Source organism: Xylanimonas allomyrinae (assembly GCF_004135345.1).
GTDB lineage: Bacteria > Actinomycetota > Actinomycetes > Actinomycetales > Cellulomonadaceae > Xylanimonas > Xylanimonas allomyrinae.
The window spans coordinates 115,343-346,028 of sequence record NZ_CP035495.1; the positions used below are offsets into that span (position 1 = coordinate 115,343).

The window sequence follows — 230,686 nt, forward strand, 5'->3', positions numbered from 1 at the left end:
ACCTCGAGGCGCTTGTCGCCGCGCTGGAGACCAACGCGTCCGTGCACCAGTTCTTCCACGACGCCGACCTGGTGCGTGCCACGTCGGGCCGGACGGCGCGCACGTCGCTGACGCCGCAGCAGCCCGTGGCGCTGACCGGTGACTGGCCGGCCACGCTCACGGCCCGCTGCGCGCGCGGCGAACGGGTCACGTCGGTGACGGCCACGCAGGCCCTCCTCGCGCGCTGACCGGCCCCGAGGCTCTGCCGCCGGGCCTACCTGCGCGAGCGCGTGGGGCGCCGCGGGATGCGTTTGGCGGTCTCGATGCTCGCGGAGGGGATGTGCACCTCGCGTGGGGACGGGTCGCGGGGGGCGTCCGTGTGCACGGTCAGGCCCGCGTCGTCGACGGACCGGACGATGCCGATGACGTCGGTCCAGACCGAGCCGCGGCCCTCGGCGCGTGCCTGCGCGGACTCGGCCGGGTCCAGGCGGCGCCGCACGACGACGCGCGCGCCGACGGGCAGGTCGCGCCACGGCGTGGCGTCGTTCACGCGTCCTCCTGGCCGGTTCGGCGGGCGTCGGGGCAGGGACCCCTGCGTGCCGATACTAAAGTGGGTTCGTGACCTACGTGATCGCTCAGCCGTGCGTCGACGTCAAGGACAAGGCCTGTATCGAGGAGTGCCCTGTCGACTGCATCTATGAGGGCAACCGCTCGCTGTACATCCACCCGGACGAGTGCGTCGACTGCGGCGCGTGCGAGCCGGTGTGCCCCGTCGAGGCGATCTACTACGAGGACGACGTGCCCGAGCAGTGGAAGGACTACTACGCCGCGAACGTCGAGTTCTTCGACGACCTGGGTTCGCCCGGCGGTGCCGCCAAGATGGGCCAGATCGACAAGGACCACCCGCTGGTCGAAGCCCTGCCGCCGCAGGCCTGAGCGCGCGGCGCCGGCATCGTCATGGGACTCGCCGACCTGCGCGACCTGCCCTACCCGTGGGACACGCTGACGGAGGTCACCGCGCTCGCCCGGGCGCATCCCGGCGGCCTGATCGACCTGTCGGTCGGCACGCCGGTCGACCCGACCCCGTCCGTCGTGCGCGAGGCGCTCGCGGCCGCGTCCGACGCGCACGCCTACCCGCTCACCTACGGCACGCCGGCGCTGCGTGAGGCCGTGGCGGCGTGGTTCGCCCGCCGTCGCGGCGTTGCCGACGTCGACCCTGCGGGCGTGCTGCCGACCCTGGGCTCCAAGGAGCTGGTGGGCCTGCTGCCGTCGCTGCTGCGCCTGGGCGCGGGCGACGTGGTCGTGCATCCCGCGGTCGCATACCCGACGTACGACGTCGGGGCGCGCCTGGCGGGTGCGACGCCGCTGGCGACCGACGACGTCGAGGAGTGGGCGCACCGCGGCGACGTGCGCCTCGTGTGGGTCAACTCCCCGTCGAACCCGACCGGGGCGACGGCGGACGTGGCGTCGTTGCGCCGCGTCGTCGAGGCGGCCCGCGCGGTGGGCGCCGTCGTCGTCTCCGACGAGTGCTATGCGCAGCTTCCCTGGGCGCCGCACCTGGTGGCCGACGACGGCACGCCCCGCGTGCCGAGCTTGCTCGACCCGGCGGTCACGGGTGGTGACCACACGGGGTTGCTGGTCGCGTACTCGCTGTCCAAGCAGTCGAACCTCGCGGGGTATCGGGCGGCGTTCGTCGCGGGCGACCCTGCGCTCGTCGCGGACCTGCTGGCGACGCGCAAGCACCTGGGGATGATCGTGCCGCGACCGGTGCAGGAGGCGATGCGCGCCGCGCTGGGCGACGACGCACACGTCGACGCGCAGCGGGCGGTCTACGGACGCAGGCGCGAGGTGCTGCTGGCCGCGCTGCGTGCTGCCGGGTGGGCGGTGGACCACTCGGAGGCCGGGCTGTACCTGTGGGTACGGCCTGCCGATGCGGCCGACGGGGCGCCCAGCCGCGAGCTGGTCGGGCGTCTGGCGGGCCTGGGGATCCTCGCGGGGCCGGGGGAGTTCTACGGCCGCGCGGGTGAGGGGCACGTGCGGGTCGCGCTGACGGCGTCGGACGCCGACATCGCGCAGGCGGCGCAGCGGCTCCGCAACGGTCTGTGACGCGGGACACACGGATTACCGGAACGTTGCCCTGAGATGACGAGATAGTGGCGGGCGCTTGCCCGACTGGCGCGCTGCGCGCGAAGATGGCGGTATCCGAACCGTGGATCGGATTGGATACTTGACGTAGAGCGGGGGTAGGTTCCCCCTCACCGGCCGAGGGCGCCCAGGACCAGCCAGGTCAGCGGCGCAGCGACCGGGCCAGCATCCGTGCGTGTGCCACGACTCGCACGGCGGTCTTCGCAAGGGCCTCGGCTCGCAGGAAGGACACCATGACGACCACCTCTCAGCCCGTGAAGGGCACCCCGGCCGCACTGACGGTCGGTGAGCGCAGCGTCGAGCTTCCCGTCGTCGAAGCGACCGAGGGCAACAGCGGGCTCGTCGTCTCGTCGCTGCTCAGGGAGACCGACCTGGTCACGTACGACCCGGGTTTCATGAACACGGCCTCGACGTCGTCGGCGATCACCTACATCGACGGTGACCACGGCATCCTGCGCTATCGCGGCTACCCGATCGACCAGCTCGCGGAGAGTTCGACCTTCCTCGAGGTCGCGTACCTGCTCATCTACGGCGAGCTGCCGGATGCCCGGACGCTGAGCGACTTCACGGAGAGAGTCAACCGCCACACCCTGGTTCCCGAGCAGTTCCGCGGGTTCCTGTCGGCCTTCCCGCGGGGCGGGCACCCGATGTCGATCATGGCTTCGGCGATGAACGCGCTCGCGACGTTCTACCCCGAGTCCCTCGACCCGCACGACGACGACGCGGTGGACCTCGCGACGGTGCTGATCCTCGCCAAGATCCGCACGATCACGTCCTACGTCCACCGGTCGATGCGCGACGAGCCGCTGCTGTACCCGGACTACGCGCGCGGCTACGTCGAGGACTTCCTGCGCATGTCGTTCGCCGTGCCCTACCAGCAGTGGGACGTCGAGCCCGTGGTCGCCTCGGCGATGGACAAGCTGCTCATCCTGCACGCGGACCACGAGCAGAACTGCTCGACGTCGACGGTGCGCATCGTGGGCTCGTCGAACGCCAACGTCTACGCGTCGGTCGCGGCCGGCATCAACGCGCTCTCCGGCCCGTCCCACGGCGGTGCCAACGAGGCCGTGCTGCTCATGCTCGAGCGCATCCGCTCGGGCGGCGACTCGGTCGAGACCTTCATGAAGAAGGTCAAGAACAAGGAGGACGGCGTCCGCCTCATGGGCTTCGGCCACCGCGTCTACAAGTCGTACGACCCGCGCGCGGCCATCGTCAAGAAGCACGCCGACGCCGTGCTCGACTCCCTCGGCGCCAAGGACGAGCTGCTCGACATCGCGCGCGGCCTGGAGGAGATCGCGCTGAGCGACGACTACTTCGTCGAGCGCAAGCTCTACCCGAACGTCGACTTCTACACCGGCCTGATCTACAAGGCCATCGGCTTCTCGCCGGTCATGTTCACGCCGCTGTTCGCACTGGGCCGCATGCCCGGCTGGATCGCGCAGTGGCGCGAGATGATGAAGGACCCGGCGACCAAGATCGGCCGTCCGCGACAGATCTACACGGGCGCCACCGAGCGCGACTACGTGCCGATCGCGCAGCGCTGACCAACGAGCCGACGGCCCTGCCTCCGCCCCGGGAGGCGGGGCCGTCATCGTGGGCGGCGTTCGACGGCGCCCGCCCGCCGGGCGGTCAGCCCAGGTACAGCAGGCGGATCGCCGCCGTGATCGACTTGAGCTCCGTGGGCGTGTAGACCGCCTCGGGCTCGGGGCTGACCGGACCCTCCTCGAGCGTGCTCCACTGCCACCGGGGCCGCACACGCCCCTCGGGGCCGTCCTCACGGAGCTGGAGGTCGACCCACACCGCGTAGCGGTAGCCGTAGCGCAGCTGGACGGAGCGGACGGCGGCCAGGTCGGGGGCGCCGGTCTCGCTCGACACGAAGTCGGCCGAGAGCGCCACGAGCAGCAGGTTGTCCTCAGGCCCGAGGCGCCCGCGCCGGTGCACGATGAGGTCGGGTGCGCGGTGCACGCCCTCGCCGAACGCGAGCGACGCCTCGCGGGCCGCGCCCGAACGCTCGTAGTCGCAGTCGACGTCCCACGAGTCGTCGATCATCGGGCGTAGGTGCCACCCGAGGTGGAACGCGATCGAGCGCTCGCTGGGTGCTGACGTCCCCGTCTTCGGGGTGAACAGCCCCCACTCGTTGGTGAGCGTGGTGGTCAGCGCGATCCGGACCCGCGCCTGGACGTCGTGCAGCAGCATGACCGCACCGTAAGCCGCTCAGGGTCGCCCGTGCAGGTCCTGTCGTCGCGCGCTCGTGGGCCGAGGGTCCCGGTGCTCGTCAGCCCGCGACGGCGACGCGCACCGTCACCAGGCCCGCGTCGAGCGGCTCACCGCCGGGCGTCCACGCCGGGGCCTCGCCGCGCCCGGCCCGCACGCCGCCGTCGCGCGTCCAGCGCATGTCGGCGGAGCGCACCTCGACGGCGTCCGTCGCGGCGGCGGTGGCGACCGCCCACTGCGCGACCGCCCACGCCGCGCGGACGGGATCGCCGGTCGGCAGGGCAGCGGCGTCCACGGTCACCGTCGCGGTGCCGTCCACGGCGGATGCGACGACGACGGCGTCGGCTCCGAGCCCCAGGTCACGCTGCGCCCGTTCGCGGAGCGCGGCCCCGGCCTCCTCGGCGGTGCGGGACCCGTGCGCCGGGTCGAGCTCGCACGACACGACCGCAGGGGAGTGACCGGTGAGCCCCGAGGCCCACGCGCGCGACCGGGTCTCGTGCTGCGCGTACGCGCCGGGGAACCCCGAGCGCTGGACCGCCTGGGCGGCCACGGTGACGTCGAGGTCCTGGTAGCCGGGCACGCCGACCAGCGCGTCGTAGAACCGGTCGGTGGCGTACAGCGGGTCGAGGACCTGCTCGGGCGTGCCCCAGCCCTGCGACGGGCGCTGCTGGAACAGGCCCAGCGAGTCGCGGTCGCCGTAGTCGATGTTGATGAGCCTCGACTCCTGCAGGGCCGTCGCCAGGGCGATGGTCGCCGCCCGCGCGGGCAGCGACCGCCGCACCGACACGCCCGCGATCAGGGCGGCGTTCTCGGCCTGCGCGGGCGACAGGTACCACGAGGTGCCGTCGAGCGTGGCCTCGCACCGTTCCCGGACGGGGGCGTCACCCGACGGGCGCAGCACGAGCCAGCCGGCCACGGCGAGCACCACCACGAGCCCGAGCACGAGCGGTCCCCGGCGCCGGCGACGCCGGCGGGAGCTGGTCACTGCGCGTGCAACGCCGCGTTCAGCTCGATGCCGACCCCGGCGCGCGCGAGCACCTCGATGCCGCCCGTGGTCGAGTTGCGGCGGAACAGCAGCCCGGGCACGCCCGACAGCTCGCGCGCCTTGACCACGCGCGGGGTGCCGTCGTCGGCCTGCTGGCCGACCACGGTCACCTTGGTGCCCGCGGTGACGTACAGCCCGGCCTCGATGACCGAGTCGGCGCCGAGCGCGATACCCGCCCCGGCGTTGGCGCCCAGCAGCGCGCGCTCGCCGATGACGACGCGTTCCTTGCCGCCGCCCGACAGCGTGCCCATGATCGACGCGCCACCGCCGATGTCGGCGCCGTCGTGCACGACGACGCCCTGGGAGATGCGCCCCTCGACCATCGAGACGCCGAGCGTGCCGGCGTTGAAGTTGACGAAGCCCTCGTGCATCACCGTCGTGCCCGGCGCCAGGTGCGCGCCGAGCCGGACGCGGTCGGCGTCGGCGATGCGCACGCCCGAGGGCAGCACGTAGTCGACCATGCGGGGGAACTTGTCGACGCCGAACACCGTCACCGGGCGCCCGGCGGCGGCACGCAGGCGGGCTCGCGTGGCCTCGAAGCCGTCGACGGCGCACGGGCCGGCGTCCGTCCACACGACGTTGGCGAGCGCGCCGAACACGCCGTCGAGGTTGATCGAGTTGGGCACCACGAGGCGGTGCGAGAGCAGGTGCAGGCGCAGGTAGGCGTCAGCGGCGCCCGCGATCGGTGCGTCGAGGTCGACAACGGTGCGCACGACCACGGTCTCGACGCCGCGCGCCTCGTCCCGGCGCGCCAGCGCCGCCAGGTCGGCCGGCACGGTCTCGTCGTCGCCGGGGGTGCCGAGGGCCGGGGTGGGGTACCAGGTGTCGAGGGTCACCGGCGCCTGCGTCCCGAGGATCTCGGGCAGCGTCACGGTGGCGAGGCCGTGGCCCCAGGCGGTGCGGGCGGGGGTGTCACTCATAGGGGCAACCTTATCGGCGGCGGGTAGGGTCGAGGCCGTGCCGTCCACCGATCCGACCGCCGCTTCCCCGGCCGTATCCCCGGCCGCTTCCCAGGCCGTATCCCCGGCCGCCGACCCGGCTGTCGAGGCTCCCAGCGAGGCTCCCGGTGAGGCTCCCGGCGAGACCGTCGCCGACCTGCTCACGCTCGCGCAGGCCGCGCGCCCCGGGGGGCCCGGCGAGGACCTCGTGGCCCTGCTGGCCGCCGTCTGCGACATCGAGTCGGTCTCGGGCCGCGAGCGCCCCCTGGCCGACGCCGTCGAGGTGCTGCTGCGGGCACAGCCGCACCTGGAGGTGCTGCGCGACGGCGACTGCGTCGTGGCCCGCACGCACCTGGACCGCCCGCGTCGTGTCGTCGTCGCCGGGCATCTCGACACGGTGCCGCTGGCCGACCCGCCCAACCTGCCCACGCGGCTGGTCGACGGCCCGGACGGGCCCGAGCTGTGGGGCCGCGGCACCGTCGACATGAAGGCCGGCATCGCGATCATGCTGGCGCTCGCGGCCGACCTCGGCCGCCCGGGCGTGGAACCGACGTGCGACCTCACCTGGGTCTTCTACGACCAGGAGGAGGTCGAGGCGGTGCGCAACGGCCTGGGCCGCCTGGCCCGCAACCGCCCCGACCTGCTCGCGGGGGACTTCGCGATCGTGGGGGAGCCGTCGGACGGCGGCATCGAGGGCGGGTGCAACGGCACGATCCGGGTCGAGGTGCGCACGCGGGGCGTCGCGGCGCACTCGGCGCGGGCGTGGGCGGGCGTCAACGCGATCCACCTGGCGGCGCCGGTGCTGGACCGCCTGGCGGCGTACGTCCCGGCGCAGGTCGAGGTGGACGGCCTGGTGTACCGCGAGTCGCTGGGCGCCGTCGGCATCCGGGGCGGCGTCGCGGGCAACGTCGTGCCGGACGCGTGCGTGGTGACGGTCAACTACCGGTTCGCGCCGTCGCGTTCGGTGGACGAGGCCGAGGCGCACCTGCGTGAGCTGTTCGCCGGGTTCGAGGTTGTGGTCACGGACGCGGCCGGCGGTGCGCGGCCCGGTCTGGACGCGCCGCTCGCGGCCGCGTTCGCGCAGGCCGTGCTGGCTGTCACGGGCGGCAGCCCGCGCCCGAAGTACGGCTGGACCGACGTCGCACGGTTCGCGCAGCTGGGCATCCCGGCCGTGAACTTCGCGCCCGGGGACCCGCTGCTGGCGCACAAGGACGACGAGCGCGTGCCCGTCGCACAGCTGGCACCGTGCCGTGACGCGCTGCGCGCGTGGCTGCTGGCGGGTCCCGTGGATCGAGGGGTCGGCGCGGTGTCCCGGTCGTAGGCTGTCGGGATGAGCGCGACCGACGACGGCGTGGCCCAAGAGGGCGCCGGATACCGCAAGGGTCCCGTGCTGCTGCGCGGGCAGCAGATCCCGCTGCAGACGACGGACCAGCGCTTGCTGGCGGGGGCGAAGGCAGCGACTGGCTGCACAACGACCCGTGGCGGGTCATGCGCATCCAGTCGGAGTTCGTGGAGGGCTTCGGCGCGCTCGCCGAGGTCGGCCCGGCGGTCTCCGTGTTCGGGTCGGCGCGCACCGCGCGTGGCCACGCCGACTACCTCGCTGCCGAGCGGGTCGGCCGTGACCTCGTCGAGGCCGGCTACGCCGTCATCACGGGCGGCGGCCCGGGCATCATGGAGGCCGCCAACAAGGGGCCGCGGAGGCGGGCGGCCTGTCGGTCGGGCTCGGCATCGAGCTGCCGTTCGAGCAGGGCATGAACGACTACGTCAACCTGGGCGTGAACTTCCGCTATTTCTTCGCGCGCAAGACGATGTTCGTCAAGTACGCGCAGGGGTTCGTCGTGATGCCCGGCGGGTTCGGCACGTTCGACGAGCTGTTCGAGGCGCTGACCCTGGTGCAGACGCACAAGGTCACGAGCTTCCCGGTCGCGCTCGTGGGCTCCGACTACTGGGGCGGCCTGCTCGAGTGGCTGCGCGGCCCCGTGCTGGAGCGCGGCATGATCGCCGCCGCGGACCTGAGCCTGGTCCACCTGACCGACGACCCGAGCGAGGCCGTGACGTACGTGCGCGAACGCGGCGCCGAGCTGGCCGCGGAGGAACGCGCGGCGGCCGCGCGCGCCGTCGGCCTGCGCCCCGAGGCGTGACCGGCCCGGCGGCGCCCGCGGCCGGCCCCGTACCCCCGCCCGGGGTCTCGCTCGTGCTGCGCGGGCGCGAGCTCGGCCGCGACGACGCCTCGCGCGCGCGCCGCGGCGTGATCATGGCCATCGTCAACCGCACCACCGACTCGTTCTACGCGCCCGCGCGCCTGCCCGACGACGACGCCGCGCTCGACGCGGCCCACCGCGCGTGGGAGGAGGGCGCCGAGATCCTCGACGTCGGCGGCGTGCGTGCCGGTGTGGGACCGGAGGTCGACGAGGCCGAGGAGATCCGGCGGGTGGTGCCGTTCGTCGCGCGCGTGCGCGAGGCCGTGCCGGGCCTCATGGTGTCGGTCGACACGTGGCGTTCGGGCGTCGCACGCGAGGCCGTCGCGGCGGGCGCCGACCTCCTCAACGACACTTGGGCGGGCGCGGACCCGCACCTGGTCGAGGTCGCGGGCGAGGCCGGCGTCGGCGTCGTCTGCTCGCACACCGGGGAGCGGCCCCCCGCACCGACCCGCGGCGGGTCGCCTACCCCCTGCCCGGTGACGCCCCCGCGGACGCCGACCCGCGCGACGGCGTGCTGCTCGACGTCGTCGCGACGCTGCGGCGCGCGGCCGAGCGCGCGGTCGCGTGCGGAGTCCCGCGTGCGAGCGTCCTGGTGGATCCCACGCACGACTTCGGCAAGAACACCTGGCACTCGCTGCACCTGCTGCGGCGCACGCAGGCGCTGGCAGGGCTCGGGTTCCCGCTGCTGATGGCGTTGTCCCGCAAGGACTTCGTGGGCGAGACGCTGGGCCTGCCACCCGCGGACCGGCTCGAGGGCACGCTCGCGGCGACGGCGCTCGCGGCGTGGCTGGGCGCTCGCGTGTTCCGCGCGCACGACGTCGCCGCGACCCGGCGCGTGCTCGACCTGGTCGCCGTGGTGCGTGACGAGGCGCCGCCGGCGCAGGCCGTGCGCGGTCTGGCCTGAACGGCGCTCCGCGTATCGGTTTCCGGGCAGGCCCATTCGTTGAACTAGACTGTCTCTTGGCGAAGCGACCGCACAACGGAATGGAGAGCCACAGATGGCTGCGATGAAGCCGCGTACGGGTGACGGCCCCTTGGAGGTCACCAAGGAGGGACGTGGCATCGTCATGCGGGTCCCCCTGGAGGGCGGTGGCCGTCTCGTCGTCGAGCTGAACGCGACCGAGGCGAGCGAGCTGGGTGAGGCCCTGCAGGCTGTGGTCGCCTGAGAGGCACGGCCGTCTGACACGGAGAGCGAGCGCGGGACAGGTCACCTGTCCCGCGCTCGTCGTCTGTCGGCCTGATCGCGCCGACGGGTCAGCGTCGTGCCGCCAGGAGGACGCCGTCGCCGACGGGGACGAGGGTCGTGGCGAGGCGGTCGTCGGACCGCAGGGTCCGGCCGAGCGCCCGCACCGCCGTCGTGACCTCGTCGCGGCGTGCGGGGTCGGCGACCCGGCCGCCGCGCAGCGCACCGTCGACGACGAGGACGCCGTCCGGGCGCAGCAGCCGCACGGCGTCGGCGACGTGGTCGGCCGCGGCCGGGGCGTCTCCCAGCAGCACCAGGTCGTACGCCCCGTCCGCGAGGCGGGGCAGCACCTCGGCGGCCCGGCCGGGGATGGCGCGCGTGCGCCCCGGCGCGAGCCTCGCCTCGGCGAACGCGGTCCGTGCCGCGCGAAGGTGCGCCAGCTCGGTGTCGATCGTGGTCAGCACGCCGTCGTCGGGCATGCCCCGCAGCAGCCACACGCTGGCGACGCCGGCGCCCGTGCCGACCTCGACGACGGCACGCGCCCGGACCCCGGCCGTGAGCACCGCCAGCAGGGCGCCCACGCCCGGTGACACCGCGGGGCACCCGAGGTGGGCCGCACGCTCGCGGGCACGCAGCAGCACGTCGTCCTCGGGGACGAACGCCTCGGCGTACAGCCAGGCGGCGGTGCGGGCGTGGTCCGCGCGGTCGGCGCCCGCGGAGGGATCGGCGTGAGCGGTGATGGGATCCTCCGGCAGGGCAGGCAGGCAGGCAGGGCGGGCTGGACGTGCGGACGTGCGGACGTGCGGTGAAGGTGTGGTCGGTGAACAGGGGCGGCCCGCTGGGATGGTAGCGCGCCGTGGCACGATGGTGCCGATGACCAGCCTGCCCGCGGTCGACGCGACCGCATCCGTCGACGCCACGCCCACGCCGTGGACGCCCCCCACGTGGGACGCGATCGTGCGCGAGCACTCCGCACGCGTCTACCGGCTCGCCTACCGGCTCACCGGCAACCGGCAGGATGCCGAGGACCTCACGCAGGAGACGTTCCTGCGGGTGTTCCGCTCGCTGTCGGGCTACACGCCCGGCACGTTCGAGGGCTGGCTGCACCGCATCACCACCAATCTCTTCCTCGACTCCGTGCGTCGCGCCAAGCGCGTGCGCATGGACGCGATGGGAGACGACGCCGCGCACGTCGTCGACGACGACGACCGCGGCCGCCCCGAGCGCGGGTTCGAGCACGCGCACCTCGACCACGACGTGCAGGCCGCGCTGGGCCGGCTGCGGCCCGAGTACCGCGCGGCCGTCGTGCTGTGCGACATCGAGGGCCTCTCGTACGAGGAGATCGCGGTGACGCTGGGCGTCAAGCTCGGCACCGTGCGCTCGCGCATCCACCGCGCCCGCGCGCAGCTGCGCACGGACCTCGCCCACCGGAGGGCCTGATGCGGGCCGGGACGTCAGGGGTTCAGGGCCAGCACGTCGGCGACGACCGGGGTGCGTGGTGGTAGCGCGCCAGCCGGGCCACCTCGGCGACTGGCTCAGCCCGCTCGCGGACGGGCAGCTCGCCCCCGCCCAGGCCGAGCGCGCGCTCGCCCATGTCGCCGTCTGTCCCGCCTGCGCGGCCGGGCTGGAGGCCGAGCGGGAGGCGCGCCGAGCGCTCGCCACCGCCGCCGACGTGGCCGTGTCGCCCGGCCTGAACGACCGGCTCATGGCGCTGTCGGCGAGCGTCCCGTCCGCGGCGGGCGACCCGCTGCGTGAGCGGTCCGACGGCCCGTGGCCCGTGGGCGGACCCGGGGCGGCGGCGTTCACGGCGCCGCTGTCGGGGGACCTCATGGCCGTGGCACGACGGCGCCGCTCGCGCCGCGTGCTGGCGGCGGGCCTCGGGGGCATCGGGCTCGCCGCGGCCGCGCTGTTCGCCGCGGGGGACCTGCCCGTCGTCGTGCCCGACCCCGCGCCGGCCGAGGCGCTGACGCTGCTCGCACGCACCGGCGCGTCCGGCGACGCGGCGGGCGACGTCGTGCTCGGGCAGGCGTCGTCGATCCGCTCGGGAGCGTGGGACGCCGCGGCGCTCGCCTGGGTCACCGAGGAGGGCTGGGTGCCGCCCGCGTCGCTGCCCGCCGGGCTCGGCGTGTCGACGCTGCGCCTGGTGGGTGCGGACGCGACGGTGCTCGAGATCGACCTCGAAGGATCGGCAGGGCACGTCGTCGCGCGCGAACAGCGCGGGCGGCTCGACGGGACGCTCGCCGGGGGCCGGACCGAGCGCATCGCAGGGCACACCGTGACGGTGCTGTCGACCGAGCCGTGGCATGTCGCCTGGCAGGCGGGCGACGTCGTCGTCGACGTCGCCGCGGACGTGCCGCGCGACGTCCTGGAGGCCGTGCTGGCCGCCTTCCCGTCAGACGGGTACGATGCCGGCGTCCTGCCACGGATCGCCCGCGGGTGGGACACCGTGCGTACGGCGGTCGCCGGTCTTGACGGCGGGGTGCCCGGCGAACCCGAGGCGGACGGCGGCGCGACCGGCCGGCGAGGCTGAGCCGCCCGGTGCGGCGGGCGGTCGGCGCGGTCGGCCGGCGGCGTCCGCCGCATGCTCCCGAGGAGCACGGACGACGCTTCGTGCGGATGACGCGCACGGCGGCGTCGCATCGACTCCGCGCCCGCCACCACCCGCCACCACCCGCCACGCAGGTCGTCGGCGAGGCTCTAGGCTGGCGGCGTGTTGTTCGACATCAACGGCGGCGAGGCGCTCATCATCGTCGTGCTCGCGCTGGTGCTCGTCGGGCCTGAGCGGCTGCCGCAGTACGCGGCGCAGCTCGCGCGCCTGGTGCGCCGCGCGAAGTCGCTGCTCGCCGACGCGCGCGAACGGGTGACCGACGAGCTCGGGCCCGAGGTGGCGGACGTCGACTGGTCGAAGCTCGACCCGCGGCAGTACGACCCGCGCCGCATCGTGCGCGAGGCGCTGCTCGACGACGGCCCGCTCGCGCCGGGGGCCAAACGCCCTGCGGGGCGGGACGTCCCGGCGGGGCGTGCGGCCGCAGCAGGTACCGCCGCGGGTGCCGCGGCCGGGCGCGCGGAGGCGGTCGCTCCCGCTGCCCCTGACCGCCCCGGACTCGTGCCGGCCGGGGACCCCGCGCCGTTCGACGCCGACGCCACCTGAACAGGTGGCGTCGCGCCGGTTCGCCCGCCCCGGTCCGACGCGTCCCGGCGAACCTGCCAGAATGAGGCCCATGTCCGACGTCGTCACCACCACTCCTCGCGGCCACCGCCCCCGCATCCTGTCCGGCATGCAGCCCACCGACGGCTCGCTGCACCTGGGCAACTACATCGGGGCGCTGCGTCAATGGGTGGCGTTGCAGGACGATTTCGACGCTCTCTACTTCGTGGCCGACCTGCACTCGCTGACGGTCAACCCGGACCCAGCGCAGCTGCGCGAGCGCACCCGTCGCACCGCGGCTCAGTACCTCGCGGCGGGCGTCGACCCCGAGCGCTCGATCCTCTTCGTCCAGTCGCACGTGGCGGAGCACGCCGAGCTGGGCTGGCTGCTGCAGTGCCAGACCGGGTTCGGCGAGGCGAGCCGCATGACGCAGTTCAAGGACAAGTCGGCCAAGCAGGGCTCCGAGGGCACCACCGTGGGCCTGTTCGCGTACCCGATGCTCATGGCGGCCGACATCCTGCTGTACGACTCGGCGCTCGTGCCCGTCGGGGAGGACCAGCGCCAGCACCTGGAGCTCACCCGGGACCTGGCCGAGCGGCTCAACTCGCGGTTCGGGGTGGGCACCGCCGTGGTCCCGGACGCGCACATCGTCAAGGGCGGGGCCAAGATCCAGGACCTGCAGAACCCGTCGGCCAAGATGAGCAAGTCGTCGTCGGGCGGCAAGGGTGTGGTGTGGCTGCTCGAGGACCCGAAGACGGCCGCGAAGGCGATCAAGGGCGCGGTCACCGACGCCGACGAGACGTACGGGGTGCGCTTCGACCCCGAGGCCAAGCCGGGCATCTCGAACCTGCTGACGATCTTCTCGGCCGTGACCGGCCGTGACGTCGACGCCATCGCCGCGGAGTACGACGGCCGCGGCTACGGGTACCTGAAGGTCGACCTCGCCGACGCCGTCGTCGCCTGGCTCGCCCCGTTCCAGGAGCGTGCCGCCACCTACCTCGCGGATCCGGCGCAGCTCGACAAGGTGCTGGCCGACGGCGCGGCGCGCGCCCGCGAGATCGCGCGCCCGGTGCTCGACCGGGTGTACGACAGGTTCGGTCTCCTGCCCGTGGCGCGCGGCTGAGGCCCGGACGTGCATCTCCCCGAGCGGGGGCCCGCACAGGCGCGGATCGGCATCTCCATCGCGGTGCCGGACCCTTGGGCCGCCCACCTTCAAGAGGCGCGACGGAGCTTTGGCGACACCCAGGCCAGCACCATCCCGCCGCACATCACGGTCGTCGGGCCGACCGTCGTCGACCAGGCCGTGCTGCCGGCCGTGTGCGAGCACCTGGAGAAGGTGGCGGGCGAGTCGCCCGTGTTCCGGCTGCACCTGCGTGGGTCCGGCACGTTCCGTCCCGTGTCGCCCGTCGTGTTCGTCAACGTCGTCGAGGGCATCGCCGAGTGCGAGCAGCTTGAGCAGGCCGCTCGGTCCGGGGTTCTGGCACAGGACTCCCGGTTCAACTACCACCCGCACGTCACGGTCGCGCACGAGGTGCCGGACGCCGCGCTGGACCGGGCGTTCACCCAGATGGCGGGCTTCGACGCGACGTTCGACGTCACTGCCCTGTGGCTCTACGAGCACGGCGACGACGGCGTGTGGCGCCCGCAGCGCTCCTTCGACCTGCGCGCCGAGTGACGCGTCCGTAGGGTCGGCCTGGTGGGGCTCCCTCCGGTCGTCGCGCAGGTGCGTCAGCGGTGGGTCGGTTCGCGCCCCGGACGTGCCCTGTCCTGGTACGGGGCACGCAGCGGTGCGCAGCTCTGCGGCGGGATCGCCTACTCGGCGCTCTTCTCGCTGTTCGCGGCGCTGACTCTGGGGTGGACGGTGTTCTCGGCGTCGCTCGGCGCGAACGATGCGCTGCGCGCCGCGGTGCTCGACCAGGTCGACACCTGGGTGCCCGGACTCGTGGGCACCGAACCCGGAGACCTGGTTCCACCCGATGCGCTCCTGTTGCGCGGCGGCCTGACGTGGACGACGGTGATCGCCGTCGTCGTGCTCCTCGTGTCGGCGCTCGGAGTCATGGGGGCCCTACGGGCCTCGGTGCGGGCGATGTTCGACATCCCACCCGCGCAGGGCAACCCCGTGGCGGCCCGCCTGTGGCAGCTCGCGGGGTTCGCCGTCCTCGGGGTGGGGATGCTCGCCTCCGCGGTGGCGTCTGTCGCCTCCCACTCGGTGGGCGCCGTCGTCGAGTCGGCCCTGGGCGGGAGCGAGCCTGCGGTGTGGGCGGTGCGGGTCGGCGGTGCCGCCGTCGGCGTCGTCCTCGATGCCGTGGTCGTGGCGGCGATCGTGTGGCTGGTCGGGGGAGCGCGGCCCGCGCGGCGCGACCTCGTCGTCGCAAGCGTCGCCACGGGGCTGGTCGCCGGGGCGCTGCGCTGGGTGGGCACGTCGGTCATCGTCGGCTCGGCCGGCGCCAACGCGCTGCTGGCACCCTTCGCGGCGATCGTCACGATCCTCGTGCTCGTCAACTTCCTCGCGCGCGTCCTCCTCCTGGCGTGCGCGTGGCTGCACGACCCGCCGCGAGCGCGCGCGGCGTGACCAGGCCCGGCGGAGCGTCGCCGCCCGGCGGGTGCGGTGGCGGGCCGGGCGGCGCCAGCGTCCGGGGGAGGTGCCCGGCATCGCGCGCGCAGGGCCCCTCAACCACGTGGCGAACGCGCGCCGGAGCTGCTCGCGGCTGTCGATCCCGATCTTGCGGTACACGTTGAACAGGTGGTGCTCGACGGTGCGCACGCTGAGCACCAGCTCGTTCGCGACCTCGCTCGTGGCGACCCCTGCCACGACGCGGCACGCGATCTCCAGCTCTCGGTGCGACAGGTCGACCGCACGAACGAGCGGCGCGAAGAGCCCTTCGATCCCGCCGGTCGTCTCCTCGACGAGAGTCCACGTGCGGGAGGCCTGGAGCGCGGCGGCGGGCCGTTCACCGGCCGCGCGCAGGATGAGCGCCTCGGCCACGCCGGCGCGCGCGACGTAGAGCCAGGCACCTAGGTCGCTCATCGTCGCTGCGACCTGGCGCAGCCGCCCGAGGTCGCGTGTGGCCGTGGCCTGGGCGAGCTCGCAGAGCGCGCGCACCACCGGGCTCTCGACGTGGGCAAACCGCGGGAGCAGGCAGGTCATCCGGGCCGGGTCGGGCAACGCCTCGGCGGCGTCGACGGCGTAGAACGCGGACGCGACCACGTAGTCGCGGGCAGCGGCATCGTCGGCACGGGCCCACATCGCCTCACCGAAGTCGTCGGCCTCGGAGTCGAGGTCCAGCGCCATGTAGGGCAGCGGCCCGTTGACGTGCGGGCCGTCGTCCGCGTCGCGGGGTGCGGACGGCGGTCGTCCGCCGAGCCAGCGCTCGCGCGCCTCGGCGATCCCCTGGACCCCGGAGCGGTAGTGCGCGTGCAGCGTCGACCGCGACGTCATCGTGAGGATCGAGGAGGTGACACGCTTGACCTCGTCGAGCTGTCCCTGGAGCGCGAGGCCGAGGGCGACGGCGTATCCGTGGGCCTGGATCGCCTCGGGTGCGCGATGGTGCCGGCCGGCTTCAAGGCTCCGTAGCGCCTGGGCGGTGCCTTCGGCGATCTGGCCGCCCAGGACGCACGCGAGGTCGCTGGAGAACTGCCGGTGGCCGACGAAGATCGGGTGGTGCGGAGCCGGTGTGTCGAGTGCTGCCCGGGCCGACGTGGTGCGCCCCAGCGTGAGGTCGGCGTCGATGGTGATGCCCGACACCGCCTCGGCCGAGAGCGGCAGCTCACCGGCCGCCGCGCAGGTGAGATCGGCAGGGACGCGCTCGAGCGTGAGCTCCAGGTGCTGGCCGACGGCGGCGAGGTGGCCCCGCGAGCGCGGGCACCGGGTGGCTGCGTCGCGCAGCACCTCGTGGGCCTTGGCGATGTCGTGGCGGCTGAACGCCAGGTGGAGGGCGTACCAGGCGGCCAGCTCGGCGAACTCGTTCTCCGATCCGAGCGCCGCGTCCGTCAGGTCGTAGACCTCGGCAGGGTCCACGATGTCCGACGACGACGTCATCATCGCGCGCAGGAGCTGTTCGGCGGACGCCGGGAGCCGGTCCGCCTCCCAGGTCGCCAGCCAGTGGTGGGTCACGGCGGACAGGTGTTCGGCGAGCGTGTGGCTGCGGATCGTGTCGACCACCGCCTGAGGGGGGTGCTGGTCGACGGCCAGGGCGGGCGGGAGCACGAGGTGAGCGCTCAGGAGGCGTTCGCGGACGGTCACCCGGCGCGAGCGGGTGCTCTCGTGCGCGAAGTACTCGCCGACGAGCGGGGGGTAGACGCCGACGACGCCTCCGCCGGGGCCGTCGATGATGTCGACGAGCCCGAGCGCGCTGAGGCGTTCCACGCCGTCGGTCGGGACGAGCCCGTTGAGGTTGTCGACGGTCAACGGGCTGGCGATGGCGATGAGCGCCAGGGCTTCGAGGTCCTCGGGGCTCGCGTCGATCAGCATCGACTCCGCGACGGGGGCAAGCTGCGCGGACCAGAGGGCCCCAGGGGCCGTCCAGCTGCCGTTGACCGGGCAGATGAGGCCGGCATCCGCCCCGACGAGTGCGACGGTTCGCGCGAGTCCGGGCAGCCCGCCCGAGTCGGTGGCGATCCGTGCCATGGTGCGGGAGTCGACCGGCCCGCCCAGAAGCTCCTCGATCATCGTGCGCAGCTCGCCGAGCATCAGCGGGGGACCGTGCGTCGTACGGACGGCTGGAGCGCGGCGAGCAGGGCACGCAGTGCCGACGTCGGCTGCGACCCGGTGCGCCGGACGACGAGCATGGACACCGGGCGCTGTGCGCGCACCGCCGCGATCACGCCGATGGTCAGGTCGTCCAGGTCGTCCGCGTCGTCGACCAGCAGGGTTCCGTGTGAGGCGACCTCGTCGCCGAGCACCGTGACGGCGTTCGCGACGGTGATGTTGCCCACCAGCTCGGGGAACCTGGTCAGCAGTGCCCCGAGCGGGCGGTCGCGCATCGCGCCGACGCCGGCGACCTGGACGGTGCGCTGACCGCTCGATTGCAGTCGTTCGGCGACCCGCTCTGTCGCGTCGCTGCGACCCGAGCACGGTCTGCCGACCAGCTCGACGCTGATCCCCTTGGACAGTTGGCCTGCCAGTGCGGCAGTCAGGCTGCTCATCCAGACACCAGCCCCTCTCGCGATTTGTACCTAATCCTTACTTGTAGGTGGCCGGGGATGTCAGGCAGAGGCCACCAACTACGTATCGGTGGCGCCCTCGCTACGTATCTACGAGCGTGCGTGTGGCGTCCGGCACCGGTGCGCTGCGAGTCGGCCGGGCAAGGGTCTCCGGCCGAGGGTCCGCCGTCGCCGGGCAGCGCTCCGGCGAGGAGCGGGTGGTCGAACGCCGGCGGATGCGGCCGGTCTGGAGGGGGCAGTCGGCGGCGGCGACGTCGTCGCGTCTGCGCCACGGGCAGTACCCACCCAGGCGTGACAGGTTCGCCGGGGAGGCGGAAGCGGTACGGGCCCGGCCGCAGGTGGTCACGTGAGACGGCAGGAGCGGGCCTCACCGCACGGCGCGCGCAGGCCACGCCGGAGAGACTTGCTGCCACGGGGGCGCTCGTGCCCCACCGGCAGAACGGCAACGGTGCCGGGCGGGGCCGGTGGGGCGCGAGCGGTGCTGCCGCTGCCACTCCGCATCGGGCTCGACTCCAGGCGAGCGCGCGCCGCCTACCTCGAGGTGGACCGTCTGACGGCGAACGGCTCTGACCTGGCCGCTCGGCATGCGTCCGCTCAGGGCCAGTCAGGGCCGCCGGGGGCATCGCGCGACCTTCCGTGGGGCTCCAGGGCGGGACCGGTCGATGGCGCGTACCTGGTGCCACAGTTGAGTCCCGCAGAGTGGTGTAGGTCGGCCAGGTGGCCGTCGCCGGCGTGACAGCCGGGAGATGAGAGGCGGCCACCGCGTGATCCTTCGAGTTGAACCTTCCCAAGTTCGCTCGAACGGAGTACCCGCGATGACCGCACCTCACATGATCGACCCTGCCCGCCTGCTTCACGAAGCGTTGGCCGAGTCCTCCCCGGACTTCATGCGCACGATGCTGGGCAACATCATCAACGCCCTGCTCTCCGAGCACGCCGACACGGTCGTCGGCGCCGAGTGGGGCCAACGCTCGCCCGAGCGCACGACACAGCGCAACGGGTACCGGCACCGGCCCCTGGACACCCGGGTCGGGACGATCGACGTGGCGATCCCCAAGCTGCGCGAGGGGACCTACTTCCCAGACTGGCTCCTCGAGCGCCGCAAGCGGGCCGAGTCCGCCCTGACCACCGTGGTCGCGGACTGCTACCTGGCAGGCGTCTCGACGCGCCGGATGGACAAGCTCGTCAAGACCCTCGGGATCGACGGGCTCTCGAAGTCGCAGGTCTCCCGCATGGCCGCCGACCTGGACGAGCAGGTCGACGCGTTCCGCCACCGCCCGCTGGACGAGTCCGGCCCGTTCACTTTCGTCGCCGCGGACGCTTTGACGATGAAGGTCCGTGAGGCCGGCCGGGTGATCAACGCCGTCGTGCTCGTGGCCACGGGCGTCAACGGTGACGGGCACCGTGAGGTCCTCGGCACCCGCGTGGTGACCTCGGAAACCGGCGCGGCGTGGAACGAGTTCTTCGCCGACCTCGTCGCCCGCGGCCTGACCGGGGTGCGCCTGGTGACCTCGGACGCCCACCGCGGCCTGGTCGAAGCGATCGCGGCGAACCTGCCCGGAGCGACCTGGCAACGCTGCCGCACTCACTACGCCGCGAACCTCATGAGCGTGTGCCCCAAGGCGTCCTGGCCGGCCGTCAAGGCGATGCTGCACTCTGTCTACGACCAGCCCACCCCCGCGGCGGTGACCACGCAGTTCGACCAGCTCCTCGACATGGTCGCCACCCCGCTGCCCGACGTGCACGACCACCTCGACGCCACCCGCGCCGACATCCTCGCGTTCACCGCGTTCCCCAAGGAGATCTGGAGACAGATCTGGTCGAACAATCCCAACGAACGGCTCAACAAGGAGATCCGCCGTCGCACCGACGTCGTGGGCATCTTCCCTAACCGTGACGCCATCGTGCGGCTCGTCGGCGCCGTCCTGGCCGAACAGCACGACGAGTGGGCCGAAGGGCGCCGCTACTTCTCCCTCGACGCCCTCAAGAAGGCACGCACCCCTCTGGCCGTCTCCACCGACGTCGTCCCCGCCCAGCCGCTGACCCTCGGAGCCGCCGCCTGACCTGACCGACACGACGAAGGATCACAACGCGCTACACCACCTGCTGGGGCTTGACCGGTGCCACGCCCGGCACGGCCGGGAGGTGCCCGCGCGGTCCGGCGCGAGCCACGGCACGTCGAAGAGCGCAACGAACCTGACGTGTACGCGGTGAGCCCCTCAATGCCGCGGAAGAGCCCGGACCCTTACGCCTGGGAGCGCTCCCAGACACCTGAATCTCGCGCGAGCACGACGATGCCTCTTCCGCACGCGAGACCCTTGATATGGGCGGTTCCCCGGTGACACCGGGAGAGGCGGTGAGGTTTCGCGACCGGGTGCGTCGTAACGGTCGGGTAGACGGTCCGCGGACGCGCGGCTCGATGCGGAGCGAGGCGGATGATGTATTCGAGGACTTCGAAGCGTCCCTCAGCGCCGGGGGTGGCGCGGCGCGGCGGCGTGGCGCGTGCGGGCGCGCGCCGGGCGACGTCCCGCGTACGCCGTCGCGTCGTTCAGATCGGCGCAGTAGCCCTTGCCCTGGCGGTGGCAGCCACCGGCGTGGTCTGGCCGCAGGCGGAGTCGGCGAGCGCTGCGAACGAGGATGCGCCCGTGTTCATCGAGGAATTGGCGTTCGCGGACAAGATCGGCAGTCTTTCGGGGTTCCGTGCGTCTTTCGTAGTGAGGATTCCCCAGGACTACATCGACGGCCAGACTGGCGAACTCCGCGAAGTCCATGGGAAGAAGTTCGTGATCGGGTTTGCGCGGACTCCCCCACTTGATGTGCAAAGGGTTGAACTCAACTACTCCAACACTTTGGGGTCGGTGGTGGACGATTCGTGGATCATGAAGCGACCCATGGAGTGCGCCCAGTACACGATCCACAAGATCGTCGCGGTCGGCGATCATTTCGACCTTACCGTCAGCGTGCGGGGATTTGTGACGGTCAATGTGATCGCATCTGGGGCCACGATGAACTGGTACTTCGGCTACGGGTCCGGCCAAGAGTGGTTAGATAATCCCGCGACGACACATGTTGCCGCATATTCACCCGTTGACCCTAACCCTGCCCCTTGGAACACCCAAGGCCCGATTGTCAGCACAATTGAAACTGCAGGTGCGGTAGAGGACCTCTGGCACGGGGGGGATTTCTACTGGGAGGCGAGTCTCGACCGCGGGCTCAATGGCCTGCCATCCGGGGTGCTGCCCCCTCGGAGCCTCTGGGTCGACGTCGTCAGCCCTGCCTTCGGCGGGATGACGGAAGGCCCGGCCAACTCCGTTGTCGACTCCTTCTGGTATGCGTGGGTGCACAGGGACGGCAGCCTGGTCCAGTCGATCAACACCCGTCCCACCCGACTCTCGGGGTTCCAGCCCCATGACAACTTTACCCGTCCCGACGGAGTGATGAACGTCTCGGGTCGTCTCGCTCGCGGCAGCGCGGAAAGCACGCCCGGCCTGACGGACAAGGTGGGCACCGACGGCAGTGTCGACTTCCGTGGCGCCGGGGGCACGGGCTTCTACAAGCTCGTCGTCTGGCCGGAATCCCGTGACCCCGAGACCGTCACGAATGCGGATGCAACTGCCCAGGCGCCCGCCCTCTCCTACACGGAGGAGGATCTCTTCTCGGCCGACGGCACCATGACGGACGCGGCCGCGGACGCCTCGTGGCTGGCAGCCTGGGTCTTCTACAGCGAACCGCCTCCGCCGTTCATCGAGGCACCCGCGGACCCGTGGGTCGAACGGGGCGTGGACGGTGTCACGATTTCGGGGACAGGATTACCAGGTCACACGATCACGCTCAAGCGCGGCACCGGAGAGACGATCACCGACGTTGACGCAGAGAACCTGGTCATACTGACGGACGGGTCGAACGCCTGCGAGCCCGGGGAGTGCGTCGTCGTCGGCGACGATGGGAGGTGGTCGTTCACGACGACGGACGCGCTCGAAAGCGGCCAGTACACCGTTGTCGCGTTCCAGACAGTGCGGACCACGGCGAATCTGGTCACCAGCGGACCGTCCAACCCGCGGAGCGGTTCACCCGCTGCATGGGGCGCGACATTCACCGTGGACAACGACGAGCCGGCACCGCCGACCATGACGTGCCCGGCGCCACCGATTCTCAACCCGGCTTCCGTGTCGGGCGCGGGTGTCGAGGCGGGCGCCACGGTGCGTGTCTACAGCGGCGGTGATCCGCGCACGCTGATCGGGTCTGCCGTGGTGGGCGAGAACGGCTCCTGGTCGTATACGTTCGACCCTCCGCTGAGCGACGGCACCTACACCGTGGCCGTGACAGCGACGGACGCCGTCGGCAACGAGTCCAACCTATCGGCCCCGTGTGAGCTCCTCTTCTCCGCCACCGTCCTTGTCACGGGGGCCAAGGAGATCGCGCCCATGGAGACTCCGCCGCTGGGCGTCCCCGCGCCGGACCTCACCAACTGGGAGATCATCGCGACGCCGGAAGACGGCCAGCCGGTGGTCATCAGCGGTGGGGGTGCGTCGCTCCAGCGCGAAGCGACCTACACGATTGCCGAACGGTTGCGGACCGATCCGCAACCAGACGACGCCGCCGCCCGCTACACACAACGCGGCATCGTGTGCACCGACGCCAATGGCACGGCGCTCCCCGCCGGCATCTTCGACCCGGATGCGGCGACGATCACGGTCGGGCGCGCCGCCGACGTCGCAGCCCCCATCGGGTGCGCCGTCACGAACCAGACTGCGCACACAGCGCTGGTGACCGTGGGCCTCAGCGGCGAGACCGTGAACCCGCCGCCGGGGTGGTCGCTGACGAGTTCCGAGTCCGGAGGGTTCCGTGCCGTCTCGCTCGACCACACGACGCCGGTCAACGCAGCGCGCCCCGGTGAGCACGACCTGACGGCACGAGTCCCCGCGGGTCTCGCGGTCGAGCGGATCGAGATGCTGGACACCAGCACGGTGTCCTGCCAGGCGCACATCACGAGCCCGGCGGACGCGTCCGAGAACTGCTGGCTCACCGTGACGGGCGCCGTCACAGTCGAGCAGGGCAAGCCGCACGGGTACCGGATCGTCGCGGGCTTCCACGACGTCCCGGCGCTGCCCATCACGGGCGGGCTCGGCGGCTGGGCCTTCACCGCCTCCGGCGCGGGCGTGCTGCTCGCGGCGGCGGGTGCCGCCCTCTGGCGGTGGCTCGCGATCACACGCCCCCGGAGGTCACGGGAGGTCATGTATTGACGAGACACGTTGTGGGCTGCCTGCAGCCCGCCCCGGATGACGACGCCGCGGCCGACGTCGCGGAGAGGTACCTGACGATGAGGGGAAGCGCTGTGAGAACAACACATTCACGACGGACACGGGGCATCGCGCTCGCAGGCGCCACGGCGATCGTGCTCGGCGGGGCCGTGACGGCCGTCGCCCAGGAGGATGACACGACGCACGGCTCGATCACGGTGTACAAGTACGAGCTCCCCGACGAGAGTCTCGCCCCGCAGAACGGTCAGGCGATCGATGACATAGCGGACGCCCTGACTGCGGTCGCGGGAGCCGGGTTCAGCGTCTGCGAGGTTGAGGACATCGACCTGATGCGCGCGGAAGACTGGGAGACGCTCAAGAAGTTCACCGTCGCCGTCAACACGGACGGCACACCAGCGGTCACGATGGACGCGACTGAGTTTGACTGCGACCTGGTGAGCGGACAGGACGAAGCGACCACCGATGGGACGGGCAAGGCGGTCTTTGTCGGACTGCCCGCGTACAAGGCCTACGTCGTCTACGAATCGGAACTTCCGAGCGGCGCGCTCTATCGCGCCGCTCCCACGTTCCTCACCATCCCCTACCCGGGGACGGGGACGGGGGAGGCGGCCGCCTGGAACTACAACCCGGTGATCTACCCGAAGAACGTGATTGTCGGGTCGGGGGCCACCAAGGAGGCCTCAGTTGCCGGTGACACGGTGTCCTTCGACATCACCGTCCCGATCAACGCGCTCGGCAAGGACAAGGCCTACACCAAGTTCGTCATCTCCGACCAGCTCGGCGACCACCTGGCGTACACCGGGGCGAGTTTCACGCTCACCGACAAAGACGGCTACGTGGTCGATTTCGTTGACGATGACTACACCCTGACCGCCCCGAGCGGGGTCGGCGGAGCGGAAGTTGTGCTCGCTCTTGTGGAGAACGGGCTCAGTGTGGTTAGCCAGAACATCGGCGGCAAGCTCGTGTTGACGATCACAACCAAAGTCCTCGCTTCGGGTTCGACGGAGAACATGGCGACGATCACCATCAACGAAAAGTCGACGGACGATAATTCGAGCCCGAAGGTGGTGGATGAAGTTGACATCCACGTCGGTGCGTACCTGCTCAAGAAGGGGATGGCGAAGGACAACTCCACTGAGTTCCCGCTCGCCGGTGCCGTTTTCGCCGTGTACGAGATGGGCGACGAGGGCTGCGCAGATCAAGAACCGGCGGATGGTACCGAAATTGTGAAGGGCCTCACGTCCGGCAGCACGGGAGAGACCGACACCTTCACCATCCCCGCGGGCTATTACTGCGTGTACGAGACGTCCACCCCGTTCGGGTACAAGAATGCCGGTGTGAAGGAGTGGCCGGTCAAAAAGATCGCTGACCTGAATGAGGGCAGCCCCTTCCTTAAGATCGTCAACGAACAGATCGACGTGTCGGACGGCGACCTGCCTGCCCTTCCGGTGACGGGTGCCTCGGGCATCATCACCATGCTCGTCCTGGGTGGCTCGCTGATCAGCCTCGGCGTCGTGCTCGCCGTCGTGCGCCGGCGACGCGATCAGGCGTCGTCCTGACGCACCACACAAAGCCTCGGGAAGGTGGTGACTCACGCTCCCGCCCCGGGGGCCGCCACGGGGGAGGCGGAGGGGAGCGGTTCGCAGGGGGCGGGGACAGTGGAGTCCGCGCCCCCTGCGGGCGTCCCCACGGACGCCTGCCGACGACAGGAGCGGCACCTGCAGTGACGACGCACACCTCGCTCTGGAAACGCGTCCGACGACGGACGCCGCCCCGCCACCCGTTCCGGGCTCCGCGCGAACGACCGGTCGCGCTGGGCGTCGCCGTCGCAGTCCTCGTCCAGGTCGGTCTCACGTTCATGCTGTACCCGGCGGCCGCGTCGTGGGTCTACCAGTACAACCAGTCCAACGTGGTGCGTGACCAGACGCGCGAGTCCGAGGCCACGGCGCAGGCCAGACGCGAAGAGATCCTGGCGGCCGCGCACGAGTACAACTCCCGGCTCCAGTCAGGTGCGCTGCTCGCCGAGGGCCGCAACCTCGCCGAGGGCACAGGCACGTCCGGCGGGGGCTCGACTACTGGTCGCAGCTCATGATCCGTTCGAGCGGGCCCTTCGCGCGTCTGCGCATCCCGTCGATCGACGTCGACCTACCCGTCTACCACGGCACGAGCGACGCGACCCTGCTCAAAGGGGCAGGGCACCTGCAAGGCACATCCCTTCCTGTCGGCGGCCCCGGCACGCGCGCCGTGCTGACGGCGCACCGCGGGCTCGCCAGCGCGACCATGTTCACCCACCTCAACCGCGTCGACGAGGGTGACGCCTTCGTCATCGAGGTCCTCGGCCGGGTGCTGGCCTACCGGGTCATCGACATCGCCGTCATCGAACCCCACTCCACGGAGGAGATCCGGCCGGTTCCCCGCGAGGACCTGGTCACGCTCGTGACGTGCACCCCCCTGGGGATCAACACCCAGCGCATCCTCGTCACCGGGGAGCGTGTCGTGCCGACCCCGGCCGACGATCTTGCCGCGCTGGGCAGCTCACCCGACGTCCCGCGGTTCCCCTGGTGGGCCGTCGCCTACGCCGTCGCGACCCTGGGAAACGTCGCGTGGTATCAGCGGTCACGGCGCCCGACCGGTGCCCGCCTCCGGCGTCGAGCGGCACGACGACGCCGCGCGGCCGCCGCCTCGGCGGCAGTCAGCACCTCGACGGCCGCCCTCGCGGCCGCGCGCGGCGCCGTGCCCTGAGACGACGCGAGCCGCTGACCTCGCACCTGGCGAGGTCAGCGGCTCACGCGAGCATCGACGCCGGGTCAGAACGCCCGGCGGATCATCGCCTGCTTGACCTCTTGGATCGCCTTCGTCACCTGGATGCCGCGCGGGCATGCCTCGGTGCAGTTGAAGGTCGTGCGGCACCGCCACACGCCCTCCTTGTCGTTGAGGATGTCCAGGCGCTGCTGCCCGGCCTCGTCACGGCTGTCGAAGATGAACCGGTGGGCGTTGACGATCGCGGCCGGGCCGAAGTACTGCCCGTCGGTCCAGAACACGGGGCACGACGACGTGCACGCGGCGCACAGGATGCACTTGGTCGTGTCGTCGAACTTGGCGTGGTCGGCGGCCGACTGGAGGCGCTCGCGCGTCGGCTCGTTGCCCGACGTGATGAGGAACGGCATCACCTCGCGGTACGAGGCGAAGAACGGCTCCATGTCGACCACGAGGTCCTTGACCACGGGCAGGCCCTTGATGGGCTCGACCGTGATGGGCTTGTCAGGGTTGACGTCCTTGAGCAGGGTCTTGCACGCGAGCCGGTTACGGCCGTTGATGCGCATGGCGTCCGAGCCGCACACGCCGTGCGCGCACGAGCGGCGGAACGTCAGCGAGCCGTCCTGCTCCCACTTGACCTTGTGCAGGGCATCGAGGATGCGGTCGGTGCCGTGGGCCAGGACCTGGAACTCCTGCCAGGTGGGCTCGGCGCTGACCTCGGGGTTGAAGCGACGGATCTTGAGCGTGACGGTGAACGAGGGAACCTCGCCCACCTTCGCAGGGGCCTCGGCGACAGCAGTCATCAGTACTTCCGCTCCATCGGCTCGTAGCGGGTCTGGATCACGGGCTTGGAGCCCAGCACGACCTTGTAGCCGTCGAGGTTCTCGACGTGGTCGAAGTAGCCCTCGACGTGACCGTCGGCGACGTCGGAGGCCGACGGCGGGCGACGGTACGCCATGGTGTGCAGCATGTAGTGGGCGTCGTCGCGCTTGGGGAAGTCCTCGCGGTAGTGGCCGCCGCGCGACTCCTTGCGGTTGAGCGCCGCCAGCACGGTGACCTCGGCGATGTCGAGCAGGAAGCCCAGCTCGATCGCTTCCAGCAGGTCCGTGTTGAACAACGTGCCCTTGTCCTGGACCGAGACGTTGCGGTAGCGCTTCTGGAGGTCCTTGATGACGGCGATCGCCTCGTTGAGCGAGTCGCCCGTGCGGAACACCTGGGCGTTGGCGTCCATGGTCTCCTGGAGCGTCCTGCGCAGGTCGGCCACGCGCTCGCCGTCGGGCCGCGAGCGCATCTCCTCAAGCTGTGCGACGACGGCCGCCGCCGGTTCCTGCGGCAACGGCAGGTGCGCATCGACCGTCTTCGCGTACGCGGCGGCGGCCCGCCCGGAGCGCTTGCCGAAGACGTTGATGTCGAGCAGCGAGTTGGTGCCCAGGCGGTTGGAGCCGTGGACCGACACGCACGCGACCTCGCCGGCCGCGTAGAGGCCCTTGACGACGTTGTGCCCGTCGCGCAGCACCTCGCCCAGCAGGTTCGTGGGCACGCCGCCCATCGCGTAGTGCGCCGTCGGGTACACCGGGACGGGCTCGGTGTAGGGCTCGACACCCAGGTAGGTGCGGGCGAACTCGGTGATGTCCGGGAGCTTGGCGTCGATGTGCGCCGGTTCCAGGTGCGTCAGGTCGAGCAGCACGTAGTCCTTGTTCGGGCCGGCGCCCCGGCCTTCGCGCACCTCGTTGGCCATCGACCGGGCGACGATGTCGCGCGGCGCGAGGTCCTTGATGGTGGGGGCGTAGCGCTCCATGAAGCGCTCGCCGTCGGCGTTGCGCAGGATGCCGCCCTCGCCGCGGGCCGCCTCCGACAGCAGGATGCCCAGGCCAGCCAGGCCCGTGGGGTGGAACTGGAAGAACTCCATGTCCTCCAGCGGCAGGCCGCGGCGGTAGGCGAGCGCCATCCCGTCACCGGTGAGGGTGTGCGCGTTGGACGTCGTCTTGAAGATCTTCCCGGCGCCGCCCGTGGCGAAGATGATCGCCTTGGCCTGGAACACGTGGATCTCGCCGGTCGCCAGGTCGTAGGCGACGACGCCGGTCGCGTTGACCTCGACGTCGTCCGGCAGCTCTTCGGTCGTCAGGTCGTGGTCCGTGAGCAGGTCGAGCACGTAGTACTCGTTGTAGAACTCGACGTTCTGCTTGACGCAGTTCTGGTACAGCGTCTGCAGGATCATGTGGCCCGTGCGGTCCGCCGCGTAGCAGGCGCGGCGCACGGCGGCCTCGCCGTGCTGGCGTGTGTGGCCGCCGAATCGGCGCTGGTCGATGCGGCCCTCGGGCGTGCGGTTGAACGGCAGGCCCATCTTCTCCAGGTCGAGGACGGCGTCGATGGCCTCCTTCGCCAGGATCTCGGCGGCGTCCTGGTCGACCAGGTAGTCGCCACCCTTGATCGTGTCGAAGGTGTGCCACTCCCAGTTGTCGTCCTCGACGTTCGCGAGGGCGGCGGCCATGCCGCCCTGCGCCGCACCCGTGTGCGAGCGGGTCGGGTAGAGCTTGGAGATGACGGCGGTGCGCGCGTCCTTCGAGGCCTCGAGCGCGGCGCGCATGCCCGCGCCGCCCGCGCCGACGATGACGACGTCGTACTGGTGTGTCTGCATCAAAGGTCCTCGGTCTCAGCTCGGGAAGCACACGGTCTGCGAGAGCAGCTCGGCCGGTGCGTTGGGCGGGCACGGGTTGAACGTGAAGATCACGAGCGTGCCGAGCACGACGACGACGACGCAGGCGAAGTAGAGCAGCGCCTTGAGCACCAGGCGCGTGCCGTCCTTGGACGCGTAGTCGTTGATGACCGTGCGCACGCCGTTGGTGCCGTGCAGCATCGCGAGCCACAGCATGAGCAGGTCCCAGACCTGCCAGAACGGGTTGGCCCACTTGCCGCCGACGAACGCGAAGTCGATCGAGTGGACACCGTCACCGGTCATGAGGTTGACGAACAGGTGGCCGAAGATCAGCACCAGGAGCAGCACGCCCGAGGCGCGCATGAAGATCCAGCCGTACAGCTCGTAGTTCGAGCGCGTCGTCTTGCGGCGCGTGTACGGGCTGCGCGGGGACTCGATCTCGAGGGAAGTCATCAGTGCCCACCTCCGAAGACGTTCATGAGGTGGCGCGGAAGGAAGCCCGCCATCGTCACCACGAAGAGGCCGAGAGCGACGTACAGCATCACGCGCTGGTACCGCGGGCCCTTGGCCCAGAAGTCGACGAGGATGATGCGGACACCGTTGAAGGCGTGCAGCACGACCGCGGCAACGAGGCCCGCTTCGCCCAGCCCCATGATCCAGTGCCGGTACGTCCCGATGATCTGGTTGTAGGCCTCGGGGGAGACTCGCACCAGAGCCGTGTCCAGCACGTGTACGAGCAAGAAGAAGAAGATGAGGACGCCGGTCACGCGGTGCGCGACCCACGACCACATGCCTTCGCGGCCGCGGTAGAGCGTGCCGCCGGGAGCGTCAGGCACGGTGGAGCCTCCGGTCAGTGAAAATGTTCGGTATCCGGGCTTGCGCCACGGCCCGCACCCGCCGGCCACGACGAGGCCCCGGTGCTGACCGTCTTTGGTCACTGTAGTGACATCCGTTCGGCGGTCTCACCGGCGTCCATGCCGCCGTCACCGGCTGACGGGCGTTTTGTGATCCATTCCACAGCCTTGCTGTCGCGATCGCGGGAACTCGTCACCTCGAATGGCGGAAGGTGTGACACCTCCAGGCCTACCCGCGGCCCGGTCCGGGTTCGCACGCTTCATTATGCTGCCCTCATGACCAGCAGCGCCGTCATCGACGACTTCTACGCGATCGTCCCCGCAGGCGGCGCCGGCACCCGCCTGTGGCCCGTGTCGCGCCAGGGCGCCCCCAAGTTCCTGCACGACCTCACCGGCTCGGGCCGCAGCCTGCTCCAGGCCACCGTCGACCGGCTCACCCCCGTCGCGGGAACCGACGGCGTCGTGCTCGTGACCGGGCAGCGCCACGTCGCCGCCTGCCGCGAACAGCTCCCCGGCCTCGCGGACGACGCCGTGCTCGCCGAGCCGCTCCCGCGCGACTCGATGGCCGCCATCGGGCTGGCGGCCGCGGTGCTCGAGCAGCGTCACGGCGACGTCGTCGTCGGTTCGTTCGCCGCGGACCAGGTGGTCTCGGGCAAGACCGCGTTCGAGCAGGCCGTGCGCGAGGCCGTCGTCGCGGCGCGCGCCGGGTACGTCGTGACCGTCGGCATCGCGGCCTCCCGCCCGTCGGTCGCCTTCGGGTACGTGCGCAGCGGTCAGCCGCTCGGCATCGACGGCGCCCCGACCGCGCTGCACGCGCGCGGCTTCACGGAGAAGCCCGACGCCGTCACCGCGGGCGAGTACCTCGCCTCGGGGGAGTACCGCTGGAACGCGGGGATGTTCGTCACGCGCACCTCGGTGCTGCTCGGGCACCTGGAGCGGCTGCGCCCGGCGCTGCACGCGGGCCTGCGCGAGATCGCGGCCGCGTGGGACACGCCGCAGCGCGGCGAGGTCATGGACCGGGTGTGGCCGGGCCTCGAGAAGGTCGCGATCGACCACGCCGTGGCCGAGCCCGTCGCCGCGTCGGGCGGCGTCGCCGTCGTCCCCGGCACGTTCGGGTGGGACGACGTCGGCGACTTCAACTCGCTCGCCGCGCTGCTGCCCAGCCTCGACGGCGCGGGCGACAAGGTCGTGGGCGTCGCGGGAGACGTCGTGCGGATCGAGACCGGCGGCAACGTCGTCGTGCCCGGGTCGGGGCGCGTGGTCGCGCTGCTCGGCGTCGACGACCTCGTCGTGGTCGACACCCCCGACGCGCTGCTGGTGACCACGCGCTCGCGGGCGCAGCAGGTCAAGTCGCTCGTCGACGCACTGCGCGAACGCGGGCTGGACGACCTGCTGTGACCGCGTCGGTGCGGGACCTGGTCGCCGGGCTCGCCGCGGCGCTCGACGACGAGCTGGTCGCGTTCCGCCGCGACCTGCACGCCCACCCCGAGGTCTCCCGCGCCGAGGTGCGTACGACGGCGGTCGTGCTCGAACGCCTGCGCGCCGCCGGGCTGACCCCGCACCCCATGCTGGTCACGGGCCTGTACTGCGACATCGGCCCCGAGCACGCCCCCGACGGTGAGCCGCTGCCGCGGCTCGGGCTGCGCGCCGACCTCGACGCCCTGCCCGTCGAGGACCGCTGCGACAGCGAGTGGCGCTCGACCGTGCCCCACGTCGCGCACGCGTGCGGGCACGACCTGCATACCACCGTGCTGCTCGGTGCCGGGCTCGTGCTCGCCGACCTGCACGCGCGCGGACTGCTCGCCCGCCCGGTGCGGCTCATCTTCCAGCCGGCCGAGGAGGTCCAGCCGGGCGGCGCCCACGACGTGCTGGCGCAGGGCGTGCTCGACGGCGTCGACCGCGTCGTCGCGCTGCACGCCGAGCCCAAGCTCGACGTCGGCCAGGTCGGCACGCGCATGGGCCCCATCACCTCGGCCTCCGACACCGTGTCGGTGACCGTGTCGTCGTCGGGCGGGCACACCTCGCGCCCGCACCTGACGGGCGACGTCGTGTACGCCCTCGGCCAGGTCATCACGCAGGTGCCGGGCGTGCTCGGCCGCCGGCTCGACCCGCGCTCGGGCGTCAACCTCACCTGGGGGTCGGTCCACGCGGGCGACGTCCACAACGCCATCCCGTCGACGGGCTCCGTCGCCGGTACCCTGCGCTGCCTCGACGTGCGCGCGTGGGAACGCGCCGGGCAGGTGCTGCACGACGCCGTCGAGCAGGTCGTCGCCCCGTACGAGGTCGACGTGACCGTGCACCACGCGCGCGGCGTGCCCCCGTCGACAACGACGACGACGTCACGGCCGAGATCGAGGCCGCGGCGCGCGCCGTCGTCGGGCCGGCCGGCGTGGTGCTGACCGAGCAGTCGCTCGGCGGGGAGGACTTCGCCTGGTACCTCACCAAGGTGCCCGGCGCCATGGCGCGCCTGGGCACGGGCACGCCCGGCGGCCGGCGGTACGACCTGCACCAGGGCGACCTGGTGGTCGACGAGCGGGCAATCGGTTTCGGCGTCCGGCTGCTGGCCGGACTTGCCGCAGGGGTGCTGCTCCAGGCCGAGTGAACCCGGCGTGCCGGGCGCCACCGCGATGACGACCAGCGGGTTGCGATTGGGTCACGAACGGGGAGTCAGCAGCGCGACCGACGAGCCGGGGGTGTCGGATCGACACTAGGCTCACGGCCTACCGATCCGAGCTGGACCCTGGCGCGGAGTCGGTGCCCGATCCAATCGAACGGAGACAAAGGTGAAGAGAGCGACCCAGTTCGCCGCGCTGGCGGGCGTCGCCGCGCTCCTGCTCAGCGCGTGCGGCCAGGCACCCGAGGACAACGCCGACGGAAGCGCGACGGACGGCGCCTCGCCGGCCTCGGACTTCACGGCCTGCATGGTCTCGGACGAGGGCGGGTTCGACGACCAGTCCTTCAACCAGTCGGGCCACGACGGCCTCGTGCAGGCTCAGGACGAGCTCGGCATCACCATCCGCCAGGCGGAGTCGCAGGCCGACACGGACTACGCACCCAACATCGACAACATGGTCCAGCAGGGCTGCAACCTCATCATCGGCGTCGGCTACAAGCTCGAGGACCCGATCCAGGCTGCGGCCGAGGCCAACCCCGACATCAACTTCGCGCTGGTCGACTCGGCATTCTCCGACGCCGAGTTCAACCCGGTCACGGTCGAGAACGCCAAGCCGATCCTCTTCAACACGGCCGAGGCCGCGTTCCTCGCCGGGTACCTCGCCGCGGGCATGACCGAGACTGGCACCGTCGCCACCTTCGGCGGCATGGCGATCCCGTCGGTCTCGGTGTTCATGGACGGGTTCTACGACGGCGTCCAGCGGTTCAACGAGGACAACGACGCGACCGTCACGCTCCTCGGCTGGGACAAGACGGCGCAGACCGGCTCCTTCACGGGCGACTTCTCCAACCAGGCCAACGGCCAGAACCTCGCCCAGGGCTTCATCGACCAGGGCGCGGACATCATCATGCCCGTCGCCGGCCCGGTGGGCCTGGGTGCCGCAGCCGCGGCGAGCGACGCCGGCAAGAAGATCGTCTGGGTCGACTCCGACGGCTTCCTGACGACCGACCACGGCGACATCGTGCTCACCTCGGTGATCAAGCAGATCGGCCCGGCCGTCTTCGACGTCATCAAGGCCGCGGCGGACGGCAGCTTCACGTCCGACCCGTACATCGGCACGCTGGAGAACGACGGCGTGGGCCTGGCCCCGTTCCACGACTTCGAGTCGGCCGTCCCCGCCGAGCTGTCGCAGAAGATCGACGACTTCAAGCAGCAGATCATCTCGGGCGAGCTGACCATCGAGTCGCCCAACTCGCCGAAGTGACCCCGGCGCCGTAACCACGGCATCGCCGGCGGCCCGGGCGTTCGGCGCCCGGGCCGCCGCACGTCAGCGCCACGCACGGCGCATCGCCGCGTCCGGCAGGACCGGAGCGGACTCATGTTGTTCGATGGACTCGTCCGGTCGCCACGGAAAGAGGATCTGCCGGTGAAGCTGGAGCTGCGCGGGATCACGAAGGTCTTCGGGTCGCTGGTCGCCAACGACCACATCGACCTGGTCATCGAGCCAGGCGAGATCCACGCCCTGCTCGGGGAGAACGGGGCCGGCAAGAGCACTCTCATGAACGTGCTCTACGGGCTCTACGACCCCGACGGCGGCGAGATCCTGCTCGACGACGAGCCCGTCACCTTCGCGGGGCCGGGTGAGGCCATGGCCGCCGGCATCGGCATGGTGCACCAGCACTTCATGCTCGTGCCCGTCTTCACCGTCGCCGAGAACGTCGCGCTGGGCCATGAGCCCGTCAAGGGCGCCGGGATCATCGACGCGCGCAAGGCGCGCACCATGGTGGAAACCATCTCCGACCGGTTCGGGTTCGAGGTCAACCCCCAGGCGCTGGTCGAGGAGCTGCCCGTCGGCGTCCAGCAGCGCGTCGAGATCATCAAGGCCCTGTCACGCGACGCCAAGGTGCTCATCCTCGACGAGCCGACGGCGGTGCTGACTCCGCAGGAGACCGACGAGCTCATCGCCATCATGCGGCAGCTCAAGGCCGCGGGACGTCGATCGTGTTCATCACGCACAAGCTGCGCGAGGTGCGCGCCGTCGCCGACCGGATCACCGTCATCCGGCGAGGCAAGGTCGTCGGCACGGCCGAGCCGTCGGCCTCCGAGACCGAGCTCGCCTCGCTCATGGTCGGCCGTTCGGTGTCGCTCGGCGTCGACAAGCTGCCGGCCGACGCGGGGGACGCCACGTTCCGCGTGCGCGGCCTGACGGTCGTCGACGACGCCACCGGGTCGCCCGTGGTCGACGGCGTCGACCTCGACGTGCGCCGGGGAGAGATCCTCGTCGTCGCGGGTGTCCAGGGGAACGGGCAGACGGAGCTGACCGAGGCCATCATCGGCCTGCAACGCCCCGTCGCCGGGTCGATCACCCTCGACGGCACAGAGCTCGTCGGCCTGGGAGTCGCGGGAGCGCTCGGGGCCGGCGTCGGGTACGTGCCCGAGGACCGCAGCACCGACGGCCTGATCGGCACGTTCTCCGTCGAGGAGAACCTCGTGCTCGACATGTTCCACTCGCCGCCGTTCTCCCGCGGCGGCTCGCTCGACAAGGGCGCGATCCGGCAGAACGCGGAGCGCCGCGTCGCCGAGTTCGACGTGCGCACGCAGAGCGTGACCGCGCTCGCCGGCACGCTCTCGGGCGGCAACCAGCAGAAGGTCGTCCTTGCCCGGGAGATGTCCCGGCCGCTGCGCCTGCTCATCGCCTCGCAGCCCACCCGCGGCCTCGACGTCGGCTCGATCGAGTTCGTCCACCAGCGCATCGTCGCCGAACGCGACAAGGGAACACCCGTCATCATCGTGTCCACCGAGCTCGACGAGGTGCTCGCCCTCGGCGACCGCATCGCCGTCATGTACCGCGGCAGGATCGTCGGCGTCGTCCCGGGGGGAACGGACCGTGACGTGCTGGGCCTCATGATGGCGGGCGTCCCGCTCGAGGAGGCCGTCGAGCAGGCCGCCGCGCACCACACGACGCTCGGCGAGGCCGACCTCGCCGCCGACCAGACCGAGGAGGGCATCCAGTGAGCGAGGCCACGACCCCGCCGGGCCCGGCGACGGAGCCCCCCGCGCCTGCCCAGACGCCGGCGACCGAGAGCCGTATCGACGCCGCGAGCCGCAGCGTGCTGCGCGAGATGCTCGAGTCGAGCTGGCTCGTGACGGTGTTCGCCGTCGTGGCCGCGCTCGTGCTCGGCGCGGTCCTCATCGCTGCCGCCGACGCGCGCGTGCAGGAGTCGGCGGGCTGGCTGTTCGCGCGGCCCACGGACTTCCTCCGTGCGATCGCCGACGCCGTCGGCGGGGCCTACTCCGCGCTGTTCCAGGGTGCGGTCATCAACTTCTCGGGCAACGGGTTCGCCCGCGTGATCCGGCCGATCACCGAGACGATGACGGTCGCCACCCCGCTCATCTTCGCGGGCCTGGGCATCGGCATCGGCTTCCGGGCCGGCCTGTTCAACATCGGCGCGCAGGGCCAGATCATCCTCGGCGGCGTGCTCGGCGCGTACGTCGGCTTCACGTTCGACCTGCCCGCAGGCCTGCACCTGCTGCTCGCCGTGCTCGGCGCGGCGCTCGGCGGTGCGATCTGGGCGTCGATCGCGGGCGTCCTCAAGGCCACGACCGGGGCCAACGAGGTCATCGTCACGATCATGCTCAACAACGTGGCGATCTACCTCATCGGGTACCTGCTCACCACCACGGCGTTCCGGCGCCCCGGCGGAGCCAACCCGATCAGCCCGCAGATCCCGGACAGCGCCACCTACCCGCTCCTGCTCGGGCGCGACTTCCGGCTCCACCTCGGGTTCGTCCTCGCGCTGCTCGCCGCCCTGGGTGTGTGGTGGCTCATGGAGCGTTCGACGCTCGGCCTGCGGTTCCGTGCCGTGGGCGCCAACCCGAGCGCTGCCCGCACCGCGGGCATGTCCGTCCCGTGGGTGACCGTGTGGGTCATGGCCATCGCCGGCGGACTCGCCGGCCTGGCCGGATCGGCCCAGGTGCTCGGCACCGAACGCGTGCTGACGTCGGGCGTGGCCGCGAGCTTCGGGTTCGACGCCATCACGGTCGCGCTGCTCGGCCGCTCCAAGCCGCTCGGCACCGTGTTCGCGGGCCTGCTGTTCGGAGGCCTGCGGGCCGGCGGGTTCGCGATGCAGATCCGCACCGGCACCCCCATCGACATCGTGCTCGTCGTCCAGTCGTTCATCGTGCTGTTCATCGCGGCACCGCCGCTCGTGCGAGCCATCTTCCGGCTGCCCACCCCCGGAGGCTCCGCGCGCACCAAGAAGCGCGCGGCCAAGACCACGTCCCTCTCGGCGCAGGAGGCCGGCGCATGAACCGATCCGTCGAGGCAGCACGCACCGCCCGCACGGAGGTCCAGCGATGAGCGCCGCGACGGCGACCCGCCCGGCACCCGGCGCCCACCGCGCGGCCCCGCTCCCGCCGATCTCCTGGAAGCTGCCGATCGCGCTGACGGCGCTCGGCGTCGTCGCGCTCGTCGCCTTCGGCATCCTGCCCACGTCGGGCACCACGACGACGTTCCGCATCTCGACCGCGACCGACCTGTTCCAGATCGCCCCCGTCTCCGTGGGCTCGGTGTCGACGTCGCTCGTGCTCAGCCTCGTCGCGCTGGTCCTGGCCGGGCTTGCCTGGTGGGCCGCCGCCACGCGCCGCCACCTGGGCTGGTGGCTGCCCGTGCTGTTCGGCGTGCTGTGGATCGTGGCGTTCCTCAGCTGGGCCGGGTCGGGCAAGACCATCCCCCTGACCGGCCTGCTCTCCGGTGCGCTGTTCCTGGCGGTGCCGCTCGTCTTCGGTTCGATGTCCGGCATCCTGTGCGAGCGCGTCGGCATCATCAACATCGCGATCGAAGGCCAGCTCCTGGCCGGGGCGTTCCTCGCCGCCGTCGTCGCCTCGCTCACCGGAAGCCCCTACATCGGGCTGATCGCGGCCCCTGTCGCGGGCGCCATCGTCGGACTCCTGCTGGTGATCTTCGCGGTGCGGTACTGGGTCGACCAGATCATCGTCGGCGTCGTGCTCAACGTGCTCGTCGTCGGCGTGACCAACTACCTGTTCTCGACGGTGCTCACCAACGACCCCACGACGTGGAACCGGCGCACCCCGCTGCCCGTCCTGCCCATCCCCGGGCTCGCGGACATCCCGATCCTCGGCCCCGTCCTGTTCCGCCAGACGCTGCTCGTCTACCTCATGTACGTCGCCGTCGCGGTGCTGCACGTCTACCTCTTCCGCAGCCGGTGGGGCCTGCGGCTGCGCGCCGTGGGGGAGCACCCCAAGGCCGCCGACACCGTGGGCATCAAGGTCAACCGCACACGCGTCAAGAACGCGATCCTCGGCGGGGCCGTGGCCGGGCTGGGCGGGGCGTTCTTCACCGTCGCGGCCGGCCTGGCGTTCGGCCGCGAGATGACCGGCGGCAAGGGCTACATCGCCCTGGCCGCCATGATTCTCGGCCGGTGGAACCCGCTGGGCGCCCTCGCCGCCGCGCTGCTGTTCGGGTTCTCCGACAACCTCCAGACGGTGCTCGGCATCGTCGGGACGCCCATCCCCAGCCAGGTCATGCTCATGACGCCCTACCTCGTGACGATCTTCGCGGTCGCCGGGCTGGTCGGCCGGGTGCGGGCACCCGCGTCCGAGGGCATCCCGTACAAGAAGTGAGGGCCGCATGACCGAGTTCGACGCGCACGGTCGCGCAACGACCGGAGCGGCGCAGATCGACTGGGACGCGCTGCGCGGCCACGCCCGCAAGGCGATGACCCGCGCGTACGCGCCCTACTCGGGCTACGCCGTCGGGGCGGCCGGGCTGGTCGACGACGGTCGCGTCGTCGTCGGCTGCAACGTCGAGAACGCCGCCTACGGCGTGACGCTGTGCGCCGAGTGCGGGCTGGTCTCCCAGCTCGTCGAGAGCGGCGGGGGACGCCTCGTGGCGTTCGCGTGCGTCGACGCGCGCGGCGTCGCGATCATGCCGTGCGGGCGCTGCCGCCAGCTCCTGTGGGAGCACGGCGGGCCCACGCTGCTCGTCGACACCCCGCGCGGGATCGAGCCGATGACCCAGGTGCTGCCACAGGCGTTCGGCCCCGACGACCTCGACGTCGTGCACCACTACCTGGAAGGCGAGCAATGAGCCCCGAACCGTTCGACGCCGTCGACGTCATCCGCACCAAGCGCGACAAGGAACACCTGTCCGTCGGGCAGATCGACTGGGTCATCGACGCCTACACGCGCGGCGTCGTCGCCGAGGAGCAGATGTCCGCGCTCGCAATGGCCATCTTCCTCAACGGCATGAGCCGCAGCGAGCTCGAACGCTGGACGCAGGCCATGATCGACTCGGGCGAGCGGCTCGACTACTCCGGGCTCGGCATCCCGACCGCCGACAAGCACTCCACGGGCGGCGTCGGCGACAAGATCACGCTGCCGCTCGCCCCGCTCGTCGCCACGTTCGGCGTCGCCGTCCCGCAGCTCTCCGGCCGAGGACTGGGGCACACGGGCGGCACGCTCGACAAGCTCGAGGCGATCCCGGGGTGGCGGGCGACGCTGAGCAACGACGAGGTGCACGCCCAGCTCGCCTCGGTCGGCGCCGTCATCTGCGCGGCCGGACCGGGTCTCGCCCCCGCCGACAAGAAGCTCTACGCGCTGCGCGACGTCACCTCGACCGTCGAGTCCGTCCCGCTCATCGCCAGCTCGATCATGAGCAAGAAGATCGCCGAGGGCACGGGTGCGCTCGTGCTCGACGTCAAGGTCGGCTCCGGCGCCTTCATGAAGGACCTGGACGCGGCACGCACCCTCGCACGCGCCATGGTCGACCTCGGCACCGACGCCGGCGTCACCACCGTGGCACTCCTCACCGACATGGCGACGCCCCTCGGCCTCACCGCCGGCAACGCGCTCGAGGTCCGCGAGTCGGTCGAGGTGCTCGCCGGCGGCGGCCCCGCCGACGTCGTCGACCTGACCGTGGCGCTCGCCGTCGAGATGCTCGCCGCGGCCGGGCGCCCCGTCGAGGAGCCCGAGGTGCGCGCGGCCCTCGCGGACGGCCGCGCGATGGACGTATGGCGGCGCATGATCATCGCCCAGGGAGGCGACCCCGACGCGCCCCTGCCGACGGCGGCCGCCACCGAGCAGGTCGTCGCGGAGGCCGACGGCGTGCTCGCGCGGCTCGACGCGTACGGCGTCGGCGTCGCCGCGTGGCGGCTCGGGGCCGGGCGCGCGCGCCGGGAGGACCCGGTGCAGCTCGGCGCGGGCGTCGAGATCCACGCCAAGCCCGGCGACGTCGTGGTTCAGGGACAGCCCATCCTCACCCTGCACACCGACACCCCCGAGCGGTTCGCGCGCGCGCACGAGGCGCTCGACGGCGCCTGGGAGGTGGCACCACCCGGGACCGCGATCAGCCGCCGCCCCGTCGTTCTCGACCGGATCCGCTGAGCAGATGCGGAAAGGACTACGGCTGACCGACCTGCTCGCGCGCCTGCACGTGTTTGCCGGGCCGGTACCTGGCGAGCAGGCACCCGCCGACGAAGCACCCGCACCTGCCGGCAACGCACCTGGGCGAGCGGAGGCGGGCGCGCCTGTGCCCGTGCGGCCCGCCGCGCAGGTGCCCGGTGGTGCGCAGCCGGGTCCGCCGGTGCGTCCCGCCGACACGGCGCGCATGCGTCCCGCGACGGCGGCGCCTGTCGCGGAGGGATCCGACGATGTGCCGACCGGTGCGCGCGTGCGTCCTGCCGCCGAGGCTCCTGGCGGCGCGCGGGCAGGTTCGCCTGCGCGCCCCGCCGGCGCGGCGTCGGTGCGTCCGGCGGCGACGGTGCCAGCCGCTGAGGTGCCCGGTGATGGGCAAGCGGGTCTGGACGTGCCCGCCGCGGCGCAGGCCCCTGATGGTGCGCAGGCCGCTGATGGTGCGCGGACCTCTGATGGTGCGCAGGCGCCCGGTCGTGCGCGGACGGGTGGTGGCGCGCGGGCGGGTTCGGCGGTGCGTCCTGCTGGCCCGGGGCGGTGCGTCCTGCCGTGGCGGTGCCTGTCGCTGGGGAGCCCGACGATGTGCGTCCCGCTGGCCCCGGGTCGGTGCGTCCTGCCGTGGCGGTGCCTGTCGCTGGGGAGCCCGACGATGTGCGTCCCGCTGGCCCCGGGTCGGTGCGTCCTGCCGTGGCGGTGCCTGTCGCTGGGGAGCCCGACGATGTGCGTCCCGCTGGCCCCGGGTCGGTGCGTCCTGCCGTGGCGGTGCCTGTCGCTGGGGAGCCCGACGATGCGCGTCCCGTTGCGGGCGCGCGTCCTGCTGAGGGGTCCGGCAGCGGGCAAGCGGGCGCCCGCGTGCGCCCTGCCGCGCAACGGCCTGGTACCGCGCACGCAGCCACGCCGCCGCGTCCCGCGGCCGCCGCGCCCTCAGCAGGGGAACCCGATGGTGCACCGGCACCGGCACCGGCACGGGCACCGGCGCTCCCGCGTACCGCAGCGGCGGCAGATGCTGCTGGGGGGCGTGAAGACTCGCGAGCGGCCGCGCCCGTGCGGCCCGCGTCCGCGCACGTGGCTCAGAGGGCGTCCGACGAGGCGGACCCCAGCGAGCAGCAGCCCGGTGACCGGGGGGTGGCCGCGCTCGGCAGCGACGTGGCCGACGCGCTGCGTGAGGTCGGCGGTGCGGCACGGCGCTCGGTGCTCGACCCGCTCGGGCGGGACCGCGGGCCGGGGCGCGTCGGGCATCCCGAGCGTGTCGCCCTGCCGTTCCTCGACGACGCCGCAGCGGCGGTCGCAGCCCGGCAGATCGACGAGACCACGTGCGGAGCGGCCGTGCTGACGATGCTGGCCATGGCGGGCAGCCCGCGCCTTGCGCTGCACGTCGCTCGTGATCCCGGGCAGCGGTTCGCCGCGATCCAGCGACAGGTGCACCGTGCGAGCTCGCGGTCTGGGGTGCTGCCCTGGCCGCGCCGCTTCGGCACGGCGCCATGGGCGGCGGCCGCCGTCGCGCGATTCGGTGACGTGCGGTTCACGCATCGAGTCGTCGGCGGAGGGGACCGGGGTGCGGCCGTGCTGCGTGCGGCGGTCGCGGCGGCGTCGGCGGGCGTTCCGGTGCCGCTGTACTCGGGCGGCGATCTCGGTGGGGCGTGGCAGGACGCGGTGCCGCGCCACGTCGTGCTGCTGGCCGACGTGTGGCCGGGTGAGGGCGTCGTGCGGGTGTACGAGCCGTCGTCGGCGACGATGCACACGGTGCCGACCGCCGTCCTGCTCGACCCGGAGTGGGCGACCGAGCACGACCGCTCGGTGCTGACGGCAGCACTGGGCGCGTGGCCGCACGTCGTGTGGGCCGTGCTCCCGCGCTGACGGCGTGGGGCAGCCCGGGGACGCGCCGCGGCCCGAGGTGCAGCCCTGGTGTGCGGGCGGGACGATGGGTGGACCCGCCGAGGAGGGAGACTCGCATGAGCACCCAGCCTGGTCGGGACGCCTGGCGTGACGCCGGTGTCGCCGAACCTGACCTGCACGAGCGCGAGGTCCGGGCGCTGGATCCGGACGACGCCGCGGATCCCGAGGGCGTGGTCAACCTGGTGGAGGAGGCGCTCGCCGTGGTGGGCCAGCGTGTGAGCGCGGCCTCCGCCGAGGAGTACCGGCCGGCCGCACCTCGCCCCGACCTGGAGGGCCTGGCCGACGAGGCCGACGTCGCCGACCAGGCCGACGAGATCCAACCCCTGACGAGGAAGACACCTACACGGCCCCGACCCCTCCCACCCCAGACCCCGCCGACGAGCCGTGACCCACGAGCTCTCCCCGGTCAGGTCGGCAGTCTGTCGTCATCTCGTGCCCCGGGGGCACGCGCTGACGACCGACTGCCGACCTGACGCCCGGACGGCGGCAGGACGCGACGCAAGGGCCCGTTGGGGGCGCTTGGCGGCTGTGCGGCGGTTAGGTTGGGCGCATGACCGACGACCGCCTCGTGGACCTCGTTCCCGAACTCCCGAAGGTTCTTCTGCACGACCACCTCGACGGCGGTCTGCGCCCGCAGACGGTGCTCGAGCTCGCCGACGCCGTGGGCCACCGCCTGCCGGTCGAGGACGCCGACAGCCTGGCCGACTGGTTCCAGCAGGCGGCCGACTCCGGCTCGCTGGTCCGGTACCTGGAGACCTTCGACCACACCATCGCCGTCATGCAGACGCCCGAGGCGCTCGCGCGCGTCGCCAAGGAGGCCGTGCTCGACCTCGCGGCCGACGGCGTGGTGTACGCCGAGCAGCGCTGGGCGCCCGAGCAGCACCTGACCAAGGGCCTGAGCCTGCCGGAGACGGTCGAGGCCGTGCAGGCCGGCATCGACGAGGGCATCGCGCTCGCTGCGGCCGACGGCCGCACCATCCGGGTGGGCCAGATCGTCACCGCGATGCGGCACGCCGACCGGTGGTCCGAGATCGCCGAGCTCGCGGTCTCCTACCGCGGCGCTGGTGTCGTCGGCTTCGACATCGCGGGGGCCGAGGACGGCTTCCCGCCCGACCGGCACGCCGGGATCTGGCGGTTCCTCGCCGATCACGACTTCCCGGTCACGATCCACGCGGGCGAGGCAGCGGGGGTCGCATCGATCGCCCAGGCCGTGCACGTGGGTCAGGCCGACCGCATCGGCCACGGTGTGCGGATCGTGGAGGACATCGCGTTCGGCACGGACGCGGACGGCTCGCCGCTCGCGACGCTCGGGTCGCTCGCGCACTGGGTGCGCGACCACCAGATCCCGCTCGAGGTGTGCCCGGTGTCGAACCTTCAGACGTCGGCGACGACCGCGAAGTCGGTGCGCGAGCACCCCATCACGCGGCTCAAGGAGCTCGACTTCGCGGTCACGCTCAACACCGACAACCGCCTGATGTCGCGCACGTCGATGTCGCACGAGATGCGCCTGCTCGTGACGGAAGCGGGCTGGTCGATCGACGACCTCGCGGACGTCACCATCGCGGCCGCCTGGGGCGCGTTCATGCACCACGACGAGCGCCGGGACCTCGTCGAGCACGTCATCGTCCCCGGGTACCAGAAGATCGAGGGGGCACAGCTGTGAGCACCGTCCCGACGACGCCGGCAGAGCTCGCGTCGTTCATCGACCACACCCTGCTCAAGCCGGAGGCGACCGACGCCGACGTGGTCGCGCTCGTCGAGGAGGGCGCCGGGCTGGGCGTGTTCTCGGTGTGCGTGTCGCCGACGTTCGTCGCGCTCGCGCACGAGACCGCGGCCGGTCGCCTCAAGGTCGCGACCGTGTGCGGGTTCCCGTCGGGCAAGCACGTCTCGTCCATCAAGGCCGCGGAGGCCGCGCGGTCGGTCGCCGACGGCGCCGACGAGGTCGACATGGTGATCGACGTGGGCGCGGCCAAGGCCGGTGACTTCGAGGCCGTCGAGGCCGACATCGCCGCGGTCCGCGCCGCCGTGCCGGGGGCCGGCTGCTCAAGGTCATCATCGAGTCGGCAGCGCTCGACGACGACGAGATCGTCGCGGTGTGCCGTGCCGCGGAGGCGGCGGGCGCCGACTACGTCAAGACCTCGACAGGCTTCCACCCGACCGGCGGTGCCACGGTCCACACGGTGTCGCTCATGGCCGACACGGTCGGCGGGCGCCTGGGCGTCAAGGCCAGCGGGGCATCCGCACCCTCCAGGACGCCCTTGCGGCGATCGAGGCGGGCGCGACGCGGCTGGGCATGTCGGCCGCGGCGGCGGTCCTGGCCGAGCTGGCGGGCGCTCCCGCGGCAGCCCCGCCGTCAGACTACTGATCGGCGCGTGACCTCGGGGCCGCGTCCGGACGCGGCCCGAGGTCACGCACGCGCGGCCCTCACAGGCCCAGCGCCGCGGCGATGTCGTGCTTGAGCGTCGCGAGCGTGGTGCGCGCCTCGGCCCGGGCGGCGCCCAGGGCGTCGAAGGTCGCATCGGGCGCGACGTCGCGCACCACCTCCAGGTAGCACTTGACCTTGGGTTCGGTGCCCGACGGCCGCACGATGACGCGCGTGCCGTCCTCGGTCAGCAGCCGCACGCCGTCGGTCGGGGAAGGCCGTCCGCGCCGTCGGCGAGGTCGAGCACGTCGACGACCGTGGACCCGGCGAGCGTGCGCGGCGGCTGCGAGCGCAGTCGCGCCATCGTGCCGGGGATGCCTGCGAGGTCCTCGAAGCGCACGGAGAGCTGGTCGGTCAGGTACAGGCCGTGCTGGCGGGCGAGGTCGTCGAGCCGGTCGACCAGCCCTCGCCCTTGTGCCTTGAGCCGGTTGGCGAGCTGGGCGACGAGCAGCGCGGCCGAGATGCCGTCCTTGTCGCGGACCCGTTGCGGGTCGCAGCAGTAGCCCAGCGCCTCCTCGTACCCGAAGGCGAGGCCGGGCGTGCGGGCGATCCACTTGAACCCGGTGAGCGTGGTGGCGTGAGCGAGGCCGTGCCGGGTCGCGATCGCGGCCAGCAGGCGGGAGGAGACGATCGAGCTCGCGAGCACAGGCCGGTCGCCGACGGCGTTCGCGTCCCTCCCGGCGGCCAGGTGCTCCGCGACGTCGTCGCCGAGCAGCGCGCCCACCTCGTCGCCGTGCAGCATGCGCCAGCCTTGCGACTTCGCCGTCTCCGCGCCCTGGTAGGTTCCCGCGCGCGGGTCGCGCACCGCGACGGCGCAGCGGTCGGCGTCCGGGTCGTTGGCGATGACGACGTCGGCCTGGGCGTCCTGGGCGACGGCGATCGCGAGGTCGATCGCGCCCTTCTCCTCCGGGTTGGGGAACACGACGGTGGGGAAGTCGGGGTCGGGCTCGGCCTGCTCCTCGACGGGCACGACGTGGGTGAAGCCGGCCTCGGCGAGCACCCGTGCGAGCACCGTGCCGCCGACGCCGTGCAGCGACGTCGTGACGATGCGCAGGTCGCGGGGGGCGTCGTCGGCGAGCGCGACGACCGTGGCGACGTAGTCGTCGACGATGTCGTGGCCGAGCACGGTCCAGCCGGACTGCGCGCGCGGCACGGCTGCGGCCGGGCCGACGGCGTCGATCCGCTCGGCGATGCGTGCGTCGAACGGCGGCACGATCTGCGTGCCCTGCCCGGCGCCGGGCACGACGCGACCGCCCAGGTAGACCTTGTAGCCGTTGTCGGCCGCCGGGTTGTGCGACGCGGTGACCATCACGCCCGCGTCCGCGGACAGGTGTCGCACCGCGAAGGACAGCACGGGCGTGGGCAGCGGTGAGGGCAGCAGCAGCACCTCGATGCCCTGCGCGGTCATGACGGCGGCGGTGTCGCGCGCGAAGTCCGCGGAGCGGTGCCGCGCGTCGAAGCCGACCACCACGCGCGGGGTCGCGTCGCCGAGCTCGCCGCGCAGGTAGGCCCCAGGCCCGCGGCCGCACCGACGACGACGGCGCGGTTCATGCGGTTGGGTCCGGCGGCCATCGCGCCGCGCAGGCCGGCGGTGCCGAACGCGAGACGCGTGGCGAACCGGTCGCGCAGCTCGGCCTGGGCCTGGACGGCGCCCGGCGTGCCCCCGCCGGCGCGGGCCACGAGCGCACGCAGCTCCGCCTTGTCGGCGTCGTCGACGTCGGCGCGCTCCCACGCCTCGGCCGCGGCGAGCGCGGACGCCAGCGAGTCGTCCTTGAGGTCGGTCACGACAGCCCCCGGGGGTCAGACGAGCTTGACGATGCGGGCGAGCAGGTCGCTGATGACGGGGGCGGCCTTGGCCCCGGCCTCCAGCACCTCCTCGTGCGAGAGCGGCTGCGGGCTGACGCCGGCCGCGAGGTTCGTCACGAGCGACATGCCCAGCACCTCCATGCCGCAGTGGCGGGCGGCGATCGCCTCCAGCCCCGTCGACATGCCCACCAGGTCGGCGCCGAGCACGCCTGCCATGCGCACCTCGGCGGGCGTCTCGTAGTGCGGGCCGTGGAACTGCGCGTAGACGCCGTCGGGCAGCGTGGGCTCGACCTGGCGGGCGAGGTCGCGCAGCCGGGGGAGTACAGGCCGGTGAGGTCGACGAACGTCGCACCCTCCAGCGGCGAGGCACCCGAGAGGTTGAGGTGGTCCTTGATGAGGACGACCTGACCGGGACGCCACGCCATGTGCAGGCCGCCGCAGCCGTTGGTCAGCACGACGGTCTCGGCGCCCGTCGCGGCCGCGGTGCGCACGCCGTGGGCGACGCGGCGCACGCCGCGCCCCTCGTACAGGTGGGTGCGCGACCCGAGCACCAGCACGTTGCGTGTCGAGCCGTCGGCACGCTCGACGCGGATCGATCGCGTGGTGCCGACGTGGCCCGCGACCGACGGCTTGGCGAAGCCCGGGATCTCGTGCGACGGGATCTCCGCGACGACGTCGCCCAGCAGCTCGGCGGCCCCGCCCCAGCCCGAGCCCAGCACCAGGGCGACGTCGTGGCCCTCGACGCCCGAGGCGCGGGCGATGTGCTCCGCGGCGGCGCGCGCGACGTCGAACGGGTCGGTCGCCGGGTCGTCGAGATCAGGCACGGAAGCGGCATTGCTGGTCATGGTCCGAGGCTAACCTCCCGGCTGCAACAATGTCGGCCGTGAGAAGCCACGCGACCACAGACACCGCAGTCAGCGACGGCCAGCGCGTCGTCATCCTGGGCGGGGCCCCGGCGGGTATGAGGCGGCTCTCGTCGCGAGGCGCCTGGGAGCGCGGGTCACGGTCGTCGAGCGGCACGGGCTGGGCGGTGCCGCGGTGCTCACCGACGTCGTGCCGTCCAAGACGCTCATCGCGACGGCCGAGTGGCTGACCCTCGCCGAGGCGGCACCCGAGCTGGGCGTGCGCGGTACCACGGCCACATCGGCGGCGCGGCCCGACGTCGACCTGGCGGCCGTCAACGCGCGCGTGCGCGAGCTCGCCGCCGCGCAGTCGGTCGACATCCGGGCGCGGCTCGAGCGCGAGGGGGTCGAGATCGTCACCGGGCACGGGCGGCTGGCCGGGCCGTCGCGCGTCGCCGTCGCCGCGGACGCGGACGCGAACGCCGAGACGACGCTCGACGCCGACACCGTGCTCATCGCCGTCGGCGCCACGCCGCGCACGCTGCCGACCGCCATGCCCGACGGCGAGCGGATCCTCACCTGGACGCAGCTGTACTGCCTCGACACGCTGCCCGAGCGGCTCGTCGTCGTCGGGTCGGGTGTCACGGGTGCCGAGTTCGCGGGCGCCTACCGCGCGCTCGGCTCGGACGTCGTGCTGGTCTCCTCGCGTGACCGCGTGCTGCCGGGGGAGGACGAGGACGCCGCGCAGCTTCTCGAAGGAGTGTTCCGGGGGCGCGGCATGGAGGTCATGTCCCGGTCGCGCGCCGCGTCCGCGCAGCGCACGGCCGACGGCGTCTCGGTCACGCTCGCCGACGGGCGCGTCGTCGAGGGGTCGCACGTGCTCGTCGCCGTCGGGGCGGTGCCCGCGACGGCGGGCCTGGGACTCGCGGAGGCGGGCATCGAGCTGAGCGAGGGCGGGCACGTCGTCGTCGACAGGGTCTCGCGCACGTCGGTGCGCGGCGTCTACGCGGCGGGCGACTGCACGGGCGTGCTGCCGCTCGCGTCGGTCGCGGCCCAGCAGGGGCGCATCGCCATGGCGCACGCGCTGGGCGACGCCGTCGAGCCGCTGCGGCTGGGCAGCGTGGCGGCGAACATCTTCACCGAGCCCGAGATCGCGACGGTCGGGTACGGCGAGAAGTACCTGCGCGAGCACGCCATCCGCTTCGTGACCTCGACGCTGCCGCTCGCACGCAACCCGCGGGCCAAGATGCTCGGCATGCGCGACGGGTTCGTCAAGCTGTTCGCGCACCCCGAGGCGGGTGTGGTGCTGGGCGGCGTCGTGGTCGCGCCCCGCGCGAGTGAGCTGATCTTCCCCATCACGCTGGCGGTCGCGCACCGCCTCACGGTCGACGACGTGGCGAGCGCCTTCACCGTCTACCCGTCGCTGTCCGGTTCCATCGCGGAGGGCGCGCGCGTACTGCACGGGCAGGTCAGTCCGGGCGCGTGACCGCGTAGCATCGGACGGTGCTCCTTCAGCTGACCCCCGCCGAAGCGCTCGGCCTGGCCTCGATGAGCGGCGCCGGACTGCCGTCCTTCGTGACGTCGGTCTCCGCCGATGCCGACACCGTCCGCGTCACCGCCGACCTGCGCAGGCTCGGCGAGCTCCCCGGGCCGCTCAAGCTCGCGGCCCGGCTGACGCCCGTCGTGCGCGCCGACGTGCGCGTGCTGGGCTTCGCGGACGGCCGGGCGACCCTCGAGGTGGAGGCCCATGCCGGCGGGCTGCCGGTCGGCAAGCTGCTCGGGCTGCTCGCCGGCCCGCTCTCGGCACGGATCGCCGCCCAGGGGCTGCCGGACGACGCGATCGCGATCCGACCCGACGCGAGCGTCGTCGTGGACGTCGAGGCGCTGCTGGCCGCGCGGCTGCCCGGCCTGACGGTCACCGACGTGCGCGTCGAGGGCGGCGAGGTCGTCGTCCGGGCTGCGGTCGGCTGACGCGGCGCGGCGGTGCGACGGCGTGCGCAGGGCCCCGAGCCCTACGGGACGCCTTCGAAGAGCCCCTGCCCGACGTACCCCTGGCCGTCCGCGACGCCGGGCGGTACCGCCCACAGGCCTGACCCCGTGTGCCGCAGATACTCGCTCATGAGGTCGTTCTTGGCGAGCGTGTTCTGCATCGGCACGAACTGGCGTTCCGGGTCGCGCACGAACGCGAGGAAGAACAGGCCCGCGTCGAGCCGGCCGAGGCCGTCGGAACCGTCGGTGTAGTTGTAGCCGCGGCGCAGCATGCGCGCACCGCCGTTGGCCGTCGGGTGTGCGAGGGCCACGTGCGAGGCCGGGTCGATGAGCGGGGTGCCCTCGCGCCCCGCACGCGCGAAGTCGGGCTCGGTCGTCTCCTGGCCGCCCGACAGGGGAGCGCCCGTGCCCTTGGTGCGTCCGACGACGGTCTCCTGCTCGCGCAGCGAGCTGCGGTCCCACGTCTCGATGGTCATGCGGATGCGCCGCGCCACCAGGTAGGTGCCGCCCGCGAGCCAGCCGGCCGCCGGGTCGTCGCCGGGCGCGACCCAGACGTGCTCGTCGAGGGCCGCGCCGTCCTCCGCGAGGATGTTGGCGGTGCCGTCCTTGAAGCCGAACAGGTTGCGCGGCGTCGTCTGCGCCGACGAGGTGCGCGCGGTGCGCCCGTAGCCGAGCTGGCTCCAGCGCACCTGGGCCGTGCCGAACGCGAGGCGCGCCAGGTTGCGCACGGCGTGGACCGCGACCTGCGGGTCGTCGGCGCACGCCTGCACGGCGAGGTCGCCGCCGCAGCGCGCGTCCTCCAGCACGTCCCCGGGAAGTGCGGCAGGTCCGCGAGCAGCGCGGGACGGCGTGCGGCGAGGCCGAAGCGGTCGCGGCCGTCGGCGTCGGCGAACAGCGACGGCCCGAACCCGAACGTGATCGTCAGGTTGCCGGGCGTGAGCTCCAGCGCCTCGCCCGTGTCGTCGGGCGGGGCCTCGTACGGGCCGCCCACCGGGCCGAGCTCGCCTGCGGGCAGGCCGCGCGTCATGCGCTCGGCCGCGAGCGTCCAGCGGCGCAGCAGGTCGACGACGTCGTCGCGCGACGACGTCGTGAGGTCGAACGTGGCGAAGTGCAGCCGGTCCTGGGCGGTGGTGGTGATGCCGGCCTGGTGGGCTCCGTGGAACGGCACGACGTGGTCCGGCGCGGCGGAGGCGGCGGGCGCGGTCGCGCGGCCGGTGCCGAACCCGCCCGCGAACCCTGCCGCGAGCGCGGCGAGACCCGCCCCGCCCGCGCCCAGCAGGGCGCGGCGGGACGGGCCGCGGGGGTCTCGGCGGGTGCGCCCGCCGAGACGGGGTCGTGCTCGGTCACAGCACCACCGAGGCCGTCAGACGGCTCAGCGGTTCGCTCAGCGCGTCGACGGCTGCCGCGAGCTCCTTGACCTGGGTCTCGCTCAGGTCGGTGTAGGCGACGAACCCGTCGCCCTGCGTGTACCCGTCGAGCAGGGTCTGCAGCTCGCCGAAGCGCGTGTCGAGCTGGGTGGCCAGGTCGGCGTCCTTGGCGGTGACGACGTCGCGCAGGTCCTCGAACGCGACGCGGGCGCCGTCGACGTTGGCCTGGAAGTCCCACAGGTCGGTGTGCGACCAGATCTCCTCCTCGCCGGTGACCTTGCCGGTGGCGACCTCGTCGAGCAGGCCCTTGGCGCCGTTGCCGATCGCGGCGGCGTCGATGGCGTCGGGGAAGTCGGCGGCGTGGACGCGTGCGTCGAGCTCCTGGGTGTCGGCGAGGAGCTGGTCGGCGTACTGGGCGCGCTGCTCGGCGCTCAGCGGCGTGTAGGCGGTGCCGCCGTTGGCCTCGGGGGCGGGCTGCCACAGGTCCTTCTCCAGCAGGTGCCAGCCGGTCCACTCCTGGCCGTCCTCGAGGTCGGCCTCGCGCAGGTCCATGCGCGGGTCGAGGTCGCCGAACGACTCGGCGACGGGCTCGATGCGCTCCCAGTGGACGCGGGTGGGGGCGTACAGGTCGCGGGCGGTGTCGTCGTCGCCCGCCTTGTAGGCGGCGACGAACTCCTGCGTGCCGGCCAGGAGCTGCTCGGTCTGGTCCTTGACGTAGGCGACGTACGACGTCGTCGCGGCGGCGATCTGGTCGGCGACCGCGCCCGTCGGCGCGACGTCGGCGCCCGAGTCGGTCACCGTGAAGGCCGCGCGGATGCCGTCGCCCACCATGCCGGGCTTGCAGGCCGTCTGGTAGGTGCCGGGCTTGGCCGTGAGGACGAGGTCGCGTGACAGGCCGGGGCCGATGTTCTCGACCTCGCTGATGATCCGCAGGCCGTCCTCGGCGAGCAGGTAGAACTCGGTGACGTCGTCGCCGTCGTTGGTGACGTTGAAGACGACGTTGCCCGACGGCGCCTCGTCGGTCGACAGCGTGCACGCGTCGGCGGTGCTGCTCACCGTGACGGTCGCGGGTCCGTCGCCGTCGCCGGGCGCGGCGGCCGGGTCGTTGGGCGTGCACGCGCCGGTGGCGAGCGCGGCGGCGGCGAGCGCGGCGAGCGGGAGCGATCGGGTCAGGGGCCGGGGTGTGCGGGACACGGGGTTCCTTCGGGTCGGGGCGTGGTGCGTCGGGGCGTGGTGCGTCGGGATGAGGTCAGGCGGAGACGGTCTGCTGCGCGGCCGGCGTCGTCGCCGGGGCGGGGTGCCGGGGCCGGCCGAACGCCGTCCGCACGAACACCACGAGCGTCGGCACGGCGAACGCGACCCAGGCGACGGCCTCCAGCCACGTGGTGGCGGGGGAGAAGTTGAAGACGCCCTTGAGCAGCGTGCCGTACCACGACGACGGCGGGACCTGCGCGGACACGTCGAACGCGAGGGCGTTGAGCCCCGGCAGGATGCCCGCCTCCTGCAGGTCGTGGACGCCGTAGGCGAGCACTCCGGCGGCGATGACGATGAGCAGCACGCCCGTCCAGGAGAAGAACGTGCGCAGGTTGAGCCGCACGGCCCCGCGGTAGACGAGCCAGCCGAGCACGACTGCGACGGCGAGCCCCAGCACGGCGCCCAGCAGCGGTCGCGTCGAGGCGCCCGTGGCCTGTGCGCCGGCCCAGAGGAACAACGCGGTCTCCAGGCCTTCGCGGCCGACGGCGAGCAGCGCCATGACGGCGACGGCCCAGCGCCCGGCGTCGACGGCGTCGTCGAGCTTGTGGTGCAGGTTGGCCTTGAGGAACCGGGCGGTCTTGCCCATCCAGAAGATCATCCACGTGATGAGCCCGACGGCGACGATCGACAGGGAACCGCCGATGGCCTCCTGCGCCTCGAACGTCAGGCCCTGGGGGCCGAACGTGAGCAGCGCGCCGAAGCCGAGCGAGACCAGGACGGCGGCGCCGATGCCGAACCAGAGCTGGGGGAGGCGCTCGCGCCGGTCGGACTTGATGAGGTAGGCCACGAGGATGCCCACGACGAGCGAGGCCTCCAGGCCTTCGCGCAGTCCGATGAGGAAGTTCGCGAGCATGACACTCCAGTACGTCCGGCGGGTGAGGGAAGCCTTACCTTGGCGCCGGATCGCACAGTACCGGGCGACATCGGATTTTCACAACGCCGCCGTGGCGTTATTCTCCGGCCGCGACCCGCCACAACGCCGGCAGCGCCGCCTCGAACGCGGGCAGCAGCCGCAGCGAACCGAGCTCGCCGACCCCCACCCAGCGCACCTCCAGGCTCTCCGGATCGTTCGCCGACGGGACGACGTCGGCGCCGTCGGCGACCTCGCCCACCACCGTCGTGTACTGCCACACGCCGTGGTCGAGCACGTGCGTGCCCACCACGCGCACGTGCGCCGGGTCGATGCCGGCCTCCTCGCGCGACTCGCGCAGCGCACCCGCCACGGCGCTCTCGCCCGTGTCGAGCGCCCCGCCCGGCACGCCCCACGTGCCGCCGTGATGCGACCACAGCGCCCGGTGCTGCAGCACGACGTCGCTCACCACGCCCTCGGGCGAGCGGCGCACCAGCATCAGGCCCGCGGCGCCGAACAGGCCCCAGTGGCGGTGGGCGGCGTCGTCGCCGCCCGGGAAGGTGCACGCGACCCAGCCGTCACCACCGTGACGGTGGACCGCGCCGCGGCCGGGGATGAGCATGCCGCCAGGCTACGCGGCACGATGGTGCGGTGACCGATGATCCTGCGGCCCGCCCGGCGTCTGGCACCACATGACGACCGACCCGACCGCCCCGCCCGCATGGAAGCGCGACGTCACCGTCTTCCTGACCGGGCAGACCGTCTCGCTGCTCGGCTCGATGCTCGTGCAGTACGCCGTGATGTGGCACCTGACGCTCACCACGCGCTCGGGCACGGTGATGATGTGGTCGATCGTCTTCGGCATGCTGCCGCAGGCCTTCGTCTCGGTGTTCGGCGGGGTCTGGGCCGACCGGCACAACCGCAAGCTCCTCATCATGGGGTCGGACACGTGCATCGCCCTGGTCACGCTCGGCCTCGCGCTGCTCATGACCTCCGGGGTCGAGGACCTGTGGGTCATCTACGCGGCGCTCGCCGTGCGATCGGCGTTCGCGGGAATCCAGACCCCCGCGGTCAGCGCGCTCGTGCCGCAGATCGTGCCGCAGCCCCAGCTCCTGCGGATCAACGGCCTCAACCAGTCCATCCAGTCCGGGATGATGCTGCTCGCACCCGTCCTGGCCGCCGCCCTCTACGCGAGCTTCGACCTGGTGGCCGTGTTCTTCGTCGACGTCGCCACGGCGCTCGTCGGCGTCGGGCTGCTGCTCCTGGTGCCCGTGCCCACCCTGGCCCGCCCCACCGGCGACGGCGGTGCGCCCCCGAGCTACGTCGGCGACCTCGCCGCGGGCGTGCGCTACATCGCCGGGCACGGGACCGTGCGCTGGCTCATGGTGCTGTTCGGCGTGACCCTCGTGCTCGTCGGGGCGCCGTCGTACCTCACGCCGCTCATGGTCGCCCGGACGTTCGGCGACGAGGTGTGGAAGCTCACGGCCAACGAGATCTTCTGGTCGGTGGGGATGATGGGCGGCGGCGTCGCCATGGCCGTGCTCGGGCCGCGGGTGCGACGGCGCATGGTGCTCGTGGTCGCGTCGGTGCTGGTGGCGGGGGTCCTCACGGCCGGCCTGGGCCTGTCGGGCAACATGTGGGTGTTCTTCACGCTCGGCCTCGGCATCGGGGTCGCCTTCTCGACCATGTCGGCCCCCAGCATGACGATCCTCCAGGAGACCGTGGAGCCCGAGATGCAGGGGCGCGTCTTCGGGTTCGTCGGCATCGTCATGACGGTCGCGATGCCTGCCAGCATGGTCGTGTTCGGGCCCCTGGCCGACCGGTTCAGCGTCCAGTCGCTGCTCGTCGTCGCCGGGGTGCTGCTCGTGGCGTTCGTCGCCGGGCTGCTCGCGGTGCCGACGGCGCGGCGCTCCCTCGGTCAGGTCGCACGGGCGCCCGACGTCGCGCCGGACGTCGCGCCCGACGGAGCGCCTGACGGAGCGCCCGACGGAGCGCCCGAAGGAGCGCCGGCGGCCGTTGCGCACGACCATCCGCCCGGGGAAGAGGACAATCGGCGTACCGGCCCGTGACCCGTCAGGGCCGGTGCGGGCTGCGACGACGCGGGAGGTACCCGCGCCTGTCCCGGCACGGACCAGCAGCCGGAGGAGGGCCAGGATGTCCAGCACCATCGACGCTCAGGTGCGAGCCGTCCCGGCGGTGCACGTCGCCTCGCTGACCCGCACCGCGCCCGGCTACACGGGCGAGGAGATCGGGCCGGTCGTCGAGCCGATGTTCACCGAGGCCGCCCGGCTGCTCGAGGTCGCCGGCGTCGCCGTCGCCGGGCCGCCCCTGGCGCAGTACGACCCCACCGAACCCGGCGAGGCACCGGCCAGGGGCGTGCTCGTCACCGTGGCGTTCCCCGTGGCCGACACGACGACGGCCGTCCCCGGCCTCGACGTGCAGACGCTGCCCGCGATCGACCGCGCCGCGGTCACGGTCTACCGGGGCGGGATGGACGGCGTCGGCGAGGCGTGGATGGCGTTCATGGCCTGGCTCGAGGCCGAGGGCCACACGCCCACGCCGACGGCCCGCGAGGTCTACGTCCTGCCCCCGCAGACCCCCGAGGACGCCTGGACCACCGAGCTCGTCCAGCCCCTCGCCTGACCGCGGCCCGCCACGAGCGCGGCGCCTCGCACCGGTCAGACGATCTCGCAGATCGGAGCGCCCGCGGTCACGCCCGCCCCGGTGGACGCCTGGAGAGACGTGACCGTGCCCGCGCGGTGGGCCAGGAGCGGTTGCTCCATCTTCATCGCCTCCAGGACCACGATCAGGTCGCCCTCGGCCACCTGGACGCCCTCCTCGACGGCGACCTTGACGATCGTGCCCTGCATCGGCGAGGTCAGGGTGTTGCCCGTCGCGCCCGACCGGGCCGCACCGTTGCGCCGCGCCGGCGGTCTGCGGGCGGCGGCCCCGCGCGAGTTGGCCGTCCGCGCCCGGCCCGCCGCGACTCCCAGGCCCGCCGGCAGCACGACCTCCAGCCTGCGCCCACCCACCTCGACGACGACACGCTCCGCCTGCGGCTGCAGCTCCTCGGCCTCGGGCTCCGGTGCAGGAGACGGGGCCAGCGTCGCCAGCACGTCCGCGAAGTCGGTCTCGATCCAGCGCGTGTGCACGCGGAACGCCTCGCCGTCCGTGGGGACGAAGTCCTCGGCGTCGAGCACGGCGCGGTGGAACGGCACGACGGTGGGGATGCCCTCGACCTCGAGCTCGCGCAGCGCGCGGCGGGCGCGCTGGACGGCCTGCGCGCGCGTGGCCCCCGTGACGATGACCTTGGCGATCATCGAGTCGAAGCTGCCCGAGACGACGTCGCCCTCGACGACGCCGGTGTCCACCCGGACGCCCGGGCCCGACGGCCAGCGCAGCGTCGAGATGCGGCCCGGCGCGGGCAGGAACCCGGCGGCCGGGTCCTCGCCGTTGATGCGGAACTCGATCGAGTGGCCCCGCACCTCGGTGGTCTCGTAGCCGAGCGCCTCGCCGTCGGCGATGCGCAGCTGCTCGCGCACGAGGTCGACGCCCGTGACCTCCTCGGTCACCGGGTGCTCGACCTGGAGCCGCGTGTTGACCTCGAGGAACGAGATCGTGCCGTCCTCGCCCACCAGGAACTCGCACGTCCCGGCGCCGACGTACCCCGCCTCGCGCAGGATCGCCTTCGACGCCCGGTCGAGCTGGGCGGCCTGCGCCGCGCTGAGGAAGGGCGCGGGCGCCTCCTCGACCAGCTTCTGGTGGCGGCGCTGCAACGAGCAGTCGCGCGTCGAGACGACGACGACGGTGCCGTGGGCGTCCGCGAGGCACTGCGTCTCGACGTGGCGGGGCCGGTCGAGATAGCGCTCGACGAAGCACTCGCCGCGACCGAACGCGGCGACCGCCTCGCGCACCGCCGAGTCGTACAGCTCGTCGATCTCCTCGAACGTGCGCGCGACCTTCAGGCCACGCCCGCCGCCGCCGAAGGCCGCCTTGATGGCGACCGGCAGGCCGTGCTCGGCCGCGAAGGCGTGCACCTCGGCCGCCGAGGCCACCGGGTCGGGCGTGCCGGGCACGAGCGGGGCACCCGCCCGCAGCGCGACGTGACGTGCGCTGACCTTGTCGCCCAGCGTCTCGATCGCGGCGGGCGGCGGGCCGATCCACACGAGACCGGCGTCGATCACGGCCTGCGCGAAGGCCGCGTTCTCCGACAGGAACCCGTACCCGGGATGCACGGCGTCGGCGCCCGAGCGCCGGGCGACGTCGAGCAGCTTCTCGGCGTCGAGGTAGGTGTCCTGCGCCCGGGCGCCGCCGAGCGCGAACGCCTCGTCGGCGAGGCGCACGTGCAGCGCCTGACGGTCGGGATCGGCGTAGACCGCGACCGATGCGATGCCCGCGTCGGCGCAGGCGCGCGCGACGCGGACGGCGATCTCGCCGCGGTTGGCGATGAGGACCTTGGTGATGGGCACGGCTCACGGTAGCGCGGGCGTGGGCCTGCAGACCGGCTGCAAACGCGCCAAGCGCCTCGTCAGACGTTTGGAGGGTTCCGCCAAACGTCGCGGCGACGCCCTGCCGGCGAGGTCAGCCGCGCAGCGCGCGGAACGGGACCTCGATCTCGCCCAGCAGCTCGCGCAGCAGCGGCAGCGACAGGCCGACGACGCCGTGGTGGTCGCCCTCGACCCGCTCGACGTACGGCCCGCCGAGGCCGTCGATCGTGAACGCGCCGGCCACGTGGAGCGGTTCGCCCGTGGCGACGTAGGCGGCGATCTCGTCGTCGTCGAGGTCTGCGAAGTGCACCGTGGTCGACGACGTCGCGCCGAGCGTGGCGCCGGTGCCGCCCCGCGCGTCGTCGCGCAGGTCCACGATCCAGTGCCCGGTGTGCAGCACGGCGGCGCGGCCGCGCATGGCCTGCCAGCGCGCTACCGCGTCGTCGGCGTCGGCGGGCTTGCCGAGGATCTCCCCGTCGAGCTCGAGCATCGAGTCGCAGCCCACGACGACGGCGTCGGCGACCTGGGCGCCGAGCATGTCGGCCGTCGCCTCCTCGCCCTCGACACGGCGGGCGACGTCCTCGGCCTTGGCCTGCGCGAGCACCAGGACGGCGTCGACGGGGTCGAGGCCGCCGAACCGCTCACGCGCGGCGGCGAGGACGGCGTCCTCGTCGACCCCGGAGACGACGACGGTGGGGTGCACGCCCGCCGAGCGCAGCGTGCTCAGGCGGGCGGGCGAGGCGGAGGCGAGGACGAGATGCACGTGCGGCACACGCGAACCCTAGCCGCCTCGCACCCCGCACCGCTCAGTGCAGCAGCGCGGCGGCGGTCAACAGGATCACGGGCGAGGCCAGCGTCGTCACGAGGATCGTGTCCCGGGCCAGGATCTCGCCGCGGCGGAAGCGGGCGGCGTAGTTGTACACGTTCTGTGCCGTCGGCAGCCCCGCGAGCAGCACCGCCGAGCGCACGGCGTCCGCGTCGAGCCGGAACACGAACCGGGCGAGCACGAACGCCAGCAGCGGCATCACGACGGCCTTGACGAGCGACGTCGTCCCCGCCGCCCGGCGCGACGACCCGCGCCGCAGCGGCCGCGACCCGTGCAACGACATGCCGAACGCCATGAGCATCATGGGGATGGCCGCGCCTCCGAGGATGACCAGCGGCTGCTCGACGATGTCGGGCACCGTCCACCCGAGCCCGCTGACGACCGCGCCCGCGAGCGAGGCAAGGATGATCGGGTTGCGCACCGGCTGGGCCACCACGAACCGCCACGACAGGCGCCCCGAGGTCTGGGCGTCGAGCACCAGAAGCGTGAGCGGCGCGAACACCAGGAGCTGCAGCAGGATGACCGGTACGACCGCGGACGGGTCGCCGAGCACGTACACCGCGACGGGCAGGCCGATGTTGTTGGCGTTGACGTACCCGGACGCGACGGCACCGACGGTCGCCTCGGACGCCGTCAGGCGGAGGCGCGCCGCGTCGACCAGCAGGAACACCCCGGCGGACAGCACGGCGGCCGACGCCTGCACCAGCAACGGTGCGCGGACCAGCGATCCCAGGTCGGCCTTCGCGATGACCGTGAACAGCAGCGCCGGGATGGCCACGAAGAACGCGATGCGGTTGAGCGCCTCCTGCGCGCCCGGCCCGCCGATGCGCAGCCGGGCGCACACGTAGCCTGCGGCGACGACGACGCCGATGATCGTGAAGCCGGTGAGGATCCCTCCCACGGAGCGCCGACCCGGCCGCGCCGGTCAGGCGAGCGCGTCGCGCAGCACGTCCAGACCCACCGACCCGAGCGCGAGCGCCCGGGCGTGGAAGACCTTGGCGTCCCAGGCGTCGCCAGCAGCCGCGCGGGCGGCCTCCCGGGTCTGCTCCCACAGCCGCTGGCCGACCTTGTACGACGGCGCCTGACCGGGCCAGCCCAGGTACCGGTTGTACTCGAAGCGGACAAAGCCCTCGGCCATGTTGACGTTGGCCGCCAGGAACGGCCACGCCTTCTCGGCGTCCCACCGGCCGCCGCCCCACTGCTCGGGCGCCTCCAGCCCGAGGTGGACGCCGATGTCGAAGACGACGCGTGCGGCACGCATGCGCTGCGCGTCGAGCATGCCCAGCCGGTCGCCCGGGTCGTTCAGGTACCCGAGCTCGTCCATGAGCTTCTCCGCGTACAGCGCCCAGCCCTCGCCGTGGCCCGAGACCCAGCACAGCAGGCGGCGCCACGAGTTGAGGGTGTCGCGCGCGACGACGGCCTCGGCGCACTGCAGGTGGTGCCCGGGCACGCCCTCGTGGAACACCGTCGTCTTCTCGCGCCACGTGCCGAACTCGGTGACGCCCGGGGGCACCGACCACCACATGCGGCCGGGTCGCGAGAAGTCGTCGCTCGGCGGCGTGTAGTAGATGCCGCCGTTCTGGGTCGGGGCGATGAGGCACTCGATGGTGCGCACCGGCCCGGAGATGTCGAAGTGCACGCCGTCGAGGTCGGCGATCGCCTGATCGGCGGTCTGCTGCATCCAGGTGCGCAGCGCGTCGGTGCCGTGGAGCTGGTAGCGCGGGTCGGCCTCGAGCTTCGCGACCGCGTCGGCGACGCTCGCTCCCGCCCCGCGATCTCCTGTGCGACGGCCGTCTGCTCGGCCACGATGCGGTCCAGCTCCTCGAGCCCCCACGCGTACGTCTCGTCGAGGTCGATGCTCGCGCCGAGGAACTGGCGGGAGAACAGCCCGTACCGCTCGCGCCCGACGGCGTCGGCCTGCGGGGCCTGCGGCGCCAGCTCGTCGCCGAGGAACGCGGCCAGGCGCGCGTACGCCTCGCGGGCTGCCGTCGCGCCGCGCTCGAGCTCGGTGCGCAGCCGCGCGCCCGCGGGGGCGCCGTCGAGCACGGCGGCCGCGTCCGTGCCGCGGACGAAGGTGGTGAAGAACGAGTCGTCCCCGGCGAGCTCGCTCGCCTGGCGCACGCCCTCGTGCACCTGCCGGACGGCGGCGACGTTGCCGCGCCGCGCGGCCTCGCGCAGCGAGGCGATGTAGCCGTCGACGGCGCCGGGCAGCAGGGCGACGCGGGCGGCGATGCTCTCCCAGGCCTCGACGGTGCCGGTGGGCATGATGTCGAACACGTCGCGCAGCGCCTGCAGCGGCGAGGCGATGTTGTTGAGCGTGGCCAGCGGCTCGCCCGCCTCGTGCAGCTCGACGGCCAGCCCGAGGCGCTCGCGCATGGCGGCCAGCGTCACGCGGTCGACGTCGTCGGCGGGCTCCAGGGACTCGAGCGAGCGCAGCGTCGCCCGGTCGAGCTCGGCGCGCGCGTCATGACCGGCCGGGGACAGGTCGGTCATGAGGTGGTCGTAGCCCGGCAGGCCGGCCGCGGTGGCGGTCAGCGGGTCGAGCTCGGCGACCTTGCCGACGTAGTCGTCGGCGACGGCGTCGATGGCGGACGGGGTGCGTGGCTGCTGCGTGGTCACGGGCGTGAGCGTAGCCACCGCCCCTGACAGCCACCCGTCGGGGGCGCGCGCCGCCGGGCGACCTGTCAGCCGCGGCCGTCGGACTCCGTCCGGCTCCGTCAGGCGCGCAGGCTCCAGCGCCACGCGTCGGCGTGATGGCGGCCTTCGCGCCCGCCGAAGCTGCTGGCCGTCACGCCCGCGGTGCGGCCCTGCAGGGTCCGGGCGCGGTTGGTCCACTCCTCGATCGGTGCGGCGTCGTCGGGCATCCCCGACGCCGCGGCGACCGCGGCGAGCCCGGCGACGAGCGCCGCGACCTCGACCTCGTCGGGTGCGCCGCGCACGATCCGGACGGCGGGCGTCACTCGTCGTCCTCGTCGTCGCCGAACCCCGGAGCCGCACCACGCGACGCCGCCCACTCGACGACGTCGTAGCCGGCGTCGGCGAGCCGGGTCGTCGCCTCCTCGCCCGCCTCGTCGAGCAGGTCGATGACGCCGTCGAGCGTCATGTCCGCGCCGTCGGGCGGCGCGGCGACCACGAACCCGAGGTAGTACACCTCGGCCCGCTCGGCGCCGACGGGCAGCTCGTGGTCGTGCGGGTGGTCGTGCTCGCCCGCCGGTTCCCACACCGAGCTCGTGAGGTCGGGGTGGATGCCGAGCGCGTCGTGCAGCGTGTCGAACAGGACGGCGTTGAGCTGGCCGACCCGGTTCTCGAGCGCGAGGATCCGCGGGTCGTCGTCGGACTCCGTGGCCCCGAACTCGGCCCGCACGCCGACGGCCGCGCCCACGTAGTCGTGCAGGGCCGCGGCCAGAGCGTTCACGGCGTCGTGCATCGGGGCAGGGTCGACACCCGGGAGCGGGACCGGGCCGTGCGTGGTGTCCTCGTGGCTCATGGGGCGATTCTCTCCGGGATCGGCGGGTTCGACCCGGCAACGACGCGCCAGGGCGCATCGTGACCGGGAACGGCGGTCACAGGGGGATGTTCCCGTGCTTCTTGGGCGGCAGCGCGGCCCGCTTGGTGCGCAGCGCACGCAGTGCCCGCGCGACCTGGCCGCGCGTCTCCGACGGCCGGATCACGGCGTCGACGTACCCGCGTTCGGCGGCGTCCCACGGGTTGACGATGGCCTCCTCGTACTGCTCGGTGAGGCGCCTGCGCTCGGCCTCGACGTCGCCGCCCGCGGCCGCGACGTCGGCCAGCGCACGCCGCTGCAGGATGTTGACCGCCCCGCCCGCGCCCATGACGGCGACCTGCGCCGTCGGCCACGCCAGGTTGACGTCGGCGCCCAGCTGCTTGGACCCCATGACGATGTACGCGCCGCCGTACGCCTTGCGCGTGATGACGGTGACGAGGGGCACCGTGGCCTCGGCGTAGGCGTAGATGAGCTTGGCGCCGCGGCGGATGATGCCCTGGTGCTCCTGCCCGACCCCGGGCAGGAAGCCGGGCACGTCGACGAACGTCAGCACCGGCAGGTTGAACGCGTCGCACGTGCGCACGAACCGTGCGGCCTTCTCCGCGGCGTCGATGTCGAGCGTGCCCGCCATCGACATCGGCTGGTTGGCGACGATCCCCACCGCCTGGCCCTCGACGTGCCCGAACCCGACCAGCACGTTGGGCGCGAACAGCGGCTGCACCTCGAGGAACGTGTCCGGGTCGAGCACCGTCTCGACGACGGTGCGCATGTCGTACGGCTGGTTGTCGCTGTCGGGAATCAGGGCGTCGAGCGCCTCGTCGTCCTCCGTCGCCTCCAGCGGCACGTCGTCCTCGGGCGGGAACGCCGGCGGGTCGCCCAGGTTGTTCTGCGGCAGGTAGCCCAGCAGGTGACGCACGTAGTCGATCGCGTCGTCCTCGTCGGACGCCAGGTAGTGCGCGACGCCGGACTTCTCGTTGTGGGTGCGCGCGCCGCCGAGGGTCTCGAAGTCGACGTCCTCGCCGGTGACCGACCGGATGACGTCGGGCCCCGTGATGAACATGTTGGACGTGCCGTCGGCCATGACGATGAAGTCCGTCAGCGCGGGGGAGTACACGGCGCCGCCTGCCGACGGCCCCAGGATGAGCGAGATCTGAGGCACGACGCCCGACGCCGCGACGTTGCGCCGGAACATCTCCGCGAACTGCGTCAGCGCCGCCACGCCCTCCTGGATGCGGGCGCCGCCGCCGTCGGAGATGCCGATGATCGGCACGCCCGTGCGCAGCGCGAGATCCTGCACCTTGGCGATCTTCTGCCCGTGCACCTCGCCCAGCGACCCGCCGAACACCGTGAAGTCCTGCGAGAACACGCACACCTGCCGCCCGTCGACGGTGCCGTGCCCCGTGACGACGCCGTCGCCCGGGATGCGCTTGGCGTCCAGGCCGAAGTTGCGCGACCGGTGCGTGGCCAGCGCGTCGAGCTCGACGAACGACCCCTCGTCGAGCAGCGCCTCGATGCGCTCGCGCGCCGACTTCTTGCCGCGCGCGTTCTGCTTGGCCCGCGCGGCGGCCTCCGGCTCGGTGACGGCGGCGGCCCGCCGCCGCTCCAGGTCGGCGATCTTGGCGGCGGTGCCCGTGGCGGTCACCGTGACACTGTCAGTGGCGGCATTCACAGTTCCCGAGCGTAGTTGGGTGGTCCGTACAGATCGATGCGCCCGACGACGCGCGCCGCAGCGATCTTTTGGTGAGACCCCACAACGCGCCGATGCGGCAGGATGGCCCCGTGGAACCTTCGACCCTCGACGTCGAGGCCGTGCGACGCGCAGTGCTGCGACCGGCCGGGCAGTGGGCGACCGTCGACGTCGTGCCGACGATCGCCTCCACCAACACCGAGCTCGCCGAGCGCTCGCGCGCTGCCACGGCCGCCGGGGCCCCCTCGACGCTCCGGCGGCGCTCGCGGCGGAGCACCAGACCGCGGGAATGGGTCGCGCGGGGCGCACCTGGCACACGCCGCCGCACGCCGCGCTGACCGTGTCGGTGCTGCTGCGACCCGAGGTTCCCGACGACGCGCTCGGCTGGCTCCCGCTGCTCAGCGGTCTCGCGGTCGTGCGCGTGCTGCGTGCCCGCGGCGTGCCCGCCTCGCTCAAGTGGCCCAACGACGTCGTGCTGCCCGCCGCCGAGGAGCTCGACGGGTTCGGGCGGTGGCGCAAGGTCGCAGGGATCCTCGCGCAGGTCGTCCCGGACGGCGTCGTCGTCGGTGTCGGGCTCAACGTCACGCAGGCAGCGGACGAGCTTCCTGTGCCGAGCGCGACGTCGCTCGCGCTCGCCGCCGCACCCGCCGCCGCGACCGACCGCACCACGCTGCTGGCGGCGCTGCTGGGCGAGCTCACCGCCGTCGTCGAGCGGTGGTGCGGCGACGACGGCGACGCCGACGCGCCCGGCCCCGGCGGTGCCCCGTCCCTCGCCGACGAGTACGCCGCGGTGTCGGCGACGCTCGGGACGCCCGTGCGCGCCGAGCTCGCGGGCGGCGCCTGCATCGTCGAGGGCACGGCGCACCGGCTCGCCCCCGACGGGGCACTCGTCGTCGTGCGCAAGGACGGGAGCGTGCGGGTCGTCGCCGCGGGTGACGTGCACCATGTGCGACGCGCCGGACGGGCGCAGGGGTGACCCACCTAGACTGGCCCGCGTGACGAGCGACACCACGAGCGACGACGCCGCAGAACCCTCGCACGACACGGCAGCCCGCATCGACCTGGAGATTCTCGGCGGCCCGCGGCGATACACGCTCGACGACCTGGCCGAGGGCACGGGTCTGCCGCACGACCTCATCGAGGACTACTGGCGCTGGCTCGGTCTGCCCGTGCAGCACCCCACGGAGCGCTGGTTCACCGAGGCCGACATGGACTCGCTGCGCGAGATGGCGCGGCTGGCCGCGGCCGAGCACCTCGACGCCGCGGCGCTGCGCACGCTCGTGCGCTCGATGGGGCACACCACCGAGCGCCTCGCGCTGTGGCAGGTCGAGGCGTTCGTCGAGCACGCCGCGCGCGAACGCGACCTCGACGACCTGAGCGCGCGCCTGACGGTGCTCGACACCATGCCGCACCTGGCGGACGTGCTCGCCCACCAGCTGGAGCACGCCTGGCGGCGCCAGCTCGCGGCGGTGACCGGCCGGTACGCGACGGAGTTCGCCGGGGCGCGCAGCGGCGACCTCGACGAGCGCAAGCTGCCGCTGCGGCGTGCCGTCGGGTTCGCCGACATCGTCTCGTTCACCAAGCGCACGGCGGGCCTGGGCTCGGAGGAGCTCAGCGAGTTCGTCCAGCTCTTCGAGACGCGTGCCCGCGACATCGTGACCGAGGCGGGCGGGCGCGTGGTCAAGACGGTCGGTGACGCCGTCCTGTTCATCGCCGACGACGTGCAGCACGGCGCCGAGGTCGCGCTCGGGCTGTCGACGGCCGCGCGCGAGGGGCCGGAGATCCCCGTGCGCGTCGGGTTCGTGTGGGGCAGGGTGCTGTCACGGTTCGGTGACGTGTTCGGGCCGTCGGTCAACCTGGCCTCGCGTCTGACCGAGGCGTCGCAGCCCGGTGAGGTGCTCGTGGACCCGGCGACGGCGGCGCTGCTGGCGACGTCGCCGCGCTACGCGCTCACCGAGCAGCCGGAGGCCGAGCTGCAAGGACTCGGCACCATGCGACCGGTGCGGTTGCAGCGCGCGTACAGCGGGGGCTGAGAGGCACGCACGTCAGGGCGTGCCGGGCACGCCGCCGTCTGCCGGTGCGGGGTCCGGTGCGAGCAGGCTCGGCCCGTTGTTGCGCACCGAGCTGACCAGCGACGTCACAGGGCGCAGCCCGAACTTCTCGACCGGGGCCGTCAGCAGGCCCGCAGCCCGGTCTGCCCCCACCGCCGGGTCGAGCCAGGCGTCCCACGCCGAGGCGGGAAGCACGACAGGCATGCGGTCGTGGATGTGGGCCATCGGTGCGCTCGCCGCCGTGGTGACGATCGTCGTCGACACCAGCCAGCGGCCCGGGTCGTCGTCGGCCCGGGCCTTGTCGCGCCAGAACTCGTACAGGCCTGCGAACACGACCAGCTCGCCGTCACGGTGGATCCAGTACGGCTGGCGTGGCTGCGCGGCACGCGCGGGCGCGCCAGGCGGCGCCGCCAGCCGGCGCCACTCGTAGTAGCCGTCGGCGACGACGAGGCAGCGGCGCACCGCGAGCGGCTTCGCGAACGCCCGCTTGCCGAGCAGCGTCTCGGCGCGTGCGTTGATCATGCGCGCCCCGCCGCTCGCGTCCTTGGCCCACCACGGCACCAGGCCCCAGCGGGCCAGCCGCAGCGACCGCGTGATCTCGCCCGTGCCCGGCCCGGCCTGCGTGCGCGTGGACCGCTCGACGACGATCCGCACGTCGTCGGTCGGTGCCACGTTCCACGACGGCGGCAGCAGACGCGCGTCGTCGGCGAGCTCGGCGATCGCGACGTCGTCGGCGACGTCCTGGGCGCTGCGGAAGGAGGCGAAGCGGCCGCACATGCAGCCATCCTCTCGCGGGGGGCCGATACGCAGCGCACGAGACCGGCGGCAGCGCCGAGACCCGGCGCCGGCGTCCTTGCGTCACCAGGGTCCGAGGGCTGCCACCTCACCGCCGCGGCCCGCGCCGCACCGGCGCAGGCACCGCGTCGCGCACCCGTCGCCCTCGTCGCCCGACGCTCCTGGTCCATGTCGTTGGGGACCGCAGGCGCATCGACGTGGTGTCGATCCCGCGTGACGGCCTGGTCGACATCCGGCGTGCCCCACGTCGTGGTGAAGATGAACGGCGTCATCGGCGTCGTCGACTCTCTCGCCGAGGCCGTGCTGCGGCCGATCTCGACCAGCCCCGGGGCTCGCGAGCCCGGCGGCGCTGCCCCCGGCGTCTGCCCGTAGCCGCGGGCCCGTCGACGGGCGATGCCGCAAGGGCGCGCCTGAGCGGAAGCAGGAACGCGCCCCGCACGCCGATCGCGCACGCAGGCCGGTTAGCGTCCCGGGCGTGATCTCTCGTTCGCCGCGGCACCGCGCTCGGCCCCGCCCGCGCCACCAGGCGCGCGCCGGGCGCCCTGGCGTGCCCCGGCGGGCGAGACGCACGGACCCCCGAACCCCCGGCCGCGGGCCGCGCCACGCCAGCCGCCTGCGCGGGCGCGGCGTGTCACGCGTGCTCGGCATGGTGCTCACCAGCGTCCTGGCGTTCGCCCTCGCCGGGGGCTGCGCCGTCTACCTCGACCTGCGCTCGGGGCTCGCGATCTCCGACGTCGACACGCTGCTCGCCGACCGCGACGACCGCCCCGAGCTGCCCGACGACCCGTTCACCGGGCAGCCGCTCAACATCCTCGTCATGGGGACCGACTACCGCGGCGAGGGCAACGCGGAGCTCGCCGGCGAGGGAGACGAGTTCCACTCGGACACCACGCTCCTGGTCCATGTCGCAGGGGACCGCAGCCGCATCGAGGTGGTGTCGATCCCGCGCGACTCCCTGGTCGACATCCCGGCGTGCCCGCTGCCGGGCGGGGGAGAGAGCCGCGCCCGGCGCGGCGCCATGTTCAACTCGGCGTTCGCCATCGGCGGCGGGCCCGAACGCGACCTCACCGGGGCCGCGGCCTGCACGATCCTCACGGTCGAGCAGCTCACCGGCGTGCGCGTCACCGATCACGTCGTGGTGAAGATGAACGGCGTCATCGGCGTCGTCGACGCGCTCGGCGGGGTCCGCATGTGCCTGCCCGAACCGGTGCGCGGCGACCGCCACATCGACCTCGACCTGCCCGCGGGCGAACAGCGCCTCGACGGGCACCAGTCGATCAACTTCCTGCGGGCCCGCGGCGGGACGGGGATGGGCCTGGAGCTCGGATCCGACCTCGCGCGCATCGAACGCCAGCAGGTCTTCGTCGACGCGATGCTGCGCGAGGTCCTCGCCCAGAACGTCATCACGAACTCACCCCAGCTGTTCCGCATGGTCGAGGCCGTGCTCGCCTCGGTGTCCACGGGGCGTGGCCTGGCCAGCCCGGCGGCGCTCGCGGGCCTCGCGTGGAGCCTGCGCACCATCGACCCCGCGCACATCGTGTTCACGCCGCTGCCCGTGACGACCGCACCGTCGGACCCCAACCGCGTCGTGTGGCTCACCGCGCAGGCCGACGTCATCTGGGCGCGCATCATCGCCGACGAGCCGCCACCCGTGCTGGTGGAACCCGAACCGGAGCCCGCACCCGAGGCGGGCGGCGAGAACGACCCGATCGTGCCCGCCGGCTCCGAGTCGGCCTCCGACGGCGGGCAGGTGCCCGGCGACGTGCCCGACCCGGCTCCGGCCGCGCCCGAGCCTCCGCCCGCACCGGTTCGCCCCGGGATCTGCCCCTGAGCCTGCGGTCAACGGCTCCCGCCGGCCAGCGTCCGCAGCCGTGAGACGGCCTCGCGCAGCGTGTCCTCGCGCTTGACGAACGTGAACCGCAGTGCGTCGCGCAGGCGTTCCGACGTCGGCGACCCGGCCCGGCAGAACGCCGCCATCGGAATCGCGACGACCCCCGCCAGCTCGGGCAGACGGCGCGCGAGCTCCACGCCGTCGGCCAGCCCGTGCCGGGCGACGATCGCCGACGCGTCCGCGACGACGAAGTAGGTACCCTGCGGCACCACGACGTCGAACCCGGCCGCGCGCAGACCCTCGCACAGCAGGTCGCGCCGCGCGGCGAGCGACTCCGCCAGCGCGCGCGGTGCGTCGTCGTCGGCCAGGGCCTGCGCGATCGCGGGCTGGAACGGTGCGCCTGACACGTACGTGAGGAACTGCTTGACCGTGCGCACCGCCGTCACCAGCGCGGCCGGGCCGTGCACCCAGCCGATCTTCCACCCGGTGAGGCTGAACGTCTTGCCGCTGGAGGAGACCGTCAGCGTGCGGTCGGCCATCCCCGGCAGGCTCGCGAGCGGGACGTGCACGGCGCCGTCGAACGTCAGATGCTCGTAGACCTCGTCGGTGACGACGATCGCGTCGCACTCGCGCGCCACCGCGGCCACCGCGTCGAGCTCGGCGCGCGTGAGCACCGTGCCCGTCGGGTTGTGCGGGGAGTTGATCAGCAGCATCCGCGTGCGCGGGCTCGCGGCCTCCCGCAGCGCCGCCACGTCGAGGCGGAACCCGCCGGGCGTCGGCGCGAGCGCGACCGGCACGTGCGTCGCACCCGCCAGGGCGATCACCGCGGCGTGCGCGTCGTAGAACGGCTCGAGCGTGATGACCTCGTCGCCCGGGCCGGTGAGCGCGAGCACCGCCGACGCGAGCGCCTCGGTCGCGCCCGTCGTGACGAGCACCTCGGACTCGGGATCGACGTCGAGACCGTAGTGGCGCCGCTGGTGCGCGGCGACGGCGGTGCGCAGCTCCGCGATGCCCGGGCCGGGCGGGTACTGGTTGTCGCCCCGCTCGATCGCGCGGATCGCCGCCGCCTTGATCGCGTCGGGGCCGTCGACGTCGGGGAACCCCTGGCCGAGGTTGATGGCCCCCGTCCGCGAGGCGAGGGCCGACATCTCGGCGAAGATCGTCGCCGCGACCTCGTCGGCAGAGGTCGCCGCGGGCGTGAGCAGACCGGTGGCGCGGGCGACGTCCTGCCAGGCGCCGCGGGGGAGGGCCGTCATGGTCGGGAGAGTAGCGGGCGGTCCGCGCCGCGCGCCGTCACGGTCCACCGGTGACGGCCCGCGCGGTCGACGACGCGGAGATCGTGAACCCGTGCCCGGCCGTGCGCGTGAACCATCCGACCAGCGGTGGGTGCGACGACGCCACCAGCGTCACCCGAGCCGAGCGCCCGTCGGGCGAGTCCGCCTCGGCCACCCGCAGCCCCTCCGGGAGCTGCTCCGGGAACGGGTACGCGGCGAGCTCGGCGGCGACCGCGCGGGCCACGGCGTCGTCGCTGAGCAGAAGGCCGCCACCGCCGACGCCGGGCGCGGCGGCCACGAGGTGCCGGCCGGGTGGCATCGCGTCGGCGGCACTGGCGGCCAGCACGTCGGCGAGGTTGTACAGGCGCTTGTGATCGAGGTGGACCGCGGCAGCCGAGGCGACGACGGCCACGAGCATGAGACCGAGGACGACGAAGCCGAGCGTCAGCAGCAGGATCCGCCCGTCCTCCGCCTGCGGGGCGCGCTCCCGCGCCGCCACCTGAGCGCGCGCCCGGGCGGGAGCGTGGGGCGTCGTCATCGGACCTCGCGGAACTGGTCGACGCTCGCCCGGTAGCGGGACTCGACGGGCACCTCCAGGGGGACCCACGAGCGCAGCGCCTCCGGCACGAACGGCAGCGGGACGCGGGTGTGCACCGTGGCCGTCACCGTGCCACCCGGACTCAGGCACGGGTCGGCCGCGCAGGTCACCTGCACGGCGCCGCCCGTCAGCGCCGGCTGCGGGTCGAAGCCCTGATCCTCCAGCGCGATCCCCGCCGCGACGCGGGCGCGCGCGGCGGCGTCGTCGGAGGAGACCGCGGTGACCACGGCGCGCGCGGCCTCGCGGGCCGCGCCGTCGACGGCGAACGCCCCGGCCTGGAGGCGCCCCACGGTCAGCACGAGATAGACCAGCGGGATCAGCAGCACCACCGTCGTGCCGATGAACTCGACGACGGCGGAGCCGCGCTCGGAGTCGTCGACCGTCACCGGGCCTCCTCCAGGGCGTGGCCCGTCACCACGACCGTGCCCGACGGCCCCAGCAGGCCGACCAGCGGGAGCGGCGCCCGCACCGTCATCTCGGCCACGGGCACTCCCCAGCGCATCGAGGTCGAGGCCACGACGTCGTCGGCGTACCGCGCCGACACCGACTGCGTGATGAGGGCACGCGTCCGGGCGACGCCGTCGGCAGGGCCGCGGTCCGCGCGCGCCGCGACCCGTGCCCCCTCCGCGGCGGCGTCGATGAGCAGCGACCGCGTGTGCTGCACGAGGGCGACCTGCACGACGCCGAGGAACAACGCGACGACGAGCGCGGCGACCATGGTGAACTCGGCGACGGCCGAGCCTCGCTCGCCCGGCACCGCTGCCCCCTGGCGGCCCGTGCGCGGGAGCAGAGCGCTCACCGGCCCGTGACGCTCGAGATCGCCTGCGTGAACGCGCCCTCGAGCAGCGGACCGGCGATCGCCCACAGCGCGACCACGAGGCCCGCCGTCATCAGCGTGACCAGGACCCAGCCGGGCACGTCGCCGCGCTCAGGGTCGAGGGCCTCCGGCCGTCGCGTGGCGGGGCTCGCCGCGGCGGCCTGCGCGGGCGTCTCGACCGGCTCGGTGGCGGGGAGGCGGCGTCGTGCATGGTGGTTCCCTTTCGGTGCGGGTGCTACAGGCCGACGCGGAGCGTGGCCAGGGACGGAAAGACGGCGTAGACGACGGTCACGGGCAAGATCAGGAAGACCACGGGCACGAGCATCGCGACCTCCTTGCGCCCGCCCGCCTCCATGAGGGCGCGGCGCCCGGCCTCCCGGACGTCCTGAGCCTGCAGGCGCAGCACTTCGGCGAGCGGCGTCCCGCGTTCCAGGGCGACTGCGACGCCTTCGGCGAACCGCATCAGCGACGGCAGACCCGTCCGGTCGGCCAGGTCGGTCAGGGCGAGGCCGATCGGCGCGCCGGCGCGCACGTCGGCGAGCATCCGGCGGATCTCCGCGGACAGCTCGCCGCGTGCCGCCCCCGCGACCCGTTCGAGGGCGGAGACGGGCGACTCGCCCGCGGTCACGGCGAGCGCGAGCAGCTCGGCGACGGTCGGGAACTCGGCGACCATGCGCTCCTCGCGCTGGGCGATCTGACGGCTGAGCAGCTGGTCGCACGCGGCGAAGCCGCACGCGCCGCAGATGGCGACGAGCAGCGCGAGCGGCACCGGGGCGAACCCGCGCGCGATACCGATCAGCAGGGCGAGCGCGAGACCTGCGGCCAGCCCGCCGACGGTCCACACCACCTGCCGGGCGCGGAACTGGTCGACGTTCTCGGCGGAGCCTGCCCGGTCGAGCCGTCGGCGTACCTCGGCACGCGGGGAGCCGAGCCGCTCGGCCCAGCGCGCGACGTCCGCGAGCCAGGGCGCGAGGAGCCGTTCGACGACGGGGAACGGCGAGCGCACCGGCTGCTCGCGCAGCAGGCCGCTGGTCGCGTCGCGCGGGCGCAGCGCGGGCGCCAGGCGCTCGGCAAGGGTGACGCGTCGCCCGCGCACGCCCGCGACGATCAGCAGCAGACCGATGCCGCCCATGAGCCCCAGGAGCGCACCGGCCGGAGAGGCCCAGCCGCTCATCGCAGCACCCGGCCTTCCTCGGGCAGGCGCCCGATCCGCAGCATGAGCCGGTACGCGAGCGCCGAGCATGCCGCCCCGCCCGCGAGCACGAGCACCCCGGCGCCCGAGTCGTACGCGCGGGCCGTCTCGGGCCGGGTCGCCAGGAAGGCCAGCACCACCCAGGGTCCGGCGGCGGCGAGCCGCGCGCCGCTGACCGTCCAGCTCTGCCGGGCCTCGAGCTCGAGCCGCGTGCGGTTGTCCTCCCGCAGGAACGCCGACAGCGCCCGCAGCAACCGTCCCAGGTCCGAGCCGCCGACCTCGCGCGTGAGGCGCAGCGCCTCGATGATCCGGTCGGCGACCGGGTCGGCGAGCCGGGCCTTGAGCAGGTCGAGACACTCGGCGAAGCGTCCGGTCGCGCGGTAGTCGGCGGCGAACCGGGTGAACTGCTCGCGCAGCTCGACCGGCCCGCGCTCACCGAGCTGGCCCACGGCCTCGGGCAGCGACAGCCCGGCGCGCACGCCCGACGCGAGGTGGTCGACGACCTCGGGCCAGACCTCACGCAGGCCACGACGGCGCTTGCGGGCGCGGGCCGTGACGAGCGCCGACGGCGCTGCCGCCGCCATGAGGGCGAAGCACAGGCTGATCGCCGGAGAGCGCGTGGTGGCGAGCACCGCGAGCAGCACGACGACGGCGAGCACCGCGCTCGCCCCGTGGAGCGCGCCGGGAGTCACCGAGGCCGCGCCGGCCTGCACCAGCAGATCCTGGGTGCGCGCCCGGCGCGCGGAGGTGCGCCGGGGCCGCCCGTCAGGCATCCAGCACGACCACCACAGGCAGAACAGGCCGAGCCCCAGCAGCAGCCCCGCGAGCACGCCCACGTCAGGCCGCCTCGCCCGCGAGCAGCGCGCGCACGTCGAGGCCGACGCGCGCGAACCGCTCCTCGCCGGGCGGGAACCCGTCGCCGCGCACGAGGCGCCCGCCGAGCGCGGCGGGCTGGCGGTGGAACAGGCCCGCGGTCTCGACGCGCCCCTCCTCGACGCGTCCCGTCACCGCCACGATCTCGCGCACCTGCCGCGCGCCGTCGGGCGTCACGCCCAGGTGGACGACGACGTCGACGGCGCTGGCCACCGTCGGCACCACGAAGTGGTGGGTCACGTTCTCGCCCGCGAGCAGCGGGAGCGTGCACAGCTTGGTCACGGCCTCGCGTGCCGAGTTGGCGTGGATCGTGCACATGCCCGGCACGCCGCTGTTGAGGGCGACGAGCAGGTCGAAGCTCTCGGCCTCGCGCACCTCGCCTACGACGATGCGGTCGGGTCGCATCCGGAGCGCCTCCTTGACCAGCCGCCGCAGCGGGATCTCCCCGGTGCCTTCGAGCGACGCCTGGCGGCACTGCATCGCCACGACGTCGCGCACGTCGAGGCGCAGCTCGAAGACCTCCTCGGCGGTGATGACCCGCTGTGAGGCGGGGATCGAGCCGGCGAGGGCGTTGAGCATCGTCGTCTTGCCTGCCTGGGTCGCTCCCGCGACCAGGATGTTGAGCCCGGCGCGCACCGCCGCGTCGAGGAATGCGGCAGCGTGCGGCGTGAGCGACCCGAGCCGGACCAGGTGCTCGAGGCGGTGGGCCCGGACCAGGTGCTTGCGGATGTTGATCGCCAGGTGCGAGCGGGTGATGTCGGGGATGACCACGTGCAGCCGCGACCCGTCGGGGAGGGCCGCGTCGACGAACGGTGAGGACAGGTCGAGCCGTCGCCCGCTCGCCTTGAGCATCCGTTCCACGAGGTCGCGCACCTGCTGCTCGGTGAGGATCGTCGTGGTGAGCTCGGGGACGCCGCCGCGCGCGACGAAGACCTGGGCGGGGGAGTTGAGCCAGATCTCCTCGACGGTGGGGTCGTCGAGGTATTGCTGGAGGGGTCCGAGGCCGGCGAGGGAGTCGACGAGGGCGCGTGCGGTCCGCGCGGCGTCGGGCAGGGCGGGGACGAGCCCGCGTGCGGTCCGGTCGGCGTAGTCGCCGACGGCGTCGGTGACGAGGCGGTCGAGGGCTTCTCGCTCTCGCACCGGGTCGATGCCGCGGCGGCGAACCAGCTCGCGCACCTCGTGCTCGAGGATGGTCGCGGGGTCGTCGATCACGGCGGTCATGCGAGGTCCCTTTCCCTGGCCGGCCGCTGGTCGGAGGCCCGGCCGCTCGGTGCGTGCGGCCCCGGCTGGGCCACCGCGCCGGGAAGGGTAATCGATACGACCGGCCGTCTGAAAACCCCTGTGGACAAACCTTGTGGGCCGAGAGCGCCCGCGTGCTCGCCCACCCGGGCACCCAGGTAGCCTTGACACTCGTGGCCTCCATCGACTTTCCCGCAGAGATCCGCGCGCTGCGCTCCACGCTCGAGTCCATCGAGTCGGTGAGCGACCCCGAGGCGCTGCGGCGGAAGATCGCCGAGCTCTCGGACCAGGCGTCGGCCCCCGACCTGTGGGACGACCCGGAGGCGGCGCAGAAGGTCACCTCGGCGCTGTCGGCGACGCAGGCCGAGCTGAACAGGGTCAAGGACCTGGGCTCGCGCATCGACGACGTCGAGACGCTCGTCGAGCTGGGCAACGAGATGGAGGATGCCGACTCGCTCACCGAGGCGGAGGCGGAGATCCACGGGATCCGCAAGGACCTGGACGCGCTCGAGGTGCGCACGCTGCTGAGCGGCGAGTACGACGCGCGCGACGCCGTCGTGACGATCCGGTCGGGTGCGGGCGGCGTGGATGCCGCGGACTTCGCCGAGATGCTGATGCGGATGTATCTGCGCTGGGCGGAGCGGCACGGTTTCCCGACGAAGGTCATGGACACCTCGTACGCCGAGGAGGCGGGGCTGAAGTCGGCGACGTTCGAGGTCAATGCCCCGTACGCGTTCGGCAACCTGTCGGTCGAGGCGGGCACGCACCGCCTGGTGCGCATCTCGCCGTTCGACAACCAGGGTCGGCGTCAGACGTCGTTCGCGGCCGTGGAGGTGGTGCCGCTCATCGAGCAGACCGACCACGTCGAGATCCCTGAGTCGGAGATCAAGGTCGACGTGTTCCGCTCGTCGGGTCCGGGCGGCCAGTCGGTCAACACGACCGACTCGGCGGTGCGCATGACGCACATCCCCACGGGCATCGTCGTGTCGATGCAGAACGAGAAGTCGCAGATCCAGAACCGCGCGGCCGCTCTGCGCGTGCTCCAGTCGCGCCTGCTGCTGGTGCGCCAGCAGGAGGAGGCGGCCAAGAAGAAGGAGCTCGCGGGCGACATCAAGGCGTCCTGGGGCGACCAGATGCGCTCCTACGTGCTGCAGCCCTACCAGATGGTCAAGGACTTGCGCACCGAGCACGAGAGCGGCAACCCGGCGGCCGTGTTCGACGGCGCGATCGACGACTTCATCGAGGCCGGCATCCGCTGGCGGCGGTCGTCGCAGATCTCCCAGGCCTGACGGCGCACGAGCGCGTCTTTCAGGCCGCACCCAGGCGTGATTCAGGGTGTTCCGAGGGGCCCTCCGATGCGCGCGCGAAACCGCCGCGCACCTGCGTCCAGGTTCGCGCACAGCGGCGTGTCACTGACCCAGGGCTCTCGGCGGGCGTGCGATGGTCGAGCGCGGAAATGTCCGTCCGAGGCTGCCTCGGGCGAACGCTCCGCTGTTCCGTCCCCAACCACGGGAGCCCGCGCCGTGATCCGGTTCGAGAGCGTGTCGAAGGTCTACTCGCGAGGCGCGAGGCCGGCCCTGCACGACGTCTCCGTCGACGTCGCACGCGGCGAGTTCGTGTTCCTCGTGGGCGCGTCAGGGTCGGGAAAGTCGACGTTCCTGCGCCTGGCCCTGCGCGAGGAGCGCCCCACGCGGGGGCGCATCTACGTCGCCGGCCGTGACCTGTCGCGGCTGAGCGGGTGGAAGGTCCCGAGCCTGCGTCGCAGCATCGGCATGGTCTTCCAGGACTTCCGTCTGCTGCCCAACAAGACGGTCGCCGAGAACGTCGCGTTCGCGCTCGAGGTCATCGGCCGCCCGCGCCACGTCATCAAGACGACGGTGCCCGAGGTCCTGGAGATGGTGGGCCTCGACGGCAAGGAGAAGCGCCGCCCGCACGAGCTGTCCGGTGGTGAGCAGCAGCGCGTGGCGATCGCGCGAGCGTTCGTCAACCGCCCTCCGATCCTGCTGGCGGACGAGCCCACCGGAAACCTCGACCCGACGACGTCGCTGGGCATCATGCGCCTGCTGGAACGCATCAACCGCACCGGGACCACTGTCGTCATGGCCACGCACGACGACGAGATCGTCAACGAGATGCGCAAGCGCGTCGTCGAGCTCTCGGCGGGTCAGGTGGTGCGCGACGAGACGGTCGGCGTCTACGGCGAGCGCGAGCGCATCCTGCCCGACGTCGCCGCGACCCCGGTGCTCGACGCCCCCGGCCAGGGGCAACGGCAGGTGCCGCGCATCGAGGTCACCCCGGAGGCGGGCGACCTCGAGGCGGAGGCGGCCGCGGAGGCCGCTGCGGCCCGTGCGGTCGAGGAAGCCGCGAACGAGACGCGGCAGCGCCGCCAGAGCCGCCTGCGTCGCACGGCGCGCGACCCGGAGCCCCTTGCGGAGCCGATCGCGGAGCACAACGCGGGGCCCCTCGCGGGACCCGTTGCGGGGCCCACCGCGGGGCCCATTGCGGTGACGACCGCCGACGACGCGGCCGTCGCGCCCGCGGTCAGCGCCGGCGGCGTCGAGGAGGCGCCCAGGGCGGCAGCCGAAGCCGTGCCGGCCGTGGCGGACTCGGGTGACGCGCCGGCCGTGGCGGCCGGCGACGGCGAACGGCCGGCGGCGGGCGAGGCGCCGGTCGCGGGCATCGACGTCGACGTGCCGCCCGCGGAGCCCGCGCACGACGTGCCTCAGGAGCAGCGAGCCGACGGCGTGCTGGTCGCGGCAGCGCAGGCCGACGCCGTCGTGCCGGCCGCGGCGACGACCGTTCCCGCGGCGACGACCGTTCCCGCGGCGACGGCCGTTCCCGCGGCGAGCCGTGAGACACCAGACCCGATCCCGCGCGAACCCGACATCCCGTTCGACGTCGACGGTGCTTTCGACGGCGACGGCGACGGCGACGCCCCGGTTGCGGCCCCACCCGCACCCATCACCTACACGGTCCCGGCGCCCTACGGTGCGGCGCGTCTGGTCGACCCCGCAGCGGGTCCCCCGGCCGATGCCGACGACATCGTGCAGCAGGTGCTGCGTGAGCACGCCCTGCGCATGAGAGGGGAGGACTGACCGATGCGCGTTCAGTTCGTCCTGACCGAGGTGCTGCGCGGGCTGCGCCGCAACCTGTCCATGGTCGTGTCCGTCGTCCTGGTGACGTTCGTCTCGCTCGCCTTCGTCGGCGCGGCCGCCCTCATCCAGGCGCAGGTCGGCAAGCTCCAGGACGACTGGTACAACCGCGTCGAGGTCTCCGTCTTCCTGTGCCCCAGGGACTTCTCGGCGGCGCCCACGTGCGCCGGCGGCGAGGCCACACAGGAACAGATCGACGCGATCCGCCGCGTGATCGACGACGAGCTGGGCGGCGAGGTCGCCCACACCTACGTCGAGACCAAGGCCGACGCGTTCCGTGCCTTCCAGGAGCGTTACCCCGACGGATACCAGGGAACACAGCTCACCGAGGACGACATGCAGGCGTCGTTGCGGCTCAAGCTCCGCGACCCGAGCCACTACGAGGTCGTCGCCGACGTGCTGCAGGGCCGTGACGGTGTCGAGGTCGTGGAGGACCAGCGAGCCATCTTCCGGCCCCTGTTCCTCGCGCTCAACCGGCTGTCGATGCTTGCCGTGGGCCTCGCGGTCGTCATGCTGCTCACGGCCGGCCTCCTGATCACGACGACGATCCGCCTGTCGGCGGTCTCGCGACGGCGGGAGACCGGGATCATGCGGCTCGTGGGCGCGTCGAACCTCTTCGTCCAGCTGCCGTTCCTGCTTGAGGGCGCGATCGCCGCCGTCATCGGGTCGCTGCTCGCCGTCGGCGGTCTGTGGCTCGGCGTGCGTTATCTCGTCACCGACTGGCTCGAGAAGTCCGTCACGTGGGTCGCCTACGTGACCACGAGCGACGTCCTGCAGGTGGCGCCGCTGCTGGTCGGGATCGCGGTGGCGCTCGCCGTGGTCTCGTCGGTCGTGACGCTCAACCGTTACACGAGGGTGTGAGGCTCGATGATGCACGCAGGTCCGGGCAAGGGAAAGAATCTGGCGCGAGCCGCGACGGCGGTGCTGCTCGTCCTCGGGCTGGGGCTCGGGGCGGCCTCGTCGGCGTCGGCGGACGACATCGACGACCGCAGGGCGGCCGCCGAGCAGCAGGCCAAGGCGAAGAAGGCCGAACGGGCCACCCTCCAGGAAGACCTCGACGAGACCAACGCGAAGCTCGCGAAGGCGGTGCTCGACCTCAACACCGTCGAGGGCCGGCTGCCGGTCGCGCAGGCAGAGCTGGCTCGGGCACAGGCAGACCTCGAGGCCGCGCGTCGTGAGGCCGAGATCCTCGCGCAGCGGCTCCAGGACGCGCAGGACCAGGAGTCGGCCGTCACCGCGCAGATCGCGAGCGGCTCGCACCAGGTCGACGCGGCCCGCGCGGACATCGCGCAGATGGCCCGCGAGGCCGCTCGCGGCCAGGGCAGGGTGTCCGCGCTGGGGATCGTGACCGGTGCCCAGTCCACCGAGGACTTCCTCCAGACGTATGCGGTCTCGTCGTCGGCGGCTCGGTCGCAGGCGCGTGCGCTCACCCAGCTCCAGGACGCGGAGGCCGTGGCCCGCAACCAGGAGGCCCGGCTGCAGGCGATCCGCGAGACGATCACGCAGCTCAAGCAGGCCGCCGACGCCAACGTGGCCACGGCCCAGCGAGCAGAGCAGGAGGCGAGCGACCGCAAGGCCGAGGTCGAGCAGCTCATCGCCCAGCAGCAGCAGCTCACGGCAGAGATCGAGAGCCAGAAGGCTGCCGCGCTCGCGGAGATCAGCGCGAACGAGACCTCGCAGAAGGCGCTCGAGGGCGAGCTCAAGGCGATCATCGCGGAGCAGAAGGACCGTGACGACCGCATCGCCGAGCAGCGCCGTCAGGAGGAGGAGGCCGCCCGCGAGCAGGACAAGAACAACGGCTCCGGCGGCGGTGGCACCTCCGGCGGGGGAGGCGGCGGTGGAGTGGCTCCGCCGTCGACGAGCACGTTCCTCGGATGGCCGACGGCGGTGCCGTACGTGACCAGCGGTTACGGGTGGCGCTTCCACCCCGTGCTCCACTACTGGCGGCTGCACGCCGGCACGGACTTCCGCGCGTACTGCGGCACGCCGATCTACGCGTCTCAGTCGGGCTACGTCGTCAAGGCGTACTACGACAGCGGCGCGGGCAACAACGTGATCATCGACCACGGCAGCGACCGCGGGCAGAGCATCATGACCCGGTACATGCACCTGTCGCAGTTCAGCGTGCGGGCAGGCCAGTGGGTCAGCAAGGGGCAGCAGGTCGGGCTCGCGGGCGCGACCGGCACCGTCACGGCGTGCCACCTGCACTTCGAGGTGTACGTCAACGGGACGACGGTCGACCCGATGACGCGCCTGCCGTAGGGGCGCCGGCAGCGAGCCGGAGCGAAATACCGCAGACCGGACTCCGGCGGCGCCGTATCCTGGGAGGCCGACCGGAAGAAGGAGCAACCGTGGCGAAGGGCGCGCCCAAGCAGGTGCCGCAGGCCCAGCCGAAGCCCAAGGCGAAGGCACCCCAGGGCCCCGTGCGTACGATCGTGGCGAACAACAAGAAGGCACGCCACGACTACGTGATCGAGGACGTCCTCGAGGCCGGCGTCGTGCTGTCCGGGACGGAGGTCAAGGCGCTGCGCATGGGTCGCGCGTCGCTCGTCGACGGGTTCGTGCTGATCGACCGCGGCGAGGCGTGGCTCGAGGGGGTCCACATCCCCGAGTACTTCCAGGGCACCTGGAACAACCACGCCCCGCGCCGCAAGCGCAAGCTGCTGCTGCACAAGGACGAGATCGTGCGCCTGGGCCACAAGGTGCAGGAGAAGGGGCACACGATCGTGCCGCTGTCGCTGTACTTCCTCGACGGGAGGGCGAAGGTCGAGATCGCTCTCGCGCGGGGCAAGAAGGAGTACGACAAGCGCCAGACGCTGCGTGAGCAGCAGGACATGCGCGAGGCCCAGCGCGCGATGCGGCAGCGCGAGCTGCTCGCCTGAGGCCGGAATTCGGTCGCTGCGTCGGGTGTTGCTCCGGTAGGCTGAGACTTCCCGGCGTGGCCGGGGTGCTCCCGCGAGGGGGCGTTGACAACTGCACATGGGGCTGATCGGTTTCGACGGTGGTCGTGCTTCGAGGAGAAGCGGGCCGAGGATGCAGGCTTATCTCGTTAACGATGTCTGCAAACCTATAGTTGCCGATAACACGCGCAACGACTTCGCCCTCGCCGCCTGAGCGAGCCTCGAAGTCCGTGAGCCCGGGATCGCTCTCGACCCGGTAGCTTGCGTCATCTAGAGAGCCACTGCTGCCAGCTCACGTCGTCGGGGCTGGTGGGACACCTAGACGACTGAGCCCGTCCGCGAATGAGTCTGCGCAAGCGCGGGGGCCGAGAAAATCCATAGCAGAATGCGCCCGGAGAAGTCCTGGAAAAGCGTCACCGGACCAGGGTTCGATTCCCTGCAGCTCCACCATCAGCCAGTTGTCGGACGACGGCGGGCCGCCCCCAGGGCGGCCCGCCGTCGTCGTCTCATGTCGGGTTCGTCGGCGCGCTCGTGACCGGCGCGCTCGTGACCGGCGGGGCCGGGCGGCGGCGGCGCACCAGGGCGGCGACGCCGCGCCACGCCGCGAGCCCGGCGCCTGCGAGGACGAGCCACGGAAGCACGGCGCCGAAGGCCACGGCTGCCGCGCGCGCCGCGGCGGTGAGCGCGTGCCACCCGGCTTCGAGCCCGCCGCGGAACCCCGTGGGCGGCGGGGCGAGTGCCGCGATGGCGTCCTCGTCGGCGACGATGTGCACGTCGAGCGTCGACATCGCGACGCGGTCGCTGAGGTCGGCGCGTTGTGCCCTGAGGGCGTCGAGGTCCGCCTGGCGGTTGGCGAGCTCCTGCTCGACCTTGAGCAGGTCGGCGGTGTTCGCGGCGCCTGCCATGAGCTCGGTGAGGCGTGTCGTGGACGCCTGGAGCGCGGCGATGCGGGCGTCGAGGTCGCGGCCCGTCGCGGTGACGTCCTGCTTGCTGATCGAGACGTCGGCGACGTCGCCGAGGCTGCGGAACGCGTCGATCGTGGCGTTGACCGTCTCGGCGGGCAGGCGGAGCGTCAGGTGAGCGCTGGCCGGCTCGCCGTCGATGCCTCGTTGCTCCTCGCGCGCCTCGACGCGCCCTCCTGCGGCCTCCGTGTGGGAGGCGATGCGCATGGCGGCGTCGAAGGGGTCGGCGGCGACCAGGGTCGCGGTGCCGGTCGTGACCACTTCTCGCGTGCCGACGGCGGCGTCGTCGGACGTCGTTCCGGCGCGGTACTCGGCACCGGCGGCGGCGTGTTCCGCGCTGTTGGCCCCGCCCTGGTCGGCGGAGTCGCCCGCGCCGGACGGGCCGGAGGCCGTGCACCCCGCGAGCAGCAGCGCTGCTGCGAGCGCGACGAGCAGTCCGGGACGGTGGGCGCGGCGTGCGGTGCCCAGGGTTCGTTCCATGTCCCGAGTGTGTCGGCACGAGGACTCGGTTGGGCACGCTTCAGGTCACCGTCCGGTCACGATCGGGGCGGTTGCGTCTCGATTCGATCACGCCGCGCCGCGGCCGTGGACGGTTTCACGTTAAGACGCTTTACTAACAAACATGTCCTCGACATCCAGTGCCAGCGCCTCGCGGCGGGCCCTCGGCTCCGGGCTTCGTGCCACGGCCAAGGTGCTCCCCGAGCACACCCGCGCGCACAACCGCGCGCTGGTGCTGCAGCACCTGTTCCACGAGGGCCCCACGTCTCGCGCCGACCTCGCCCGGGCGACCGCGCTGACCCGGGTGACCGTGTCCGACCTCATCAACCAGCTTCTCGCCGAGGGGCTCGTCGAGGAGCTGGGGGTCCAGCGGGGCCGCGGGGTCGGGAAGCCGGCGATCCTCGTCGGGATGCGCACCGACGCGTACCAGATCGTCGCGGTCGACCTGTCGGACGACACCGTGATGCGCGGCGCCGTCCTCACGCTCACGGGCGAGGCCGTCGTGCGCCGCTCCCTCGACGTCGACGACCGCACGGGCGACGCACTCGTGGCGCTCGTAGAACGTTTCGCGCGTCGCCTCGTCGCCGCGGCCACCCAGTCGGTCATCGGCGTGGGCATCGGCTCACCCGGCGTCATCACCGAGGAGGGGCGCGTCATCGAGGCGCCCAACCGCAGGTGGTCCGACCTGCCGCTCGCCGACATCCTTTCCGAACGGCTCGGCCTGCCGGTCCACGTCGCCAACGACGCCGACACCGCCGCGCTGGGCGAGTACACCTATGGCGGCGGCGCCGACTCGATGCTCGTCGTGACCGTCGGCCAGGGCGTCGGTGCCGGGCTCGTCGTCGACGGCGACCGGGTGCACGGAGCGCACGGCGCCGCCGGCGAGCTCGGCCACGTGACGGTCGTCGACGACGGCGACGTCTGCGCCTGCGGGCGCCGCGGCTGCCTGGAGACCGTCCTGTCCGCGCGGGCGCTGCGCCGCGCGGTCGCGGGCCTCGACCGCGAGGCCGCCGACGCGGTGCTCGCAGGCGTCGGCCGCATCCTCGGAACCACGCTCGCCCCCGTGGTCTCCGCCCTCAATCTCGGCGAGGTGCTGCTGTCCGGCCCCGCCGATCTGCTCGACGGCGCCCTGCGGGAGGCCGCACGGGCCACCGTCGTCGAGCGAACCATGCCGGCCGTCAGCAACCAGCTGCGGCTGCGGATGGCCACCTTGGACGAGGACGTGGTGCTCGCTGGCGCCGCCGTGCTCGTCCTGGGTGCCCAGCTGGGGGTGTCGTAGTCCCAGCCCACCCGTGATCCGGCGCCAACAACCGCCTGCGCACCAGGCAAGCAACGAAACCCCCCAGCACGACGGCGCAGCCGTCGACGCTCCAACGAGAGGAAATGAACCCCCAATGAAGCGGAATCGCCTCGTTGCCACGTCTGTGGCATCGACCATCACCGTGGCGCTTGCGCTCGCCGCGTGCAGCAGCGACACCGGTGACGACACCTCCACCGATGCGACCACCGGCGCGCCCGAGGCAGCCAACATCACGCTCTGGGTCAACGGCGCCGACACGCCTCAGGACCTGCGTGACTACCTCAAGAAGACGTTCGAGGCCGAGAACGAGGGCTCGACGCTCACCATCGAGGAGCAGAGCTGGGACGGCCTGGTCACCAAGCTGACCACCGCCCTGGCGGACGCCGAGAACACCCCGACGTCGTCGAGATCGGCAACACGCAGGCGCCGACCTTCAGCGCCGTCGGCGCGTTCCGCGAGATCTCGCCCGACCTCTACCAGGAGCTGGGCGGCGACAAGCTGCTCCCGTCCTTCGTCGAGGCCGGCGACTTCGACGGCAAGCACTTCGCCCTGCCGTACTACTTCGGCTCGCGCTACATGTTCTACCGCAAGGACATCTGGACGGCCGCCGGCCTCGAGGTGCCCCAGACGCTGAGCGAGTTCACCGAGTCGGTCAAGAAGCTCAAGACCGACACCCAGTCGGGCTTCGCCATGGGCGGCCAGGACTGGCGCAACGGCATCTCGTGGGTCTTCGCGAACGGCGGCGAGCTCGCCACCGTCGACGGCACCACGTGGACGTCGACGCTGTCCGACCCGAACACCATCAAGGGCCTCGAGCAGTGGCAGGAGGTGTACCAGGGCGCCTCGCTGCTGCCGAGCACCGACCGCGACGTCGCGTACTGGGACTTCATCAACGACGGCACCGACGGGTCCGCCCCCGCCGCCGCGACCATCATGGCCCCGGGCTGGGCGCGCTGGTCGATCGGTGACCTCGTGAAGAACGACGAGGGCAAGGACGTTCGCGACGGCATGGTCGACGACTCGCGCTTCGACATCTTCGCCCTGCCGGGCGTCGACGGCGGCGTGGCCCCGGTGTTCGCCGGTGGCTCCAACGTCGCGATCTCGGCCAAGTCGAAGCACCCGGAGCTGGCGGAGAACCTGCTGCGGATCATCTTCTCGGCCGACTTCCAGAAGATGCTCGGTGGCGCGGGCCTCGGCCCGGCCAACTCGGACTACGCCTCGTCGCTCGGTGTCGACAAGTTCGCCCAGACGATGATCAAGACCGCCCAGGCTTCCAAGCTCACCCCGGCCGCGCCGGGCTGGGCCGCCGTCGAGGGTGCCTTCGTCTACGAGGACCTCTTCAAGGAGATCGCCGAGGGCGGCGACGTCAAGGCTCTGGCGGAGAAGTACGACGCCAAGCTCACGCCGATGCTCAACGGCCAGTCCTGACCCACGATCGGTGCGGGGGCGGCTCGCCGCCGCCCCCGCACCGAGACCTCGCCCCCGCGAAGGAGTTCCGTCCCATGGCCACCTCGGCGCTGGACGCGCCCATCCGGCAACGCCGCCGACCGCTCACGCCGTATCTGCTGCTCATCCCCGCCGTCGCCGTGCTCCTGCTCGGCCTCGGGTACCCGGTCTACTGGCAGATCGTCACCTCGTTCCAGGAGTTCGGGCTCGCCCAGCAGTTCGGGCAGCCGCCGGCGTTCGCCGGGCTCGACAACTACGCGAGGATCTTCTCCGACGACAGCGCTTTCGCCGTCGTCATCCGCTCCATCCTCTTCTGCATGGTCAACGCAGGCCTGACCGTCCTCATCGGCCTCGCCGTCGCCCTCCTCATGCGGGCCGTGTACGGCTGGGTCAAGGTCGTCGTCCAGATCGCCATGCTGCTCGCCTGGGCCACGCCCGTCATCGCCGCCGTCACCGTGTTCCGGTGGCTGTTCGACGCCCGCACCGGCGTCGTCAACTGGCTGCTCGTCCAGGCCGGGTTCGAAAGTTACCGCGGGCATTCCTGGCTCGCGACACCCATGTCGTTCTTCTTCATCGCGACGCTCATCATCGTGTGGATGTCCGTGCCGTTCGTCGCTCTGTCGCTGTTCGCCGGGCTCACCCAGGTCAACGACGAGCTGCTCGAAGCGGCCCGTATCGACGGCGCGAACAGCAGCCAGATCCTGTGGCGCATCATCATGCCGCTCGTGCGCCCCGTGCTCGCCATCGTGCTGCTGCTGCAGATCATCTGGGACCTGCGCGTGTTCGCGCAGATCCGGCTGCTGCAGGACGCCGGTGCTCCGGTCTCCGAGACCAACCTGCTGGGCAACTTCATCTACGAGCTCGGCATGGCCCGCAACAACTTCGGTGGCGCGGCCGCGGTGTCGATCTTCGTGCTGCTGCTCACCATCGTGCTGTCCGCGCCCTACGTGCGCAGCCTGATGAAGGAGGACGAGGCATGACCGCCGTCACCACCGCCCCGCCCGTCGGCGCGGCCACCGTCGAGCGTCGCCCGCGGCCGCGTGCCCGCTTCACTCCTCGCCGGATCGGCAAGTGGCTGCTGTCGCTGTTCGCCCTCGTCGTCGCCGCCCTCTGGGCGTTCCCCGTCTACTGGATGATGCTGTCGGCGTTCACCCCAACGCCCTCCTGCGGGCGACGACGCCGCAGTTCCTGCCCACGCACGCCACCCTCTCCAACTTCAAGGCCCTGCTCGGTGCGGGCAGCGGGTTCTGGACGGCGCTGCGCATGAGCCTGGCGATCACCGGGCTGACCGTCGTGCTCGTGCTCGTCTTCGCGTTCCTCGGCGCGCTGGCGATCAGCCGGTACCGCTTCCGCGGGCGCAAGTCGTTCGTGCTGGCGGTGCTGTTCATCCAGATGCTGCCGGCCGAGGGCCTGTTCATCGCGCAGTACAAGATGCTCTCGAGCGCCGGCCTGCTCAACAACGTGCTCGGCGTCTCGGTGCTCTACACGGCCGCCGTCGTGCCGTTCACCATCTGGATGCTGCGCGGCTTCGTGGCCGGCATCCCGGCCGAGCTCGAGGAGGCCGCGATGGTCGACGGCCTCTCGCGCACGCAGGCGTTCATCCGGATCACCCTGCCGCTGCTGGCCCCCGGGCTGGTCGCCTCGGGCGTGTACGCGTTCCTGCAGGCCTGGAACGAGTTCACCATCGCGCTCGTCGCCCTGCCGGGGCAGTCGGCGCAGACGCTGCCGCTGTGGCTGCGCGGCTTCATCTCGGCGTCCGCGAGCCGCGGCGTCGACTGGGCGCAAGTCATGGCGGCCTCGTCCCTGATCGCCCTGCCCGTCATCATCTTCTTCCTGTTCGTGCAGGGGCGGATGACCAGCGGGCTCGTCTCGGGCGCGGTCAAGGGCTGACATGAGCACAGACTCCACACCTGCCCAAGGCCCGCCCACGGCGGACGGCGTCGGCGACCGGCCCACGGTCGGTCTCGACATCGGCGGCACCAAGACTCTCGCGGCGCTGCTCGCCCCCGACGGCAGCGTGCTCGCGCAGACCCGCATCGCCACCGGGCGCGGCCCCGACGCCGTCATCGGCGGGGCGGTGCGCGCGGTGCAGGAGGTCGCCGAACGTGCCGGGATCGAGGTGGCCGCGCTCGACGGCGTCGGCGTGGGCGTGCCAGGCCTCGTCAACCATGAGGACGGCACCGTGCGGCACGCCGTCAACCTCGGCCTCGAGGACGCGACGCTGCCGCTCGCGGTCCGGTTGTGCGCCGAGCTCGGTGTCGGCGTCGTCGTCGACAACGACCTGAACGTGGCCGCGCTCGGCGCCGCCCACCTCGCGCCGGGCCATGCGGTCCGGCCCATCGACCTCGCGTTCCTCGCTCTCGGCACCGGCCTGGCCGCCGGGCTCGTGCTCGACGGCGTGGTGCGGCGCGGTGCGGGTGCCGCGGGGGAGATCGGGCACGTGCCCGTCGTGCCCGACGGGCCCGTGTGCCCGTGCGGGCAGCGTGGCTGCCTCGAGCTGTACGCGTCGGGCTCGGCCGTCGACCGGCTGTGGCCTGCCCGGACCGACCGGCCCGCGCCGGTCGAGCTCTTCGAGGCGGCCGCCGCGGGCGACCCGGCCGCGCAGGCGGCCCGGGACACCTACGCCGACGCCGTCGCCGCGGCGATCCGGATGCTCGTGCTGAGCGTCGACGTGCGGCGGGTCGTGCTGGGCGGCGGAGTCGCCCAGCTTGGCGAGCCCCTGCTCGTCGCGGTGCGCGCGGCACTCGAACGGCAGGCCATGACGTCGCCGTTCCTCGACTCGCTCGGGCTGCCCGACCGGGTGCTGCTGGCACCCGGCGACGTGCCCGTCGCGGCGGTCGGTGCCGCCGTCCTCGCACGCACGACGCCGTTGCCGGCGACGCGTGCCGTCGCGCCCACCGGGTGCGTCTGAGACCCAAAACCCTGCGGGCCGGGGCCACAGCGGCCCTGGCCCCGGCCCCGGGCATGCGTCCCGGGTGCGAGACCTGGACCAGGAGGCCCGAGATGGAAGTCGTGATCGCTCCCGCTGATGAGCTGGCGGTGCTGGCGGCGGATGCGGTGGAGTCGTTGTTGCGGGCGAAGCCGGATGCGGTGCTGGGGTTGGCGACGGGGTCGAGCCCGTTGGCGGTGTACGGCGAGCTGGCGCGGCGTCATGCCGAGTCGGGGTTGTCGTTCGCGTCGGCGACGGGGTTCATGCTCGACGAGTACGTGGGGATCGCGGCGGATCATCCGGAGCGGTACCGCAACGTGATCGAGCGGGAGATCGCCTCCCCGGTGGGGTGGCCCAGCCGGCAGGTGCACGGCCCGGACGGGTCGGCGGCGGATCTGCCGGCGGCGTGCGCGGCGTACGAGAAGGCGATCGTGGATGCCGGGGGTGTGGATCTGCAGCTGCTGGGGATCGGCACCGATGGGCATATCGCGTTCAACGAGCCGGGTTCGTCGTTGGCGTCGCGGACCCGGATCAAGACGTTGACGAGCCAGACGCGGCAGGACAATGCGCGGTTCTTCGGCGGTGATGTCGAGCAGGTGCCGCGGCACTGCCTGACGCAGGGGCTGGGCACGATCATGGCGGCACGGCATCTGGTGCTGCTGGCCACGGGGCGGGGCAAGGCCGAGGCCGTGCACCAGCTCGTGGAGGGCCCGGTGTCGGCGTTGTGGCCGGCGACGGTGATGCAGCTGCACCCGCACGCGACCGTCCTGGTCGACGAGGGTGCGGCCTCACGCCTGCAGCTGGCGGACTACTACCGCGAGACGTACGCGAGCAAGCCCTCCTGGCAGGGCCTGTAACCCACGCCCGCCGCGGGGTTGTCGAGGGCACGGACCGTGCCCTCGACAACCCCGCGGCGCGTGGCTCGCCCCAGGCCAGCGAGCGAGACGGCTCGGACCCGGCCTCACCCACGGGGGATGGGCGGGCCGTAGACTGCCGGGCATGAGCGAGCCCCTCTCATCTCCCCACGCACAGCCGGCATCGCCCCACGAGCCCGGTGCCGGCACGGACCTGCTGGAGCGCGAGGAGACGCGGCAGGAGGTCGAACCGGGGGATCACGAACGCTTCGCGCACTACGTGCGCAAGGAGAAGATCATGGAGTCGGCGATGACGGGAAAGCCCGTCATCGCCCTGTGCGGCAAGGTCTGGGTGCCTGGCCGCGACCCCAACAAGTTCCCCGTCTGCCCGGCGTGCAAGGCGATCTACGAAGGGCTGCGGGAACCGCAGGACGGCGGGAGCGAACCGAGCAAGTGAGCGCATTGCCGCTACCGGAACCCGATCCCTTCGATCTGTTCGCCGCAGCGGCCGAGCCGGAGCCCGAACCGGAGCTCCGGCCCGAGCCGGTGCGGCGTGTCACGCCGCAGGCGCCGTCGTCGGCGGCCGCCTCCCAGCTCAGCCCCGCGTTCCCGCGCCGGGCGCCGTGGGGCACGGCGTCCAACCTGCGTGCGTGGCAGGCCGAGGCGCTCGAGCTGTACCGCGCGAAGGAGCCGCGCGACTTCCTCGCCGTCGCGACTCCCGGCGCGGGCAAGACGACGTTCGCGCTGCGCGTGGCGACCGATCTCATCGAGCGCGGCGTGGTGCGGCGCGTGACCGTCGTCGCCCCCACCGAGCATCTCAAGCACCAGTGGGCCGACGCCGCCGCGCGCGTGGGCATCCGCCTCGACCCGTCGTTCAAGAACTCCCAGGGCCGCCACGGCGCCCACTACGACGGCGTCGCGCTGACGTACGCGCAGGTCGCCGCCAACGCCGCACTGCACCGGGCCCGCACCGAGGCCGCGCGCACGCTCGTCATCCTCGACGAGGTGCACCACGGCGGCGACGCGCTGAGCTGGGGTGACGCCGTCCGCGAGTCGTTCGAGGACGCCGAGCGCCGCCTGGCGCTGACCGGCACGCCGTTCCGCTCGGACACCGCACCCATCCCGTTCGTCACCTACGAGGCCGACCGCGACGGCATCCGCCGCTCCAAGGCGGACTACACCTACGGCTACGGTGACGCGCTGCGCGACAAGGTCGTGCGTCCGGTGCTGTTCATGACGTACTCGGGCAGCATGCGATGGCGCACCAAGGCCGGTGACGAGGTCTCGGCCCGCCTGGGCGAGGCGATGACCAAGGACCTGACGCAGCAGGCGTGGCGTACCGCGCTCGACCCGAACGGCGAGTGGATCCCGTCGGTCCTCGCGGCCGCCGACAAGCGCCTCACCGAGGTGCGCCGCGCCGTGCCCGACGCGGGCGCGCTCGTGATCGCGACCGACCAGACGGCCGCGCGCGCCTACGCCGGGCACCTGGCCCGCATCACGGGGCACAGCCCCACGGTGGTGCTGTCCGACGACGACGGCGCCTCGGCCCGCATCGACGAGTTCGCCCAGGGCGACGCCCGGTGGATGGTGGCCGTGCGCATGGTGTCGGAGGGGGTGGACGTGCCGCGGCTGGCCGTGGGCGTCTACGCGACCTCGACCTCGACGCCGCTGTTCTTCGCCCAGGCCGTCGGGCGGTTCGTGCGGGCGCGCGCGCGTGGCGAGACGGCGTCGGTGTTCCTGCCGTCGGTCGCGCCCCTGCTGGAGCTGGCGGGCGGCATGGAGATCGAGCGTGACCACGCCCTGGACCGCCCGGCGACGGCCGAGGAACAGGGCATCGAGTACGACCCGGAGGCCGCCCTGCTCGCCGCGGCCAACCGCGAGGAGAAGGCGTCGGGCGACCTGCTGGGCGCCTTCGAGGCGATGGAGTCGCAGGCGTCGTTCGACGGCGTGCTGTTCGACGGCGGTCAGTTCGGCACGGGCGCCGACGTCGGCTCGGCCGAGGAACTCGACTTCCTCGGGCTGCCGGGCCTGCTCGAGCCCGAACAGGTCGCGACGCTGCTGCGCCAGCGGCAGGCCGACCAGCTTCGCGGCAGGGGCGAGGGGAGCGGCCGCGAGCTCACGGCCGCCGAGGCCGAGCTGGAGCACCGGCGCGCCGCGGCGCTGCGCAAGGAGCTGTCCAAGCTGGTCTCGGCGTGGGCTCGCCGGTCGGGACGGCCGCACGGGTCGGTCCACACCGAGCTGCGCCGCCGCTGCGGTGGCCCCGAGGTCCCGCTGGCCACGGCCGCGCAGCTCGAGGCGCGCATCGCGCTGGTCCGCACCTGGTTCGTCGCGGGCACCTGACCGCGCTCACCTTCACCGAGAGGCCGCGGGGTCGTCTCAGCGGAGCGTGACCTGCACCGTCGGGATCGCCGGGTCGCCCGCGGACAGCCGTCGCGCACCGCGGGGCAGCTCGGCCCGGGACGCCTGGTGCGCGCGAGCCGCGCTCTCGACGCCGTGCGGCCCGACCCAGCGCGAGTCGACCGCTCCGTCGATGACGAGGGGCACGAGCAGCGGGCGCAGGTCGTCGGTCTCGGGCGACCAGCGGGCGACGGTCTCGTCGTCGCCGCTGACCAGCACCTCCTCGATCGCGCGGCCGTCGGGGCCCAGGCGGCGTGCGGCGCTCTTGCGCCCGCCCTGGCTGGGCTTGCCGGGGGACGTCTTGGCGACGGGCTGCAGCACCCCGGAGGAGTCGGCGCGGGCCACGAGCTTGTAGACCATGCCGCACGTGGGGGCTCCGGAACCGGTCACGAGCGAGGTGCCGATGCCGTAGGAGTCGACGGGCACGGCGGCGAGCGAGGCGATCGCGTACTCGTCGAGGTCGCTGGTCACCGTGATCTTGGTGCCGGTGGCGCCGAGCTCGTCGAGCTGGTGGCGCACCTCGACGGCGAGCCCGCCGAGGTCGCCCGAGTCGAGCCGCACGGCGCCCAGGCCCGTCCCGCCCGCCTGGACGGCGTGGATGACGCCCTGGTGGACGTCGTAGGTGTCGACCAGCAGCGTCGTCCCGGCGCCCAGCGCGGCGACCTGCGCCTGGAACGCGCTGAGCTCGTCGTCGTGCAGCAGCGTGAAGGCGTGCGCGGCGGTGCCGATGGTCGTCAGTCCGTAGCGGTAGCCGGCTTCGAGGTTGGACGTGCCGGCGAACCCGGCGACGACGGCGGCGCGCGCGGCGGCGACGGCAGCCTGCTCGTGCGCGCGTCGCGCGCCCATCTCCAGGCAGGGCCGCCCGAGCGCGGCGGACGTCATGCGTGAGGCGGCGGACGCGATGGCCGAGTCGTAGTTGAGGATCGACAGGATGAGCGTCTCCAGCAGCACGGCCTCGGCGAACGTGCCCTCGACCTGGAGCACGGGCGAGCCGGGGAAGAACGTCTCGCCCTCGGCGTATCCCATGATCGAGCCGGTGAACCGGTAGCCGGACAGGAAGTCGATGGTGCGCGAGTCGACGACGCCGGTCTCCTCGAGGAACGTGAGCTCGGCGTCCTCGAAACGGAACTGCGGCAAGGACTCGAGCACGCGCCCGGTGCCGGCGAGCACCCCGTAGCGGCGACCGGCGGGCAGCCTGCGGGTGAACACCTCGAACACGCAGTGCCGGTGCGCGGTGCCGTTGGCCAGCGCGGCCTGGAGCATCGTCAGCTCGTACTTGTCCGTCAGCAGCGCTGTCGACGGTCGCGTGGTGGGCGGGAGAGCAGCCGGCAGGATGCCGGTGGTCGGGGCTGCGCCGCCCCGCGCGGGCTCGGTCATCGGGCCTTCCAGATCCTCGGAGGGGTCGTTCGGACCCAGGCTAGGACGCCCAGGGCCTCCAGGCAGGCTGAGAGCCCGAAAAAGTCCAATGGATGAACTTCTGAAGGTGCTCGGCCCCTCCGAGGGCGGCGTGTCAGCCCAAGACGACCGCCACCTGGACAGTCGTCCCGGCCGGTGCGACGGGCACCGTCGTCGTGCCTTCGGGCAGCGCGACGCCGTCGACGACGACGGAGCGGACCCCGTGCTCGACGTGCTCGGGGTTGCGCACGGTGATCTCGTAGACCGCCCCGCGCCACTCGCGGCGCACCTCGAAACCGTCCCAGTCCCTCGGGATCGCCGGGTCGACCACGAGGCCGTCGAGGCCCGGGCGCACGCCGAGGATGTACTTGGTCGCGGCCGTGTACATCCACCCTGCCGAGCCCGTGAGCCACGGGTTCTGGCCCAGCCCGAACCGTTCGTGGTCGCGCCCGTAGACGAACTGCACGTACGCGTACGGCTCGGCCTCGCGCACCTCGATCTCGTCGTTCTGGTGGTAGGGCAGGAGCGCGTCGTAGAACTCCATGGCCCGCTCGCCGCGGCCCAGGAGCGCCTCGGCGATGATGGGCCAGGCGTTGGGGTGGGAGAAGATCGCCGCGTTCTCCTTGATGCCCGGGTAGACGCGCGTCAGGAACCCGACGGTGTCGTCGACCTGCGTGAACGCGGGCCAGTTGAGGTGCGTGCCGTAGGGCGAGGCGAGCAGCTCGCGCACCGCGTCCATCGAGGCGACACCACGCTCGCGCGTGGTGATGCCGCCGATCACGGGCCACGCCTGGTGCTCGAGGAAGATGCGGCCCTCGGCGCTGGACGCCGACCCGATGAGGACGCCGTCGCGCGTGATCCCGCGACGCCACCACCGGCCGTCCCACAGCTCGACGTCGGCGACGCGGGCGAGGCGCGTCAGCTCGGCCTCGTAGCGTTCCACCGCGTCGGTGCGGCCCAGCGGGACGGCGAGCTCGAGGTAGGCGCGGATCGCCCACGCGTGCAGGAACGTCACCAGGGCCGTCTCGCCGCCGCCGAGGTTGAGGCCGTCGTTCCAGTCGGCCCGCAGCCCGAGCGCGACGCCGTTGGCACCGATCTGCTGCGACGTGAAGTCGAGCGCTCGCTCCAGGTGCTCCCACACCGTCCCGGGCGTGCCCTCGGCGAACGCGAACGTCTCGCCGAGGAACTCGACGTCGCCGGTCTCCTTGACGTACTCGCAGATGGTCGGCACGAGCCACAGGTGGTCGTCCGAGCAGGTGTCCTCCAGGCCGTGGATGAGCGCGGAGCGGTCCGTCTTCGGCACGATCGTCGGCGACGGGATGTCGGGCAGCTTCGGCGCGTCGGGGTCGAAGTCGGCCGGGTCGAACAGGTGCAGCCCGTAGCCGGCCTCGGTCTGGGCGCGCAGCAGCTCGACGATGCGCTGCCTCGACCTGACGGGGTTGGAGTGGATGACGCTCATGCAGTCCTGGGCCGTGTCGCGGTAGCCCAGGCCCGTGCGGCCGCCGACCTCGACGAACGACGCGAACCGCGACCAGACGACGCACGTCTCGGCCTGCAGCAGCGTCCAGGTGTTGAGCATCGAGTTCATGCCGGCGTGCGGGGTGGTGACCTGCAGCCGCGCCTGCTTGGCCCGCCAGTGGTCCACGAGCGCCGCGTACTCGCCGTCGACGACGGCTGGGTCGGCGTACTTGGCGCGCATCCGCAGCCCGGCCGCGTCGCGCGAGCCGTACCCGAGCACGAAGCTCAGCCGTGCCGTCTCGCCCGGGGCGAGCGTGACCCGGTGGGCCAGCGCGCCGCAGTGGTTCTGCGTCGTGCCCTGGGAGCCGGAGCACCGGCCCGTGGTGACGGCGAGCGGGTTGCGCTCGTCGTGGTAGGGGCCGACGAAGGCGTCGCGCATCGCGTCGAACGAGTCGGCCGGCGCACCGTCGGGGCCGGCCGAGGCGAAGTAGTGGAACGTCCACGGTTCGTAGTACGCGTCGACCTCGATCACGCCGTCGGCGTACGAGGCGCCCTGCGAGTACAGGGACATCTGGAGGTTCTGGTTGTCGACCGTGATGGTGTGGAACGAGAACTCGACGTACCCGGTCACCGTCAGGGTGCGGGGCCGGTCGGTCGTGTTGGTCAGCCGCACGTCCCAGACCTCGGCGTCGTCGTCGAGCGGGACGAACACCGTCTGGGAGGCGTCGATGCCGCGGTAGGTCGACTCGAACCGCGTGTAGCCGGTGCCGTGCGCGCTCGTCCAGCGGCCGGCCGACCCGTCGAGCGGCACGGCCGCGTCGGGGTCGGTCACGAACGGCTTGCCGACCGGCTGCCACGAGACGGACCAGAAGTCGCCCGCGCCGCCGTCGGCCTCCTCGTCACGCACGTAGACGTACTTGCCGGGCCGGTCGAGCGGGACGCCGTTCTGGCGGAACCGCGTGATGCGGCCGGTCTGGGCGGACTTGTAGTACGAGTAGCCGCCGCCGTGATGGGCGATGACGGTGCACAGGTCCTTCGTGCCCAGGTAGTTGGTCCAGGAGACCGGGACGTCGGGTCGTTCGACGACGTACTCGCACGCCGCGTCGTCAAAGCGTCCGTACCTCATGCGGTCACGAATCCCTTCAGCCAGTCGCACAGCTCGCGCGCCTTCTCGGGCGAGTCTGCCTCTGCCACCATGCGGAGCACGGGCTCGGTCCCGGAGAAGCGCAGCAGCGCCCAGCCTCCGTCGTCGAGCATGATCTTGGTCCCGTCCAGGTGCGAGACGCTCGCGACGGGGTAGCGGCCGATGTGGGTGAGCGGCTCGACCGCGAGGCGGCGCGGCACCTCGACGCGCATCTCCGGGGTGGCGGGCACGTCGGCCTCGGCGGTGTACAGGCGGCCGGTGATGTCCCAGATGTGCCGGCGCAGCTCCGAGATGGTCTTGCCGGTGCGGGCCAGCATCTCGGCGACGAGGGCGCACGCGAAGATGCCGTCCTTGCCGAGGATCCATCCGCGCACCGTCAGGCCGCCCGAGGACTCGCCGCCGAGCACGGCCCCGATCTCGTCCATGCCGGCCGTGACGTGCTTGAACCCGACGCGCACCTCGCGCGACTCCTCGCCGAAGTGGGCCGCCAGGCGGTCGAGCAGGTGCGTGGTGGCGAGGTTGCGCACGACGCCGCCGCGCTCGCCGCGCACCTCGTGCAGGTACCAGTACAGGAGCAGCAGCAGGTCGTTGGCGTCGACGTACTCGCCCTTCTCGTCGACGATGCCGATGCGGTCGGAGTCGCCGTCGGTCGCCATGCCGAGGTGGTAGCGGCCTTCGCCTGCCTTGATGAGGCCGATGAGCGTCGACAGCCGCTGGAGGTCGGGGGCGGGGGCGATGCCGCCGAACAGCGGGTTGTGCTGCGCGTGGATGAACTCGGCGCGCACGCGCATGTCGGTGAGGATCGTGCCGAGCGTGGACTGGCTGGTGCCGTACATGGCGTCGACGACGACGCGCAGGCCCGAGCCGCGCACGGCGTCGACGTCGACGATCTTCTCGATCGCGTCGATGTAGGGCTCGTCGAGGTCGGCGTCGACGACGACGCCGGCCTCGCGGGCCCGCGCGAGGTCGAGCGTGACGACGTCGGTGACGCGCAGCGCGTTGGCCTCGTCCTGGTACCGGTCGGTCTCTTCGTCGAGGGGGAGCGACCCGTCGGCGCGGAACACCTTCATGCCGTTCCACTGGGGCGGGTTGTGGCTCGAGGTGATGATGATGCCGTAGGCGGCGCCCAGGTGCGGTGCGGCGAACGTGACCAGGGGCGTGGGGACGTCGTCGCGCAGCAGCGTGACGGGGATGTTGTTGCCCGCGAAGACCTCGGCGGCGGCCTCGGCGGACTCGCGTGACAGGAAGCGCCGGTCGCCGCCGATGACGACGCCCTGGTGCTCGACGCCCTTGCGCGTGACCTCGTTGGCGACGGCCTGGCACAGGCGCCGCACGTTGGCGAGCGTGTAGCCCTCGCCGATGAGGGCGCGCCAGCCGCCCGTGCCGAACACGATCTTCGTGTCGGTGTTCTTGATCGGCCGGAACAGGCGGGCCAGCACGATGTCGGCGGCCTGCGCGAGCTGTGCCGGGGTGTTGATGCCGCGCACCTCGGAGGTGTCGTAGATCTGGTAGGAGTGGATCGACCCGCCGCGCCCGATGATCCGGCGTGCCAGCTCGGTGAGCCGGTGCTCGCCCTCGGTGGCCATCGACTCGAGCTCGCCGAACAGCAGGCCGGGCGCCGCGACGTAGGCGCCCACGTTGAGCTCGCGGCCGGCCGCGACGCCCGTGTGCTCGCGCTGCTCGGCGCGGTCGCGGATCTCGATGATGGGTGAATCGCCCGACGCCGTCGCCTCGCGCACGACCTCGCCGTACTCGCCGTAGGCCGCGGCGTCGTCGACCACGGCGGTGAGGATGGTCAGGTCGGCGCCCTTGAGCGTGAACCGGTGCAGCAGGCCCAGCAGCGAGTCGGGGCGCAGCAGGGGGGTGTCGGCGTAGGCGACCAGGACGCGTGAGGCGCCGAGCCTCTCGACGGCCGCACGCGCGGCGAGCACGGCGTCGCCCGTGCCGCGCGGCTGGGCCTGCTCGACGTAGGCGTACCCGTCGCCGAGCGCCTGACGCACCTCGGTGTCGCCGGGGGACACGACGACGACGACGCGCTCGGGCGCGACGACGCGGGTCACGGTGGCGACGGCGGCCTGGACGACGGTCGAGTCCCCGAGGGGGCGGGTGAGCAGCGCGCGGGAGAGGTCGTCGTGGCCTGCGGCGAGGACGACCGCGGCGGTGTGGTCTGAGCTGTGGGGCGCCATGCGCCTAGATTACGATAGGTTCCTACCAAATACTCGCGGGGTGGACGCGCCCGGCGCACTTCGATCCGTCTCCGTACGCTGTGACGGTGATGGTGACGAGTGCAGAAACCGATGAGCGCACCGCGGAGGAGACCGCGGCCGACACCGTGACCTCGCTCGCCGACCCATGGGTCACCATCGTCTGGAACGACCCGGTCAACCTGATGACCTACGTGACGTACGTCTTCGAGAGCTACTTCGGCTACCCGCCCGACCGGGCGCGCGCCCTGATGCTCCAGGTGCACCACTCCGGCCGCGCCGTCGTCTCGACCGGGCCCCGCGAACGCATGGAGGTGGACGTGCAGGCCATGCACGGGTTCGGGCTGTGGGCCACGATGCAGCGCTCCTCCGAGGGCGGTGCCGCATGACGCCGTTCCGGCGCGCCCCGGGCGGGTACGAGGCCTTCTGGGAGGAGGCCGAGCGACGAGTGCTCGCGGGCATCGCGCGCGAGGTCGCGGCGATGCTGCGCGACCAGGCCGGGCTGCCCGACCCGGACGACGACGACCCGCTCGCCGCCACCGCGCAGAGCACCGGCACGCCCCGCGTGCCCGACGACGACGCCGCGCGCCGCCTGCTGCCCGACGCCTCGCGCGACGACCCGGACGTCGCGGCGGAGTTTCGCCACCTCACCCAGACGGACCTCGCCACGGGCAAGGTGCGCGGGCTCGAACGGTTCGCCGACCTGCTCGACGGGGTCGGGCAGCCCGCTGCCCACCCGCCCCGCGACCCGCTCGCGGGCCTGCTCGACGACGCCTTCGGCGACGAGGGCGACGACCCGTTCGCGGGCGACGAGGACGACGACCCGTTCTCGGGCGTGCTCGGCGGCCCGCTCGGGGACCCGCTCTCCGACGCCCTCGATCCTGGCGACGATGGCGACGATGGCGACGATGGCGACGATGGCGACGACCCCGATGCGGTCGACGGCGATCGCGCCGTCGTCGCCATCTCCCGCGACGACGCGCGCACCGTCGCCGCCGCGCTGACCGACGTGCGGCTCGTCGTCGCCCAGCGCCTCGGGCTGGAGACCGACGACGACGTCGAGGCGATGCACGACGAGGTCTTCGCCGACGTCGTCTCCCCGAACCCCGTGGGCGGCCTCGACCCCGAGGTGCGCCGCTACTGGGGCGGAGTCTTCGTGGCCGCGGGGTTCGCGCAGGAGTCGCTCGTCACGGCCATGCTCGACGACCTGCGAAGCCAGCACCGTTAGGCTGCCCAGGTGCATGGTGATCCTGCGAACGATGCCCCCATCGGCGTGTTCGACTCCGGGGTGGGCGGCCTGACCGTCGCCCGTTCGATCCTCGACCAGCTCCCGCACGAGCAGGTGCTCTACCTGGGCGACACGGCCAACGCGCCCTACGGGCCCAAGCCGCTCGCCGCCGTGCGGGCCATGGCGCTCGCCGTCATGGACCAGCTCGTCGACGAGGGTGTGAAGATGCTGGTCATCGCCTGCAACTCGGCGGCAGCAGTCGCACTGCCGGACGCGCGCGAGCGCTACGAGGTGCGCCGCGGCATCCCCGTGATCGAGGTGATCCGCCCCGCCGCGCGCCGCGCCGTCGTGACCTCGAGGTCGGGGCGCATCGGCGTCATCGGCACCAAGGCCACCATCGACTCGCGCGCCTACGAGGACGCGTTCCACGTCACCCCCGGCCTGGCCATCACGACCCAGGCATGCCCGGAGTTCGTGCCGCTCGTCGAGCGGGGCATCACGTCGGGTCCCGAGATCCTCGACGCCGCGCACCGCTACCTCGACCCCGTGCGGGACGCCGGCGTCGACACGCTCGTGCTGGGCTGCACGCACTACCCGCTGCTCGCAGGCGCCATCGCCTACGCCATGGGCGAGGACGTCACGCTCGTGTCGAGCGCCGAGGAGACCGCCAAGGACGTCTACCGCGTCCTGGTCGCGCGCGGGCTGGAGCGCTCGCCCGAGGCGCCCGAACCGCGGCACCGGTTCCTCTCGACGGGGGACACCGAGTCGTTCGAGCACCTCGCGCGCCGGTTCCTCGGCCCCGAGGTGCGCCTCGTGGAGGCCGCCCGATGAGACTGCGCACGCTCGGCGTCGCGGGGTCGGCGCCACGGCCCGACTCGCCCGCCTCGACCTACCTGGTGCAGGTGCCCGCCGACGTCGTCGCCGCGGGCGTCGCCTCGGGCGTCGTGCCCGCCGACGTCGAGGTGCGTGACTGGAACGTCGTCGTCGACCTCGGCAACGGGGGGTTCGGGTACGTGCAGCGGCACGTCGCTCCGCACGACCTCGATGCCGTCCTGCTCAGCCACCTGCACGCCGACCACTGCGTCGACCTGTCGGTGCTCTTCGTCCATCTCAAGTACCACCCGGAGCGGGGGCTGCGGCGCACCGGCAGGCACCCGGACCTTCCCGTGTACGGGCCGTCCGACGTCGCCGAGCGCGCCGCGCAGATCTACGGGCGCGGCGACGACGAGTCGATGGACGGGATCTTCGACTTCCGGGCGTGGGCCGACGGCGCCGGCGTGCGGATCGGGCCGATCGAGGTCACCCCGCGGCGGGTGTTCCACCCGGTCGAGGCGTACGGCATGCGGATCACCGGCCCGTCGTCGATGCGGCCGGGGGAGCGTGCGGTGCTGGCCTACACGGGTGACACCGACTACTGCGCGAACGTCGTCGAGGTGTCGCGCGGTGCCGGGCTGCTGCTGGCCGAGGCCGCGTTCGTCGAAGGGCGCGACGACCACGTCGAGCCGGGGATCCACCTCACCGGCGCCCGTGCCGGACGCATCGCTGCCGAGGCCGGCGTCGGCCGCCTCGTCCTGACCCACCTGCCGTCGTGGACCGATCCGCGGGTGGTGCTCGCCGAGGCGAGCGGAACGTACGACGGGCCGATCGAGGTCGCCCGGCCCGACGGATCACAGGAGGTCTGATGAGCGAGTCGTCGCCGTCCAGCGGAAAGCCCAGCGGCAAGCCCAGCGGAAAGCCGGCCGGGGCGGAGCCGGTCCCGGGCCCCGTCGTCACCACGGCGCGCGCGGCCGTCTACGACGTCGTGGTGGTGCTCGTCTTCCTGCTGTTCGGCACCGCGAGCCACGACTCCGCGGCCCAGGGGACGAGGCACGTGGTGGCCCTCGGGGCGTCGTTCCTCGTCGCCCTCGCAGTCGGCTGGGCAGTCGCGCGCGCCTGGCGTAGCCCGGCGCGGCCGTGGCCCACCGGCGTGACCGTGTGGCTGAGCACCGTCGTCGTCGGCGTGCTGCTGCGTCGTCTGCTCGTCGAAGGCGCCGGGTTCGGTGCGGGCTTCCTGCTCATCACGACCGGGTTCCTGGGTGTCACGCTCCTGGGCTGGCGCCTGCTCGCACGCCCACCGAAGCGCCGGCCGGCCGCCTGACGGCGCGGGCGGACCGCACCCGCTCACGGCGGGCGCGGCCGGCCACGACTCGAACCACCTGACAACCACCTGACGGCGACGTCTACGACGCCCCTGCGCGGCGACGTCGACGCGTCCCCGCGGGCGCCGGTGGTGGTGGGCGCCCGCCCGAGATCGGTGCCGCGAACCGCGGACGGGCCCGGGGTCAGCCCAGCGCCGCCGCGATGGCCGGCGCCAGCGCGCGGAACGCCTTGCCACGGTGGCTGATCGCGTTCTTCGCCTCGGGGGTCAGCTCCGCGCTCGTGAGGGTGCCGGGCGAGCCGTCCGCCGCCGGGTCCTGCTCGTCGGGCACGAGGATCGGGTCGTAGCCGAACCCGTAGGTGCCGCGTGCCGCAGTGACCAGCACCCCGCGCATCTCGCCGCGGAACACCTGCGTGGCCCCGTCCGGCGTCACCAGGGCCGCCGCGCAGACGAACCCGGCACGCCGGTGCTGCGGGTCGGCGATCGCGTCGAGCTGGGCCAGCAGCAGGTCCAGGTTCGCCTGGTCGTCGCCGTGCCGCCCCGCCCAGCGGGCGCTGAAGATGCCCGGCGCCCCGCCCAGGACGTCGACCGCCAGGCCCGAGTCGTCCGCGACCGCGGGCAGACCCGTCGCCCGGGCCAGCGCCCGCGCCTTGATGAGCGCGTTCTCCTCGAACGTCACACCGTCCTCGACCGGCTCGGGGGCGCCCAGGTCGCCTGCGGTCACGACGGCGCCGTCGGGCAGCGCGTCCAGCCCCGGCTGGGTGCGCAGGATCGCCACCAGCTCGACCAGCTTCTTGCGGTTGTGCGTCGCCAGGACCAGCCGGGCGCCGTCGGGAACGACCACGCTCACCGCGCCGGCTCCTGCGCGAGGGCCGCCCGCTGCAGCTCGGCGAGCCGCGCGTTGCCGGCCACCGCGAGATCCAGCAGCGTGTCGAGCTCGGCACGGTCGAACGGCGCGTGCTCGGCCGTGCCCTGCACCTCGACGAACGTGCCCGAGCCGGTGACGACGACGTTCATGTCGGTGTCGGCGCGCACGTCCTCGACGTACGGAAGGTCGAGCATCGGCACGCCGTCGACGATGCCGACGCTCACGGCCGACACCGAGTCGGTCAGCACCGTGCGCCCGCCCTTGACGTGCCCGTGACGCACCCCCCACGCGACGGCGTCGGCGAGCGCCACGTACGCGCCCGTGATCGCCGCGGTGCGGGTGCCGCCGTCGGCCTGGAGCACGTCGCAGTCGAGCACGATCGTGTTCTCGCCCAGCGCGGCGACGTCGACGACGGCGCGCAGCGACCGGCCCACGAGCCGGGAGATCTCGTGCGTGCGCCCCCCGACGCGACCCTTGACCGACTCGCGGTCCGAGCGCGTGGACGTCGCCCGGGGGAGCATGGCGTACTCCGCCGTGACCCAGCCCTCGCCCGAGCCCTTCTTCCAGCGGGGCACCCCCTCGGTGAACGACGCCGCGCACAGCACGCGTGTGGCACCGAACTCGACGAGCACCGAGCCCTCGGCGGCGTCGAGCCAGCCGCGGGTGATGCGCACCGGGCGCAGCTCGTCAGGGGCGCGCCCGTCGGGGCGGACTGCGGGAACAGCGGGGTTGGTCATGGCGCCCACCCTATGCGCGGGGCGCCGCATAGGGTTGTGCGGTGCACCTGACCGCGACGGATGTCGCCTTCGCGTACCCGCCCGTCGCGGACGACGCCGCGCCCGCCGACGGCCCGCGCGAGCACAACGCCTGGGGCGAGGGGCGCCTGACCCGGTACGAGCGCGCGTCGGCAGAGCGGCGCCGCCGCTCGGGCACCGTGGTCGAGCACGTCACGCTGCGCGTGTCCGACGGCGTCCGGCTCGGCGTCGTCGGCGAGAACGGGTCCGGCAAGTCGACCCTGCTGCACCTGCTCGCCGGCACCCTCACCCCCACGGCCGGGCAGGTGCGCCGGCACGGCACGATCGCCGTCGTCGAGCAGGAGCTGGTCGTGGCTTCCGGGCAGACCGTCGGCGACGTCGTCGCGACGGCGCTCGCGGGCGTGCGCGCGGTCGCGGCCGAGCTGGAGGCCGCGGCTGCGGCGTTCTCCGCGGACCAGGCCGAGGGCGACCTCGACGGGCTCGCCGCGCTGCTGGCGCGCGCCGACCACCTCGCGGCGTGGGACGCCGACCGTCGCATCGACGTCGCCCTCACGCGGCTGGGCGCGCCGCGCGAGCGCGACCGCCTGCTGGAGACCCTGAGCATCGGGCAGCGCTACCGCGTGCGCCTGGCGTGCCGGCTCGCCGAGCGCAGCGACCTGCTGCTGCTCGACGAGCCGACCAACCACCTCGACGACGAGGCCATCGGGTTCCTCACCGAGGAGCTCGCCGCGTGGCGCGGCGGCGTCGTGCTCGTCACCCACGACCGGCAGCTTCTCGACGACGTCGCGACCGCGATCCTCGACCTCGACCCGTCGATGGACGGGCGGCCTGTGCTGTACGGGCAGCCGGGGTACCTCGCCTACCGGTTCGCCAAGTCGCAGGCGCTGCACCGGTGGCGGCAGCGGTACCGGGCCGAGCGCAAGCGGGCCGCGGCGCTCCTGGCCCAGCGGGACCGCACCTACGAGGGGCTGAGCGACGAGTGGCGGCCCCCCAAGGGCTCGCAGAAGCACCGTCGCGGCACACGGGCGCGCACGCACGTGAAGGCCGCGGACCGGCTCATCGAGCGGCTGGAGTCGCAGGCGGTCGAGGTGCCCGTGCCGCCGCTCGAGCTGCGGTTCCCGGACCTGCCGTCGCTCGACCCGGGCTGGGACCCCGCGCAGCCGCTGGTCGAGGTGCGCAACCCGCTGGTCCTGGGCGACCCCGAGCCGGGCGGCGGGGCGCGGCGCGTGCGGCTCGACCTGCCGGGGACGCGCGTCGCGGTGCCGCCGGCGGGACGGCTCCTGGTCGTCGGTGCCAACGGGACGGGCAAGTCGACGCTGCTGGCGGCGCTCAGCGGCCGGCTCCCGCTCGACCGCGGCACGCGCACGGCCGTCGACGGCGTCCGCGTCGGCGTCGTCGGGCAGGAGAACGCCCCGATCGTCGGGCGTGGGCTCGACGACCCGCGCACCCTGACGGGGTTCGACGCCGCCGCCAACGAGGCGCTCGCACTGCTCGCGCGCGGGGCGCTCGACCCCGACCACGTGGTGCCCGTCGCCGCGCTCGGCCTGCTGGCCGAGGAGGACCTCGACCGGCCGCTCGCCGAGCTGTCGGCCGGGCAGCGGCGGCGGTTCGAGCTGGCGCGCACCCTGCTCGCCGCTCCGCATCTGCTCGTGCTCGACGAGCCGACCAACCACCTGTCGATCGACCTGGTCGACGAGCTCACGCTCGCGCTCGCCCGCACCAGCGCGGCCGTCGTCGTCGCGACGCACGACCGCCGCATGCGCGAGGACCTGGCGGACTGGCCCACGCTCGTGCTCGGCGCCTGAGGCGGCCCGTCAGGTCAGCCGGCCCGCCCAGGCCATCGCCTGCCGGACGAGCGCACCCTGCCCGTGGACGAACTCGGCCTGCACGGCGTCGCCGCACGCCTCCTCGGGCGTGAGCCACTCGAGGTCGAGCGCGTCCTGCTGGGGGCGGCAGTCGCCCGTCACGGGGACGACGTACGCGAGCGACACCGCGTGCTGGCGCGGGTCGTGGTAGGACGTGATGCCCGGGGTGGGGAAGTACTCGGCGACCGTGAACGGCTGCGGCGACGGCGGGACCTGCGGCAGGGCGACCGGGCCGAGATCCTTCTCCAGGTGCCGCAGGAGGGCGTCGCGGATCCGCTCGTGGTACAGCACGCGGCCCGAGACGAGCGAGCGGGCCAGGCCGCGCGTCGTCCCCATCCGCAGCAGCAGGCCGACGGCGACGACGTCACCGGACTCGTCGACCCGCACGGGCACGGCATCGACGTACACGAGCGGAAGCTGCGCGCGCACCACCGCCAGGTCCTCGGGCGTCAGCCATCCGGTGGTGCGGGGTGCCGGCGGCTCCCAGTCGTCAGGGGGCGGCAGCTCGGCGGAGGCGGTCACAAGCCGATCCAACCATGCACCGCCCGGCACGCGCCTGGGCGGGCCGGGCGCCTGACCGGCTCGGGCATGCCGTCAGGTGCTCACACCGGTGCGCAGCGGGAATACCGGACGCCGCTGCGGCGCTTGCCGAGGGGTACCGACGAGAGGATTCCCATGGCAACCGTCGACCTCACCGACGACACCTTCCAGCAGGCCATCTCCGAGAACGACATCGTGCTGGTCGACTTCTGGGCCTCCTGGTGCGGCCCGTGCCGCCAGTTCGCGCCGATCTTCGAGAAGTCGTCCGAGACGAACGCCGACATCGTCCACGGCAAGCTGGACACCGAGGCCCAGCAGCGCATCGCGGCGGCCGCCGGCATCACCGCGATCCCGACGCTCATGGCGTTCCGGGAGGGCGTGCTGGTGTTCAACCAGGCCGGCGCCCTGCCGGCCCACGCCCTCCAGGAGGTCGTGGACGCGGTCAAGGGCCTCGACATGGACGAGGTCCGCAAGGCGATCAAGGAGCACGAGCACACGCCGCAGGAGGCGTGAGCCGCGGAGCCCGGGAGGGCCGCACCCGGTGGGTGCGGCCCTCCCGGCGCGCACGGCCTACTTGAGGGCGCCGCTCGTGATCCCGATCGTCAGGCGGCGTCCGCACCACGCGTAGAGCACGATCATCGGCAGGATCGAGATCGACGCCGCCGCGAAGAGCGCCCCGTAGTCGCTGCCCGAGTACTGCTGCTGCTGGTAGTAGTTGAGGATCGACAGCGGCAGCGTGTACTTGTCGTTGGTCTGGATGAACATGAGCGCCAGGAACGTCTCGTTCCACACGTTGATGCCCGTCAGCAGCATCGCCGTCGTCAGCCCGCCGCGTGCCAGCGGGAGCATGATCGACCAGAAGGTGCGGTTCGGGCTCAGGCCGTCGAGCGCCGCGGCGTCCTCCAGCTCGGAGGGCAGGCTCCCGAAGAACCCCGTCAGCAGGAACACCGTGAACGGCAGGTTCACGACGACGTACATCACGAACAGCCCGCTCAGGGAGCTGATGAGCCCCAGCCGCAGCATGAGCGCGTACAGCGGGAGCACGATGACCTGCATCGGGATGCCCAGGCCGAGCACGAAGTAGACGACCGTCGCGTTGATCGCCCAGCCGCTGCGGCGGCTGAGCACGTACGCCGCCGGGGCGGCGACGACGACGGTGGCGACGGCGACCGTCGCGACCAGCAGCGCCGAGTTGCGGAACCCGTGGCCGAGGTTGCCGTCGACCCACGCCGTGCGCCAGTTCTCCAGGTGCAGGCCGTCCGGCAGCGACCACGGGTTGGCGACGATCGCCGCGGAGGACTTGAAGGCGCTGAGCACGACGAACGCGAGCGCGCCGACGCTGAACAGCACGGTCAGCCACACGAGCACGGCGACGACGCCGTGCAGCGGACCGCCGTCGAGCTGGGCGGTGGGGCTGACGCGGCGCGCACGCGGCGCGGGGCGGGCGAATCGCATGGAGGCTCCCTGCTCAGAACTGGATGGACTCGCGCCGCATCGCACGGCGCAGCACGACGACGAGGACGGTGACGAACGCGAGCGTGACGACGGCGCCTGCGGCCGCGTAGCCGAACTCGAACGCCGCGGCGGTGCCGCCCAGCGTCTTGCCGTAGACGAACAGGGCCGTGTTCCACTGGGTGACGGGGGGCAGGGCGCCCTGCCCCCGCTGAAGGCCAGGATGAACTCGAAGATCTTGACCGAGCTGATGGTCCACAGGATCGCGGCGACCCCCACCACGTCCCACGCCAGCGGCAGCGTCACGTGCCGGAACCGCTGCCACGGGCCGGCGCCGTCCAGGAACGCCGCCTCGTAGAAGTGGCGGGGGATGGCGTCGACGCCGGCCATGAGGATCGTGACGTAGTAGCCCAGGTGGATCCAGACCAGCCCCAGCAGCACCAGCCAGAACGCCGAGTCCGGCCCCATCCACGTCACGGGGCCGACGTGGAGGGCCCCGAGCAGCGAGTTGAGCAGGCCGTCGTAGCGGAACAGCGCCGCCCAGAAGATCGCCAGGACGATCGTGGACACCAGGTGGGGCAGGAACAGCGCGCCCCGCACGAACCGCACGAACCGCAGCTCGCGCATCACGAGGATGACGACGAAGCTCAGCACGAACAGCACGGAACCGACCCCGAGCGTGATCCACGCGGTGTTGACGACGGCTTGCCGGAACACCGGGTCCTCGGCGAGCATCGCGTAGTTGCGCAGGCCGACCCACCGGGGCGGGTCGATGCCGTTCCAGTCGGTCAGGCTCGCGTACACCGAGTACGCCGACGGGAGGATGAACAACGCGGTGTACAGGGCCAGTGCGCCGACCACGAAGGGGATCGTGAGCTGACGCTGCTTGCGGGCGAACGCGGAGCCGGCCATGGGAGTCCTCGGTTCTCGGGTCGGTCGGGGGCGGCGGTCAGCCGTGCGTCGCCAGGTAGTCGACGGTCTGGCGCTTGGCCTGCTCGACGAACGCCTCGGCGTCGTACTGACCGGTCACGAAGCCGGTCACGGCGGTGCGGTAGATGGTCGAGTACCAGTCCGGGTAGTCACGCGCCAGCCCGCCCTGGTCGGGGTACAGGTCCCCGGCGCGCAGCGCGTCGGCGATCGAGGTCAGCTCGGCCGGCACGCTGACGTCGGCGCGCGGCGAGATCTGCACGGCCTCGGTCGCGATCCGCTCCGCGTGCTTCTTCTGGGCGAAGTACGCGATGAACTTCTGCGCGGCGGCGGCGTCGTCGGCGGACGCCGGGATGGCGAACCCGATGAAGTTGGCGCCGACGGCGGTGCTGCCGCCGGGGCGCAGCGGGGGAAGCTGCACGGACTCGAACGTGAAGCCCTTGCCGACGTTGGGGGCGGCCTCGCTCGGCACCCACGTGCCCGACAGGTAGGCGGCGGCGCCGCCGCCGGCCCACAGGTTCTGGGCGTCGGCGCCCTGGTTGGCCTCGTAGCCGTCAGGGAAGAACGGGCGCAGCTCGTCGAACGCCGCCAGCGCCTGCGCGACGCCGGGGGCGTCCCAGGCGTCGCCGGTCTTGTCGGTCGCGAGCGTGCGCAGGCCGTCGACGCCGAGCGCGCGTTCGAGCAGGAGCGTCACCCAGTACGCGTCGTTGCTCGGGACGGCGACCGCAGGCGTACCCGTCGCGTCGATCTTCTGGAGCGCGGCGACGAACTCGTCCCACGAGCCGGTCGCCTGCGCGAGCTCGGGGTGGGCGGCGGCGTCGAACCACACGCCCTCGCTCATGACCTCGTAGGGGACCATGGTCGGCTCGCCCTCGGCGTCCTCGACCGCCTTGACGTAGGCCTCCGGGATGACCGCCGACAGGGGCCTCTCGTCGCCGGGGACGGTGAGCTCGTAGGCCGGTGTCAGGTCGAGCTGGGCGTCGGCGGCGACGATCGGGCCGAGGGCGTTGACCGAGCCGTCGACCAGGTCGGCGGCCGCGCCCGACGTGAGCGTCGGGAGCAGCTTGGTGACGACCTCGCGGCCCTGCCACTGGACGTCGACCTCGATGCCCGTGTCGGCGGTGAACTCGGCGATGGCGTCGGCGAGGATCTTCGCCTGCGGCTCGTTCGGGTTCCACATCGACCAGTAGGTGAACGAGGCGTCGCCGCTCGGGTCGAGCTGCGTGGCCTGTCCCTTCGCCGAGCATCCGGCGAGCGTCAGGGCGGCGACGGCGCCGCCGGCGATCGCGGCACGCGCGGCGGTGAGGGGTGTGCGCATTGGGGTGACCTCCTTGTCCGAGGAGCCGGTCCCAGCGCTGCTGCCGGGTCCGGCGGACCCAGGGAACAGCCCCGACCCCGCACACCACAAGCCGTGACCGATCATTCGAACAAAAACAAACGCCTCTAGTGGCGCGCGGAAAGAAATCGCGGGATCGTGGGGCAACTGCACGATTCAGCGCAGGTGTTCAGGTGGTATCGCCACTCACAACGCGCCGTTTCGATGGAAACGAACATTCGCACAACTGCGAACAAACACACGAGCGCCCGCCAGGGCGGGGAGCGGGGCACATGGTCGCCGAAGGTAGGCAGGATGCGATCCTGCGCGAGCTCGAACTGCACGGAAGCATGAGCGTGACGCGCTTCGCCGAGCGGCACTCGGTGTCACCCATGACGGTGCGGCGCGACCTGTACCGGCTGGAGAAGGAGGGCCTGCTCGTGCGGGTCCACGGCGGGGCCATCTCGCTCGCCGTCGCGTCCGAGCGCGCTCGCACCCCAGAACGCCCTGAGGCGGCGCGCCGGTCCGTCGCCACGATCGGCATGATCGCTCCCTCGGCGAGCTACTACTTCCCTGCCGTCATCCGGGGTGCCGAGCAGGCAGCGCGGGAGAGCAGCTTCAGGCTCGTGCTCGGCACGACGAACTACTCCCCGGTCGAGGAGGTGCGTCAGGTGGAGCGGCTGCTGCGCGCGGGGGTCGACGGCCTGATGATCACGCCGAGCTCCGCCGTGGGCGAGGCCTCACCCCTGTACCGGGTGCTGCTGGCGGCGCGGGTGCCCGTCGTCGTCGTCGAGCGGAGCGTCACCGGCGGCCGGTTCGCCGGCTCGTCCATCGAGTCGGTCCGCACCGACCACGCGCACGGGGCGGACATCGCGGTCCAGCATCTGCACGGCCTGGGCCATCGCCGCATCGTGCTCGCGGCGCGGGAGAGCCCGACCGCCCCGTGGCTCCAGGAGGGTTGGTCTCGAGCCGTCTCGCGTCTGGGCGAGAGCGTCGAGGGGGAGTTCCGCTCGCTGCCGAACCCGACGGTCGGCACCGACGAGTCCGTCCAGGCCCTCAGGGCGCTCGTGGAGCGCTGCGTCGCCGAGGACGTCCACGCCGTCGTCGTCCACACCGACGTCGACGCCGTCACGTTCGTCGACCTGGCGGCCGAGCGCGGGCTCTCGGTGCCCGGCGACGTGAGCGTCGTGGCCTACGACGACGAGATCGCCTCGCTCGCGCGTGTCCCCCTGACGGCCGTCTCCCCGCCCAAGTGGGAGCTCGGCTACCGCGCGGCACGCATGTGCTTCGACCGCATCCGCACCACGAGCCCCGGCACCGTCGTCCGCATGACGCTGCTGCCCACGCTCGTGACGCGTGAGTCGACCGGGCCGGCCAGGAGGTAGCGGGACGCGGGGTGCGTCGACGGCCGTGCGTGGCCGCAGGGCGAGCACGGGTGAGCACGGGTCAGCACGGGTCAGCACGGGGCCGGCGCAGGTGAGCACGGGCGCCGGCTCAGTCCACGGCGAGTCCCCGGGCGCGCAGGCCGTCGATGATGCCCGGCAGCGCGTCCACGGTGCCCTGCCGCAGCACGTGCAGCAGCACGACGCTGCCCGGCTGCGCTCCGGACAGCACGCGCTCGCACACGGCGGCCGCGCCCGGGCCGCGCCAGTCCTGCGTGTCGAGCGTCCACAGGTCGACCGACAGGTGCTCGGCCGCGGCGGCCGCGCGCACCGCGTCGTTGACGGCGCCGTACGGCGGTCGGAACGCCGTCGGCCGCACGCCGGTGATCTCGGTGAGCAGCGCCTGCGTGCTCGCGATCTCCGAGGCCGCCTGCTCGGGTGCGAGCGTGGTGAGGTCGGGGTGCGTGGTCGTGTGGTTCCCGAGGCGGTGCCCTTCGGCCAGGATGCGCCGGACCGTCTCGGGGTGCTCCCGTGCGCGCTCGCCCAGCACGTAGAACGTCGCGTGTGCGCCCTTCGCCGCGAGGACGTCGAGGATCGCTTCGGTGTGCGCACCCGGGCCGTCGTCGAACGTCAGGTGGACGGCGTGGTCCCCGGCGAAGGCGCCCGCGGTCGCCTCCTGGACGGGCGCGGGCAGCGTCGTGACGGGCAGCGGGACGACGTCGGCGCCGCCCCCTGCGGTGCGTGCCCGCAGTTCCGCGAGGACTGCCTCGGCCGCGGCCTGCGCATCGACGTGCACACCGTCGGCGCCGGGCGCCACGACGGTGCCGGCCATGACGATGCGCAGCGCGGGCAGCCGCTCGGCCTGCGCCGAGACCTCCGCGATCTCGGGCGCGAGCGCCGCGGCGTCGGGGACGACGACGGCGGTGCCGCCGCTCACGGTGACGGGCAGCGCGGCGAAGACTCGCGCGCGGGGGACGGTCACGCGGGCGTCGCCGGCGCCGAGCACGAGCGGCCGCGCGACCGCCGCGTGCACGCTCGCCTCGACGGCGGCGAGGTCGTGCTCGGTCACCGCGGCCGGGACGGCGCGTGTGGGAAGGTGCGCCGACCGGCGCCCGGCGCGGACGGCGTCGGCGATCGCGCGGCGCGCCCCCGGCGTGTCGAGGCGAATGCCCGGGACGTCGTCGCGCACCCGCACGACGTCGCCCGACAGGGTGAGCGTGGCGTCGACGGGCGGGACGGCGACGTCGTCGGCGATCGCGTCGACGGCCACGGAGAGGCGCGCCGGGTCGAGCCGGTCGGGTGGCGGGGTGACACGCTCGCCGCCCCAGGCCGCACGCGTCTGGGCGAGGGCGTCCTGCCAGGCGGATCCGTCACGCCCGGCCGCCAGGAGTGCCGTGCGCAGGTCGCGCGTACCGTCGACGAGCCCGAGGTCGTCGAGCGTGGGCGTCCGCGTGAGCGTCCCGGCGCGCAGGGTGAGCGTGTCCGCGGCGCGGTCCTGGGCGCGTCGCGCCGCGGTTCCGGAGGCGTCGGTCCACACCTGCCAGCGGCTCGCCCCCTCGAGGCGCAGCCCCACGACGGGCCGGTCGTCCATCACGGTGTCGACGACGAGCGGGGCGCCGACGACGAGCGTCGCCGCCACGGCGGCGCCGATGACATGAACCCGGCGGACGCGCACGGGTTCAGCATCGGCCACGGACCCGCCCGACGAGGTGAGCGCCGCGCGGGTCCGTGGCCGATGGCCTGCACACGGTCAGATGACGCCCAGGGCGATCATCGCGTCGGCCACCTTGGTGAAGCCGGCGATGTTCGCGCCGACGACGTAGTTGCCGGGCGCGCCGTACTCCTCGGCGGTCTCCACGCACTGGTCGTGGATGCGCGTCATGATCGCCTGCAGTCGCTCCTCGGTGTAGTCGAACGACCACGCGTCGCGCGAGGCGTTCTGCTGCATCTCGAGCGCCGAGGTCGCGACGCCACCCGCGTTGGCCGCCTTGCCGGGCGCGAACAGCACGCCGGCCTCCTGGAGCAGGGCGACGGCCTGCGGCGTCGTCGGCATGTTGGCGCCCTCGGCGACGGCGACGACGCCGTTGGCGACGAGCTGCTTGGCGTGACCCTCGTCGAGCTCGTTCTGCGTCGCGCACGGAAGCGCCACCTCGGCCGGAACGTCCCAGATCGAGCCGCCGGTGACGAGGCGCGCGCCGGGGCGGCGGTCGGCGTAGTCGGCGACGCGGCCGCGCTCGACCTCCTTGATCTGGCGCAGCAGGTCGAGGTCGACGCCGGCCTCGTCGATCACGTAGCCCGACGAGTCGGAGAACGCGACGACGTTGGCACCGAGCTGCTGTGCCATGGCGATCGCGTAGATCGCGACGTTGCCCGAGCCGGAGACGGTGACGCGGCGGCCGTCGAAGTCCTGGCCGTGCGCGGCCAGCATCGACTCGGCGAACATGACGGTGCCGTAGCCGGTGGCCTCGGTGCGCACCAGCGAGCCGCCCCACGTGAGGCCCTTGCCCGTGAGCACGCCGGACTCGTAGCGGTTGGTGATCCGCTTGTACTGGCCGAACAGGTAGCCGATCTCGCGCCCGCCCACGCCGATGTCACCCGCAGGGACGTCGGTGTGCTCGCCGATGTGGCGGTAGAGCTCGGTCATGAACGACTGGCAGAAGCGCATGACCTCGCCGTCGGACTTGCCGCGCGGGTCGAAGTCCGAGCCGCCCTTGCCGCCGCCGATCGGCATGCCCGTGAGCGAGTTCTTGAAGATCTGCTCGAAGCCGAGGAACTTCACGATGCCCAGGTAGACCGAGGGGTGGAAGCGCAGCCCGCCCTTGTACGGGCCGAGGGCCGAGTTGAACTCGACGCGGAACCCGCGGTTGATCTGCACGCGGCCTGCGTCGTCGATCCACGGCACGCGGAAGACGATCTGGCGCTCGGGCTCGCAGATGCGTTCGAGGACGGCCGCCTCGACGTACTGCGGGTTCTTGCGCAGCACGGGTTCGAGTGACTCGAACACCTCGCGCACGGCCTGGTGGAACTCTGCCTCACCAGGGTTGCGGCGCAGCACCGCGTCGTAGACCGACTGGAGCTGGGATTCCATGACGTACCTCCGGTTCTTGCTGACGCCCGCACGCTACGCGCGGGAAGGCTACGACTGATGAGATGGCGCTTTCCGATCAGTCTGAGAGGCGGCCGTCGTAGTCGACGTTCTGCGTCTCCTTCTCGAGCACCAGTGCAACGAGGGTGATGACGGCCATGACGGAGAGATAGGCCCCGACGAGCACCGGCGAGCCGTCGGCCTTGCCCCACAACCACACGGCGATGAACGGTGCGACCGCGGCGCCGAGGATCGAGGACACGTTGTAGGCGATGGCGGAGCCGGTGTACCGGACGTTAGCGGCGAAGAGCTCGGGAAGTACAGCGGCCATCGGCCCGAAGGTCAGGCCCATGAGGCTGAACCCGACGATGAGCAGCGCCTGCACGCCCGTGGTGCCCCCGGCGAAGAGGGGCACGAACAGCCCGCCGAACACGATGATCGCGACGGTCACCACGATGAGGTGCTTGCGGCGCCCGTACCGCTCGGCCAGGGGTCCCGACGCGAGCGTGAACGCGGCGAAGAAGACGACGCCGACGATGAGCATCCACAGGAAGTCGACGCGGGCGTAGCCCAGCCCGGCCGGTCCTGTCTCGGGGTCGGCGGCGGCGGTGCCGTAGGTCAGGGTGAACGTCGTCATCAGGTAGAAGAGGACGTAGGTGGCCAGCATGATGAACGTCCCGAGATCAGCTTGGTCCACGACGTGCGGAACACGGCCGCCAGCGGCACGGCCACGACGGCGTCGGCCTCCTGCACCTTGCGGAACGCCGGGGTCTCGATGAGCTTGAGCCGCACCCACAGGCCGATGATCACCAGCACCGACGAGGCCAGGAACGGCACGCGCCAACCCCACGAGGCGAACGCCTCGGGTGAGGCGAACGACGACAGCGCGATGAACACGGTGTTGGCGAGGATGAACCCGATCGGGGCACCGAGCTGCGGGAACGTCCCCCAGACGGCACGCCGTCCGGCGGGGGCGTTCTCGGTCGCGAGCAGCGCGGCGCCGCTCCACTCGCCACCGAGGCCCAGGCCCTGCGCGAACCGGCACAGCACGAGCGCGGCCGGCGCCAGCACGGTCCACCCCGGCGTCGACGCCGGAGGGATGAGGCCGATGAGCACGGTGGCGATGCCCATGGTGAGCAGCGACGCGACGAGCGTGGCCTTGCGGCCGACGCGGTCGCCGAAGTGCCCGAACAGGATCGAGCCGAGCGGGCGGGCGACGAACGCGACGCCGAAGACGGCGAACGAGCTCAGCAGCTGCGTCGTCGGGTCCTGGGCGTTGGGGAAGAACAGCGTCGGGAAGACGAGCACCGCGGCCGTGGCGTAGGCATAGAAGTCGTAGAACTCGATCGAGGTGCCGATCAGGCTGGCGACGACGACGCGCCCGCGTGAGTTCCCCGCGTCGGTGCGGGAGGCCGTGGGGGCCTTGTCGGTGCCGAGGTCGGTGATGGTGGACATGGAGTGAACGGTAAGCAACTGTCCGAAGATTGGGAACGGAGTCCGCTATTCGAGATGCTGTTGCGAAGCGGCGTGTCGACGGGCGGCCCGGCGGAGGGCGGGTGAAGGTGTGGTGAACGGAAACAACCTCGCGTGCCAGCATGTTGGCACCATCGGATCCCCGGGGGAGGATCGACCGGCGCACCGAACCGATCGAGGACAGGACGACACGATCCGATGAACGACCTGCTGTACGTCAACGGCGGCAACCCGCTCGAGGGCACCATCACGGTGCGAGGGGCCAAGAACTTCGTCTCCAAGGCGATGGTGGCCTCGCTCCTCGGCGAGACGGCCAGCGTTCTGCGCAACGTTCCGCAGATCCGTGACGTGGGCGTGGTCTCGGGGCTGCTGGAGCTGCACGGGGTCAACGTCAAGTACGACTCGGAGGCCGGGATCCTGGACCTCGACCCGTCGAACGTCGAGTCGGCGCACATGGCCGACATCGACGCGCACGCCGGTTCGAGCCGGATCCCGATCCTGTTCTGCGGTCCGCTGCTGCACCGCCTGGGCGAGGCGTTCATCCCGGACCTGGGTGGCTGCCGGATCGGCGACCGCCCGATCAACTACCACCTGGACATCCTGCGGCAGTTCGGCGCCGTGGTGGACAAGCGCCCCAACGGCATCCACCTGCGAGCCCCGCGCCGCCTGCAGGGCACGAGGTTCACGCTCGAGTACCCGTCGGTCGGCTCGACCGAACAGCTCCTGCTGACGGCGGTGCGCGCCGAGGGCATCACCGAGCTGCGCAACGCCGCGATCGAGCCCGAGATCATGGACCTGATCGCGGTCCTGCAGAAGATGGGCGCGATCATCTCGGTCGACACCGATCGCGTCATCCGCATCGAGGGCGTCGACCGCCTCGAAGGCTTCAGCCACACCGCGCTCGCCGACCGCATCGAGGCCGCGTCGTGGGCGTCGGCCGCGCTCGCCACCGGCGGCGACGTCACCATCAAGGGCGCCACGCAGCCCGAGATGATGACCTTCCTCAACACGTTCCGGAAGGTCGGGGGCCAGTTCGACGTCCAGGAGGACGGCATCCGGTTCTGGCACCCCGGCGCCGACCTGCGCCCCATCGTGCTCGAGACCGACGTCCACCCCGGGTTCATGACCGACTGGCAGCAGCCGTTGGTCGTCGCGCTCACCCAGGCCACCGGCCTGTCGATCGTCCACGAGACGGTCTACGAGAACCGGTTCGGATTCGCCGAGGCGCTGCGGCAGATGGGCGCGACCATCCAGGTCTACAAGGAGTGCCTGGGCGGGGGCACTGCCGGTTCGGGCAGCGCAACTTCCACCATTCGGCCGTCATCTCGGGCCCGACGCCGCTCGCCGCCGCCGACATCGAGGTGCCCGACCTGCGTGGCGGGTTCTCGCACCTCATCGCGGCCCTCGCGGCCAAGGGCACCTCGACGGTGCGGGGCATCAGCCTCATCGACCGCGGCTACGAAAGCTTCCAGGACAAGCTGGTCGCGCTCGGGGCGGACGTCTCACGCGACTGAGCAAGTAGGCTTGGGGCCGTGAATGCCGCCCCCACCGTCGCCCGCCCCGAGTCCCTGGCGTTCCGCGCCATCGCATGGCTCGTGCGCCACCTGATGTTCGCCGTGGCCCGGTACGAGTGGTCGGGCGGCGAGAACTTCCCGAAGTCCGGGGGGTTCATCGCCGCCGCGAACCACGCGACCGAGATCGACGCGCTGACCTTCGCCCACTACCTGTTCGACCACGGGCACGAGCCGCGCATCCTCGCCAAGCGGGGCTTGTTCACGACCCCCGTCATCGGCTCGATCCTGCGCGCCACGCGCATGATCCCCGTCGACCGCGGCACGGCCGACGCCGGCCGTTCGCTCGAGGCCGCGCGCGTCGAGCTCGCCGGCGGCGCGTGCGTCGCGATCTTCCCGGAGGGCACCATCACACGAGACCCCGACCTGTGGCCCATGGAGGGCAAGACCGGTCTTGCCCGCCTGGCGCTGGCGACCCGGGTGCCCGTCATCCCGGTCGCCCAGTGGGGGGCGGGGTCGATCCTCCCCAGGTACGGGCGTGTGCTCCGCCCGTTCCCGCGCAAGCGCGTCCAGATCCGCACGGGCCCCGCCGTCGACCTCGCGGACCTCTACGACCGGCCGCACGACTCCGCGACACTGCGCGAGGCGACCACCCGCGTCCTGGACGCCATCACCGCAGAGCTGGAGACGCTGCGCGGTGAGCAGGCTCCGGCCGCCCGGTTCGACCTGCGCAAGCACCCCGAGTACCGCACGAAGCAGACGGTCTACCCGCCGGTGGAACGTCCGTGAGCGCCGTCGTCGCCGTGCTCGGCGCGGGCGCCTGGGGCACCACGTTCGCCAAGGTCCTCGCCGACGCCGGGTGCGAGGTGCGCCTGTGGGGGCGCGACGACGCCGTCGCGCGGTCGGTGACCGAGGACCACCGCAACGAGAAGTACCTGCCGGGCGTCGACCTGCCCGCCTCCGTGACCGGCACGACCGACCCGGCGAGCGCGCTCGCCGGGGCGTCGATCGTCGTGGCCGCCGTCCCGTCGCAGGTCGCACGCGTCACGCTCGGCCGGATGGCCTCCCTGGTCGAGCCCGGGGCGGTCGTCGTCTCGCTCATGAAGGGCGTCGAGCTGTCGACCGACCGCCTCATGAGCGAGGTCGTGGCCGAGGCGCTCGGCGTGCCCGGCGAGCGCGTCGCCGTCGTGTCCGGGCCGAACCTCGCCAAGGAGATCGCCGTCGGACAGCCGACCGCGACGGTCGTCGCCTCGACGAGCGAGGACACCGCGCGGATCGTCGCGCGCGCGTGCACGTCGTCGTACTTCCGCCCCTACACCAACGACGACGTGGTGGGCGTCGAGCTGTGCGGTGCGGTCAAGAACGTCATCGCCCTCGCCGTCGGGATCGCCCACGGCCTCGGCTACGGCTGGAACACCACGGCGACGCTCATCACCCGGGGCCTCGTCGAGATCACGCGGCTGGGCCTCGCGCTCGGCGCGCAGGCCGAGACGTTCGCCGGCCTGGCCGGCATGGGCGACCTCGTCGCGACGTGCGCCTCGCCGCTCAGCCGCAACCACACGCTCGGCAGCCACCTGGGCCGGGGCCTGTCGCTCGACGACGCCATCGCCGCGACGGGTGGCACCGCCGAGGGCGTCAAGTCCTCGCAGTCGGTGCTGGAGCTGGCCGGCAAGCACGGCGTCGAGATGCCCATCACGGCCGGGGTGGTCGCGGTGGTGACAGGGGAGATGACGGTGGCCGAGCTCGGGCCCGCGCTGCTGTCACGGCCGCAGAAGCCCGAGGGGCGCTGAGGCGTCAGCGCGCGACGTCGACCACGAGCCGCGTCGGGTTCTCGAGCGCGAAGACGCGGAACGGCCGCGGCTCGTCGACGCCGACGAACGCCGTCGAGTACCCCTCGAACCAGAACCGGTAGACGACCTGCTGGACCACGCCGCCCGGCAGCGTGACGGCGTCGCCCGCATACTCCGGCGCGTCCATGTCGAGGGGGAAGCCCATCCCGGCGAGCCTCACCTGGAGCGTGGCGCCGCCCGCGACGTCCACCGGCTGCCCCGAGCCGTCGTCGAGGGCCTGCGGGACGTACTCGACCCGCCAGCCCGGGCTGCCGTCGCCGGCGAGGTCGAAGACGACGCGGTCGTACCCGTCGTGGGTGGCGGCCCGGACGCCGGTCACCGTGAGCCGTGCCTCGGCGGACGGCTCGCCCGTGGCGACCGTTGCGGGCTCGGCGAACGCCGGTCCCGGCTCGTCGCCCACGTCGCCCACGTCGCCCGTGCCGGCGGTGGCGCTCGGGGCGTCCGGGGGCGGCGTCGGGGATGCGTCGCGGCTCGCTCCGGGCGAGGGCGACGCGTCGGCCGGTGCCGAGCGGGCTGGGTCGGTGTCGTCGCCCGAGCCGGTGCAGCCGCCGACGGCGAGCGCGGCAGCGACGAGGCCGGCCGCCGTCGCCCGGGTCATGATCCTGGTTCGCATGGGTCGCTCCTTCGCGCTCGATGCCCCGACCGTAGGGCCGTGGCGCGGCCACCCGTCGCAGCGACATCCCCGCTAGCCTCGATCCATGGGGCTGATGCGCAAGATGGCGGGCGGTCTGGGAGGCGGCGGGCCGGCGCGCTGGGCGAGATCGTCGACGTGTTCCAGCCCGGCCACCGCGCGCTCGTCGACGAGCAGGAGCGCAAGCGCCGCGAGATCGTGCAGACGCCGTCCGCCGACCCAGGGCACGGCGAGATCGACCTGAGCTCCGGGGTGGTCGTGGTCTCGCCGGACCCCGCCTCACAGGACTGAGCGCAGGGCCCCGTCCAGGTCCGCCCACAGGTCCTCGACGTCCTCGACGCCCACCGACAGGCGCAGCAGGTCCTCAGGCACGGTCGGGGACTCCGTGGTGAACCGGCGGCGTCGTTCGAGCGTCGACTCCACGCCGCCGAGCGATGTCGCGGGCACCCACAGGTCGAGCGCGGCGACGACGGCGTCGGCTGCGGCCACGCCCCCGACGGGCCGCAGGCCGATGATCGCGCCGAATCCGCGCATCTGCGTGGCCGCACGCTCGTGCCCGGGGTCGGTGGGCAGCGAGGGGTGCCGCACCTCGGCCACCGCGGCGTGTCCGGCCAGCCGCTCCGCGAGCACGGCGGCATTGGCCTGTGCGCGTTCGACGCGCAGGTGCAGCGTGCGCAGCCCGCGCAGCGCGAGCCACACCTCGAACGGCCCCGCGATGGCGCCGTGCAGCGTGCGGTAGGACCGCAGCGTCGCATCGAGCTCGGGGTCGTTCGTGACGCACGCCCCGAGCACGACGTCGGAGTGCCCGGCGAGGTACTTGGTCACCGAGTGGAGCACGACGTCGGCGCCCAGCGCGAGCGGGTTCTGCCCGAGCGGGGTGGCGAACGTGTTGTCGACGACGGTGCGCACGCCGCGCTCACGAGCGGCGGCGAGCAGCGCCGGCAGGTCGGCGACCTCGAGCATGGGGTTGGTGGGCGATTCGAGCAGCGCGACGTCGGCGCCGTCCAGGGCGGCGACCACCTGGCCGGTGTCGGCGATGTCGACGCGGCGCACCTCTACCCCGTGCCGCGCCGCGAGGTCGTCGGCGTAGCCGAGGCTGACCTGGTAGGCGTGGCGCGGGACGACGAGCACGCCGCCGCGCCCGCGGGCGCCCCCGGCAGTCGGCACCAGCGACAGCGCGGCGGCGATGGCCGCCATGCCCGACCCGAACACGATTGCCGGGTTGCTCGCGCCTTCGAGCCGGCCGAGGGCCTGCTCGAACGGCGTCCACGTCTCGGTGCCGCTGCGCGTGTAGAGCAGCTCGGGCCCCGGCACGCCCTGGGAGACGTACGTGGAGCTCAGCACGACGGGCGGGTTCACGGGGCCGCCCTGCACGCGCGGCGGGCGGCCCGCGGTGACGGCGGTGGTGGCGGGGGACAGGTGCATGGGCGAAGCCTAGATCCGGTCTCGCCCACGACCGGTCGACCGTCCGAGGACTGCCCGTCGGCATCCGGCGTCGCGGGCCCCGACGGACGGTGCGGGGTCGGGCCCGGCGTGTCACGTGAGGCCGAGGCGTTCGAGCATGTCGTGGTCGAGAGCAGGGGTGACGGCCGGGGGCAGGTAGAGCGTCGAGATCCCGGAGAGGTCCCCGGCAGTGATCGTGTCGAGCGTCGTCGAGCGGATGACGGGGGCAGGTGCGGGTAGGTGGAGGCGTCGTAGATGACCACGGTGTGGTCGCCCGCGTAGGTCCGCCGCAGATACTCCACGAGGACCGGGAAGTTGTGTCGTTCGTAGCCCGCGAAGTTGAAGCCGTCGTCGCCGACGCACTCCGGCTGCCACACCAGCACGTGCATGCTCGGGTTCAGCTCGCGACCGCGGATCAGCAGGTCCGTCGCGTCGACGGTCTGCAGGCCCGCGCTCGACGGGTCGATGCCCAGGTCCGCGAACAGCGAGTCCTGCGACGAGATCGCAGGGGCCATCTCCGCCCGCAGCCCGGCGTCGCGTGCCCGGCGGATCGCCTCGTGGGTGGCCCACGCGAAGATCCCCGGGTGCCCGTAGAACACCGCGCACACCCGCAGGCCCTCGCGCACCGGTGCCAGCATGGCCTCGACCATCTCCTTGTACGTCTCGATCCGCGGCTTGGCATTCCCGTACAGCCCGTACAGGGAGTGCGCGTTCGGGTTGAGCTCGTGCAGGTACAGCTCGGTGACCGGGTCGGCGACGCAGTACACGACCACGTCCGCGGCGACGATCTGGTCGCGTGCCCCCATGCTGAGGTCGGTGATGGGCCGGATCCCGGAGCCCACCACCACGAGGCGGCCCGTGCCGTCCCAGGTCGTCCGTGCGAAGTAGCGCACGGCGTCGTCCACCCGGAGCCGGAACCGTTCGCGCCAGTCGCCCGAGCTCGTGGTCGTCGTGGTGTTGTCCGACGTGGTGATGTGCGTGGTGTCGATGGTCGTGGAGTGCACGTCGACATGTGTCTCGATCGTGATCGTGGTCGTGTCGAAGCTGTTCGTGTTGATCGTGATCGGGTCGATCGCGGCGACACCCGCGGGGAGCTGGTCGGTGACCTTCACCGCCACGCCCGCGGCCTCCAGCTCGCGCAGGGACTGCAACCGCAGCCAGCCGCGCATGCCGTGGCGCACCGCGTGCTGCTCGGCGGCGGTGAGCGCGCTGGCGTCGAGCACGGCGTCCGGGGTGCGCTCGAACTCGTCGAGGCCGTCGGCCGACGTCAGGCTCAGCAGGAAGCCGGTGAGCCGTGCCGCCGTGGTGTCGGGTCGTGGCTCGACGCGCGCACGAGGGGTCCGGCCAATCGGTTTGAGACGCGCGGCGATCTCGATCGCCTCGGCGACCGGGACCTGACGGACCCGCTCGACGAGCCGGGACGCCTGCCTGACCACCTTCGCGTCGTGGGAGCTCACCAGCCCGTCGAGGGAGCCGAGCACGACCCGCAGGCCGTCGATCAGCTGCGGGCTGAGCGCGTCCTGCGGCCGAGCCAGCGCGGCCGCGCCCTCGCGGAGGGTCGTGCCGAGGGCGTCCTGCAACGGAGGGTTGTCGGCAGCGGCGTCGACCAGTGCCGGTGCGAGCGCCCGAAACTCCTCCCACCAGGCGCCGAGGCCGGGCAGCCGGCGGAACGGTCCGTCGCGGAACGCGCGCAGCGCGTCCATGGGTGCGTCGACGTCCGTCGCGGCGAACGACGAGAAGAGGCTTTCCAGCGAGCAGGTGACGTCCGGCAGCCCGCGGATGCGGCCCTGCAGCTCCCAGTCACCGTCTCCCGACTCGCCGGCGCCCCACCGGCGCGAGACAGGGACCGTCACCTGTGCTGCAAGCTCGTCTCCGTCCGTGGTGAACGCCTCGGCGCCGATCTGGTCGTCGTTGTCGCCGAGCGTGCCGTACCACGCGAGCTGCCAGCCGCTCATCGCGTTCTTGACGGCCGCCTTGACCATGGTGCCCACCGACGCCTTGACTCCGGCGATGGCCGCGTCGATCTGCTCCTTGGTCGGCCGTGACAGAGCGTGCTGGAAACCTGCCGCGACCTTCGTCACGCCGAGGTAGACGCCGTCGACGAAAGCCTGGTAGCCGGTCTCGGCGAGGTTGTCCGGCCATCCGTCCTCCTCCATGACGACGACGATCACGCCCAGGATGCCCGGCAGGTTCTCCCCGACGAGGCTGCGCACGAACGGGTCGTTGACCGGGATCGGCCGAAGCTTGGTGCGCCAGAAGCCGATGCCCTCGGGATCGGGACGACGTCGCCCGCGTCGACGTCGGTGTTGCCCAGGTTGCCGTGCGTGCCGTTGCGCGACTCGACGAGCGGCGCACCGATGAGGCCGGCTCCCTGCTGCACCGCGTAGTTGTCGCCGTCGACCTTGAAGTAGCAGGCCCACAGGTACGGCTCGGCCGTGCCCCACCCGTCGCCCTCGTCGTGGCAGATCAGGTGCTCCAAGGTCACGTCAACGTTCTGTGTCGTCGACATCGCAGGTCCCCTCGTCCCGAAGCTCTCGCCCTGACGCGGCGCACACCGCCGGTCAACGGTCTGAGAGGCCCCTCGCGCCGTCCTGATACACACGTCCCGGACGGTGGTTCACGGCACCGGGCAGATGGTGGACGGTCCAGCACCGGCGGGGGCAGACCGGGATGGTCCAGACGGCGGCCGCCTTGAGCAGCAGGTTGCGGTTCCCGACCGCGGGTGGGTGGGGAGCGCCGGGCGTCGTTCGCCTGGCGTCCGCGCGCGCCTGGTGTCCGAACGCGCGCTCACCCTGCCTGGCTCAGGGCCTGCACGGCCCTCGTCGCGAGCAGGAACCCTGCGATGCCGATGATCCACATCGTCGTCCCGTGGGCCGTGCGCGTGAGCCAGGCGTCCAGCCGCCGCAGCGGGGGTTCGACGCGCGAGCCGGCGAGGACGCGCCCTGCGGTGAGGACGAGTGCCGGGGTGATCATCACGAGGCAGTAGGCGCCGAGCACCGCGAGCGCGACGAGCCAGTCCGTGGTCTCGGTGACGATGATGCCGGTCGCTGCGAGGTAGGGGAGCATCGACGCGGCCTCGGCGAGCACCGCGACGACCGCGAGCCCGACCAGTCCCGTGGCCGCCCCGTCGGTCATGGCCCGTTCGCGCCAGCGGCTCAGCCGCCCGGACCGCGTCGCGCGCTCGGCGGCGCGGGCGCGCGCGGCCTTGGTGTCGAGGGCGAACGAGAGGACGAACAGCACGACGCCGACGACGAGCCGCGCGTAGAGCGCGGGCGTGGTGTCCAGCAGCCCGGAGCGGCCGTCGAGCAGGAACCGGCCGCCGGTCATGAGGACGACGCCGATCCCGGCGTAGGCGACGGCGACCGCGCCGAGGTAGACGAGGATGCGTCGCGGCCGCAGGCGCCCGGGGGCCATGAGGAGCCAGACCGGCACGAGCAGCGTGCCGAAGCTCAGGGAGTCGACGAGAGCGAGGACGACGAGGGTGCCCGCAGCACCGCCGGAGATCATGGCGGGCCCTCCCCGCTCGGTGCTCCTGGTGAGCAGATCGCGCCCGTCCGGGCGTCGTTGCCGTCCATCGGTCCCCTCTCTGGTTGGTACGGTTGTATTAGACCAAGATTGGTACGAGTGTGCTAGAGGTTCTGTGAAAACGGCCACACCGCGAGAGGAACGCCGGACGCGGCTCGCCGAGTCCGTCTGGCAGATCGTGCTGGACCACGGCGTGAGCGCTGTCTCGGTGCGGACGGTCGCAGCCAACGCCGGGATGGCGGTCGGCTCGCTTCGCCACCTGTTCCCCACACAGGCCGCGCTGCTGGAGTTCTCCGCAGAGCTCATGGTCGAGCGGGCCACCGCCCGGGTCGTGGCGATCACCCCGCACGACGACGACGCCGTCGCCTACGCCTTCGCGGTGATCAGCGAGCTCTTGCCGCTCGCCCCGCACACGCGCCGCGAGTTCGAGCTGAACGTCGCCCTCATCGCCGAGACCCCCGCGCACCCGGGCCTCGCCCGCATCCGCGACCACACCCATCAAGAGCTCCTGCGAGTGTTCACCAGGCTCGCGGCACGCCTGCGCGGCGAGCCGGAACCCACTCCGGCGAGCGCCAAGGAGGGGCAGCGGCTCCTCGCGCTCGTCGACGGCCTCGGCCTGCACCTCATCCACCGCCCCGCGGGAGAGGACACGACGTGGGCCGCCGACCTGGTCCGCGAGGAGCTGGCCCGCCTGGCGGTCCACGGGTGACGGCTGGTGGTACCTGCTCTCGTGCGTGACCCCTGCCGCAGGCGCGCACACGCCCGCCCGGGCGGCTCGCCGCGCGCCTCAGACCGCAGCGACCCTGAACGCAGCCGCCTTCAGCAGGCGGTTGCGCACCGCCCGGTTGAGGCCGTCGTCGGCTGCGGGGCAGCGGGCGAAGATGTGGGTCACCTCGGGGCGGTCCAGCGCGCGCAGGGCGTCGAACAGGCCCCGCGCCAGGCCGGCCGCGTCGCCGGCCGACCCGTAGGTCACCACCTCGAAGCCCGCGAACGCCGGCCGCTCCTCGTCGAAGCACAGCACCGCCGGGTGGTCGAGCCCCTGCGCGCGCACGTACGCGGCGGCCGCGTCGACCGCCCCCTCCAGCACGACCACGGGCGCCGTCGGCGCGTAGTGCCGGTACTTCATGCCGGGCGCCCCCGGGACGGCGTCGCCGGCAAGCACCCCGACGACGGCGGGGTCCACCTCGACCTCCCCGAGCACCTCGCGGAGCTGTTCGAGCGACACGCCCCCGGGGCGCAGCAGACGCGGCGGCGTGCGCGTCAGGTCCACGACCGTCGACTCGACGCCCACGTCGCACGGCCCGCCGTCGAGCACCGCGGGGATGCGTCCGTCGAGGTCGTGCAGCACGTGGGCCGCCGTCGTCGGGCTCGGGGAACCCGCCCGGTTGGCCGACGGCGCGGCGAGCGGCATCCCGGCCGCCCGCAGCACCGCCCGGAACGCCTCGTGGGCCGGCACCCGCACGGCGACGGTGTCGAGCCCCGCCGTGACCCGGTCCGGGATGACGTCCCGGCGGGGGAGCACGATGGTCAGCGGGCCGGGCCAGAACCGGTCCGCGAGGGCGCGCGCCGCGGCGGGCACGGTGCGGGCCACGCTCGGCAGGTCCTCGGCCGAGGCGACGTGCACGATGAGCGGGTTGTCCGACGGGCGTCCCTTGGCCGCGTAGATCGCCCCCACGACGTCGGGGTCGAGGGCGTTGCCCGCCAGCCCGTACACCGTCTCGGTGGGCAGCGCGGCGATGCCGCCGTCGCGCAGGATCGCCGCGACGGACGCGACGTCGGCGGGGCGGCCGGCGTCGAGCAGGAGCGTGCGCGTCACTCGAGCGGGCCCAGCAGGGACTGCGCGACCGTCGCGTGCGCCGACTCGTCGTCGGACGGGTGGAAGATGCCCGCGAGCACGTCGCGGTACAGCCTGCCCAGCTCGGAGCGGTTGAAGTACGTGGACCCGCCCGAGGAGCGGATCGCCTCGTCGACGACGTCACGTGCCGTCTCCGTCGCCCGGACCTTGATGCCGGCGGTCTGGCGGAACCACGCGGCGCCCAGGTTGGCGCCCGCGTCGATCGCGCCCGCGGCCTGGTCGATCTGCGGCCAGATGCCGTCCTGCGCGAGCGCGGCCGAGGCCAGGCGCCAGCGGATGTCCGGGTCCTGCGCGTAGGCCTTGCCGGTCTTCATCGACTGCCGCTTGGTCACCGTCTCGACGGCGACCTCGATCGCGCGGTCCGCGATACCCGCGTACACCGAGGCGAGCAGCAGCTCGAACGACGTGAAGATGCCCAGCACGTAGGGGTCGAGGGACGGCCCGGGCGCCACCTTGCGCATCACGCGGTCGGCGGGCGCGGGCGCGCCGTCGAGCACCGTGGTGCGCGACTGCGAGGCACGCATGCCGATGGTGTCCCAGTCGTCGAGGATCTCGAACCCGCCGCCGTCACGCGTGACGAACGCGTGCACGATCACCGGGTTCGCGGGATCGGTCGTGTCGTCCAGGCCCATCACGCCCAGGCGCGTCCAGCCCGGCGAGTTCGAGGTGAAGATCTTGCGGCCGTGGAACGTGTAGCCGCCCGCACCGTCGGGCCTCGCCTGCGTGCGCGAGCCCAGCAGCACCAGGTCGTTGCCCGCCTCCGAGTAGCCGAACGCGAAGACCTCGCCGTCGCGGGCCTCCTCGAGCAGCCAGTCCATCGACGCGTCGCCACGGTCGTGCAGGAACCGGGCCACACCCGTCCACACGTGGTGCATGTTCACCGCCAGCGCGGTCGCCGGGGCGGCGCCCGCCAGGCGACCCTGCTCCCGTGCCACGTCCGCCAGCCCGAGGCCAGGACCGCCCAGGTCGGCCGGGACCAGGGCCGCGAGGTAGCCGGCCCGCTTGAGATCCGCGAGGTCGTCGTCGAAGTAGTCGTTGCGGCGGTCGTGGATCGCGGCCCGGCCGCGGATCGTGAGCAACAGATCGTCGTCCAGGATGCGCATTGGCATGAGGCTTTCCTATCACTACAGTCCGAACCAACGAGCAGCGACGGCGCTGCTCCGCGAGGGAGGCACCAGCGATGGTCATCCGCAGCCTGTATCCCGACGTCGCCATTCCCGATCTGACCCTCTACGACTTCCTGTTCGCGTCGCTCGACGAGATCGACCTCGACCGCGTCGCGGTCGTCGACGGCCCCTCCGGCGCGACCACCACCTACGGCGGGCTGAGGGCGCAGGTCGACGCGCTCGCCGGCTCGTTCGCAGCGCGCGGGTTCGGCGTCGGTGACGTCGTCGCGCTGCACAGCCCCAACGTGCCCGCGTTCGTCGCCGTGTTCCACGGGCTCCTGCGGGCCGGGGTGACCGTCACCACCGTCAACGCGCTCGCGTCGGGCGAGGAGATCGCCCGCCAGCTCACGGCGTCGGGAGCGCGCGCCCTGCTCACCGTCTCGCCGCTGCTCGCGGCCGCCGCGGCGGGCGCCGCCGCCGCGGGCATCGACGACGTCGTCGTGCTCGACCGCGCCGAGGGGTACCCGGCGCTCGCGGACCTGCCCACCGGGCCCGTTCCCGACGTGACGATCGACCCGCGCACGCACCTGGCGGTGCTGCCCTACTCCTCGGGCACCGTGGGCCTGCCGAAGGGAGTCATGCTCACCCACCGCAACCTCGTCGCCAACGTGGTCCAGGGCGTCGCTCTGGTGGGCGCCACGCGCGACGACGTCGTCCCCGCGGTGCTCCCGTTCTTCCACATCTACGGCATGACGGTGCTGCTCAACCTGGCCCTGCACGCGCGGGCCAGGCTCGTGACGCTGCCGCGCTTCGACCTGGGCCAGTTCCTGCAGGTGTGCGAGCGCGAGAAGGCCACCTACCTGTTCGTCGCGCCGCCCATGGCGCTCGCGCTCGCCAAGCACCCGCTGGTCGCCGAGCACGACCTGTCGAGCGTGCGCGTCGTCCTGTCGGGGGCGGCACCGCTCGACGCGGCGCTGGCCGACGCCGTCGCGCACCGCCTGGACACCCGCGTGGTCCAGGGATACGGGATGAGCGAGATGAGCCCCGTCTCGCACCTGGTGCCGGCGGACCGCCCCGACATCGCGGCGGGGTCGATCGGGCTGCTGGTGCCCAACATGGAGGCGCGCGTCGTCGACCCCGGGACGGGGCAGGACGCCGCCAGGGGCGAGCTGCTGTGCCGTGGCCCCAACGTCATGGTCGGCTACCTCGACGACGACGCCGCGACCCGCGACGCCTTCGACGACGACGGGTTCCTGCACACCGGCGACATCGTCGAGGTCGACGACGAGGGCGTGTTCACCGTGGTCGACCGGCTCAAGGAGCTCATCAAGTACAAGGGCTACCAGGTGGCTCCCGCGGAGCTGGAGGCGCTGCTGCTGCGGCATCCGTCGATCGCCGACGCCGCCGTGATCGGCCTGCCCGACCCGGAGGCGGGTGAGGTGCCCAAGGCGTACGTGGTGCCCGCTCCGGGGGTCGCGCTGACGCCGGGCGACGTCGTCGAGTACGTCACCGGGCACGTGGCGCCCTACAAGAAGGTGCGCGAGGTCGAGCTCGTCGAGTCGGTGCCGAAGTCGGCTGCGGGCAAGATCCTGCGCAAGCAGCTGCGTCAGCTTGAGGAGGACCGCCGAGCGGCCCTGTGAGCGGGGTCGATCACATGCGCGGGAAGTCGGGCGAGGGGCGCTTCGCCGTCAGGTAGGGTCGCCCTCGATGTCCGAGCAGCCCGCCCCCAGCGCGTCCACCGACGCCCCTCGCCGTCCCCGCGTCGCCCTCCTGTTCGGGGGCGCTCGGGGAGCACGCCATCTCGGCCGCCACCGCGGCCGGGGTGCTGCGTGCCATCGACCGCAGCCGCTACGACGTCGTGCCCGTGGGCATCACACGCGGCGGCCAGTGGGTCGTGGCGGCCGACGACCCCGTGCGCTGGGAGATCGCCGCCGGGAGGCTGCCCGAGGTGACGGCCGACGAGGGCGGCGAGGTCGTCCTGTCGCTCACGGTGGGCGACCGGACGCTGCGGGTGCTTCAGCCGGGGGAGGTGCCCACGCTGCTGGGCGAGGTCGACGTCGTCTTCCCGCTGCTGCACGGCCCGTTCGGCGAGGACGGCACCGTGCAGGGCCTGCTGGAGCTCGCCGACGTGCGCTACGTCGGCGCGGGCGTGCTGGCCTCGGCCGTCGGCATGGACAAGCACTTCATGAAGCTCGTGCTGGAGGGCCAGGGCATCCCCGTCGGCCCGTACACCGTGATCCGGGCGCGCGACTGGGAGCAGCGCCGCGAGGAGTGCACGGCCGCGGTCGCGACCCTCGGGCTGCCCGTGTTCGTCAAGCCCGCACGGGCCGGGTCCTCGCTCGGCATCACGCGGGTCGACGACCTGGCGGACCTGGCGGCCGCCGTCGCCGAGGCGCAGCGGCACGATCCGAAGGTCGTCGTCGAGCAGGGCATCGAGGGCCGGGAGATCGAGTGCGCCGTGCTGGGCGGGCGTGACGGCGGGCCGGCACGCGCATCCCTGCCGGGCGAGATCGTCGTCGACCACGACGCGCACGCGTTCTACGACTTCGAGGCCAAGTACCTCGACGAGTCGCACGTCGACCTGCGCTGCCCGGCCGACCTGCCCGACCGTGTCGTCGCGCAGATCCGCTCGCTCGCGGTGCGGACGTTCGACGCGGTCGGCGCCGAGGGCCTGTCCCGCGTCGACGTGTTCGTCACGCCCGACGAGCGCGTCGTCGTGAACGAGATCAACACCATGCCGGGCTTCACGCCGTTCTCGATGTTCCCGCGCATGTGGGCCGCGTCGGGGATCGCCTACCCCGCGCTGGTCGACGAGCTCATCCAGCTCGCGCTGGAGCGCCCGACCGGGCTGCGCTGACGCTGTTCACGAGCACGTCGCGGTCGCCGCGACGTGCGACACGGCCTGCGCGAGGTCGGCGATGAACGACGTCGAGTGGTCCGCGGTCACCGTGGGCGGCACCGTCACCTCGACCGCGGGGTCGCGCCCGAACGTCGTGAACCGCCACGTGCCGTCGTCGCCCGCCTCGATGATCCAGTCGACGGTGCCGCCGGGCGCCTCGACCTGCTGGCAGTCAGGCGAGGGCCCGGGCGGGGTGACACCGCAGCGCAGCGTCACGGCCGCGCCCCCGGTGCCCCACGCGGCCGTCGCCTGGGCGGCGGTGCGGGCCTTGGACAGGTCGCCGGCCAGCACGTCGGGCAGCGCCAGCATCACCGGGGCGCACGCGGGGTTGACGGCGTCGGGCGCGGCGTCGACGGCGATGGTCGGCGCGCAGGCCGCCGTCGCCGCCACCAGGGCGGCCGGGGGAAGCAGGGACAGGGCGCGGCGCAGCACCCGCCCACCGTACTCGGGCCGCCTGCACGGTTAGGGTTCCTCGGGTGACGGAACGTGTGCGCGACCTCGACGAGACCGCTCTGCTGGCCCGCATCTTCCCGTTGCTGCCCCCGGGCGCCGCGACGCTCGTGGGCCCGGGCGACGACGCCGCCGTGGTGGCCGCGCCCGACGGCCGCTACGTCGTGTCGACGGACGTGCTGGTCGAGGACCGCCACTTCCGCCGCCGCTGGTCCACCGGCTATGACGTCGGGGTGCGTGCCGCCGCGCAGAACCTGGCCGACATCGCCGCGATGGGCGGGCGGCCGACGGCGCTCGTCGTGGGACTGGGCCTGCCCGGAGACCTGGAGGTCTCCTGGGTCGAGGGCTTCGCCCGCGGGCTGGCCGACGCCTGCACCCGGGCGGGTGCCGCCGTCGTCGGCGGGGACCTCTCGGGGGCCGACACCGTGCTGGTCTCGGTCGCCGTGCACGGCGACCTCGGCGGGGCCGCGCCGGTGCTGCGCTCGGGCGCCCGCCCCGGCGACGTCGTCGCGCACGCCGGCGTGCGGGGACGCTCGGCCGCCGGGCTCGCGCTGCTCTCCGCCGGCGCGGCAAGCCCCGACGACGGCGCGCCCAGCGCGCACGGTCCGCTCGCGCCCTACGTGGCGGGGTTCCTGCGCCCGGAGCCGCCGCTCGACGGCGGACCCGCCGCTGCGGCCGCGGGCGCGACGGCGATGCTCGACGTCTCGGACGGGCTGCTGCGCGACGCGGGACGCATCGCGCGCGCCAGCGGCGTCGTCGTGGACCTGGAGGAGGCCACGCTGGCGACGTCGGTGAGCGACCTCGCTCCGGCCGCCCGGGCACTGGGGGAGACCGCGTCGGCGGCGCTCGCGTGGGTGCTGTCGGGCGGGGAGGACCACGGCCTGCTCGCCACGTTCCCGCCCGGTGCGACGCTGCCCGCCGGGTTCACGCGCCTGGGGTCGGTGCGCGCCGGTGACGGGTCGCCGCGCGTCACGGTCGACGGACGCGCACCCTCGGCTGGCCCCGGCTGGGACCACTTCCGCGGCTGAGCCGGGCGACCTCAGGCGAGGCGACCTCAGGCGAGGCGACCTCAGGCGACCGCGCGGCGGTAGCGGACCTCGGTGAGCGGGACGCCGCCGATCTCGTCGATGCGCTCGACCCCGTCGGGGTGGAAGCCGTGGCGGCGGTAGAAGTGCTGTGCGCGGTCGTTGCCCTCCAGCACCCACAGCGTCATCTCGGCCCCGGCGGGGACCTGCGCGAGGACGGTGCGCATGAGCTCGCGGGCCACGCCGCGGCCCCAGGCGCGCGGTTCGAGGTACATCGCGTAGAGCTCGTGCGTTCCGGTCTCTGCGTCCTCGTCGGCGGACAGGCCGAAGCTCGCGAACCCGAGCGTGCGACCCGACTGCTCGGCCACGAGCACGTGGCTCTGCGTCGCGGAGCCCTGCTTGGTGGTGAGCACCGACTGCCACCGGCTCGCGCGCACCTGCGGGTCGAGGTCGGCCAGGTAGTCGGCAGGGAGCAGGCCCGCGTAGGCACCCTGCCACGACGTGACGTGCACCTGCGCGATGCGCGAGGCGTCGTCGGGCGTGGCCGGCCGGATGGTCACGCCGTCGAGATCCACCGTCATGGCGTCAAGAGTGCCACCGCGAACGCGATTACCCAAGACTCTTTGGTGGAGTCTTCACGAGTTCTTGGATTCTCCAGGGTCGGTGCCCGGCGACACCGTCGTCGGCGCGTCGGCGCACGCGAAAGAGCCCGCCGGGACAGACCCGGCGGGCTCTTTCGCGTGCGGCTCAGATGGCGCGCGTCACCTTGCCGGCCTTGAGGCACGAGGTGCAGACGTTCACGCGCTTGGGCGTGCCTGCGACCACGGCACGCACCCGCTGGATGTTGGGGTTCCAGCGGCGCTTCGTGCGGATGTGTGAGTGCGAGATGCTGTGCCCGAAGCCCGGGCCCTTGCCGCAGACGTCGCAGTTGGCAGCCACGGTGTCTCCTGTGGGTCGTGCACGTGGCCACTGCACGGATCCGCGCAGCACCGACGTGGTGATGGAAGAGGTTCTGGGGGCCCAGCACGCGCTGGGCAACCACGACAGGATACCCGACCGCGCAGGGGGCTACCAACGTGCGCTCGGTCACCGGCTCGCTGGTGACGGCTCGCTGTGGATGCGGGCCGGACGTTCCCGGCGGGCAAGGCTACCGTGGGGGCCGACCTGCCCGACGACCGAGGAGGACCGCGTGCCCCGTGCCGTGAACGCCGCGAGCGCCCGCGTCACCGACGTCGCGGACGTCGCCGTCGTGCGTGCGTGGGCGCGGCTCGCGGCCGGGGCGCTCGGGCGCGAACGTGCCGCGATCGACCAGGTGAACGTGTTCCCGGTGGCCGACGGCGACACCGGGACCAACATGTACCTCACGGTGCGTGAGGGCGCGCGCGCTGTCGCCGCGGCCCCCGACGACGCCGGGTCGGCCGCGCTGCTGCGCCGGTTCGCGCGCGGCGCCCTGTTCGGGGCGCGCGGCAACTCCGGGGTCATCCTGTCGGAGTGGCTGCGGGGCCTCGCGGTCGCCGCCACACGCGGCGACGCCCCCGCGCGCGCCCTCGACGTCGCCGCGCGCTCCGCGCGTTCGGCCGTCGCCCACCCCGCGCACGGCACGATCCTCACGGCGGCCGACGTCGCCGCGGCCACGGCGCACGACGTCGCGGCCCGGTCCGGCGCGACGGCCGACGACGTGCTCCTGGCCGCCGTGCGCGGGGCGCGCGACGCCGCACTGTCATCGGTCGAGACGCTCGCACCGCTCGCGCGCGCCGGGGTGCTCGACGCCGGGGCTGCCGGGCTCGTGCTCGTGCTCGATGCCCTGCGCGTGGCCCTGGCGTTCGCTCCGCAGGCGGCCGAGGAACCCGCGGGGCGCGGCATGTCGGTGGCGACGACGACGATGCTCACCGTGATGCCCGTCAGCCTTGGCCTGAACCTGACCGGCCACGAGGTGCCGGCCGTGAGCGCGCCGCAGCACGAGCACCACGAGCACCACGAGCACGCGGACACCGACGAGCTCGAGGTGATGTTCGTGCTGCGGCGCCCCGCCGGCGCGCACGGCTTCGCGCCCGGCGCCGTCGCCGACGCGCTGCGCACCGACCTCGCGCGCGTGGGCGGCTCGGTCGTCGTCGTCGGAGGGCAGGACCTCGCTCCGGACGCGGGCAGCCGCGATGGCGGTGCTGGTGGCGATGCCGGTCCGGGTGCCTCCGGCGACGCGGACCCCGGCGAGGACTCCGTCTGGCAGGTCCACGTCCACACGCCCGACCTCGGCGCCGCTCTCGCCGTCGCCCGGCGCTGGGCGGGGCGTGGGCGCGTCGAGCCCGTCCACGTGCGGCATCTCGCGGTGCCGGACGACGCGCTCACGGTCGTCGCAGCGACGGCCGCCCCGGCGCTCGCCGCCGAGCTCGCGCGCGCCGGGGCCGTCGTCCTGGTGCCCGTGCCTCCGGTCGGCGTCGCGCCGCGCGATCTTGCTCTCGCCGCGCTGGGGTCGGGGCGGCAGGCGCTCGTGGTCGGCCCCGCGCCCGACGCCGTGCGCGCCGCGGCACGGCGGCTGGCAGCAGAGCACGAGGACGGCGCGGAGCGGACGGACGGCGCGGAGCGGACGGACGGCACGGCGGGCGGCGTCGTCGCGCTCGACGCCCCGACGGACATCCATGCGGCCGTCGTCGTCGCGGCGCTCGCCGCCGCCGCGGACGACCCGCGGGCCGACGTCGTGGACGTCGTGCGCGGTGCCCTCGGCGGGCTGCGGGTCGCCACCACCGATGCGGCCGACGCCGCCGCCGCACTGGGCGCGCTGCTGTCCACGGGCGGCGAGGTGGTCACGGTGCTCTCCGACGACGACGTGCCCGGCGCGGTCGCCGAGGCGCTCGAGGCCGCTGCGGCGAGCCGCGGCGCGGAGTGCGTCGTGCTGCGGACCGGGCGCGCGGGGACGGGCGTGACCCTCGGGGTCGAGGGATGAGCGCCGTGGGCCGGCTGCACGAGCCGCTCCACCGGCTGCTCGGCACCCGCACCGCCAACGCGCTGGGCAAGCTCGAGCTCGAGACCGTCGACGACCTGCTGCGGCACTACCCGCGCCGCTATGCCGACCCTGGGCACCCCACCGACATCGGCAGCCTCCAGCTCGGCGAGCACGTCTCGGTGCTCGCACACGTCGAGCAGGCCACGGTGCGAGGCTTCGCCGGGGGCGGCGGCGCCCGGCTCGAAGCCGTCGTCACCGACGACCGGCACCGGCTCGTGCTGACGTTCTTCGCCAAGCACGCCGGGGCGCTGCGCTACCACGAGCAACGGCTCAAGCCCGGGGCCTCGGGCGTCTTCTCCGGCACCGTCGGCGAGTTCAAGGGCAGACGGCAGCTCACCCACCCCGACTACCTCATGGTCGGCGCCGAGGTCGACGACGACGAGTCCGCGCTGTACGAGGCGAGCCGGCCCATCCCGATCTACCCGGCCACGGCGTCGATGCAGACGTGGAAGATCCAGCGGTGCGTGCGCACGGTGCTCGACACGCTGACCGAGGACGACGTCCCCGACCCGGTGCCGGCCGAGGTGCGCGCACGCGAACGGCTGGTGAGCCGGCTCGACGCGCTGCGGCTGGTGCACCGGCCCGCGTCGTCGGCCGACCACGCCCAGGGCCGGCGCCGGCTGCGTTTCGAGGAGGCGTTCGTGCTCCAGGCCGCGCTCGCGCAGCGGCGGGCGCGGGCCGAGGCACAGGACGCGACGGCGCGCCCGCCCCGCACCGGCGGGCTGCGCGAGCGGTTCGACGCCGCCCTGCCGTTCACGCTGACGCAAGGTCAGGTCGCGGTCGGGGAGGACCTCACCCAGGACCTGGCCCGCCCACGGCCCATGCAGCGTCTGCTGCAGGGCGAGGTCGGCTCCGGCAAGACCGTCGTCGCGCTGCGGGCGATGCTCCAGGTCGTCGACGCCGGAGGGCAGGCCGCGCTGCTCGCGCCCACCGAGGTGCTCGCCGCCCAGCACGCGCGCACCCTGCGGGCCATGCTCGGACCGCTCGCCGAGGGCGGCCTGCTCGGCGGCGACGCCGACGGCACGCGGGTCGCGCTGCTGACCGGGTCGCTCGGGGCAGCCGCCCGCAAGGAGGCCCTGCTCCAGGCGGCGTCCGGGGAGGCGGGCATCGTCGTCGGCACGCACGCGCTGCTGGGCGAGCACGTGCAGTTCGCCGACCTCGGCCTCGTCGTCGTCGACGAGCAGCACCGGTTCGGCGTCGAGCAGCGCGACGCACTGCGCGCCAAGGGCCGCACGGCACCGCACCTGCTGGTCATGACGGCCACGCCCATCCCGCGCACCGTCGCGATGACCGTCTTCGGCGACCTCGAGGTCTCGACGCTGACGCAGGTCCCGGCGGGCCGCTCGGGCATCCAGACCGTCGTCGTGCCCGCGGGCAACCCACGATGGATGGAACGCACGTGGCAGCGCGTGCGTGAGGAGGTCGACGCCGGGCACCGGGCGTACGTCGTGTGCCCGCGCATCCACCCCGACGAGCCCGCGCGGCCTGCCCCCGGCACCCCGCGCGCACCCGCGGCTGCGCCCGCCGACGCCGAGGTCGACGACGCCGACCTCCTCGCCCCCGACGACGGCGACCGCCCGCCGCTGCGGGCCGTGCTCGAGGTCGCCGAGGAGCTGCGTGCGACCCCGGCGCTCGCGCGCCTGGAGATCGAGGTGCTGCACGGGCAGCTCACCCCCGCCGACAAGGACGCCGCGATGGGTCGCTTCGCGGCGGGTGCCGCGCAGGTGCTCGTCTCGACGACGGTCGTCGAGGTCGGCGTCGACGTGCCCGAGGCGACCGTCATGGTCGTGTTCGACGCCGACCGGTTCGGCCTGTCGCAGCTCCATCAGCTGCGCGGACGCGTCGGGCGCGGGTCGGCACCCGGGCTGTGCCTGCTGGTCTCGACCGCCCCGCCCGGCTCCCCGGCCGCGGCCCGCGTCGAGGCGCTCGCCGAGACCACCGACGGGTTCCGGCTCGCGCAGCTCGATCTGGAGCTGCGCGCCGAGGGCGACGTGCTCGGCGCCGCGCAGTCCGGGCGTACCAGCGGGCTGCGGCTGCTGCGCGTCGTCAAGGACGCAGACCTCATCGAGGACGCGCGCCGCGAGTCCGCCGCCGTCGTCGCGGCCGACCCGGACCTGACGGGGCATCCGGCGCTCGCGGCGGCCATCGCGGCCACGCTCGACCCCGACCAGGAGGAGTTCCTGGACCGGGCGTGAGGGCGTGCCGCCGCGAGTCCAGAAGGCAGGCGGCGTCGCGGCGACCCGCGAGGCGGCCGTGACGCGCGTGACACGGCAGGCCACCCCGCCCTGCGACCTGCCGCGTCGACGCCAGGAAGCGCCCGGGGTCCGTGCGGCGCACCGCCACGCGTGGCCGCACGGCGCCCCCGTTCACCGTCGAGGCTGCCCCCTGGCTACGCTCGCTCGCATGACCAGGATCGTGGCGGGCTCCGTCGGCGGCCGCACCCTCCGTGTACCGGCCAAGGGCACGCGTCCCACGAGCGAACGCACCCGCGAGGCGATCTTCAGCCGCCTCGCGCACGACGGCGTGCTCGACGGCGCCCGTGTGCTGGACCTGTACGCGGGCTCGGGCGCGCTCGGGCTGGAGGCCGCCTCGCGTGGGGCGGCACACGTCACGCTCGTCGACTCCGCGCGTGGTGCCGTCGAGGTCGCGCGGCACAACGTGAGCGCGCTGGGGCTGGGCGGGCGCGTCCGGGTCGTGGGCGGCGACGCAGCGCGGCACGCCGCAGGGCTCGCCGCGACACCGGGCGACGGGCTCGACCTGGTGTTCCTCGACCCGCCGTACGACCTCGCCGAGGACGCGCTCGCCTCGGTGCTCGCGGGCCTCGCGGTGCCGGGTGTGCTCGCCTCCGGCGCCGTCGTCGTGGTCGAGCGGTCCACGCGCAGCCCCGAGCCGGCCTGGCCCGCCGGTCTCGCGCCGACCGCGCGCAAGGACTACGGCGAGACTGCCGTGTACTACGCCGAGCCAAATGCGCGGGTCGACGACGTGCCCGCCGTACCGTGATCGGGTGACCACCGCCGTCTGCCCAGGGTCGTTCGATCCGTTCACCCTCGGCCACCTCGACGTCGTGCGCCGCGCCCGCTCGCTGTTCGACGTCGTCGTCGTGGGTGTCGCGAAGAACCCTGGCAAGGCCGGGCTGCTTCCGCTCGACACACGTGTCGCGCTGGTACGCGCGGCGCTCGCCGCCGATCCCGCGACGGCCGACGTGCGTGCCGAGGTGGTGCCCGGGCTCGTCGTCGACTTCTGCCGCAGGCATGGGGCGAGAGCCATCGTCAAGGGGTTGCGCGGGGGTGCCGACCTCGACGCCGAGACGCCCATGGCGCTGATGAACCGGCACCTGAGCGGGGTCGAGACCGTCTACGTCACCGGCGACCCGGCGCTCGCGCACGTCGCGTCGTCGCTGGTCAAGGACATCGCGCGGCACGGCGGCGCGATCGAGGACCTCGTGCCCGACGGTGTCGCGGCCGCGGTCCGTGCAGCACTCTCACCGCAGGAGGAACGATGACCCAGCAGAAGGGCGAGCTCTCGCCCTCAGCTCTGATCGACGTCTTGGACGAGCTGGCAAGCCTCGTCGAGGGCGCCAAGCCCGTGTTCCTGTCGTCCGACGTGCGGGTCGACCGCGAGGCGCTCATGGGCCTGGTCAACGAGCTGCGCCACGGACTGCCCAGCGCCGTCGAGCGTTCCGACGACCTGCTCCGGCAGGCGCAGGCCGAGCTCGACGACGCCCGGCGCTCGGGCGAGGAGATCGTGACGGCGGCGCGGCAGCGCGCCCTGGAGCTCGTCGAGCAGGAACAGGTCGTCGCTCAGGCGACGTCACGGGCCGCGGACATCGTGGCGGCGGCCGAGCGTGAGGCGGTGACCTTGCGCACCAACGCGGACGAGTACTGCGACGCGCGGCTCGCGTCGTTCGACGCCGACCTCGATGCGCTCAAGGGCCAGGTACGGGCGGGGCGCGCCAAGCTTGCCGAGAGGCTGGGACCGGACGCGGGCCGCCCGCGCTGGGACCACGTGCCCGAGCCCGACTGGCCGGACGACCGGCCGGGCGAGCCGGTGGTGCGCCCGGGCAGGCGCGAGGGCTGAGGCCGGGTGTCGGGCGTCACCGCCCCGTGACGTTGGCCTGACCCGCTCGATGGCATAGACTCGTGCGCTGGCCCTTGCGAGGGCCAAGATCCCTTCCTTGCACCACACCACCTTGACGGAGCCTGCCATCAGCACCGAACCGCGCTCGCCGCTCGTGCTCGACACGCACGAGCTTTCGCGGCGTCCCGGCACGATGCGTGAGTTCGCGCAGGTCGTCCCGGCACCCGCGGACCTGGGCACGGCGGTCATCGGCATCCCCGAGGGGGCAGACCTCACCGTGGGCCTGCGCCTGGAGGCCGTCATGGAGGGCGTCCTCGTCTCCGGCGTCGTGCGCGGCACGGCGGTGGGGGAGTGCGTGCGGTGCCTCGACCCGGTGACCGAGGAGGTCACGGTGCGGGTTCAGGAGCTGTTCGGCTACCCCGAGCGCGTGCGCGCGGCCGAGGCGGCCGGCGACGACGAGCTCGAGGACGAAGAGGCCGTGCTCGACGGGGACCTGGCGGACATCGAGCCCACGGTTCGGGATTCCGTCGTCACTGCACTACCATTTCAACCGCTGTGCCGTCCGGACTGCCCCGGCCTGTGCTCCGAATGTGGAGCACGCCTCGCGGACGACCCGGACCACACCCATGACGTCGTCGACCCTCGCTGGTCGGCGTTGCAAGCCATGCTCGAGCAGACGAGCGTGACCGACGAGACGAAAGAGAGCTAGCCGTGGCTGTTCCCAAGCGCAAGATGTCGCGCAGCAACACCCGTGCGCGCCGCTCGCAGTGGAAGACCACCGCGACCGCCCTCACGACGTGCCCGAATTGCAAGGGGCAGAAGCTGTCCCACACCGCGTGCCCGACCTGTGGCACCTACAAGGGCCGTCAGTACGCCGAGGCGCTGCGCACCGAGCACGTGGGCTGACATGCCCGCACACGGCAAGGCCGCGCCTGCGCGGCTCGAGCCGGCCGCTCTACTCGAGAAGCTCGGGGTCCACCTGGACCCCGAGCTTCTTGTCCTTGCCCTGACCCACCGGTCCTTCGCGCACGAGGCGGGCGGGCTGCCCACCAACGAGCGGCTGGAGTTCCTGGGCGACACCGTGCTCGGGCTCGTCGTCACCGAGACGCTCTACCGGCGGCACCCCGACAAGTCGGAGGGTGAGCTCGCCAAGATGCGCGCCGCGACCGTCTCCCAGCGGTCGCTCGCGGCCGTCGCGCGCGTTCTGGGGCTCGGGTCGTACGTGCTTCTCGGCAAGGGCGAGCTGCGCACGCGCGGGTACGAGAAGGACTCGATCCTCTCCGACACGGTCGAGGCCCTCATCGGCGCGACGTACGTCTCCCACGGGCTCGAGGTCGCGGCCGAGCTGGTGCACCGGATGGTCGACGACACGCTCGACGCCGCCGCGGGTCTCGGCGCCGGGCTCGACTGGAAGACGTCGCTCCAGGAGGTCGTCGCCGAGCGCGGCTTCGGCGCCCCCGTCTACCACGTGGACGCCGAGGGCCCGGTGCACGCGCGCGTGTTCCACGCGCAGGTCGCGGCCGGACCGGTCCTGGGGCTCGGCACGGGCAGCGCGAAGAAGCACGCCGAGCAGGAGGCCGCCGAGCAGGCGTACCACGCGCTGCTCGCCCTCGACGCGGGTGCCTGAGCTCCCCGAGGTCGAGACCGTCCGCGCGGGGCTCGACCGCCACGTCGTCGGCGCCCGCGTGCGCGACGTCGAGGTGCTGCGCGACGACAGCGTGCGACGTCACGACGGCGGAGCCGCCGCGTTCGCGGACCAGCTGGTCGGGCGGCGGCTCGCGGCCGCGCAGCGGCGCGGCAAGTACCTGTGGCTGCCGCTGTCGGACGCCTCGGCCGATGCGGCGTCCGCCGCCTTCCTGGTCCACCTCGGGATGTCGGGCCAGCTTCTCGTGCGCGACGCGTCGTCGTCGTGGCGGCACCCCCACCTGCGCGTGCGCCTGCACCTCGACGGAGCGCCGTCGGGCGCCACGGCGCTCGACTTCGTGGACCAGCGGACCTTCGGCCACCTCTCCGTGGCCGACCTCGTTCCCGTGCCCGTCCCCGAGCCCCCCGCGCCCCGGGTCCGGGACGCCGAGCGCGTCCCGGCACCCGTCGCGCACATCGCCAGGGACCTGCTCGATCCGGTGCTGGCGCCGGGCACGGCGGCGCGCGCCACCCTCGTCGGCGCCGTACGGCGGCGTCGGACGGGCATCAAGCGCGCGCTGCTCGACCAGACCCTCGTCAGCGGCATCGGCAACATCTACGCCGACGAGGCGCTGTGGCGCGCGCGCCTTCACCACGCGCGGGCGGCCGACGCGCTGCGTCCCGTCGACGTGCGCAGGCTTCTCGACGCGGCCGAGGCCGTGATGCGCGAGGCGCTCGCCGTCGGCGGAACGAGCTTCGACTCCCTCTACGTCAACGTGAACGGCGAGTCGGGATACTTCGCGCGCGGCCTGGCCGCGTACGGCCGCGAGGGCGAACCGTGCCCCCGCTGCGGTGCCCCGATCCGCCGGAGCCCGTTCATGAACCGCAGCGCGTTCTGGTGCCCCCGCTGCCAGCCGCGCCCCCGCGTCCCGCGTTAGCGGTCACCCCCCGAGGTCGTCCTCGCGCGTGACGAGGTTGCGCAGGCCGGACCGGCCGGAGCGGGTCCAGGCGCGCACCTGGTCCGTCAGGAACGACTGGGCGCCCTGGGGGCGGCCGCCTGCGACGTGGGGCGTGAGGATCAGGTGGGGCGCGTCCCACAGCGCAGACGCCGCGGGAAGCGGCTCCGTCGCGGTCACGTCGAGTGCGGCGCCCGCGAGCGCCCCCGAGCGCAGCGCGGCGACCAGGGCGTCCTCGTCGACCGTCGCACCGCGCCCCACGTTGACGAAGCGTGCGTGCGCGGGCAGCAGCGCGAGCGTCGCGGCGTCGACGGCGTGCCGTGTGGCCGCGGTGGCGGGCAGGAGCGAGATGAGCAGGTCGGTCTCGGGCAGCAGCGCGCGCAGCCCGGCGTCGTCGACCACGGGGAAGCCGGCGCGGACCCCCGGCGTGCCCGCGACGCCTGTGACGCGCGCGCCGAGTGCAGCGAGCAGCGGGGCGAGGCGCTGCGCGATCGATCCGAAGCCCCAGATCGTCACGCGTGCGCCGTCGAGCGTGAACGTCGGCCCGGTCTCGGCGGAGGCCTGCTCCTTGCCGAGCCCGCGGTCCCACACGTGGTCGCGCTGGGCGGCGAGCGAGCGATCGATGCGCCGCACGGTCGCCAGAGCCAGCGCGAGCGCGTGCTCGGCGACGGGTGTGTCGTGCAGGCCGCGGCCCGAGGTGATCACGACGCCGGGGGCGAACCCGGCGGCCAGGACGGCGTCGGGCCCTGCGGCGAGGCTCTGCACCCAGCGCAGGCGCCCCAGGCGCCGTGCCGCATCGTCGAGCACACGGGCGGGGGAGGCCCATGTGACGAGCACCTCGGCGTCGAGGTGCTCGTCGGCGATCGTGTCACGCATGACGTACGGGGCGACGACGTCGGCGGGGTCGTCCAGCGTCGGGGTGCAGTCGAAGGGGACGTTGCCGGGTACGAGGATCTTCACCCTCGGACGCTACCGTGCCCACCCCCGGCGCCCGGCGCGGCTACCGGTGCGTGGCCTCGCGCGCGGCGGCCCAGGCGTAGTCCGCGTCGTCGCGCACCAGGTCGGCGTGCGGTGCGCGCGCGACGACGCGGGCCGGCTCGTGCACGCCTTCCGGCGCCGTGGTCCCGGCCGGCGTGGCCGCCGCGAGCAGCAGCACCTCGTCCGCGTCGTGCGCCGCGGCGAGGCGGTGCGTCGCGACGACGACGGCGCGGCCGGTCGCGCGCGCGTGGGCGGCGAGGGCGGCGACGACGGCGTCGGCGGCCGCGGCGTCGAGGTGCTCGGCGGGCTCGTCGACGAGCAGCACGCGAGCCGGGCTGAGCAGGGCGCGTGCCACGAGCAGGCGCCGCCGCTCGCCGCCCGAGACGGTCGTGGCACCACCGCCGAGCAGCGTGTCGAGCCCGGCGGGGAGCGCGGTGAGCCAGGGGGTCAGGCCGACGGCGTCGAGCGCCACGCGCGCGTCGCCGGGCGTGACGTCGCCGCGGGCGACGCGCAGGTTCTCCAGCACCGTCGTGTCGAAGACGTGGCCGTCCTCGGCGACGAAGAGCGTCGTCGTGCCCAGGGCCGCGGTGACGGTGCCGGAGCGAGGCGGCAGCAGGCCGGCGGCGGTCATCAGGAGCGTCGTCTTGCCGACGCCCGAGGGGCCCGCGAGCGCGACGACGTCGCCGGGAGCGAGCACGAGGTCGACGCCGCCGACGGCGGGTGCGGCGGCCCCGGGCCACCCGGCGGCGACGTCCGTGAGTGCGAGCAGCCCGCGTGGGGCGTCGTCCTGACCGGGCCGGTGCGGGCGCGCCTGCGACGGCCCGGGAGTGGCGGTGGGGCGTGCGGGCTGGTCCGTCAGGGTGCCCTGCCGGTCCTGGGCGTCGGCGGGCGGGAGCAGCGCGGCCAGGCGGGCCGCGGCCTCGCGCGACCGGCGTAGCTGGACGGCGGCCGCCGGGAGCACGCCCGTGACCTCGAACACGGCGAGCGGCGTGAGCACCACCACCGCCAGCTCGACGGGCGCGAGCGCCCCTCCCGAGCTCAGCGCCGCCATTCCGAGCGCGAGCGCGGCGACGACCGACAGGGTCTGGCCGACCGCACCGATCGCCGCCGAGACCCCGGCCGTGCGGGCTCCGTCGTCTCCGGCGGTGGTGAGCCGGGCGTCGGCGGCGTCGAGGGCGGCGAGCTCGTCGCCCAGGCGCCCGGCCACGCGCAGCTGCTGGCCCTCTTCGAGCAGTCCCAGCGCGCGGGTCGTGACCTCGGCGCGCGCGGCGGCCCCGGCCGCCTCGGTCGCGGCGGACGCCCGCGCGGCGAGCCAGGGCGCGAGCACGCCCGTCAGCAGCAGGCATCCCAGCAGGGCGACGGCCGCCGACGGCAGGAACGCCCCCACGAGCGCGACCGAGCCGAGCCCCACCAGGACGGCGACCCCGGCCGGCACGAGCGACTTGACCACGACCTCGCCGACGGCGTCGACGTCGGCCCCGACGCGTGCGAGCAGGTCGCCGCGCCGCAGCGCGACGACGCCCGTCACCGGGCCGCGGGCGAGCGCGTCGTACAGGTTGGCGCGCAGCGCCGACATGCCGCCGAGCGCGACGTCGTGCGAGGCGAGGCGTTCAAGGTAGCGCAGCACGCCGCGCCCGACGCCGCACGCGCGCACGGTGACGACGGCGACCGACAGCGTCAGCACCGGCGGCATCTGCGAGGCGCGGGCGATCAGCCACGCGGACACGGCTGCCAGACCCACCGAGCAGCCGAGCGCGAGCGCTCCGAGCAACATCGCGCGCAGGACTCGGGCCGGCCGCACCTCCAGCAGGGGCAGCACGGTCAGCAGGGGGTCGCGGTTCACGCGGTCGCTCCTTCGGGTGCGCGCGCCGCGACGTCGACCACCTGGTCGGCGAGCGCCAGCAGCGACGCTCGGTGGGCGACGACGACGACGGTGCGGCCGGCGTCGCGCCAGGCTCGCACGGTGTCGAGGACGACGCGCTCACCTGCGGCGTCGAGGTGGGCGGTCGGCTCGTCGAGCACGACGACGGGCCGGTCGGCCCCGGCCAGCATCGCGGCGGTGAGGGCGACCCGCTGGCGCTGCCCGACCGACAGCCCGACCCCGCCGAGCCCGACGGGTGTGTCCCAGCCTGCGGGCAGTGCTGCGACGACGGCGTCGAGGCCGGTGGTCCGGGCCGCGTCGAGGACCTCGGCGTCCGAAGGCGCGGCGTCAGCGCGGGCACCGGCGCCGCCGACGACGTCGCGCAGTCGTCCCGGCGCGATCGCGGGACGCTGCGGCACCCAGGCCACGTGGCTCCACCACCAGTCGTGGTCGACGTCGCGGAGGTCGACGAGGGTGGGCGCTCCGGCGGCGACGGAGCCACCCGAGCCGGCGCGCGCGCCGTCGTCCGAGAGCTCGAGGTGGACGCTGCCGGCGTCGGGGAGCAGCAGGCCGAGCAGCACCTGGACGGCCGTCGACTTGCCGGCGCCGGACGGGCCGCGCAGCGCGACCACACGCCCGTCGCCGGGGACGCCCGTGCCGAGCGGGATGCGCGCGCTGAGCGCCGACGGCGCCTCGACGGCCCGGTCGCCGGCACGCACGGTCACGCCGTCGAGCACGATCGCGCTCACGCGGCCGCTGGGGGAGTGCGTCGCGCGCTCGGGCACGGGTGTCTCGAGCACCGCGAACGCGCGCTCGGCCGCCGCGATCCCGTCGGTCGACGCGTGGAACTGCGCCCCGACGGCGCGCAGCGGCAGGTAGACCTCGGGCGCGAGCATGATGACGGCCAGGCCCGTCTCCAGGCTCATCGCTCCTTCGACCAGGCGCAGGCCGACGCCGACGGCGACGATCGCGACCGAGAGCGTGGTCAGCAGCTCGAGCACCATGCCGGACAGGAAGGCGACACGGAGCGTGCTCATCGTGGCCCGTTTCGAGGCGTCGCCGAGCGCCCTCACGCGGGCGCCGGGGCCGGTCTCGCGGCCGAACGCGCGCAGCGTGGGCAGGCCGGCGAGCAGGTCGAGCACCTGCGCGCCGAGGCGTTCGACGACGGCGAGCCGCCGTTCGGACGTCCCCTGCGTCATGACTCCGACGAGCCACATGAACAGCGGGACCAGCGGCAGGGTCACGACGCAGATCACGAGCGACACCCAGTCGAGCCCGAGCATCACGAGCAGGACCGCGGGCGTCACGAGCGCCGTCAGCAGCAGCGACGGCAGGTACTTCACGAGGTAGGGCTCGAGGGCGTCGAGGCCGCGGGTGGCGAGGGTCGCCGCCTCGGCCTGCCGGCCGCCGTCGGCCCACCGGGGCCCGAGGGTCACGGCGTGCGCGACGACCTGGGAGCGCAGCTCGGCGACGGTGCTGGCCGCGGCGCGCTGCGCGTACCGCTCCTGCGCCCACGCGACGACGGCGCGCCCGGCCGCGACGCCCACGAGCGCGCCCAGGGTGCGCACCGCCGTCTGGCCGGGCACGGACCCGTGGGTCACGAGCCCGGCCAGCAACGAGGCGATGAGCAGCGCCTGGGCGACGACCAGGATGGCCGACCCCAGCCCGAGCCCGGCGGTCAGGACGACGTACCGCCGGGCCGAGCGTGCCCGCTGCAGCAGGCGAGGGTCGAGTGGCTTCACGCGGGCGTCACGAGAGGTCCGACTGGTTGACGGCCGGCTTGGCGTGGCTTCCGACGGCCTCGCGGACCTTGGTCCACGACAGTCCGGCGGGGGCAGGCAGGTCCCGCGTCGTCAGACGGCGACGGAACACCCAGTACGTCCAGCTCTGGTAGGCGATCACGACCGGTGTGAGGATCACGGCGACCCACGTCATGACGGTCAACGTGTAGTCGGTCGAGGTGGCCTGGGCGATGGACAGCGACGGCCCGCCGGCACGTCCCGGCATGACGTCGGGGTACATCGACCCGAAGATGAGCGCGACCGCGGCCGCCATGGTCACGGCCGAGAGCGTGAACGCCCAGCCCTCGCGTCCCTTCGCGTTGGTCACGACGACGCCGACGAGGCACCCGGCCGCGACGACGACGGCGGCCCACGTCCAGGTCACCGAGTACGCGAGCTGTGCCCACACGACCCAGCCGCCCGCGATGACCACGGCGGCGATCGACAGGCGTCCGGCCAGGGCACGGGCGCGCGTACGCAGCTCGCCGTCGGTCTTGAGCGCGAGGAACACCGAGCCGTGCAGCAGGAACAGCACGACCGTCGTCAGGCCGCCCAGCAGGGCGAACGGGTTGAGGAGCGCCCAGAACCCGCCGATGTACTGGTGATCGGCGTCGAGCAGGACGCCGCGCACCAGGTTGGCGAACGCGACGCCCCACAGCAGCGCGGGGAGCCACGAGCCCACCTGGATGAGCACGTCGAACCGGCGGCTCCAGGCCGCCGACGCGATCTTGCCGCGGTACTCGAACGCGACGACGCGCACGATGAGGGCGAACAGGATGAGGAACAGCGGGAGGTAGAACCCCGAGAACAGGGTCGCGTACCACTCGGGGAAGGCGGCGAAGGTCGCGCCGCCCGCGGTGAGCAGCCACACCTCGTTGCCGTCCCACACCGGGCCGATCGTGTTGACCAGCACCCGGCGTTCGTCTGCCTTCTGCTCGCGTGTCCCCTTGGGGAAGAACGACATCAGCATCCCGACGCCGAAGTCGAAGCCCTCGAGGACGAGGTACCCCGTCCACAGGACGGCGATGATGACGAACCACAGGATCGAAAGGTCCATCTCAGATCTCCTGTCTCTGCTCGGCGGTCAGTATGCGAAGGACAACGGGCGGTCGGCGTCGTCGCCGTCGGCGTCGCGCGCCTCCGGTGACTCGTCGTAGACCTGCGGCACGCCTTCGATGGCGTAGCGGTGCAGCAGGCGGTACCAGATCACGCCGAGCACGGCGTAGACCACGGTGAACACGATCATCGACGTGAGGACGACGCCGGCCGGGACGGCGGTGGACACGCCGCGCTCGGTCAGCAGCCGCACCTCGTCGATGCCGCTGGGGTTGGGTGCCACGACCCAGGGCTGGCGGCCGATCTCGGTGAAGATCCAGCCGAAGGAGCAGGCGAGGAACGGCATCGGGATCGCGATGACGGCCAGCTTGGACAGCCACTTGCTGTCCGACAGCCGGCCCTTCCGGGTGGCCCACAGCGACCACACGGCCAGCGCGGCCGAGAAGACGGCGAGCCCGATCATGAGCCGGAACGACCAGTAGGAGATGCCGAGCGGCGGCGTGTACGAGATCGTCTCGCCGGCCTCGTTGGTGGCGCCGAACTTGTCCGCCATGTCCTGCTGGACGTCGTTGACGCCGGGCAGCAGCGAGTCGGGGCCGGAGAAGTGCCCGGTGCCGAGGAAGCTCGCCAGGCCCGGGACCTCGATGACGCGCGTGAGCTGGTCACAGGTCGGGTTGAGCGGGCCGATGGTCAGGATCGAGAACGCGGCTCCTTCGGTGGAGTCGCACAGTGCCTCTGCGGCGGACATCTTGCCTGGCTGCTGCTCGTACATGATCTTGCCCTGTGCGTCGCCCGAGATGATGACCCCGACTCCGGAGATCAGCATGACGACGGCACCCAGCACGACGGCGGGCCGGTACGTGTCGCGGGCGAGGGCGACGAGCTCGGGCTTCTTCGACCGAACCAGGCGCACCATCCACCAGGTGGCGATACCGCACATGAACGTGCCCGAGAGCAGGAACGACGCGGTGACGGTGTGTGGGAACGCCGCCCACAAGGTGTTGTTGCCGAGGACGGCGCCGATGGACTCCATCTCGGCACGCCCGGTCTCGGGGTTGTACGTCGTGCCGACCGGGTGCTGCATCCACGAGTTGGCGGAGAGGATGAACAGCGCGGACAGGTTCGTGGCCAGCGCGAACAGCCAGGCGCATGCCAGGTGGACCTTCTTGCTGAGGCGGTCCCAGCCGAAGATCCACAGGCCCAGGAACGTCGACTCGATGAAGAACGCGGCGAGCGCCTCCATGGCGAGCGGAGCGCCGAACACGTCGCCGACGAACCGCGAGTACTCGCTCCAGGTCATGCCGAACTGGAACTCCTGCACGATGCCGGTTGCGACACCGAGCGCGAAGTTGATGAGCAACAACTTGCCAAAGAACTTGGTCAGCCTGAGCCACCGCTCGTTCTTGGTGACGACCCACGCGGTCTGCATTCCCGCCACCAGTGGCGCGAGACCGATCGTCAGGGGAACAAGGATGAAGTGGTAGACGGTGGTGATGGCGAACTGCCATCGGGCGAGCGCGAGAACATCCATCGGGCGTCTCCTGGACTCGGAACGAGTGGGGCGCTGCCGCTCCGCACGGCTATCCCCGCACGTCGTGGCACACGAGCAGAGTGCTCGTGAACTTCTTCACGAGTCAATACGACTCGCTGTGACCTCGCTCGCACCGGCGAGAGCGGGTCATGTAGTAACAGTGAACACCCGCGATGCCCGACACGCTCACCGTGTCACCGAACGCTCGCGTGGCGTCATGGTGCGATACTGGAGCGCAACCGTCGGGGCCACATCACCCGGACGGCCACGAGTCCGCAGCTTCCGCGTCCGCACGCGGTGCCGCGGTCGGGGTGCTCGAAGGGAGCCCCGGCCGCCCGGCGTCCGCGAAGACGTGCCAGCAGCCGACCGTCACCGAGACTTCCGTCCGGTGCCGCGCCTGAGCGCGCGGCCCGCGCGACGACAGCCCGTCGGCCCACAGGTGTGGGGTGGGCGGCCGGGCACCAGGAGCACACCGCGTGACCTCTGACAACACCGGCAACACCACCCGCAAGCCCGCTCGGCGCCGTGTGACGCGCGCCGCCGGCGGGCCCGCGGCCGACGCGGGGACGACGCCGGACCTCGGCATCACGCTCCCGACGCGCGACGACCCCGCCAAGGCGTCCGCACCCGTGGACGTGACCAATCCCACGGCAGCCGCCGAGCCGCCCGCGCCCGACGCAGCCGCTGCGCCCGCGCGCCGTTCCCGGCGCGTGTCTCGCCCGGCATCGACGCCGGACCCCGAGGCGGCAGACGCCGGCACCCCGGCGCGCACGACCTCCACCCGCAGGCGGGCGGCGTCCACGCCGGCCACCGCGACACCGGAGTCCGGCACCGCGCCGACCCTCGACGGCATCGTCTTCCCGGAGCGGGCCGCCGAGCCTCGCACGGCCGACACCGACACCGACACCGACACCGCGACCTCGGACGGCGAGACCGAGCCGCGCGCCGCCAAGGCGGGCGCCAGCAAGGCCGGTGCGAGCAAGGCGGGCACCACCAAGGCGGGCACCGCCAAGGCGGGCGCGAGCAAGGCGGGCGCGAGCAAGGCGCGCACCACCAAGGCGCGCACCACCAAGGAGCGCACCGTCGAGAAGGCGGCTGCCGAGGCTCCCGCCGATGCAGCCTCCGAGGCCCCCGCCGTGGCGGCCTCCGATGCGCCCGCCGAACCCGCCGTCGAGCCCGCGGGCCCGACCGACCTCGCCGAGACGACGGCCGAAGCGCCCGTCAAGCGGCCGCGGCGCGCCGTGCGCTCGCTCGACGACATCGAGCTGCCGAACGGCCCGACCGCGACCGCCCCCGCCGAGGCGGACACCCCCGCACCCCGGCGCGGACGCCGTCGCGCCACGTCCGAGGCGCCCGCGCCCGACGCCTCGGCGCCGGTGCCCGCGAGCGGAGACGAGGCACCGGCGGTGCAGCGGCCGACGCGCGCGCGTCGCTCGCGGGCCACGCAGGCCGAGGCCGCGCAGACCGACGCGACGCAGCCCGACGCGACGCAGCCCAAGGCCGGGAGCGAGGCCGGGACGACCGCGGCCCAGGCGCCGGGGTCGACGACGCCGCGCCTGGCCACCACGGCCATGCTCTTCCAGGCACCCGACCTGACGACGTCGCGCCGGTCGCGCCGCGCGCAGGCGCCGGCCGGGCCGCCGCACCCCCAGGACGAGCCCGCCGCGCCGACGGCAGACCCTGCCGACCAGCCGGCCGAGGAGCCCGTCGAGCTCACCGAGGAGGAGGCCGCGGCGGCCGAGGAGGTCGCTGCGATCGAGGCCGAGCTCGTGGCCGACGGCGTCGAGCTGGTCGCGCTGACCGCCGACGACCTTGTCGCGGACGACGAGGACGCGGAGATCGAGTCCGCCGACGACCGCCCGCGCCGTCGGCGTCGCCGGGGAGGACGTGGTCGCCGCGGTGGCCGCCGCCCCGAGGACGACGACGAGGGCGACGAGGGCGATGACGCCGAGCCGGCCGAGACCGGCGACGACGGCGACGACGACGGCGAGGCCGAGGCCGAGGCCGAGGCCGCGGACGACGAGGCGGGCGGTTCGCGCCGTCGTCGCCGGCGTCGCCGGGGCTCGCGTGCCGAGCGCGCCGAGTCGGGCCCGCGCGGCACGCGGTCCTCCGACGAGGTCACCGCGCTCAAGGGCTCGACGCGCCTCGAGGCCAAGCGTCAGCGCAGGCGCGAGGGCCGCGACGCGGGCCGCCGCCGCCAGATCATCACGGAGGCCGAGTTCCTGGCGCGCCGGGAGGCGGTCACGCGCTCGATGGTCGTGCGGGAGAAGGACGGCCGCACGCAGATCGCGGTGCTCGAGGACGGCGTCCTCGTCGAGCACTACGTCTCCCAGCAGTCGCAGTCCTCGATGGTCGGCAACGTGTACCTGGGCCGCGTGCAGAACGTGCTCCCCTCCATGGAGGCCGCGTTCGTGGACGTCGGCAAGGGCCGCAACGCCGTGCTGTACGCCGGCGAGGTGAACTGGGACGCCGCGGGCCTCGAGGGCGGTCAGCCGCGCCGTATCGAGCAGGCTCTCAAGTCGGGCGACTCGGTGCTGGTGCAGGTCACCAAGGACCCGATCGGCCACAAGGGTGCCCGCCTGACGTCGCAGGTCACGCTCGCCGGCCGGTACCTGGTGCTCGTGCCGGGCGGCGGCATGACGGGCATTAGCCGCAAGCTGCCCGACGTCGAGCGCAACCGCCTCAAGAAGGTGCTGCGCGAGATCGTGCCCGAGGGGCAGGCGTCATCGTGCGCACCGCTGCCGAGGGCGCGTCGGAGGACGAGCTCAAGGCCGACGTCGAGCGCCTCCAGGCGCAGTGGAACGCCATCTCCGCGAAGGCGGGCAAGTCCAGCACGAGCGCCCCGGCGCTGCTGCAGGGCGAGCCCGACCTCGCGATCCGCGTCGTGCGGGACATCTTCAACGACGACTTCACCTCGCTCATCGTGCAGGGCGACGGCGCGTGGCAGGAGGTCTCGACGTACGTCGAGGAGCTCGCCCCGGACCTGCGCGAGCGTGTGACGAAGTGGGCCGAGCCCACGGACGCCTTCGCGGTGCACCGCGTCGACGAGCAGCTCGCCAAGGGCATGGACCGCAAGGTCTGGCTGCCCTCGGGCGGGTCGCTCGTGATCGACCGCACCGAGGCGATGACCGTCATCGACGTCAACACCGGCAAGTTCACCGGTGCGGGCGGCACGCTCGAGGAGACCGTCACGCGCAACAACCTCGAGGCGGCGGAGGAGATCGTCCGCCAGCTCCGGCTGCGCGACATCGGCGGAATCATCGTCATCGACTTCATCGACATGGTGCTGGAGTCCAACCGCGACCTGGTGCTGCGGCGTCTGGTGGAGTGCCTGGGCCGCGACCGCACCAAGCACCAGGTGGCCGAGGTGACCTCGCTCGGCCTGGTCCAGATGACGCGCAAGCGTGTGGGCCAGGGCCTCGTCGAGGCGTTCAGCGAGACGTGCGAGCACTGCAAGGGCCGCGGCTTCATCGTGCACACCGAGCCCCTGGAGAAGGGCGGCAGCGGCCACGCCGAGACGCCCGACGCCGGTGCCGCGGCCGGTGACGCGAAGCGCACGCGCCGCAAGCGCGCCACCCGGTCCGCCGAGCCGGTGCCGCACCTCGAGCTGCCCAAGTTGCCCGAGGGCAACTCGCCGGAGCGCGAGGCCGTCAAGGCGACGCTCGCGACGATCGCGGCCGCGGCCGCGCACGCGCACGACCAGGCGGCGATGCCGCCCGCCGACGCCGAGGCCTGATCCCGTGGCCGCGCGCCCTTCGCCGTCCGGTCCGCCCGGGGCGCGAGGGCGCGCGGCGTCGGAGCTCGCCGGGGGAGCGGGGCGCATCGAGGTCGTCGCCGGGCCCATGTTCGCGGGCAAGTCTGAGGAGCTCGTGCGGCGGGTGCGCCGCGCGCGGCTGGCTCACCGGGGCGTCGTCGTCGTCAACCACGCGCTCGACGTGCGTGCGGGCGGCGGCCGGGTGGCGTCCCACTCGGGGCTGGAGGTGCCTTCGGCCACGGTGGCCGGCGCCGGCGAGATCCCCGGGCTCGTGGAGCCGGGCACCGAGCTCGTCGCGATCGACGAGGCGCAGTTCTTCGGACCCGAGCTCGTCCCGGTCGCGGTGGCGCTCGCCGACGCGGGACTCGTCGTCGTCGTGGCGGGGCTGTCGGTGACCTTCGACGGCTCGCCCTTCGAGCCGCTGCCCGCGCTCATGGCGGTGGCGGAGCGCGTCGACAAGCTCACCGCTGTGTGCATGGTGTGCGGGCGTGACGCCGCCTACCACGTGCGCGTCGCGCGCGGCGTCGCGCTCGACGGCGGTGCGGACGCGGCCGCGCCGGTCGCGGCGCACGTCGGTGGGGCGGAGTCGTACGAGGCCCGCTGCCGCGCCCATCGCGGCTGACGGGTGCGCGCCGGCCGCTCACTCCTCGATCAGGGGGACGAACGCGTAGGTCCCGTGCTCCGAGAGGTGTGGGAACCCGTCGGGTCCGACCCGCACGCACGTCATCGTGTGGCCGACGGGGATGACCATCCGGCCGCCGGGGGCGATCTGCGCCACCAGCGGGGCCGGCAGCCGGCGGGCCGCCGCGGAGACGAGGATCCGTTCCCAGCCGCCGTCGCGCGGCCAGCCCAGCACCCCGGGGAGGGCCGCCACCTCGCTCGCCCACGGCATGCCGTGCCGGGCGAGGTTGGTGGCGCCCCAGGCGGCCAGGTCCGCGCGCCTCTCGACGCCGAGCACCCGCCCGTCGGGCCCGACCAGGTGGGCCAGGAGCGCCGTCGTCCAGCCCGAGCCGGCGCCGACGTCGAGCACACGGGCGCCGGGGTGGACGTCGAGGAGGCGCAGCATCGCCGCGACGGTCGACGGCTGGGAGCACGTCTGCCCGTGCCCGATGGCGAGCGGGCGGTCCTGACCGGCGGAGGCGAGCGCGGCCCGCGGCAGGAACCCACGGCGGTCCACCGTGCGCAGGGCGGCCTCGACGTCGTCGTCGCAGTCCATCCGCCCATGCTCCCGCCCGAACGCTCACGCCGCACAAGGGCGCGCACGTCGGCGCGCGCGTCGTCGTTCCGGTGGGCGCGCGTGCCGTCCTGCCGGGGCCCTGTTCGCCGGGGAGCGGTGCTCGTGTAGACTCTTGTGTCGGCACGCCCATCGGCGTGCCAGTCCCGTGTGCCCCACGGACGCACCGCACTCGACCGCCGCGGCGGGCCAGCAATGGAACTCGAGTTGCAGACCAAGACGGTGTACGACGCCGTGCGGCACGCCCAGACCAGGAGAGACGCAACATGGTGTACGCGATCGTCAAGGCCGGTGGCCGTCAGGAGAAGGTGTCCGTCGGTGACATCGTCGTCATGAACAGCATCGAGGCGAAGGCCGGTGACACGGTCGAGCTTCCCGCGCTGCTGCTGGTCGACGGGGAGAAGGTGACCACCGACGCCGCGAAGCTGGCGAAGGTCAAGGTCACGGCTGAGGTCGTGCGGGACGAGAAGGGCCCGAAGATCGTCATCCTCAAGTACAAGAACAAGACCGGCTACCGCAAGCGCCAGGGTCACCGCCAGTCGCTGACCCGCCTCAAGGTCACCGGCATCAAGTGACTTCCGCTGCGGGCGCCCCGGCGCCCGCGCGATCTTCTTCCCGTACGTCCTGAAAGCAGGTCCCCAGAATGGCACACAAGAAGGGCGCGAGCTCCTCGCGCAACGGTCGTGACTCGAACGCCAAGTCGCTCGGCGTGAAGCGCTTCGGCGGTCAGGTCGTCAAGTCGGGCGAGATCATCGTCCGCCAGCGCGGCACCCACTTCCACCCGGGCGAGAACGTCGGCCGCGGTGGCGACGACACGCTGTTCGCACTGGCCGCCGGCGCGGTCAAGTTCGCGACGCGCCGCGGCCGCAAGGTCGTGGACATCGTCACGGCAGAGGCCTGAGCCTCAGCCCGAACGTCTGCGGAGGGGGACGCGCCGGAGTCGGCGCGTCCCCCTCGTCTTGCTCTTGAGAGGATGCCCCCATGGCCAGCTTTGTCGACAGGGTCGTGCTGCACGCTGCCGGCGGTGACGGTGGCCACGGAGTCGCCTCGATCCGCCGCGAGAAGTTCAAGCCGCTCGCCGGCCCCGACGGCGGCAACGGCGGCGACGGCGGCAGCGTCCGCCTCGTCGTCGACCCCCAGACGACGACGCTGCTCGCCTACCACCACTCGCCGCACCGCAGCGCGACGAGCGGCACGCAGGGCATGGGCGACGATCGTGACGGCGCCAAGGGCGAGGACCTGGTGCTGACCGTCCCGGACGGCACGGTCGTCAAGGACCTCGACGGGAACGTGCTGGCCGACCTGGTCGGTGCGGGCGCCGAGTACGTCGTGGCGGCCGGCGGTCGCGGCGGCCTGGGCAACCGGGCGCTCGCCTCGCCCAAGCGCAAGGCCCCGGGGTTCGCGCTGCTGGGCGAGCCGGGGGAGACGGCCGACGTCGTGCTCGAGCTCAAGACCATCGCCGACGTCGCGCTGGTGGGCTTCCCGAGCGCCGGCAAGTCGTCCCTGGTCGCCGCTGTCTCGGCCGCCCGCCCGAAGATCGCCGAGTACCCGTTCACCACGCTCGTGCCCAACCTGGGCGTGGTCGAGGCGGGCGACTCGCGTTTCACCGTCGCCGACGTGCCGGGCCTCATCCCGGGGGCGAGCGAGGGCAAGGGGCTGGGGCTGGAGTTCCTGCGGCACATCGAGCGCACCGCCGTGATCGTGCACGTGCTCGACTGCGCGACGCTGGAGCCGGGGCGCGACCCCATCAGCGACCTTGACGTCATCGAGGGCGAGCTCGCCGCGTACGCAGGCGACCTCGGGATCGAGGGCGGTCGGGTGCCGCTCACCGAGCGGCCCCGGCTGGTCGTGCTCAACAAGATCGACGTGCCCGAGGCGCGTGAGCTCGCCGACTTCGTCAAGCCCGAGCTCGAAGCGCGCGGGCTGCGGGTGTTCGAGATCTCGACCGCGAGCCACGAGGGGCTGCGCCCGCTGACGTTCGCGCTCGCGCAGATCGTGGAGCAGGCGCGCGCCGAGGCGCCGGCGCCCGCTCCCGCACGTGTCGTCCTGCGCCCCCGCGCCGTCGACGACGCGGGCTTCACGGTGACCCGCAAGCAGGACGCCGACGGCGTGTACTTCGAGGTGCGCGGCTCGAAGCCCGAGCGCTGGGTGCGCCAGACGGACTTCAACAACGACGAGGCCGTGGGCTTCCTGGCCGACCGGCTCGCCAAGCTGGGCGTCGAGGACCGCCTGTACAAGGCGGGCGCGGTCGCGGGCGACGAGGTGCGTATCGGGGACGAGCGCGACGCCGTCGTCTTCGACTGGGAACCCACGCTCATGACCGGCCCCGAGCTGCTCGGTTCGCGCGGCACCGACCTGCGCCTGGAGGACCGCTCGCGCAAGACGCGTGCCGAGAAGCGCCAGGAGTTCACCGAGCGCATGGACGCCAAGACCGAGGCGCGCCGCGAGCTGTGGACCGAGCGCGAGGCCGGCCACTGGGCCAGGCCGGACGACGACTGAAAACGTAACCTCTCTGCAATGGTGGCGTACGTCACATCTCCTTACACTCCGGTCAGCCTTGGCATTCGCCGAGGTCACACCGTGCAGGGAGGTAGCAGTGCGCAGAGTCTCAGCGGTCGCCGCGGGGTTGGCCCTCGTCGGCGCCTGCCTGGCCGCCACACCGGCCCAGGCAGCACCCGTCGTCAGCCCGCCGTCCCAGACCGTCCCCTCGGACAACCTGCCCAACCCGCTTGCCGAGAAGCAGGCGGCGTTGCGTGAGCAGGCGATCCAGCAGGTCCTGTCCGGCGACGCGCAGGTGCAGACGATCAACGGGTCGAAGGTCGTGCAGGTGGACGCCGGCACGGCCGACGGCCAGGCGCAGGCGAAGGGCCAGGGCAAGGGCAAGGGCCAGGGCCAGGGCAAGGGCCAGGGCAAGGGCCAGGGCAAGGGCCACGGTCAAGGAAAGGGCAAGGGCGGCAAGGACTCCTACCAGTCGAAGTACGTCGAGGTCGCCCGCGAGGGCACCGACCGCATCTTCGTCGTCCTCGTCGAGTTCGGTGACACCGCGCCCTCGTTCCCGCAGGACCCGAGCGCCCAGCGCACCACGGGCCCGCTGCACAACGAGATTCCCGCGCCGGACCGGTCGACCGACAACTCGACCGTCTGGGTCCCTGACCACGCACAGTCGTACTTCCAGGACCTGTACTTCGGCACCGGCGACGAGTCGCTCAAGGACTACATGCAGACGCAGTCCTCGGGCCGCTACAGCGTCGACGGCGTCGTGACCGACTGGGTCAAGGTGCCCTACACGCAGGCCCGCTACGGCACCGACCGGTGCGGCGGCACGGTCTGCGACGACGTCAAGCTGCTCATCCGCGACGCGGCCAAGCAGTGGGTCGACGACCAGCTCGCGCAGGGCCGCACGATGGCCGACGTCCAGGCCGAGCTGGCCACGTTCGACATCCAGGACCGCTACGACCTCGACGGCGACGGCGACTTCAACGAGCCCGACGGCTGGATCGACCACTTCCAGATCGTGCACGCGGGCGGGGACGAGGCCGACGGCGACCCGATCTACGGGACCGACGCCATCTGGAGCCACCGGTGGTACGCCAACCTGGCCTACGGCCCGAGCTGCTTCGACGGCCGCGCGTGCAACACCGGCACGCCGATCGGCGGCACGATCAACGCCGACGGCACCGTCACGGCGACCGACGACTTCACGGGCTTCTTCGTGGGTGACTACACCATCCAGCCCGAGAACGGCGGCCGATCGGTCTTCTACCACGAGTACACGCACGACCTGGGCCTGCCCGACGACTACAACGCGATCGTCGGCGGCGACAACAACAACGAGTACTGGACTCTCATGGCCCAGAGCCGGCTCGGGTCGGCCACGGACGGGGGCATCGGCGAACGCGGCGGCGACCTCGGGGCGTGGAACAAGCTCCAGCTCGGGTGGCTCGACTACACGCTCGTGCGCGCGGGCAGAAGAAGACCGTCACGCTCGGTGCGTCCGAGTACAACAGCAAGGACCCGCAGGCGGTCGTCGTGGCCCTGCCCGAGAAGCACGTCACGCACGATCTCGGGGCCCCGTACGCCGGCTCGGGCCAGTACTACTCGGGCCACACCGACAACAGCGTGATCTCGCTCGAACGGACCGTGACCGTGCCCGCCGGCGACCCCGTGCTGACCTTCCAGACGCGGTACGACATCGAGTCCGGGTACGACTACGTGCAGGTGCTCGCCAACGGTGCCCGGGTCGACGCGTGGGACGGCACCCAGGCGGCCTGGGGGCAGCGGTCGGTCGACCTGTCGGCCTACGCCGGGCAGAGCGTCGAGCTGACCTTCGCCTATGTCACCGACCCGGCGGTCTCGGGCAACGACCCGGCGGTGCCCGACGGCGTCGTCCTCGACGACATCGCGCTGGGCGGCACCGTCATCGGCGACGCCGAGGGCGGGCTGGGCGAGTGGTCGGGCGACGGGTTCGTGGCGGCGGGGGCGACGTACGAGACGAGCCACCCCGGCTACTACATCGCCGCCAACCGCACCTACGTGTCGTACGACCAGTACCTCAAGACGGGCCCGTACTTCTTCGGGTACGGTGCGGCGCTGCCGAACAAGGTCGACCACTTCGCCTACCAGCAGGGCCTGCTCATCTCGTACTGGGACACGTCGGTCGCCGACAACGACACCGTCGTCCACCCCGGCAGTGGCCGGAACCTGTACATCGACGCCCACCCCGAACCGTTCGCGCAGACCTCGACGGGCGACCTGTGGCGCGCCCGCGTGCAGGTCTACGACGCCCCGTTCGGCCTGGCGCGCACCGACCGGGTGACCCTCCACGTCGACGGCGTGCCCAACACGTTCGGCGGGCTGCCGGGCAACCCCGTCTTCCGCGACACCGACACCTACTTCTACGACGCGATGCCGAACCAGGGCGTCAAGCTCCCCGGCGTCGGTGTCACGATCGCCGTCAAGAACCAGAACGGCACCCGCATGACGGTCGCCGTGTCCTGACCCGGCCGGCGCCCGGGGGCGACCACCCCCCGGGCGCCACGCCCGTCGTCGCGGGCACGTCAGCGATGATGGGAGGCGTGACCCTCGCACGAACCCGCTCCGCCCTGCCGGCCGCCCGGCGCGTCGTCGTCAAGATCGGCTCGTCGTCGCTCACGGGCACCGACGGGCACCTCGACCTCGATGCGCTGCGCGCGCTCGTCGAGGTGCTGGCCAAGGCGCACGCCGACGGCACCCAGGTGGTGCTCGTGACCTCGGGTGCCGTGGCCGCCGGCATCGGCCCGCTCGGGCTCCCCGCGCGGCCGCGCGACCTGGCGACCATGCAGGCCGCCGCCTCCGTCGGCCAGGGCCTGCTCGTCGCTCGCTACGCCGAGGCGTTCGCGCACCACGGCGTGCGGGTCGGCCAGGTGCTGCTCACGGCCGAGGACACGGTGCGGCGCCTGCGCTACAAGAACGCCCAGCGCTCGCTGTCGCGGCTGCTCGCGCTCGACGTCGTCCCCGTCGTCAACGAGAACGACGCCGTGACCACCGACGAGCTCAAGTTCGGCGACAACGACCGGCTCGCCGCGCTCGTCTCGCACCTGGTGCGGGCCGACGCCCTCGTGCTGCTCACCGACGTCGACGGCCTGCACGACCGCCCTCCGACGCACCCCGGCGCGCAGCGCATCTCCCACGTCGGCGACCTTGCCGAGATCGCCGACGTGCCCGTCACCAGCAGGGGCAGCGCCGTCGGCACGGGCGGGATGGTCACCAAGCTGGAGTCGGTGCGGATCGCGACGTGCTCGGGCATCCCCGTGGTGCTCACCGCGGCGGTCAACGCCGCGCGGGCGCTCGCGGGCGACGACGTCGGCACGTTCTTCGCGGCCACGGGGCGGCGGGCGTCGGCGCGCCGGCTGTGGATCGCGCACGCCGCACGCGTGCGGGGTCGCCTGCACGTCGACGACGGCGCCGCGCGCGCCGTCCTGGGCGGGCGGGCGTCGCTGCTGCCTGCGGGGATCACACGCGTCGAGGGTGATTTCGACGCGGGCGACCCCGTCGAGCTCGTCGGTCCCGACGGCGTGGTCGTGGCGCGCGGCCTGGTCGCGTTCGACTCCCACGAGCTGCCGGCGCTGCTGGGCAGGCACACCTCGGACCTGCGCGCGTCGCTGGGGGAGGGCTACGACCGTGAGGTCGTGCACCGCGACGACCTGGTGCTCAACGGGGTCTGACCCTCGGCGGTGGCATGCGTCGGTGCACCGGACGGGCCGGATCGTGCACGAGCCCGTCCCGTCGCCGGGGTGGGCCGGGCCTACTCCTCGAGGCGGCGGCCCTTCAGCTCGGTTAGGAGGCTGGCGCCGACGACGGCCAGGGCGAAGGCGGCCGCGAACGTCGTGAAGACGCCGCCCGTGCCGATCGACGCGTGCAGGGGCAGGACCAGCAGGGGCGCGAGGATCGAGGCGAGGCGCCCGAACGCCGTCGCGCTCCCGGCGCCCGTGGCGCGGACGCGCGTCGGGTAGCTCTCCGGCGTCACCGCGTACAGGGCGCCCCACGCGCCCAGGTTGAAGAACGACAGCAGGACGCCCGCCGTCAGGATCTGCGGGACGGAGCCGGCGAGGCCGAACCCGACGGCCGAGGCCGCCGATCCCGCGAGGAACGTCACGAGCACCGCACGGCGCCCCCAGACCTCGATGAGCCATGCCGACACGGCGTACCCCGGAAGCTGCGCGAGCGTGATCACGAGCGTGTAGCCGAACGAGCGCACCATCGAGAAGCCGTCGGCGACCAGCAGGGTCGGTATCCAGGTGAACGCGCCGTAGTAGGCGAAGTTCACCCCGAACCACGTGAGCCAGAGCGCGATCGTCCGCCGGCGCAGCGCGGGCGCGAACAGCTCGCGCACGGTGACGCGGGCAGGCGCGGCCGACGTCGCCGCGGGGCCCGTTGCGCCCGTTGCGCCCGGTGCGCCGTGGCCCGCGGGCGCGCTCGGGGCTGAGTGCGCGGGGAGTCCTGGCGCGCGCCGGCCGACGTCTCGAAGACCCGCACCGCCGCCTCCGCCTCGTCGTGGCGGCCCCGGCGCTCCAGGAAGCGCACCGACTCGGGCAGGTTCGTGCGCACGTACAGCGCGTAGGCCGCGGGCACGAGCCCGATCGCGAACGCCCACCGCCATCCGTTGGCGGACGAGGGCACGAGCAGCAGCCCGACGACGGCGGCCGCAACCCACCCCACCGCCCAGAACGACTCCAGGACGACGACGACGCGCCCGCGGATCCGTGCGGGGGCGTACTCGCTGACCAGCGTCGAGGCCACGGGCAGCTCGGCCCCGAGCCCCAGGCCGACGACGAACCGCAGCGCCAGCAGCACCGCGAGCCCGCCGGCCAGCGCCGAGGCGCCCGTGGCCAGCCCGTACACGAGCAGCGTGAGGGCGAACACCTGGCGCCGGCCCACCCGGTCGGCGAGCATCCCGCCGAGCGCGGCACCGACGGCCATGCCGGCGAACCCGATCGAGCCGAGCAACGAGCGCTCGCCCGTGGACAGCGCCCACTGCTCGCCGATCGCGACGAGCACGAACGACATGATGCCCACGTCCATGGCGTCGAGCGCCCATCCGATCCCGGAGCCGACGAGCAGGCGCGTGTGCGCGCGTGTGAACGGCAGCCGGTCGAGCCGCTCGGTACGGGTGGAGACCGCGGTCATCCTCGGATTCTGCCTGCTTGCGGCGGCGGACAGTAGGCTCGTGCGCATGACTGCCGTCACGCCCTCCTCCGCAGTGCCGAGCCCCACCGCGCCGTCGCCCGCGGCGGATCCCGACGTCGAGGCTGCGGTGCGCGCGGTCGCCCGCCGGTCACAGGTCGCCTCGCGTGCGCTCGCGACCGCCAGCCGGGGGGTCAAGGACGCCGCGCTGCACGCCGTCGCGGACGCGCTGGAAGCGGCGGCGGACGAGATCGTGGCGGCGAACGGGCAGGACGTCGAGCGTGAGCGTGCGGGCGGCATGGACGCAGGCCTGCTCGACCGGCTGGCCCTGACGCCGGCGCGGGTCGGGTCCATCGCGGCCGCGCTGCGCGCGGTCGCCGCGCTGCCCGACCCGGTCGGGGACGTGGTGCGCGGGCAGACCCTGCCCAACGGCCTGCGGCTGCAGCAGCTGCGCGTGCCGATGGGCGTGGTCGGCATGATCTACGAGGCGCGGCCCAACGTCACGGTCGACGCCGCGGGCCTCGCGCTCAAGAGCGGCAACGCCGTGATCCTGCGCGGCGGCTCGGCGGCGATCCGGTCCAACGAGGTGATCGTGCGGGTCCTCCGCGACGCGCTCGAGGGCCAGGGCCTGCCCGCCGACCTGGTGCAGACCATCGACGCCTACGGCCGGCCCGGCGGGGTCGCGCTCATGCACGCGCGCGGCCTGGTCGACGTCCTCATCCCGCGCGGCGGGGCGAGCCTGATCCGCACCGTCGTCGAGGAGTCCTCGGTGCCGGTGATCGAGACCGGCGTCGGCAACGTCCACGTCTACGTCGACGCCTCGGCGAACCTCGACCAGGCGGTCGACATCGTGATGAACGCCAAGACGCAGCGCGTCGGGGTGTGCAACGCGGCCGAGACCCTGCTGGTTCACGCCGACGCCGCGGGTGCGTTCCTGGGCCGGATGCTGACCGCGCTGGCCGGCGCCGGCGTGGTGCTGCACGGTGATGCGCGGACGGCCGCGGCGGCCCCCGCGGACGTCGTCGTGAGCCCGGCGACCGAGCACGACTGGGCCACCGAGTACCTGGCTCTCGAGCTCGCCGTGCGGGTGGTCGACTCGATCGACGAGGCGATCGACCACATCCGCACCTACTCCTCGGGGCACACCGAGGCGATCCTGACCAACGACCTGTCGGCGGCCGACCGGTTCGTGGCGGAGGTCGACTCGGCCGCGGTGATGGTCAACGCCTCGACGCGGTTCACCGACGGAGGCGAGCTCGGGCTGGGCGCCGAGATCGGCATCTCGACCCAGAAGCTGCACGCGCGTGGCCCGATGGGGCTTGCCGAGCTGACCACCACGAAGTGGGTGGTCCGCGGCGAGGGCCATGTGCGGCCGTGAGAGACTGACCCGACCACCGCGGCCCGCCGACGGCGGTCCGCGGAACGAACACGAACCCAGACGGAGGATCCATGGAACCCGTTGTCGTCGGCCTGCTGGCCTTCGGTGCGCTCGTCGTCGCTCTCTTGGCGACGTACGCGTTCCGCAACGTGGGGAACCGCCACTGAGCATGGGGCGCGGCATGAGCCCGGCGGAGCGGACGGGCCGCCCTCGAGTCGGCGTGATGGGTGGCACGTTCGACCCGATCCACCACGGCCACCTCGTGGCCGCGTCCGAGGTCGCGGCGAGCTACGGGCTCGACGAGGTGGTCTTCGTCCCGACGGGCAAGCCGAGCTTCAAGCAGGACCGCAAGGTCACCTCGGCCGAGCATCGCTACCTGATGACGGTGATCGCGACGGCGTCCAACCCGCGGTTCATGGTGAGCCGGGTCGACATCGACCGGCCGGGTCTGACGTACACGGTCGACACGCTCCGAGACCTGAGCGCGCAGCGCCCGGACGCCGATCTGTTCTTCATCACGGGGGCTGATGCGGTGGCGCAGATCCTCGCGTGGAAAGACGCGTCTGCGCTTTGGGGCATGGCTCATTTCGTGGCCGTCAACCGTCCAGGGCACAATCTGAGCATCGACGGCATCCCCGAAGGGGCGGTGACGACGTTGGAGGTTCCCGCGTTGGCGATCTCCTCGACGGACTGCCGCCGCCGGGCCGAAGCCGGAAAGCCCGTCTGGTACCTGGTACCCGACGGCGTGGTCCAGTACATCGCCAAGCACGGCCTGTATCGAGGTCAGAGCGTCGAGTCGAACAGGGACGAGGCACACGATGAGTGAGAGCAACCCGGGCCGCCCGCTGACGCGGCGTGAGATCCGTGAGCGCGAGCAGGCGGCCCGCGCCGCCGCCGCGGGTGCCGCGCCAGGTGGCGCGCCGAGTCCCGCCGCGCCGTCACCGGCACCGGCGCTCACCCGCCGTTCGCTGCACGCTCCCGCCGCACCGGCGCCGGCCTCGGCGCCGGTGGTCCGCCCCCCTGTGTCGACGGGCGGGATCCGAGGTCTCGACGAGACGGGTCGGCTCACGCCGGTCCAGCGCCCCGCGGGGGCACCGGTCGCCGCGTCACCAGCCGCACCCGTCGTGCCGGCGCCGACCCGGACGTCGGCGCGCCAGCCCGCCGCCGGGGGTCCGACGCCGCCGTCCGCCGCTGCGTTCCCGCGGCCCGCCGGGGGCCCGCCGCAGTCCGGCTCGCCCGCGCCGTCGATCGGGCAGACGTCCGTGACCGCTCCGCGCCTCGCGCCCGTCCAGGCCCCGGCCGCCGGTGTGAGCCCAGCCGTGGTGACCCCCGCCCCGGTGAGGCCCGCTGCGGCGGGTGCCGCCGTGACGGCTCCTCGCGTCGCGCCCACGTCGCTTCCTGCTCCGGCTGCTCCGCCGACGACGCGCTCTCCGTGGGCGTCGACGGCGGCGCCTGCCTCCACGCCGGCTGCCGCGGCACCAGGCGCGGTGGCACCGGCCTCAGCCGCGGCGGGGGTCGCCCCGCACGCGGGGGCCGTTCCGGCCGCACCGAGCTGGGGTTCGATCACCGCCGGCTCGACAGGCGCCCCGGCCGATGCGACGCCGTCGCCGCTGCCCGGAGCACTGCCGCCGTCGCAGCCCCAGCCGTCGCCCTTCGACTCGTTCGTCACCCCCGAGCACCCGGTGCGCGCGCGGGCCGAGGCGCCGGCCTCGGACGACGACGAGGACGAGGACCTCCGCTCGTCGTACACCTGGCTTCACTACATCATCCTGTTCGTCGTCGCGTTCGTGCTGGGCCTGTTGCTGTGGAAGCTCGTCCTCGACGAGGGCCCGAGCTTCCCGAGCGCGACCGGCGCCGCCGTCGTGACCGACACGACCACCCCATCGAGAGGGATTCTGTGACCGCGACCGAGCGTGCCGTCGAGCTGGCGGGAGTCGCCGCCCGTGCGGCGTCCGAGCTCAAGGCTGAGGAGATCATCGCCCTCGATGTCAGCGAGCAGCTCGTCCTGACGGACGTGTTCCTCATTGCGTCGGGCACCAACGAGCGCCAGGTAGCCGCGATCGTCGACGCGATCGAGGAAGCCATGCACAAGGCCGGTGCCAAGCCGATCCGCCGCGAGGGCAAGTCCGAGGGCCGGTGGGTGCTGCTCGACTTCGGCGAGGTCGTGGTGCACGTCCAGCACGCCGAGGACCGCGTCTACTACGCGCTCGAACGGCTGTGGAAGGACTGCCCCGTCGTGCCGTTGCCCGCCGACGTCGTCGCACCGGCCGCAGGGCCGGAAACAGCGACGACCACGCACTGAGGCACGCGGTGGGCGCGGGGACCGTCGTCCTGCTGCGGCACGGGCGAACCGCGTGGAACGTGGCCGAACGGCTCCAGGGCCAGACCGACGTCCCGCTCGACGACGTCGGGCGCTGGCAGGCAGGCGAGGCCGCTCGTGCGCTCGCGCGCACGCACCGCGCGGCGCTCGTCGTCGCGTCCGACCTGGGCCGGGCCACCGACACGGCCGCGGCGTACGCGGATCTGCTGGGGCTGGGCGTCGTGCCCGAGCCGCGCCTGCGCGAGCGCGGGTTCGGTGAGTGGGAGGGCCTGACGGGCGCTCAGATCGCCGCACGCTGGCCACAGCAGCACGCCGCGTGGCGGCGCGGGGACGACGAGACGGGAGTCCCCCCGGGCGGCGAGACCCGCGCGCAGGTGGCCGACCGTGCCCGTACCGCGATCGAGGAGCATGCGGCCGGGCTCGACCCCGCCGACACCCTCGTCGTGGTGTCGCACGGCGCGGCCATCACGCTCGCGGTCACGGCGATGCTCGGGCTGGACTCGGATTGGCGCGGCGTCGTCGGGCTCACCAACGCTCACTGGTCGCAGCTCACCCGGGCTCGTGGGGGGTCTCAGCCGCCGTGGCGGGTCGTCGCGCACAACGTCGGCGCTGCGTACGCGCCCGAGGCGTGGCGGGCCGGCCCGGAGACGGGTGCGGAGCAGGTCTCGGACACCGTGGGGATGACGGCGGGTTGAGCGCGCTCCGGCGTCCGCGAGCCGTCTGCCGATTTGGACGCGGCGACCCACAGCGCATAGGATCACGGACGTTCCTGCGGGCCTGAGGCCGGCGGGCAACGATCGCGGGGCTGTGGCGCAGCTGGTAGCGCACCTGCATGGCATGCAGGGGGTCAGGGGTTCGAGTCCCCTCAGCTCCACCGGATCGGCAAGAACATCCGATGGGTGGGTTTCCGCCCTTTCGGGGCTGTGGCGCAGCTGGTAGCGCACCTGCATGGCATGCAGGGGGTCAGGGGTTCGAGTCCCCTCAGCTCCACCCCAAGTGTCTTACGGGAACACGCGACATCGAAAGATGTGGTGTGTTCCCGTTTCGCTTTCCTGCCTTCGTCGCCGCTGTCCCCGAAGCCCACTCTCAGGTGCGCCGCGAGGGCAGGGATCTCTCGGGGGTCGCCGATCCGGGCCCACCTTTGATCATGGATCGACGGTTCTGATGCTCCAGGGTCGCTGACCTGCTCGACCTCGGGTTGCAGCCACCACCGGTGGCGGGCGGCCCACTGCCGGTGACATCGTCGCGGATGGGGCACCTTGTTGATGCGCTGAACAGCGCGTTCACCCGCTACCACACCAGGCGCCGCTACTCCGCGTGCGGCTACCTGGCACCGAACACCTTCGAGGCAGCTCAAGCCGCTACACTCGGCCTGACCGCGTCATCGCCGACGAGCGCGTCCAAGATCCAGGGGCAAGGCCCAGCCTCGGCTCTCCCGCACGGCGGAGATGAGCGTCATGCGCAACCGGAATCCAGGTCGGCCGGCCCCGCTGCGCGGTGCCGCCTGGTCTGGCGGTTCCGCTGGAACGATGACGAGGCGTGACCACGACGACGAGGGAAGGCGGGGCGGGATGGACGACGACGTGATGGAGGGTGTAGCGGTATGGGCGATGGGGACGCTGCGGGTCGAGCTTGCTGACGGCAAGAAGGTCGACGCCGGCAAGCGCGCACCCCTGCTCGCCCGGGTCGACCGCGCGACCGGCCGCGTAGAGCTGTACGTCGACAAGGACGGGATCGACGCGCTGATGCGCTGACCTCGATCGCCGGCACTGTGGCGGGCGGCGTCATGCGGGAGTGGCGCCCCCGCATGACGTCTCACGCCACCGCACCAGCAAACTGGCACAACGCCCTCAGCATCCGGGGTCGCCGATCCGGGCGAGCCCCACCGGGTTTTCGCGGCGCCGTGTCGGGGGCGTCCGCCCGCAGGTCGGGTCGGAGGACCAGCACCCGGCGGGGCACCTTCCCCGTGCGCGCCCACGCAACGCTTCCTGCGCGCCGGGGCAACTAACCGCGGCTGCCCACGGGTCGCGCGCAGTTCAACCCCCGCGTCGCCGTGTCCTCGCCGTGCTGGGCCACGGTGGATGCGTACCTCTTCGCGAGCGCGTTCACGCGCGGCGCCGGGCGCCGAGGGGCGCACCTCGGACGGCCACGGCGTGGCCGTGGAGTGCTCGTGCCTTGCGTACGCCCGGGCCGGTCCCCTAGCCTCGGCAGCGAGCGCCCGCTGAGCGAGCGTTCAGTCAGTCGGCGAGCACCGTTGGGTGCCTTCGCCTGCGTCCGGACGACGAGGGGGTCGTGGCCGTGGACCGTCGTGCGGTCCCTGACGTCGGCCGGTGGCCGTTCTCCGGTTCAGCGGGCGACGTGCTCGACCGCGGCGAGCGCGATGGCGACGTAGCGGCGCGCCACGTCCTGCGGGGCGTCCGATCCGTCGGGGCGGTACCAGCCCGCGATGCCCTGGCACATCGACAGGATCGCCCGGCCGCAGCCCTCGGGGTCAGGCGTGGCGAAGACGCTCGCCGCGCAGCCGTTCTCGATGATGGCGCGCAGCCGGCGCTCGATCCGGTCGCGGTGTGCGACGTAGCGGGCCAGGCCATCGCCGGTCAGTGCCCGCCGCTCCGAGTCGAGGAAGGCGAGGTCGGGGTGGTGGGCCACGTACAGGCAGATCGCCTCGATCATCGCGGCGAACTGGCGCGCGGGGTCCTCCCCGGCCTCGTCGAGCGCGGTATCGACGTGCGACGACACGATCGACATGGCGTGGTCGAGCAGCGCGGCGAGCATCGCCTGCTTGTTCTCGAAGTGGTAGTAGAGAGCAGGCACGGTGACGCCGACCTGGCGCGCGATGGTGCGCACGCTGGTGGCGTCGTAGCCGTGCGCGACGACCTGATCCAGGGTTGCGCGGAGGATGGGCGGCAGCGACAGGGGCGGAAAGTCCCGCCACGAGGGCACAGGCGTCTCGGTCATCGTCCCCACTTTCGTCGCCTCCTGCGCAGCGGACTCGAACGGCGTCATTCAACCATTGAGCAAGCGATCGGTAAGTGGCATGGTGCGCGTCGGCGCGCCGCGAAGGAGGAGGTCACGGCATGAGGCTTCACGGAAAGACCGCGCTCGTCACAGGTGCTGCGTCGGGTCTCGGGTTGGCGACGGTGGCCCGGTTGGCCGCGGACGGCGCACGGGTGGTCGCCGTCGACCTGCCGTCGGCGGACGGTTCGTCCCTCGATCGTCTCGGACCCGCGGTGCGTCGTGCCGGCGCCGACGTCACCGACGAGGACGCCGTCGCGCACGCGGTCGCCCTGGCCAACGACGAGGGGTCGTTGGCCGTGGCGGTCAACTGTGCGGGAATCGGGAGCGCGCACCGGACCGTCGGCAAGAGCGGGCCGTTCCCCCTCGCCGACTTCGCGCGTGTCGTGACGGTCAACCTCATCGGCACGTTCAACGTCGTGCGGCTCGCGGCGGCGGCGATGGCCGCCAACGAGCCGGACGGGGAGGAGCGTGGCGTCGTCGTCAACACGGCCTCGGTCGCGGCATTCGATGGCCAGGTGGGCCAGGCCGCGTACTCGGCGTCCAAGGGCGGCGTCGTCGGTATGACTCTGCCGATCGCGCGCGACCTCGCGCCGCTGCGCATCCGTGTGGTCACGATCGCGCCCGGCCTGTTCGACACGCCGCTCCTCGGGGCGCTGCCCGACGAGGTGCGCGAGTCTCTGGGCTCGCAGGTACCGCACCCCAGCCGGCTCGGCTCGCCGACGGAGTACGCCGACCTGGTGGCAGCGATCGTCGGCAACCCGATGCTCAACGGGGAGACGATCCGTCTCGACGGCGCGATCCGCATGGCGCCGCGGTGACGACGCGCGGGCACGCCGTCACAGGGCGGACATGCCTCCGTCGACGACGAGGGAGGCCCCGGTCATGTACGACGACGCGGGGGAGGCGAGGAACACGAGCGCGGCATCGAGCTCGCGCTGCTCGCCGAACCGGCCCAGCATGCTCTCGCGGCTGACCATCGCGCGCAGCTGGTCGCCGTCGCGCTCGGTCATCTCGCTGGTGAAGTACCCGGGGCTCAGCGCGTTGACGCGGATGCCCTTGCGTGAGGACCACTCCTGGGCGAGGTCGCGCGTCAGGCCGAGGACACCGGCCTTGCTCGCGGCGTAGGCCGCCTGGGGGAAGCGCGGCGCCACGTGCCCCAGGACGCTCGCGACGTTGACGATCGCCGAGCCGTGCGGCATGTGGGGCGCGCAGGCCTGCGACATCCAGAACGTCCCGCAGAGGTTGACGTCCAGCACGCGCCGGAAACCCTCCTCGGTCTCGCGCGACGACGGTACCGAGGTGCCGGCCCCGGCGTTGTTGACCAGGACGTCGATGCGCCCGAACTCGTCGACGGCGGCTGCGGCGGCGGAGCGGCACTGATCGGGGTCGCTGACGTCGGCGACGAACGTCGCCGCCCGCGCCCCCGCGGCCGAGAGGTCGTCGGCCAGCGCGGCGAGGCGGTCGCCGCGCCGCGCGACCAGGAGCAGAGACGCACCGACGGCGGCGAGCGCGTGCGCGAACCCGAGGCCGAGCCCCGAGCTGGCCCCGGTGAGCAGGACGGCGCGTCCGTCCAGGCGAAAGAAGGTCAGAGGGCTCATGGCGTGCGCTCCTCGATCGGCGGGTCTTGACGAGAGGTGTGACTGCCGTCACGATACTGAGCGAGCGCTCATTAAGACAAGGACGTCGCGGGCCATCCCCGCACGAGCCCAGAAGGGAACGCAGATGACCGAGGCCGTGATCATCGACGTCGTCCGCACCGCGTCCGGGAGAGGCAAGCCCGGCGGTGCGCTGTCCGGCGTCCACCCCGCGGATCTGCTCGCGACCGTGCTGTCGGCGCTGGTCGAGCGCAACGGCCTCGATCCCGGCGTCGTCGACGACGTCATCGCCGGCTGCGTCGGTCAGGCCGGTGACCAGGCACTGAACATCGGACGGACCGCGCTGCTCAGCGCCGGGTTCCCGATCTCGGTGCCGGGCACCACCGTCGACCGCCAGTGCGGGTCGAGCCAGCAGGCGGTCCACTTCGCCGCGCAAGGAGTCATCGCTGGCGCCTACGACGTCGTGATCGCGTGCGGCGTGGAGTCGATGAGCCGCGTGCCGATGGGCTCCGCGGCCGCCGGCGGGGACCCGCACGGGCCGCTCGCCGGCCGGTTCCCCAGCCTGCCGCACCAGGGCATCGGCGCCGAGCTCATCGCGGCACGATGGAACTTCGACCGGGCGCGGCTCGACGCCTACGCGGCACGGTCCCACGAGCGGGCCGCAGCCACGGCGGCAGCGGGCGGCTTCGAGAGCGAGATCGTGCCGGTCGTGCTGCCCGACGGCAGCAAGCACACGGTCGACGAGACCGTGCGCCCGGGAACGACAGCCGAGGCGCTCGCGGGCCTGCAGCCGGCGTTCCGCAAGGAGCGGTTCTCCCAGGCGTACCCCGAGATCGAGTGGGTCATCACCCCGGGCAACGCCTCGCCGCTCACCGACGGTGCATCGGCGGCCCTCATCACCAGCCGCGAGGCGGCGGAGCGGCTCGGCCTGAGCCCGCGCGCCCGCCTGCACGCCTTCGCCGTCGCGGGATCCGACCCGGAGATCATGCTCACCGGACCCCTGCCCGCCACGCACAAGATCCTGCGGCGCTCCGGTCTGTCGATCGACGACATCGACGCGTTCGAGGTCAACGAGGCGTTCGCTCCCGTGCCGCTCGCCTGGGCCGCGGAGTTCGGTGCGGACGAGGCGCGGCTCAACCCGCGCGGCGGTGCGATCGCGCTCGGTCACCCGCTGGGCGGCTCGGGCACCCGGCTCCTGGCGACGCTCGTCAACCACCTTGAGCAGACCGGCGGGCGCTATGGCCTGCAGACCATGTGCGAGGGCGGAGGCTCGGCCAACGCGACCCTTGTCGAGAGGATCTGAGATGGCTCGCCGCGACACCCGTCCCTCGGCGCGCGAGGCCAGGCGCCTCGCGCCCGGCCCCCGCGAGGTGCGCTGATGCCCGCAGACGAGGCCAGGTCATCCGCCCCCGCAGCGTTGTACGACGTCGACGACGGCGTCGCCGTCATCACGCTCAACCGGCCGCACGCGCTCAACGCCGTCAACGCAGCCCTCTCGACGGCGGTCGGGCACGGCCTGGAGCGGGCCGCGGCCGACCCGGGCGTCGGGGCGGTCGTCGTGACCGGCGCCGGACGCGCCTTCTGCGCGGGAGCGGACCTCAAGGAGCTGGCCCTGCGGCGTCCGATCACCGCCGACGGGCACCCCGAGTGGGGGCTCGGCGGGATCGTCCGGCACTGGATCGACAAGCCGCTCGTCGCGGCGGTCCACGGGTACGCGATGGGCGGCGGCACGGAGATCGCGCTGGCCTGCGACCTCGTGGTCGCGGCCGAGAGCGCCACGTTCGGGCTGCCCGAGGTCACACGGGGACTGTTCGCGGCGGCCGGCGGAGTGGTGCGGCTGCAACGTCAGGTTCCGCTCAAGCGTGCGCTGGAACTGGTGCTCCTCGGCGACGGGATCGACGCGGCGACGGCCCGCGAGTGGGGCCTGGTCAACCGCGTGGTGCCTGCGGCGCACCTCCAGCGCGAGGCGATCGGCCTCGCCCGGCGGATCGCCGCCAACGCCCCGCTCGCGCTGCGGCACGCCAAGCGCATGGTGTACCAGGCGGCGGCGGCAGGGTCGGACCGGGACCCGGACTGGACCGGCCGAGACCCGTGGGAGGCCAACGACGAGGCGATGCGCGTGGTGTTCGCGAGCGCGGACGCCGCCGAGGGCGCCCGCGCGTTCGCCGAGAAGCGTGAGCCGCGCTGGAGCGATCGATGAGGGGGCCTCGGATGAGCACGGCAGACGACCTGGCCCGGCGCACGCGAGCGTTCGTCGCCGAGCACGTCCTGCCCGTCGACGACACGTACGACGGCGACGTCGTCGCTGCAGGCGGCGACGACCTGCGGCTGCGGCTCCAGGCGAAGGCCCGCGAGGCGGGACTGCTGACACCGCACGGCCCCGTCGAGCACGGCGGCCTCGGCCTGGGCATGGTGGATCGCGCGGCCGTGTTCGAGGAGGCCGGATACTCGCTGTTCGGCCCGCTCGCGCTCAACGTCGCCGCACCCGACGAGGGCAACGTGCACCTGCTCGACAAGGTCGCGCGCGGCACGCAGCGCGAGCGGTACCTGGCGCCGCTGGTGCGCGGGGACGTGCGATCGGCGTTCGCGATGACCGAGCCGGCGCCCGGCGCGGGAGCCGACCCGGCGGCGCTGACCAGCCGGGCGTCCAAGGTCGACGGAGGCTGGCTCCTTGACGCGCACAAGCACCTCATCACCGGGGCCGACGGCGCAGGGTTCTTCATCGTGTTCGCGCGCACGAGCGGCGAGCCCGGTGACAGCGGCGGCGCGACGATGTTCCTCGTGCCCGCCGACCGGGCGGGCATCGAGGTGGTGCGCCACGTCACCACGATGGACGCCTCGATGCTCGGCGGCCACTGCGAGCTGCGACTGCGCGGGGTGTTCGTGCCGGACGAGGACGTGCTGGGCGAGGTCGACCTCGGACTGCGCTACGTGCAGGTGCGACTCGGGCCCGCACGCATGACGCACGTGATGCGCTGGACCGGCGCGGCACGGCGCGCGCACGAGGTCGCGGTGCAGTACGCCGCGTCTCGCACGATGTTCGGCTCCTCGCTCGCCGGGCTCGGCCTGGCGCAGCAGCTCATCGCCGACAACGAGATCGACCTCGCGGCCACCCGCGCCCTGCTCCAGCAGGCGTGCGTGATCCTCGACCAAGGCGGCCGGGCGTCGAAGGAGACGTCCATCGTCAAGACCTTCGCCGCCGAGGCGCTGCACCGCGTGGCCGACCGGGCGATGCAGCTGTGCGGGGGGCTGGGCGTCTCTGCGGACCTCCCCGTCGCGAAGATCGCCCGGGAGATCCGGCCGTTCCGGATCTACGACGGACCCTCCGAGGTACACCGGTGGTCGATCGCCCGACGCGCGGTGCGTGAGATCACCGGCACCCGGACCGGAGGCCCCGCGTGACGGCGTCGCTGGACCCGGGAGCGCTGGCCGCCGTGGCCGACGCCGTCCGGCGCTCGGGGGAGCCGGTCGCCGGCACGATGACGGCCGACCTGATCGCCGCGGGGCGCTCCAACCTCACCTACCGCCTGTCCGACGGCGTGAGCCGGTGGGTGCTGCGCACGCCGCCGCGCACCGGCCGGACGCCCACGGCGCACGACGTCGTGCGCGAGCACCGGATCACACGAGCGCTGCACGGGACCGCGGTGCCGGTGCCGCGTCCCGTGGCGGCGTGCGAGGACGAGACCGTCCTCGGCGTCCCGTTCGCGGTCTGGGAGCTGGTGCCGGGCGCGACGCTGCAGACCAGCGGCGACCTCGACACGGTCGACGACACCGCCGTCGGCCGGATCGTCGACGAGCTGGTGACCGTGCTCGCGGCGCTGCACGCCGTCGACCCCGAGGCGATCGGCCTCGGCGGCCTGGCACGGACCGGTGGCTACGCGGAGCGCCAGCTGCGGCGATGGTCCGGGCAGTGGGAGCTCGTCGGCCCCCCGCAGTGGCACACGCTCGCGGGCGAGGTGACGGCGGGCCTGCGCGAGCACCTGCCGCAGCAGGTCAGGACGGGCGTCGTCCACGGCGACTACCGCGTCGACAACACCCTCGTCGACCTGTCCCGGTGCCGCATCTCCGCCGTCGTCGACTGGGAGCTGGCCACGTTGGGCGACCCGACCGCCGACCTGGCGATGATGTGCGCCTACCGGGACCCCGCGTTCGACCTCATCGTGGGGGAACCGGCGGCGTGGACCAGCACCCGGCTGCCCCCGCCGGACGCGCTGGCGGAGTCGTACGAGGCGGTGGCGGGGGTCGAGCTCCACGGGTGGGCGCAGCACCTGGCGCTCGCGGCGTTCAAGATCGCGGTCATCGCCGCCGGGATCGCGCACCGTGCGCGCACGGGAGCCGCATCGGGCCCGGGTTTCGCGACGGCGGCGCAGGCGGTCGGACCCTACCTCCACAAGGCTCGCGACCATCTGCGTGGCCGCCAGTAGTCGGTCTCTCGCGGCGGGCGCGGTCAGAGCGGCGGGCGCGCTGGAACCTGCACCGTCTGCGACGCGCACGACGACGGCGGCGTGACCTGCCCGGTTCCGCCTAGAATGGCCCGGCTAGCCGGAGTGGTGGAACTGGCAGACACGCGGCGCTTAGGTCGCCGTGCCTCGCGGCGTGCGGGTTCGAGTCCCGCCTTCGGCACCAGCAGTCGACCCTCGGTCGGCCCTCAGCCGATCCGCAGCGCCTTGCGCAGCCGGGCCACGTGCCCGGTGGCCTTGACGTTGTACTGCGCCAGCGCGACGGTGCCGTCGGGCGCCACGACGACGGTCGACCGGATGATCCCCGTGACGTCCTTGCCGTAGAGCTTGCGCACGCCCCACGCGCCGTAGGAGTCCGCGACGGCGTGGTCGGCGTCGGATGCCAGAGGGAACGTCAGCAGGTCGCGCTCCGCGAACCGGGCGAGCTTGTCGACGCCGTCGGGAGAGACCCCGACGACGGCGTAGCCGGCGCCCTGCAACGACGCCAGCGAGTCGCGGAAGTCGCACGCCTCGGTGGTGCAGCCGGGCGTCATCGCAGCCGGGTAGAAGTAGACGACGACGCCGCGCCGGCCGGGGACGGCGAGCGCGGCGGCCAGCGCAACCTCACCGCCGTCGGACGTCGGGAGGATGAAGGGCGGGGCGACGTCGCCGGCGGCGAGACGGGGCACGGGAACTCCTCTGTGCACGGGGACAAGCAGACACCGAGCCTAGCGACCCTGGCGCCGTCGTCTAGCGTTGGCTCGTGAGCACCACGGAGCCGGCCTCGACGGCCACCACCCCGAGCATCCCGATCCGCATGCTGTTCGACAGGCTGCTCGTGCAGCCCGAGGTTGACGCGTCGGAACGGCAGTCGTCCGCCGGCCTCGTCATCCCGGCGACGGCGGTGGGCCCCAAGCGGCTCGCCTGGGCCGTCGTCGTGGTCAAGGGCGAGCATGTGCGGCAGGTCGCCGTGGGCGACCGCGTGCTGTTCGACCCCGAGGAGCGCGCCGAGGTGGAGGTGGGCGGCACCGACTACGTGCTGCTGCGGGAGCGCGACGTCCACGGCGTGAGCCAGCGGCAGGAGGCCACCGAGGCGACCGGGCTGTACCTCTGACGTCCGCTCGGTGTGGTCTGTCACCGAGGTCACAGGCGCGAGGGGCGCATCGGTTTCTCTGCTCGCCTGAAGGGCTGGTAACGTATCCCCTCGTTGCGCGCCATTAGCTCAATTGGCAGAGCAGCTGACTCTTAATCAGCGGGTTCGGGGTTCGAGTCCCTGATGGCGCACCACACTGGCAAGGCCCTCGTCCGAGAACGGGCGAGGGCCTTCGTCGTTCCGGGGTCCGGTGGAGGGCCAGCGGCGGGTTAGCGGCACGGAGCGGCGCCCTGACGATGAGGTCGAGTCGCCGTCGTCTCCCGCCGAGATCCGCACCCGCAGCCAGGCGTCCCGTCACCCGGAGCCAACCTCCGCGGAGAACGCTTGAGCCGGTGGGATATTGCGTTGGCCGCTTCGATCGCACACGTTTACGCTCGTGCGGCACTCCGACGACGGCCAGCGCCACGCGGCCGCCCGCGGTGCCTCGCACCGACGATCCTCCTGGAGACGACTCTCGTGCTACGACAACTGCTCTGGCGCTTCTTGCGCCCCTATCGATGGCACCTGGTCGGCGTGCTGGTGTTCCAGTTCCTCGCCGCGCTGGGGATGCTCTACCTGCCGAGCCTCAACGCCGACATCGTGGACCAGGGCGTCGCCCTGGGGGACACGGACTACATCTGGCGCACGGGCGGGCTGATGCTCGCCGTCTCGCTGGGGCAGATCGTCGCGGCCGTCATCGCCACACGGTTCGCCGCGCAGGCCTCGATGGCGCTGGGCCGTGACGTGCGCGACGCCGTGTACGCGCGCGTGAGCGGGTTCTCGGAGCGTGAGGTGTCGAAGTACGGCGCCGGTTCGCTCATCACGCGCAACACCAACGACGTCCAGCAGGTCCAGATGCTCGCGATGCTGGGGTCGACGATGCTGGTCAGCGCGCCGCTGCTGGCCGTCGGCGGGATCATCATGGCCCTGCGGCAGGACGTGAAGCTCTCCTGGCTGATCGCCGTCTCGGTGCCTGCGCTGCTGCTCATCGCCGGCCTGATCGTCAGCCGCATGGTGCCGCTGTTCCGGTCCTACCAGCTCAAGCTCGACGCCGTGAACCGCATCATGCGCGAGCAGTTGACCGGCGTGCGCGTCGTGCGGGCGTTCGTGCGCGAGGTCATCGAGGCCGAGCGCTACCGCATCGCGAACACCGACATCATGGTCGTGGGCCGCAAGGTCGGGTCGCTGTTCGTGGCGATGTTCCCCGTCGTGATGCTGGTCCTCAACGTCACGATCATGGGTGTCATCTGGTTCGGCTCGATCGAGGTCGACGCCGGACGGGTGCAGATCGGCACGCTGCTGGCGTTCATGCAGTACGTGGGCCAGATTCTCATGGGCGTGCTCATGGCCACGTTCATGACGGTGATGATCCCGCGCGCCGCGGTGTCGGCCGAGCGCATCAGCGAGGTGCTCGACGAGACGTCGACGCTGGTCGAGTCCACCGATCCGGTGCGGACGCTGCCCGAGCCGGGGACCGTCGAGTTCGACGCCGTGACCTTCACCTTCCCGGGTGCCGAGGTGCCCGTCCTGTCGGACCTGAGCTTCCGGGTCCGCCGGGGGCAGACGGTCGCCGTCGTCGGGTCGACCGGCGCGGGCAAGACGACGCTCATCTCCCTGGTCGCCCGCCTGATCGACGCAACGTCGGGCGCGGTGCGCGTGGGCGGCGTCGACGTGCGCGACCTCGAGCTGGAGACGCTGTGGTCGGGCATCGGCCTGGTACCGCAGCGTCCGTTCCTGTTCGCGGGCACCGTCGCGTCCAACGTGCGCCTCGGGCGCGAGGACGCGACGGACGACGAGGTGTGGCAGGCGCTCGAGATCGCGCAGGCCGCCAGTTTCGTGCGTGCCATGGAGGGCGGGCTTGACGCACGCATCTCCCAGGGCGGCACGACCGTCTCGGGCGGTCAGCGTCAGCGGCTCGCGATCGCGCGTGCCGTGCTGCGCCGCCCCGCCCTGCTCGTGCTCGACGACTCGTTCTCGGCACTCGACGTCGCCACGGACGCGCGGCTGCGCCAGGCACTGTGGCGTGAGCTGCCGGAGGTGACCAAGCTCGTCGTCGCGCAGCGCGTGTCGACCGTGACCGACGCCGACGCGATCCTCGTGCTCGAGGACGGCCGCCTGGCCGGGATGGGCACGCACGAGGAGCTGCTGGCGACCAACCAGACGTACCGCGAGATCGCGGAGTCCCAGCTCACCGTTTCCGCGAGTGCAGGGGAGGCCGGCGCATGAGCGAGCGGATCACCGGCAAGACAGCGACCGGCCAGGAGCCGGAGCTGACGGACGAGGAACGGCTCGAGATCGAGCTCGGCGAGCAGGCGCGCATCGCGGCCGACTCGTGGGACTCGGTCGCGCCCGGCAAGGCCGACAACTTCAAGGCCGCGTTCTTCCGCATGCTGGGCCTGCTGTCCCCGCACAAGACCGCGCTCGTCGTCGTGACGATCATGGGCGTGGCGAGCGTCGTGCTCACCGTGTGGGCGCCCCGCATCCTCGGGCGTGCGACGGACGTCGTCTTCACGGGCTTCGTGTCGCGCCAGCTCGGCGGGCAGGTGCCCGAGGGCACCACGCAGGACCAGGTCGTCGAAGGGCTGCGCGCCGCCGGCCAGGACCGGTTCGCCGACATGATCGCGGCGATGGACCGGTTCGTGCCGGGTGCGGGCATCGACTTCGACCGCCTCGGCCAGCTCCTGATGTTCGTGCTCGTGCTGTACGTGGTCTCGGCGCTGCTGGGCTGGGCGCAGGGGTTCATCATCAACGTCGTCATGGTCAAGGCCATGTGGCGGCTGCGCGAGCAGGTCGAGGAGAAGATCAACCGCCTGCCGCTGGCCTACTTCGACCGCGTGCAGCGCGGCGAGCTCATCTCACGCGTCACCAACGACATCGACAACATCACCCAGACCATGCAGCAGTCGCTGTCGGGCGCGCTGACCGCCGTTCTGACCGTGATCGGTGTGCTGGTCATGATGTTCTCCCTCTCGTGGCAGCTCGCGCTCGTCTCGCTCGTGGCGCTGCCGCTCATGGGTGTCGTGTTCGGCGTCATCGGCCCCAAGTCGCAGAAGGCGTTCGGCATCCAGTGGCGCAAGGTCGGGCGGCTCAACGCCCGGGTCGAGGAGTCGTTCTCCGGGCACGCCCTCGTCAAGGTCTTCGGCCGCCGGGGCGACTTCCAGGCGCGGTTCCACCAGGACAACCAGGAGCTGTACGAGGCGTCGTTCAAGGCCCAGTTCCTCTCGGGCGTCATCTGGCCCGCGATGTCGTTCGTCGGCAATCTGTCGTACGTCGGCATCGCCGTGCTCGGCGGGCTCATGGTCGCCGGGGGGTCGATGACGCTGGGCAGCGTCCAGGCGTTCATCCAGTACGCCCAGATGTTCACGCAGCCGCTGTCGCAGCTCGGCGGCATGGTCGCCGTCGTCCAGTCCGGGACGGCGTCGGCCGAGCGCGTGTTCCAGCTCCTCGACGAGCCCGAGCAGGAGCCCGACGCCGACGACGCGCCCTCGCCCGTCGAGGGCGACGGCACCATCACGTTCGAGCACGTCGAGTTCTCCTACAGCCCGGACAAGCCGCTCATCCGCGACCTGTCCTTCACCGTCCACCCGGGCCAGACGGTCGCGATCGTCGGTCCTACCGGGGCCGGCAAGACGACGCTGGTCAACCTGCTCATGCGGTTCTACGACCCGCAGGGCGGGCGCATCCTCGTCGACGGGCAGGACGTCGCCGAGCTCACGCGCCACGACGCCCGCGCCCGCACCGGCATGGTGCTGCAGGACACGTGGCTGTTCGCCGGGACCATCCGGGAGAACATCCGCTACGGCCGCCAGTCGGCGACCGACGAGGAGGTGCTCGACGCCGCCCGTGCGACGTACGTGGACCGGTTCGTCCACTCGCTGCCGCACGGGTACGACACCATGCTCGAGGAGGACGCCGCGAACCTGTCGGCGGGGGAGCGGCAGCTCGTGACGATCGCGCGCGCATTCGTCTCCCAGCCGTCGATCCTCATCCTCGACGAGGCCACGAGCTCCGTCGACACCCGCACCGAGAAGCTGCTCCAGCACGCCATGGCGTCGCTGCGCAGCGGGCGGACGTCGTTCGTCATCGCACACCGTCTGTCGACGATCCGCGACGCGGACCTCATCCTCGTGATGGAGCACGGCGACATCGTCGAGCAGGGCACGCACGAGGAGCTCCTTGAGCGGCGCGGTGCCTACCACGCCCTGTACCAGTCGCAGTTCTCCGGGGCCTTCGAGGAAGAGCCGGAGCTCGCCTGAGAGGTGCCGGACCACCGGGCCTCCGGCGGCGGCGCGTGCCGCCACGGCGATGCACGAACCGCCGCCGGAGCCTGGTAATCTTCTCCGCGCGCGCCATTAGCTCAATAGGCAGAGCAGCTGACTCTTAATCAGCGGGTTCGGGGTTCGAGTCCCTGATGGCGCACCACACCGCGAGGGCCCTCGTTCGAAAGCGAACGGGGGCCTTCGTCGTACCAGGCTGGCAGCGGCTTGAGATGGGGTTGCCTACCGCGGCGCGGCGCGGCGCGGTGGTGCCGCGTGGTCGGGCTGGCATCCGTGGGGTCTCGGGCTCGCGGTTTCTGGGTGGGGTTGGGCCGGCTTGCGACAGTCTTCCCGGCGGTGCGCCGTCTGTGACGGTCGCGGGCATCGTTGCTGGCGAGGCAGGGGCGGTTCCGGGTTCTGTCGCGGGTCAGGTGGTGCTGGAGACTGCGGTGGCCGCGCACCGGGTCGCGGTCGGTCAGGTTGCCGTGCTGGCACGGGACGAGATCATGAGCGGAGGTTCGGTCGGGACCACGCTGGATGAGGTCGGGCCGCTTCCCGCCCGCCCTGGCGACGCATCGATCATCGACGATGCTCGAGAATGGATCGGAGACGTCAACCCGAACTTCCACCTCGGAGGAGAGTGAGCGGAAAACTACGGGTCGTGTGCGCACTCGACACATGACGCTCTCGGCGGGGCGCCCGTTCGGCCAGCTATTGACTACACCGACAGTATTGACGAGATGGCCGAGGCGATCGGTCGCCCTCAGGTCCAGATGTCCCCGAAAGAGATCGAGTCCGCGCTGATCGCGGTCCAGATGAGCCCGGCCACTGGTTCAACGCCGCCTACGATGGAGACCGAGTCAGGACGGTAGACGGTCAGGGCGGACGGATCAGCGGATGGCCGCCCGACATGGGCAACGGCGCAAACTGGGATGCCGCGGCCTCTTCTGGAGGGGATTGACGATGACGGAGATTACGAGTCTCGAGGCCGGACTCACATACATTAGTGAAATGATGGGTATACCTCCGGAGGCTCTGAACGCTCTCGAATACTCGGGGCTCGAGGGGAGTGCTTCTTCTGTTTCGAGCGCATTCGTGGTGGCCTTGGATACCTGGTCGACCGGGACGGCTCAATCCTCACTGTCGCGTTCTGGGATACAAGAGAGCAGACAATTGAAGCTTGGCGCTCAGGCAAGCGGCTGAGTCCGGAGGAAGTCTCCGCATTGCAGGTCCACCGCCGCCGTCAGTACGACCCGAGCCGCCGTCGTCCGTGGGAGCGTTGAGTACGCACCTCGCGCGCTGCTTCGGTCACGAGACCCGTGGCCCGTGACAGGCTCGCGATCGGCCAGGCATCCGTGGTCGTGTCTGCACGCGCGCCTCTGCTGATCGTGTGCGACCAGGCGAGGCCGGTGCACGCTGAACTGCCCGCAGGCTCAACACCCGAGTCGTCTGAGGCCGCCATCGTCGTTCACTCCGTGGCGACGACATGACCCGGACTTCAGGGTGTGATCCTTCGAGGCTGGACTGCGGACTGCTCGCGGAATGACGGGAGCGCTCGCCGCCACCGTTGCTTGCTCGTCGTCGATGCCGCTTAGGGCCCGCTCGGCCCTGACGCCGTCGACGTGGACATCGCCGAGCTGGCCGACGGCGGGCCGGCCTCCGTGCGTCGGCGAGTGCTGGCGCGGCGCGGTCGCCCGGCACGCCGCGTGGCAGCGCCCGGCGAAGGCATCGCGGCGCCTCGCGTTACGACGTCGCGTGCGGTCCGTCTTCGTCGTGGGCTACCGAACGACGGGCCGGGCGTTCCCCGTCACGGAGACGGTGTCCGTGGCCCGCCGGTGCGGCTGTCCGCCACTGGTTCGCGTGCTCCCACAACGGGCCTTGGCCCGGTTCGTCGGTGGACAGCAGGTCGCCGGACTGGAACCCGTCCTCCCAGCCGTCCGCGAACCGCAGCAGGGTCTCGTGCTGCCCGTCCAGGGGGCGGCCCAGGCGCGCGACGGCGGCGGCGATGGCCTCGTCGTCCGCGCCCAGGTGCGGCACGGACAGCGGGTAGATGTCCGGGGCGACCTGGGTGATCCGCAGGGACGACCGGCCGCCGCCCGCGCCCGCTCGGCCGTGTTCGGCTGCGCCTGGAAGAGCCGCGTCAGGGAAGCACGGAAATCATCCGCGGGGAAGAGTCGCAATACGCATGGTGAATCACTGGGATCGACTCGGTTGCACCCATGTGTGGTGCTCCTCCTTACTCTCGGATCAGGTCGACGGTCTTGTCCTCGTCCGGCGACGTGGGCTCCAACACCCGTAGAAGGTTCCATGTCAAACTTCGCAAGATCGGCAACGCGAGACCCGGACGTGGTCGTTCTCGGTGCCGGAATCATCGGCGCCGCAATTGCGCGAGAGCTGACAGTGGCGGGCGTGAATGTCACCGTTATCGAGGCTCGCCGAGCGTGTGCCGGAAGCTCGGGTCGATGCGACGGAAACCTGCTCGTCCAGACCAAGGCGGATCGCGAGGGTGTCGCGATCATGAAGCGGAGCCTCGAGGGATACCGGTCTTGGGCTCGGGTCCTGGACACGGATCTGCGGTTCCACGAGCGGGGCAGCCTGGTCTTCTACACCGATGAGGCGCAGGCTGCGGCGGGGCGTGACCGCGTTGGCTGGCTGCAGTCCGTCGGTGTTCGAGCCGAGTACCTCGACGAGGGGGAGCTGCGCGAGCGCGAGCCTGCTCTGGACGGCCCTGTCGTCGCGGGCATCGACTGCCATGACGACGCCTCCGTCTATCCGCCGGCCGTCGTGTTCGGCCTCCTCGCCGACGCCGTGGCTCGGGGGGCGACCTTGATGTCCGGGGTTGGTGCGCGGCGAGTGCTGACCAGCAAGGACAACCGCGTGCTGGGCGTCGACACGGACCAGGGAGTCGTGCGCGCGCGATGGGTGGTCAACGCGATGGGCCTGTGGTCGGCCGACCTCGCGGTCGACGGAGGTCCGCCGATCCCGATCCGGCCTCGTCAAGGAGTGCTGCTGGTGACGGAGCGGGCGCACGGCCTCCTGCGGCGAGCCGTGTCGGAGGCCAAGTACATGACGTTGCGCGAGGGTGCTTCGAACGACCGTTACGAGGCACCTGTGACGACGGCGGAGCCGACGGCCGCGGGCAACGTGCTTCTGGGTAGCTCGCGGCGATTTGTGGGCCACGACCTCGAGGTCGACCCGGCGCTGGTGCGTGCGATCGCGGCGCGCGCGGTCCGCTTCATGAGCGTTCTCGGTGACGTCAAGGTCGTCCGGTCCTTTGCTGGGCTCCGTCCGTGGACCCCCGACAATCACCCGGTCATCGGGGGCACCAGTGGTGCGAGCGGATATCTGCTGGCCACGGGTCATGAAGGCGAGGGGATTGGCCTTGCTCCGGTGACGGCCGAGCTGATCGCATCCATTGTCACGGGAGCCCGAATTGACAACGAGCTGACCGAGGCACTCCGCCGTTTTGACCCTGATCGCTTTCGCGGGAAAGACGTCGGCGAGTGGAGCCGTTCCGGCGGCCGCGTCCGGGCCGTGGACGTGACGTCATGACGTGCGGCGCGATCCTGGGATATGCGGAGCCCACGGCCAGGATCACTATCGACGGGCGAGAGCGCCAGGTGGCGCGGGGAATCACCGTGGCCGCGGCGCTCCTTTGCGATCTCGATGGCGAGTTCCGGAGAGCCGCTTCCGGAGGTGCGCCACGTTCGGTCTTCTGCGGTATGGGGAGCTGCTACAACTGCGCGGTCTGGATCGACGGCAGACGGACCATCCGCGCCTGTCTGACGCCGGTCGCAGACGGGATGGTCGTCGAGACGCGACGGGAGGTCGCGTCGTGACCGGGCCGGAGGCGGGCGAACGCGACTACGACGTCGTGGTCATCGGCGCGGGTCCGGCCGGTCTTGCCGCGGCCGAGGTCTCGGCGCGCTCCGGCCTGAGCGTCTTGCTGGTTGACGAGAACGAGGACGTCGGGGGACAGATTCTGCGTCGGCGGCTTCCGCGCCCGGGCTGCTCGCCTGCCGGGGCTGTCGTCCCGGCAGGAGTGACGTTCCTGAACCGCACGACGTGCGTCGGCATTCATCCCGGGTTCATGGTCTCGCTGGACGTCGCGGGAAAGGGGCGGGCATCGTCGGCGAGAGCCGTCGTCGTCGCGACGGGCGCGGTCGAACAGGTGTTCCCGGTCCCAGGGTGGACGACGCGAGGCGTCATGACGGCCGGTGCGGCGCAGACGCTGCTCAAGGGGAGCGGCGTGTTCCCGTTCCGGGCTCCCGTCGTGGCCGGGACCGGGCCCCTGCTCCTCGCCACCGCGAGTCAGCTCATTCGTGCCGGCGTGTCGGTCAGGGCGATCGTCGAGGCCAGCACACCGCGCCCAGGACTGCGCGACCTGGCGGGGCTGGCGCGGGGAGGGCGCACGCTGGTCGAGGGCGCCGGCTACGTCAAGGACATCCTGTCCGCCCGGGTGCCGATCCTGTCCGGTTACGCCGTCACCGAGGTGCGCGGTGGTCGCGCGGTCGAGGCCGTCGACGTCCGCAAGGTCGACCGGAGCTGGCACGTCGTCGCGGAAGGCTCGCGCCGGTCTATCGAGTGCGACAGCCTGCTGCTCAACCAGGGCTTCTCGTCCTCGACCGACCTGGTGACGCAGGCAGGCGCCGACCTCGACTGGGATGCGCGCGCTCGCGTGTGGCTGCCCTGGCGGTCCGCGGAGCTCGCGACGACCGTCCCGGGCTTGTACGCGGTGGGGGACTGCGCCGGTGTCGGCGGCCGTGAGCTGGCCGCCGTCGAGGGCGAGCTTGCGGGTCTGGCGGTTGCCGTCGCGGCGGGGCGTGCGGAAGGAGCGGAGGCTGCTCGGCGCAAGGCTGAGCGCCGGCGTCGGCAGCTCCTGCGGTTCCGTCGGAGCCTGGACCCGATGTTCCGGACCGGAGACGGCGTGACGACGTGGCTGACCCCCGACACGATCGTGTGCCGCTGCGAGAACGTCAGTGCGCGGACGGTCTCGGCCGTCGCGGGGGTGGGTGCCGGGTCGATCGCGAGCGTCAAGCTGGGAACTCGCGCCGGTATGGGGCTGTGTCAGGGCCGCACGTGCCGGCACGTCGTGCAGGCGATGCTCGACGCCTCCGCAGGAGTCCCGCCCACCGCCATCCCTGACGAGCCGCCGCGAGGGCGGTTCCCGATCCGGCCCGTGTCCGTCGACGTCCTTGCCCACGACGGCCCGTCGGCCCGGCACGCAGAGGTCTCACCCGAGCCAGATGAGGAGTCAGTCACGTGACCATGCCCCCCGTCATCGAGACGAGCGCGGCCCCCACGGTGGTGCTGCCCGAAGAGGACGCCGGTCGATCCGTGGTCGCGGCTCGGCTTGACGTCGAGACCTGCCGCCACCTCATCGACGGGCAGGAGGTGCCCGCCTCGGACGGAGGATGGATCGACACCATCGACCCCGCGTCGGGGCGGCGCATCGCGTCCGTCGCTCGTGGCACGCCCGCCGACGTCGATGCCGCCGTGCGGGCGGCCAGGAAGGCGTTCCGTGAGGTCTGGTTCGACACCTCCGCCGTCGAGCGGGGCCGGCTCCTGCAGTCGGCGTCGCGCCGACTGCTGGAGCTGGACGACGATCTGGCCGCGCTGGAGACCCTGGACTGCGGAAAGCCTCTGAGCCAGGCTCGGGCCGACGTGCATCTCGCAGCCCGGTACCTCGAACTCTTCGGGAACGCTGCCGCCTCGGTGCACGGCGAGCAGATTCCCGTCAGCCCGCATCTCCTTGACGTCGCGCAGCGCCAGCCCTACGGCGTCTCGGGGCAGATCAACGCCTGGAACTTCCCGGTGAACATGGCCGCGCGCTCCGTCGGAGCAGCGCTCGCCGCGGGCAACACCGTCGTCGTCAAGACGCCGGAGCTTGCTCCCTTGTCGACCCTGGTCCTGGGCCGGGTCCTCCTCGACGTCGGGGTGCCTGCCGGCGTGGTCAACGTCGTCCATGGCCTGGGCTCGGTGGCAGGCGAGGCGCTGAGCTCCCATCCGGACGTCGACATCCTGACGTTCACGGGCTCGGTACGGACGGGTGCCCGCGTCGCCGCCCGTGCGGCGGCGAACGTGACGCCCTGCGTCATGGAGCTTGGTGGCAAGTCGCCGGTCATCGTGTACCCCGACGCGGACATCGAGAAGGCCGCGGAGCAGCTCGCGCGCGGCTTCGTCGAGGCCAACGGGCAGAGCTGCGACCTGCCGTCCCTGCTCCTGGTCCATGCCGACGTGCAGCGCCGGTTCGTCGATCACCTCGTCGGCGTCGTCAGGACCATGACGATCGGTCCCGGGATGGCAGACCCGGACGTGTCCGCGGTGATCAGCCGGGCCCAGCTCGACCGCATCACCGGTCTTGTGGAGGGCGCGGTCCGCGAGGGTGCGCGCGTCGCCGTCGGCGGAGGCCGTGCGGACGCTCCTGGCCTCGACGGCGGCCACTTCTTCCGGCCGACGGTGCTGACCGGCGTCACCCCGTCCATGCGCGTCGCCCGCGAGGAGATCTTCGGGCCGGTGCTGAGCGTCGTGGCGTTCGACGACGCCGACGACGTCGCCGCCCTGGCCAACGGTTCGGACTTCGGGCTGGCGGCGTTCGTGTGGACTCGGGACGTCGGGCGTGCGCTCTCGCTGGCGCGTTCCGTGGACGCCGGCCAGGTCTACGTCAACTGTCTGAGCTCGGGTGACGGCCCCATGCTCCCGTTCGGGGGTTTCAAGAACAGCGGATACGGGAGGGAGAAGGGTGTCGCGGCCCTGACGACGTACACGCAGGTGAAGAACATCTGCATCTCGATGGAGTGACTCGCTCCCCTTCGGTGAGGGTGGTATCCCTGATGGACGCAACGACAAGCACGGACTTCGGACGGATCCTGACCGCGATGGTCACGCCGTTCAGGAACGACAGCACGCTGGACGTCGACGCGGCTCAAGGCCTGGCGCGGTACCTCACGCGAACGGGCTGGAACGACGGGCTCGTGGTGAACGGGACGACGGGTGAGTCGATCACGACGTCGGACGTTGAGAAGCGCGCGGTGATCGAGGCGGTCGTGGACGCCGTCGACCCGAGCGTGAAGGTCGTCGCCGGGGTCGGGACCGCCGACACGCGGCACAGCGTGGAGCTCGCGCACCAGGCGGAAGCGGCCGGCGCGGCCGGGCTCCTCGTGGTCACGCCCTACTACTCCCGGCCATCGCAGCGCGGGCTCGTCGACCACTTCCGCGCGATTGCCGACGCGACGTCGCTGCCGGTCATGCTCTACGACATCCCGAAGCGTGCCGGCGTGGGCATCGACGCCGGCACGGTCGCACTGCTGTCCGAACACCCGAGGATCACGGCTCTGAAGGATGCTCGGGGTGATCTCGAGTTCAGCTCCTGGGTCCTTCGTGAGACCGACCTTCGGGTCTACAGCGGCGACGACGCGCTGAACCTGCCGTTCCTCGCGATCGGTGCCAGCGGGTTCGTCAGTGTGGTGGGTCACTTCGTCGCGGATCGCCTGCGGCAGATGCAGGAGGCGTACGCGCGGGGCGACGTCGTCGCCGCGCAGGAGATCCACGTCGGCCTGCTGCCGGTGTTCCGTGCGGTGTTCCGCCACCCAGGTGTGGCGACCACCAAGGCAGGCCTGGGGGCGTTGGGCATGCCCGTGGGGCCGACGAGGGCGCCGATGGCGGGGCTGACGATCGGCGAGACCGCAGCGCTCATGGCAGACCTGCGCGACGCGGGGGTCGAGTCGGCTCTGCGCGTCCTGGTCGGGTCGAGCGGTACCACTCGGTGAGACTCGCGGTGCGCTCACTCCGGCTCGTCGGCGTTCCCGTTGTGGAACGTCGCGAGTCCGATGCCGAACTCCCGGATCAGGGGTGTGGCGCGCTGGCGCTTCCAGGCGACGTGGAGGTCGAAGCGCAGTGGCTTGCCCGCTGCGTCCACGACCGCGCGCCGACGGAGGTTGAAGCCCCTCATGATCGCCGTGTTCCCGAAGACGGCCACGCCGAGGCCGGCCTCCGCCATCGCGGCGAGCGTCTGGCCGGCGCTGCACTCGTACGCGATCTCGGGCTGGAGGAGCGATGCTTCCATCGCGCCGACAACGAGGTCTGTCGACGGGAAGCCGTCGCCGTTGAGCAACAGCGGCACGCGGGCCAGCTCGCCGACCGCGATGGCGTCTGAGGTGTGGAACAGCCGATGGCCCGGGGGTGCGTAGGCGTGGACCTGAACGCTCATGACGCGAAGGCTCTCGAACGAACGCGAGGGATACGCCGAGATCACCGCGACATCGCAGTCGCCGTTGTCGAGGCGGATGGCGAGCCCGACGTCACCGTCTTCCACGGCGGTCAACCTGACGTCGCGGTGCCGCGGTACCCATTGTGTGAGGTAGGGGGAGAGAAGCGTTCGTGCAGAAGTCGCAGTTGCACCGATGTGCAGATGCTGCTCGCCTGGGGCGGCGACATCACGCTGAAGAGCGCTGACGGCGTCGAGGACGCGACGCGAACTCGTAATCAACGCCTCGCCGTGTTCGGTCAAGGTCGTTCCGCGCGGGCCCCGGACCAGCAACGGAACGCCCAATCTCGCTTCAAGGCGGGCAACGACGCGCGTCAACGACGGCTGGGAGACGAACAGTTGGCTCGCAGCGGCCCGAAGGCTCCCGGAACGTGCAATCGCGAGGAAGAAACGGATGTCGCTCAACGAGAGATCGCTCGGCGCGCCAGCCTCGTGTGATACACCAAGAGCATCGCTCATGACAAGAGCGTAGCACCAGCATCGGTGTCCGCTCCTAGCATATGAGGTACTCGCTCGCGGGCGAGTGGACTGCCCGCTCAATTGTCGGGACGAACGTCAAGGGAGACGAGTCGACATGGATAAGGCAACGCGAGTCAAGCGCCTGGTCGCAGGCGCTTCGATAGTCATGGTCGCTTCATTGCTCGGCGCTTGCGGTCTCATTGGCGGTGGGCGAGGGGGAGGTTCCGAGTCGGGGGAGACGAACAGTTCTCTGGCCCGAATCCAGAAATCCGGCGAGTTGCGTTACGGCGTCATTGTCGGTGAGGAGCCCGGGTTCATCAGGGCCGACGACGGTGAATGGACAGGGTACCTGGCGGACACGGCCCAGCTCATTGCCAAGCAGCTTGACCTGAAGCCGGTTCCCGTGGAGACCACCTGGGGGAACATGGCGCTCGATCTCCAGGCCAACAAGATCGACATCGCCGTGGGCGCCCAGCCGACAGGCGAGCGGGCGCTGGTCGTCGACTACACGACCCACCCGCTCTACACCAACTACTTCAGCATCATCGTCACGTCCGACCAGTTCGACCGCGCCAACTGGACGGAGCTCAACACCGACGGCGTCACCGTCGGGGTCCAGACGGGGGACTCGACGATCCAGCCGCTCAAGCAGTTCGCCCCTGCGGCGAAGACCCTGGACTTCGACAGCCGCGACAAGAACCTCCTCGCGCTCGAGGCCGGGCACGTGGACGCCTCCGCGAACACGCTGCTCAACGCGCTCATGGCGTCCAAGTCGCGCACGGACATGAATGCACACGTCGTCGTGCCGGAACCGCTGGTGGCCGCGCCGAGCGCGGCGATGGTCGCGCGCAGCACGGACCAGGCGTTCCTCAAGGCGGTCGACGCCGTGGTCTGGAACCTCAATTCCTCGGGCCAGATTCGCTCCGCGATTCTCGAGCACCTGAAGACCTACGGGATCACCGAGGCAGACCTGCCCATGAACGCCACCCTGTGAATCTGGCGGGCGGCCGACGGCACGTGGTCGTCCCGGAAAGGAACCGCAATGGGCTACACGTGGAGCTGGGGCGTCATCGGCCGCAATCTGGACGTCTTCTTGCAGGGGCTTGTCTACACCCTCTTCTACACCGTCGTGACGGTCGCTCTCGGTATGACGATCGGCACCGTCCTCGCGCTCGGAAGGATTTCCTTCCGTCGGTGGCTTCGCTGGCCCGCGTCGGTGCTCCTGGAGGTTCTTCGAGGAATACCGTTGCTGGTGCTCCTGATCTGGATGTTCTATGCGATGCCGCTTCTCACCGGCGTTGCCGTGTCTGCGCCGATTGCCTGCATTCTCGCACTCAGCCTCTATGGTGCCGCGTACTATGGGGAGATTGTTCGCGGGGGCATTCTCTCTATCGACTCGGGCCAGGTCGACGCGGGCCGATCGCTCGGAATGACTCACGGTGAGCGGATGCGGAGGATCGTCCTCCCGCAAGCGGCACGGCGTATGGTTCCGCCTTTGATGAACCAGAGCATCATCATGCTGAAGAACACCTCTCTTGCGTCCGTCATCACGGTGTCCGAGCTCACGTATCGAGCCCAGGCGCTCAGTTCGACGACATATCGGGCGCTCGAGGTCTACACGACGGTGGCGCTCTTCTATCTGGCCGTCGTCATCCCGAGCTCGCTCGCGGTCAAGCGGCTCGAGGTCAAGAGCAAGTCTTTCGGTTCGGCCGGGAGGCCGAAAGGGACTCTGTCCACGCGCCGGGCCGCGGCCGTTCTTCGCCGGCCCTCGGCCGCTCGACGCGGAAAACAGGAACCGGCGCGAGGCGGAAAGGTGGGTGAGCTCGTATGACTCCCCAGGAAGTTGTGCTCAGGGTCGATGACCTGGACAAGTACTACGGTGACCGGCAGATCTTGGACAGCGTCAACCTCGAGGTGCGAAAGGGGGAGACGGTCGCGATCGTCGGATCGAGCGGTTCGGGAAAGAGCACCCTGCTGCGGTGCATGGGCCTGCTGGAACCGTTCGACGGCGGATCCGTCTCGCTCCGGGGATCCGTGATCGCGAAGGGCAGCGAGTCGAGGAGGCACGAGCGCAAGGCGGACGCGCGCCGGCGCACGAGCTTCGGCTTCGTCTTCCAGAACTTCAACCTCATCAACAACCGGACGGCCCTTGAGAACGTGATGGAGGGCCCGGTGATCGTCAAGGGGATGACGGAGGACGCGGCCCGCAAACGCGCGGTCGAGGTGCTTGAGCGAGTGGGCGTGGGTCACCGGGTCAACGCCTCGGTGCCGGAGATGTCGGGAGGCGAGCAGCAGCGCGTCGCGATTGCGCGATCTCTCGCGATGTCGCCGCAGTGCCTGTTGCTCGACGAGCCGACCTCCGCCCTCGACCCTGAGCTCGTCGGTGAGGTTCTCGATGTCGTGTCCGAGCTTGCCCGCGAGGGCGTGACGATGGCCATCGTCACGCACGAGATGGGCTTCGCCTACGGAGCGGCAGACCGGCTGGTCTTCCTGAAGGAGGGGCGGGTCTGGGAGGAGGGCGCGGCGCAGCAGACGCTGCGCACGCCGCGGACGCCCGAGCTCGCGACGTTCCTGCGCCGGTTCCACTACTCGTCGATGCCGGTGCAGGACGGCGCTGGCCTGGCGCGTGCGCAGGACGGGCGTGCGACGCCCCCGGACGGTGTCGACCGACCGGCCGCCCGGAGCGGCACGTCCCCGCTGGGTGAGGTCGGCGTCTCCGACCTCTGTCTCGTGCCCACGACGGAGGGCTCGACTCGTGACTGAGGTCGGCGTCGGCGCTGAGGGCGGGGCGTCCTCGATCCGCGTCGCCGTGATCGGTGCCTATGGGCGGATGGGTTCGCTCGCCTGTGCCACGGTCAGTGAGACGCAGGGGCTGGACCTTGTCGCGCGGATCGGCCGTGGTGATGATCTGGCCCTCGCCGAGGGGGCTGACACCGTCATCGATCTCAGCGTGGGCGAGCGCGGGGTCGAGCACGCGACGTGGGCCATCGAGCATGCGAAGCACGTCGTCGTCGCGACATCGGGTCTGGGCGCGGGCGACATCGCGACGATCCGGGCGCGCTGGGCCGAGACAGCGTCGTCGGTCGGCGTCCTGATCGTCCCGAACTTCTCTCTCGGCGCGCTGCTGGCGCGGCGGTTCGCGTCGATGGCCGCGCCCCACTTCGAGGAGGTCGAGATCGTCGAGGGCGCCCCTCCGCAGAAGGCGGACGCCCCGTCGGGCACGGCGATCGAGCTTGCGGAGGCTCTCGCCGCGCAGGACGGCGGCGCACCGGGCGCGAGGCTGGAGGCAGACACGTTCGAGGAGGCTGCGCGGGGGGCGCGGTTCGGCTCGGTGGCGGTGCACTCGGTGCGCATTCGAGGCATGGTCAACCACCAAGAGGTTCTCCTGGGCCGGGACGGCGAGGTGCTGTCCATCCGGTTCGACACGCTCGATCGAGCGGCGTACATGCCAGGAGTCGTCGCCTCCCTCCGCAAGGTGTCGTCGATGCCGGGTGTTCACGTCGGGCTGGAGGCCGTCTACGGCGAGATCCTCCGCTGACGGCGCTCTCGGGCATCGTCGCTGCTGCGGCGATCGGTTCTGGCGCGGTCGGCGAGGGGCTGCCGTGTCCCGGCCCACCCGGTGCGCCCGCACCTGGCCGGATGCCCAGGGTGCCGCGGCGACGGGCGCGGCACCGGCCTCGAGGATCGGCGAGAACTCGCCGGCCGCGGCCGCGATCGGGCGCGGTGGCGCCATGGCTGGGAGGCGGTGGTCGGCGTCCGTGCGCCGGCCCCGGAGTGGGTCGCGCGCGTCGGCGTGCTGCGTGGGGGCGCGTTCCGGCGTGCTCGCACAGGCGTCTCGATCCACGATCTGAGACGTGAGGCCGACCGATTGGCTTTTCGCCGTCGTCGCGCCACGATGCGCTTCATGTCCCGCATGCGAGTGGTCACCATGGCACGCCCCGGTATGTCCGGCGCGCCCATGTGCTGTCGCGTGCCCGTGAGCGTGTGCTCGCGCCGTCGCTGATCTGCGACCTGCGCCCACCCTTTCCCACCTCACGCTCCCGCACCCCTGCTCGTCACCGAGCGGCGCCGTGCTGCCCGCATGCCTCTGACCGAGGAGACCTTCATGGCTTCCACCCTGGATCGCGCCCGGCCGGCGTACCGGCCCGGCACCCGCCCTGACGACCTCGCCCCCGACCCCGCCCCCGACCCCGCCTCCGACCCCTCCGTCGGTCCCGCCCGCGACCGGGCGCACGGGACGTCTCGCCGACGCGTGCCCGCCGCCGTCGTGCTCCTGATCGGCGTCGCGCTGACGCTTGTCGCGCTCGCCGTGTCGGTGAGCGTCGGCGCCGCCGGCGTGGGCCCGGCCACGATGTGGCGTGCGGTCCAGGCCGTGGCGCTCGGCCACGAGCCCACGGGCGACCTCGCGTCGGCCTACGCGGTGCTCACCGGGCTGCGCCTGCCGCGCGCCGTGCTCGCTCTCACGGCGGGCGCGTCGCTCGCGCTCGCCGGCGTGCTGATGCAGGCGCTTCTGCACAACCCGCTCGTCAGCCCGTTCACGCTCGGGGTCTCACCGGCCGCCGCCTTCGGAGCCGCTGCGGCGATCCTGGTCCTGGGCCCGTCGGCGTCGGGCGGCGTCGTCGCCCTCGCGGCGTTCTCGGTGGCCCTCGGCGTGTCCGGTGCCCTGCTGGGCGTCAGCGCGGCGCGCGGGCTCGGCGCGGCGACGCTCCTGCTGCTCGGGATCGCGCTGACCCAGCTGTTCGAGGCGCTGACCTCGGCGTTGCAGTTCACCGCGGACGAGAACACCCTCCAGCGGATCGTGCGGTGGACGTTCGGTTCGGTGAACGAGGCGCGGTGGACCGACGTCGGCCTGGTGGCCCTGGTGCTGGCCGTGGCCGCGCCCGTCGCGCTGTGGTTCGCGGTGCGGCTGAACGCCGTCGCCTTCGCGGGTGACGACGCCGCGACGAGCCTGGGCGTCCACGTCCCGGCGTTGCGGGTGGGGCTGATCACCGTGTCCGTGCTGCTCGCCGCCGTCGTGGTCTCCACCTGCGGGATCATCGGGTTCGTCGGGCTTGTCGCCCCGCACATCGCCCGCCTCGCGCTCGGCGCGGACCACCGCGTGCTCATCCCGGCGTCGATGATCGCGGGCGGGCTGCTGCTCCTGGTCTCCGACACCATCGGACGCACGATCATCGCGCCCGCGGTCGTGCCCGTCGGGATCGTCGTGGCGGTCGTCGGCGCGCCCGTGTTCATCCAGCTCGTTCTGCGGCGTCGGAGGGCAGCTGCATGACCCTGCGCATTCGTGACCTGCACGTCAGCTACGGCACGCGTCAGGTGCTGCGCGGTGTCGACCTCGACGTGCCTGACGGCGAGCTGACCGCCGTGCTGGGGCCCAACGGCTCCGGGAAGTCGACTCTCGCCAAGGTGGTCGCCCGCATCACGCCGCCCGCTTCCGGCAGCGTGAGCGTCGCAGGCCGCGACGTGTACGCGCTGTCGCGCCGCGAGCACGCGTCCGTCGTCGCGTACGTCCCGCAGGCTTCCGCGGCGCCGTTCGACCTCACGGTCCGCGACATGGTGATGCTGGGGCGCACCCCGCATATCGGGATGCGCCCTCGCGCTCGGGACCACCGCGTCGTCGATCGCGAGCTCGCCCGCCTGCGCCTCGGGGACCTGGCGTCGCGCCCGATGGCTGAGCTCTCGGGCGGGCAGGCGCAGCGCGTGCTCGTCGCACGCGCGCTCGCTCAGGAGCCTCAGGTGCTGGTTCTGGACGAGCCGACGTCGGCCCTCGACCTTCGCTATCAGGTCGAGACGCTCGAGGTCGTCCGCGCGGTGGCGTCCGACCGCTCGGTCGCGGTGCTCGTCGTCATCCACGACCTCAACCATGCGGCCTGGTTCTGCGGCCACAGCGCACTGCTGCACCAGGGGCGCGTGCTGCGTGCCGGGCGCCCCTCCGAGACGTTCGACGCCGAGACGCTCAGCCAGGTCTACGGCCTGGAGATCGACGTCGTGCACCCTGCGCCAGGCCTGGTCGAGGTGCGGCCGCGCTCCATGTCGGCCGCGCGCCGGGATGCCGGCGGCGTGCTGGAGCCGACCGCCGTCTGACGCCCACCGCGCATCGACCCGTCCCAGCGACGAACGCGCCGTCTCCTCGGCGCGCCCACCCTGACCGGAGGTACCACCAGCATGACCCTTTCCACGTCGACCGACACCACCTGGCAGCAGGGCCTCCAGAGGTGGCGCGAGAGCCGGCTGCACGCCGTCTCGGGCCCCTACGGCAGCGCCGCCGTCGTCGGCACCTACTGGCTCACCGCGACCCCGCGCGAGCTGCCCGACCTCCCTGGGCGCTGGTTCGCACATGGCGCCGAGGTCCACGCGGTGGGGCTTGCCGACGACGCGCTCCAGGCCGTGGGGGAGGGACCGTCGGTGTCCGACGGCACGATCGTCCTGCGCGCGGGGCAGGAGGTCCGTCACGGCCGCCTGGTCCTCGCATGGTTCCGCCGGCTGGAGGACCAGGCCTTGCGCGTCTTCGACGACGAGAGCCCGTCGCGGTCCGCGCTCGAGGGCATCGGCACGTTCGCCGCCGACCCGTCGTGGGTGGTCGCGGGGCGCCTGGTGCGCAGCGCCCCGGGCACGCGCCTGGTCACCGACCAGTCCGACGGCGACACCTACGACCGCGAGCTCGTCGGCCGGATCGTCTTCACGTACGACGGCGCCCAGCACGAGCTGCTGGCGTTCCGCAGCCCCGTCCCGGGCAGGCCGGGCCTCATGGTCTCGTTCGCGGACGCGACCAGCGGTGCCGCGACGTTCCGGTTCCGGTTCCTGCTGCTGCCCGACCCCGAGGACGACGTCGTCACGCTCGACTTCAACCGCGCGTACCTGCCACCGTTCGCGTTCGCCCCGAGCCACTCGTGCCCGCTGCCGCCGGAGGCGAACCACCTGCCGTTCGCCGTGACCGCCGGCGAGACCCTTCCCCTCGTCCGCTCGTGACCTTCACCGCCGGAGTCCCACCCATGATTCGCCCCATCTCGCGCGGTGCCGCCGCGCTCCTGACCGTCGCAGTCCTCGCGGGCGCCGCCGCAGGCTGCGCCCCCACCTCCGCCGACGCCGGGCCGGTGGCCCCTGCCGCGTCCCCTGCCGAGTCCCAGGCGGTCGACGTCGTCGACGACCAGGGCCGCGCGGTGCACCTCGACGCGCCCGCCAAGCGCGCCGTCGTCGTCGGGAGCTTCAACGTCGACCTCGCGCTGGCGCTCGGCGCCCGCGACCAGATCGTCGGCACCGACGAGCAGACCATCGAACGCCTCGCCGCGTCGAAGCTGCCCGAGAGCCTCTCGGTCGGCGCCAACGGCACCGAGCTCAACGCCGAGGCCATCGTGGCGAAGGACGCCGACGTCGTCCTCATCTACCGCAACCATGGCTGGCAGGAGCTTGCGAGCACGCTTGAGGCGTTCGACATTCCTGTCGTCGTGCTGAGCACCTGGGTCTTCGACCAGTGGGACGAGTCCATCGACCTGGCCGCGGCCGTGCTCGGGCGGCCGCAGGAGGCCGCCAAGGTCCATGCGTTCTCCGACGACATCGCGGGGCTGCTCGAACGCAGTCCGCAGGATCCGGGCGCGCAGGCGACGTTGTTCTACGAGGACTCGGCCGGCAAGAGCACCGGGAGCGAGGGAGGCAAGAACTTCGCCATCCGGGCCGCCGGGGTGCGCAACCTGTTCGCCGACGTCGCGGGGAACCAGATCGACGTCGATCCCGAGGCGGTGATCGCCGGCAACCCGGACGTGATCGCCGTCGAGACGACGAACATCTACGGAGGGTCGAGCGCGTCGGAGTACGCGGCGAAGGCCGGCGAGCTGACGGGACGGCCCGGGTGGTCGGCGCTCGGCGCGATCACGAGCGGGAACACGTACCTGTACAACGCCTGGGCGTTCGACCTCGCCGGGAACCAGATCACTCCGCTCTTCTTCGCCAAGTGGGCCTACCCGGAGCTGTACCAGGACGTCGACCCGCTGGACTACGTCGCACGCTGGGCGCACGACTACCTCGGCATCGAGGGCTTCGACCCGGCGGACGGATACGTCCACCGGCTTTCCTGACGGAGCCGCGAGCCCCGGCCGGGATGCGACCGAGTATCACGACGAGGTCCCCGGCCGGGGCGTCGAAGGTCCCTGGGTGGGCCGGAGTTTCAGGTAGGTCACGAAGGCGGCGGCAGCCGAAGGTTGCCTCTTGTGGTGATACTGCGTCGCAGGCATACTCGCGGGTATCAGGGCGTGACGTCGCGTCGGTGGGCGGGGTGCACGACGTCGTGCGGCCGCGAGACCCTCGAGCTTCGCGGGCGTGCTCCACCCCCTGATGCAGGAACACAACGCATCCGGAGCCTTCGAGCATGTGCGACCGCGTTGCCTCCCAGGGCGGCGTGCGTGCCCGGCGCAGAGAAAGGCAGTGCTATGCAGCGCGACATCTACGACGAGGACCACGAGGCATTCCGCGAGGTCGTGAAGGAGTTCGTCAAGCGCTATGTCACCCCTGAGAAGGCGAAGCAGTGGGACCAGGACGGCGAGGTCGACCGCGACACGATGAGGTCCGCGGCCGAGCACGGCATCCTGGGGCTCTCGGTGCCCGAGGAGTTCGGCGGTGCCGGGATGCTCATGGACTACCGGTTCCGGTCGGTCGTCAACGAGGAACTGATCCGCAGCGGGGTCGGCTCGGCGATCGCCGGGGCCTTCGGCATCCACGACGACCTCGCCGTGCCCTACCTCGCCCACTTCGGCACCGACGAGCAGAAGCAGAAGTGGCTCCCGAGGATGGCGACGGCCGAGGTGCTCGGCGCTCTCGCGATGACGGAGCCGGGCGCCGGCAGCGACCTTCGCGGCGTCAAGACCACCGCGAAGAAGGTCGACGGCGGCTACGTCGTCAACGGCGCCAAGACGTTCATCTCCAGCGGCAAGACCGCCGACGTCGTCGTCACGTTCGTCAAGACGGGCGAGGGCAACCGACCCGACGCGTTCAGCCTGGTGCTCGTCGAGGACGGCATGGCGGGCTTCGAGCACAGCAAGACGCTGCACAAGATGGGCTTCCCCGGCCACGACACCGCCGAGCTGAGCTTCACCGACGTCTTCGTGCCCGACGAGAACCTCATCGGCGGCGTCCCGGGCCGCGGGTTCGTCCAGCTCATGATGAACCTGCCGCTCGAACGCCTGTCGATCGGCGCCGTCAGCGCGGCCGTGGGGCAGGCGGCACTCGAATGGACGCTCCAGTACACGACGTCGCGCGAGGCGTTCGGCCAGCCCATCGTCGACTTCCAGAACACGCGGTTCCGCATCGCGGAGATGGCGACCTCGGTCGACGTGATGTGGGCCTTCGTCGACCGCGCGATGCGGCTCTACCGGCAGGGCGAGCTCAGCGCCGACGAGGCCGCGAAGGTCAAGTTCTGGTGCTCGGAGCGGGAGTGGGAGATCCTCGACCAGGGTGTCCAGCTGCACGGGGGATACGGGTACATCGTCGAGTACCCGATCGCGCGTGCCTTCCTCGATGCCCGCGTCCACCGCATCTACGGTGGCACCAACGAGGTCATGCGTGAGATCGTCGCCCGCAGCGTGACGGGCCGCAAGTAGCCGACGTCGTCTACTGGCACCGAGGTTCGCGAGAGCGGAAGGCAGCATTCGTCAATGAAGATCGTCGTGCTGGTCAAAGAGGTGCCCGACACCAACGGGGAACGCACGCTCAGCCTGGAGACGGGCCTGACGGAGCGTGGCGCCGAGAACGTCGTGGACGAGATCGGCGAGCGTGCGCTCGAGGTCGCGCTGGCCTACGCCGACGCGCACGAGGGCACCGAGGTGTGCGTGCTGATGGTCGGCCCCCCGGGGGCCACGGCGGCCGTGCGCCGCTGCCTCGCGATGGGTGCGGCCGCGGCGACCCATGTGGTCGACGACGGCCTGGTGGGCGCGGACCTCGGTCTCACGGCCGAGGTCCTCGCCGCCGCTCTCGGGCGGATCGGCTTCGACCTGGTGATCTGCGGCAACCAGTCCACGGACGGCATGGGCGGGGTGCTGCCCGCGATGCTCGCCGAGCACCTGGGGGTGCCGAACGCCACCAACCTGTCCGCGGTGACGATCGGTGAGGCCGAGGTCAGTGGGACGCGCACGTCGGACGACGCGACCGTGCAGGTCAGCGCCCCGCTCCCGGCCGTCGTCTCGGTGACCGAGGCCCTGCCGGACGCACGGTTCCCGAACTTCAAGGGCATCATGGCGGCCAAGAAGAAGCCGCTCGACGTGCTCTCTCTCGCGGATCTCGGCATCGACGCCGAGGACCTGGCCACGTCGCGCGCGATCATGCTCGCGGTCGAGGCCCGCCCGGCCCGCGCGGCAGGGGTCACGATCACCGACGACGGCGACGCCGGGGTCCGGCTGGCCGCGTACCTGGCCGAGAACCACCTGATCTGAGGCTGGGGAGATGACGATGGGGTTTGCTGCCGACTCGATCCTGGTGCTGCTCGACACCACCGCCGAGGGCACCTTGGCGAAGTCCTCCGCGGCACTGCTGGGTGCCGCCGCGACGGTGGGCGCTCCGGTCGCGCTCGTGCTGGGCGACGACGACGCCGCCGCGGCCGCGTCCGACCTGGGGGCGGTCGCGGTGCTGCGCGCCGGTGCCGCGACGGAGATCGCCGTCAGCGCCGCCGACGCGCTGGTCACGGCGTCGGCGCTCGTCCAGCCCGACGCGATCCTGGTGTCACACTCGGTCGAGGGCCGCGAGGCCGCGGCGCGCTGCGCCGTCCGCCTGCGCGCCGGCCTGATCGTCGACGCCGTCGCCGTCAGCCGTGACGAGCAGGGAGTGATCGCGCGCAGCTCGGCCTTCGGTGGCGCCTACACCGTGACCTCGGCCGTCACCCACGGGGCGCCCGTCATCACCCTGCGTCAGGGCGCCGTCGACGCGCGCGCCGACGCCCAGCCGGCGAACGTCACCGTGCTCGAGAGCGAGGCGAGCGGCAAGCCCGGCGCACGCATCGGGGCGGTCAGCGCACCCGAGCGGAGCGGGTCACGCCCCGAGCTGCGCTCGGCGAAGCGGATCGTTTCGGGCGGCCGCGGCCTCGGGACGGCGGAGAAGTTCGTGCTCGTCGAGCAGCTTGCAGACGCGCTCGGCGCCGCCGTCGGTGCGTCGCGAGCCGCGGTGGACGCCGGGTTCGTGCCCGCGTCGCACCAGGTGGGGCAGACGGGTGTGCAGGTCTCACCGCAGCTGTACATCGCTCTCGGCATCTCGGGTGCGATCCAGCACCTGGCCGGGATGCAGACCGCGAAGACGATCGTCGCGATCAACAAGGACGCGGATGCGCCGATCTTCGGGGTCGCGGACTTCGGCGTCGTCGGTGACCTGTTCACCGTCGTGCCGCAGCTCATAGCCGAGATCGAGAAGGCGAAGGCATAAGCCGGTGGCGACCTACCGTCAGGGGATCAGAAGCGGTCTGCCGCGCCGCCCGGGCGGCGCGCGATGGCCGGCCGGCGGCGAGCCCGCAGGCCCGGCGGCCGCCGCGGTGGCGAGTCGCTCGACGACGGCGAGCGAGCCCGCGACGGCGGTGCCCGTGGCCGCGACGGCGGTGCCCGTGGCCGCGACGGCGGTGAGCGAGCCCGCGACGGCGGTGCCCGTGGCCGCGGAGAGCGATCCGACGCCCGCACCGGGCGGCGCACCACCCGCGACGGCGCCCGCGCACCGGGTCTCGGCGGCGGACGCCGGCACGGTGACCGAGACGGTCGCGCTGCGCCGGGGTCTGCCTCGCGTTCCCGGAGGCGAGCCCTGGCCCGCCGCCTCGACAGCCACCGTGACGCGGGCGATGCCCACCGGGGCGGCGCCCACGCAGGCGCCCGCGGCCGTCTCGTCCGTCGCCCCGGATCCAGCGCCGGTCCCCGCGCCCGCCGCGACGCTCACCTCGACGCCGGCTGCGGCCCCAGCAGCGGCCCCGGACTCCGAGCCGACGGCTCGGCCCGCCGGTCAGCCCGCCGGTCAGCCCGCTGGTCAGCCCGCCGGTCAGCCCGCCGGTCAGCCCGCCGGTCAGCCCGGTGGCCGTTCCGAGCGGCCGTGGACCCTCGGCCGGCAGCTACGGCTCGCCGGCGTCGGCGCGGTCGGCGCCGTGGCGGCGGCGGGCATCATCGTGCTGGCCGCTCGCGGGGTGACGACGCTGCCCGGCGTGCCTGCTTTCCTTGCGCGGTACCCGGGGACGGTCGCGCCGCCGGACTTCGTTCCCGTCGGGATCCCGCGCTGGGCGAACTGGTCGCACTACCTGAACTTCTTCTTCATGGTGCTGATCGTTCGCACGGGCCTTCAGGTGCGGCTCCAGGAGCGGCCCCCCGCGTACTGGGCGCCCCGCAAGGGCGGGAAGAAGATCAGCATCAACCTGTGGCTGCACACGAGCGTCGACCTGCTGTGGCTGCTCAACGGTGTGGTGTTCGTGGTGCTGCTGTTCGTGACGGGGCAGTGGGCGCGGCTCGTGCCGACGTCGTGGGACGTCGTGCCGAATGCGCTCTCGGCGGCACTGCAGTACCTGACGCTCGAGTGGCCGGCCGAGGACGGCTGGGTGACCTTCAACAGCCTCCAGCAGCTCATGTACTTCCTCGTGGTGTTCGTCGCCGCGCCGCTCGCCGCGCTCACCGGGGTGCGGATGAGCGAGTGGTGGCCGAAGAACGCCACGCGGCTGAACCGGATCTATCCCGCGCCGCTGGCCCGGGCGGTCCACTTCCCGACGATGCAGTTCTTCGTGCTGTTCGTGATCGTGCACGTGTTCCTCGTGTTCACGACGGGCGCCCGGCGCAACCTGAACCACATGTTCGCGGCCTCGGACACGGTGAGCTGGGCCGGCTTCGCGTGGTTCGCCGGCGGGCTCGCGGTCGCCGTCGCGGTCGCGGTCGCGCTCAGGCCGCTCGTCGTCGCGCCCGTCGCGTCGCTCTTCGGCAAGGTCAGCAGCCGTTGAGATGCGCCGTCCGCGGGTGGTCACCTCGATCGCGGCGGACGACGGCGCCCGTACCCTTGTCGGGTGCCTGAGCCCCTCGCCGTCCCCGACGTTCCCACCTTCCGCAAGCATCCGGTCAGCTTCGTGCGCCGCAGCGGGCGCCTGACGACGGCGCAGAGCCGGGCGTGGGACGAGCGGCGCTACGAGTACCTCGTCGAGGTGCCGCGCGCTGTCGCGGGCACGTCGGTCGACCCTTCCTGGGTCTTCGACGCCGAGGCCGTGTTCGGGCGGCGCGCGCCGCTCGTCGTCGAGATCGGCTCGGGGCGCGGTGAGAACGTCGTCGATGCCGCGGACGCGCACCCCGAGCGGGACCATCTGGCGGTCGAGGTGTACCGGCCGGGGCTCGCGCAGACCATCGTGCGGGCCGGGCAGCGCCGTGACCGCACCGGGCTGCCGAACCTCCGCCTGGTGCAGGTCAACGCGGCCGAGATGCTGGCGACGGCGCTGCCGGCGGCGAGCGTCGAGGAGCTGTGGGTGTTCTTCCCCGACCCGTGGCACAAGTCGCGGCACCACAAGCGACGGCTCGTCACCGCGGAGTTCGCGGCGCTCGCGGCGCGCGTGCTGCGCCCGGGCGGCGTGTGGCGGCTCGCGACGGACTGGGCCGAGTACGCCGAGCAGATGCTGGAGGTCGGCGAGGCGAGCCCCTGCTTCCGCAACGCGCACGGCGCGGGGAGGCCGCGCCGCGGTTCGCTGGGCGTGTGCTGACGGCGTTCGAGCGCAAGGGTCTGACGGCTGGGCGGATCGTTACCGACCTGGAGTATGTGCGCCTGGAACCTTAACCCAAGTGTTGCTTGCGTCACACTTGGGTCAGGCGGCATTGTGTGCCTCCGGGAGCTCCCGAGGCAGGGAGCGCCCGCGGTGCGCAACCCGAGCGCACCGGTGACTGCCGACCGCAATGCCAACGGAGGCATCCATGGCTGACACCGCTGAAACCGCTGGTGAAACCCCCTACCAGCGTGTCGAAAGATCCGAGGAGTTCCAGGACCTGCGCCGCAGGTTCCGTCGCTTCGTCTTCCCGATGACGGCGCTGTTCCTCGTCTGGTACTTCGCGTACGTGCTGCTCGCCAACTACGCGCACGGCTTCATGTCGGCGCGCATCGGTGACAGCGCCATCACCGTCGGGCTGCTGTTCGGCCTCGGCCAGTTCGTGTCGACGTTCGTCATCACGATGCTCTACGCCCGCTGGGCCAACAACTCGTTCGACGCCCAGGCCGGCGCGCTGCGCGAGCACATCGAGGGGGGCGACCTGTGATCACCGCACCGCTGCGCCACGCGCTCACCACGACCGACGTCGGCAACCCTGTCGTCAACATCTCGATCTTCGCCGCGTTCGTCCTCGTGACGCTCGTCATCGTGGTGCGCGCCTCGCGCACCAACCGGTCGGCCGCCGACTTCTACGCGGGCGGGCGCAACTTCACGGGCGGCCAGAACGGCACCGCTATCGCGGGCGACTACCTGTCCGCGGCGTCGTTCCTGGGCATCTGCGGGGCGATCGCCGTCAACGGCTACGACGGCTTCCTCTACTCGATCGGGTTCCTCGTCGCCTGGCTCGTCGCGCTGCTGCTGGTCGCCGAGCTGCTGCGCAACACCGGGCGGTTCACGATGGCGGACGTCCTGTCGTTCCGGCTCAGGCAGCGGCCGGTGCGCATGGCCGCGGCGCTCGCCACGCTCCTGGTCGTGTTCTTCTACCTGCTCGCCCAGATGGCCGGTGCGGGCGGCCTGGTCGCGCTGCTGCTGGGCATCGACGGCCAGGCGGGCAAGAACCTGGTGATCGCCGTCGTGGGCGCGCTCATGATCGTCTACGTGCTGGTCGGCGGCATGAAGGGCACCACCTGGGTCCAGATCATCAAGGCCGTGCTGCTCATCATCGGCGCGGCGGTCATGACGGTGTGGGTGCTCGCGCACTTCGGGTTCTCGCTCTCGGGGCTGCTCCAGGGGGCCGTCGACTCGGCGGGCGAGGGCGGTGCCGCGCTGCTCGAACCGGGCAAGCAGTACGGTGCGACGCCGTTGTCGAAGGTCAGCTTCCTCTCGCTCGCTCTCGCCCTGGTGCTGGGCACGGCGGGCCTGCCGCACGTGCTCATGCGCTTCTACACCGTCCCGACGGCGAAGGAGGCCCGTCGCTCGGTGGTCTGGGCCATCTGGCTCATCGGGATCTTCTACCTGTTCACCCTCGTGCTCGGCTACGGCGCCGCCGCTCTCGTGGGGCCCGAGACGATCACGTCGGCTCCTGGCGGCGTCAACTCGGCGGCGCCGCTGCTCGCGTTCGCGCTCGGCGGGGAGGTGCTGCTGGGCATCATCGCGGCCGTCGCGTTCGCGACCATCCTCGCCGTCGTCGCCGGGCTGACCATCACGGCGGCGGCGAGCTTCTCGCACGACATCTACGCCAACGTCATCAAGCGCGGGTCGGTCGGCGCCGACGGCGAGGTCAAGGTCGCGCGGTGGACCGTCGTCGTCATCGGTGCCGTCGCCATCGTGGGCGGGATCTACGCGCAGAACCAGAACGTGGCGTTCCTCGTGGCGCTCGCGTTCGCCGTCGCGGCGTCGGCCAACCTGCCGACCATCGTGTTCTCGCTGTTCTGGAAGCGGTTCAACACGGCGGGCGCGCTGTGGAGCATCTACGGCGGCCTCATCTCGTGCATCGTGCTCATCGCGCTCTCCCCGGTCGTCTCGGGATCGGAGACCGCGATGTTCCCGAACGCCGACTTCGCGGTGTTCCCGCTCACCAACCCGGGCATCGTGTCGATCCCGCTCGGGTTCGTGCTCGGGATCGTCGGCACGCTCACCTCGCGCGAGCAGCCGCACCCCGAGAAGTTCGCCGAGATGGAGGTCCGGTCGCTCACGGGCGCGGGCGCCGAGCGCGCGGTCTCGCGTCACTGACGACGTCGCTCGGGCAGGTGTGCCGCCTCGGCCCGGTCCCGCACGCGGGGCCGGGCCGAGTGGCCGCCGTCGGGGCTCGTGTCCCGACGGCGGCGGATAGGCTCGGCACGTGACCTCCATGAAGCGCATCGCTCTTGCCACCTGTGCTGACCTGCCCACATTGAGCGCCGACGACCGGCCGCTCGTCCCGGCGCTCGCCGACCGGGGCGTCACGGCCGAAGCGGTCGTGTGGGACGACCCGAACGTGGAGTGGGACTCCTACGACCTCGTCGTGGTCCGCTCCACCTGGGACTACGCACCGCGGCACGACGAGTTCCTGGCCTGGGCCGAGACGGTGCCCCGCCTGGAGAACCCCGCGCACGTGCTGCGCTGGAACACCGACAAGTCCTACCTGCGGGCGCTCGAGGCCGCGTCGGTGCCCGTCATCCCGACCGTCTGGCTCGACCCGGCCCGGCACTTCTCGAAGCGCGCCGTGCACACCCGCATGCCGGCGTTCGGCGACTTCGTCGTCAAGCCCGTCGTCTCGGCGGGCGCCAAGGACACCGGCCGCTACATCCCGGTCAGCGCGCAGTCCCGCGCGATGGCGATCAAGCACACGATGGACCTGCTCGACTCCAAGCGCTGGGTCATGATCCAGCCCTATGTGACGTCGGTGGACTCCGCGGGCGAGACGTGCCTGACCTTCGTCGACGGCGTGTTCCAGCACGCCGCCCGCAAGAACGCCCTGCTGACGGGTCCGTCGCGGCCGACCAAGGGCCTGGGGCTGTACCTCGAGGAGACGATGTCCGCCGTCGCGGCGACGCCCGAGCAGCTCGAGGTCGCGCAGCGGGCGCTGGCCGCGGCCGCGGCCGACCTCGGCCTCGACGGCCCGCTGCTGTACGCGCGGGTGGACCTCGTCACGGGCGAGGACGGTCCGCTCGTCATCGAGCTCGAGCTGACCGAGCCCAGCTTGTGGATGACCTACAGCGGACCGGTGCCGACGCTCACGCGGTTCGCCGACGCGATCGCGGCACGCGTCTGACGGGCGCGCGGGAGCCGGTCGTCATCGCGGGGGAGACGCGGCGGAGCCGCTGATCGTTCGGGCGTTCGTTTCTTTACGGTGTGCGGCGCGCCCAGCACAGTGAGGCTTCATCCGTCCGGACGCCTCCCTGGAGCCTTGAGTGAACGACCGCCCCCATCGCCGCCCGCGCCTGCGCCCGCTCGCGGCCGGTCTCCTGTCGACCGTCGTGCTCGGTGCGACGCTGCTCGCCGGGACTCCGCCGGCCGCAGCGGCCGAGAGCCGCGACGTCGCGCGCACTGCCGTTGCGAGCGCGGCGTCGGAGTACCCCGACCCACGGTTCTCCGTCGGGCACGTCAACGACGGCGACCCGGCCACCCGGTGGGGGTCGCGGTACACGCGGACCACGGCCCCGGTCATGTCCTACGACCCGTCGAGGGACTGGGTGCAGCTCAAGCTGGCCGAGCCGACGTACATCCTGAAGGTCGTGCTCGACTGGGAGGCCGCGTACCCCACCGCGCACGACCTCATGGTCTCGAAAGACGGTGCGACCTGGACGACCCTCGCAACGGTCGTGACCCCGACGGGTGCGGCGACCAGCGGGCACCTCGTCCAGGAGCTGCACGTGGACACGAGCGAGGCGTACTCGTACGTGCGCGTCCAGGCGGCGTCCACCGCGACCCGGTTCGGGCTGTCGCTCTATCGCTTCGAGGTGTGGGACACGCCCAGGGCGAGCACCGACGACGGTGCCCCGGCGGCGTCGCAGCAGGGACCGGCACAGACGCCGGCACTGACGCCGGCACAGTCCCCGCAGACCCAGGCTCGCCCCGTGCCCGACGGCGCCCGGCTCGTGCCCGCGCCCGCGGAGCAGACGTCGCTGCCCGGCGCTCCGTTCCGCATCACCTCCCGCACGCGGATCGTCGCCGAGGCCCACGAGGACGTCGCACAGCTCTTCGCCGCCGAGCTCCGCACGGCGACCGGGTACGCGCTACCGGTGGTCGCCGCGTCGCCGTCGGCGTCCGACATCGTGTTCCGGGGCGGTGCGCCCGTGGCCGGCACCGCGGGGCACGCGGCGAAGGAGTCCTACCGGCTGACGGCCTCGGCGAGGGGAGTCGAGGTCGCGGCCTCGACGGGGCACGGCGCGTTCAACGCGACGCGCACCCTGCTCCAGCTCTTGCCCGTGTGGGTCGCAGGGGATGCGACGAAGCACGTCGTCGACTGGGCCGTGCCGCCGGTCGAGATCTCCGACCACCCGCGTTTCGCCGTGCGAGGCCTCATGCTCGACCCGGCCCGCAACTTCATCGACGTCGACGCGGTCAAGGCCGTCCTCGACGAGATGGCGGCGGTCAAGCTCAACCGCCTGCACCTGCACCTGACGGACGACCAGGGCTGGCGGCTGCAGATCGACTCCTGGCCCAGGCTCACCGGCCACGGGGCGTCCGCCTCGATGAAGGGCGGGATCGCGGGCCACTACACGAAGGCGGACTTCGCCCAGATCGTGCGGTACGCGGCCGCCCGGTACATCGAGGTCGTCCCCGAGATCGACGTCCCCGGCCACTCCGACGCCGCGCTCTCGTCGTACCCCGAGCTGGGCTGCACCGGCGCGAGCATCCCGATCCGGGTGACCGGGGGCATCAGCCGCAACGCGTTGTGCGTCACCGACGAGCGCACCTACGCGTTCATCGACGACGTGCTGCGCGAGGTCGCCGAGATCTCCCCGAGCGAGTACATCCACATCGGCGCCGACGAGGCCGAGGGCGTGTCCGCGCCGCAGTACGCCGAGTTCGTGCGCCGGGTCGAGGGAATCGCCGCCAGGTACGGCAAGCGGATCATCGCGTGGACACCGGTGCCCGCGGCCGGCCCGACGGCGGGCGCGGTGCACCAGTACTGGGCAGACCGCAAGAACAAGATGACGGCGGGCTGGTTCGCGGGCGAGCGCAAGGTCATCCTCTCGCCCACCGAGCGGGCCTACCTCGACTACCGGTTCGCGCCGGGCCAGCGGCTCGGGTTCCGGGACCCCGTGTACACCACCCGGCACTCCTACGCCTGGGACCCGACGGCCGTGGTCGATCAGACCACCAGGAAGAACCTGAACACCACGTTCGGGCTCGCCGAGCGCAACGTGCTCGGGATCGAGGGCGCGCTGTGGGGCGAGACCCTGCTCCGCGGACTGCCCGACATCGAGTACATGGCCTGGCCGCGCCTGGCCGGGCTCGCCGACAAGGCGTGGGCGCCGCAGGAGCGCAGCAGCAGCTTCGACGCGTTCGCCGCGCGCCTGGCACCGCTCGGGGCCCGGCTCCAGGTGGGCGGAACGAACTTCTGGGCCGACCCGCAGGTCCCGTGGACCCCGGCTGCCGCGGGTCTGCGGATCGCGCAGACGGGGACCGGGGGCTACGACGGGCCGGTCGCGACGATCGCCGCGCCCGGTGTCGCCGTGGCCAAGGTCAGGGCCACGGTGCACTGGGGCGACGGCAGCACGTCGCCGGGCGTGGTGGCCGGTACCGACGCCGTCGACAGCCGCGCCGCGAGCCTGTTCACCGTCTCGGCGAACCACGCGTATGCGGCGGGGGGCACGTTCGCGGGCGCGGTCGAGATCGAGATCGAGGGGCGGCCCCGGTTCGTCGTGCCGTTCTGCGCGACGGTCGGTGCGGAGGCCGTGCCTGCGACGCCGCCCGTGACGCCGCCTGCGACGCCGCCTGCGACGTCGCCCGTGACGCCGTCCGTGACGCCGTCTGTGACGCCGCCGGAGGCACCGCCCGTGACGCCGTCCGTGACGCCGCCTGCGACGCCGGAGGCACCGCCCGTGACGCCGGAGGCACCGCCCGGGGCGGCACCGGGTACGCCGCCGACCCCGGCGCCCGGCCCGTCCGTCACGCCGGCCCCGCAGGCGGTCGTGGCGTCGCCACCATCCGTGCAGCCACCGGGCCCGCGCGTCCCGGCGTCGTCGGCACCCGTCACGGTGCTGTTCGACGGCACGGTCCCGACGACGCTCGACGTGGGCAAGGAGTACAAGGTCACGGTGTCCGGGCTGGCGCCGCGAACGGCGGTGAGGATCGAGCTGCACAGCCGGCCCGTCGAGCTCGCCGCGGGCACGGCGGACGCGAACGGCGTGCTGACCGCCGTCGTGCGGCTTCCTGCGACGACGGTGCAGGGGACGCGCGAGCTGCACGTCGTGGGCACGGGAGCGAACGGGTCCGCGGTTCACGAGGTCCTGAAAGTGACGGTGCGTGCCGGAGGGTCGGGGAGCTCGCGGCCACGGGTGCGTCGACGGCCGCCGTCGCGGTCCCGGCGGCCCTGCTGCTCGTGGCCGGTGCCGTGCTCGTGCTGCGGGCGCGGGCGGCGCGGGCACGCTCCCGGTCCGGGCGGTAGCGCCGACCCCAGCGACGACGATCGCCCCAGCTCCGCGAGGTCTCGCGGGGCTGGGGCGATCTGGTGGGGTGGCTAACCGGGCTTGAACCGGCGACCTCCTGGACCACAACCAGGCGCTCTACCAACTGAGCTATAGCCACCAAGGTCGGCAGGTGCCTGCGCACCGGCCGACGGAAAGCATACCCGAGGTTGCGGGCGCCTCAGGACACGGCGGGCCGCCGGGTGACCGACGTCTCGCCGATTCGCGCGGCGATGGCGCGCGCCGTCGCCGAGTCCGGCCCCGGCTGGGGCACGAGCAGAGCCTCACGGTAGTAGCGCAGCTCGTCGATCGACTCGAGGATGTCGGCCAGCGCGCGGTGGCCGCCGTCCTTCTTGGGGGAGGCGAAGTACACGCGCGGGTACCAGCGGCGGGCCAGCTCCTTGATCGAGCTGACGTCGATGATCCGGTAGTGCAGGTGACCGATCAGCTCGGGCATGTCGCGGTCGAGGAACATCTTGTCGGTCCCCACGGAGTTGCCGGCGAGGGGCGCCTTGCCGGGCTCGGGCACCCAGGTGCGGATGTAGTCGAGCACCTCGGCCTCGGCGGCGGCCACGCTGACGCCGTGCGGCAGCTCGTCGAGCAGGCCCGACGTCGTGTGCATGGTGCGCACGAAGTCGCCCATGCTCGCCAGGGCCTGGTCGGGTGGGGTGATGACGACGTCGACGCCGTCGCCCAGCACGTTGAGCTCGGAGTCGGTCACGACGGCGGCGACCTCGACGAGCGCGTCCGCGCGCGCGTCGAGGCCGGTCATCTCACAATCGATCCACACGATGCGGTCGGTAGGGTTGGCAGCACTCACGAGTCCCAGGGTACGTGGGCCGAGGGTTCGAGTGCCCCGGCGCCCTCGCGGCCGTGACGGGCGGGCGAGGGCGCCGAGGCTGTCCGGCAGCGCGCCGGGAGGGTTCCGGCGCGCAGGTCATGCGATACGCGTGTTGCCGAGGATCACGAGGTAGGTGGTCCGTTCGACGTGGTCGCCGGAGGCGACGCGGCGCCGGGCGGCTCGCCGCGCACGCTGCGCGCTTCGAGCCTCGCGTTCCCGGGCGGCGTCCTCCAGCCGCCGTTCGTAGTCGGCCCTCACGGTCTCGAGGGCGAGCTGCGGGTCCATGGTGCGTTTCCTTCGTGACGTGGAGTGCGTGGGACGGGCCAGGTCCCCTCCGACGCCGGCGGTTGCCGGCGTGTCGTCACCGCGGTGCGTCGTCGAGTCTGTCAGCGCGCGACGACGTCGGGCGAGCCCTTTTCCCGGGCAGAGCGACGAGAGCCGGCGCGGGCGTCGGTACGATGGCGCCAACGCCTCCGTAGCTCAATGGATAGAGCACCGGCCTTCTAATCCGTAGGTTCCCAGTTCGAGTCTGGGCGGGGGCACTCACGCCCACGTCGGCGACGTGCTCGCGGCCCTCGCGGGCCGTGACGTGGACAGAATGCGACAACCCGCGCTCGTCGTTCGTCGTGGTGCGACGCGGCGCCACGCGACGATCGCGTTTGTCCCAGAATCGGCAGGTCTGTCAGCCGTCGACCGCCGAGGAGGAAACGCGTGGGCCAGCGTCTGCCGTCGTCCCCGCCGGTGATCCCTGGGTTGACGTACGTGAGCCCGCTCGGTTCCGGGGGTTTCGCGGACGTCTTCCTCTATCAGCAGGACATGCCGCGACGGCAGGTGGCGGTCAAGGTGCTGCTGGCGGATCTGACCGATCCGGAGATGCGGCGGATGTTCTACGCGGAGTCCGACCTGCTCGCGCGGTTGTCGTCGCACCCGTCGATCCTGACCGTGTACGAGGCGAGCGTCTCCGCCGACGGCCGGCCGTACATCGCGATGGAGTACTGCCCGGTCTCGCTCGGTGCACGCTTCCGTCACGACAAGCTGAAGGTGCCGGCGGTGCTGGACGCCGGGGTCCGCATCGCGTGCGCGCTGGAGAGCGCCCACCGCGTGGGGGTGCTGCACCGCGACGTCAAGCCGTCGAACATCCTGGTCACCGACTTCGGCACGCCGGTGCTCGCGGACTTCGGCATCGCCACGTCGCTGCGGGGTTCCGCGCCGGGGACGGCCGCGGCGATGTCGGTGCCGTGGAGCGCACCCGAGGTGGTCACCGAGAAGTCGGCGGGGACGGTGGCCTCCGAGGTCTGGAGCCTCGGAGGCACCGTGTACTCGCTGCTCGCGGGCCGCAGCCCGTTCGAGCGCCCCGGCGCCGCCGGCCAGAACAGCCGAGAGCACCTGGTGCGCCGCATCGTGCGTGCCGCCTACGTCCCGACGGGGCGTGCCGACGTCCCTGCGGCGCTCGACGACGTGCTGGCGCGGACCATGACGCGCGAACCGTCCGGGCGGTACGGCAGCGCCCTCGAGGTGGCGCAGGCACTGCAAGGCGTCCAGCACGAGATGGGCCTGGTCCCGACGGCGCTGGAGGTCGCCGGCGACCGTTGGACGGCCGAGCGCCGTGACCTGACCCTGGACGACTCGGCCCTGCGGGGCGTGCCCAGGCCGCGGGTGGAACACACCTCGCGGCGCAGGCCCGGCACCCCGGCGGCGAGCCGGGGGAGCGGGACCGGAACGGCCGCCGTCCGGCGCCGGACGTGGCCCTGGGTGGTCGCCGCGACGGTCGCAGCGGTCGCCGTGCTCGTGGGCGGTGTCGTCGCGCTCGCGCTCACGGGGGTGATCTGAGATGGCGCGCTGGCGTCGCGTCGTGACGGCGTGCGGTGCGCTCGTCGGGGTCGCGGCGATCGCGACGGGTGCGGTCATGTGGCCCGGCCTGGACGCGCAGGAGCCGCACGCCTCGGATCCGACGGTGTGGGTGCTGAACACCGGGTCCGGCCGCTACGGCCGCGTCAACCTCGACCTCGACGAGCTGGAGACGGTGCGCGGCATCGAGCGGCCGCTCGCGATGGCGGCGCAGACCTCCAGCACCGCCGTCGTGTTCCCCGAAGGGGGGTCGAAGGCCGCGGTCGTGGACGAGGCGTCTCCCGTGGACTACACGAGCGCGGCGCTCGCTGACCTGCCGTCGATGTCGGCCGGGGCCGACCTCGTGTCGGCGGGCGGCTTCATCGCGTACGTGACGCAGGACGGGGGGCTGTTCGGCGGGCGGATCGACGACCCCGCCGCTGCCGTGCGGATCGACGGCCGCGCGCCCGGGGACGACGACGCGGACCCGTTCGTCGCGGTGGCGGCGGCGGTCGCGGACGACGGCGTCGTGACCGCGTACTCGTCGGCGACGCGATCGGTGCTGCAGCACGACCTGCGCACCGGGGAGGACGTCCAGCTCGCGGCCGTGCCGCGCGGGCCGACGGGCGAGGGCATCACGGTGACCGCCCTGGGGGAGCGGTGGGCCGTGCTCCAGGGCAACACGATGTGGATCGCCGGTGCGGACAAGCCGGTCGTGCTCGACCTCGACGGCAAGGTCGTGCCGCAGCGCGCCGAGCCCGCCGGGGAGCAGGGCTCCGAGTCCTTCCTCGTGGCGGCGCCCACGGGCCTGCTCGAGGTGAGCCCGGCCGGTGCCCCGAGCGTCGTCCTTCCCACGCAGGACCGTGGGATCCCCGCCGCCCCGGTCCGGGTGGACGGCGTGGCCTACGCGGCCTGGCTGGCGCAGGGGCAGGGTGTCGGCACGCTGTGGTCGTCCGCATCCGGCAAGACGGTGCCGCTGGACTACGCCGGCGCCGCACTCGAGGCGGAGCCGACGCCTCGGTTCGTGACGACCGACGGCGGGATCGCCCTCAACGAGACCACCGCGGGGTGGGTCTGGCGGGTGCCCGACGGGCGTCTGGTGCCTTCCAGCCAGCACTGGGAGCAGGTGGACGTCCAGCAGACGTCGCGCGACGACGCCGGCGAGGCCACCCAGGAGGCTCGGGAGCCCGCGCCTCCCGTGGCCGTGGACGACGCGTTCGGCGTGCGTTCGGGGGAGGGGGTCCTGACGACGCTGCCGGTGCTGCTCAACGACCACGACCCGAACGAAGACGTGCTGACGATCGACCCGGGGAGCCTGACCGGTCTCGACCCGGCGTTCGGGTCGCTGTCGGTGACTGACGACGGGCAGCGCCTCGTCTTCGCGGCGGGGCCGCAGGCCCGCGGGCAGGCGAGCTTCACGTATGAGGTCACCGACGGGACCGCCGTCGACGGTCGCCGTTCGGTGACACCGGCCACCGTCACCCTCACGGTGGCCGAGCAGGACGTCGAAGGGGCGCCGAGGTGGTGCGGCGACGGCATCGTCGCCGGCTGCCAGATGGAGTGGCCGAGCCCGCAGGTGGCCCCGGGCGGCACCGTCGAGGTGCCCGTGCTGGAGAACTGGGTGGACCCCGACGGGGACGGCACGGTGCTGATCGGCGCGTCCGTCACGCGCGGCGACGGGCGGGTGGCGTTCGAGCCTGAGGGCACCGTCGTCTACCAGCACGAGAACCCTGCGGGGGCGGACGAGGAGGTCACGATCACGGTGACGGTCGCCGACACCTTGGGTGCGACCGCGACGAAGGACCTGACGGTCACGGTCGCCGGCGATCCGGTGGTCGAGGCCGAGTCGTTCGCGACCGTCGCGCACGCCGGCGAGACGACCAGCATCGACGTCACCCCGCACGTGTCGGGCACCGCGGGGCGGATGCGGCTCTCGCAGGTCCAGCTCATGGACCAGGAGGCGGCGACGGCGACGCTGGCGGGAAGCGCCGGGGCGTTCGACTTCGAGGCGCAGACCCCCGGCACCTACCGGCTGACGTACACCGTGACTGACGGCGCCTCCGAGGCGGAGGCGACGGTGCGGGTCACCGTCGTCGACCCGCAGGACGCCGCTCTCGCGACGGCGCCGGTCACGGTGCTCGTGCGTCCGGGCGAGGACGTGACGGCCGACGTGCTGGCCGCCGTCCACAACCCGGCCGGCTCGGTGCTGATGCTGACCGATGTGCGGCCGTCGGCCGCACCGGGCGGCAACCTGACCGTCGACGCGGTGGCCTCGGCCTATCTGCGGGTCGCGGGCACCACGCGGGACGCGATGCCGGGGCGGATCGGCACGGTCGGCTACGAGGTCACGGACGGTACCGGTCAGCCCGGCGGCGCCGCGCACGGCGAGGCGACGGTGTTCCTGCTCCCCGAGCCGGCCGGTGAGCTGCCGGTCGCGGTGGACGACGTCGTGACGGTCCGGGCCGGCGCGCAGGTCGACGTGCCGGTGACGGCGAACGACCTCACCGCGTCGGGCGCCCCGGCCACGCTGGACCCGCGCACGGTCCGGTCGTCCGCGGCGTCGATGCTCGCGTTCGGGTCGGGCTCGGTGCTGCGGATCCTCGCGCCCGAGCGGTCGGGCGACTACCGGGTCGACTACGGCGTCTTCGCGGACGGCGACCCGGCCCTCGCCGACGCCGCGGCCGTGACCGTGCACGTCGTGGGCGACGACGTCGCGAACCGCAAGCCGCGCCCTGCGGCGCTCAGCGGCCGGGTGCTCGCCGGCAAGACCACCCGCATCCCGTTCGACGGTCTGGGCGTGGACCCCGACGGCGATCCGGTCCGGCTGGCTGCGATCGTCACCCAGCCGGAGCGGGGTGCGGCGGCGGTCTCGGCCGACGGCCGAGCCATCGAGTACACGTCCGTGGCGGGCGACTCGGGTCAGCGCAGCTTCGAGTACCGGCTCGAGGACGGGCGTGGCGGGGAGGCCAGCGGCACCGTCCGGGTGGGCGTGCTCGACGAGACGGCCGACCCGGCGCCCGTGACCTACACCGACTACGCGCAGGTGCAGGCAGGGGTCACGGAACCGGTGCACGTCGACGTGCTCGGCAACGACCTGGACCCGACGGGTGGGGTCCTGCACGTGACGGGCGTCGAGCCGAACGTCCCGGTGGGCACCCCGGAGTACCACCGGCTGGCCGGGCTGGTGCGCAACGCCTCCGCGATCGCGGCCGGGAAGGCCGACACCGTCGACATCGCGGCGCCCGGCGAGCCGGGACGGCTGTCCTTCCGGTATCAGGTCACGAGCGAGTCCGGGAACGTCGGCAGCGGGTTGATCGTCCTGCGGGCGGTGCGTTCGGCGGTGCCCAACTTCCCGGTCGTGGCCGACACGGTGCTGACGGTCGAGACGCGTGACAACCTCGTCGACGGCGTCGACGTCGTCGACGGCAAGGCATCCTGGCCGGGCGGCGACATCGGGACGATGACGCTGGCCGTGTGGGAGGGCGACGGCGGCAGGCTGGCGGACGGCGTCACCGTCTCCGGGACCAGGCTGCGTGGCAGCGTGGGCGGTGCCGGGCGGCTGGTGCCGTTCTCGCTCACGGCCCCGGCCCCACCTGACGCGCCCGACGCGGCGCCGCAGACCTTCGGGTTCCTGGTCGTTCCCGCCGCGGCGGACCTGACGCCCGCGCGCGGCGGTTCGGCTCCGCCGGTGACCGTCGACGAGGACGGCACCGTGCGGTTCGACATGGCCGACCAGGTGGTCGTCCCGGCGGGGCGCACGCTCAAGGTCGGGGGTGCCGTCGCCGCGTCGGGTGCGCGGGCGAAGGCTCGCTGCGCCGCCACGTCGGGCACGCAGGTCGAGTACCGGGCGGGGAGCGGTGCGCCGTGGGCCGACCAGTGCCTGGTGCCGGTGCGCTTCGACGGGCAGAGCACCGACACGATGATCCCGGTTCCGATCCAGGTGGTGCCGCGGCGGCCCGAGCCTGCCCTGACGGGTGCGGCGCTCACGGTGAGTCCCACGGCGACCGTGAAGTACGACCTCGCCGACATGGTCTCGTGGCCCGGCGACGAGCGCGGTGACGTCGCTCCGCAGGTCGCCGTGTCGGGCCAGGCCACCGGGGTGAGCATCGCGCAGGCCGGGACGACGCTGACGCTGGTGGCGGGCAAGGACGCCGTCCCTGGGGCGGTGGCGGTGCTGCAGGTGACGGTGACCAACTATCAGGGCGTCGCGCCTGCGGGGCTGACGGTCCGCATCGGCCCGTGGCCGGACGGCCTGCCGCGCGGGGCCACGGTCGTGACGACGTGCAAGCAGACCGACGGTTCCTGCCAGGCGACCGTCGTGGGGCAGACGGGCGAGGTCGACCCGCGCGGGTCTGGCCTCCTGCTGCGGACGGTCGACCCGCACGGGACGTGCCGTGGCCTGACGTTCTCGCGCAAGGACGACAAGTCGGTGTCGATCGTGCCGGCGGCCGACGCGCCGGGCGGCACGTGCACGACGACGTTCGACGTCGTCACCGACGGTTCGGACCCCGTCGTGGGCTCGGGGCCGAACGCGGGCAGGCTGACCGTCGACTTCCAGGGTCTTCCGGCGGCGCCCGTCGGGGTCACCCAGGTGGGTTACGCGGCCGACAGCGTCACGCTGGCCGTCACCCCGGGCGAGGCGGCCCGCGCGTATCCGGCCCTCGACGGGTTCGTCGTGCTGCGCGGTGGCACCGAGGTGGGCCGGTGCGACGTCAGCGGCAGGTGCAACCCGATCCAGGCCCCGCCCGGGGACAAGCGGCGCTACGAGGTCGCGGCGAGCAACGCCATCGGTCGCTCGCGGGGCACGGTGACCTCTGCCGACGTGTGGGCGTACGCGCCGCCGGGCCGGCCCTCGCGCCTGGAGATCGATCCCGTGCCGAACCCGGACGTGGGCGGCAAGGTGCGCATCGTCGTCACGGGTGTCGACGTGCACACGGCCAGCGTCACGGTCCGGACCCCGACCGAGCAGGTGAAGAACGTCCCCGTCACCGACGGTCGTGCCGAGCGGGAGGTCGCGCTCGCCAACTCGGGCGGCACGGTGACGGTCGTCCCCGAGTCGAAGTACGACGTCCCGCCCGGCACCGGCCCGTCGGGGGCGGTGGCCGACGCGTCGATCTCGGCGACCGGCAACGGTGTGGGTGCGCCGTCGGTGCCCGTGGTGAAGGTGACGGACGTGACGGTGACGGGCGACAGCGCGTCGGTCGCGGTGGAGGCGAGCGCGGTGAGCGTGGACAGCGGCGCCCGGGCCCTGTACGGCTTCGCCGTCGGCGGGCAGCCGTGCTCGCCGACCGCGGCCTCGGCGTCGACGACGCTGAAGATGGCGGCGGGAGACGCGTTCGACGTCGTGGCCTGCGCGGGAGCCTTCGTCGGCGACACGCTCTTCGGCACGAGCACGTCCGCGCCCGTGCATCAGTGGGCGGTGAAGGTGCCGGACGCGCCGACGGACTACAAGTACGACGTCAACGCCGTGGCCACGATCGACAACGGCGGCAAGAGCGCCACGTGGAAGCTCACGGACGCGACGGCGTCGCAGCCGATCGGTGGGACCGTCCCGCCGCGCGGGTTCACGCTCAAGTCGGAGCACAACGACGGCTTCGGCACCGACTTCCAGTACCAGGTGTGGTTCGAGCACCCGCCGACCGGCACCGTCAGCGACAAGGCGCCGGTGGTGTGGATCGACGGCGGACGCAAGTACCCCGTGCGGGTGGCGGGCGTCACGGTGGCGCGGTGCGTGGCCGGCGATCCCCTCGAGCTGGAGGCCGACGCCCAGGGCGGCACCGCGAAGGTCGAGCTGCTGGCGGCGACCGCGGCGAGTGCGGGCACGGGCGGGCCGCCCCACCAGGACTTCACGGGGACCGTCGACGTGCCGGCCATCGCGGAGCGGGTCACCGGTGTCAAGGTCAGGGTGAGCTGGCCCGACAGCCCCGGTCTCGCGGCCGCGACGCTGACGGTGCCCGACGCCGACTGCGAGCCGGCGGACACGGACGGCGACGGTCTGAGCGACCCGGACGAGGCGCGTCACCACACGTCGGCGACCAACCCGGACACCGACCACGACGGTGTCAACGACGGCGACGAGGTCGCCGCCGGCTCCGACCCGCTCACCGCGCCGACGCCGTCGCCCTCACCGTCGCCGTCGCCGTCCCCCGCGCCGTCCGCGAGCCCGTCCGGCGCACGCGCGCCCGCGGTGCCGGGGTCGCCGCCCCATCGGTGACCGCCACGTTCGAGACCTGGACGCGCCGCACCGGGCCGCCCACGCCAACTTCGACCCGCCACACGACCAAGGAAGACCAATGACGATCACGCAGGACCAGGCGACCTGGTTCGAGCAGACCTTTTCCGCCGTGGTGGACAACGTGGAGCAGGCCGTCATCGGCAAGCGAGCCGTCGTCGAGCTGGTGCTCACCGCCTTGGCCAGCGAGGGGCACGTCCTTCTGGAGGACGTGCCGGGGACGGGCAAGACGTCGCTCGCCCGCGCCGTCGCGCAGTCGATCCAGGGGACCAGCTCGCGGATCCAGTTCACGCCCGACCTCCTGCCCGGCGACGTCACCGGCATCACCGTGTACGACCAGCGAGCCGGCGCGTTCGAGTTCCACGCGGGCCCCGTCTTCGCGAACGTGGTGCTGGCCGACGAGATCAACCGTGCGTCGCCCAAGACGCAGTCGGCGCTGCTGGAGGTGATGGAGGAGGGCCGCGTCACGATCGACGGGCACACGCGCGACGTCGGGTCGCCGTTCCTGGTGGTGGCGACGCAGAACCCCGTCGAGCAGGCCGGGACGTACCGGCTGCCCGAGGCACAGCTCGACCGGTTCATGCTCAAGACGTCGCTCGGCTACCCCGACCACGCCTCCACGATCCGGATCATCGAGGGGTCGGGTTCGCCGCGCCGCGACGTCCCACCCGTCGTCACGTTGCAGGCGCTCGCCAGCCTCAGCGCCCTGGCCCGGGACGTGTACGCCAACGCGATGGTGATGGACTATGTGGCGCGCCTCGTCGCCGCGACGCGTGACGCCGAGCAGGTGCGCCTGGGCTCCAGCATCCGCGGCGCGATCGCGCTCACCCGCGCCGCCAAGACGCGCGCGGCGTCCGAGGGCCGTACCTACGTGGTGCCCGACGACGTCAGGGCGCTCGCGGAGCCCGTGCTCGCGCACCGGCTGATCCTGCACCCCGAGGCCGAGTTCGACGGCGTCACCGCCGAGGCGGTGCTCGCCCAGGTGGTGCTCGAGGTGCCGCCGCCCAGCGGCCACGCGGGCTGAGCCGGCATGTCGTTCCAGACCGAGTCGCGCTTCACGCGTACGGCGACCCGTACGGGGACGGTGACGCGCACCGTCGTCAGCTCGGGGTCGGGCGGGCGTGTGGTGACGCTGACGGTCCGCGTGGCGGCCGCGGCACGCGCGCTGCGCGCCTGGGCGGTGCGCGCCTTCGCGGCCGTGCGGCGCTCCGTGACGCCTGCCGGCTGGCTCGTGCTGTGCGTGGCGGCCGCAGGGTCGACCGGGGGGCTGGTGTGGGGCTGGACCGAGTGGGTCGTGGCGGGCCTTGCCGCGGGCGTCGTGCTGCTGCTCGCCGTGCCGTTCCTGCTCGGCTCGGCCGACGTCGACGTGACGCTGGAGCTGTCGCAGGATCGTGTGGTCGTGGGCGACGCGGCGTCCGCGGACGTCCGGGTCGTCAACGACGGCCATCGCCTCGTGCTGCCGACTCGGCTGGAGGTGCCGATCGGCAACGGTCTGGCCGAGGTGCCGGTGCCGCTGCTGCTGCCGGGCCGCTCGCTCGTGCGCCCGCTGGTGGTTCCGGCAGAGCGTCGCGGCGTGGTGGTCGTGGGCCCGGTGACGGCGGTGCGGTCCGACCCGGTGGGGGTGCTGCGACGCGAGACGGCCTGGCCGGGGAGGCACGAGGTGTTCGTGCGTCCCCGCACGGTCACGGTGCCGTCCACGAGCATGGGGTTGGTGCGCGACCTGGAGGGGGCGCCCACGCGCAGGCTCGTCGACGCCGACGTGTCCTTCCACGCTCTGCGGGAGTACGCGCCGGGCGACTCCTGGCGTCAGGTCCACTGGAAGTCCACTGCCAAGACCGGCCAGCTCATGGTGCGCCAGTACGAGGAGTCGATGCGGTCGCGCATCGCCGTCGTCCTGAGCTGCGCACGTGGCGAGTACCGCGACGACGAGGAGTTCGAGCTCGCGGTCAGCGCGGCGACGTCGATGGCCGTGCAGGGCATCCGGGACGGGCGCGACGTGGACGCCGTGGTGAGCGCGGAGATCCCGGAGCTGGTCCGGTCGCGGGTGCGTGCGATCGACACCCTGCCCACGGTGGCGCCGCGCGCGCTGCTCGACGCGGTGTGCCGGGTCGAGCTCGCGGCGTCGACCATGCCGATCGAGGAGGTGTGCCGGCTGGCCGCGGAGTCGAGCGAGCGGATGTCGCTCGCCGTCGTGGTGTGCGGTTCGGAGGTCGGGTTGCGTCGCCTGCGCCGCGCGGCGCTGACCTTCCCCGGGGACGCTGCCGTCCTCGGTGTCGTCTGCGACCCTCGGAGTCACCCGGTGATGCGGCAGCTCGGCACGCTCACGGTGCTCACCGTGGGCGTGCTGGAGGACTTGCGTCAGCTGCTGTCGCGGGAGGTGTCCTCGTGAGCTCGCACCGGCGTGGCACGCCGTGGAGCGCGCGTGAGGCGGGCGACGCGCTGTTCGTGCTGGCGATGCTCGGTGTGGCGGCGGCGGCGGCCTGGCCGATCTACCGCTCGACGTCGTACCTGGCCCTGGTGGGTGCGGCGGTGGCGGCTGGCGCCACGATCGCGGTGCTGCGGCGCCGGTGGCCCTCGGGGGCGCTGGTGGCGGGCGCTGCCGCCCTCGCGTACCTGGGAATCGGGCTGACGCTGGTCATGCCGGTGTGGTCCGACGGCGTGCTGGCCTCGGCGCGCGGCGTGCTGTTCGGCGTCGTGACGGCGTGGAAGGACCTGCTGACCGTCGACCTCCCGGTGGGCGGGTACCGCAACCTGCTCGCGCCGGCGCTGGTGGTGTTCCTGGCCGGGGCGCTGGGGGGCCTGACGTTGGCGTGGCGGCCCGGCCGGGGTGCGGGGTTCGCCGTGCCGCTGCTGCTGGCGACGCAGGTCTTCGGGCTGCTCTTCGGAGCCGACGCGCCGGGGACGCCGTGGCGTGTCGCGGGCGTCGACCTGGCCTCGCAGCGCGAGGCGCTGCTGGGCCTGGGCGGGTTCCTCGTGGCGCTGTGCTGGCTGGCGTGGCGGGCACGAGCCGCCCGTGTGGGTGCGCTGCGGCGGGCCGCGCGCGCGGGTGGGCTTCCGGCCCCTCGGCTCAAGGCGGGACCGGCCGCGTTGCGCGCGGCGTCGTGCGGCGGGGTCCTGATGGTCGCGGTGGTCGTCGGCGTGGTGGTGGCGCCCGTCGTCGACGACCAGCCTCGGCAGGTGCTGCGCACCGGCGACGGCCCAGACTTGGCGGTGCGCGCCGCAGTGAGCCCGCTGACGCTCTACCGGCGGTTCTTCGACGCCGACACCTACGAGAAGCCGTTGTTCTCGGTGCGCGCCGATGGCCCGATGCCGGACCGCGTGCGGCTGGCGGTGCTCACCTCGTACGACGGGCGCGAGTTCACGGTGGGTTCGCCCTCGCAGCCCACCCTGCTGCGTCGCGTGCCGTCGCGCCTGACCCCGCTGCCCGGCACGCCGACGCAGGTGACCGTCACGGGCGGTCACCTGGGCGCCGTGACGCCGCTGTGGCTGCCGATCGCGGGGTCGCCGGAGTCGGTCACCTTCCAGGGCGCGCGGGCCCGGGCGTTGACCGACGGCTTCTACTTCGACCGGGCCGCAGGCGGCGCCGTCGACACGGCGCCGGGGGGTCTGCGCGAGGGGGACAGGTACCGGATCGACGCGACAGCCCCGGCGCGCGCGGAGGTGAGCACGCTGACGGCCCCGGGGGGAAGCCCGCGATGGAAACCTCCGCAGAGCCTGCTCGACTGGCTCGACGCCAACCCCGTCCCTGCGGGCGGACCGGGTCTGGTCAAGGCGGTGGAGACCTTGCGGGCGCGTGGGTACCTCAGCCACGACGTGGACGTGGACGCGGCGACCATGCCGTGGGTGTCCGCGCTGGCCCCGCAGGGGTACGCGTACGTGCCGAGCGCGGCAGGTCACTCGCTGGGTCGCATCGACCAGATGTTCCGGGCGCTCAACGAGCGTCAGATGGCGGTGGACGGCGCCGGGGCGCCGGAGGAGACGCTCGTGGGGGCGGTCGGTGACGACGAGCAGTTCGCCACGGCCGCCGCGCTGCTGGCAGATCAGCTCGGGTTCCCGGCGCGCGTGGTGCTCGGGGCACGCCTGACGGCCGACGCGCACGACCCGGCCGACCCGGGGTTCCCGGTGTGCGCCGACGGCGTGTGCACCGGCGCGTCGATGGCCGCGTGGGTCGAGGTGCAGGGCGCGGACGGGCGCTGGGCGGCACTTGACGTCACACCGCAGTACACGAAGCCGATCGTGGACCGGCCGCAGGACACCCGGCTGCCGGAGAACGCCACCGAGGTTCTGCCGAAGACGGCCCAGGAGGTCGCGCCGCCGGACCCGTCACGCAGCGGCGGGTCACGGCGGGCGGCGCACCAGCCCCACGGTGACGCAGGGCCGAGCCGCCTGTGGCCGGTGCTGCGCGCCGTCGCCCTCGGGATCCTGGTGCTGGTCCTGCTGCTCGGGCCGCCTGGCACGGTCGTCCTCGCCAAGGCGCTCCGGCGTCGTTCGCGGCGCCGGGACCCGGACGTGCGCGAACGCATCGCCAGCGGCTGGGACGAGCTGGTGGACACGGCCGTCGACCAGGGCGCTCGCGGGTGGAGCGGGCGGACCCGGCGCGAGATGGCCACCACGTTCGGTACGCGCACCGCCCTGGCGCTCGCGCACGAGTCGGACCGCGCCACCTATTCGGACTCCGTCGTCACCGACGACGAGGCACACGCCTTCTGGGACCTGGTCGAGGCGGAGTGCCGTGATCTGCGTGCCCAGGCCTCACCGTGGCGGCGCCTGCGCGCCGCGGTTTCGCTGGCGTCGCTGCTGCGGCGTCCGCGCCCTTCCGACGAAAGGAGAGCACGCCCGGCGGGCGTGTGAGAACTCATGGAGCAGAGCTCGGTCTTCGCGTTGAGCGGCGGCACCATCGTGGTGTTCGCCCTCGCCATCGTCGTGGGCATCGTGTGGGGAGGGCTCGCCCACGCTGCCGTCTTCTCGAAGATGGGCTTGCCCTCGTGGAAGGGCTGGGTGCCCGTGGTGCGCGAGATCGAGGTGCTGCGGGCGGGCGGGCTGAACCCGATGCTGCTGCTGCTCGGGCTGGTGCCGTTCCTCGGCATGCCGGCGGTTGCCGTGGTGCTCATCATGGCGTTCCACCGCATCGGCGCGAGGTTCGGTCAGGGCGTGGGGTTCACCGTGCTCTACGCGTTCCTGCCGCTCGTGGCCGTTTCCTTGCTGGCGTGGACCGGCGTCGTGTGGTCGGGTGGCGTGCAGCCTTCTGAGTACGCGGTGGCCTCGCCGGCCTTCGCCGGGCCGGGGTACGCGCAGCCGGGTCCGGAGTTCGGGTACGCGCCGCCCGCGGCTGGCGGGTACGCGCCGCCGGCGGCTGGCGGCTCGTCAGCCCCGGAGTTCGGGTACGCGCCGCCGACGGCTGGAGGTTCGTCGGGCCCGGAGTTCGGGTACGCGCCGTCGCCGGCGGGTGGGTATGCGCCGCCCGCGCAGGACGTCGCCGGGGCGCCCGAGCCGGCCTACGAGCCCGCCGCGGGTTCGCCGTGGGCGCCCCCGGCGCTCGCCGGCGCCGTCGGGGCGGCTCAGCAGCCCGTCGAGTCGTTCGGGTTCGCACCTCCGCCCAGCCCGAGCCCGGTGCTGCCGCCTGTTCCTGCACCGCCTGCCCCGGAGCCCGCGCCGGAGCCTGCACCGCTGCTGGAGCCCTCGTTCATGCCGCCGCCGACCGTTCCTGACTTCGTGCCGGAGGCGGTCGACGATCACACGACGATCTCGGCGCCTGCCCCGGCCACGCCGGACCCGATCGACGACGACATCGACGAGCACACTCGCCTCGGGACTCGCGCGGTGCCCGAACAGTGGTTCCTGGTGACGGGCGCCGGTGTCGAGCGGCATCCGCTCACGGCGTCCCAGGTCGTCGTCGGCCGCCGGCCAGGGCCGGAGCCGGGACTTCCCGGCGCCCAGGTGCTCCAGGTGCACGACGTCACCAAGACCGTCTCCAAGCGGCACGCGCTCCTGCGCCTCGTCGACGGCACGTGGACGGTGACCGACCTCGCCTCGACCAACGGAACCACTCTCGTGCATCCGGACGGCTCGGAGGAGCGCGTCATCCCGGACACCGAGGTCGCGCTCACCGACCACTTCTACCTCGGCGACGCCGAGGTGTACCTCGAGAAGGGGCTGGGGCGCGGTGAGCCTGCCTGAGGTGGAATCCCCGGCCCCGCCGCTGATCGAGGTCGGCGGGGTGTCGCACGCGGGTCGAGTGCGGCAGGTCAACGAGGACGCCGCGCTCGTGTCCGACACGGTGCTCGTGGTGGCGGACGGCATGGGCGGGCACGACGCGGGTGATCTGGCCAGCGCGGCCGTCGTCGAGTCGTTCCGCCCGCTGACGGCATACCGGTGGCTGGAGCGTGCCGACGTCGAGGCCGCGATCGACTCGGCTCATCGTGCCGTGCGCTCGATCGCGGCCCGGCCTGGTGCCGCCGCCGGGAGCACGCTCGCGGGCGCGGTGGCGTGCCTCGTCGGCGGAGAGCCGAGCTGGCTCGTCTTCCACGTCGGCGACTCGCGCGTCTACCGGTTCGACGGTGAACGGCTGGAGCGGCTGACCGTCGACCACTCGGTGGTGCAGGAGAAGGTGGACGCGGGGGAGCTGACCCCGGCTCAGGCCGAGGCGTATCCGGGCAAGAACGTCATCACGCGTGCGGTCGGGCTGAGCTCTCCAGAGACGGGTCCGTACGCCGCCGACTTCAGCGTCCGCAGCATGCTCAGCGGCGACGTGCTGCTGGTGTGCTCGGACGGTCTGACACGCGAGGTCCCGGACGGCGGTATCGAGGCGGTGCTGCGCGCGCAGCCGGACCCGCAGGAGGCGGCGCAGGCACTGGTCGACAAGGCGGTGCAGGCCGGTGGTCGTGACAACGTGACGGCGGTCGTCGCCGTCGTCATCGAGGGGGGACCCGTGCACGACGTGGACGAGACGACCGCCCCCGCGACCCGGGGCGGGGCGTCGTGAGCGGGGACGATCGCGCGCTCGGGATCGAGCCGGACGACGCGACGCGGCTCGTGGCGGGTGGTGCGGGTGTGGTGCCGGAGGGTGGGGTGCCGGACGACGCGACGCGGCTCGCGGCGGGTGGTGCGGGTGTGGTGCCGGAGGGTGGGGTGCCGGACGACGCGACGCGGCTCGTGGCGGGTGGTGCGGGTGGGGTGCCAGAGGGTGTGGTGCCGGACGACGCGACGCGGCGCGCGGCGGGTGGTGCGGGTGTGGTGCCGGACGACGCGACACGGCTCGGGGCGAGGGCATGGCCGGGAGGGGGGCGTGGGCTCCCCCGGGCGAGCGCGCCGGCCACCGCGACCTGGCCGGGAGCCCCGGGCGCGGGGCGCAGCACCCTGCCGGTCGGCCGCGTGGTTCGCGTCCGCTCAGGCCAGCAGGACACCTACGCGGCGAGGGTTGCGGCACCGCAGCACGTTCTCGCGCCTGCACCGGCTCCCGCAGCGTCCATGCCGCAGCACGACGACGTGCGCGTGCGCGAGAGCCGTCGTCGTGCCGGCCGCCGCGGTGCGGCGACGGTGATCGGGATCGGCGCTGCGGTGGTGCTGACGGCTCTGGTCGGACTCGTCGCACTCCTGGCCATGCACCCTGGGTGACCCGCGCCGCGCGATCCGCCCGATGTACCCGACCGACCTGACACGAGGGAGCGAACCATGCTGAACGACGCCACCCGACGCGCCGCCGCCAGCCGGTCCGGGCGGCGCACCGGCCAGGTCACGGTGAGTGCCTGATGCCGGGGTCTGGTGCGGTGGTCTGGATCGTCGCCTGCTGGACGGCCGTCGTCGTGGTCGCGCTCGTGCACCTGTGGTACGCGGCGGGCCTGGCTCGTCTGTTCCGTGCCGTCGGGGGCGAGCCGTGGCGGGCCTGGGTCCCGTTCGCCAACGAGGCCGAGGTGTGCGTGTGCGGTGGCGAACCGTGGTGGACCGCTCTCCTGATGGTCGTCCCGGGCGTGAACCTGTACGCCGTGGTGGTGCGGGCCCGGGCGGCGCACCGCATCGGCGCGAAGCTGGGGCGGGGCGGGGGCGCGACGGCGCTGGCCGTGCTGTTGCCTCCGGTCTGGGCGCATGTCGCGGCCGGGTCGAGACCGGCTGAACGTGCCCAGGTCGCGCGGACCGCGTCCCCCGCTGCACTCCCTGTGCCGGTGGGGCCCGTGCCGGTGGGGCCCGTGCCGGTGGCGCCTGTGCCGGTGGGGCCTGCGCCCTCTCTCCCGGCCCCGATGACGCCTGTGCCGGCGATCGACGCGTCTCAGGGTGGCGCACCGGCAACGGTCGCGGCGGCGCGACCGTTGATCACCGCACCGCCAGGGGTCCAGCCGATGGAGGTCCTGCCGTCGGGCAGCCGTCTGACCGGCACCGCGGCGGCGAGTGCTGTGCCGGCCTGGGCACCGACGGCCCCGCCCACCGCGCTGCCGCCCGTGCCGGCATCACCCCCGGTGCTGCCGCCCGTGCCGGCTCCGCCCACGGTGCTGCCGCCCGTGCCGGCTCCGCCTCCGGTGCTGCCGCCTGTCACGCACCCGCAGGCGCCGGTGCCTACCGCACCCGCGCCCGGAACGGCACAGCCCGCACCCGCACCCGCGCCCGGCGCGGCGGGGACGGGGGCGGCACTGCCCACGCGTGCCAGCCTTCGGGCTGCCGCGGCAGCGGCACAGGTCGGCGGCGGTGTGGAGCCGGCCGTTTCTGCTGTGCCCGTGGCCGCGCCGGCTCCGGGGGCGGAGCGCTGGGTGCTCGTGTTCGACGACGGGCGGGTCCTGCCGCTCAAGGGAGCGGCCGTCGTCCTGGGCCGGCGCCCGGAGGCGGTGCGTGCGGGCGATGTCGCGGTCGCGCTCGCGGATGCCTCGCGCACGCTGTCCAAGGTGCATGCCCGGCTGGAACGTGTCGGTGACGGCTGGGTCCTGACGGATCTGGGTTCGACGAACGGCTCTCGCGTCGCCGGCCCGGACGGGCGGGTGCGTGCCGTTCCGGCGTCGACGCCGACGCCGGTGCCGGGGCGGTTCGAGCTGGGTGACCTGGGGCTGGAGGTGCGCAGGGCCTGACGGGTCAAGCGTCGGATGGTTCGACGCGCTGCGTGGGGCGCTGGTCAGGCCGACGCGGTGGGCGTTGCGGCGTCCGGGCCGCGATCTCGCCGGGTCCGTGCCCTGCCCAGCAGCAGTGCGATCAGTACGAGTGCGGGGCCGAGCACGCCGATGGCGGCGCCGACGGCGCGCGCGTCCTGCCAGGGGTCGGGCGGTCGCACGATCACGAGCGGTGCGGCTTGATGTGGTGCGGCGCTCGTGGTCGGTGCACCGTCGGGGCGTTCCCCGCCGCGTGTGCCGGGGCCGGGTACCAGGGTGAGTGCGGCGAACGGCTGGACCGTGCCCCAGCCGGCCTGGTCGTCGCGGCTGTCGAGCCGTGCACGAGCCGCGGTTGCGGTGAGGCGGTACGCCCACTGGTCGGGCGACTCCTGGGGATGTGCGGCGGCGACGAGCGCCGCGGCGCCTGACACGTAGGCGGTGGCGAACGACGACTCGGCCGAGTCGGTCGCGTAGATGCAGTCGATGCCGCCGGTGGTGGTGGTCACCACCTGGGCGCCGGGGGCGGCGATGTCGACGTGCGGCCCGTGGATGGACTGGTCGGCGGGCCTGCCGTCGGCGTCGAGCGCGGCGACGGCGAGCACGCCGGGGTAGGCGGCCGGGTAGCGCGGGCCGTCCGTCTCGGACTCGGAGCTGGCGCGGTTGCCTGCGCTCGCGACGATGAGCATCCCGTGGTCGTGCGCGTAGGCGACGGCGTCGGCGATGACGGGCACGTCTTCGGTGCTTGACAGCGAGACGTTGGCGATGACGGCTCCGGCGTCGGCTGCGGCGCGGATGCCCGCCGCGATCCTGTCCGACGTCGGTCCGGTGCCGGCTTTGCGTGCGTCGTCCGTGTTCTGGCTGTAGACACGCACGGGGAGCAGTCGGGCGTCGGGTGCGAGTCCTTCGACGGCGGATCCCGGGAACGTCCGGGCGGCGATGATGCCTGCGACGGCGGTGCCGTGCCCGTCGAGGTCGACCTCGCCGGGAGTGGTGGAGGTGTCGTCGACGAGGTCGATTCCGGGCAGCACGGCGGCGCCCAGGTGGGGGTTGGTGGCGTCGATCCCTGAGTCGATGACGGCGACCACGACTCCGCTGCCGGTGCTGAGTGCGTGCGCCTGGCTCACCTGGAGCCGGGCGAGCGTGGGGGAGGCCTGGTCGATGAGGTGGGGGCCGGTGCAGGTGTCGTCGGCGGCGTGTGCCGGCGGGGTTGTCGCTGGCAGGAGGGCGAGCGTCAGGGCGAGCGCGGCGCCGCTGCGCAGGGCGCGTGGCGTGTGGCCGGCGTGGGCACGGGTCACGGCGCGTCCTGCGCGGTGGTCGACCGGCTGGCGGTCAGGCCTTGCCCGGCGGCGGTGACGGACAGTTCTGGCCCGGCGGGGAGCAGCGCGATCCAGCCGGGCGAGAGCGAGGGCGGCGTGACGTGGCCGTAGCCGAGCCGTGCGACGGCGTCGGCGTCGGCGACGGGGTAGGCGGTGCCGGTGGCGTCGATGAGGTAGGTGCTCTCGGCTGACTGGCCGTCGCCGGTCGCTGAGGTCACCACGAGGGCGCCGGTGCCGGGCTCGACGGTGACGGTGGTGCCCGGTGCGTCCTGTGTGGTGGGCGCCGCTGCTGGTGTGCCGGGGATCGCGGCGAGCACCGTGCGGGCGCGGGGTCCGTCGGGCACGGTCAGCGCGCATGGTGCGTCGCCGGTGAGCCGGTCGGGTACGCCGTGGGGCCACGTCTCGCTTCCTGCGACGTGCTGCGCGTTGGGCAGGGTCTCGATCTCGCTCGGGTCGATGTCGACGGGGTCGCCCAGGTCGCCTGGCGTGTCGATGCGGTAGAGCCGCAGCGCGAACGGGGACAGGGGTGCGAGGGACCCGTCGGTCCCGACGAGGAACCTGTCGTCGGCCGCCATGGAGGTGGGGTGGACGACCTGGCCGGCGCGCAGCGTGGTGCCGAGGACGGCGCCTCCGGCTCCGGGCAGGGTGAACGGGCGCAGCGGTTCGCCGGGGTCGAACAGGTTGATCCACCGGTCGTCCACGGTGACGGGCGTCGCGTCGGCGAGGCCGAGCGCGCGCAGCACCTGGTCGCGTCGTCCGGGGTCGACTTCGAAGCGCAGTCCTCCGGCCACGATCCACACCTGGGTGCCGACGCTCACGAGCGCGGCGGACTGCGTGGGGTGAGCGGCGGGCTGGGCTGCGATCCGCACGGTGATGCCGGTGGGGGGCGGCTCCCGGGGGGCGCCTGTGTTCCGGGGACGGTGCAGGCCGTCCAGCCTGCGCCCACGAGGCGGTCGGTCGCGGGCAGCGCCTCGGGTGCGCCGGGGATGCCGACGGCGGGGCCGAGGGGCGCTTTGCCCAGGTTCTTCGCTTTGGTGGTGACGACGTCGAACTGGTCGGCCGGCAGCAGGAGGCGCGCGCTGGCCGTGTTGGGCACGGGGTAGAGCGTCCCTTGCGACGAGACGAATCGCGCGCCCGTGTCTGAGGCGACGACGAGTGCGCCGTTGTCCCAGCCGTCTGGCAGCGCGGGCGAGACCAGTCCGGTGAACGCGCTGCCTGCGAGGACGAGCGCGGCGAGGGCGGTCCCGGCGACCACGGCGCGGAGCGGTTTGGCCGGTTCGAGCTCCTTGGTGCCTGCGCCGCCGGAGGTGAAGGCGGTGATGAGCCGGCGCCGGGAGAAGCTCTGTGCCTCGATGAGGTCTTTCTTGCTGGCCACGGGTCGATCACGCGATCCCGGCGGCGAGGACGCCGAGCGGAAGGAGCGCGGCGAGGCAGCCGAGCTCGACGGCGTCTGCCAGGCGTGAGAGGCGCTGGCGGGGGCCTGTGCCGAGCACGCTGAGGGCGACGACGCCGGCTCCTGCGGCGAGTACCACGCCCAGCAGGACGCCGCGGCTCACGGAGCCGGTCAGTGCGCTGATCGCGCCGGTGAGGGTCAGTCCGGCGGTGGCCATCACGACGAGGGTTCGTACCTGGCCGCGCGCGTAGACCTGACGGGAGGTGAAGAGCATGCCGAGAAAGGCGAGGGCGCACAGCGCGGCGCCCAGCGGGCCCGATCCTGCGACGGTCCAGGTCGCCGCGAGCAGCACGAGGGCTCCGGCGATGCGTAGCGAGCCGAGCACGGCGTGGCCTTCGGCGGTGCGCCGCGCGACGTCCTGGGGGTCGACGGACGGCGGTGCCGCCAGGATCTCGGCGTCCGACTGTGGACTGGTCACCTGGAGCCTCGTGGAGGCGAGGGTGAGCCAGGGCAGCAGGTTGGTGGTGGTGCCGCAGACGGCGACGGTGACGGCGAGTGCCGCGACGGCGGTCACGCCGTCCAGCGCGGTGAACGCCTCCGCTCCGCCGAGGGCGAGGCCTGTGGCGACGGGGATGACGTGAACCTGGGGTCCGCTGCCGCTGCCGGCGAGTGCGGCGGCGCCGACCAGTACGAGCGCCGCGCACGCGGCGACCGCCTGCCAGTGCACGGACGTGTGGGCGGGGAGCACGAGCCATGCGCCGACGGCGCCGTAGACGCTGGCGGCCAGTCCGAGACCGTGTCCGGCCTCGGGTTGGCCGGTGCGGGTGAGCGTCACGCACAGGACGAGCAGCACGGCGCAGCCGCTCCATGCCACGAGTGGTCCGATGCCGGTGCCCGGACCTGTCGATGCGAGCACCGCCGCGCCGAGCGCGAGGAACGTCAGCGAGACTCCCAGGGCGGTGCGCGCCTGATCGCGTGCGGTCCAGGGGGATGCGCCGGCCTGGACGGCGTCGATGACGGCCTCGACGACGTCGTCGTACCGTCGGCGTTCGGCCGCGGCGGCGTTGGCCACGAGGGTCAGCAGTTCGCCGTCGCGCAGGCCGAGGGTGTGCGCGTCGAGCCCGGGGTCGAGGCGGGTGCCGTCGGTGCGTTGGACCGCGAACCCCCCGTGGACGGAGGACGGGTCGAGCACGCCGAGGCCGCGTGCCACGGCGGGAAGCATCTCCAGCAGCGGCACGTGCGTCGGCACGGTGAGGTCGAGCCGCCTGTCGTCGCAGGTGACGGAGACGTGTACGGCGTCGGCCGTGACGGATGCGGTCGGCATCAGGACTCCTCAGACGCATCTCGCTCGGGTGCGGGATGCACCGGGGTGAAAGTACCGGCAGCCGGGGACCGTGGTGCGAGCGCGACGCATTGCGACCACCTGGGCGTGGCGGAGGGTCGTGATGCGTCATGGCGCGGCGTCGGTTCGACGTTGTGCGACATGTTCACACGGATCGGCGTCCAGGTCGTCACCATCGGTGACGCCGGGCACGTTGCCCGGTGGGGAGCGAGCGGGCACCAGGGGCGGTCTCGCTCTCGCAACACCGGTAGCAAGGAGAAGTGCTGATGGTGCAGAGCAACATCTCGGCTGAGGAAGGTGCCCTTGAGCAGGGCGCGATCGCGGTCGCGGACGCGAAGACCGCGATCGATGGCCAGGTCAAGTTCGTCCGCGGCGAGATCGAGCAGTTGTCGGGCATGTGGACCGGGCCTGCTGCGGCGAAGTTCGCCCAGCTCATGGGTGAGTGGGACTCCAAGACCAGCCGCCTGAACGCGGTGCTCGACAACCTGGAGGCGTCGCTGCGCGGCACCGCTCGGGACCAGGCCGCGACGGACGACAGCCACCAGCAGGTGATCTCTGGTCTCGGCTCGATGATGGGCGCGTGAGTGGGCCTGCGGCCCGCTGGGCATTCGTGCAGGTCGACGGTTCTTTTCCTCGGTTCTTCTTTCCTGGTTGGGAGTGAGTGATGGCTGGTCTGGGTTCGTTCTCGGTGACTCCGGAGAGCGTGGTGACGCTGTCGGGTCAGATTCGCACGGGTGCCTCGGGCATCCGTAACGAGCTGGAGACGCTGGAGCAGAAGGTCGGGCGCCTGCGCGCGTCCTGGAGTGGTCAGGCGCAGGAGCAGTACGACATCGCGCAGCGTGAGTGGTCCAAGGCGCTCGGGGAGCTTCAGCAGCTCCTGGAGCGCATCGCGTCCTCGACGCAGCAGATCGCCGACTCGTACCGGAGCTCGGACTCGTCGTCGGCACGTCGCTTCGGCTGACGTTCGGCAAGCGGCCGGGCCGGGCGATCCTGGCCCGGCCGCACATGTGGTGTCCGTCGGGTGTTCTGCGAGGGAGCGGGTTCAAGGTGAAGATCGCGATTTCGGTCGATGACGTCGCGCAGCAGGTGCGCGCGCTGCGGAGCCTGGCGGACGGGCTGCCGAGTCCGGCTGTGGTGGAGCAGACCGAGGGGCTGAAGGGGGTTCCGACAGCGCAAACATTCGAGAAGCGCATGACCGGCCTCGCCAGGACCTTCGGGACTCAAGCGAACCTTCTCGTTGGCGTGCTGGAGCAGCACGCCGACAGGTTGCGCGCTGCCATCGACGAGCTCGGCGCCGCGGACCAGAACGGTCAGACGGTGCTGTCGACGCTGGACGCGGTGGCCGCTGCCCAGCCCGAGGCGAAGTCCACCGCGGGACAGGACGGCCTTTCGTGACCCCGAGGCCTGCGCGCCTGGTTGCTGCCGTGGTGGTGGCTGGGGTGGTGGTCGTTGGCGGGGGTGCGGCGGCGTGGGGTGTGGACGGGTCGTGGTGGTACGGGTCGTATGGCGTGGCTGAGGTGAATGCGCAGGGTGCGGATGGTCATGGGGTCACGGTCGCGGTGATCGATAGCGGGATCAACCCGCAGGTGCCGATGCTGGCGGATGCGGATCTGGTGGTGCATGAGCCGTCGTTCTGTTTGAACGAGGCGGATGATGCGCCGGCGGCTGCGGCGACGACTGATCTTTTCGGGTCGTGGCATGGCACGAATGTGGTGGCGCATCTGGTGGGGAATGGTCAGGGGTATGACGGGCAGTCCTCGGTGAGGGGGATCTCGCCGAAGGCGCGTGTGCGCTTCTATGACGACAGCGGCTACTACAGCCCGAACCCGGATGGCTCCTACAGCGCCGGCATCCTTTGCAACAGCGTGAACGACGTCGATGCGGTAGCGGCTGCGGTCGTGCAGGCGGTGGATGACGGTGCGGACATCATCTCCATCTCGCAGGAGACCAATACGGCGCCGGGCGATTTGTCGGCGGCGTTCGCGTATGCGATTCACGAAGGCGTGATCGTGGTCCATGGGATGTCCAACGACGGTGTGGCAGTCCTCCGTGTCAATGGTGGGGTGGCGGTGCAGGCGGTGGGGCCGGATCTGGAGCCTGCGACCCCGACTGCCCGGATCCGGGACATTGCACATCAGCGGGTCGTGATGGCTGCGGGTGGTCAGATGCTGGTGCAGGGGGATGTCACCACGGGTGATTGGGAGCCCACGGAGATCGCCGACGGTTCGTCGGTGGCGACGCCGTTGGTGGCGGGGATGTTGGCGGATGTGTGGAGCGTGTACCCGGACGCGACGGCCAACCAGTTGCTTCAGTCGTTGATCCGGAACACGGGCTCGGAGGATCACGAGCTGGGTTATGACGAGATCTTCGGGTACGGGCTGGCGTCGGTGGGGCACATGGTGCGGGCGGGTGACCCCGCCCAGTACCCGGACCAGAACCCGTTGATCGAGCCCTGGAGCGCCGACCGGGAGGGCTTTGAGCCTTCCCCGACGGCTGAGGAGATCGCGGCGGGTGTGCGTCCGTCGTGGGCGCCCGCGCTGGCGGCCGACCCGTCGGGCAAGACGTCGGACAAGGCGTCGGGTGATGGGTCGGGCGGCACGCAGGCGGGGCAGGCCCCGGCGGGTGCGGCCGGGTGGGGTGTGGGTCGGTGGGTGCTGGTTGGTGGTCTGGGTGTGGTCGGGCTGGTGCTGGTGGCGGGGGTGGTGACGGTCGTGGTGGTGCTGACGCGCCGGGGCCGCACGGTTCCCGGCCCCGCGGTACCGGTGCCCGGTACGGGCGTGCCACCCCAGGCCTGGCCACAACCACCAGGCCAGCCGGCACAGGGCCAGCCGGCACAGGGCCAGCTGTGGCGGGGCGACACGACGCCGAGTGACGGCCCGGTGCAGCCGGGCCACGGACAGCAGCAAG

General features: G+C 72.8%; 194 protein-coding genes, 7 tRNA genes, 1 other RNA gene and 17 pseudogenes (2 of these 219 cut by a window edge). 143 read left to right on the forward strand and 76 right to left on the reverse strand.

The features are described from left to right. On the forward strand, positions 1–227 hold the final stretch of the coding sequence (locus tag ET495_RS00480; RefSeq protein ID WP_245993208.1) for a prephenate dehydrogenase. The gene continues 808 nt to the left of window position 1, outside the view; only the last 227 of its 1,035 coding nucleotides appear in the window; its start codon lies off the left edge, out of view; the stop codon is at positions 225–227. A 26-nt stretch (positions 228–253) separates the two neighbouring features. On the opposite strand, the gene ET495_RS00485 is transcribed toward ET495_RS00480, so the two are convergent. Next, positions 254–529 carry a DUF6725 family protein gene (locus tag ET495_RS00485; RefSeq protein WP_129201749.1) on the reverse strand — a complete coding sequence of 92 codons (276 nt, stop codon included), beginning with the start codon at positions 527–529 and terminating at the stop codon, positions 254–256. A gap of 68 nt (positions 530–597) precedes the next feature. Here ET495_RS00485 and fdxA point away from each other — a divergent pair, with 68 nt between their 5' ends. The 3 genes from fdxA (at position 598) to ET495_RS00500 (ending at position 3,668) form a co-directional block, all read left to right on the forward strand. Continuing rightward, on the forward strand, positions 598–915 hold the full coding sequence (gene fdxA, locus ET495_RS00490) for a ferredoxin (RefSeq protein ID WP_129201751.1): 318 nt from the start codon (positions 598–600) through the stop codon (positions 913–915). Positions 916–936: 21 nt separating this feature from the next. After that, a complete protein-coding gene (gene dapC / locus ET495_RS00495; protein ID WP_129201754.1) occupies positions 937–2,085 on the forward strand; it encodes a succinyldiaminopimelate transaminase in 1,149 nt (382 codons plus the stop codon). 272 nt (positions 2,086–2,357) lie between these two features. Beyond that, positions 2,358–3,668 carry a citrate synthase gene (locus ET495_RS00500; protein ID WP_129201756.1) on the forward strand — a complete coding sequence of 437 codons (1,311 nt, stop codon included), beginning with the start codon at positions 2,358–2,360 and terminating at the stop codon, positions 3,666–3,668. Positions 3,669–3,753: 85 nt separating this feature from the next. Here ET495_RS00500 and ET495_RS00505 read toward each other — a convergent pair whose 3' ends face one another. The 3 genes from ET495_RS00505 to dapD all read right to left on the reverse strand — a co-directional run bounded on the left by ET495_RS00505 (position 3,754) and on the right by dapD (position 6,303). Beyond that, the gene (locus tag ET495_RS00505) at positions 3,754–4,320 is read right to left on the reverse strand and encodes a hypothetical protein (protein ID WP_129201758.1); all 567 of its coding nucleotides are present in this window, start codon (positions 4,318–4,320) and stop codon (positions 3,754–3,756) included. A 79-nt stretch (positions 4,321–4,399) separates the two neighbouring features. Then, positions 4,400–5,281 carry a hypothetical protein gene (locus ET495_RS00510; protein WP_245993209.1) on the reverse strand — a complete coding sequence of 294 codons (882 nt, stop codon included), beginning with the start codon at positions 5,279–5,281 and terminating at the stop codon, positions 4,400–4,402. Between the two features lie 38 nt (positions 5,282–5,319). Continuing rightward, positions 5,320–6,303 carry a 2,3,4,5-tetrahydropyridine-2,6-dicarboxylate N-succinyltransferase gene (dapD, locus tag ET495_RS00515; RefSeq protein WP_129201762.1) on the reverse strand — a complete coding sequence of 328 codons (984 nt, stop codon included), beginning with the start codon at positions 6,301–6,303 and terminating at the stop codon, positions 5,320–5,322. 175 nt (positions 6,304–6,478) lie between these two features. Here dapD and dapE point away from each other — a divergent pair, with 175 nt between their 5' ends. From dapE to ET495_RS00535, 4 genes and pseudogenes are all read left to right on the forward strand, one after another. Beyond that, entirely contained in the window at positions 6,479–7,642 is a 1,164-nt protein-coding gene (gene dapE, locus ET495_RS00520) for a succinyl-diaminopimelate desuccinylase (RefSeq protein ID WP_129205804.1), read from the forward strand. Between the two features lie 9 nt (positions 7,643–7,651). Then, a pseudogene (locus ET495_RS00525) lies at positions 7,652–8,462 on the forward strand (LOG family protein). Beyond that, positions 8,459–9,426 (forward strand): annotated as a pseudogene (gene folP / locus ET495_RS00530) (dihydropteroate synthase). The pseudogenes ET495_RS00525 and folP overlap by 4 nt, the downstream one beginning before the upstream one ends. A gap of 94 nt (positions 9,427–9,520) precedes the next feature. Continuing rightward, on the forward strand, positions 9,521–9,688 hold the full coding sequence (locus tag ET495_RS00535) for a DUF3117 domain-containing protein (RefSeq protein WP_069984704.1): 168 nt from the start codon (positions 9,521–9,523) through the stop codon (positions 9,686–9,688). An 88-nt stretch (positions 9,689–9,776) separates the two neighbouring features. On the opposite strand, the gene ET495_RS00540 is transcribed toward ET495_RS00535, so the two are convergent. Beyond that, positions 9,777–10,568, reverse strand: a complete 792-nt coding sequence (locus tag ET495_RS00540) for an O-methyltransferase (protein WP_342770129.1) — start codon at positions 10,566–10,568, stop codon at positions 9,777–9,779. A gap of 1 nt (position 10,569) precedes the next feature. Here ET495_RS00540 and sigE point away from each other — a divergent pair, with 1 nt between their 5' ends. The 6 genes from sigE to ET495_RS00570 all read left to right on the forward strand — a co-directional run bounded on the left by sigE (position 10,570) and on the right by ET495_RS00570 (position 15,425). Then, positions 10,570–11,145 carry an RNA polymerase sigma factor SigE gene (gene sigE / locus ET495_RS00545; protein ID WP_129201764.1) on the forward strand — a complete coding sequence of 192 codons (576 nt, stop codon included), beginning with the start codon at positions 10,570–10,572 and terminating at the stop codon, positions 11,143–11,145. Positions 11,146–11,200: 55 nt separating this feature from the next. Further along, positions 11,201–12,235, forward strand: coding sequence for an anti-sigma factor family protein (locus tag ET495_RS00550; protein ID WP_129201766.1), 1,035 nt, complete (start codon positions 11,201–11,203; stop codon positions 12,233–12,235). A gap of 180 nt (positions 12,236–12,415) precedes the next feature. Continuing rightward, entirely contained in the window at positions 12,416–12,856 is a 441-nt protein-coding gene (locus ET495_RS00555) for a twin-arginine translocase TatA/TatE family subunit (protein WP_129201768.1), read from the forward strand. Between the two features lie 70 nt (positions 12,857–12,926). Beyond that, positions 12,927–13,976 carry a tryptophan--tRNA ligase gene (trpS, locus tag ET495_RS00560; RefSeq protein WP_129201770.1) on the forward strand — a complete coding sequence of 350 codons (1,050 nt, stop codon included), beginning with the start codon at positions 12,927–12,929 and terminating at the stop codon, positions 13,974–13,976. Between the two features lie 9 nt (positions 13,977–13,985). Next, positions 13,986–14,528: a 2'-5' RNA ligase family protein gene (locus tag ET495_RS00565; RefSeq protein ID WP_129201772.1), complete on the forward strand. Its 543-nt coding sequence runs from the start codon at positions 13,986–13,988 to the stop codon at positions 14,526–14,528. Positions 14,529–14,576: 48 nt separating this feature from the next. Further along, positions 14,577–15,425 carry a YihY/virulence factor BrkB family protein gene (locus tag ET495_RS00570; RefSeq protein WP_245993532.1) on the forward strand — a complete coding sequence of 283 codons (849 nt, stop codon included), beginning with the start codon at positions 14,577–14,579 and terminating at the stop codon, positions 15,423–15,425. Between the two features lie 183 nt (positions 15,426–15,608). Here ET495_RS00570 and ET495_RS19285 read toward each other — a convergent pair. Then, positions 15,609–17,543, reverse strand: a pseudogene (locus ET495_RS19285) (hypothetical protein); the annotation flags it as partial. Then, the gene (locus tag ET495_RS00580) at positions 17,543–17,998 is read right to left on the reverse strand and encodes a hypothetical protein (protein WP_129201778.1); all 456 of its coding nucleotides are present in this window, start codon (positions 17,996–17,998) and stop codon (positions 17,543–17,545) included. The gene ET495_RS00580 and the pseudogene ET495_RS19285, both read right to left, overlap by 1 nt. Positions 17,999–18,831: 833 nt before the next feature. Between ET495_RS00580 and ET495_RS00585 the strand changes: the two genes are divergently transcribed. The 5 genes from ET495_RS00585 (at position 18,832) to ET495_RS00600 (ending at position 26,019) form a co-directional block, all read left to right on the forward strand. Further along, positions 18,832–20,079: an IS256 family transposase gene (locus ET495_RS00585; protein ID WP_129201780.1), complete on the forward strand. Its 1,248-nt coding sequence runs from the start codon at positions 18,832–18,834 to the stop codon at positions 20,077–20,079. 582 nt (positions 20,080–20,661) lie between these two features. Then, the gene (locus tag ET495_RS00590) at positions 20,662–23,259 is read left to right on the forward strand and encodes an Ig-like domain-containing protein (RefSeq protein WP_162616317.1); all 2,598 of its coding nucleotides are present in this window, start codon (positions 20,662–20,664) and stop codon (positions 23,257–23,259) included. An 11-nt stretch (positions 23,260–23,270) separates the two neighbouring features. Beyond that, a complete protein-coding gene (locus tag ET495_RS00595; RefSeq protein WP_129201784.1) occupies positions 23,271–24,836 on the forward strand; it encodes a SpaH/EbpB family LPXTG-anchored major pilin in 1,566 nt (521 codons plus the stop codon). A 164-nt stretch (positions 24,837–25,000) separates the two neighbouring features. Beyond that, positions 25,001–25,369 carry a hypothetical protein gene (locus tag ET495_RS17985; RefSeq protein ID WP_211340878.1) on the forward strand — a complete coding sequence of 123 codons (369 nt, stop codon included), beginning with the start codon at positions 25,001–25,003 and terminating at the stop codon, positions 25,367–25,369. Then, the gene (locus ET495_RS00600; protein ID WP_211340879.1) at positions 25,366–26,019 is read left to right on the forward strand and encodes a class C sortase; all 654 of its coding nucleotides are present in this window, start codon (positions 25,366–25,368) and stop codon (positions 26,017–26,019) included. The genes ET495_RS17985 and ET495_RS00600 overlap by 4 nt, the downstream gene beginning before the upstream one ends. Positions 26,020–26,084: 65 nt before the next feature. Here ET495_RS00600 and ET495_RS00605 read toward each other — a convergent pair whose 3' ends face one another. Genes ET495_RS00605 through sdhC form a run of 4 tightly spaced genes read right to left on the reverse strand, consistent with a single transcriptional unit; the run spans position 26,085 to position 29,481 of the window. After that, positions 26,085–26,837, reverse strand: coding sequence for a succinate dehydrogenase iron-sulfur subunit (locus tag ET495_RS00605; RefSeq protein WP_129201786.1), 753 nt, complete (start codon positions 26,835–26,837; stop codon positions 26,085–26,087). Then, positions 26,837–28,672, reverse strand: a complete 1,836-nt coding sequence (gene sdhA, locus ET495_RS00610; RefSeq protein WP_129201788.1) for a succinate dehydrogenase flavoprotein subunit — start codon at positions 28,670–28,672, stop codon at positions 26,837–26,839. Before sdhA ends, ET495_RS00605 begins: the two co-directional genes overlap by 1 nt. A gap of 15 nt (positions 28,673–28,687) precedes the next feature. Further along, positions 28,688–29,143, reverse strand: coding sequence for a succinate dehydrogenase, hydrophobic membrane anchor protein (gene sdhD, locus ET495_RS00615; RefSeq protein WP_129201790.1), 456 nt, complete (start codon positions 29,141–29,143; stop codon positions 28,688–28,690). Beyond that, complete coding sequence (gene sdhC, locus ET495_RS00620; RefSeq protein WP_342770174.1) at positions 29,143–29,481, reverse strand: succinate dehydrogenase, cytochrome b556 subunit; 339 nt, start codon at positions 29,479–29,481, stop codon at positions 29,143–29,145. The genes sdhD and sdhC overlap by 1 nt, the downstream gene beginning before the upstream one ends. Before the next feature lie 339 nt (positions 29,482–29,820). On the opposite strand from sdhC, the gene ET495_RS00625 reads away from it, so the two are divergent. From ET495_RS00625 to deoC, 12 genes and pseudogenes are all read left to right on the forward strand, one after another. Further along, the gene (locus ET495_RS00625; RefSeq protein WP_129201794.1) at positions 29,821–30,942 is read left to right on the forward strand and encodes a mannose-1-phosphate guanylyltransferase; all 1,122 of its coding nucleotides are present in this window, start codon (positions 29,821–29,823) and stop codon (positions 30,940–30,942) included. Then, positions 30,939–32,146: pseudogene (locus ET495_RS00630) on the forward strand (amidohydrolase). The gene ET495_RS00625 and the pseudogene ET495_RS00630 overlap by 4 nt, the downstream one beginning before the upstream one ends. A 181-nt stretch (positions 32,147–32,327) precedes the next feature. Next, complete coding sequence (locus ET495_RS00635) at positions 32,328–33,422, forward strand: BMP family lipoprotein (RefSeq protein ID WP_129201796.1); 1,095 nt, start codon at positions 32,328–32,330, stop codon at positions 33,420–33,422. A gap of 162 nt (positions 33,423–33,584) precedes the next feature. After that, a pseudogene (locus ET495_RS00640) lies at positions 33,585–35,173 on the forward strand (ABC transporter ATP-binding protein). Beyond that, positions 35,170–36,468 (forward strand): ABC transporter permease, encoded by a 1,299-nt coding sequence (locus ET495_RS00645; RefSeq protein WP_425471172.1) that lies wholly within the window; start codon positions 35,170–35,172, stop codon positions 36,466–36,468. The pseudogene ET495_RS00640 and the gene ET495_RS00645 overlap by 4 nt, the downstream one beginning before the upstream one ends. 46 nt (positions 36,469–36,514) lie before the next feature. After that, complete coding sequence (locus ET495_RS00650; protein WP_129201798.1) at positions 36,515–37,801, forward strand: ABC transporter permease; 1,287 nt, start codon at positions 36,515–36,517, stop codon at positions 37,799–37,801. A gap of 7 nt (positions 37,802–37,808) precedes the next feature. After that, positions 37,809–38,267 (forward strand): cytidine deaminase, encoded by a 459-nt coding sequence (locus ET495_RS00655; RefSeq protein ID WP_129201800.1) that lies wholly within the window; start codon positions 37,809–37,811, stop codon positions 38,265–38,267. Continuing rightward, positions 38,264–39,562 carry a thymidine phosphorylase gene (locus ET495_RS00660; protein ID WP_129201802.1) on the forward strand — a complete coding sequence of 433 codons (1,299 nt, stop codon included), beginning with the start codon at positions 38,264–38,266 and terminating at the stop codon, positions 39,560–39,562. Before ET495_RS00655 ends, ET495_RS00660 begins: the two co-directional genes overlap by 4 nt. Positions 39,563–40,654: 1,092 nt before the next feature. Then, entirely contained in the window at positions 40,655–41,446 is a 792-nt protein-coding gene (locus tag ET495_RS00665) for a hypothetical protein (protein ID WP_129201804.1), read from the forward strand. Between the two features lie 95 nt (positions 41,447–41,541). Next, complete coding sequence (locus tag ET495_RS17990; RefSeq protein ID WP_211340880.1) at positions 41,542–41,958, forward strand: hypothetical protein; 417 nt, start codon at positions 41,542–41,544, stop codon at positions 41,956–41,958. A 77-nt stretch (positions 41,959–42,035) separates the two neighbouring features. After that, positions 42,036–43,148, forward strand: a complete 1,113-nt coding sequence (locus ET495_RS00675) for an adenosine deaminase (protein WP_129201806.1) — start codon at positions 42,036–42,038, stop codon at positions 43,146–43,148. After that, positions 43,145–43,850 (forward strand): annotated as a pseudogene (gene deoC / locus ET495_RS00680) (deoxyribose-phosphate aldolase). Before ET495_RS00675 ends, deoC begins: the two are co-directional and overlap by 4 nt. Before the next feature lie 59 nt (positions 43,851–43,909). Here the strand turns inward: deoC and ET495_RS19290 are convergent. Both ET495_RS19290 and ET495_RS00690 read right to left on the reverse strand, forming a co-directional pair. Then, positions 43,910–45,692, reverse strand: a pseudogene (locus ET495_RS19290) (phospho-sugar mutase). A gap of 15 nt (positions 45,693–45,707) precedes the next feature. Then, positions 45,708–46,558, reverse strand: a pseudogene (locus tag ET495_RS00690) (purine-nucleoside phosphorylase). 142 nt (positions 46,559–46,700) lie between these two features. Between ET495_RS00690 and ET495_RS00695 the strand changes: the two are divergent. After that, entirely contained in the window at positions 46,701–48,041 is a 1,341-nt protein-coding gene (locus ET495_RS00695; protein WP_129201808.1) for an NAD(P)H-quinone dehydrogenase, read from the forward strand. 17 nt (positions 48,042–48,058) lie between these two features. After that, a complete protein-coding gene (locus ET495_RS00700; protein WP_129201810.1) occupies positions 48,059–48,526 on the forward strand; it encodes a hypothetical protein in 468 nt (155 codons plus the stop codon). Between the two features lie 41 nt (positions 48,527–48,567). Here ET495_RS00700 and efeB read toward each other — a convergent pair. From efeB to ET495_RS00720, 4 genes and pseudogenes are all read right to left on the reverse strand, one after another. Continuing rightward, a pseudogene (efeB, locus tag ET495_RS00705) lies at positions 48,568–49,823 on the reverse strand (iron uptake transporter deferrochelatase/peroxidase subunit). 64 nt (positions 49,824–49,887) lie between these two features. Continuing rightward, positions 49,888–51,105, reverse strand: a complete 1,218-nt coding sequence (gene efeO, locus ET495_RS00710) for an iron uptake system protein EfeO (RefSeq protein ID WP_245993213.1) — start codon at positions 51,103–51,105, stop codon at positions 49,888–49,890. Between the two features lie 55 nt (positions 51,106–51,160). Next, positions 51,161–52,018 carry an iron uptake transporter permease EfeU gene (gene efeU, locus ET495_RS00715; protein WP_129201812.1) on the reverse strand — a complete coding sequence of 286 codons (858 nt, stop codon included), beginning with the start codon at positions 52,016–52,018 and terminating at the stop codon, positions 51,161–51,163. A 97-nt stretch (positions 52,019–52,115) separates the two neighbouring features. Beyond that, positions 52,116–52,637, reverse strand: a complete 522-nt coding sequence (locus tag ET495_RS00720; RefSeq protein ID WP_129201814.1) for an NUDIX domain-containing protein — start codon at positions 52,635–52,637, stop codon at positions 52,116–52,118. 70 nt (positions 52,638–52,707) lie between these two features. On the opposite strand from ET495_RS00720, the gene ET495_RS00725 reads away from it, so the two are divergent. Continuing rightward, on the forward strand, positions 52,708–54,084 hold the full coding sequence (locus tag ET495_RS00725) for an MFS transporter (protein ID WP_129201816.1): 1,377 nt from the start codon (positions 52,708–52,710) through the stop codon (positions 54,082–54,084). A gap of 85 nt (positions 54,085–54,169) precedes the next feature. Then, positions 54,170–54,658, forward strand: coding sequence for a GyrI-like domain-containing protein (locus tag ET495_RS00730; RefSeq protein ID WP_129201818.1), 489 nt, complete (start codon positions 54,170–54,172; stop codon positions 54,656–54,658). Positions 54,659–54,693: 35 nt separating this feature from the next. Here ET495_RS00730 and ET495_RS00735 read toward each other — a convergent pair whose 3' ends face one another. The 7 genes and pseudogenes from ET495_RS00735 to ET495_RS00765 all read right to left on the reverse strand — a co-directional run bounded on the left by ET495_RS00735 (position 54,694) and on the right by ET495_RS00765 (position 62,475). Continuing rightward, positions 54,694–56,484, reverse strand: a complete 1,791-nt coding sequence (locus ET495_RS00735; RefSeq protein WP_129201820.1) for an ATP-binding protein — start codon at positions 56,482–56,484, stop codon at positions 54,694–54,696. A 112-nt stretch (positions 56,485–56,596) separates the two neighbouring features. Further along, positions 56,597–57,274, reverse strand: coding sequence for a Maf family protein (locus ET495_RS00740; protein WP_245993215.1), 678 nt, complete (start codon positions 57,272–57,274; stop codon positions 56,597–56,599). A gap of 34 nt (positions 57,275–57,308) precedes the next feature. Next, positions 57,309–58,229 (reverse strand): AEC family transporter, encoded by a 921-nt coding sequence (locus tag ET495_RS00745; protein WP_129201822.1) that lies wholly within the window; start codon positions 58,227–58,229, stop codon positions 57,309–57,311. 24 nt (positions 58,230–58,253) lie between these two features. After that, positions 58,254–59,965, reverse strand: a pseudogene (locus ET495_RS00750) (DUF885 domain-containing protein). 80 nt (positions 59,966–60,045) lie between these two features. Next, complete coding sequence (locus ET495_RS00755; protein WP_129201824.1) at positions 60,046–60,288, reverse strand: acyl-CoA carboxylase epsilon subunit; 243 nt, start codon at positions 60,286–60,288, stop codon at positions 60,046–60,048. Then, positions 60,285–60,815, reverse strand: a complete 531-nt coding sequence (locus tag ET495_RS00760; protein ID WP_129201826.1) for a hypothetical protein — start codon at positions 60,813–60,815, stop codon at positions 60,285–60,287. The genes ET495_RS00755 and ET495_RS00760 overlap by 4 nt, the downstream gene beginning before the upstream one ends. Positions 60,816–60,891: 76 nt before the next feature. Then, the gene (locus ET495_RS00765; RefSeq protein WP_245993216.1) at positions 60,892–62,475 is read right to left on the reverse strand and encodes an acyl-CoA carboxylase subunit beta; all 1,584 of its coding nucleotides are present in this window, start codon (positions 62,473–62,475) and stop codon (positions 60,892–60,894) included. Positions 62,476–62,612: 137 nt separating this feature from the next. Here ET495_RS00765 and ET495_RS18320 point away from each other — a divergent pair, with 137 nt between their 5' ends. The 3 genes from ET495_RS18320 to ET495_RS00775 are packed head-to-tail and all read left to right on the forward strand — an operon-like array spanning position 62,613 to position 64,553. Beyond that, positions 62,613–62,858 (forward strand): hypothetical protein, encoded by a 246-nt coding sequence (locus ET495_RS18320; RefSeq protein WP_245993217.1) that lies wholly within the window; start codon positions 62,613–62,615, stop codon positions 62,856–62,858. After that, the gene (locus ET495_RS00770) at positions 62,810–63,496 is read left to right on the forward strand and encodes a biotin--[acetyl-CoA-carboxylase] ligase (RefSeq protein ID WP_245993218.1); all 687 of its coding nucleotides are present in this window, start codon (positions 62,810–62,812) and stop codon (positions 63,494–63,496) included. Before ET495_RS18320 ends, ET495_RS00770 begins: the two co-directional genes overlap by 49 nt. A 19-nt stretch (positions 63,497–63,515) precedes the next feature. Continuing rightward, positions 63,516–64,553 carry an adenylate/guanylate cyclase domain-containing protein gene (locus ET495_RS00775; RefSeq protein ID WP_129201830.1) on the forward strand — a complete coding sequence of 346 codons (1,038 nt, stop codon included), beginning with the start codon at positions 63,516–63,518 and terminating at the stop codon, positions 64,551–64,553. A 12-nt stretch (positions 64,554–64,565) separates the two neighbouring features. Here the strand turns inward: ET495_RS00775 and ET495_RS00780 are convergent, their stop codons facing one another. Continuing rightward, entirely contained in the window at positions 64,566–65,348 is a 783-nt protein-coding gene (locus ET495_RS00780) for an SOS response-associated peptidase (protein WP_129201832.1), read from the reverse strand. A gap of 231 nt (positions 65,349–65,579) precedes the next feature. Between ET495_RS00780 and ET495_RS17455 the strand changes: the two genes are divergently transcribed. Continuing rightward, a complete protein-coding gene (locus tag ET495_RS17455; protein WP_162616318.1) occupies positions 65,580–65,738 on the forward strand; it encodes a hypothetical protein in 159 nt (52 codons plus the stop codon). Between the two features lie 256 nt (positions 65,739–65,994). Next, positions 65,995–67,197 carry an LCP family protein gene (locus ET495_RS00785; protein ID WP_245993220.1) on the forward strand — a complete coding sequence of 401 codons (1,203 nt, stop codon included), beginning with the start codon at positions 65,995–65,997 and terminating at the stop codon, positions 67,195–67,197. Positions 67,198–67,205: 8 nt separating this feature from the next. Here the strand turns inward: ET495_RS00785 and ET495_RS00790 are convergent, their stop codons facing one another. From ET495_RS00790 to ET495_RS00820, 8 genes are all read right to left on the reverse strand, one after another. Beyond that, positions 67,206–68,453, reverse strand: a complete 1,248-nt coding sequence (locus ET495_RS00790; protein WP_129201836.1) for a pyridoxal phosphate-dependent aminotransferase — start codon at positions 68,451–68,453, stop codon at positions 67,206–67,208. Between the two features lie 37 nt (positions 68,454–68,490). Further along, on the reverse strand, positions 68,491–69,009 hold the full coding sequence (locus ET495_RS00795; RefSeq protein WP_245993222.1) for a hypothetical protein: 519 nt from the start codon (positions 69,007–69,009) through the stop codon (positions 68,491–68,493). Beyond that, entirely contained in the window at positions 69,006–69,455 is a 450-nt protein-coding gene (locus ET495_RS00800; RefSeq protein WP_129201838.1) for a TadE/TadG family type IV pilus assembly protein, read from the reverse strand. Before ET495_RS00800 ends, ET495_RS00795 begins: the two co-directional genes overlap by 4 nt. After that, entirely contained in the window at positions 69,452–69,868 is a 417-nt protein-coding gene (locus ET495_RS00805) for a TadE family protein (RefSeq protein WP_425471174.1), read from the reverse strand. Before ET495_RS00805 ends, ET495_RS00800 begins: the two co-directional genes overlap by 4 nt. After that, on the reverse strand, positions 69,865–69,987 hold the full coding sequence (locus ET495_RS19060) for a hypothetical protein (RefSeq protein WP_281276151.1): 123 nt from the start codon (positions 69,985–69,987) through the stop codon (positions 69,865–69,867). The genes ET495_RS00805 and ET495_RS19060 overlap by 4 nt, the downstream gene beginning before the upstream one ends. A gap of 134 nt (positions 69,988–70,121) precedes the next feature. Continuing rightward, positions 70,122–71,060, reverse strand: coding sequence for a type II secretion system F family protein (locus ET495_RS00810; protein ID WP_129201840.1), 939 nt, complete (start codon positions 71,058–71,060; stop codon positions 70,122–70,124). Continuing rightward, positions 71,057–71,914 carry a type II secretion system F family protein gene (locus ET495_RS00815; RefSeq protein WP_129201843.1) on the reverse strand — a complete coding sequence of 286 codons (858 nt, stop codon included), beginning with the start codon at positions 71,912–71,914 and terminating at the stop codon, positions 71,057–71,059. Before ET495_RS00815 ends, ET495_RS00810 begins: the two co-directional genes overlap by 4 nt. 1 nt (position 71,915) lies before the next feature. Further along, entirely contained in the window at positions 71,916–73,172 is a 1,257-nt protein-coding gene (locus ET495_RS00820; RefSeq protein WP_129201845.1) for a TadA family conjugal transfer-associated ATPase, read from the reverse strand. A gap of 191 nt (positions 73,173–73,363) precedes the next feature. Between ET495_RS00820 and prfB the strand changes: the two genes are divergently transcribed. From prfB to ssrA, 6 genes and pseudogenes are all read left to right on the forward strand, one after another. Next, complete coding sequence (gene prfB / locus ET495_RS00825; RefSeq protein WP_129201847.1) at positions 73,364–74,479, forward strand: peptide chain release factor 2; 1,116 nt, start codon at positions 73,364–73,366, stop codon at positions 74,477–74,479. Positions 74,480–74,713: 234 nt separating this feature from the next. Continuing rightward, positions 74,714–75,391 (forward strand): annotated as a pseudogene (gene ftsE, locus ET495_RS00830) (cell division ATP-binding protein FtsE); the annotation flags it as partial. 897 nt (positions 75,392–76,288) lie between these two features. Next, entirely contained in the window at positions 76,289–77,203 is a 915-nt protein-coding gene (ftsX, locus tag ET495_RS00835) for a permease-like cell division protein FtsX (RefSeq protein WP_129201848.1), read from the forward strand. Positions 77,204–77,209: 6 nt separating this feature from the next. Continuing rightward, a complete protein-coding gene (locus ET495_RS00840; protein WP_170220558.1) occupies positions 77,210–78,604 on the forward strand; it encodes a peptidoglycan DD-metalloendopeptidase family protein in 1,395 nt (464 codons plus the stop codon). 113 nt (positions 78,605–78,717) lie between these two features. Continuing rightward, positions 78,718–79,224: an SsrA-binding protein SmpB gene (gene smpB, locus ET495_RS00845; protein WP_211340943.1), complete on the forward strand. Its 507-nt coding sequence runs from the start codon at positions 78,718–78,720 to the stop codon at positions 79,222–79,224. A 99-nt stretch (positions 79,225–79,323) separates the two neighbouring features. Continuing rightward, positions 79,324–79,692, forward strand: a transfer-messenger RNA (tmRNA) gene (ssrA, locus tag ET495_RS00850). Positions 79,693–79,748: 56 nt separating this feature from the next. On the opposite strand, the gene ET495_RS00855 is transcribed toward ssrA, so the two are convergent. Continuing rightward, positions 79,749–80,684 carry a DUF4349 domain-containing protein gene (locus ET495_RS00855; protein ID WP_129201851.1) on the reverse strand — a complete coding sequence of 312 codons (936 nt, stop codon included), beginning with the start codon at positions 80,682–80,684 and terminating at the stop codon, positions 79,749–79,751. A gap of 142 nt (positions 80,685–80,826) precedes the next feature. Here ET495_RS00855 and ET495_RS00860 point away from each other — a divergent pair, with 142 nt between their 5' ends. The 8 genes and pseudogenes from ET495_RS00860 (at position 80,827) to ET495_RS00895 (ending at position 89,571) form a co-directional block, all read left to right on the forward strand. Further along, the gene (locus tag ET495_RS00860; protein WP_129201853.1) at positions 80,827–81,981 is read left to right on the forward strand and encodes an ROK family transcriptional regulator; all 1,155 of its coding nucleotides are present in this window, start codon (positions 80,827–80,829) and stop codon (positions 81,979–81,981) included. 429 nt (positions 81,982–82,410) lie between these two features. Beyond that, a complete protein-coding gene (locus ET495_RS00865; RefSeq protein ID WP_342770162.1) occupies positions 82,411–83,430 on the forward strand; it encodes an extracellular solute-binding protein in 1,020 nt (339 codons plus the stop codon). Positions 83,431–83,504: 74 nt separating this feature from the next. Continuing rightward, positions 83,505–84,428 carry a carbohydrate ABC transporter permease gene (locus ET495_RS00870; RefSeq protein ID WP_129201855.1) on the forward strand — a complete coding sequence of 308 codons (924 nt, stop codon included), beginning with the start codon at positions 83,505–83,507 and terminating at the stop codon, positions 84,426–84,428. After that, a pseudogene (locus ET495_RS00875) lies at positions 84,425–85,338 on the forward strand (carbohydrate ABC transporter permease). Before ET495_RS00870 ends, ET495_RS00875 begins: the two are co-directional and overlap by 4 nt. A gap of 1 nt (position 85,339) precedes the next feature. Then, complete coding sequence (locus tag ET495_RS00880) at positions 85,340–86,359, forward strand: ROK family protein (protein WP_129201857.1); 1,020 nt, start codon at positions 85,340–85,342, stop codon at positions 86,357–86,359. Between the two features lie 92 nt (positions 86,360–86,451). Next, on the forward strand, positions 86,452–87,234 hold the full coding sequence (gene nagB, locus ET495_RS00885; RefSeq protein WP_129201859.1) for a glucosamine-6-phosphate deaminase: 783 nt from the start codon (positions 86,452–86,454) through the stop codon (positions 87,232–87,234). Between the two features lie 142 nt (positions 87,235–87,376). Then, positions 87,377–87,688 (forward strand): DUF3039 domain-containing protein, encoded by a 312-nt coding sequence (locus ET495_RS00890; protein WP_129201861.1) that lies wholly within the window; start codon positions 87,377–87,379, stop codon positions 87,686–87,688. Between the two features lie 89 nt (positions 87,689–87,777). Then, positions 87,778–89,571, forward strand: coding sequence for a DEAD/DEAH box helicase (locus ET495_RS00895; RefSeq protein ID WP_129205813.1), 1,794 nt, complete (start codon positions 87,778–87,780; stop codon positions 89,569–89,571). A gap of 36 nt (positions 89,572–89,607) precedes the next feature. Here the strand turns inward: ET495_RS00895 and ET495_RS00900 are convergent, their stop codons facing one another. The 3 genes from ET495_RS00900 to ET495_RS00910 all read right to left on the reverse strand — a co-directional run bounded on the left by ET495_RS00900 (position 89,608) and on the right by ET495_RS00910 (position 95,811). After that, entirely contained in the window at positions 89,608–91,005 is a 1,398-nt protein-coding gene (locus tag ET495_RS00900) for a nicotinate phosphoribosyltransferase (RefSeq protein ID WP_129201863.1), read from the reverse strand. Positions 91,006–91,138: 133 nt separating this feature from the next. Next, positions 91,139–93,607, reverse strand: coding sequence for a glycoside hydrolase family 94 protein (locus tag ET495_RS00905; protein ID WP_129201865.1), 2,469 nt, complete (start codon positions 93,605–93,607; stop codon positions 91,139–91,141). After that, the gene (locus ET495_RS00910; RefSeq protein WP_129201867.1) at positions 93,604–95,811 is read right to left on the reverse strand and encodes an NTP transferase domain-containing protein; all 2,208 of its coding nucleotides are present in this window, start codon (positions 95,809–95,811) and stop codon (positions 93,604–93,606) included. The genes ET495_RS00905 and ET495_RS00910 overlap by 4 nt, the downstream gene beginning before the upstream one ends. Positions 95,812–95,900: 89 nt before the next feature. Here ET495_RS00910 and clpS point away from each other — a divergent pair, with 89 nt between their 5' ends. From clpS to ET495_RS00935, 5 genes are read left to right on the forward strand one after another with little or no spacing between them, the layout of a single operon-like run. Further along, a complete protein-coding gene (clpS, locus tag ET495_RS00915) occupies positions 95,901–96,218 on the forward strand; it encodes an ATP-dependent Clp protease adapter ClpS (protein ID WP_129201869.1) in 318 nt (105 codons plus the stop codon). Further along, positions 96,215–97,057, forward strand: coding sequence for a DUF2017 family protein (locus ET495_RS00920; RefSeq protein ID WP_129201871.1), 843 nt, complete (start codon positions 96,215–96,217; stop codon positions 97,055–97,057). The genes clpS and ET495_RS00920 overlap by 4 nt, the downstream gene beginning before the upstream one ends. A 9-nt stretch (positions 97,058–97,066) precedes the next feature. Further along, positions 97,067–97,888 (forward strand): glutamate racemase, encoded by an 822-nt coding sequence (murI, locus tag ET495_RS00925; RefSeq protein WP_129201873.1) that lies wholly within the window; start codon positions 97,067–97,069, stop codon positions 97,886–97,888. Beyond that, complete coding sequence (locus tag ET495_RS00930; RefSeq protein WP_129201875.1) at positions 97,885–98,739, forward strand: MBL fold metallo-hydrolase; 855 nt, start codon at positions 97,885–97,887, stop codon at positions 98,737–98,739. The genes murI and ET495_RS00930 overlap by 4 nt, the downstream gene beginning before the upstream one ends. Then, the gene (locus ET495_RS00935) at positions 98,739–99,194 is read left to right on the forward strand and encodes a DUF3054 domain-containing protein (RefSeq protein WP_129201878.1); all 456 of its coding nucleotides are present in this window, start codon (positions 98,739–98,741) and stop codon (positions 99,192–99,194) included. The genes ET495_RS00930 and ET495_RS00935 overlap by 1 nt, the downstream gene beginning before the upstream one ends. Positions 99,195–99,378: 184 nt before the next feature. Here ET495_RS00935 and rdgB read toward each other — a convergent pair whose 3' ends face one another. Continuing rightward, on the reverse strand, positions 99,379–100,038 hold the full coding sequence (rdgB, locus tag ET495_RS00940) for an RdgB/HAM1 family non-canonical purine NTP pyrophosphatase (protein WP_129205814.1): 660 nt from the start codon (positions 100,036–100,038) through the stop codon (positions 99,379–99,381). Positions 100,039–100,040: 2 nt separating this feature from the next. Further along, positions 100,041–100,799: a ribonuclease PH gene (gene rph / locus ET495_RS00945; RefSeq protein ID WP_129201880.1), complete on the reverse strand. Its 759-nt coding sequence runs from the start codon at positions 100,797–100,799 to the stop codon at positions 100,041–100,043. Between the two features lie 41 nt (positions 100,800–100,840). Between rph and ET495_RS00950 the strand changes: the two genes are divergently transcribed. Beyond that, positions 100,841–102,622, forward strand: coding sequence for an ABC-F family ATP-binding cassette domain-containing protein (locus ET495_RS00950; RefSeq protein ID WP_425471177.1), 1,782 nt, complete (start codon positions 100,841–100,843; stop codon positions 102,620–102,622). Positions 102,623–102,631: 9 nt separating this feature from the next. On the opposite strand, the gene ET495_RS00955 is transcribed toward ET495_RS00950, so the two are convergent. After that, complete coding sequence (locus tag ET495_RS00955) at positions 102,632–103,204, reverse strand: NUDIX hydrolase family protein (RefSeq protein WP_129201882.1); 573 nt, start codon at positions 103,202–103,204, stop codon at positions 102,632–102,634. A 153-nt stretch (positions 103,205–103,357) separates the two neighbouring features. Between ET495_RS00955 and trxA the strand changes: the two genes are divergently transcribed. Beyond that, positions 103,358–103,735, forward strand: coding sequence for a thioredoxin (gene trxA / locus ET495_RS00960; RefSeq protein ID WP_129201884.1), 378 nt, complete (start codon positions 103,358–103,360; stop codon positions 103,733–103,735). Positions 103,736–103,792: 57 nt separating this feature from the next. Here trxA and ET495_RS00965 read toward each other — a convergent pair whose 3' ends face one another. Both ET495_RS00965 and ET495_RS00970 read right to left on the reverse strand, forming a co-directional pair. Then, positions 103,793–105,586, reverse strand: a complete 1,794-nt coding sequence (locus tag ET495_RS00965; RefSeq protein WP_129201886.1) for an ABC transporter permease — start codon at positions 105,584–105,586, stop codon at positions 103,793–103,795. Positions 105,587–105,623: 37 nt separating this feature from the next. Next, on the reverse strand, positions 105,624–106,919 hold the full coding sequence (locus ET495_RS00970) for an ABC transporter substrate-binding protein (RefSeq protein WP_162616319.1): 1,296 nt from the start codon (positions 106,917–106,919) through the stop codon (positions 105,624–105,626). A 290-nt stretch (positions 106,920–107,209) separates the two neighbouring features. On the opposite strand from ET495_RS00970, the gene ET495_RS00975 reads away from it, so the two are divergent. Beyond that, positions 107,210–108,301 (forward strand): substrate-binding domain-containing protein, encoded by a 1,092-nt coding sequence (locus ET495_RS00975; protein ID WP_129201890.1) that lies wholly within the window; start codon positions 107,210–107,212, stop codon positions 108,299–108,301. Between the two features lie 109 nt (positions 108,302–108,410). On the opposite strand, the gene ET495_RS00980 is transcribed toward ET495_RS00975, so the two are convergent. From ET495_RS00980 to ET495_RS00990, 3 genes and pseudogenes are all read right to left on the reverse strand, one after another. Beyond that, a complete protein-coding gene (locus tag ET495_RS00980) occupies positions 108,411–109,973 on the reverse strand; it encodes a polysaccharide deacetylase family protein (RefSeq protein ID WP_129201892.1) in 1,563 nt (520 codons plus the stop codon). A 75-nt stretch (positions 109,974–110,048) separates the two neighbouring features. After that, positions 110,049–111,386: an NADP-specific glutamate dehydrogenase gene (gene gdhA / locus ET495_RS00985; protein WP_129201894.1), complete on the reverse strand. Its 1,338-nt coding sequence runs from the start codon at positions 111,384–111,386 to the stop codon at positions 110,049–110,051. A gap of 76 nt (positions 111,387–111,462) precedes the next feature. Next, positions 111,463–112,838: pseudogene (locus ET495_RS00990) on the reverse strand (MFS transporter). 216 nt (positions 112,839–113,054) lie between these two features. Here ET495_RS00990 and murA point away from each other — a divergent pair. The 3 genes and pseudogenes from murA (at position 113,055) to ET495_RS01005 (ending at position 116,157) form a co-directional block, all read left to right on the forward strand. Beyond that, positions 113,055–114,370 (forward strand): annotated as a pseudogene (gene murA / locus ET495_RS00995) (UDP-N-acetylglucosamine 1-carboxyvinyltransferase). Positions 114,371–114,388: 18 nt separating this feature from the next. Beyond that, complete coding sequence (locus tag ET495_RS01000; protein ID WP_342770130.1) at positions 114,389–115,156, forward strand: lysophospholipid acyltransferase family protein; 768 nt, start codon at positions 114,389–114,391, stop codon at positions 115,154–115,156. Beyond that, on the forward strand, positions 115,153–116,157 hold the full coding sequence (locus ET495_RS01005) for an NAD(P)H-dependent glycerol-3-phosphate dehydrogenase (protein ID WP_129201896.1): 1,005 nt from the start codon (positions 115,153–115,155) through the stop codon (positions 116,155–116,157). The genes ET495_RS01000 and ET495_RS01005 overlap by 4 nt, the downstream gene beginning before the upstream one ends. Positions 116,158–116,161: 4 nt before the next feature. Here the strand turns inward: ET495_RS01005 and ET495_RS01010 are convergent, their stop codons facing one another. After that, complete coding sequence (locus tag ET495_RS01010) at positions 116,162–116,830, reverse strand: AMIN-like domain-containing (lipo)protein (RefSeq protein WP_129201898.1); 669 nt, start codon at positions 116,828–116,830, stop codon at positions 116,162–116,164. Positions 116,831–116,986: 156 nt separating this feature from the next. Here ET495_RS01010 and ET495_RS17460 point away from each other — a divergent pair, with 156 nt between their 5' ends. Continuing rightward, complete coding sequence (locus ET495_RS17460) at positions 116,987–117,139, forward strand: DUF6191 domain-containing protein (RefSeq protein ID WP_162616320.1); 153 nt, start codon at positions 116,987–116,989, stop codon at positions 117,137–117,139. Here the strand turns inward: ET495_RS17460 and ET495_RS01015 are convergent. From ET495_RS01015 to ET495_RS01030, 4 genes are all read right to left on the reverse strand, one after another. Next, complete coding sequence (locus tag ET495_RS01015) at positions 117,128–118,273, reverse strand: trans-sulfuration enzyme family protein (protein WP_129201900.1); 1,146 nt, start codon at positions 118,271–118,273, stop codon at positions 117,128–117,130. The genes ET495_RS17460 and ET495_RS01015 overlap by 12 nt on opposite strands. Beyond that, positions 118,204–120,504: an SAM-dependent methyltransferase gene (locus ET495_RS01020; RefSeq protein WP_129201902.1), complete on the reverse strand. Its 2,301-nt coding sequence runs from the start codon at positions 120,502–120,504 to the stop codon at positions 118,204–118,206. The genes ET495_RS01015 and ET495_RS01020 overlap by 70 nt, the downstream gene beginning before the upstream one ends. Further along, positions 120,459–120,776 (reverse strand): hypothetical protein, encoded by a 318-nt coding sequence (locus tag ET495_RS01025; RefSeq protein WP_129201904.1) that lies wholly within the window; start codon positions 120,774–120,776, stop codon positions 120,459–120,461. The genes ET495_RS01020 and ET495_RS01025 overlap by 46 nt, the downstream gene beginning before the upstream one ends. A gap of 302 nt (positions 120,777–121,078) precedes the next feature. Beyond that, positions 121,079–121,798, reverse strand: a complete 720-nt coding sequence (locus ET495_RS01030; protein ID WP_129201906.1) for a GAP family protein — start codon at positions 121,796–121,798, stop codon at positions 121,079–121,081. A 211-nt stretch (positions 121,799–122,009) separates the two neighbouring features. On the opposite strand from ET495_RS01030, the gene ET495_RS01035 reads away from it, so the two are divergent. Further along, positions 122,010–122,525 carry a TetR/AcrR family transcriptional regulator gene (locus ET495_RS01035; RefSeq protein WP_245993223.1) on the forward strand — a complete coding sequence of 172 codons (516 nt, stop codon included), beginning with the start codon at positions 122,010–122,012 and terminating at the stop codon, positions 122,523–122,525. A 78-nt stretch (positions 122,526–122,603) separates the two neighbouring features. Here the strand turns inward: ET495_RS01035 and ET495_RS01040 are convergent, their stop codons facing one another. Together ET495_RS01040 and ET495_RS01045 are read right to left on the reverse strand one after the other, a co-directional pair. Next, positions 122,604–123,632, reverse strand: a complete 1,029-nt coding sequence (locus ET495_RS01040; protein WP_211340881.1) for an L-threonylcarbamoyladenylate synthase — start codon at positions 123,630–123,632, stop codon at positions 122,604–122,606. Beyond that, positions 123,629–124,780, reverse strand: a complete 1,152-nt coding sequence (locus tag ET495_RS01045) for an acyl-CoA dehydrogenase family protein (RefSeq protein WP_129201908.1) — start codon at positions 124,778–124,780, stop codon at positions 123,629–123,631. The genes ET495_RS01040 and ET495_RS01045 overlap by 4 nt, the downstream gene beginning before the upstream one ends. 71 nt (positions 124,781–124,851) lie before the next feature. Here ET495_RS01045 and ET495_RS01050 point away from each other — a divergent pair, with 71 nt between their 5' ends. Together ET495_RS01050 and ET495_RS01055 are read left to right on the forward strand one after the other, a co-directional pair. Then, positions 124,852–126,417, forward strand: a complete 1,566-nt coding sequence (locus tag ET495_RS01050) for an AMP-binding protein (protein ID WP_129201910.1) — start codon at positions 124,852–124,854, stop codon at positions 126,415–126,417. A 67-nt stretch (positions 126,418–126,484) separates the two neighbouring features. After that, positions 126,485–127,634 (forward strand): annotated as a pseudogene (locus tag ET495_RS01055) (D-alanine--D-alanine ligase family protein). A 6-nt stretch (positions 127,635–127,640) separates the two neighbouring features. Here ET495_RS01055 and ET495_RS01060 read toward each other — a convergent pair. Further along, positions 127,641–128,108 (reverse strand): DUF3515 family protein, encoded by a 468-nt coding sequence (locus ET495_RS01060; protein WP_129201914.1) that lies wholly within the window; start codon positions 128,106–128,108, stop codon positions 127,641–127,643. Between the two features lie 44 nt (positions 128,109–128,152). Between ET495_RS01060 and ET495_RS01065 the strand changes: the two genes are divergently transcribed. Then, positions 128,153–129,154 carry a thiamine-phosphate kinase gene (locus ET495_RS01065; protein ID WP_129201916.1) on the forward strand — a complete coding sequence of 334 codons (1,002 nt, stop codon included), beginning with the start codon at positions 128,153–128,155 and terminating at the stop codon, positions 129,152–129,154. A 41-nt stretch (positions 129,155–129,195) separates the two neighbouring features. On the opposite strand, the gene ET495_RS01070 is transcribed toward ET495_RS01065, so the two are convergent. Continuing rightward, positions 129,196–129,732: a GNAT family N-acetyltransferase gene (locus ET495_RS01070; RefSeq protein WP_129201918.1), complete on the reverse strand. Its 537-nt coding sequence runs from the start codon at positions 129,730–129,732 to the stop codon at positions 129,196–129,198. 166 nt (positions 129,733–129,898) lie between these two features. Next, a complete protein-coding gene (gene rpmB / locus ET495_RS01075; protein WP_111251620.1) occupies positions 129,899–130,090 on the reverse strand; it encodes a 50S ribosomal protein L28 in 192 nt (63 codons plus the stop codon). A 250-nt stretch (positions 130,091–130,340) separates the two neighbouring features. Between rpmB and ET495_RS01080 the strand changes: the two genes are divergently transcribed. The 9 genes from ET495_RS01080 (at position 130,341) to mutM (ending at position 138,790) form a co-directional block, all read left to right on the forward strand. Continuing rightward, positions 130,341–132,092, forward strand: coding sequence for a DAK2 domain-containing protein (locus ET495_RS01080; RefSeq protein WP_245993225.1), 1,752 nt, complete (start codon positions 130,341–130,343; stop codon positions 132,090–132,092). Then, the gene (locus tag ET495_RS01085) at positions 132,089–134,347 is read left to right on the forward strand and encodes an ATP-dependent DNA helicase RecG (protein WP_129201920.1); all 2,259 of its coding nucleotides are present in this window, start codon (positions 132,089–132,091) and stop codon (positions 134,345–134,347) included. The genes ET495_RS01080 and ET495_RS01085 overlap by 4 nt, the downstream gene beginning before the upstream one ends. Before the next feature lie 208 nt (positions 134,348–134,555). After that, on the forward strand, positions 134,556–135,152 hold the full coding sequence (gene rsmD, locus ET495_RS01090) for a 16S rRNA (guanine(966)-N(2))-methyltransferase RsmD (RefSeq protein WP_129201922.1): 597 nt from the start codon (positions 134,556–134,558) through the stop codon (positions 135,150–135,152). Between the two features lie 4 nt (positions 135,153–135,156). Continuing rightward, on the forward strand, positions 135,157–135,654 hold the full coding sequence (gene coaD, locus ET495_RS01095) for a pantetheine-phosphate adenylyltransferase (protein ID WP_129201924.1): 498 nt from the start codon (positions 135,157–135,159) through the stop codon (positions 135,652–135,654). After that, positions 135,651–136,229: a F0F1 ATP synthase subunit B family protein gene (locus tag ET495_RS01100; RefSeq protein WP_129201929.1), complete on the forward strand. Its 579-nt coding sequence runs from the start codon at positions 135,651–135,653 to the stop codon at positions 136,227–136,229. Before coaD ends, ET495_RS01100 begins: the two co-directional genes overlap by 4 nt. A gap of 154 nt (positions 136,230–136,383) precedes the next feature. After that, complete coding sequence (locus ET495_RS01105) at positions 136,384–136,938, forward strand: YceD family protein (RefSeq protein ID WP_211340945.1); 555 nt, start codon at positions 136,384–136,386, stop codon at positions 136,936–136,938. A 2-nt stretch (positions 136,939–136,940) separates the two neighbouring features. After that, positions 136,941–137,135 carry a 50S ribosomal protein L32 gene (gene rpmF / locus ET495_RS01110; protein ID WP_129201931.1) on the forward strand — a complete coding sequence of 65 codons (195 nt, stop codon included), beginning with the start codon at positions 136,941–136,943 and terminating at the stop codon, positions 137,133–137,135. A 1-nt stretch (position 137,136) separates the two neighbouring features. After that, entirely contained in the window at positions 137,137–137,856 is a 720-nt protein-coding gene (gene rnc, locus ET495_RS01115; protein ID WP_129201933.1) for a ribonuclease III, read from the forward strand. Beyond that, entirely contained in the window at positions 137,849–138,790 is a 942-nt protein-coding gene (gene mutM, locus ET495_RS01120) for a bifunctional DNA-formamidopyrimidine glycosylase/DNA-(apurinic or apyrimidinic site) lyase (RefSeq protein WP_129201935.1), read from the forward strand. Before rnc ends, mutM begins: the two co-directional genes overlap by 8 nt. 3 nt (positions 138,791–138,793) lie before the next feature. On the opposite strand, the gene ET495_RS01125 is transcribed toward mutM, so the two are convergent. From ET495_RS01125 to ET495_RS19570, 6 genes are all read right to left on the reverse strand, one after another. Beyond that, on the reverse strand, positions 138,794–139,768 hold the full coding sequence (locus tag ET495_RS01125; protein ID WP_245993226.1) for an NAD(P)-dependent oxidoreductase: 975 nt from the start codon (positions 139,766–139,768) through the stop codon (positions 138,794–138,796). Positions 139,769–139,808: 40 nt separating this feature from the next. Further along, positions 139,809–141,629: a thiol reductant ABC exporter subunit CydC gene (gene cydC, locus ET495_RS01130; RefSeq protein ID WP_129201937.1), complete on the reverse strand. Its 1,821-nt coding sequence runs from the start codon at positions 141,627–141,629 to the stop codon at positions 139,809–139,811. Beyond that, on the reverse strand, positions 141,626–143,389 hold the full coding sequence (cydD, locus tag ET495_RS01135; protein WP_129201939.1) for a thiol reductant ABC exporter subunit CydD: 1,764 nt from the start codon (positions 143,387–143,389) through the stop codon (positions 141,626–141,628). The genes cydC and cydD overlap by 4 nt, the downstream gene beginning before the upstream one ends. A gap of 7 nt (positions 143,390–143,396) precedes the next feature. Further along, positions 143,397–144,485: a cytochrome d ubiquinol oxidase subunit II gene (cydB, locus tag ET495_RS01140; RefSeq protein WP_129201941.1), complete on the reverse strand. Its 1,089-nt coding sequence runs from the start codon at positions 144,483–144,485 to the stop codon at positions 143,397–143,399. A 27-nt stretch (positions 144,486–144,512) separates the two neighbouring features. Beyond that, positions 144,513–146,015: a cytochrome ubiquinol oxidase subunit I gene (locus ET495_RS01145; protein WP_129201943.1), complete on the reverse strand. Its 1,503-nt coding sequence runs from the start codon at positions 146,013–146,015 to the stop codon at positions 144,513–144,515. Positions 146,016–146,230: 215 nt separating this feature from the next. Then, positions 146,231–147,661: a pentapeptide repeat-containing protein gene (locus tag ET495_RS19570; RefSeq protein ID WP_425471225.1), complete on the reverse strand. Its 1,431-nt coding sequence runs from the start codon at positions 147,659–147,661 to the stop codon at positions 146,231–146,233. Between ET495_RS19570 and ET495_RS19575 the strand changes: the two are divergent. Further along, positions 147,587–149,751: pseudogene (locus tag ET495_RS19575) on the forward strand (Rne/Rng family ribonuclease). The gene ET495_RS19570 and the pseudogene ET495_RS19575 overlap by 75 nt on opposite strands. A gap of 106 nt (positions 149,752–149,857) precedes the next feature. Beyond that, positions 149,858–150,391, forward strand: a complete 534-nt coding sequence (locus ET495_RS01160; protein ID WP_129205822.1) for a thymidine kinase — start codon at positions 149,858–149,860, stop codon at positions 150,389–150,391. Positions 150,392–150,409: 18 nt separating this feature from the next. On the opposite strand, the gene ET495_RS01165 is transcribed toward ET495_RS01160, so the two are convergent. Continuing rightward, positions 150,410–150,985 carry a protein-L-isoaspartate O-methyltransferase family protein gene (locus ET495_RS01165; protein WP_129201947.1) on the reverse strand — a complete coding sequence of 192 codons (576 nt, stop codon included), beginning with the start codon at positions 150,983–150,985 and terminating at the stop codon, positions 150,410–150,412. A gap of 284 nt (positions 150,986–151,269) precedes the next feature. On the opposite strand from ET495_RS01165, the gene rplU reads away from it, so the two are divergent. From rplU to proB, 6 genes are all read left to right on the forward strand, one after another. Further along, complete coding sequence (gene rplU, locus ET495_RS01170) at positions 151,270–151,578, forward strand: 50S ribosomal protein L21 (RefSeq protein WP_129201949.1); 309 nt, start codon at positions 151,270–151,272, stop codon at positions 151,576–151,578. A gap of 68 nt (positions 151,579–151,646) precedes the next feature. Next, the gene (gene rpmA / locus ET495_RS01175; RefSeq protein WP_129201951.1) at positions 151,647–151,904 is read left to right on the forward strand and encodes a 50S ribosomal protein L27; all 258 of its coding nucleotides are present in this window, start codon (positions 151,647–151,649) and stop codon (positions 151,902–151,904) included. Positions 151,905–151,984: 80 nt separating this feature from the next. Then, entirely contained in the window at positions 151,985–153,502 is a 1,518-nt protein-coding gene (obgE, locus tag ET495_RS01180; RefSeq protein WP_129201953.1) for a GTPase ObgE, read from the forward strand. Between the two features lie 97 nt (positions 153,503–153,599). Beyond that, positions 153,600–155,126, forward strand: coding sequence for an immune inhibitor A domain-containing protein (locus ET495_RS19065; RefSeq protein WP_211340882.1), 1,527 nt, complete (start codon positions 153,600–153,602; stop codon positions 155,124–155,126). Next, positions 155,033–156,001 (forward strand): immune inhibitor A domain-containing protein, encoded by a 969-nt coding sequence (locus ET495_RS19070; protein WP_211340883.1) that lies wholly within the window; start codon positions 155,033–155,035, stop codon positions 155,999–156,001. Before ET495_RS19065 ends, ET495_RS19070 begins: the two co-directional genes overlap by 94 nt. Positions 156,002–156,069: 68 nt before the next feature. After that, the gene (gene proB, locus ET495_RS01190) at positions 156,070–157,206 is read left to right on the forward strand and encodes a glutamate 5-kinase (RefSeq protein ID WP_129201955.1); all 1,137 of its coding nucleotides are present in this window, start codon (positions 156,070–156,072) and stop codon (positions 157,204–157,206) included. Between the two features lie 80 nt (positions 157,207–157,286). On the opposite strand, the gene ET495_RS19300 is transcribed toward proB, so the two are convergent. After that, entirely contained in the window at positions 157,287–157,874 is a 588-nt protein-coding gene (locus ET495_RS19300; RefSeq protein ID WP_342770131.1) for an MFS transporter, read from the reverse strand. Next, positions 157,805–158,668 carry an MFS transporter gene (locus ET495_RS19305; RefSeq protein ID WP_342770132.1) on the reverse strand — a complete coding sequence of 288 codons (864 nt, stop codon included), beginning with the start codon at positions 158,666–158,668 and terminating at the stop codon, positions 157,805–157,807. The genes ET495_RS19300 and ET495_RS19305 overlap by 70 nt, the downstream gene beginning before the upstream one ends. Before the next feature lie 46 nt (positions 158,669–158,714). On the opposite strand from ET495_RS19305, the gene ET495_RS01200 reads away from it, so the two are divergent. The 8 genes from ET495_RS01200 (at position 158,715) to ET495_RS01235 (ending at position 164,117) form a co-directional block, all read left to right on the forward strand. After that, the gene (locus tag ET495_RS01200) at positions 158,715–160,043 is read left to right on the forward strand and encodes a glutamate-5-semialdehyde dehydrogenase (protein WP_129201958.1); all 1,329 of its coding nucleotides are present in this window, start codon (positions 158,715–158,717) and stop codon (positions 160,041–160,043) included. Positions 160,044–160,266: 223 nt separating this feature from the next. Continuing rightward, on the forward strand, positions 160,267–160,869 hold the full coding sequence (gene nadD, locus ET495_RS01205; RefSeq protein WP_245993227.1) for a nicotinate-nucleotide adenylyltransferase: 603 nt from the start codon (positions 160,267–160,269) through the stop codon (positions 160,867–160,869). Continuing rightward, complete coding sequence (locus tag ET495_RS01210; protein ID WP_129201962.1) at positions 160,862–161,944, forward strand: hypothetical protein; 1,083 nt, start codon at positions 160,862–160,864, stop codon at positions 161,942–161,944. The genes nadD and ET495_RS01210 overlap by 8 nt, the downstream gene beginning before the upstream one ends. Continuing rightward, positions 161,941–162,345, forward strand: a complete 405-nt coding sequence (gene rsfS / locus ET495_RS01215; RefSeq protein ID WP_129201964.1) for a ribosome silencing factor — start codon at positions 161,941–161,943, stop codon at positions 162,343–162,345. Before ET495_RS01210 ends, rsfS begins: the two co-directional genes overlap by 4 nt. 8 nt (positions 162,346–162,353) lie before the next feature. Next, positions 162,354–163,058, forward strand: a complete 705-nt coding sequence (locus tag ET495_RS01220; protein ID WP_129201966.1) for a histidine phosphatase family protein — start codon at positions 162,354–162,356, stop codon at positions 163,056–163,058. A gap of 106 nt (positions 163,059–163,164) precedes the next feature. Continuing rightward, positions 163,165–163,237, forward strand: a tRNA-Ala gene (locus ET495_RS01225). Positions 163,238–163,280: 43 nt separating this feature from the next. Then, positions 163,281–163,353, forward strand: a tRNA-Ala gene (locus tag ET495_RS01230). Between the two features lie 581 nt (positions 163,354–163,934). Further along, positions 163,935–164,117, forward strand: a complete 183-nt coding sequence (locus tag ET495_RS01235; protein WP_129201968.1) for a hypothetical protein — start codon at positions 163,935–163,937, stop codon at positions 164,115–164,117. A 592-nt stretch (positions 164,118–164,709) separates the two neighbouring features. Here ET495_RS01235 and ET495_RS01240 read toward each other — a convergent pair. Beyond that, a complete protein-coding gene (locus ET495_RS01240) occupies positions 164,710–165,321 on the reverse strand; it encodes a TetR/AcrR family transcriptional regulator (RefSeq protein WP_211340885.1) in 612 nt (203 codons plus the stop codon). Between the two features lie 119 nt (positions 165,322–165,440). Here ET495_RS01240 and ET495_RS01245 point away from each other — a divergent pair, with 119 nt between their 5' ends. Then, positions 165,441–166,199, forward strand: a complete 759-nt coding sequence (locus ET495_RS01245) for an SDR family NAD(P)-dependent oxidoreductase (RefSeq protein WP_129201972.1) — start codon at positions 165,441–165,443, stop codon at positions 166,197–166,199. 18 nt (positions 166,200–166,217) lie between these two features. Here the strand turns inward: ET495_RS01245 and ET495_RS01250 are convergent, their stop codons facing one another. Next, entirely contained in the window at positions 166,218–166,979 is a 762-nt protein-coding gene (locus ET495_RS01250; protein ID WP_129201974.1) for an SDR family NAD(P)-dependent oxidoreductase, read from the reverse strand. A 124-nt stretch (positions 166,980–167,103) separates the two neighbouring features. On the opposite strand from ET495_RS01250, the gene ET495_RS01255 reads away from it, so the two are divergent. The 5 genes from ET495_RS01255 to ET495_RS01275 all read left to right on the forward strand — a co-directional run bounded on the left by ET495_RS01255 (position 167,104) and on the right by ET495_RS01275 (position 171,602). Next, the gene (locus ET495_RS01255; protein ID WP_129201976.1) at positions 167,104–168,279 is read left to right on the forward strand and encodes a thiolase family protein; all 1,176 of its coding nucleotides are present in this window, start codon (positions 167,104–167,106) and stop codon (positions 168,277–168,279) included. A gap of 75 nt (positions 168,280–168,354) precedes the next feature. After that, a complete protein-coding gene (locus ET495_RS01260; RefSeq protein ID WP_129201978.1) occupies positions 168,355–169,176 on the forward strand; it encodes an enoyl-CoA hydratase-related protein in 822 nt (273 codons plus the stop codon). 11 nt (positions 169,177–169,187) lie between these two features. After that, positions 169,188–170,378: an acyl-CoA dehydrogenase family protein gene (locus ET495_RS01265; RefSeq protein ID WP_211340886.1), complete on the forward strand. Its 1,191-nt coding sequence runs from the start codon at positions 169,188–169,190 to the stop codon at positions 170,376–170,378. Beyond that, positions 170,375–171,400, forward strand: a complete 1,026-nt coding sequence (locus ET495_RS01270) for a phosphotransferase family protein (RefSeq protein ID WP_211340887.1) — start codon at positions 170,375–170,377, stop codon at positions 171,398–171,400. The genes ET495_RS01265 and ET495_RS01270 overlap by 4 nt, the downstream gene beginning before the upstream one ends. Before the next feature lie 117 nt (positions 171,401–171,517). Further along, positions 171,518–171,602, forward strand: a tRNA-Leu gene (locus ET495_RS01275). Positions 171,603–171,624: 22 nt separating this feature from the next. Here the strand turns inward: ET495_RS01275 and ET495_RS01280 are convergent. Then, positions 171,625–172,104: a peroxiredoxin gene (locus ET495_RS01280; RefSeq protein WP_129201981.1), complete on the reverse strand. Its 480-nt coding sequence runs from the start codon at positions 172,102–172,104 to the stop codon at positions 171,625–171,627. Between the two features lie 128 nt (positions 172,105–172,232). Between ET495_RS01280 and ET495_RS01285 the strand changes: the two genes are divergently transcribed. From ET495_RS01285 to ET495_RS01310, 6 genes are all read left to right on the forward strand, one after another. Continuing rightward, a complete protein-coding gene (locus ET495_RS01285) occupies positions 172,233–172,529 on the forward strand; it encodes a GroES family chaperonin (protein ID WP_129205825.1) in 297 nt (98 codons plus the stop codon). Between the two features lie 97 nt (positions 172,530–172,626). Then, positions 172,627–172,702 (forward strand) — tRNA-Lys (locus tag ET495_RS01290). 322 nt (positions 172,703–173,024) lie between these two features. Next, positions 173,025–174,773, forward strand: a complete 1,749-nt coding sequence (locus tag ET495_RS01295; protein WP_129201984.1) for an ABC transporter ATP-binding protein — start codon at positions 173,025–173,027, stop codon at positions 174,771–174,773. Next, positions 174,770–176,803 carry an ABC transporter ATP-binding protein gene (locus ET495_RS01300; RefSeq protein WP_129201986.1) on the forward strand — a complete coding sequence of 678 codons (2,034 nt, stop codon included), beginning with the start codon at positions 174,770–174,772 and terminating at the stop codon, positions 176,801–176,803. The genes ET495_RS01295 and ET495_RS01300 overlap by 4 nt, the downstream gene beginning before the upstream one ends. A 90-nt stretch (positions 176,804–176,893) precedes the next feature. Next, a tRNA-Lys gene (locus ET495_RS01305) sits at positions 176,894–176,969 on the forward strand. 202 nt (positions 176,970–177,171) lie between these two features. Beyond that, a complete protein-coding gene (locus ET495_RS01310) occupies positions 177,172–177,447 on the forward strand; it encodes a hypothetical protein (protein ID WP_129201988.1) in 276 nt (91 codons plus the stop codon). Positions 177,448–178,546: 1,099 nt separating this feature from the next. Here ET495_RS01310 and ET495_RS01315 read toward each other — a convergent pair. Next, complete coding sequence (locus tag ET495_RS01315; protein WP_129201990.1) at positions 178,547–178,840, reverse strand: hypothetical protein; 294 nt, start codon at positions 178,838–178,840, stop codon at positions 178,547–178,549. A gap of 270 nt (positions 178,841–179,110) precedes the next feature. On the opposite strand from ET495_RS01315, the gene ET495_RS01320 reads away from it, so the two are divergent. From ET495_RS01320 to dapA, 5 genes are read left to right on the forward strand one after another with little or no spacing between them, the layout of a single operon-like run. After that, positions 179,111–180,355 (forward strand): NAD(P)/FAD-dependent oxidoreductase, encoded by a 1,245-nt coding sequence (locus ET495_RS01320; protein WP_129201992.1) that lies wholly within the window; start codon positions 179,111–179,113, stop codon positions 180,353–180,355. Further along, on the forward strand, positions 180,352–180,642 hold the full coding sequence (locus ET495_RS19580) for a (2Fe-2S)-binding protein (protein WP_129201994.1): 291 nt from the start codon (positions 180,352–180,354) through the stop codon (positions 180,640–180,642). Before ET495_RS01320 ends, ET495_RS19580 begins: the two co-directional genes overlap by 4 nt. Then, entirely contained in the window at positions 180,639–182,069 is a 1,431-nt protein-coding gene (locus ET495_RS01330) for an NAD(P)/FAD-dependent oxidoreductase (protein WP_162616322.1), read from the forward strand. Before ET495_RS19580 ends, ET495_RS01330 begins: the two co-directional genes overlap by 4 nt. A 2-nt stretch (positions 182,070–182,071) precedes the next feature. Then, positions 182,072–183,604, forward strand: coding sequence for an aldehyde dehydrogenase family protein (locus ET495_RS01335; protein WP_245993388.1), 1,533 nt, complete (start codon positions 182,072–182,074; stop codon positions 183,602–183,604). 32 nt (positions 183,605–183,636) lie between these two features. Continuing rightward, a complete protein-coding gene (gene dapA, locus ET495_RS01340) occupies positions 183,637–184,572 on the forward strand; it encodes a 4-hydroxy-tetrahydrodipicolinate synthase (protein WP_129201999.1) in 936 nt (311 codons plus the stop codon). Between the two features lie 14 nt (positions 184,573–184,586). Here dapA and ET495_RS01345 read toward each other — a convergent pair whose 3' ends face one another. Next, complete coding sequence (locus tag ET495_RS01345) at positions 184,587–185,528, reverse strand: LysR family transcriptional regulator (protein WP_129202002.1); 942 nt, start codon at positions 185,526–185,528, stop codon at positions 184,587–184,589. A 115-nt stretch (positions 185,529–185,643) separates the two neighbouring features. On the opposite strand from ET495_RS01345, the gene ET495_RS01350 reads away from it, so the two are divergent. The 17 genes and pseudogenes from ET495_RS01350 (at position 185,644) to ET495_RS01430 (ending at position 205,817) form a co-directional block, all read left to right on the forward strand. Next, positions 185,644–186,522 (forward strand): transporter substrate-binding domain-containing protein, encoded by an 879-nt coding sequence (locus tag ET495_RS01350; RefSeq protein ID WP_129202004.1) that lies wholly within the window; start codon positions 185,644–185,646, stop codon positions 186,520–186,522. 48 nt (positions 186,523–186,570) lie between these two features. Continuing rightward, a complete protein-coding gene (locus ET495_RS01355) occupies positions 186,571–187,359 on the forward strand; it encodes an amino acid ABC transporter permease (RefSeq protein WP_129202006.1) in 789 nt (262 codons plus the stop codon). After that, the gene (locus tag ET495_RS01360) at positions 187,356–188,291 is read left to right on the forward strand and encodes an amino acid ABC transporter ATP-binding protein (protein WP_211340888.1); all 936 of its coding nucleotides are present in this window, start codon (positions 187,356–187,358) and stop codon (positions 188,289–188,291) included. Before ET495_RS01355 ends, ET495_RS01360 begins: the two co-directional genes overlap by 4 nt. Then, entirely contained in the window at positions 188,284–189,066 is a 783-nt protein-coding gene (dapB, locus tag ET495_RS01365) for a 4-hydroxy-tetrahydrodipicolinate reductase (protein WP_245993230.1), read from the forward strand. The genes ET495_RS01360 and dapB overlap by 8 nt, the downstream gene beginning before the upstream one ends. Positions 189,067–189,633: 567 nt before the next feature. After that, positions 189,634–190,797: a FecCD family ABC transporter permease gene (locus tag ET495_RS01370; RefSeq protein ID WP_129202008.1), complete on the forward strand. Its 1,164-nt coding sequence runs from the start codon at positions 189,634–189,636 to the stop codon at positions 190,795–190,797. Then, positions 190,794–191,609: an ABC transporter ATP-binding protein gene (locus ET495_RS01375; RefSeq protein WP_129202010.1), complete on the forward strand. Its 816-nt coding sequence runs from the start codon at positions 190,794–190,796 to the stop codon at positions 191,607–191,609. Before ET495_RS01370 ends, ET495_RS01375 begins: the two co-directional genes overlap by 4 nt. 81 nt (positions 191,610–191,690) lie before the next feature. Further along, a complete protein-coding gene (locus ET495_RS01380; protein WP_129202012.1) occupies positions 191,691–192,494 on the forward strand; it encodes a DUF1684 domain-containing protein in 804 nt (267 codons plus the stop codon). A gap of 23 nt (positions 192,495–192,517) precedes the next feature. Further along, entirely contained in the window at positions 192,518–193,597 is a 1,080-nt protein-coding gene (locus ET495_RS01385) for an ABC transporter substrate-binding protein (RefSeq protein WP_129202014.1), read from the forward strand. Positions 193,598–193,948: 351 nt separating this feature from the next. Beyond that, positions 193,949–195,115 (forward strand): acyl-CoA dehydrogenase family protein, encoded by a 1,167-nt coding sequence (locus ET495_RS01390; RefSeq protein ID WP_129202016.1) that lies wholly within the window; start codon positions 193,949–193,951, stop codon positions 195,113–195,115. A 54-nt stretch (positions 195,116–195,169) separates the two neighbouring features. After that, positions 195,170–195,943, forward strand: a complete 774-nt coding sequence (locus ET495_RS01395) for an electron transfer flavoprotein subunit beta/FixA family protein (RefSeq protein WP_129202018.1) — start codon at positions 195,170–195,172, stop codon at positions 195,941–195,943. Between the two features lie 16 nt (positions 195,944–195,959). Then, a complete protein-coding gene (locus ET495_RS01400) occupies positions 195,960–196,922 on the forward strand; it encodes an electron transfer flavoprotein subunit alpha/FixB family protein (protein ID WP_211340946.1) in 963 nt (320 codons plus the stop codon). A 4-nt stretch (positions 196,923–196,926) separates the two neighbouring features. Next, positions 196,927–198,459 carry a cytochrome b/b6 domain-containing protein gene (locus ET495_RS01405; RefSeq protein WP_129202022.1) on the forward strand — a complete coding sequence of 511 codons (1,533 nt, stop codon included), beginning with the start codon at positions 196,927–196,929 and terminating at the stop codon, positions 198,457–198,459. A 63-nt stretch (positions 198,460–198,522) separates the two neighbouring features. After that, a pseudogene (gene trmB, locus ET495_RS01410) lies at positions 198,523–199,277 on the forward strand (tRNA (guanosine(46)-N7)-methyltransferase TrmB). A 134-nt stretch (positions 199,278–199,411) separates the two neighbouring features. After that, complete coding sequence (locus tag ET495_RS01415) at positions 199,412–199,750, forward strand: DUF485 domain-containing protein (protein WP_129202024.1); 339 nt, start codon at positions 199,412–199,414, stop codon at positions 199,748–199,750. After that, entirely contained in the window at positions 199,747–201,375 is a 1,629-nt protein-coding gene (locus tag ET495_RS01420) for a solute symporter family protein (protein WP_129202026.1), read from the forward strand. The genes ET495_RS01415 and ET495_RS01420 overlap by 4 nt, the downstream gene beginning before the upstream one ends. Before the next feature lie 118 nt (positions 201,376–201,493). After that, entirely contained in the window at positions 201,494–202,396 is a 903-nt protein-coding gene (locus tag ET495_RS01425; RefSeq protein ID WP_129205828.1) for an ATP-grasp domain-containing protein, read from the forward strand. A 139-nt stretch (positions 202,397–202,535) separates the two neighbouring features. Next, positions 202,536–205,817 carry a family 20 glycosylhydrolase gene (locus ET495_RS01430; protein ID WP_129202028.1) on the forward strand — a complete coding sequence of 1,094 codons (3,282 nt, stop codon included), beginning with the start codon at positions 202,536–202,538 and terminating at the stop codon, positions 205,815–205,817. On the opposite strand, the gene ET495_RS01435 is transcribed toward ET495_RS01430, so the two are convergent. The 3 genes from ET495_RS01435 to ET495_RS01445 all read right to left on the reverse strand — a co-directional run bounded on the left by ET495_RS01435 (position 205,806) and on the right by ET495_RS01445 (position 206,886). Continuing rightward, a tRNA-His gene (locus ET495_RS01435) sits at positions 205,806–205,881 on the reverse strand. The genes ET495_RS01430 and ET495_RS01435 overlap by 12 nt on opposite strands. A 60-nt stretch (positions 205,882–205,941) precedes the next feature. Continuing rightward, complete coding sequence (gene orn, locus ET495_RS01440) at positions 205,942–206,532, reverse strand: oligoribonuclease (protein WP_342770133.1); 591 nt, start codon at positions 206,530–206,532, stop codon at positions 205,942–205,944. 165 nt (positions 206,533–206,697) lie between these two features. Beyond that, complete coding sequence (locus ET495_RS01445; RefSeq protein ID WP_129202031.1) at positions 206,698–206,886, reverse strand: hypothetical protein; 189 nt, start codon at positions 206,884–206,886, stop codon at positions 206,698–206,700. A gap of 184 nt (positions 206,887–207,070) precedes the next feature. Between ET495_RS01445 and ET495_RS01450 the strand changes: the two genes are divergently transcribed. The 10 genes from ET495_RS01450 (at position 207,071) to ET495_RS01495 (ending at position 223,710) form a co-directional block, all read left to right on the forward strand. Beyond that, a tRNA-Arg gene (locus ET495_RS01450) sits at positions 207,071–207,143 on the forward strand. Between the two features lie 169 nt (positions 207,144–207,312). After that, the gene (locus ET495_RS01455; RefSeq protein WP_129202033.1) at positions 207,313–208,431 is read left to right on the forward strand and encodes a serine/threonine-protein kinase; all 1,119 of its coding nucleotides are present in this window, start codon (positions 207,313–207,315) and stop codon (positions 208,429–208,431) included. Position 208,432: 1 nt separating this feature from the next. Next, positions 208,433–214,642: an Ig-like domain-containing protein gene (locus tag ET495_RS01460; RefSeq protein ID WP_129202035.1), complete on the forward strand. Its 6,210-nt coding sequence runs from the start codon at positions 208,433–208,435 to the stop codon at positions 214,640–214,642. Between the two features lie 79 nt (positions 214,643–214,721). Continuing rightward, positions 214,722–215,684, forward strand: a complete 963-nt coding sequence (locus ET495_RS01465) for an AAA family ATPase (protein WP_129202037.1) — start codon at positions 214,722–214,724, stop codon at positions 215,682–215,684. A gap of 6 nt (positions 215,685–215,690) precedes the next feature. Continuing rightward, the gene (locus ET495_RS01470) at positions 215,691–217,049 is read left to right on the forward strand and encodes a DUF58 domain-containing protein (RefSeq protein WP_129202039.1); all 1,359 of its coding nucleotides are present in this window, start codon (positions 215,691–215,693) and stop codon (positions 217,047–217,049) included. Then, positions 217,046–219,511, forward strand: a complete 2,466-nt coding sequence (locus tag ET495_RS01475; RefSeq protein ID WP_129202041.1) for a transglutaminase domain-containing protein — start codon at positions 217,046–217,048, stop codon at positions 219,509–219,511. Before ET495_RS01470 ends, ET495_RS01475 begins: the two co-directional genes overlap by 4 nt. 6 nt (positions 219,512–219,517) lie before the next feature. Beyond that, a complete protein-coding gene (locus ET495_RS01480) occupies positions 219,518–220,837 on the forward strand; it encodes an FHA domain-containing protein (protein WP_129202043.1) in 1,320 nt (439 codons plus the stop codon). Between the two features lies 1 nt (position 220,838). Continuing rightward, entirely contained in the window at positions 220,839–221,642 is an 804-nt protein-coding gene (locus ET495_RS01485; protein WP_162616323.1) for a PP2C family protein-serine/threonine phosphatase, read from the forward strand. Then, a complete protein-coding gene (locus tag ET495_RS01490) occupies positions 221,639–222,274 on the forward strand; it encodes a hypothetical protein (protein WP_129202047.1) in 636 nt (211 codons plus the stop codon). The genes ET495_RS01485 and ET495_RS01490 overlap by 4 nt, the downstream gene beginning before the upstream one ends. A 134-nt stretch (positions 222,275–222,408) precedes the next feature. Next, entirely contained in the window at positions 222,409–223,710 is a 1,302-nt protein-coding gene (locus ET495_RS01495; protein WP_129202049.1) for an FHA domain-containing protein, read from the forward strand. Between the two features lie 44 nt (positions 223,711–223,754). Here ET495_RS01495 and ET495_RS01500 read toward each other — a convergent pair whose 3' ends face one another. Genes ET495_RS01500 through eccD form a run of 4 tightly spaced genes read right to left on the reverse strand, consistent with a single transcriptional unit; the run spans position 223,755 to position 227,761 of the window. After that, positions 223,755–225,023: a S8 family serine peptidase gene (locus tag ET495_RS01500; protein ID WP_162616324.1), complete on the reverse strand. Its 1,269-nt coding sequence runs from the start codon at positions 225,021–225,023 to the stop codon at positions 223,755–223,757. After that, the gene (locus ET495_RS19075; protein ID WP_162616325.1) at positions 225,020–225,913 is read right to left on the reverse strand and encodes a type VII secretion protein EccB; all 894 of its coding nucleotides are present in this window, start codon (positions 225,911–225,913) and stop codon (positions 225,020–225,022) included. The genes ET495_RS01500 and ET495_RS19075 overlap by 4 nt, the downstream gene beginning before the upstream one ends. Next, a complete protein-coding gene (locus tag ET495_RS19080; RefSeq protein ID WP_129202053.1) occupies positions 225,859–226,419 on the reverse strand; it encodes a type VII secretion protein EccB in 561 nt (186 codons plus the stop codon). Before ET495_RS19080 ends, ET495_RS19075 begins: the two co-directional genes overlap by 55 nt. Before the next feature lie 7 nt (positions 226,420–226,426). Next, positions 226,427–227,761 carry a type VII secretion integral membrane protein EccD gene (gene eccD / locus ET495_RS01515; RefSeq protein WP_129202055.1) on the reverse strand — a complete coding sequence of 445 codons (1,335 nt, stop codon included), beginning with the start codon at positions 227,759–227,761 and terminating at the stop codon, positions 226,427–226,429. Positions 227,762–228,045: 284 nt separating this feature from the next. Between eccD and ET495_RS01520 the strand changes: the two genes are divergently transcribed. From ET495_RS01520 to ET495_RS01530, 4 genes are all read left to right on the forward strand, one after another. After that, positions 228,046–228,363 carry a WXG100 family type VII secretion target gene (locus tag ET495_RS01520; protein WP_245993232.1) on the forward strand — a complete coding sequence of 106 codons (318 nt, stop codon included), beginning with the start codon at positions 228,046–228,048 and terminating at the stop codon, positions 228,361–228,363. Positions 228,364–228,443: 80 nt separating this feature from the next. Next, positions 228,444–228,740 (forward strand): WXG100 family type VII secretion target, encoded by a 297-nt coding sequence (locus ET495_RS01525; RefSeq protein WP_129202057.1) that lies wholly within the window; start codon positions 228,444–228,446, stop codon positions 228,738–228,740. Positions 228,741–228,826: 86 nt separating this feature from the next. After that, on the forward strand, positions 228,827–229,174 hold the full coding sequence (locus ET495_RS17465; RefSeq protein WP_162616326.1) for a hypothetical protein: 348 nt from the start codon (positions 228,827–228,829) through the stop codon (positions 229,172–229,174). Positions 229,175–229,287: 113 nt separating this feature from the next. Next, positions 229,288–230,686, forward strand: the 5' portion of a protein-coding gene (locus ET495_RS01530) for a S8/S53 family peptidase (RefSeq protein WP_162616327.1). It continues 14 nt past the right edge of the window; the window shows 1,399 of its 1,413 coding nt (coding positions 1–1,399); it begins with the start codon at positions 229,288–229,290; its stop codon lies off the right edge, out of view.

Bases quoted from the DNA above. Each gene is read 5' to 3' on its own strand.
- ET495_RS00970 (WP_162616319.1), bottom strand. From the start codon at position 106,919: ATGCGCACACCCCTCACCGCCGCGCGTGCCGCGATCGCCGGCGGCGCC.
- ET495_RS01260 (WP_129201978.1), top strand. From the start codon at position 168,355: ATGCCCGCAGACGAGGCCAGGTCATCCGCCCCCGCAGCGTTGTACGAC.
- clpS (WP_129201869.1), top strand. From the start codon at position 95,901: ATGGTGACGAGTGCAGAAACCGATGAGCGCACCGCGGAGGAGACCGCG.
- ET495_RS01320 (WP_129201992.1), top strand. From the start codon at position 179,111: ATGTCAAACTTCGCAAGATCGGCAACGCGAGACCCGGACGTGGTCGTT.
- ET495_RS01265 (WP_211340886.1), top strand. From the start codon at position 169,188: ATGAGCACGGCAGACGACCTGGCCCGGCGCACGCGAGCGTTCGTCGCC.
- gdhA (WP_129201894.1), bottom strand. From the start codon at position 111,386: ATGGAATCCCAGCTCCAGTCGGTCTACGACGCGGTGCTGCGCCGCAAC.
- ET495_RS01200 (WP_129201958.1), top strand. From the start codon at position 158,715: ATGACTGCCGTCACGCCCTCCTCCGCAGTGCCGAGCCCCACCGCGCCG.
- ET495_RS00860 (WP_129201853.1), top strand. From the start codon at position 80,827: ATGTCCTCGACATCCAGTGCCAGCGCCTCGCGGCGGGCCCTCGGCTCC.
- ET495_RS00770 (WP_245993218.1), top strand. From the start codon at position 62,810: ATGGGTCGCGCGGGGCGCACCTGGCACACGCCGCCGCACGCCGCGCTG.
- ET495_RS01050 (WP_129201910.1), top strand. From the start codon at position 124,852: ATGGTCATCCGCAGCCTGTATCCCGACGTCGCCATTCCCGATCTGACC.
- ET495_RS00935 (WP_129201878.1), top strand. From the start codon at position 98,739: ATGAGCGAGTCGTCGCCGTCCAGCGGAAAGCCCAGCGGCAAGCCCAGC.
- proB (WP_129201955.1), top strand. From the start codon at position 156,070: ATGGGAGGCGTGACCCTCGCACGAACCCGCTCCGCCCTGCCGGCCGCC.
- ET495_RS01465 (WP_129202037.1), top strand. From the start codon at position 214,722: ATGACGATCACGCAGGACCAGGCGACCTGGTTCGAGCAGACCTTTTCC.
- rplU (WP_129201949.1), top strand. From the start codon at position 151,270: ATGGTGTACGCGATCGTCAAGGCCGGTGGCCGTCAGGAGAAGGTGTCC.
- ET495_RS01520 (WP_245993232.1), top strand. From the start codon at position 228,046: ATGGTGCAGAGCAACATCTCGGCTGAGGAAGGTGCCCTTGAGCAGGGC.
- ET495_RS00975 (WP_129201890.1), top strand. From the start codon at position 107,210: ATGGTCGCCGAAGGTAGGCAGGATGCGATCCTGCGCGAGCTCGAACTG.
- ET495_RS00585 (WP_129201780.1), top strand. From the start codon at position 18,832: ATGACCGCACCTCACATGATCGACCCTGCCCGCCTGCTTCACGAAGCG.
- rnc (WP_129201933.1), top strand. From the start codon at position 137,137: ATGCCCGCACACGGCAAGGCCGCGCCTGCGCGGCTCGAGCCGGCCGCT.
- ET495_RS01345 (WP_129202002.1), bottom strand. From the start codon at position 185,528: ATGAGCGATGCTCTTGGTGTATCACACGAGGCTGGCGCGCCGAGCGAT.
- ET495_RS01525 (WP_129202057.1), top strand. From the start codon at position 228,444: ATGGCTGGTCTGGGTTCGTTCTCGGTGACTCCGGAGAGCGTGGTGACG.
- ET495_RS01355 (WP_129202006.1), top strand. From the start codon at position 186,571: ATGGGCTACACGTGGAGCTGGGGCGTCATCGGCCGCAATCTGGACGTC.
- dapD (WP_129201762.1), bottom strand. From the start codon at position 6,303: ATGAGTGACACCCCCGCCCGCACCGCCTGGGGCCACGGCCTCGCCACC.
- ET495_RS01415 (WP_129202024.1), top strand. From the start codon at position 199,412: ATGGCTGACACCGCTGAAACCGCTGGTGAAACCCCCTACCAGCGTGTC.
- ET495_RS01030 (WP_129201906.1), bottom strand. From the start codon at position 121,798: ATGATCTCCGGCGGTGCTGCGGGCACCCTCGTCGTCCTCGCTCTCGTC.
- ET495_RS01335 (WP_245993388.1), top strand. From the start codon at position 182,072: ATGCCCCCCGTCATCGAGACGAGCGCGGCCCCCACGGTGGTGCTGCCC.
- ET495_RS19580 (WP_129201994.1), top strand. From the start codon at position 180,352: ATGACGTGCGGCGCGATCCTGGGATATGCGGAGCCCACGGCCAGGATC.
- ET495_RS00580 (WP_129201778.1), bottom strand. From the start codon at position 17,998: ATGAGCAGCCTGACTGCCGCACTGGCAGGCCAACTGTCCAAGGGGATC.
- ET495_RS00795 (WP_245993222.1), bottom strand. From the start codon at position 69,009: ATGACGACGCCCCACGCTCCCGCCCGGGCGCGCGCTCAGGTGGCGGCG.
- ET495_RS01160 (WP_129205822.1), top strand. From the start codon at position 149,858: ATGTTCGCGGGCAAGTCTGAGGAGCTCGTGCGGCGGGTGCGCCGCGCG.
- ET495_RS00605 (WP_129201786.1), bottom strand. From the start codon at position 26,837: ATGACTGCTGTCGCCGAGGCCCCTGCGAAGGTGGGCGAGGTTCCCTCG.
- ET495_RS00870 (WP_129201855.1), top strand. From the start codon at position 83,505: ATGGCCACCTCGGCGCTGGACGCGCCCATCCGGCAACGCCGCCGACCG.
- ET495_RS00880 (WP_129201857.1), top strand. From the start codon at position 85,340: ATGAGCACAGACTCCACACCTGCCCAAGGCCCGCCCACGGCGGACGGC.
- cydB (WP_129201941.1), bottom strand. From the start codon at position 144,485: ATGGACCTTTCGATCCTGTGGTTCGTCATCATCGCCGTCCTGTGGACG.
- trpS (WP_129201770.1), top strand. From the start codon at position 12,927: ATGTCCGACGTCGTCACCACCACTCCTCGCGGCCACCGCCCCCGCATC.
- ET495_RS01285 (WP_129205825.1), top strand. From the start codon at position 172,233: ATGCTGTTCGACAGGCTGCTCGTGCAGCCCGAGGTTGACGCGTCGGAA.
- ET495_RS01250 (WP_129201974.1), bottom strand. From the start codon at position 166,979: ATGAGCCCTCTGACCTTCTTTCGCCTGGACGGACGCGCCGTCCTGCTC.
- ET495_RS00600 (WP_211340879.1), top strand. From the start codon at position 25,366: ATGATCCGTTCGAGCGGGCCCTTCGCGCGTCTGCGCATCCCGTCGATC.
- dapC (WP_129201754.1), top strand. From the start codon at position 937: ATGGGACTCGCCGACCTGCGCGACCTGCCCTACCCGTGGGACACGCTG.
- efeU (WP_129201812.1), bottom strand. From the start codon at position 52,018: ATGCTCGCGAACTTCCTCATCGGACTGCGCGAAGGCCTGGAGGCCTCG.
- ET495_RS01100 (WP_129201929.1), top strand. From the start codon at position 135,651: ATGACCCAGCAGAAGGGCGAGCTCTCGCCCTCAGCTCTGATCGACGTC.
- ET495_RS00660 (WP_129201802.1), top strand. From the start codon at position 38,264: ATGAGCCCCGAACCGTTCGACGCCGTCGACGTCATCCGCACCAAGCGC.
- ET495_RS00730 (WP_129201818.1), top strand. From the start codon at position 54,170: ATGTCCAGCACCATCGACGCTCAGGTGCGAGCCGTCCCGGCGGTGCAC.
- nagB (WP_129201859.1), top strand. From the start codon at position 86,452: ATGGAAGTCGTGATCGCTCCCGCTGATGAGCTGGCGGTGCTGGCGGCG.
- ET495_RS00905 (WP_129201865.1), bottom strand. From the start codon at position 93,607: ATGAGGTACGGACGCTTTGACGACGCGGCGTGCGAGTACGTCGTCGAA.
- ET495_RS00920 (WP_129201871.1), top strand. From the start codon at position 96,215: ATGACGCCGTTCCGGCGCGCCCCGGGCGGGTACGAGGCCTTCTGGGAG.
- ET495_RS00780 (WP_129201832.1), bottom strand. From the start codon at position 65,348: ATGTGCGGCCGCTTCGCCTCCTTCCGCAGCGCCCAGGACGTCGCCGAC.
- ET495_RS01495 (WP_129202049.1), top strand. From the start codon at position 222,409: ATGCCGGGGTCTGGTGCGGTGGTCTGGATCGTCGCCTGCTGGACGGCC.
- dapA (WP_129201999.1), top strand. From the start codon at position 183,637: ATGGACGCAACGACAAGCACGGACTTCGGACGGATCCTGACCGCGATG.
- ET495_RS01375 (WP_129202010.1), top strand. From the start codon at position 190,794: ATGACCCTGCGCATTCGTGACCTGCACGTCAGCTACGGCACGCGTCAG.
- rpmA (WP_129201951.1), top strand. From the start codon at position 151,647: ATGGCACACAAGAAGGGCGCGAGCTCCTCGCGCAACGGTCGTGACTCG.
- ET495_RS01235 (WP_129201968.1), top strand. From the start codon at position 163,935: ATGGACGACGACGTGATGGAGGGTGTAGCGGTATGGGCGATGGGGACG.
- trxA (WP_129201884.1), top strand. From the start codon at position 103,358: ATGGCAACCGTCGACCTCACCGACGACACCTTCCAGCAGGCCATCTCC.
- ET495_RS01165 (WP_129201947.1), bottom strand. From the start codon at position 150,985: ATGGACTGCGACGACGACGTCGAGGCCGCCCTGCGCACGGTGGACCGC.
- sdhC (WP_342770174.1), bottom strand. From the start codon at position 29,481: ATGTGGTCGTGGGTCGCGCACCGCGTGACCGGCGTCCTCATCTTCTTC.
- ET495_RS01380 (WP_129202012.1), top strand. From the start codon at position 191,691: ATGACCCTTTCCACGTCGACCGACACCACCTGGCAGCAGGGCCTCCAG.
- ET495_RS01395 (WP_129202018.1), top strand. From the start codon at position 195,170: ATGAAGATCGTCGTGCTGGTCAAAGAGGTGCCCGACACCAACGGGGAA.
- ET495_RS00500 (WP_129201756.1), top strand. From the start codon at position 2,358: ATGACGACCACCTCTCAGCCCGTGAAGGGCACCCCGGCCGCACTGACG.
- ET495_RS01240 (WP_211340885.1), bottom strand. From the start codon at position 165,321: ATGACCGAGACGCCTGTGCCCTCGTGGCGGGACTTTCCGCCCCTGTCG.
- ET495_RS00675 (WP_129201806.1), top strand. From the start codon at position 42,036: ATGACCGACGACCGCCTCGTGGACCTCGTTCCCGAACTCCCGAAGGTT.
- ET495_RS00820 (WP_129201845.1), bottom strand. From the start codon at position 73,172: ATGACCGCCGTGATCGACGACCCCGCGACCATCCTCGAGCACGAGGTG.
- rsmD (WP_129201922.1), top strand. From the start codon at position 134,556: ATGACCAGGATCGTGGCGGGCTCCGTCGGCGGCCGCACCCTCCGTGTA.
- ET495_RS01370 (WP_129202008.1), top strand. From the start codon at position 189,634: ATGGCTTCCACCCTGGATCGCGCCCGGCCGGCGTACCGGCCCGGCACC.
- ET495_RS00725 (WP_129201816.1), top strand. From the start codon at position 52,708: ATGACGACCGACCCGACCGCCCCGCCCGCATGGAAGCGCGACGTCACC.
- ET495_RS01015 (WP_129201900.1), bottom strand. From the start codon at position 118,273: ATGCACCTGTCCCCCGCCACCACCGCCGTCACCGCGGGCCGCCCGCCG.
- ET495_RS00720 (WP_129201814.1), bottom strand. From the start codon at position 52,637: ATGCTCATCCCCGGCCGCGGCGCGGTCCACCGTCACGGTGGTGACGGC.
- eccD (WP_129202055.1), bottom strand. From the start codon at position 227,761: ATGCCGACCGCATCCGTCACGGCCGACGCCGTACACGTCTCCGTCACC.
- ET495_RS01470 (WP_129202039.1), top strand. From the start codon at position 215,691: ATGTCGTTCCAGACCGAGTCGCGCTTCACGCGTACGGCGACCCGTACG.
- ET495_RS00655 (WP_129201800.1), top strand. From the start codon at position 37,809: ATGACCGAGTTCGACGCGCACGGTCGCGCAACGACCGGAGCGGCGCAG.
- ET495_RS01045 (WP_129201908.1), bottom strand. From the start codon at position 124,780: ATGCCAATGCGCATCCTGGACGACGATCTGTTGCTCACGATCCGCGGC.
- ET495_RS01480 (WP_129202043.1), top strand. From the start codon at position 219,518: ATGGAGCAGAGCTCGGTCTTCGCGTTGAGCGGCGGCACCATCGTGGTG.
- ET495_RS01210 (WP_129201962.1), top strand. From the start codon at position 160,862: ATGAGTGAGAGCAACCCGGGCCGCCCGCTGACGCGGCGTGAGATCCGT.
- ET495_RS00625 (WP_129201794.1), top strand. From the start codon at position 29,821: ATGACCAGCAGCGCCGTCATCGACGACTTCTACGCGATCGTCCCCGCA.
- ET495_RS00900 (WP_129201863.1), bottom strand. From the start codon at position 91,005: ATGACCGAGCCCGCGCGGGGCGGCGCAGCCCCGACCACCGGCATCCTG.
- nadD (WP_245993227.1), top strand. From the start codon at position 160,267: ATGGGTGGCACGTTCGACCCGATCCACCACGGCCACCTCGTGGCCGCG.
- ET495_RS01070 (WP_129201918.1), bottom strand. From the start codon at position 129,732: ATGACGGTGGATCTCGACGGCGTGACCATCCGGCCGGCCACGCCCGAC.
- ftsX (WP_129201848.1), top strand. From the start codon at position 76,289: ATGCGCGTTCAGTTCGTCCTGACCGAGGTGCTGCGCGGGCTGCGCCGC.
- obgE (WP_129201953.1), top strand. From the start codon at position 151,985: ATGGCCAGCTTTGTCGACAGGGTCGTGCTGCACGCTGCCGGCGGTGAC.
- ET495_RS01385 (WP_129202014.1), top strand. From the start codon at position 192,518: ATGATTCGCCCCATCTCGCGCGGTGCCGCCGCGCTCCTGACCGTCGCA.
- sdhA (WP_129201788.1), bottom strand. From the start codon at position 28,672: ATGCAGACACACCAGTACGACGTCGTCATCGTCGGCGCGGGCGGCGCG.
- ET495_RS00965 (WP_129201886.1), bottom strand. From the start codon at position 105,586: ATGGCCGGCTCCGCGTTCGCCCGCAAGCAGCGTCAGCTCACGATCCCC.
- ET495_RS01010 (WP_129201898.1), bottom strand. From the start codon at position 116,830: ATGCGAACCAGGATCATGACCCGGGCGACGGCGGCCGGCCTCGTCGCT.
- ET495_RS00650 (WP_129201798.1), top strand. From the start codon at position 36,515: ATGAGCGCCGCGACGGCGACCCGCCCGGCACCCGGCGCCCACCGCGCG.
- ET495_RS01255 (WP_129201976.1), top strand. From the start codon at position 167,104: ATGACCGAGGCCGTGATCATCGACGTCGTCCGCACCGCGTCCGGGAGA.
- rph (WP_129201880.1), bottom strand. From the start codon at position 100,799: ATGACCAACCCCGCTGTTCCCGCAGTCCGCCCCGACGGGCGCGCCCCT.
- ET495_RS01085 (WP_129201920.1), top strand. From the start codon at position 132,089: ATGAGCGCCGTGGGCCGGCTGCACGAGCCGCTCCACCGGCTGCTCGGC.
- ET495_RS00535 (WP_069984704.1), top strand. From the start codon at position 9,521: ATGGCTGCGATGAAGCCGCGTACGGGTGACGGCCCCTTGGAGGTCACC.
- ET495_RS00810 (WP_129201840.1), bottom strand. From the start codon at position 71,060: ATGAGCGGCTGGGCCTCTCCGGCCGGTGCGCTCCTGGGGCTCATGGGC.
- ET495_RS01300 (WP_129201986.1), top strand. From the start codon at position 174,770: ATGAGCGAGCGGATCACCGGCAAGACAGCGACCGGCCAGGAGCCGGAG.
- ET495_RS01445 (WP_129202031.1), bottom strand. From the start codon at position 206,886: ATGGACCCGCAGCTCGCCCTCGAGACCGTGAGGGCCGACTACGAACGG.
- ET495_RS19305 (WP_342770132.1), bottom strand. From the start codon at position 158,668: ATGACCGCGGTCTCCACCCGTACCGAGCGGCTCGACCGGCTGCCGTTC.
- ET495_RS00840 (WP_170220558.1), top strand. From the start codon at position 77,210: ATGATGCACGCAGGTCCGGGCAAGGGAAAGAATCTGGCGCGAGCCGCG.
- sdhD (WP_129201790.1), bottom strand. From the start codon at position 29,143: ATGACTTCCCTCGAGATCGAGTCCCCGCGCAGCCCGTACACGCGCCGC.
- ET495_RS00855 (WP_129201851.1), bottom strand. From the start codon at position 80,684: ATGGAACGAACCCTGGGCACCGCACGCCGCGCCCACCGTCCCGGACTG.
- ET495_RS01425 (WP_129205828.1), top strand. From the start codon at position 201,494: ATGAAGCGCATCGCTCTTGCCACCTGTGCTGACCTGCCCACATTGAGC.
- orn (WP_342770133.1), bottom strand. From the start codon at position 206,532: ATGACCGGCCTCGACGCGCGCGCGGACGCGCTCGTCGAGGTCGCCGCC.
- ET495_RS01350 (WP_129202004.1), top strand. From the start codon at position 185,644: ATGGATAAGGCAACGCGAGTCAAGCGCCTGGTCGCAGGCGCTTCGATA.
- sigE (WP_129201764.1), top strand. From the start codon at position 10,570: ATGGTGCCGATGACCAGCCTGCCCGCGGTCGACGCGACCGCATCCGTC.
- ET495_RS01460 (WP_129202035.1), top strand. From the start codon at position 208,433: ATGGCGCGCTGGCGTCGCGTCGTGACGGCGTGCGGTGCGCTCGTCGGG.
- ET495_RS00890 (WP_129201861.1), top strand. From the start codon at position 87,377: ATGAGCGAGCCCCTCTCATCTCCCCACGCACAGCCGGCATCGCCCCAC.
- ET495_RS01390 (WP_129202016.1), top strand. From the start codon at position 193,949: ATGCAGCGCGACATCTACGACGAGGACCACGAGGCATTCCGCGAGGTC.
- ET495_RS01245 (WP_129201972.1), top strand. From the start codon at position 165,441: ATGAGGCTTCACGGAAAGACCGCGCTCGTCACAGGTGCTGCGTCGGGT.
- ET495_RS17990 (WP_211340880.1), top strand. From the start codon at position 41,542: ATGAGCACCCAGCCTGGTCGGGACGCCTGGCGTGACGCCGGTGTCGCC.
- ET495_RS00790 (WP_129201836.1), bottom strand. From the start codon at position 68,453: ATGACGGCCCTCCCCCGCGGCGCCTGGCAGGACGTCGCCCGCGCCACC.
- ET495_RS00505 (WP_129201758.1), bottom strand. From the start codon at position 4,320: ATGCTGCTGCACGACGTCCAGGCGCGGGTCCGGATCGCGCTGACCACC.
- ET495_RS01360 (WP_211340888.1), top strand. From the start codon at position 187,356: ATGACTCCCCAGGAAGTTGTGCTCAGGGTCGATGACCTGGACAAGTAC.
- ET495_RS01145 (WP_129201943.1), bottom strand. From the start codon at position 146,015: ATGGATGTTCTCGCGCTCGCCCGATGGCAGTTCGCCATCACCACCGTC.
- ET495_RS00930 (WP_129201875.1), top strand. From the start codon at position 97,885: ATGAGACTGCGCACGCTCGGCGTCGCGGGGTCGGCGCCACGGCCCGAC.
- ET495_RS00910 (WP_129201867.1), bottom strand. From the start codon at position 95,811: ATGGCGCCCCACAGCTCAGACCACACCGCCGCGGTCGTCCTCGCCGCA.
- ET495_RS01400 (WP_211340946.1), top strand. From the start codon at position 195,960: ATGGGGTTTGCTGCCGACTCGATCCTGGTGCTGCTCGACACCACCGCC.
- ET495_RS00760 (WP_129201826.1), bottom strand. From the start codon at position 60,815: ATGAGCCACGAGGACACCACGCACGGCCCGGTCCCGCTCCCGGGTGTC.